The organism is Polynucleobacter sp. AP-Titi-500A-B4 (assembly GCF_018688095.1).
In the GTDB taxonomy this organism is placed as follows: Bacteria; Pseudomonadota; Gammaproteobacteria; order Burkholderiales; family Burkholderiaceae; genus Polynucleobacter.
This window is the reverse complement of the sequence record NZ_CP061311.1, coordinates 1,555,270-1,785,955: the sequence shown is the minus strand read 5'-3', so window position 1 is coordinate 1,785,955 and position 230,686 is coordinate 1,555,270. Positions and strand designations below refer to the sequence as shown.

The window sequence follows — 230,686 nt, the reverse complement described above, 5'->3', positions numbered from 1 at the left end:
CTCTGGGCTACGATCAATGCCTTGATGGCGAATATTCTTATCGCGCAATTGACTGCGGATATCGGTCGCTAAAGAGGTCACCTTTTTCTGGACGGCACCTTTCATATCTACTTGCAGAAGGAAGTAGACGCCGCCACGCAAGTCTAGGCCGAGCGGCATTGGCAAAGCATTGATTGCATTTAACCATCCAGGGGTATTGGATAAGAGGTTTAATGCAACGGTGTAATTGGGGTCATTCTGATCAACATTCAATTTCTGTTGCAAGAGATCGCGTGCACGTAATTGAATATCTGTATTGTTAAAGCGAATTTTGATAGAGCCTACATTGCCAGCGCTCTCAAAAAATATGCCAGTACTGTTGATATCTGCCTCAGTCAGAATCTTTTCAACACGAGACTGTGTCGCCAAATCAACCTTGATGGTTGGTTTGGCGGACGAGACTTGAACCGCTGGAGCCTCACCATAGAAATTAGGTAATGAGTAAAGTCCGCCAATTAATAATGCAACGGCGATAACTATATATTTCCAGAGAGGGTAGCGATTCATATCGAGATACTTTTAATCAAACGTATTAAGCAGACTTCAGCGTGCCTTTTGGCAATACTGTGGTGATAGCACCTTTTTGTAATTGCACTTGAGTATTTGCAGCAATCTCAACTGTGACTACATCATCTTTTAGTGCTGATACTTTGCCGAAGATGCCGCCAACAGTAACCACCTCATCACCAACAGCTAAAGCTGCAAGCATTGCTTTGGTTTCTTTTTGACGCTTCATTTGTGGGCGAATCATGATGAAATACAAAACCGCAAACATCAAAATCAAAGGTAGGAAGCTCATCAAGCCACCAGCATCTGCGCCCGCGGCTGGAGCCTGAGCAAAAGCGTTACTAATCCACATACAAAACCTCCGTTAATTACCAATTGGAAACTGCTTCATTTTTAGGCTTTAAATAGAAAGCCGTAAACCCGCAATTCTAAACGGTATGGGGCTTTAGAGTAGATTTGAGGGGGTTAATACCCCTCTAGGGTGGTTAATCCTGCCCAGGTTCCACGCCACGTTGCCGATTGGCGTGGAATTCCTCGCGATAAGCACTAAAACGATCCTTGCTAAGGGCTTCCCTGACCTCAGTCATGAGTTGAAGGTAATAAGACAAGTTGTGGATCGTATTGAGTTGTGAGCCCAGAATCTCATTAGCCTTTTGGAGGTGATTTAAGTAGGAGCGGGTGAAGTTTTGGCAGGTATAGCAAGCGCATGTGGGATCAAGAGGGCGATCATCGTCTTTGTAGCCAGAATTGCGCAATTTCAGGTCGCCAAAACGGGTAAATAGCCACCCGTTCCGAGCGTTACGGGTAGGCATCACGCAATCGAACATATCAATACCCAAGCTCACCCCTAACATGAGGTCTTCAGGTGTACCTACTCCCATGAGGTAGTGGGGCATCTGTTTGGGTAATTTCGGTGCGGTGAAATTCAGAATTCTTTCAAACTCAGGTTTTGGTTCTCCTACAGATAGACCACCAATAGCGATGCCATCAAAGCCTTGCTGACTCACAGCATCTAATGAGAACTCACGAAGGTTCTCAAACATACCACCTTGTACGATACCAAAAAGACCATTGCCAGTATTAAGTTCTCTAAAACGTTTGAGTGAACGATCGCCCCAGCGCAGGGACATTTCTAATGAGGCGCGTGCAGTTTTTTCTGAAGTAGGCTGACCCTTGATTTCATAAGGCGTGCACTCGTCAAACTGCATTGCGATATCGCTATTGAGTACTGCCTGGATTTCCATCGATACCTCTGGCGACATAAATAGCTTGTCGCCATTAATGGGGGATGCAAAGGTGACACCCTCTTCAGAGATCTTGCGTAATGCCCCCAAGCTAAATACTTGAAAACCCCCTGAGTCAGTCAGGATGGGTTTATCCCAGCCCATGAAGCGATGCAGACCACCATGTTTTTTGATGACATCTAAACCTGGCCGCAACCAAAGATGAAAAGTATTTCCAAGAATGATTTGTGCTTTAGCTTCATTGAGATCACGTGGCGTCATCGCCTTCACAGTGCCATAAGTTCCCACGGGCATGAAGATTGGGGTTTGCACACTGCCATGGGGAAGATCAAGCTGACCAAGGCGTGCAGGACTCTGGGAGTCGCGCGCCAAAATATTAAAGTGAACAGGTTTGGTCATGGCTTTGTATTCTCAAGTCGGCAAAGAAACATCGCATCCCCATAACTGAAGAAACGATATTTCTGATCAATTGCATGTTGGTATGCGGCGCGAATATTGTCCATACCCGCAAAGGCACTTACTAACATCAATAAGGTAGATTTTGGCAGATGAAAGTTGGTTAGCAAACAATCTACTGTTTTAAATAGAAACCCAGGGGTTATAAATAGATTGGTCTCGCCACTGCTTTGGCCATTTAGGGCATGACTCTCTAGTGCGCGTAAGCTCGTAGTGCCAACAGCAATGACTCTTCCACCATGAAGCTTGGTATCTGCAATGGCCTGTAGGGTCTCCTTTGGAATAGAGAACCATTCATAGTGCATTTTGTGTTTGGATAAGTCTTCTTCGCGAACTGGGGTAAAGGTACCTGCGCCAACATGTAAGGTTACGGTGGCCCGCTGAACTCCCTGATCATTGAGTTGCTTGAGAATCTGTGCGTCAAAATGCAGTCCAGCAGTTGGCGCAGCAACGGCTCCTGGATTTTTTGCAATAACAGTTTGGTAGCGCTGCGCATCTTCACCATCTGGTTGGTGCTCGATGTATGGAGGAAGGGGTAGCTCGCCGAAGCGCTCGAGTAAGGCAAATACATTTTCTGGAAAGCGCACTTCATAAAAGCGCCCATCATAGTCAATCATTTCGACTGGAAAGGTCTCGCCAGCTTGGTTGTAAACATGAACCATGGAGCCGGTCTTTGGAACTTTGGAAGCTCGGATCTGAACCCACGCTTGTTTATCGCCGCTAATGCGCTCGATTAGGAGCTCAACATTGCCCCCAGTCTCTTTTTTGCCGTGAAGTCGGGCTGGGATGACTTTGGTGTCGTTAAAGACTAATAAGTCCCCTGGCTTTATCAGGTTAAGAATGTCCTTAAACTGACGATCTAATAACTCGACGTGATTACCCCCATCAAGCTTGACCTCTAGGAGGCGGCTATCAGTTCTATTCGCCAAGGGATGCTGGGCGATTAGCTCGGTTGGGAGTTCGTAATTGAAGTCAGAGAGTTGCATAGCATTACCATCAGGTATGGGATTTTAACGATGACTAGCAAACAAGCGCCAAACACACTGCAAAAAATGGGTTTAGACAGCCCAATGGCCCTTGCTTTGCATCTGCCATCGCGATATGAGGATGAGACTGAGTTATGCACGATTGAGGAGGGCTTAATACAGGGGCGTTTTAGCTCAGTACAGACCCAGGGAATAGTCATTCGAAATCAAGTCCTCTTTCGGCCTAGAAGGCAGATGCTTGTCACGATCGAAGACGATACGGAAACTTTGCAACTTCGGTTTCTGAATTTCTATCCAAGCCAGCAAAAGCAAATGGCGGTTGGTACTCACGTTCGCGTACGAGGTGAGATCCGCGAGGGCTTCCAGGGTCCTGAGATGGTTCATCCAACGGTGCGTGCAGTGAATCCTGATGCACCACTGCCAACAAGCTTGACTCCAGTCTACCCAGCAAGCGCAGGAGTGTCACAAGCAGCAATTCGTAAGGCAGTTACTCAGGCATTGCGCGATCCGAGTTTGCAAGAGAGTTTGGCTGAGTTCTTACCAAAAAAATTGATGGCGGAATTACTGCCCAGTCATGATTGGCCAAACCTACAGGCTGCTATTACTTATCTCCATCAACCACCCGCCAATGCTGATACACAAGCTCTATTAGAGCGGACGCACCCAGCATGGCGACGAGTACAGTTTGAAGAGTTACTTGCTCAGCAAATTTCTTTAAAGCGCGCACATGCGATTCGCAGAGAGCGACATGCACCCAGTTTTAAGCTGACTAAAGAGAATAAGAGCCTCGAAGCGGGATTGCTAAAGGTCTTGCCATTTCAATTAACAGCTGCTCAGGCCCGAGTTTGGAATGAAATTGGCACTGATTTATCTAAAGCATTCCCAATGAATCGTCTTCTTCAGGGCGATGTAGGTAGTGGTAAGACCGTTGTAGCTGCGTTGGCGGCTGCACGCGTTATGGATCATGGTTATCAAGCGGCAGTAATGGCGCCTACTGAAATCTTGGCTGAGCAACATTACTTGAAGATGAAAGAGTGGTTTGAGCCTTTAGGGGTCCAAGTTGCTTGGTTATCCGGTAGCTTAAAGGCTAAAGAAAAAAGATTGGCTCAAGAGCTTATTGAGAGCGGTGCGGCCCAACTGATTATTGGTACCCATGCATTGATTCAGGAGAATGTGAGTTTTGCAAAACTGGGGTTAGCGGTCATTGATGAGCAACATCGTTTTGGCGTGCGCCAGCGTTTAGAGATTCAGCAACGTGTTGGCTCTGAATTGTTTTACTGCCATCAATTGATGATGTCTGCTACACCAATACCGCGTACTTTGGCGATGACCTATTACGCAGACCTTGATGTTTCGGTAATTGATGAGCTACCTCCTGGCCGTAAGCCGATTGCCACTAAAGTTGTAAAAGCTAGCCGTCGAGATGAAGTGATTGGCGGATTACAAAGCTGGCTCTCTAAAGGTTTGCAGGCTTATTGGGTTTGTCCTTTGATTGAAGAGTCAGAGGCCTTGCAGTTGCAAACTGCAGTAGAGAGTTTTGAGCAATTAACTCAGGCCTTGCCAGACTTCAAGGTTGGTCTAGTGCATGGGCGTTTAAAAGCGGATGAAAAAGCAGCCGTGATGGCGGCGTTCAAGGCCAATGAAATTCAACTGCTAGTCGCAACTACTGTGATTGAGGTGGGTGTTGATGTGCCTAATGCTGCATTGATGGTGATTGAGCATGCTGAGCGCTTTGGTTATGCCCAGATTCATCAATTACGTGGGCGTGTGGGTCGGGGCTCCGCCGATTCAGTATGTATTTTGATGTATGCAGAGCCTTTATCTTTAGCGGCCAAAGAGCGCCTACAAACACTGCGCGAGACTTCAGATGGCTTTGTGATTGCAGAGCGTGATTTATCACTTCGGGGCCCTGGCGAACTATTGGGTGCTAAACAATCTGGGGATGCCATGCTTCGCTTTGTAGATTTGCAGCGAGATGCGTGGCTCATTGAGCTGGCTCAGCAGGCGGCTGAACGTTTATTGGCAGACCATGCTGATATTGTTGAGCGTCATTTAGAGCGTTGGTTAGGTTCTCGAGCAGAGTTTCTGAAGGCATAATTCTGGCTATGTCATTTAACGATCGGCTCAAAGCTTACGCCTATTTAATTCGCTTAGATAAGCCGATTGGCACACTATTACTTTTGTGGCCAACGCTATGGGCTCTGTGGTTGGCAAGCTCCGGAATTCCTGATTTCAATATCTTATTTATTTTTGTGATTGGTACGTTTTTAATGCGTAGTGCTGGTTGCGCTATGAATGATTATGCAGATCGCGATTTTGATCGTCATGTCCAAAGAACCCAAGGACGCCCAGTTACCAGTGGAAAGATTTCTGGAAAAGGAGCCGTTGCTGTTGCCGTTGTATTGGCTCTTCTTGCATTTTTGTTGATTCAGCCTCTCAACACTTTCACGAAGCAACTTTCCGTCTTGGCCTTGTTAGTCGCTTTCATATACCCCTTTACAAAACGTTTCTTTGCTATGCCACAGGCAGTACTTGGTATTGCATTTGGTTTTGGTATTCCTATGGCTTATGCGGCAATTTTGGACTTTATTCCATTAGAAGCTTGGGTCTTATTTGTGGGGAATATTTTTTGGGCTATTGCCTATGACACGGCCTATGCCATGGTCGATCGAGAGGATGATTTACGTTTGGGATTGCGAACCTCAGCGATTACTTTTGGAAGCTATGACGTGCTAGCGATCGGCATCAGTTATGCAATCTTGTTTGTAAGTCAACTTTGGGTGGCACAACTGGCCGACCTGAGCAACTACTTTTTAGTCGGTTGGTTAATGGCTTTAGGCTGTGCGATCTACCACATGAAACTCGTCTCTACTAGAGGTCGAGAAGAATGCTTCTTAGCCTTCCGTCACAATAACTGGCTGGGAGGGTTTTTATTCTTAGGGATTGTTTTGGGGCTTAGTATGAATTAGGCTAGTTTTTGCCTAATTCATCACCCATCATTTTGCCGCGCTGACTTGCAGCATCAATTGCTTTTTCAAGAATCTCATGCCAACCATGTTGTTTCATGACTTCAAGTGCAGCAGCGGTTGTGCCACCTTTAGAGGTCACACGTTCACGCAAGATACCGGCATGTTCTTCCGAGTTGTGGGCTAGCTGAGTGGCGCCTTCTAGGGTTGCATAAGCTAATTTGCGAGCGGTCTGTGCATCTAAGCCTAGCTTTTCACCTGCAGACTGCATCGCCTCTAAAAATGCAAAGACATAAGCAGGGCCACTGCCAGAAACTGCTGTGACAGCATCCATCAATTTTTCTTCAGAAACCCAAACCGCCTGACCAACTGCATTGCAGATAGTTTCAGCCAGGGCGCGATCAGATGTATTGACTGCAGCATCTGCAAATAAACCGGTAATGCCTTTACCGATCAGCGCAGGGGTATTGGGCATGGCGCGCACACAACGTGCGTGATCTAACCAGCGACTCATATCTTTGAGTCGAATTCCTGCAGCAATACTCAAGATGAGCGGACCAGACGCACTCACATGTTTGAGTTTAGAAGCTAAGCCTTTAGCAACCACATTAAAGTCTTGTGGCTTGATGGCCATGACCACCACATTATTTTTTGAAAAATCAAATGTAATCTGCTCCAAGGCGCCAATACCTTGGACGCCAAAGTCTTCATGTAGTTTTAAGGCAGTTGTTGCATTTGCTTCAACCACAGTGATTTGATTGGGTTCAAACCCATTTGCTAGCAGACCACTAATTAAGGCGCGACCCATATTGCCGCCACCAATGAAAGTGATATGTGCATTGCTATTGTTTTGCATGTTCTTGTGTTGGCTCATTTAGTAATCTTATCGCGCTTCCCAAAAATGGCTGTTCCCACACGAACCATGGTACTGCCTTCAGCTATGGCGGCCTCTAAATCATCAGACATGCCCATAGAGAGGGTGTCGAAGAATTGATAGTCTGGGTCGACTAAGTGACGAGATTGAATGCCTTGAAAACAATCGCGGACAGCGGCAAACGCCTCCCGCTGCATCTTGGGGTCTGGGTTGGGTGCTGGAATAGCCATGAGGCCACGCAGTACGATGTTGGGTAATTTGCTAATTGCATCACATATGGCTTCTGCCTCTGAGAGTGGAACACCGCTTTTACTCTCTTCTTCGCTCACGTTGACCTGAACGCATACCTGTAATTCTGCCAAGCTGGGAAACTCGCCCCGTTGGGCGGACAGGCGCTCGGCAATCTTGAGTCGATCCACACTATGAACCCAATCAAAATGCTCAGCAACTTCTCTGGTTTTATTACTTTGTAGTGGCCCAATAAAGTGCCATACCAGCCAAGGGCGTAACTTTTCAAGTTGAATAATTTTTTCAATACCTTCTTGAACGTAGTTCTCGCCAAATGCCGATTGTCCGGCATGCATCGCCTCTTCAATGGCAGATGCGGGAAAGGTTTTACTTACTGCTAAGAGCTCAATGTCTTCTGGTTCGCGTTTTGCGGCTAGGGCTGCAAGTTCAATACGCTGCCGCACCTGCATGAGGTTAACCACAATTGAATTCATTGGGCCTTGGAGGATTTGCTGATCAATTGATCTACGATTTCAATCCAGTGAAGTACTGGCGTGTCATCTTGCTGGAGGTGGGTAATGCATCCAATATTTCCGGAAACAATTACATTAGCTCCTGACTCTTCGCAGGCTGCATTCAGGTGCGCTAACTTGTTCTTACGTAGCTGCTCTGAAAGCTCTGGCTGAGTAACTGAGTAAGTTCCAGCAGAGCCGCAGCAGAGGTGGCTGTCATTGCACAAGCGCACGCCAATTCCTAAACCAGAAAGCAAGCCCTCAACCTTGCCGCGTATCTGTTGACCATGCTGCAATGTGCAGGGTGGGTGATAAACCACACCAGGTTTTTGATCAGAGCCAATGAGTTGAACTAATTCATCTTGCAGTGAAGGCAAAATCTCCGCAATATCTTTAGTCAGACCTGAAATTTTCTTTGCTTTAGCGGCATATGCAGAATCATGCGCCAAGAGATGACCGTAGTCTTTGACCATTACACCGCATCCCGATGCGGTCATCACAATTGCTTCAACGCCTTGCTCAACCAGCGGCCACCACGCATCAATATTTTGCTTAGCATTCTCTAGGCCGCCTATTTGATCATTTAGGTGATAGCGAAGCGCGCCACAGCAAGTTGCGTTGGGTGCGCTAATCAGTTGAATCTTTAAAGCATCCAATACTCTTGCAGTTGCCGAATTGATATTCGGTAGCATGCCGGGCTGAACGCAACCTTCCAGAATCAGCATCTTACGACTGTGCTGTGTTCTTGGTCTGGCATAAGGATCAGTTGCTTGACCTAAAGCTTTATTTTTAGTGAGTGGAATCTTGCGCTTGATACCACTTGGCATCAAGGGGCGCACCAAACGACCCAAAGCCATTGCTGAATTAAATAATGCTGGTTTAGTTAAACCTTCTTTAAGGGCCCAACGAGTTATACGCTGACCTAGTGGGCGCTCTGGGGTATTTTCTTCTGCCCATTTACGTCCGATATCGATTAAGTTTCCATATTGCACGCCACTAGGGCAAGTGCTTTCGCAATTACGACATGTGAGGCAGCGATCCAAATGCAAGCGTGTCTTTTCTGTTGGCGCTTGACCTTCAGCAATTTGCTTAATGAGGTAGATACGGCCGCGAGGTCCATCAAGCTCGTCGCCAAGTAATTGATAGGTAGGACAGGTCGCGGTACAAAAACCGCAGTGAACGCATTTACCCAGAATACGGGCAGCTTCTATCCCTTCTGGGGTATTGGCAAATTGAGGGGCGAGTTGAGTTTGCATAGAAATACTTATGGAAGACGTTTAGTGGCAAATACACTGGCCGGATCAAAAGCCAATCTTAGGCGTGCTTGTACTGCTTCAAGAGCTTTAGAGTGCGCTTGCTCGCTCAGCAAAGTAAAGCGCTCAAAAGATGGATCTACATTGCTGCCTTGTTTAAATCGCGTTGCATGACCGCCATGATTAGTGGCCAATAGTTTGATGGCAGCAAATGTTGCTTCATCACCATTTGCTTTGATCCAGCGTTGTTGGCCATGCCATTCGAGAACAAGATTATCTTCAGAGTTTGGTACTGCCAGTGGTCCACATACTGCAGGTAGGGCTAGGCGATAGAGGGTTTGATCAGCGCCGAGATTGGTGAATGGTAAAAGTTTTTGCTCGCGCAAATCATTCCAAAAAACTTCAGCTATCGTTGGGTCGATTTCCTTGGCAAGTACTAAAGAACTCATCAAAGGAATGGCGGCCTTTACTGCAGCAGCAGCACCTGCCAAGCGAATCGTTAATTCACCATCAGTATCCTTGCCATTGCCAATCCAGCAGCTTGCTGATAGAGGGAGGGGCTGACCTGCCCATTCATTGAGAACCTTCAATGCTTTCTCTTGAGGGATTTGGCAACGTAAGGTTGCTGTAGCAGCAGGCTTTGGTAAAACTTTTACTGATGCCTCAAGTAATAAAGACAGCGTTCCCATCGATCCTGGGAGTAGACGAGAGACGTCGTAACCCGCAACGTTCTTCATGACTTTGCCGCCAAAGGAGAGGTCTTGACCCTTGCCGTCCAGAATACGAGCGCCTAGAACAAAGTCACGAAAATTGCCAACGCTGATGCGACCGGGCCCTGCGAGTCCTGCAGCAATTGCGCCGCCAAAAGTGGCATGCTCCCCAAAGTGGGGAGGCTCAAATGCGAGAACTTGGTTTTTTTCTTTGAGGGCCGCTTCAATTTCTTTGAGTGGCGTGCCAGCACAAGCAGTAATCACTAACTCTTCAGGTTGGTATTCCAAGATGCCGGAATAGGGGCGCGTATTTAATTTCGCATTGGAATTAGTATTTCCGTACCAAGCTTTCGTGCCTCCACCTTCAATGGAAAGTGAAGTTTTATTATTGGCTGCATTGAGAATCTGCTCACGAAAACTTTCTATCGTTGAATTAGGAGCGGTCATTAAAAGCGCTCCAATTCTGGGTGAGGCAGATTGCCGCCACTAATGCGCATACGGCCATACTCAGCACAACGGCTCAAAGTAGGAATAGCCTTATCTGGATTAAGAAGTTTTTCTGGGTCAAATGCCGCTTTGACGCCCCAGAAGGATTCACGCTCACCTTCTCCAAACTGCACACACATCGAATTGATCTTTTCGATACCCACACCGTGCTCACCAGTGATAGTGCCACCCAGCTCTACACATGCTTCCAATATTTCTGTGCCAAATTCTTCAGCGCGATGCCATTCTTCTTGATCGGCACCATTAAACAAAATGAGTGGATGCATATTGCCATCACCTGCATGGAAAACGTTCAAGCAACCAAGACCATATTTTTCTTCCATGCCTTGAATGCGCTTTAGTAATGTAGCAATGTGACGACGCGGAATCGTACCGTCCATACAGTAATAGTCAGGGGCTAAGCGGCCTGCAGCGGGGAAAGCGTTCTTGCGACCACTCCAAAACTTCAAACGCTCAGTTTCATCTTTGGAGATTTGAATGCCGCTTGCACCCGCTTGCTCAAGTACCTTGGTCATGCGTTCAATTTCTTCGGCAACTTCTTCTGGTGTGCCATCTGACTCACAAAGCAAAATAGCGGCTGCGTCTAAGTCATAGCCTGCATGAACAAACTCTTCTACTGCCCGAGTAGTAGCCTTATCCATCATTTCTAAGCCTGCAGGAATAATGCCAGCAGCAATAATAGCGGCAACGGCATTGCCACCTTTTTCAATATCGTCAAAGCTCGCCATAATGACGCGGGCTAGTTTTGGTTTGGCAACCAACTTCACGGTTACTTCGGTCACTACAGCAAGCATGCCCTCGCTACCCATCATGATTGCTAGTAAGTCTAAGCCTGGAGAATCCGGAGCCAAGCTGCCAAATTCGATGATCTCGCCATTCATGAGAACGCCACGAACTCGCAAGACGTTGTGTAAGGTCAGACCATATTTTAGGCAGTGCACACCACCAGAATTTTCATTGACGTTGCCACCAATTGAGCAGGCAATTTGTGATGAAGGATCTGGAGCGTAGTACAAGCCTAAGTGACCTACTGCTTCTGAGATCGCCAAATTACGTACTCCTGGCTGAACCACTGCAGTGCGAGTAAATGGGTCAATACTGAGAATCTTCTTTAATTTGGCGAGTGACAGTACGAGGCCCTGAGATAAGGGCATTGCACCGCCAGACAGACCAGTACCAGATCCACGAGGCACTACTGGGATTTGCATTTCAAAACAAATCTTCAGAATTTGAGCTACTTGCTCTTCGGTTTCTGGAAGGGCGACAGCTAATGGCATGCGCCGATAGGCTGCCAAACCATCACATTCGTAAGGAATCGTGTCTTCTGGCTCCCAAAGCAGGGCGTATTCCGGAAGAATCGGGCGCAGGGCTGAAACCAGTTTGGACTGAAGGGCGCTAATAGCGGCCAGATCGGGGGGCGGGGTCACCATATTCATAGCAATCATTTTAGCCATTTACCTATAATTAAGCTCATGGGAAATCGACTATCAAAAATTGCCACAAGAACGGGCGATGCTGGCATGACTGGTCTGGGAGACGGAAGTCGCGTTGAGAAGGATCATTTGCGTATTTGCGCCATGGGTGATGTTGATGAGCTCAACTCAGAAATCGGTGTTTTGATGACCGAAGACTTCCCCACAAGCATTGCCGAAGAGTTGAGTGCCCTCTTTTTACAGATTCAACATGATTTATTTGATTTAGGTGGTGAACTCTGTATTCCAAACTACAAGTTACTGAATCCTGATCATGTAGCCCAATTGGATATCTGGCTAGAGAAATACAACAAGGAATTGCCACCACTAACAGAATTTATTTTGCCTGGCGGAACGCGTGCTGCAGCACAAGCTCATGTATGCCGCACTGTTTGTAGAAGAGCAGAGCGCTCCATCGTGCGCTTAGGCTGGGAAGAGCCTTTATATGATTCCCCTCGTCAATACGTCAATCGTTTATCAGATCTTCTCTTTGTCGTTGCTCGTATTCTCAATCGTGCCGCAGGTGGAACAGATGTACTGTGGAAGCACGAAAAAAAAGAGACTAAATAAATTTGCCTCTTTCATTCTTTCTGCTGATTAGTTGTAGCGAGTTACAACATCACTTTTTCTTGCTTCTGCGTTTTTTAACTGCAGCGGCAAGACGCTCTAATACCTGAACTGAATCATCCCAATTAATGCAGGCATCGGTAATGCTCTTGCCGTATTCCAGCTTGCTAGGATCATCTTTGCCCGGTGTGAATTTCTGAGCACCGTCATTGAGATGACTTTCAATCATGACACCAAAAATCTGATGTGAACCAGATTCGATTTGCTTGGCAACATCATCTGCAACAACAATTTGACGCTCATGTTTCTTACTGGAGTTAGCATGCGACAAATCAACCATCAAACTGGCGCGAAGCTTACCAGCCTCAAGCTCAGAGCATGCTGACTGAACAAATTTTGCTTCATAGTTAGGTTCTTTGCCACCACGTAGAATCACGTGGCAATCTTTATTACCTTTCGTTTCCACAACCGATACCTGACCATTTTTGTGAACAGACAAGAAGTGATGTGGACGACCTGCCGCTTGAATTGCATCTGTTGCGATTTTGATGTTCCCATCAGTGCCATTCTTAAATCCGATCGGCGCAGATAAACCAGAAGCAAGTTCGCGATGTACTTGGCTCTCAGTTGTGCGCGCACCAATAGCACCCCAAGAAATGAGGTCAGCAATATATTGTGGAGAAATGACATCTAAGAATTCGCTGCCCGCTGGCATGCCGAGGCGATTAATTTCCATGAGCACTTGGCGAGCAAGGCGCAGACCTTCTTCAATGCGATATGACTCATCAAGGTAGGGGTCATTAATCAAACCCTTCCAGCCAACGGTCGTACGTGGCTTTTCAAAATACACGCGCATCACAACTTCTAATTCACCAGCAAAGCGCTCACGCTCAGCTAGGAGACGTTGGCAATACTCCAATGCTGCTCTTGGATCATGAATCGAGCAAGGCCCAATGATGACGAGTAGGCGATCATCTTTTCCGTGAATAATGTCGCGGATCTTTTTACGCGTCTTGCTGATTAATGTTTCAGTCGGTGTTCCAGAGATTGGAAAGAAGCGAATCAGATGCTCTGGCGGTGGCAGAACAGAAATGTTATCAATGCGTTGATCGTCGGTGTCCGACGTTTTATCAACGGCGGAGTACCAATTAGCGGGATTCGTATTTTGTTGGCTCATGCGGCTATTTTAAGCCGTAATTTGCCAATATCAGGCTGTGCCGCCAACAGTCAGGCTGTCGATCCTTAAAGTAGGCTGGCCAACCCCGACCGGAACGCTTTGACCTTCTTTGCCACAAACCCCAACTCCGCCGTCCAATTTGAGGTCATTACCGATCATGGAGACCTGTTTTAAGGACTCTGGACCACTCCCAATGATGGTGGCGCCCTTGACCGGGTATTGGATTTTTCCATTTTCTACCCAATAGGCTTCTGAGGCGGAAAACACAAATTTACCGCTGGTGATATCTACTTGACCGCTGCCAAAATTGACTGCGTAGAGACCTCGCTTAATGCTGGCAACAATCTCTTGAGGATCATCTTTGCCGGCCAACATATAGGTATTGGTCATCCGGGGCATCGGTAGTGATGCAAAACTTTCGCGGCGTCCGTTGCCTGTTAGTGGCATATTCATGAGTCGTGCGTTGAGACTGTCTTGAATATAGCCCTTTAGGATGCCATCCTCAATCAAGGTAGTGCATTGAGTGGGAGTGCCTTCATCATCGATATTAAGGGAGCCACGACGACCAGATAGAGTTCCATCATCTACTACAGTGACGCCTTTGGCCGCAACGCGTTGACCAATGCAGCCTGCAAACGCAGAGGAGCCCTTGCGATTGAAGTCGCCCTCAAGCCCATGACCGACTGCTTCATGTAAAAGAACGCCTGGCCAACCTGGCCCCATTACGACGGTCATAGGACCTGCTGGTGCAGGGCGTGATTCTAAATTGACGAGTGCGCCATCTACTGCTTCATCAACATAGCGATTGATTAAGTCTGCATCAAAGTAAAGATAGTCATGGCGAGCGCCACCACCTGAAGAGCCAGATTCGCGACGACCGTTTTGTTCTGCAATCACATGAACGGAGACGCGTACCAGTGGACGAATATCAGCCGCAAGCAAACCATCCGCTCTTGCCACTAAGACGACATCAAATTCACCCGCAAGACTCGCCATCACTTGAATAATGCGAGGATCACGGGCTTTCGCACGACGTTCAATACTTTCAAGTAAAGCAATTTTTTCTTTAGGCTGCAATGAATCTAATGGGTTTAGATCAGAGTACAACTTATTCGATACAGGGTTGAATAACTTGCTCGCTACTGCTTGCTTGCCGCCTTCAGGCCCAATTACGCGCGTTGCTTTTGCGGCCTTACTTAAAGCCTCTAAGTTAATTTCATCAGAATAGGCAAATGCAGTTTTATCACCGTAGATGGCGCGTACTCCAACACCCTGATCAATATTAAAACTACCAGATTTCACAATTCCCTCTTCAAGACTCCAACTCTCGCTGCGGGTATGTTGAAAATATAAATCGGCATCATCTAAACGATGAGCGAACATATTGCCAAAGGTGCGATGGAGATCTTGTTCTGATAAACCTGTTGGCTCAAGCAAAATAGATTTGGCTAACTTGATGAGATCCGCCTGCTTTTTGGCTTTTGTCCAATTTGCTGGAAATAGTGCTTCTGGTGCATTCATGTGATTCGGCAGAACTTTCTTTAAAGCTTGCGGTGCGCAAGGGCTGGTAATTGAGAGCGTACCTCGTTTAATTTTTCTTTGCTGAGAAGCCCTGAGATAAAGCCTTCCCCTTCAGGTAAATCAGCCAAGATAGCGCCCCATGGGTCAATCAGCATACTGTGACCCCAAGTGCGTCGTTGATTGAGATGGGTGCCGCCTTGTGCTGAGGCCAAAACATAGCATTGGTTTTCTATGGCGCGAGCACGCAACAGAATTTCCCAATGGCTCATGCCGGTGGTGTACGTGAACGCCGCTGGAATGATATGGCAATCTACAGCGCCCATTGCGCGATAGAGTTCAGGAAATCTCAAGTCATAACAAATGCTCAGACCAAAAGACCACTCTTGATTCTGGTGGAAGATTTTGAGTATCCCCGGCGTATTGCCTGCCTCAATAGTTTCCGATTCTTGGTAGCGCTCGGTTTTAGTTTGAAAACCAAACAGATGAATTTTGTCGTACCGACCGATTTGTTTGCCAGCTGGATCGAATGTCAGCATGGTGTTGAGTACTTTTCCTGGATCTTTTGATTCCAAAGGAATGGTTCCTGCTACCAAGTAAATCTGATTGTCTTTGGCAAAACTGGCCAGACGTTCTTGAATTGGGCCGCTACCAAAGCGCTCTCTGATATTGACTTTGTCAGTATCTTTTAAGCCCATCATACAAAAATATTCCGGGAGTACGACTAGTTGCGCGCCAGCCTGAACGGCAGCGCTAATTAATCTACCTGCCATATCCAGATTTTCCTGAAGATCTGGAGAAGAGATCATTTGAACAGATGCGATTTTCAGGGTAGCCGATGTGCTCATAGGAATTTAGTTGGAAGTTTTAGCGGGACTGCCTAAATTATTTTGGGGTGCTGAGTTTGGGGTGGTATTGGAGCTAGGCTTGCTCTGTTCTTTGAGCAATTCTTTGCTGCGAATAGAATTAAACGTTTTAGAATCTATTGGCTGACCTTTTTGATCCAAGGGCACGATCTCGGGGTCGTCCCAAGAGCCTTGTACTAAATAATCTGATTGCAGGCTACGGTTGATCTGACTTGTCAGAAGGTACTGGCCAACTAAAGCGCCTAAGCCGACGATCGGGTTGATTGCAAAGGCAGCAAGCGAACCTGCAGTAGCGTCAATCGTAGGGAAGATCGTGATCCGTAAATCCTGCGTCTGTTTTGGAATATTAATTTGACCACTCATCGCTACGCGTGCTTGATCAAGGTTCATATTAAATTGATTGGTTTGGGCAACACCATTACTAATATCAAAGTTGCTTGTAATGGAGTTAAAGGGCGTGCCCTTAGTCACAATATTGCCTAGACTGCCTTGTAGGTCTAATGTTGCAAATCTAAATAAGCTCTGGAGGCTAAGAACATCTAAAAGCTTTGCGCCACTAGTGTTCACTTCCAGTAGGCGTCCCTTTTCAAGATTAAGACTGGCCTTTCCTGAGAGGGTTTCGAACTTTGGATTAAAGGGTGAACCATCCCACTCCGCATTCGCACTCACTTTTCCTTGACCACCTTCAATGGATTTTTGGGCAGTCCAATGCGCAATAATTTGACCAGCGTCCTTAACGTCCATATTGATATTGAGAACGCTATGATCAACGGTGTTTTTTGTTGCTCCAATCCATTGGCCTGTGACAGTACTTGAGCCCTGTGGATTATTGGACTGAATAGAATCCACTTTCAAAGTGTTTTCATTCGTCCTAGTTTTCAGTTTGACCTGACCAAGTTGCGCTTTTGACCAGGAGAGATCATCGATCGTTAAATCTAGGCTGGGAATTAAAGCAGGACTTACTGGTTTCTTGGTGGCTGTATTTGCAGTAGGATCAGGGATTGACTCAGGGATTTTGAGTTTGGTAAGGCGTCCGCTGATAAGGCCACTAGTGTTGGTCTTATCAGCCTCATAGTATTGAATTTGGCCCGCAGCTTGTTGCGAGCCCAACCGCATTTCCCACGCACCCTTCTTTTTATTTGCGACGACATTCACATCTTGCCAATGACGCTCCAGTAATGTCAGCTTTTTGACCTGCGCAGTAATTTGAACATTGCTAGAACTTGCTTCTGTATCTTGCACTCGCGCAACTGTCTTGGATTCTAGGAAATCCTGCCATGCATCGAGGTTGAGTTCGTTGCTGATAAGGCTCAGGTGAAAGCCTTGTTGGGGAAGGCTAGGTACCGCGCCAATCCCAAGACCATAACGTAGCTCATCATCGTGATTCAGAACCCCCTGGATGGTGTAGAGATCACCAATTTTTCCAGTCCAGCTCAGTTGATTAGGGCTTGTTTTGTCATTGCTGAAAGTTTTTATGTTGACGTTTCCGGACAAGGGGGTCCCGGCTAATTTCTTAGCTGGAAGTGGCGCATTCATTGACCAGTTCCGAAGATCAAAATGGATATTAGAGTCGCTACCTAATTTATTGAAGCTAATAGTGCCATCATATTTAACCGAGCCATTCATGGCATTCAGTATTGGACTAAGTTGCGAGCGTGAAGTTTTTGCGAAATAGTCTTTTACAAAATTAGCTTGAATGTCGCCTGTAATGTTGAAATTTTGCTTATTACTATTTTGGTCAGTGCTACTAATTTTGATCGAGCCACCAAGAAAGTTTGCGGAAATATCTTCAAATTCAGGGTTGTTCTCGGTGATCCGGATATTGCCTTTGAGATTTTCAAACGGCGGAATGCTGCCCCATTCCGCTTTATTGCCAGGAAGCGTTAACTTCAGATCAACATTGGTTTCAGCAGAACCCGATAGGGGAACCTTTAAGCCAAGATTGAGATTGACTGGCCCACTGACGCGCAGATTTTGCTCAAGCTTTTCTTGTTTTTTTCCGCTAGGAGAGGCGTAGAAATATTCCAACATCTCAGATGCTTGACCTTGGGCGTTACCACTTACGGCAAGAGTTAATTGTTTAGCGCTAACATTAGGAATTTCGGCATGAAATGTATTTAAAGCGACCTGTTTGTAGTTGGCTTTTGTAATATCAACTGTAAAGTTTGAGTTGGTCATTGCAACATTACCATTCACGTTGGTAAAGGTAGACCAAGTCCCTTGATTCCTTGGGAGTTGTGGAACAGGCGTAAAGGCTGCCCCTGCAATCGGAAGATTTAGACTGAACTCACCCTGTTGCTTATCTGGGAATGGAACTTGATTGGGATCACCCTTAATATGAAGTTGCCCATTTTGAATAAGGCCTGCATCAAATGCTTTGCTGAGATATACCCTTGCATCCTTGCCCATGCCAACTGGTAAATAGCGATATGCAGTTTTTGTATTGGCCTTTACGAAGTTCATATCTAAGGCCATAAAGTCAGCCTCTTTGGGATTGCCAATGATGTAGTTAAGGCTGAGGTTGGTAGTGATGTCGGGATTACTTAAAGAAAGTTTTTTGGTGCTAACGACCCAATGCCCTTTTTGTTTAGCCCAACTGATTTGTCCATCTGCGCTGTCAAGGTGAATTTTCGGGTCTTCCAGGAAGTCATAGATCTCTAACCCAAGGTTGCTGGAGTTCAGGGTAAAGCTACCTTCTTTTTGATTGCTAGAAATAAAGCCAGATAAATTGGAGACGGAGGGGATCGATTTATTGATGCCAATAAAGCTAAGGTTGATCAGTTTGGCACTAATCGTGAAGTCCAGCTTATTGGATTTAAACCAGCCGCCAGGAATGTTTAGTGCAGATAAAGCAGATTTACTTTCGGACCAATGAATATCCAAATTCTCTAGATCGCCCTCAGCTTGGGAGGTCTTGATCCATTGATGAACTTTTTTGGAGAGCGGTAGATTGAGTGCAAATAAGGCAACATCTTCTACTGAAATCTTAGGGGAAGAAAATCCAAATTCTTTGATTTCTCCATCGGCACCGGGAGGTCGCCAACGAAAGGTCATTGGACTGAGATTTTCTAGTGGCGCAGATTTTGGACTCTCTACATCCCGCCATGCAAATGTTTTTGTAGAAATGGAGATTAAGCCATCATTTGTTTCTTGAAGAAGGTTGGCCTCGAGCCTTCCCAATGCAATCGCATCTTCACTTTTGGAAGATTGCACTACAAGGTCATCAACTGCGACAAAAAATTCACCACCATCTGGCTTGGCGTTATCAATCTTGATTTTTCCTTTTGAGCTCAGCACCCCTTCTAGAGTATTGAGGCTGAGCTTAAAGTCTTTGGCTATTTGCTTGAGATCTAGGTCTGTCAAATTCCACGAGACGGTGCCAATCCAGTCATGCCAGTTACCTGCTTGACCACCAAGATGATGTACGAAGTCCACCTTGACTTGCGTTGTGCCTTTGGTCCATGGGGTGGTTGTCGTGAGTGAGCCTTCGTGGCTGCGGATGCCGTTATAAAGAGACAAGTTCAAAATCTCAACGGTAGCTGGCGTTTTTTTATTGAGTTGATCATCCCAGATGAGTTTTACCTTGCTGACTTCAATTGCATCTTGTGCAAATAGCCAATTTTCTGCAGAGTAATCACTGGTACCGCCATCAATTGAAATTCCGGCAATCGTAATGGCACCCTTCGCATTTCGTAGCGCATAAATCTCTGCGCCCTCAAAATGAATTTCATGGAAATACGGCGCTAGGTGATAAAAAGATTTCCAGCTGAGCTCGCCATAAATCTTATCGATCATGAGTAATGGCTTCGATTGATCTGATCCGCTGAAGCGCAGACCATCCATTTCAAAGGCGGGCCTAATTCCCGTCCAAGAAACTCGCAGATCCTCTATTGAAACATTTACGCCGACGCGAGCGCCAATGAGTTTTTCAACAGAAGCCTTGGACTTTTCAATTTGAGGCCAAATGACATAACGAACGCCAATGTGGCCAAGAATAAAAAACGCTATAACAAAACCAGCCAGAATCAAGACACGCTTACGCCACCCAGCACCCAAACCTGGAGGACGTTTTGCAAGCATGCTCTTGAGGCGAGGCGGAATGATGTTTTGCAGCATGGGCTCTATTATCCGTCAGGCTCTGCATGACCGCCAAGCATCTGGAGCTTGAATTTAGGTCGGTATTAAGATGGGGGTATGGATGAATTTTCTAGGCAAATTGAGTTTTTAGAGCGGCATTCTAATTACGCTCGTCGTTGGCTCTATGCCAAACCTGAGTGGCGTGAGTGGCTCAAAGCCCATGGATCCCAAAAAATTGATTTATCGGGAATTCAGAGTTTGCTGGAGGCCTGCAAGATTGACGGCCTGGATGGCGACCATGATGAGGCGCAATTTATGGCCGATTTGCGCTTGGCTCGTCAACGTCTGATGCTGTGGCTAGCTTTTCGCGACCTCAATGGCATGGCCAATTTAGATGAGGTTACGCATAGCCTGAGCCATTTTGCTCAGTTGGCAATCGCAGATTCCATTGCATGCATTCGCCAAGATTTGCGAGCTCGCTTTGGCCTTCCCTGGAGTGATTCAACCAATAGTGAGATGCCGTTGATGGTAGTGGGCATGGGTAAGTTGGGTGGGTATGAGCTTAATCTCTCATCCGATATTGATTTGATATTTTTGTATGAGCATGAGGGTGAGACACGGGGCGGACCAAAAAGCTTATCGAATCATGAATGGTTCACCCGTTTAGGCAAGCGCCTCATGAAAGTATTGTCTGAACTGGATGCGAATGGTTTTGTGTTCCGGGTGGATATGCGCTTGCGACCTAATGGCGATTCTGGTCCCTTGGTATGTAGTCTCGATATGCTTGAGGAATATTTGCTGGTTCAAGGTCGCGAGTGGGAGCGTTATGCTTGGATTAAAGGTAGGCTCATCGCGCCATTACCTAGCTCGCATGATTTTCCTTATTGTGAAAAAGCCCTTGAACAACTCATTCGGCCATTTGTGTATCGCCGGCACCTCGACTACGGGGTTATAGCATCCATTCGAGACTTGCATGCGCAAATTCAACACGAAGCCGAGAAACGATCAAGTGGCCATGAGGGTCGCTCTCACGATATCAAGCTAGGACGGGGTGGCATTCGGGAAATTGAGTTTCTAGCACAAATGTTTCAGCTCATGCGCGGTGGCACTGATCCTCGTTTTAGAGTGCAACCCACTTTACAGGCTCTCAATCTCATTAAACAGCGCGGCATATTACCAGCACAAGAGGTAGATGAGCTGCAAGCTGCCTATATTTTTCTGAGGCGACTTGAGCACCGCATTCAGGTTTGGGATGATCAGCAAACCCATTACTTACCAGATGATGAGGCTGCACGTTCACGCTTAGCAGTTGCCATGGACTTTTCGGATGAGTCAAGTTTTTTAGCCGAGCTAGGGCATCATCAAAATAATGTCGCACGCTTATTTGAAAAAGCGTTTCTACTGGATGATGAAAAACGTCTTGATCTTGCTCCGCTAGTTGAAGATTGGGAGCCAGATGTAGCATGGTTCCCACTGTCTTTAATGCGTTGGCAGGCGTGGATTACGAGTTCAAAAGCGAAGCAGTTACCAGAAAAAAGTCGCCTGATTTTCGATAACTTAATACGGAGTGCTGCAGAGATTTTGATGGCAGATACCGCCAATAAGACCACTGCAGATCAAGCCTTATTGCGTTTCTTTGATTTACTTGAGGCTATTGCTAGGCGCAGCGCTTATCTATCGATCTTGGCTGAATATCCAAGAGCCTTATTTAATGTGTTGGCTTTATTGCGCTCTTCCCAGTGGGGTGCGCAGTACCTGACCTTGCACCCACACTTGTTGGACTATCTCCTGAACTCTCGAACTGAGAGATCACTGATAGAGCATCCTGATAACTATTGGCGTGAAGTAAAAGCAAATTTAAATGTTCGCTTAGATGACGTTATGTCTGATGGTGATGGCTCAGAGCAGGCAATGGATATCTTGCGCGTCACCCATCACACCGAAACCTTTATTACACTGCTGGCCGATTTAGGGGTAGGTGTAGAGCACGCGTTGCCGGTGGAAAGAGTCAGTGATCATTTATCTGCATTAGCGGATCTGATTTTGCAAGTTACTCTTGAGCGAGTTTGGCCTTCTGTCGCGAAAAAATTTGGCTTAACTGCTGATGCTGTTCCTGCTTTTGCTGTCATAGCATACGGCAAGCTGGGAGGCAAAGAATTGGGCTACGCCTCTGATCTGGATTTGGTATTTCTATATCAGGCGAGCGAGAATGATTACACAGCCCAAGAGATTTATGCGCTCTTAGCCAAACGCATGATTAATTGGCTTACGACATTTACGGCTACAGGTAGTTTGTTTGAAATTGATACTCGTCTGCGCCCTAATGGTTCGGCTGGGTTCTTAGTGACCAACGTAGAAGCGTTTAAGAAATACCAGATGCGCGAAGGTGACAATGCTGCTTGGGTTTGGGAGCATCAGGCTTTAACCCGTGCTCGCTTTGCTGCTGGCAATCTGACCGTAGGCTCTGAGTTTGATGGTGTGCGTTCTGAGGTCTTGAGTCAGAATCGCAATGTCGATCATTTGCGTACCGAGATTTTGGATATGCGCCGCAAGGTGCATGAAGGGCATCCTAATGGCACCGGTCATTTTGATTTAAAGCATGATGCTGGTGGCATGGTAGATATTGAATTTATTGTCCAGTTCTTAGTTCTGGCGTATTCACATCAGTATCCACAACTGATTAGTAATCTTGGCAATATTGCATTGCTGGGGATTGCTGGTGAAGTTGGTCTGATCGATAGCAGTATCGCTGCTCAAGCTGGGGATGCCTATCGTCTTTTAAGGGCGCGTCAACATCGCTTACGTTTAGATGGTGCAGAAAAAACGCGTATTGACCTTAACGGAGAATCCGATCTTCTAGACGCCAGGGCTTGTGTCTTAGATCTCTGGCTACAAATCTTTAAAGCACCTTCTAGCGTTTAAATCAATTTAATGCTGCTCAAGCAGTTCGCGTGCATGACGACGGGTAGTGTCGGTGATTGTTGCCCCACCTAGCATTCTGGCAACCTCTTCAACTCGCTCTGTTCTGCCCAAGGGCTGGACTTGTGAGACAGTCTTATCCCCGCTTTGAGATTTGCTGACCTTTAGGTGATGGTTGCCTTGGGCGGCTACCTGTGGCAAATGGGTGACACACAGAATTTGATGGGATTGACCCAATTGATGCAGCAACTTGCCAACCGTTTCGGCAACCGCACCTCCAATGCCAGCATCTACTTCATCAAATATGAGGGTTGGGGTAAAGGAAGCTTTGCTAGTAATCACACTAATCGCCAGGCTGATACGAGCAAGCTCGCCACCGGAGGCCACTTTAGCTAGTGAGCGCGGTGTACTGCCTGCGTGGCCCGCCACCAAAAACTCGATTTGTTCAAGACCATGGGATCCGCCCTCCTGTAGTGGTGAGAGTGCAATTTCTAGGCGTCCACCGGCCATAGATAAATTTTGCATGGCATCTGTCACTAGTTGTCCTAATTCTGTAGCCGCTTTCTTGCGTTTCAGGGAAAGTTGCTTTGCTACTTTGAGGTAGCCATCTTCTTCTTGTTTTACTTTTTCACGGAGCACCTCAATATTTTGCGATGCTGTTAGTGCGTCTAAGCGCTCAATAGTTTCCAACAACAGTTTTGGTAAGGCATCTGTTTCGGTGCGATATTTTTTTGAAGCGCCGTGTAGGGCTTGCATGCGTTCTTCAACTTGCTCAAGACGGGCTGGGTCTAGATCTATTTTTTGTAGATAGCGATTGAGGCTATGAATCGCTTCATCTAGTTGAATTTGTGCGCTCTCCAAAGATTCGCTAATGCTGTTCAAAGCTTGGTCATGTTCAGCTAGGGCGCTGATATTTCCGCAAACTTTAGAAAGAGAAGACTCAAGAGAGTTATCAGCATCACTCAAAATTTCTATAGCTTCTTGGCATCCACCAATCAACTTGGCACCATTGGCTAATCTGGCATGTTCACTCTGGATATTGGCCCATTCACCTTCTTGTGGAGAGAGTTCAGTGAGCTCTTCTAATTGCCACTGCAATCTTTCGCGTTCACGCTCAACATCTTGACCTGCATTTTCTGCCTGCTCTAAACGGCGACGTGAGTCATTCAGGGTTTTAAAGGCTTGTGCCACTTCTGTGACTAATGACAGCAAACCTGCGTGACGATCCAAGAGTTCACGTTGCGCACCACCCTTCAGCAGCAGTTGATGTGCGTGTTGTCCATGGATATCCACTAATTGATCGCCAGCCTCACGCAGTTGAGCTAGTGTGGCAACACTTCCATTGATGAAGGCGCGACTACGGCCATTACTCTCTACAGTTCTTTTTAGCAGCAGACTTTGACCATCCTCCTCCATTGGGAAGCCTTGTTCATCTAGCCATTGGCTAAAAGATTGGATCAATTCCGGATCAATTCGAAAGAGTGCAGAAATTTCTGCGCGGGTACTGCCTTCGCGAATTTGACTGCTATCAGCGCGCTCACCCAGCACAAGACTTAGGGCATCTAGCAGTATTGATTTGCCGGCACCCGTTTCACCAGTTAAGACTGTGAAGCCACTAGCAAAGTCGAGCTCAAGTTGATCAACAATGACAAAGTCACGAAGGGAGATGGTTTGAAGCATGTATTAGCGTAGCAAGAAACTCGACATCAGAATGTCGACGGATATTCATTCCAATGCAATTTCTCACGCAATGTCTTGTAGTCGCTGTGATTGCTGGGGTGCAGTAGGGCGATAGTTTTATCAGATTGACGTACTTCAATCTTGTCGCCGCTTTGTAAATTCGTTTGCGATTGCATATCAAAATTGACGATCACTTCTCGACCGTCTACTACCTCAATAACCGTCACACTGTCTTGTGGCAAAACGATTGGCCGATTCGAGAGTGAGTGGGGCGCGATAGGTGCCAGTAATATACCGGCGACGTGTGGATGCAGTATGGGGCCACCAGCAGATAGAGCATATGCAGTTGAGCCTGTTGGGGTGGACACAATCAAACCATCAGAGCGTTGGTTGTACATGAAGGACCCGTTGACATGAACAGCGAGTTCGACCATCCCAGAAATTCCAGAGCGATTGACGACAACATCGTTTAGCGCTAAACCATGATTAATTTTTTTGCCATCACGAAGTACGACAGCATCTAGTAGTGTTCTAGTATCGGCTTCATAGTTACCCGCAATAATTTTGGGCAAGGTAGTGTGAACAGATTGGATCGGAATATCGGTCATGTAGCCAAGGCGACCCATATTGATGCCGACAAGCGGAACATTGCTTCCTGCTAATTGACGGGCAATGCCCAGCATGGTGCCGTCACCCCCCAAAACAACTACGAGATCAATTGCCCCAGCAAAGTCTTTTGCAGTTTTTGTAGGGTAGCCAGTCAAACCAAGGTTAGTCGCTGTCTCAGCCTCAATAAAGACCTCACAGCCCAAGCCCGAGACCACTTTGGCCAGGTCTTTTAGGTGTTCCTCAATACCGTCAGCATGAAATTTGCCAACGAGCGCTACCCGGCTAAAGGCCTTCTTGGAGGAATTTGGGGATGGGCTTAACATATAACGATTAAACCATAGGCATAAAATCCCTTCCACCATGGATGAACGTTCCCGCGCCTTACTAAAAACCCTCATCGAGCGCTATATCGAGGAGGGTCAGCCTATTGGCTCGCGCACACTCTCGAGGTTCTCAGGTCTAGACCTCTCGGCCGCCACTATTCGCAATGTGATGGCGGATTTGGAGGATATGGGTTTGGTGACCAGCCCACATACCTCTGCGGGCCGAATACCTACGCCAAGGGGTTACCGCTTGTTTGTGGATACGATGGTGACGGTGCGTCCGCTTGAGGAATTGGCAGCCCGTGAGGTTGAAAAAGGCCTTTTGCCGGATTCTCCACAAAGGGTATTGAATTCAGCGGCCCAGATTTTGTCTAATCTCACTCATTTCGCTGGCGTGGTGATGACACCAAAGCGCGCCCAAGTTTTCAAACATATTGAATTCCTTCGCTTGGGTGAGGGCAAGATTTTGCTCATCATGGTGACCCCAGAGGGAGATGTGCAAAACCGTATTTTGCCAACCAATCAAGATTACACGCCGAGTCAATTGATTGAGGCGGGCAATTACATCAACGCGCAATTTGCTGGAAAAAGTTTTGAGCAAGTGCGCTTGCATCTCAAATCTGATCTGGATAGTTTGCGTGCAGATATATCTGGCTTGATGGCCCTAGCATTGCAAAGTGGCGTTGCTGATTACGATATGAGTCGTGGCGAGATGGTTCTATCTGGCGAGCGTCGCTTACTCAACGTCGGTGACTTAAGTTCTAACCTGGATAAGTTGCGCAAGATGTTCGATATGTTGGAGCAAAAATCTGTGTTAATGCAATTGCTGGATGTATCTAGCCATGCCGATGGAATTCAAATCTTTATCGGCGGGGAAAGCGATCTTTTGCCTTACGAGGATCTGGCTGTCATCAGCGCCCCATATAGCGTGGATGGGCAGATTGTTGGTACATTGGGGGTTATTGGCCCAACCCGGATGGCTTATGACAGAGTGATTCCGATTGTCGATATCACCTCTAAATTATTGTCTGGCGCATTGAGTTCTTAAAAATATATTTACTAGAGATCCATTACTTTGAATCAAAATCCACACTTACGCGCCTCTAAAACAGCCGTGCTCTTATTAAATTTGGGCACGCCATCTGCGCCAACCCCAAAAGCAGTTAGAGCTTATTTGAAGGAATTTCTTTCTGATCCGCGCGTTGTAGAAATTCCACGCTTTATTTGGTGGTTCATTTTGAATGGCATCATTCTGCCAATTCGCAGCAGTGCTTCTGCAAAAAAATATGCAACGATATGGCTGCCACAACTAGGTTCACCACTCATGCATTACTCCCGCTTACAAGCCAAAGAGTTGGGTGAAAAATTTTCCAATGAAGGCCACACCGTTTTAGTCGATTTGGCAATGCGTTATGGCAAGCCATCCACTCAAGAGGCCCTTGAGAGCCTGAAGGCTCAAGGTATGGAGCGCTTGCTGCTGTTACCTTTGTACCCTCAGTATTCAGCAACAACAACCGCCTCAAGCTTTGATGCGGTATTCCGAGTGTTGAGCACTTGGCGCGATCAACCAGAGTTGCGCTTAGTAAAGCACTATCACGATAATTCTGCCTACATTGCAGCATTGCGCGATCAGGTCTTAAGTTATTGGGATAAGGATGGGTACCCTGATTTTGCAAAAGGCGATCGTTTTGTAATGTCTTTTCATGGTTTGCCTAAGCGAAATTTAATGAAGGGTGATCCTTACCATTGTGAATGCTTAAAAACGGGTCGATTGCTTGGAGAGTCTCTTGGATTGGAGCCAGGTCAATACATTGTGACTTTTCAGTCTCGCTTTGGTAAAGCAGAATGGTTAAAACCCTATACAGCACCAACGATTGAAAAGTTAGGAAAAGAGGGATGTCAGCGTATTGACATTTTTTGCCCAGGATTTCCGGCAGATTGCCTAGAAACACTAGAAGAGATTGCGATGGAAGCCCGCGAAATCTTCCTGGAACATGGTGGCAAGGACTATCGCTATATCCCTTGCTTAAACAGCAATCCCAAGTGGATAGAGGCTCTGAGTGATATCGCTCACCATCATTTGCAAGGCTGGTCTTTGGGGGTTGAATCTGCGGCTGAATTAGCGAAGCGTAATGAAAGAGCTGAGCAGGCCGAGAGAATGAAGTCTTGAAATTGAATAAACTGACCCCATATAGTAAAGCAATAGCACCCATTACAGAAAAGTGAATTCGCGTCCATGACACAAGAAAATCAAAACCCATCACCAGAGCAAGAGAATCCCGCGGTAGAGCCTGCAGTAGATGCCGCTACAGAAACTCCAGCAGCGAAAACACCCGAGCAGGAAATTGCCGAGCTCAACCAAAAGGTCTCTGATTTGCAAGATAATTTTCTGCGCGCTAAGGCTGAGGGTGAGAATATTCGTCGCCGCGCTGTTGAAGATATTGCTAAGGCGCACAAGTTTGCGATCGAGAGTTTTGCGGAGCACTTAGTTCCAGTGACTGATAGTTTGTATGCCGCGTTGAGTACGGATGCCGGTGATGCGAAAGCGTTTAAAGAAGGTCTAGAAATTACCTTGAAGCAGCTTTTGTCTGCCTTTGAAAAAGGCCGTATGACAGAAATTAATCCTGCAGTGGGCGATAAATTTGACCCGCACCACCATCAGGCGATTGCCTCTGTGCCATCTGAGCAGGAAGCCAATACCGTGGTTTCAGTGCTTCAAAGGGGTTACACCGTGGCAGATCGGGTCCTCAGACCAGCTTTAGTGACGGTGAGCGCCCCGAAATAAATTAAAAATTTAGGGCTAAAACCCTAAAAAAGGCATAAAAAGGGCAGATTTCTGCCTTTTTTGCCATTTCACCCCTTGAATTCCCCTTTTTAGACCCCATTTATTCGGTATTGGAATATTCGTGGCAATTCATTTGAATCGCCTAAAACAACCTAGAAGTACAACAAAGTAACTTAATTTTTTGGAGCAATTATGGGAAAGATTATCGGTATTGACTTAGGAACCACCAACTCGTGCGTTTCAGTCGTTGAAAACAATGCACCTAAAGTTGTCGAGAACGCAGAAGGCGCTCGCACAACTCCTTCCATCATCGCCTACGTTGAAGATGGCGAAGTATTGGTTGGTGCGCCTGCAAAACGTCAGTCAGTGACGAATCCTAAGAACACTATCTACGCAGTGAAGCGTTTGATGGGTCGTAAATTTACTGATCCTGAAGTACAAAAAGATATTGGGCTCATGCCTTACGCAATTATTCAAGCAGACAATGGTGATGCTTGGGTATCAGCACGTGATAAGAAAATGGCGCCACAGCAAGTTTCTGCTGAAATCTTGCGTAAGATGAAAAAGACTGCTGAAGATTATCTCGGTGAAGAGGTGACTGAAGCAGTGATTACTGTTCCTGCCTACTTCAATGATAGCCAACGTCAAGCCACTAAAGACGCTGGTCGTATTGCTGGTTTGGATGTCAAGCGCATCATTAACGAGCCAACAGCAGCTGCCCTGGCTTTCGGCCTGGACAAACAAGACAAAGTGGATCGTAAGATCGCTGTGTATGACTTGGGTGGCGGTACATTCGATGTGTCCATCATTGAGATTGCTAACGTGGATGGTGAGAAGCAATTTGAAGTGCTCTCTACCAACGGCGATACCTTCTTGGGTGGCGAAGACTTTGACCAGCGCATCATTGACTGGATCATTGCTGAGTTCAAGAAAGAACAAGGTGTTGATTTGAGTAAAGATGTTTTGGCATTGCAACGTTTGAAAGACGCTGCTGAAAAAGCCAAGATCGAATTGTCATCTGCACAACAAACAGAAATCAATTTGCCATACGTGACAGCTGATGCTAGCGGTCCTAAGCATTTGAACTTGAAGTTGACTCGTGCTAAGTTGGAGTCTTTGGTTGAGGAATTGATCAACCGTACAGCTGGCCCTTGCTTAACTGCCATTAAAGATGCTGGTGTAAACGTAGCCGATATCGATGATGTGATTTTGGTCGGCGGTCAAACTCGTATGCCTGCGGTTCAAGACAAAGTAAAAGAAATCTTTGGCAAAGAGCCACGCAAAGACGTAAACCCAGATGAAGCGGTGGCTGTTGGTGCTGCGATTCAGGGCTCTGTATTGTCAGGCGATCGCAAGGACGTATTGCTCTTGGACGTTACCCCACTCTCATTGGGTATCGAAACTCTTGGTGGCGTCATGACCAAGATGATTCCAAAGAACACTACGATTCCTACTAAGCATTCACAGGTTTACTCTACTGCGGAAGATAATCAGCCTGCCGTAACCATTAAGTGCTTCCAGGGTGAGCGTGAGATGGCTGCTGCTAACAAGTTGCTCGGTGAATTCAACCTCGAAGGTATTGCACCTGCACAGCGGGGTATGCCACAAATTGAAGTGACCTTTGATATCGATGCCAATGGTATTTTGCATGTCACCGCAAAAGACAAAACCACTGGTAAAGAGAACAAGATCACCATCAAGGCAAACTCTGGTTTGACTGAAGAAGAAATTCAACGCATGGTGAAGGATGCTGAAGCCAATGCCGCTGAAGATAAGAAAGCATTAGAACTAGTCACTGCTCGCAATACAGCGGATGCCTTGGCTCACTCTACTAAGAAGGCCTTAGAAGAGCACGGTGCTAGCTTAGAGGCTGCGGAAAAAGAAGCAATTGAAGCGGCGCTCAAAGAGTTGGATGAGGCGATCAAGGGTAGTGATAAAGAAGCGATTGAAGCCAAGACCGAAGCTTTGGGTAAAGCCAGTCAGAAGCTGGGTGAAAAAGTCATGGCTGCTGAACAGGCTAAAGCTGGTGCAGCTGCGGGTGCTGCTCCTGGCGGCGAGCAAAAAGCGGCTCCAGACGCTGATGTAGTTGACGCTGATTTCAAAGAGGTTAATGACAAGAAGTAATTCTGAAATCAGATATTCATTAACGATATTTTGAAGTACTTAAATAACAAGTCGGCCTCGTGCCGACTTGTGTCATTGAGGTTGTTGAGAGGAATAGGCCGTGCCTAAAAGTAAACGCGATTTTTATGAAGTGCTTGGTGTAGCAAAAGGTGCCAGCGACGAAGAGCTTAAGAAAGCCTATCGCAAAATGGCAATGAAGTATCACCCTGATCGCAACCCCGATAGTAAAACGGCTGAAGCTCAGTTTAAAGAAGTCAAAGAAGCTTATGAAACACTAACTGACCCTAATAAGCGCGCTGCTTATGATCAGTATGGTCACGCTGGTGTTGATCCATCTATGGGCGGAGGCTTTGGTGGCGGAGGATTTGGTGGTGGTGGATTCGCCGATGCCTTTGGCGACATCTTTGGCGATATCTTCGGTCAAGGTGGCGGCCGTCACGGCGGCCCGCAAGTCTATAAAGGCGCTGATTTACGCTACAACATGGACATTACGCTTGAGCAGGCTGCCGAAGGCTACACCACTCAAATTCGTGTTCCTAGTTGGAGTAATTGCAAACCTTGCCATGGCACTGGCGCTGAACCGGGTTCAAAAGCAGAGAAATGCTCTACTTGTGATGGTCATGGTCAAGTCCGTGTCCAGCAAGGTTTCTTCTCGATGCAACAGACTTGCCCCAAGTGTCGCGGCACTGGCGAATATATTCCGAAGCCTTGCAAAACCTGTCATGGCACAGGCAAACACAAAGAACAAAAAACCCTTGAGATCAAAATCCCTGCAGGCATTGATGATGGTATGCGCGTGCGCTCAGTCGGTAACGGTGAGCCTGGTATTAACGGCGGCCCATCTGGCGATCTCTATGTAGAGGTTCGCGTTAAGCCTCATAAAGTGTTTGAGCGCGACGGCAGCGACTTGCACGTGCAGATGCCAATTTCGTTTGCGACGGCAACGATTGGTGGCGATATTGAAGTGCCAACCCTCTCAGGGCGCGTGGAATTTCCAATTCCGGAAGGAACACAAACTGGTAAAACTTTCCGTTTGCGTAATAAAGGCATTAAAGGTCTACGCTCCAGCTTAGTAGGCGACTTATTTGTTCATGTGCTGGTGGAAACGCCGGTGAAATTGACGGATGAGCAAAAGAAATTGCTGCAGCAGTTTGATGAAAGCCTCAAATCTGCGGGCGATAAACATAGCCCTCAACAAAAAGGCTGGTTTGACGGCGTCAAGAGTTTCTTTAGTTAATTAGCCAGCAAAGCCGTGCTCAAGTCCGGGGAACTTTCCGGACTTCACTTCGCGCACATAGGCTTTAATAGCAGCTTCTACGGAGTGGTGACCTTCCATAAAGTTCTTCACGAACTTGGGAGGTCTACCTGGGCTGATGCCCAACATATCTTGCAATACCAATACTTGACCTGAGCAATCAGGGCCAGCGCCAATGCCAATTGTTGGAATGTGTAACTCAGCGGTAATTTTTTCGCCTAGAGTTGATGGGATCGCTTCCAGCACTACCATTTGAGCACCAGCTTCTTGGCATGCAAGTGCTTGCTCCAACATATGGGTTGCGGCATCTTTTGATTTGCCCTGAACTTTGTAGCCCCCCAAAAGATGAACCGATTGAGGAAGCAATCCAAGGTGAGCGCAAACTGGGACGCTACGCTCTACCAGGTAGCGAATGATATCTACTTGCCAATCACCGCCCTCTAGCTTCACCATATCAGCACCAGCACGCATCAGTTCTGCAGCAGAATCTAAAGCTTGTACTGGATCGCCATAGCTGGCAAATGGTAAATCAGCAATCAGAAAAGCGTGAGTATTGGCACGAGCCACACATTCTGTGTGATAAGCCATTTGCTCTACAGTGACTGGGGTTGTACTGGAGTGCCCTTGAATCACGTTGCCCAAAGAGTCGCCAATTAATATGACCTCGACCCCACAGCGATTCAACAATGCAGACATCGTCGAATCGTATGCGGTAAGCATAGTAATTTTTTCTTGCTCGGCATGCATCGCCAAGAGCTTAGTAATCGAAATTGGCTTGTCGCCTTGTAAGTAACCCATGGCGAGAGTTTAATGAATTAATGGGCCGTTTGGCTATAAACGGCTTTTTCCCCGCAATTGCAGTTACGGCAAGGGAGTTTTTCGATTCTTTGATGGGCGACTTTGGGTAAGTAGGCCTTGAGTTCGCCAAAATTGGGTAGGAAAAAATCAGGAGCGATTTCTAAGAGGGGCAGCAGAACAAATGAGCGCTCAATGATTCTTGGATGGGGAAGCATCAGCTCAGTCTCATTTTGGGTAACGCCCTCAAAAGACAAAATATCTAAATCTAGAGTGCGAGGTGCATTCGCATAAGGACGCTCTCTACCAAACTCTTGTTCAATCGCTTGGCAAACATGAAGTAAGCCATAAGGACTTAACTGAGTTTCGATTTCAATGACAGCATTGATGTAATCCCCACCAACAGCTTCAACTGGCGCGCTCTGATAAAAACAGCTCTTGGCAAGAACATGTAATTCTGTGCGTTGTGCAAGACAGACGATGGCGTCAGTGATGAGCTGACGAGTGTCGCCGATATTGCCACCAAATCCGATAAATGCTCGTGCCATACGATTCCAAACTAGAGATAAAACTACTTTACTGAAATTTCTCTAAGTCTGCTTAGCTTGCCAACGGTTCAGGTGGGGTGGCTGATTTGGGTTTCCGCCGGCGGCGTCTTTTGGCGGGAGAGCTGGCACTGGAGCCGGATTCATTTTTGGCGCTCGCCATTAATTCCTCTTGCCCAGCAGGGTCGGCAGCAATGAAGTTCGTCCACCACTCTCCTAGGGCTGGGTTTTGCTCCCCAGTCGCACAACGCAGTAGCATGAAATCATAGCCTGCCCTAAAACGGGGCGATTCGATTAATCGGTAAGGATAGCGTCCAACCCGTTTTTCAAAGCGAGGCTGCATAGACCAGATTTCTCGCATATCGCTTTCAAAGCGACGTTGAATCGTCATCCCACTGCTTTGGGTGGCAATTGTGTCATCCATTGCATCGTGAAGTGCTGGGATATTCGACATTCCTGAAGCAATGTTGGCTTTCCAGTTCTTGAGAAGGTCTGGCCAGAGCAAAGTAGCAAATAAGAATCCTGCTGAAACACTCTTGCCAGATTGAATGCGTTGATCAGTATTGGCTAGTGCTAACTTTACAAAATCATTTGCACCCTTGGAAGATTCACTGTTATCAAGGATGTGGTCTAAGAGTGGTAGCAGGCCATGATGAAGGCCTGCATCTCGCAGTCCTTGAATCGCTGACCAAGAGTAGCCTGACATTAAGAGCTTGAGAATTTCATCAAAGAGTCTGGCAGATGGCACGTCTTGCAATAGCTTACCTAACTTAGCGATGGGTGCACGAGTATCGGCATCTAAACTAAATCCGGTCTTAGCAGCAAAACGTATTGCTCTGAGCATGCGTACTGGATCTTCGCGATAACGCTTTGCGGGATCACCGATCATACGTAAAGTCTTCTTTTGCATATCTACCATGCCGCCGTGATAGTCGAGGACGGTCTCGGTAGATGGGTCGTAATACATGGCATTAATTGTGAAGTCGCGACGTGCAGCGTCCTCCCCTTGGGAGCCCCAAACGTTGTCGCGCAAAATCCGACCACTTTCTGCTACATGGTCACCAGCGTTATCTAGCAGGGCTCTAAAGGTTGAAACCTCAATAATCTCTGGGTGACCTTTGCCAAAAAAAGTCACGTGCACAATTTGAAAGCGACGACCAATGAGGCGCGCCTTCCGAAATAATCTTTGTACTTGGTCTGGCGTTGCATTGGTAGCAACGTCAAAATCTTTCGGACTAATACCTAAGACCAGATCGCGCACCGCACCACCTACGATGAAAGCTTCATAACCTGCCTGTTGCAAGGTTTGAGTCACCTTCACAGCATTTTTGGAAAGCAGGTGAGGGTCAATACGATGTGTCTTTTTGGGAATGTGTTTGGGTGCACCCGTATTGTTTGCTTGCGCATGCTTGACCATAGGGTCACGACGCAAGATACGTTTAATGAATTTAGTGATCATGCAAACAGCTCAAGAATAGGCCAGCCACGCTTTTGCGCTTCGCTGCGTAAGCGATCATCGGGATTGGTAGCGACGGGATGACTAACTTTCTCAAGCAGCGGTAGGTCATTCATAGAATCTGAATAGAAATAGCTGCATGGTAATTGAGACAAGCTTAGCTTTTGCTTGCTTAGCCAGTCCTGAAGATTCTGAATCTTACCTTCACGAAAGTTGGGCGTACCTTTAATTTCACCAGTGAAGTTGGCTAGAGGGCTGCCATCCATAGTTGCGGGCTCTGTAGCAATCAAATGCTCAATACCAAAGCTCTCGACGATCGGACGGGTCACGAAGCTATTGGTCGCAGTGACGACGCAGCATAAATCTCCTGCATCTTGATGCTGCTTTACTAAATCGATTGCTTTCTGGCGAAGCTGTCCTGTAATGACCTCTTCCATAAATTGGTCATGCCATTCTTTTAATTGAGCGCGTGAATGCTCTGATAAAGGTTTTAAGGCAAAGCGCAAAAACTCATGAATATTAAGTTTGCCGTCTTTGTAGTCTTGATAGAAGCGCTCGTTTTTGCGAGCATAGTCTTCACCATCAACAACGCCTAGGCGTGCTAAGAATTGACCCCACTCATAATCGCTATCGCAGGGCAGTAAGGTGTGATCTAAATCGAAGAGGGCTAGCTGGGTCACAAATTTAGTATGGATAAATTATTTAGGCTGCAATAGCTCGCGCACTAGGGGCAAGGTTACAGCACGTTTTGTTTCTAAAGAGTAGGCATCTAAAGCATCAATGAGGGCCATTAAATTCGGCATATCGCGATAAAAGCGGTTTAACAACCACGGTAATACATCAGGCGATAAGACGAGCCCTCGAGCTTTGGCTGCTTGCTCCAAGGCTTGTATTTTCTCATCATCATCTAAAAGTTGGGTTTGGAAGATTAAACCCCATCCTAGACGTGTCCTAAGGTCTTCACGCAGAGTGAGATTGGCTGGGGCAGCGTTTCCGGCCATAAAGATGTGAATATTTTTACTTGCCTGTACCTCATTTAGGATGCGAAAGAGAGCGCCAACCAAGCGCTCATCCAAACGATCTACGTCATCCACAGTAATGACTGAGGCTACATTACTGTGGACTAGGGCTGGTAACTTTTCTTCAAGACGCACCCAAGTCGTTGGCTCATTGGGATTTAAGGCAAAGTATTCAAGATCGGCAATGTCAGCTGCACTCGTCATGGCCCTGAGTAAATGAGAGCGACCAGAGCCTTCGGGTCCCCACCAATACATCCAGCGATGATTTAGTGGATTATTGGAAAGTTGTTCGCTAGAGTTTTGCCAAGAGTTGCAAAGTGTTTTTAGCGTTGAAATCAGCGCATGATCTTTGCCAGGCAGATAATTTTCGAGACTTGCTTTGGGGGTATGGCTGATGTCTAAAGCGAATTGTCTTGGAAGCGAAGGTGTATTCATTAAAACAAAATTATTTTTGATACCAAGAGCTTTGTGTATACACAGACCAGAGGTATTGAACCAGTACTAAGCTCACGGCACTAATTGGCAATGCCAATAGGACGCCAAAGAAACCAAAGAGTTTTCCGAAGAGGAGCAAGGCGAATAACACGGCCACTGGATGCAGGCCAATACGCTCACCAACCAGGCGGGGCGTTAGGACAAAGCCTTCAAGGAACTGTCCCAGACCATACAACACTAGAACGCCAATCAATTCTTGCTGTGGACCAAATTGCAAAAGCGCAGACACAATAGCCAAGCTAAATCCCAATGTAATCCCAATGTAGGGAATCACAATCATGAGCGCAGTAAAGATACCTAGGGCAACTGCACCTTTGATACCGATGATGCTCAGACCAATACTATAAAAAGCAGACATGATCGAGATCACAATCACCATGCCATTGAGATATTGCGAAAGTAGACCATCAGTGTGCATTGCTAAGTGATGCACAGTTTCTTGGGCGCGCACAGGAACCAGTGTTTTGACTAGTCCAAAGAAGTGATCCCAATCGATGAGCAAATAAAACATGACAAACACGATCAAAATGGCATTGACGAATGCACCAATCACGGAGCTGCCTGACATGAGCACCGTTTCAAAAGTACCGGTCACCAATGCATCAGCGTTGTCGCTAATGTGCGCTGAAATTTTGTGAGATGCAGATGCTTTTAAAGCCCCCCAATCAACATTGAGATGGAGGTCGGTTAATTTGGGTCCAAGCCAAGCTTGAGTATTCGCAATCCATTCAGGCAATTGCGCCTTAATGAGAGGAATTTCGGTTTTGAGGAGTCCAACAAAAAGACTCAAAATCGCAATGACCACGGCCAAGCCAAGGATTACCGTCAGGCCGGCAGCAACAGCCGAAGGAATGCGGCGCCCTTCCAGCCATAGAAAAGCGGGCCTTAGGATGTAGGCCAGGATGAATGCAGCCAGAAAAGGGGTAAAAATTTCAGCCATTACGAGTAATCCTCTAGAATTCAATGATTCTACTGACCCAGTAGCATTTTTTACTAATATTCCAGCCAAGACATGACCTCACCTACCAATTCTTCCTCAAAAGGCCTTTCCTACCGTGACGCTGGCGTCGATATCGACGCTGGTGATGCCTTGGTTGACCGTATTAAGCCTTTGGCTAAAAAGACCATGCGAGAGGGTGTTTTAGCTGGTATTGGTGGTTTTGGCGCCCTTTTTGAGGTGCCTAAGCGCTACAAAGAGCCAGTTTTAGTTTCGGGAACTGATGGTGTTGGTACAAAACTACGCTTAGCTTTTGAGTGGAATCGTCACGACACGATCGGCCAAGATTTGGTTGCGATGAGTGTGAACGACATTTTGGTTCAGGGTGCTGAACCTCTCTTCTTCTTGGATTACTTTGCTTGCGGCAAGCTCACGGTAGATACAGCAGCAACAGTTGTTGGTGGGATTGCTAAAGGTTGTGAATTGTCTGGTTGCGCATTGATCGGTGGTGAAACTGCAGAAATGCCTGGCATGTATCCTCCAGGTGAATATGACTTAGCTGGCTTCGCGGTAGGCGCAGTTGAAAAATCTAAAATCATTACTGGTAACACTATTGTTCCGGGCGATGTGGTTTTAGCAATTGGTTCGAGTGGCGCACATTCGAACGGTTACTCATTAGTGCGCAAAATTATTGAACGTGCTGGCGCAAAACCCAGCGATGATTTAGGCGGTCGCCCATTGGGCGATGTTGTGATGGCACCTACAGAAATTTATGTGAAGCCATTACTCAAATTAATCTCTGAGATCGATGTTAAGGGCATGGCCCATATTACTGGCGGTGGTTTGGTCGATAACGTACCACGCGTCTTGCCAGAAAATACACAAGCAGTGCTTCATCGCAGTAGCTGGCAAATGCCAGATCTCTTCCGTTGGTTGCAGATGAAGGGTGGCGTTGCAGATGCAGAGATGGTGCGTGTATTTAACTGCGGTATTGGCATGGTGGTGATTGTTGCCCCAAGCCAAGCAGATACTGCGATCAAATCATTAACTACTCAAGGTTTAAAGGCGTGGACTGTTGGTGAAGTAGTGGAGCGCCCTCAGGGTGCGCCACAAACTATCGTGATCTAAGACGATAGTTGCTCGTTTATTACTTTAGGTTTTTCTTGCAGTAATCCAAGGCCGCCTTCAGCTCTTCAGGGTTGAAGGGGTCAAAAGTATTTCTACCCGCGATGGCTCTAAGCCAAGTCAGTTGCCGCTTCCCCAGTTGTCTTGTCGCAGCCAATGCTTTGTAGCGCATTTGCTCAGCATCAATATCACCATTGAGATATTCCCAGGCTTGTCGATAGCCTACAGAACGAATAGCTGGTAGATCTGCATGCAATTCAGAATTGTTTCGCAGTACCCTGACTTCATCTAAAAACCCTGAGACTAGCATTTCATCAAAACGCTTTTCTAAATTTTGATGTAGACGTTTGCGATCGCTAGGTTCTAGTGACACCAACTTAATCCAATCAGGAATAGCAGAGCCTTCTCTACCATCCTCGCTGGGTGAATCAGCTAGCAATGCAGACATCGGTTTGCCAGTAATTTCAAATACCTCAAGTGCGCGTTGTACACGTTGAGAATCATTTGGCTTTAGTCGAGCAGCACTTTCTGGATCTATCTTTGCAAGCTTGGCATGCATGGCAGGCCAGCCTAGAGTTTTACCTTCTTCGTCTAGGCGAGCACGTATCTCGGGATTAGCGGTTGGCAAGGAAGAGAGACCGTGCGCCCATGCTCTCCAATACAACATCGTTCCACCAACTACTACAGGGATATTTCCGCGATTCTGAATTTCTTCGCAGAGTCGTTTTGCATCGTTAGCAAATCTTGCCGCTGAATACACCTCAGTAGGTTCAAGAATATCAATCAGATGATGAATGACTGCAGCTCGTTCTGCTTGAGTTGGTTTCGCACTGCCAATATCAAGGCCGCGATAGACCAGGGCGGAGTCCATGCTGATGAGTTCAATCGTGAGGCCAATCGATTTGGCATACTCCGCCAAAGACATGGCGAGATGGGTTTTGCCTGCACCGGTAGGTCCCACAATACATAGTATTGGATTTGCTGCTGGTGACTGCATAGGCTGAATGTAGGGTTCAGTTTGCATGCCTCATTATAAGAGCCTGTTAATATCCGCATCAAACCTATCATTGGAGCGTAAGTTGATTGATACCCTTTTGCAGTTAAGCGATTTATTGCTACATATTGATCGCCATTTAGATATTGTGATTTCACAATACGGTCCTTGGGCATACGGGTTGCTATTTGCGATAGTGTTTGCAGAAACGGGTCTTGTTGTTGCACCATTTTTGCCAGGTGATTCGCTTCTATTCATTGCGGGCGCTTATTGCGCTACAGAGCACTTCAATCTTTGGACTTTGTGTATTGGTTTGTTGGTTGCGGCAGTGGCAGGCAATACAGTGAACTACTTTATTGGCCGCTGGATTGGCAAGAAGGTATTTAGCAGTAAATCACGCTGGATTGATCAAGGCGCCTTACTCAAGACACACGCTTTTTATGAGAAGCATGGCGGCAAAACCATTATTGTTGCGCGCTTCTTGCCGATTATCCGAACCTTTGCCCCGTTTATTGCTGGCGTATCTGAGATGAATTTCTCACGCTTTCAGTTTTTCAATATCACTGGAGCAGTGCTCTGGGTATTTGGTCTAGTGATCGCAGGATATTTCTTTGGCAACATTCCTGTGATTCGTCAAAACTTAAATGTGATTGTGCTAATCGGCATTGGTGCTGCAGCGATACCAGTCGTTCTTGCTGCGCTCTACAAAATTTTTCAGCGTAAGAAAAACTAATCAATCTTGCTTAATGCAGTTTGGTTTGGCTTTCCAAAGTCGCGATGTGTTCGCGAATGTCGCCTGCGTCTTCAGCTTCAGGAGCTTCGCTGAGATAGCGATGCATATCCGCCAGGGCGGGGCGTAAATACTCTAACTGTGCAAAGATCAGACCGCGATCTCTGATCTCCTCAATCGAGTCCGGCAGCAAAATCACCAAGCGTTCCTGAATGCCCAACAGACGCTCCCAGCGCTCATGTTCGGAGTAAATCATTTTGAGGTTGCGTAAGAAGCGCGACAAGATTTCTCTTGGGCTAGAGGCCCGCAGGAAGACATTCAGCGGGAGGCTGAGCTCGCCGCGATAGCCCTTCGCATCAAGGTAGGGGTCAAGCATTTCTTGTAATTGATTCTTTGAAAGTGAATCACCGGTCAATGGATCCATAATCACTTCACCCTGTTGCAATGAAATGCGCATCATGAAGTGATTCGGAAATGAAACGCCGCGAATCTTCAATCCAATTTGTTGGCCTAGCTCTATCATCAAAATCGCTAATGAGATCGGAATGCCTCTGCGATTCTCCAGCACATAGTGCAAATAAGAATTTTCAGGCGCATAAAAATCATTTGCGTTTGGTCCAAAGCCTAGCTCGGTGTAAAAGAAATGCTTCAGAATTTGCAAGCGCTGAATTGGTGAAGTATCAGGAGTAATGCGTGCCTTTAATTTATTACCCAACTCGTCGAGATGATCGAGCACGCCTTGCACATCCAGATCAGGATAGGCATGTTGTGCTACTGCGATTGCCGCCTCCGTTAACGGGAAGTGCTCGTCTTCAGTAACTAATGAAGTGAAATAGTCGAGTTGTTGTGTTGGCATACATCCTATTTTGCATGACGCAAGAATTTTTGCCAGCGAATTCCGACTAAAGCCAGAGCGCTAAAGTAAACCAGGGCCGCAACAGCTAGCCACATCGCCAATAGCCCAATACGGGTCCAGGGTTCGGCCTGGAGGGCGATCCAGTTATGTGCATTAGCCGCATAAAAAAGTACTGCCCCAAAGGGAATTAACGCCAGAACGAGCTGTCCTAAATACTTTGCCCAGGCTGCGCTTGGAAGGGCGCCCCGTTTATGCAGGCCAACCCACAAAAGGGCGGCATTAAGGCAGGCGCCGGTACCAACGGAGAGCGCAAGACCTGCATGCCCTAACCAAGGAACAAATACTAGGTTGGCCAACTGTGTTGCCACTAAAACAAACAAGCCGATTTTGACTGGAGTACGAATGTCTTGGCGCGAATAGAATCCAGGCGCCAAAATTTTGACGAGGATTAATCCAATGAGACCAACGCCATAGGCTGCTAAAGCGCGTTGCGTCATCAACACGTCGAGCGCATTGAATTTTCCGTAGTGATATAAGACTGCAGCCAATGGTTCGCCAAAAATAAATAGTGCGATGGCCGATGGTGCAGCAAGCAAGAAAGTCAGTTGTAATCCCCAAATCAATAATTCACCAGCATGAACTAAATCATTCTTAGCATTAGCTTTGCTCAAACTTGGCAGCAATACGGTGCCTAATGCAACACCAAGTAGTGCCGTTGGAAACTCCATTAAACGATCAGCATATGAGAGCCACGAGACGCTGCCGGCTTGTAGACGTGATGCAATATTGGTATTAATGATCAAAGAAATTTGTGCAACCGACACGGCAAAGACGGCTGGCCCCATCAATTTGAGTACGCGCCTTGCATCAGGATTGGCGATGGCGGCTTTGATTGCGCCTGGGAGTAAACCTATACGCGGCAAGAGACCAAGACGCGCTAGCGCAGGAATTTGGATGGCTAATTGCAACACGCCGCCCAATAGAACGCCAATGCTAAGTGCGTAAATTGGTTGCTCTAAATGCGGCGCCAAAAAGATAGCGCTACCGATTAGGGCGAGATTCAGTAAGACGGGCGTGAAAGCTGGAATGGCAAAGCGGTGATAAGTATTTAGTATCCCGGCTGAGAGGGAGACCATTGAAATCAGCCCGATATAGGGGAACATGATTTGGGTCATCACAACGCTGGCGTCATAGGCTGGTCCACCACTAAAGCCTGTAGCAATGATCAAAATGAGCAAGGGGGCGCCAATGACTCCAAGCAATACCGTGAGCAGTAAAGCCCAAAATAAGAGCGTGGCGACCGCATTAATGAGGGTTTTGGCCTTGTTTTGATCCTCATTTGTGGAAATTTCACCCAAAATCGGTACAAAAGCCTGAGAAAAGGCCCCTTCGGCAAAAAGACGGCGGAGCAAATTGGGTAGCCTAAAAGCCACATTAAAGGCATCCGTCCACTCGGAAGCCCCGAAACTACGGGCAATCAGGGTCTCCCGTAGCAGCCCCGTAATACGGGAGAGCATGGTCAGGGAGCTAACCTTGGCAGCGGCAGAAAGCAGGTTCATGAGCCGATTTTCACCTATTTATGGGTGGACTGGGCTTTTTTGCCCCTTTCAGGTAAAATCTTGGGTTTTGGCGAGCTTGCTTATGTATCTAGCAAGTCCGCGAGATTTTTAACTAATCGCATTTTGCAATTTATAGAGGCAAGGTTTAAAGATGGCCAATACAGCACAAGCGCGTAAGCGCGCACGCCAGGCAGTAAAACAGAACGAGCACAATTCTAGCTTGCGTTCAAAGCTTCGCACTTCCGTTAAGGCAGTTCGTAAAGCTATTGAAACTGGTGATAAAGCTGCTGCAGCGAAGGTATTCGCAGCAACTCAATCAACAATCGATAAGATTGCTGATAAAAAGATTGCTCATAAAAATACTGCAGCACGTCAAAAGTCACGTTTGTCTGCAGCTATCAAGGCGATGGCAGCGTAATTTAGTAATAGTTTTAGGCTGGTCGAATCAAGTTTCGACCTAAGCCCGCTCCTTATCAGAGCGGGTTTTTGTTTTTAGGGCTAGGTTTGGGGTTTGGGTTCAAACTCACAGGCTTCTTCAATCGGTAGGCTATTGTCTTTGGCAAAGTTCATGACAAAGTCGAGCGCTCTTGGATCGAGGTCACCTAGCCTAGTATCGATGACAACGCATTTCACTTTTGCAATAAGCACTGGTCTGACATAGGGCGAATAAGTGAAGCGAGGGTCTCCAGAATCTCCTGGAGGGCGAAAAGTAGCCATCACCCCGCAAAGACGCTCCGCCCAATCACTGGGCCGAAATGGTTTTCCAGAAGTGGTAATGCCTTGAATGAAAAGCTTTTTGTGGTTCAAGTTGGCGTAAAGAAGTTCGTAAGAATCAGTATTGCTAAGCCCTCTAGCTTAACAGCCTGAGGTGGTCGTAAGATGGCTTTATGTTCTATTTTCGTGCAGTTGAAAGTTCTAAGAAAAAAATGCAAGCCAAAACTTTAGTAGAAAGCTCAACTATGACATCTCTGGCAAAGCCTCAAGTGCCTGGTCAGGTAAGGCACTACCTGCAGTTTTCTGACCTCACTCGTGAAGAGTATGACTATCTACTCAAAAGATCGGCATGGCTAAAGTCAAAGTTCAAGAGTTATGAGACTTGGCATCCTTTGCATGACCGTACCTTAGCTATGATTTTTGAAAAGCATTCCACACGTACTCGCCTGTCATTCGAAGCGGGTATTCATCAGCTTGGTGGTCACGCTGTATACCTAAACACCCGCGATACTCAGTTAGGTCGTGGCGAGCCTGTAGAGGACGCCGCACAGGTGATTTCACGGATGACCGACATCATCATGATTCGTACCTTTGGTCAGGAGATCATTGAGCGTTTTGCCGCGAACTCTCGCGTGCCGGTGATTAATGGCCTAACCAATGAATATCATCCTTGCCAAGTGTTGGCGGACATCTTTACTTTCGTGGAAGCCCGCGGACCAATTCAAGGAAAAACCGTTGCTTGGGTTGGTGATGCCAACAACATGGCCTACACCTGGATACAGGCAGCTGAGTGTTTGGATTTCCAGTTGCGCTTTTCTGCGCCCGAGGGCTATCAGTTAGATCCTGCGCGTTTAACAAAGAATGCCGCGAAACATTTAACTGTTTGCGCTGATCCAAAAGATGCTTGTAAAGGTGCCGACCTAGTAAGCACTGATGTATGGACTAGCATGGGCTATGAGGCTGAAAATAACTCTCGTATGAATGCTTTCCAGGACTGGATGGTTGATGAAGAGTTAATGTCTTTAGCAAAGCCAGATGCTTTGTTTATGCATTGCTTGCCAGCGCACCGTGGTGAAGAAGTTTCTGCAGGTGTCATTGATGGTCCGCAAAGTATTGTGTGGGAAGAGGCGGAAAATCGTTTGCACGTGCAAAAAGCCCTGATGGAGTATTTGCTCTGCGGCCGTTTGGATTAAATTATTTGCAATTCGTTTTAATTAATTTTGATTGAATAAGAAATCATGTCCGATATTAAAAAAGCTGTACTAGCCTATTCCGGTGGACTCGACACTAGCGTGATCTTGAAGTGGCTTCAAGATACCTATGGTTGTGAGATCGTTACTTTTACGGCTGACCTAGGCCAGGGTGAAGAGCTGGAACCAGCGCGTGCCAAGGCTTTGCAGTTTGGCATCAAGCCAGAGAATATTTTTATTGATGACTTGCGTGAAGAGTTTGTACGCGACTTTGTATTCCCTATGTTCCGCGCCAATACGATTTACGAAGGCGAATATTTATTGGGTACTTCCATTGCGCGTCCATTGATCGCAAAACGTCAAATTGAAATCGCTCGCCTAACGGGGGCTGACTCTGTATCCCACGGCGCAACTGGCAAAGGTAACGACCAAGTTCGCTTTGAGTTGGGTTACTACGCGCTTGAGCCAGGCATCAAGGTCATTGCGCCATGGCGCGAATGGGATCTCCTCTCACGTGAGAAGTTGATGGCTTATGCTGAAAAGCACGGCATCCCTGTTGAGATGAAGCATAAGCAAGGCGGCTCACCCTATTCTATGGATGCAAACTTATTGCACATCAGCTATGAGGGCCGTCACCTCGAGAACCCAAATGCAGAGGCTGAAGAGTCTATGTGGCGTTGGACAGTTTCTCCAGAGAAAGCTCCAGACGCTCCAGAAATTATTGAAATTGAATTTAAAGCTGGTGATCCAGTAGCGATTAATGGTAAAGCGTACAAACCGCATGAGCTATTGGCTGAACTCAATCGGGTTGGTGGCATGCATGGCATTGGCCGCCTTGACTTGGTAGAGAACCGTTTTGTTGGTATGAAGAGCCGTGGTTGCTACGAGACTCCCGGCGGCACTATTCTTTTGAAGGCACATCGTGGCATTGAGAGTATTACTCTTGATCGCGAAGTAGCTCACTTGAAAGATGATTTGATGCCACGCTACGCCAGCTTGATTTATAACGGCTTATGGTGGTCCCCTGAGCGTCTAGCCTTACAAACCTTGATTGATCACACCCAACAGATGGTCAATGGCGTAGTTCGCCTCAAGCTCTACAAGGGTTCTGTATCCGTGATTTCACGTGATTCTGCCAATACTTTGTTTGATCAAAATATTGCCACCTTTGATGATGATGGTGGCGCCTACAACCAAGCGGATGCCGGCGGCTTTATTAAACTCAATGCCTTGCGTATGCGCATTGCTGAAATCGCAAAGCGTAAGCGCACACAGAAATAATCAGAAGCTATTAGAACTAAACGAAATAGAAAGAACTCAGATGCAATTTGATCAAGTGTCAGTAGGTAAAAAAGCCAATGTGTATTTTGACGGTAAGTGTGTATCACACACAGTGACCTTACCTAACGGTATACGCAAGTCCGTTGGCGTAGTATTGCCAAGCACCTTACGTTTTGATCTCAGTACTAAAGAGATCATGGAAGTAGTTGACGGCAATGCTTTTGTTAGTATCAACGGCGCCCCTGAGCAAGAGTTCAATGCCGGTCAAAGCTGGGAAGTGGAAAAGGGCGGTTATTTCATTATTCGCGCTGAGCAACCAGTGCACTATGTCTGCCACTTTGAATAACTGGGAAATGTTTCCACTAAAAGACCACCTTCGGGTGGTTTTTTATTTTTCTGCATGTAAGAATCCATGCATGAAGATCATTTATTTAATTGCTGCAATCGGAATGCTGATTTCCTCCGCCGTGCATTCCCAGGTTTTTGATGTGCCCTACAAGGACGATGCTCCGACAAGAACATTATTGACCCCAGTTAAGAATGCCAAGGCAGTTGTATTGCTGTTTCCTGGTGGCGGCGGCGTCTTAAATTTACAGAATGATGGCTCAACTACTAATGGCCATACTTTTGTAAGATCCAAGGATCTCTGGGCTCAGTATGGAATCGATTCTGTATTGGTGGATACCCCGTATGACTTGGGAGCTGGCTTACGAAATTCAAGGTCCATCAGAGATCATCAACAAAGAATTTTGAATGTCGTGAATTACTACAAAGAAAAGTTCAATTTGCCAGTATGGATATTTGGCCACAGTATGGGGACTGTGAGCGTTACGGAATTTGTTAATGGCGGTAAGGAAAAAGAAAAGCTGATCGCTGGGCTTATCGTTGCAGGTACTTATCGATCTGCAACGGTGGATTCAGATGTCAAAGTGCCGGTGCTGGCAATTCATCATGTGGAAGATGGATGTGCGAATACACCTTTTGTTACCTCTGAGAGAATCATCGATAGCCGTCCCAAGCAATCTATCTCGCAATTTGTTGCAATGGATGGTGGCGTTAGTGAGGGCGATGTTTGTGCATCAAGGTCTTATCACGGCTTCAATCAAAAAGAGCCAGAGTTTGTTAAAGCAGCTGCCCAGTTCATATTGAAGAACTAGGCTAAGGTGATTACCGCCTTGGCAATCCCGTAATCACTGAGCCCGGCCCGATCACCCTATCTGAGAACCATTGCCTATTCATCTCAAGGGCATAGCGTACTGCTGCTTTCGGGCAATGATTGTTGGTTGTCTCAGCTTGCATCTCTTCTATATTCACAATCTTGCCGTCATCTGCAATGAATGCAATGGACAGTGGAATCTTGGTGTTGTTCATCCAGAAACAATGCCCCGCCTTTTGTTCAAAGAGAAAGAGCATTCCAGAATTTGTAGGCATGCTGGTGCGATTCATTAGCCCCACCTCTCTTGCTTTCGGCGTGTCTGCCAATTCAGCTTGGATGCGGTAAATGCCTGTTTTGAGTTCAATGGTTGGCAGTCCAACATTGAGCTGTGCCCAAGCCATAATGGGACCAATCAATAAGGCGATCGCGAAAAGCTTCTGAGTCAGTTTTTTGTTTGTATGCATGTAAGAGATTTTAAGTGAGCTAAATTGCAGGCGAAAAAAAACCCAGGAACGAATCCTGGGTTTTCCATAATGATCTAAGGACTATTAAGCCGCTTGGATATTGGTAGCTTGCTTGCCTTTAGGGCCTTGGGTAATGTCAAACGTTACCTTTTGGTTTTCCTTGAGTGTTTTAAACCCAGGCATAGTAATTGCGCTGAAATGCGCGAACAACTCTTCTTCACCATCATCAGGTTTGATAAAGCCAAAACCTTTTGCATCATTGAACCACTTAACAATTCCGGTCGCCATGCGAACTCCATTACATAAACTTAAAACAACCGTGATGAGGGTAAATACTTTTTAATCAGTCTCAATCCACAACACGCCTAAATAGAACCTCTTTTGAAGCCTACCCCCCGATTGTTTGCCCTTTTTGTAGGGGTGTCAAGGAGTTATATGTGGATACCCCCTAGAAATTACCCCTTTTTTTCTCGAAAAATGCCCCAATATGGGTTAAACAAGGGTTTTATGAGGGTTTTTCGCAACAAGACCCTGGTTAAATCAAGTTTAGATATCTGTGTTTAGAATGTTTCTCATGAGCCGCACACCCAAAAACCCTACTACTGGCGTTCCCGCCAATCCATACATTGAGGACACCCTTCTTCTCGAAAAACAGGTCGAGCAAGTTAAGGCTCCATCCATGTATAAAGTTTTATTACTGAATGACGATTACACACCAATGGAATTTGTAGTGATGGTCATTCAGGAGTATTTTAATAAGGACCACGAAACAGCAACGCGCATCATGTTGCAGGTCCATTTGGTTGGCAAAGGTGTTTGCGGAATTTTTACCCGCGACGTTGCTGCTACCAAAGTGCATCAAGTTATTGAATTATCCCGTGAAGCGGGTCACCCACTACAGTGCACTATGGAGGAAGTATGATTGCCCAAGAACTAGAAGTAAGTTTGCACATGGCGTTTGTTGACGCACGGGCATCAAGACATGAGTTCATTACTGTAGAACATTTGTTAGCGGCCTTGCTTGACAATGCTACTGCGGTTGAGGTGCTCAAGGCCTGTGCGGTCAATATCGCAGAGTTGCGTGCGCAACTGAAAAACTTTATCAATGACAACACCCCAGTGGTCCCTGGCAATGATGAAGTGGATACACAGCCAACTTTAGGATTTCAGCGAGTAATTCAACGTGCGATCATGCACGTGCAATCGACGTCTAATGGTAAGAAAGAAGTGACTGGCGCCAATGTGTTGGTAGCGATCTTTGGTGAAAAAGATTCACACGCTGTTTACTTCTTACAGCAACAAGGTGTTACCCGTTTAGATGTGGTGAACTTCATCAGTCATGGTGTTCGTAAAGATCAAACTGAGCACGTTAAACCTGCTGACACTACTCAAGAAACTGAAGAAGCAGCTTCTTCCGGCAAAGAGAGTCCATTAGATCAATACACACAGAACCTTAATGCTTTGGCTCGCCAAGGCAAGATCGATCCCTTGATCGGTCGTGAAAGTGAAGTGGAGCGGGTGATTCAAGTGCTCTGCCGTCGTCGCAAGAACAATCCACTCTTGGTGGGCGAAGCTGGTGTTGGTAAGACCGCCATCGCCGAAGGTCTGGCTTGGAGAATCGTTAAAGGGGATGTTCCTGACATCCTAGCCAATGCAACGGTGTATTCCTTGGATATGGGCGCGCTACTGGCCGGCACTAAATACCGTGGTGATTTTGAGCAACGCCTTAAGAGCGTACTCAAGTCATTAAAAGATCATGCGCATGGCGTGTTGTTTATTGACGAGATTCATACCTTGATTGGTGCTGGCGCTGCATCTGGCGGAACATTGGACGCAAGCAATTTATTGAAGCCTGCTTTATCTAATGGCCAACTCAAATGTATCGGCGCTACTACCTTTACCGAGTACCGTGGCATCTTTGAAAAAGACGCTGCTTTATCGCGCCGCTTCCAGAAGGTTGATGTGGTTGAGCCAACGGTTGATCAAACTGTGCAAATTTTGCGCGGCCTTAAATCTCGCTTCGAAGAACACCATAGCGTTAAATATGCTGCTGGTGCATTAGTAGCCGCGGCCGAACTTTCTGCTCGGTATATCAATGATCGCCATTTGCCAGATAAAGCAATCGACGTAATTGATGAAGCGGGGGCCGCGCAACGCATCTTGCCAAAGTCTAAGCAGAAGAAAACGATTGGTCGCCCTGAGATCGAAGAGATCGTAGCCAAGATTGCGCGCATACCGCCACAATCAGTTACTGTGGATGATCGCAGCAAGTTGCAAACTTTGGATCGCGATATTAAGAGCGTGGTATTTGGTCAAGATCCTGCCATTGAGGCTTTGGCCAGCGCCATTAAGATGACGCGTGCTGGTCTTGGCAAGATCGATCGCCCAATTGGTTCATTCTTGTTCTCGGGCCCAACTGGCGTTGGTAAGACTGAAGTAGCGAAACAACTCGCCTATATCCTGGGCATTGAGCTTTTGCGCTTTGATATGTCTGAATACATGGAGCGTCATGCGGTAAGTCGTTTGATTGGCGCGCCTCCAGGCTATGTTGGTTTTGACCAGGGTGGATTATTAACGGAAGCTGTGAATAAGAAACCCCATTGCGTACTATTACTCGACGAGATTGAAAAAGCTCACCCAGATATTTTCAACATTCTCTTGCAGGTGATGGATCACGGTACTTTGACAGATAACAACGGTCGCAAGACTGACTTCCGTAATGTGATCATCATCATGACTACGAATGCTGGTGCTGAAGCAATGCAGAAGTCGACTATTGGCTTTACCAATGCGCGTGAGTCTGGTGATGAGATGGCTGATATTAAGAAGTTCTTCACGCCTGAGTTCCGCAATCGCTTGGATGCTATCGTTTCCTTCAAAGCCCTTGATGAAACTATCATCATGCGTGTCGTTGACAAGTTCTTAATGCAGCTAGAAGAGCAGTTGCATGAGAAGAAAGTGGATGCCACCTTCAGTACTGCATTGCGGGCACACTTAGCTAAGCATGGTTTTGATCCATTGATGGGTGCTCGTCCGATGCAGCGCATTATTCAGGACACTGTTCGGAAGGCGCTGGCCGACGAGTTGCTTTTTGGCAAGCTGGCGCAAGGCGGTCATGTGGATGTGGATATCGATGAAGACGGAAAAGTCCAGCTGAATTTTGAGGCTCCCAAATTACCTGGTAAAGCCGCTAAGGTAGATGTCGCACCCGCAGAAGAAATTTAAGTAAAAACAGTTAGCACCCATACATCACTAAAAAAGGAAGATATGTCCCACCATCACGATAAATTACTTGAAGCTTTTGAAACCTACAAAGCCGAGAATGAAAAGTTTCAAGGTAAAGGTATCAAGGCCTCAGCGGCACGTGCACGCAAGGCTTTGCAAGAGATTGCTGGATCTTGTAAAGAGCGTCGTAAAGAAATTACTGCTGAAAAAGAGTCTCGTGAAGGTGCTGGCGCTGGTATGTCACAAGATGCTGCGCGCAAAGCGCATATCCGTAAGTAAGTTGATTCGCTCTTAATAAAAAAGCCACCTATGGGTGGCTTTTTTATTAAGCATTACTGATCATCGCTTTCGATGAATAAATAAGGCATTACATTCTGATTCAAGAATGCCGCCTAGTAATTGAGTCTGACTAAAGCTATTTCCTTGGTTGATGTCTTTGGCGCTAAAGGTAAAGATATCAATACCAGTTTTTTTGATGGACTCTGCTGAGCTGCCATAGACAACGCCTCCAATGCCTGCCCAAACTAGAGCGCTCATGCACATCGGGCATGGTTCACCAGTAGTGTAGAGAACACAGTCTCCCCAATTTTTATTGCCTTGCTGACTTACATAGTTGTTGATGCAGACCATTTCGCCATGAAGGACGGGGTTCTGAAAGGTTTGATTCACCCCTTTGGCAAGTATTGATCCATTACTTGCATTGGTAATAACGGCTCCAAATGGATAGGATGCGTTTTGTGCGCCCATGCCAATTGCTGCACGCATTGCCGCTTCATGCTGCTTCATCGGAATGGATGAAAGAGTTGTTTTCGCTCTAACGCCGCAACTAAGCCCGGCTAAGCCAATGCCACAAAGGCAAATGAGAGCCCTACGGCGATTCATTGCTTAGGCTCTACCAGTGCTGCCAAAGCCGCCAGCACCACGACTGCTCTCAGTAAACTCTTCAACGACTTTAAGTTCAACTTGCTGGACTGGCATCACAACCAATTGAGCAAGACGCTCCATGGGTTCTAGTTTGAATGCAGTAGATCCGCGATTCCAGGTGCTCACCATCAATTGGCCTTGGTAATCAGAGTCAATCAGGCCAACTAAGTTACCTAAGACGATCCCATGCTTATGACCTAAGCCTGAGCGAGGAAGAATGAATGCGGCATAACGTGGATCTTCTACGTAGATAGCTAAGCCAGTTGGGACTAGGACTGTCTGGCCTGGAGCAATCTCAATCGTTTCATCAATGCAAGCACGTAGATCTAATCCAGCACTACCAGGGGTGCCATAAGTAGGCAGTTGATCGCGCATACGTTCATCGAGTATTTTGACTTGGAGAGATTGCATGGAATTTCCTAAAACAGGGGGGATAAAGAAAGGCTTAAATCTTTTTGGCGACAAGCTGAATGAGTTGGCGTGCCAAGTACAATTTTTCGGCTTTAGCTATTTTCTTGCTGCCAGTTGCATCAATAACAAGCAATTGATTTAAATCGCTGCCAAAAGTATCAGGGCCAATATTGCCAACAATCATTGGAATGCCTTTGCGCTTCCGCTTTTCATCGGCATGCTTTTCCAAATCTGTAGATTCGGCAGCAAAGCCCACGCAGTATGGGTAAGGTTTACCGCCTTTCGTTTTTACTGCCTTCGCAACATCCAAAAGAATGTCTGGATTTGCAATAAATTCAAGGCTTGGAGCGGCCTTGCCTTGGCGTTTAATTTTTTCTTTGGCTGGCTTGGCAATACCCCAGTCTGCTACTGCTGCTACCGCAAAGAACACATCACAATCTGTTGCGGCCAAAGTTGCGGCGTGCATTTCTTTGGCGCTTACGACGTTGGTGCGAGTAATTCTTCCAGTAGCCTCAAGCGGGGTAGCTAGCGCACAAGGCCCAGCAACGAGATGGACTTGAGCGCCAGCCTCTAAAGCTGCTTGTGCGATGGCAAAGCCCATCTTGCCAGAGCTATGATTGGTAATGCCACGTACTGGATCGATTGCTTCAAAAGTGGGACCGGCAGTGATTAATACCTTTTTGCCGGCTAAAGTTTTCTTTTGAAAGAAGGCGATCACTTGCTCGGCAATTTCTGCGGGTTCGAGCATTCTGCCCATACCCACTTCACCACAAGCCTGAAAGCCACTAGCAGGGCCCAGCAGGGTAACACCATCTTTTGCAAGACGTTCCACGCTTCGTTGAGTGGCTGCATGCTCCCACATTTGTTTATTCATCGCCGGAGCAAGCAAAAGTGGACAATCCTTCGCTAAGCAAAGCGTGCTGAGCAAATCATCTGCCAAGCCAAGGGAAAGTTTGGCCATTAGATCTGCGCTCGTTGGCGCAATCAGAATGACATCAGCAGAGCGTGATAGCTCGATGTGAGCCATATTGTTTGCAATACTGTTATCCCACTGACTTGTGTAAACCGGATTGCCTGTCAAGGCCTGCATTGTGACTGGCGTTACAAATTGTTGTGCGGCTTCAGTCATGACAACTTGAACAGAGGCGCCTTCTTGCATCAATAAGCGTGCAAGCTCAGGCGTCTTGTAGGCAGCAATGCCACCAGAGATGCCAAGAACGATTTTCTTATTTAAAAGTGATTGCATGGCGCCAGCTTAATGGGATTGGGCAGATTTGCCAAATGACTTACGCAATTCGCCCCAAATAATGAAGGCAGCACCAATACAAATAGCGCTATCGGCGATATTGAAGGCTGGCCAATGCCAGTTTGCATAATGCAGATCAATGAAATCGACTACAGCGCCATACATGATGCGATCCAAAACATTGCCAACTGCACCACCCAGAATAAGGCTGAGGGATACACATAGCAATTTGTCGTTCAGACTCTTGCGTAATAGGTAAATGATGTAAATGCTGGCTAAGATGCCAAGAATAGTAAAAAACCAACGTTGCCAACCAGAGCTCTGAGCTAGAAAAGAAAATGCGGCACCAGGATTAAAGAGCAGTAGCCAATTCAGAAACGGCAGTACAGGCTCAGGAACTCCCAATTGCAAATTACTCAATGCTGACCACTTACTCAACTGATCTAAGAGTAAGGTCGTAGTGGCGATAGCCAAATAGCGAAGCATTGAGAGATTCATCAAATATTAGGCAAATAAGCGGTGGTCACCATCACCGAAGAGATTGCTAATGCAGCGACCACAAAGCTCTGGATGATCAGCGTTCGCCCCTACATCTTGGGTGTGATGCCAGCAACGTCCACATTTTTTATATTGACTGCCGCGAACCAAGACTTCTAAGCCTTCATTGCTAAGTTCAATATTCGCGCTTGAGGTGATCGTCACGAAACGCAAGTCATCTTCAAGGGAATGCAGGATTGCGAAATCAACATCTCCTAATTTGATCGTGAGTTCTGCTTGTAGAGATGAGCCAACATGGCCTGCCTCACGCTCAACTTCAATCGCCTTAGTTACTTCAGAGCGGATCTCGCGAATGCGATTCCATTTAGCGAGTAATTCATTGGCATGGGCGATTTCTGGCAAAGTGCCAAACTCTTCCATGAAGATGGATTCAGAAGGCTTGGAGCCTGAGCCATGTGGAAATGCTTGCCAGGCTTCCTCGGCAGTAAACGAGAGAAATGGCGATAACCATTTCAAAAGATTTTTGGTGATGTAAAAGAGTGCATTCTGGGCTGCGCGGCGATCAGGCGAATCTGGTGCGCTTGTATAGAGACGATCTTTCAGAATATCCAAATAGAAGCCACCAAGATCTTCTGAGCAGAACGACAGCATGCGAGCTACTGCAGGATGGAATTCATAGGATTTATAGTGCGTCTCGATTTCGTTTTGGATTTGATTCGCCAGTGCGACTGCATAGCGATCGATCTCAAGCCAATGCTCGGGAGCCATGGTATGTTTGCTTGGATCAAAATCTGAGAGATTGGCCAGCAAGAAGCGCAAGGTATTGCGAATGCGGCGATAGCTCTCAGTAACGCGTTTGAGAATCTCATCAGAGATGGTCATCTCGCCGGAGTAATCGGTTGATGCTACCCAAAGGCGAATAATTTCTGCGCCGAGTTTGTCAGCTACTTGTTGTGGCGCAATAACATTGCCTACAGACTTACTCATCTTGCGACCTTGACCATCCACGGTAAAGCCGTGAGTCAGGAGCGCCTTGTAAGGTGGCTTGCCATCGAGCATTGCACCAGTCAGCAATGAAGAGTGGAACCAGCCGCGGTGTTGGTCTGAACCCTCGAGGTACAAATCAGCCAGGCGACCGTTTGGTGTTTCAGCATCGGCAGTGAGCAATTCATTACGATGTGAGCCGCGAATCACATGCCAGTGTGTCGTGCCTGAATCGAACCATACGTCTAAGGTATCTCGATTCTTCTCGTATTGAGAAGCCTCATCACCAAGCAACTCAGAAACTTCAAGTTGCTGCCACGCTTCAATGCCACCCTTTTCAACGCGCTTAGCAACTTCCTCAAGCAACTCAACAGTGCGTGGATGCGGATCACCAGTTTCTTTGTGAACAAAGAAAGCCATTGGCACACCCCATTGGCGCTGACGTGACAAGGTCCAGTCAGGGCGATTGGCAATCATGCTGTGTAGACGTTGCTTGCCCCAAGCGGGGAAGAATTCAGTGCTATCAATACCAGCTAGCGCAGTTTCACGCAGGCTAGCGTTACCATCGACTGGCTTTTTATCCATGCTCGCAAACCACTGTGAAGTGGCACGATAAATAATGGGCGACTTATGACGCCAGCAATGCATGTAGGAGTGGGTATAGGTTTTATCACGCAACAAGCTGCCTGCTTCGCGCATTGCTTCCACAATCTTAGGATTGGCTTTCCAGATATATTCATTTGCAAAGAGCGGCAACCAAGATGCATATACCCCATTGCCCATCACGGGATTGAGAATATCTTTGTCAGCTAATTTGTTTGCTTTGCAAGACTTAAAGTCTTCTTCGCCGTAAGCAGGCGCAGAGTGAACAATGCCCGTACCAGTATCAAGCGTGACATATTCAGCAACATAGATTGGTGATAGACGCTTATAGCCTTCATGCAATGGTGCTAGTGGATGCCAGAAAGAAATATTTGCCAACTGTGTGCCTAGGCAAGTAGCAATCACTTTGCCCTCGAGACCATAGTCTTGCAAGCAAGTTTCAACACGATCTTTTGCCAGGATTAATAGTTTGTCACCAACATCAACCAATGCATAAGTGAGTTCTGGGTGAACGTTCATTGCCTGGTTTGCAGGAATGGTCCAAGGGGTTGTTGTCCAGATCACAATTTGACCTGGCTTATTCGGTAGCTCAGAAAGTCCAAACGCTTTAGCAAGTTGTGGACGCTGTGTATCCTCAAACGCAAATCCAACATCAACGGTTGGATCCGTTTTATCTTGATATTCCACTTCAGCCTCTGCCAGTGCAGAGCCGCAATCAAAACACCAGTTCACTGGTTTGAGGCCACGGAAGACGTAACCCTTTTCCCAAATCTTGCCTAAGGCGCGAATTTCATCGGCCTCATTACGGTAACTCATGGTGAGGTAGGGGTTATTCCAGTCGCCCAATACACCTAGACGCTCGAAGTCTTTCTTTTGCTTATCGACCTGCACTTGAGCATAGGCACGAGCTTTGGCTTGTACTTCTGCGGTAGGCAGGTTCTTGCCAAATTGTTTTTCAATCTGAATTTCAATTGGCATGCCATGACAATCCCAACCTGGCACATAGGCGGAGTCATAGCCCATCAGCCAACGGGATTTGACAATCATGTCTTTCAAAATCTTGTTTACTGCGTGACCAATATGAATGTCGCCATTCGCATATGGAGGGCCATCATGCAAAATGAATTTAGGTTGATTGGCATGTGCTGCACGAATCTTTTCATAGAGCTTATTTTTTTGCCACTGAGCAACCCATAGCGGTTCTCGCTTCGCTAGGTCTCCCCGCATTGGGAATGCGGTATCTAGAAGATTAACGGGATAAGAATTTTCTTTTTCAGACATAAGCTTTTTTCTGGAAATAATTTCTGGCATGCTTTGCATCAGCTGCAATCGCATTTGTTAGGGTGTCGAGATCGTCATATTTTGCCTCGTCACGAATTTTTTCTAAGAGCTCTACGGTAATAATTTTTCCGTACACATCTTGTTGGTAATCGAAGATATGGGTCTCTAGTAATACACGTCCTTCATCTTCTACCGTAGGCCTTACTCCCAGGCTAGCTACGGCTGGCAGGGGCTTATCACTCAGGCCTAATACCTGTGCAGTAAAGATTCCGGTGGTGGCCGGTTTGCGATGATGCAAATGATTAGCAACTGCCAAGTTCAAAGTGGGAAATCCTAATTTGCGACCGAGTTGCTGGCCATGAATCACGTGTCCAGAAATTCCATAGGGGCGACCCAATAATTTTTCAGCTTGCCGCATGTCACCATTAGCCAGTGCGGTGCGTAATGCTGAGCTGGAGATACGCTCACCATCTTCTAAGATGGTTTGAATGCTGGATACTTCAAAGCCATATTTTTCACCTGCAGCTTTGAGACTTGCAAAATTACCGGCACGTTTTGCACCATAGCAAAAATCATCGCCAATCAAAATCCATTTTGCATTGAGGCGTTTGACAATAATTTCCGATACAAATTCTTCAGGTGAGAGGCGTGCAAAGGCAGCATTGAAATGTTCAACCACCACACGATCGATACCGAGCTCAGCTAGAGCTGCTAACTTGTCTCGTAAATTCAGAATGCGAGGGGGTGATTGCTCGGGGGAGAAGAATTCCTTTGGATGCGGCTCAAAGGTCATGACGCAACTCACGAGATTTCGCTCCAAGGCGCCATCGACCAGTTGCTTGAGCAAGGCGCGATGACCCCTGTGCACGCCATCGAAATTCCCGATGGTTAGGGCACAAGCAGGTCCTGCAGAAAACTGGGTCGGGCCACGGAATACGTTCACAAAATCGCTTTCAGGGTAGCCATCAATTATATTGTGGGCATGCTTTCTATCGTTACCTTAATCTCAGGCCGCGGATCGAATTTCGAGGCCATCGTCAAAACTGCTCAAAAAGAGCAATGGCCAGTCAAGTTTGCAGGGGTCATAGCCAATCACTCTGCGGCTAAAGGCCTTGATTTTGCTCGCTCACAGGGCATTCCAGCCTATGTCATTGAGCATAGGGAGCATGCTACTCGGGAGTCCTTTGATGCAGCTCTCACCCAGAAGATTGATGGGCTGGGGGCTGATTTGGTGGTTCTGGCGGGCTTTATGAGAATTCTGACTCCGGGCTTTATTCGTCATTTTGAGGGGCGTCTGATCAATATCCACCCAGCCCTTTTGCCGGCGTTTCCTGGTTTGCATACCCATGAGCGTGCTTTAGAGGCTGGTGTCAAAGAACACGGCGCCACAGTCCACTTCGTTAATGAAGGCGTAGATGAAGGGCCGATTATTTGTCAGGCCTCGGTTCCAGTGCTTGATGGCGACAATGCTGATACTTTAGCAGCGCGCGTTTTGACTGCCGAGCATCAGATTTACCCGCGGGCCGTAAAATGGTTCCTTGATGGACGATTGCGAATAGAAGGTAATCAAGTGAAGTTACAACCCCCAGAGTCGCAATTTTTTAAATTATGAGCGCAGAACGTCCTCCCCGAAAATCCGGCAATCGTTTAGGTGCACAAAAAAGTTACGCTGCGAAATCTAAAGATCCCTTGCGTCGTCCAGAGCGACGTAATGCGAGTGGCAATCTCATTGCGCCTGAAGGCCAGAAGAATTTTTCGAATGCGAAAGCATTGCCTCAACATGCAATTCATTTAGAGCGCTTGCTACCAGAATTGCTCAGTTTTGAGCAGCCAGCAGATCGAGTAGTGAGTCGCTATTTTCGCGCTGAACCGCAGCTCGGAAATCGCGATCGTGCCTTAATTGCAGAGAGTGCTTTTGCCATTCTGCGTCGTAAAAATGAGTTCTCTCAATTTGCTGTTAGTGGTGAAGGCTCTCAGGCTAGGCGCTTAGCCCTACTGGGTTTGCTGGCCGCTCTGTCTGAGGGTGGCCTGGGATCTGCGAACCGTGCAGAAAGTGCAATCGCAGATTTAGCACACGTTCTCAAGCCAGGTGAATATGAATGGTTACAGAGATTTCCAACGGTAGATCCTGCTGCGCTCAATCCTTTGGTGCGCAACAATTTACCTGAGTGGTTATGGGATGCATTTGGAAAATATCCTGGTGAAGAAGCGCGTGAAGAACTTGCTAAATCATTAATGCATCCTGCGCTATTGGACTTGCGTGCAAACACGATGAAAACCAATCGCGAAGAATTACTCGCGCAGATGAATGCCTTGGGTGGACGCTATCAAGCAATTCCAACTCCATATGCACCCGATGGTGTGCGCATCATGGGCAAGCCTGCCTTGCAAAATACTGCTGGCTTTAAAGCGGGTATGTTTGAAGTGCAAGATGAGGGTAGTCAGTTGTTGGCATATTTGCTCGCACCAAAGCGTGGTGAGATGGTTGTCGACTTCTGCGCTGGTGCCGGTGGCAAGACTTTGGCCATTGGAGCTTTAATGCGATCCACGGGACGACTTTATGCTTTCGATACGTCAGAGCGTCGTCTAGCTAATCTGAAGCCAAGACAAGCCCGTAGTGGCCTCTCTAACGTCCATCCCGTATGGATTGATAGTGAGAACGATGCCAAGATCAAACGCTTGGCTGGAAAGATTGATCGAGTCTTGGTTGATGCCCCTTGTAGTGGAATGGGTACCTTGCGCCGCAATCCTGACCTGAAATGGCGCCAAACCCCAGAAGGCGTCTTAGAACTGAATCAGAAACAAATGAGTATTTTGGGTTCAGCTGCTCGCTTACTAAAACCAGGCGGACGTCTGGTTTATGCGACTTGCAGTCTGTTGCCTCAAGAAAATCAGGCCATTGCAGAGGATTTCTTGGCAAAACACCCAGAGTTTGAGGTGGTTCCTGCTGCAGAGGCGCTTAAGCCATTGTTTCCTAAAGATAAATTGCCATTGGGATGCTCGCCAGACAACCCTTGGTGGCAGTTATGGCCCCATATTCATGGTACAGATGGCTTTTTTGGGGCGGTTTTCCAGAAAAAAGGCACCAAGCCCGAGAAGGTTGAAAAGCCAAAAACCCCAGAGATAGCGAAAGATAAGAACAAAAAGACCTAAAAAGCTCTAAAATAAGAGCTAATACTTAATTAGGATTCTCTTTTGAATACAGTTTCAAGCTCAGGTTTTGATTTATTCCTCAATTGGCTAGCCAATGGATATCTAGATTGGTCATGGTGGCAGATTACTCTGTTCACCTTGGCTGCTACCCATATTACGATCGCAGCGGTCACAATCTTTTTGCACCGCTGTCAGGCCCATCGCGCCTTAGATTTACACCCGATTGCTTCTCATTTCTTCCGTTTTTGGCTTTGGCTAACTACTGGCATGGTGACTAAGGAGTGGGCATCCATTCATCGTAAGCACCACGCAAAATGCGAAACCATAGACGATCCCCATAGCCCGCAAATTTTGGGAATTGGTACCGTTCTTTCTCGTGGCGCCGAACTTTATAAAAATGAAGCCAAGAATCAAGAGACGATGGAGAAGTTTGGTCATGGCACTCCAGATGATTGGCTCGAGCGCAATATCTACTCCAAGTTTTCTTGGCAGGGTGTTGCCATCATGCTCATCATCGACGTATTTTTGTTTGGCGGTATTGGCTTAACAGTGTGGGCAGTGCAAATGTTGTGGATCCCTATTACTGCAGCCGGCGTGATCAACGGTATTGGCCATTTCTGGGGCTATCGCAACTTTGATTGTGAAGATGCTTCTACCAATATTCTCCCGTGGGGCATATTGATTGGTGGTGAAGAGTTGCATAACAATCATCACACCTTTGCAACGAGCGCGAAGCTTTCTAACAAATGGTATGAGTTTGATATTGGTTGGCTCTACATTCAGATGATGAGTGCGGTGGGTTTGGCAACAGTGAAAAAAACTCCGCCTAAACCAGTGCTTAGTGATTTGCGTCCAGCAGATCAAAATACTTTAGAAGCCATCATTGCAAATCGTTATGAAATCATGGCGCGCTATAGCAAGACATTGCGTAACTTCTTTAGTAATGAAGTCCAGCATATGCAAGTACTTGCATCACATTTAAGCGATGCCCGCACTTGGTTAGTGAAGGATGAGTCTCGCCTGAGTGAGGAAGAAAAGGCTAAGCTAGAAGAGCTCATAGCGAGTAATGCACAGTTGCGCAAGATGATTGAGATGCGCCGTGAGCTACAAGCAATTTGGGGTCGCTCTAGCGCCACCAGAGAACAATTGGTTTCTCAGTTGCATGCTTGGTGTCAGCGCGCTGAAGATAGTGGTTTAACCAGCTTGCGTGAGTTCTCATTGAGATTACGTCGTTACGCTTAAAAAATATAAACAAGCAAAAAAACCAAAAGATTTAGGCAATAAAAAACCCGCTACTAAGCGGGTTTTTTATTTGCTGTAAGTGAATTACTTCAACTTTGTTTCTTTGTAAGCAACGTGCTTGCGAATTGTTGGATCAAATTTCATGATCTCCATTTTCTCAGGCTTTGTACGCTTATTTTTTGAAGTGGTATAGAAGTGACCAGTACCTGCTGATGACTCTAACTTGATTTTTTCTCTGCCGCCTTTAGCCATTTGTGCGCTCCTTAAATTTCGCCACGTGCACGCAGATCAGACAACACAGCATCGATGCCGTTCTTGTCGATAACGCGCAAACCAGCATTGGTTAAGCGCAAGCTAATCCAGCGGTTCTCAGATTCAACCCAGAAACGACGGTTTTGCAAATTCGGCAAAAAGCGACGCTTCGTTTTATTGTTTGCATGGGATACATTGTTGCCAACCATCGGCTTCTTCCCAGTGACTTGGCAAACTTTTGCCATGACATAACTCCATTAATTGCGAAAAAAGAAGATTGTATCAGTCAAAGCCTATTTTGGGCTAGCCCTTATTAGGATTGGTCTTTGGGCAAGGCGCTTAAATTCGTTAGAAATACGGGCAAAATCCCCAGATATTCCATATAAGTTAGTATTTACTATCAATTTTTATCAATATTCATAAGGCCTGACTCGGAAAAAGAGAAAAAACCACTATTGCTGACGATGCAATGGTCTAGGAGTGGAATATCCACCAATTGAAGGGCCTTCGTCAGGGTTTTGGTTAGCTCTTGGTCAGCCGTGCTCGGCAAGGGATTGCCACTTGGGTGATTGTGGGCCACGATCATGGCGCTGGCGTTTCTGGCTAGGGCCTCTTTGAGGATTTCTCGGGGATAGACGGCAGTTTGGGTAATCGAGCCCCTAAAAAGCTCTTGGCACTCGATGAGTTGTAGTTTTGAGTCTAGATAAAGACAGACAAAGACCTCATGAGGGAGCCCTCCAATTTTGGCTTGTAGAAACTCCTTAACGTGGCCTGGAGAGGAAAAAATGGAGCCCTGAGCCAGCGTGTCTTCGAGGCTGCGCTTCACTAGCTCATAAGCCGCCTGTATTTGAGACCATTTTGAAATCCCCATTCCATGTATACGGATGAATTCCTCGGGGGTGCTGGCTAAGAGGCGCGGAAGGTTGCCAAAGTGGCAAAGCACATCATTGGCCAAAGTAACTGCGCTTTTACCTTTAACGCCTACCCGCAAAAAGATGGCAAGTAATTCAGCATCTGTGAGGCAACGAGCCCCATATAAACGAAGCTTTTCTCGAGGCTGTTCATTTTTGGGCCAATTTGGGATCGGGGAATCCATTGCCGGCGCAGGGCTGGATACAATTACCTTATGACTAAGCTTTCCGTTTTGCCCAACTCCTACCTGACCCTCAACTATCGGCTCACTTTGCCTAACGGGGATGATTACATCAATACTTTTGTTGATCGTCCTGCGACGGTTTTGATGGGCTCTGGTCAATTTGCGCCTTGCTTTGAAAAAGTGTTGTTAGGACTGGGTGTTGGGGATAAAAAAAGTGCCTTGTTACCGCCCGAAGAAAGTTTTGGTGAGCGTAAAGAAGAGTTAGTTCAATGGGTTTCTTTGAAGGCTCTTAAAGAGGGCCGTGATGAAGACGTGGAATTTAATCCTGGTGATGTCATTGAATTTAATGCGCCAGGCGGTGCGCAATACGCTGGTGTTCTGCAGTCGATTAATGAAGAGGGCGCATGGTTTGATTTCAATCACCCCCTGGCTGGAAGAGAAGTTACTTTCGAGGCGCAGATTGTTGCCATTCTTTAATACATGAGCACACCAGATACCGCTGAAATTTTGATGGCACAACCCCGCGGTTTTTGTGCGGGTGTTGATCGTGCAATCAATATCGTGAATGAAGCACTGACACGCTTTGGTGCGCCCATCTATGTGCGCCATGAAATTGTTCACAATGCCTACGTTGTTAATGAGTTGCGCAATAAGGGCGCCGTCTTTGTGGAAGAGTTGCATGAAGTTCCGAAGGGCGGCATCGTCGTATTCAGTGCTCACGGCGTCTCTCAAGAGGTGCGTACAGAGGCCGAGCAACGTGGCTTGCAAGTGTATGACGCGACTTGCCCATTGGTAACCAAGGTGCATCTTGAGGTCATTAAGATGTGCAAAGAAGGTTTCACGGTCCTGATGATTGGCCATGCAGGTCACCCTGAAGTTGAGGGCACGATGGGGCAGGTGAAGGAGGGAGTCTTCCTAATTGAAAAAGTAGCTGACGTTGCTAATTTATTCTTTCCAGATGACCAGAAAATTGCTTTTGTAACGCAAACGACTTTGTCAGTAGACGAGACCAAAGAGATTGTTGAAGCGCTCACTCAAAAATTTCCCAACATTGTTAAGCCACGCAAGCAAGATATTTGTTACGCCACTCAGAATCGTCAAGATGCCGTGAAATTTATGGCGCCACAAGTGGAAGTGGTCATTGTGGTGGGGAGTGCAGCAAGTTCGAACTCTAATCGTTTGCGTGAATTGTCAGAAAAATTAGGCGTTCCATCCTATATGGTTGATGCACCCGAGCAACTCAAGCCAGAATGGTTTGTAGGCAAAAAGCGTGTGGGTTTAACTGCTGGTGCTTCAGCCCCTGAGAGTCTGGCGCAATCTATTGTTGCCCGAATTCAAGAATTTGGCCCCCGCAGTGTGCGTGCCCTATCAGGCGTGGTGGAGGATGTCACCTTCTCTTTGCCTAAAAATTTAGTTGACTGAAATATTGATTCATAACAAAGGAGCCGTAGATGATTAATTCAAAAGCGTCAAAAGTGAATTTAATGAAAAGTGCTATTGCCTTGTCGGCAGCGACATTAATGCTGGTCGGTTGTGGCAAGGGTGGGGATAAGACAGCAGCTACTCCCGCGGATGGAATTGAGGTCAAGATTGGTCACGTAGCCCCATTAACTGGCCCTATCGCTCACTTGGGTAAAGATAACGAGAATGGCGCACGTTTGGCGCTTGAGGAAATCAATAAAGCTGGTTTGACGATTGATGGCAAGAAAGTGGTTCTGACTTTAGTTCCTGAAGATGATGCTGAAGATCCAAAAACAGCGACGCAAGTTGCGCAAAAGTTAGTAGATGCAAAAGTGGTTGGCGTGGTCGGCCACTTAAACTCTGGCACTAGTATTCCTGCTTCAAAAATCTATAGCGATGCAGGTATTACCCAGATCTCTCCATCTGCCACTAATCCTGATTACACCAAGCAAGGCTTTAAAACAACCTATCGTCTTGTAGCAACGGACGCTCAACAGGGACCAGCCTTAGCTGATTATGTTGTGAAGACTTTGAAGGCAAAGACTGTAGCCATCATTGATGACTCTACCCAATACGGGAAAGGTTTGGCTGATGAGTTTGAGAAAACAGTAAAGGCTGCTGGCTTAAAGGTAGTGACGCGTGAAGCTAGCAACAATAAGGCAACCGACTTCAAGGCTATTCTGACCAAAATTAAAGGCAGCAAACCGGACGTCATTATGTATGGCGGCATGGATGCGACTGGCGGTCCTCTCACAAAGCAAGCTGCTGAATTGGGTATTAAAGCCAAGATTATTGGTGGCGATGGCATGTGTACTGAGAAGCTGGCTGAATTGGCTGGTGATGCAGTTGTGAATGTCACTTGTTCTGAGGCTGGTAAGGCGCTATCTAAGATGGCCCAAGGTGCCGACTTCCAGAAGCGTTACAAAGAGCGCTTTAATTCAGATGTTCAAATCTACGCACCATTTACTTATGATGCAGTCTATGTATTGGTTGATGCCATGAAGCGCGCCAACTCTACTGATCCAGCGAAGATTTTGGTTGTCATGCCAGACACCAAGATGAATGGCTTGGTAGGTAATATTGCCTTTGATAACAAAGGCGACATGAAGGAGGGCGTTATTACGCTTTACGACTTCAAAGATAAAAAGAAAACTGTTCTTGACGTCATCAATATGTAAGGAACATGAAAAGGGCGCCGCAAATGCGGTGCTCTTTTTTTTGTACCTCTTCTTAAATTCTTGAATGGATATATTTCTCCAGCAGATCATTAATGGCTTAGTGCTCGGTAGCATTTATGCTTTGATCGCCTTGGGCTACACCATGGTCTACGGTGTACTGGGGATTATTAACTTTGCGCATGGTGAGGTATTGATGATCGGGGCTATGGTCTCGCTCTCATTACTGCGCGTGATTTTGAATTTGACGAGCGATTTACCGGGTTGGCTCACTTTGTTAATTGTGTTGCCGGTGACTATGGCTGTCTGTGCAGGCTTAAGTTATTGGATCGAGCGTATTGCCTATAGGCCGTTGCGCAATGCGCCACGTTTGGCTCCTTTGATTTCTGCAATTGGTATGTCAATCTTGTTGCAAACCATTGCGATGTTGATTTGGTCTAGAAATCCAATGACCTATCCGCAATTATTACCATCAAGCCCCATTGAATTGGGTACTACTGGTGCCACGATTACCGGTAAAGAGATTGTGATCATTGTGGTGGCATTTGCAGTGATGTGTGGGTTATTGTTCTTGGTCGAGAAAACCAAACTTGGTAGAGCAATGCGCGCTACCGCTGAGCAAACTCAAATTGCTTCCCTCATGGGCGTTAATCCAAACCGTGTCATCTCGATTACCTTCATGTTGGGTGGTGCTTTGGCTGGATTAGCTGGCGTGATGATTGCTAGCAACTATGGCAACGTGCACTTTTATATGGGCTTTATTCCGGGCTTAAAAGCCTTTACTGCAGCAGTATTGGGCGGGATCGGCAATTTGCAAGGTGCAATGCTTGGAGGTTTACTCCTCGGTTTAATTGAATCTTTAGGGGCTGGCTATATTGGCGAGCTTACCGGAGGTGTCTTTGGCTCGAACTACCAAGATATTTTTGCTTTCTTGGTATTGATCATGGTGCTGGTCTTGCGTCCGACTGGCTTATTAGGTGAGAAGGTTTCGGATCGTGCTTAAGAACCTTGTCTCAAATCATTTGAGTCGATCTACATACCTCTGGCTCGGTATGCTTGCTTTAGTTCTTTTACCTTGGGTTGTGGGTGCTGGTGGTGGGAACTATTGGGTGCGCGTCCTGGATTTTGCTTTGCTCTACATCGTCTTAGCTTTAGGTCTGAATGTGGTCGTAGGTTTTGCGGGACTCTTGGACCTGGGTTACATCGCCTTTTATGCATTGGGGGCTTATAGCTATGCCTTACTAGCTTCGCCACACTTACCTCAGCATTTTGAAACCATCTCCTCTGCGTTTCCGCAGGGGATGCATTTTTCTCCTTGGATGGTGGCGGTATTCTCGATTGTTTTGGCGGCACTTTTCGGGATTATTTTGGGCTTGCCAACCTTGCAATTGCGCGGGGATTATTTAGCAATTGTCACTTTAGGCTTCGGTGAAATTATTCGCATCTTCATGAATAACCTCGATCGCCCCTTGAATCTGACGAATGGTCCCAAAGGCATTACAGCGATTGATCCGATTCAGATGTTTGGCATTTCATTTACGAAGCCGCTAGATTTGGGGTTTGTGCAGATCCCCGCTTTGTATTTGGTGTTCTATCTTTTTCTTGCCTTAGCTATTGCTGTCACGATAGTGTGCCTGCACTTACAGAACTCTCGTATTGGGCGTGCTTGGGTGGCTATTCGTGAAGATGAGATTGCCGCTAAAGCGATGGGCATTAATACCCGCAATATGAAGCTGCTGGCCTTTGCAATTGGCGCTTCATTTGCTGGTGTTGCAGGCGTTCTATTTTCTGCCTTCCAAGGATTTGTATCGCCTGAGTCATTCACTCTCTGGGAATCGATTGTTGTTCTGGCGATGGTGGTCCTAGGTGGTATAGGTCATATACCTGGTGTGATCTTGGGCGCTATTGTCTTAGCGGTCTTTCCAGAAATTTTGCGCGGAGTTGCTGAGCCAGTTCAGAAGGTACTCTTTGGTCATGTGATTGTGGATGTCGAAGTGATCAGGCAGTTAATTTATGGCTTAGCACTAATTCTGATCATGCTATATCGCCCTGGCGGCATTTGGAAAAAAGGGGGAGGCAAATAATGTCTGCTCACTTATTGCTTGATGTCACCGATGTTTCTAAACGCTTTGGCGGTGTCCAGGCTTTAGATTCTGTTGGCCTGCAAGTACCGCATGGAACTATCGTTGGTTTAATTGGCCCTAATGGTGCGGGTAAGACCACGTTCTTCAATGTCATTACTGGACTTTATCCAGCCGATTCAGGAATCTTTTTGTTTGATGGCAGCGCTTACTTTCCGGAATCTGTTTCAGAGGTTACTAAAGCTGGTTTAGCAAGAACCTTCCAGAATATTCGCCTCTTTGGGGAAATGTCTGTGCTAGAGAATGTGATGGTGGGATGTCATTGCCGCTCTCATGCAGGGCTCTTGGGGGCAATCTTTCGTTTTCCAGCCACTCAGCGTGAGGAGAGCATGATTCGCGAGAAATCACTCGCATTGCTCGCTTATGTGGGATTAAGTAACTATGCAGACATGCAGGCGCGCAATCTTTCATACGGACATCAACGTCGTCTCGAGATTGCGAGAGCCTTGGCGACTGAGCCCAAGCTTTTAGCCTTAGATGAGCCAGCTGCTGGAATGAACGCTACTGAAAAATTGGAGCTACGTGAATTGTTATTACGCATTCGCGCAGATGGCAAAACGATTCTCCTGATTGAGCATGACGTCAGTTTGGTGATGGGTATTTGTGACAACCTTACCGTGTTGGATTATGGCAAGGTGATTGCGGCAGGCAAGCCTGCCGACGTGCGTATGCATCCTGAAGTAATCAAGGCTTACCTTGGTCAGGGGGCAGCATAATGAGCGCCTTACTTCAAGTGCAAGACCTCAAGGTGGCCTATGGCGGTATTAATGCCGTCAAGGGAATTGATCTGCATGTAAATCAAGGAGAGTTGGTGGCTTTGATTGGTGCGAATGGAGCTGGCAAGAGTTCAAGCCTGAAAGCGATTGCGGGTTTGTTAACTCCAGCATCTGGCGTGATTGATTTCAATCACCAGAACACCTATCAATTGCCTGCCTATGCGTTAGTGAAGCTGGGTCTAGGTCTGGTGCCCGAGGGGCGTGGCGTATTTAAGCGCATGACCATTTTGGAAAATTTACAGATGGGCGCTTTCCTCAAAACCGATACGAAAGCCATCAACCTTAAGTTAGATGAAGTGTTCTCTTATTTTCCAAGGTTGAAAGAGCGACTTTCTCAATTGGCTGGAACGCTATCGGGCGGCGAGCAGCAAATGGTAGCAATGGGTAGGGCAATGATGGCTGAGCCCAAACTTTTGTTATTAGATGAGCCATCCATGGGCCTATCCCCCATCATGGTGGAAACGATTTTTGATGTGATTCGCAATCTCTCGGCAAGTGGGATGACAATTTTGTTAGTCGAGCAAAATGCCCGCTTGGCCTTGCAGATGGCTGATCGTGCTTATGTGATGGAGAGCGGTTTAATTACCTTGACTGGCCCAGGACAAGAGTTACTCCAAGATCCGAGGGTGCGGACCGCTTATTTAGGCGAATAGCTTAGGCAGTTTCTTTGAGTAATTCGCGCAGCATATTGCACATCTGACGAATTTCATCGTCACTGACATTTAATGCCGGCATAAAGCGTAATAGATTTGGTCTTGGGGAGTTAATCAAAAGACCTTCAGGGCTACGTTCACGAGCGAGCTCTACTAACTTGGCCCCAATATCTTTACCTAACATCAGCGCGCGCAACAAGCCCTCACCCCGTTCACCTTCAAGATTGAATTCATTGGAGAGTTTGAGCAATTCTGATTTGAGTAATTCGCCTTTGGCTTTTACGCTATCTAAAAATCCTGGTGCTAGTAATTGTTCAATGACGCTGATGCCTACTGCGGTCATGAGAGGGTTGCCGTTATAAGTGCCGCCTTGATCGCCTGGGACAAAGCAAGCGACTGCATCGGTTGCCATCAGGGCTGCCAAAGGAACGCCACCACCAATGCCTTTACCTAGGGTCATGATGTCAGGCTCGATACCGTATTGCTGATAAGCAAAGAGGGTGCCTGTACGGCCACAGCCAGCTTGGACTTCGTCGGCAATCAAAAGGATGTTGTTGTCTTTGGTGAACTTGCGCAACTCCCGCATAAATTCTTTAGTTGTAGGAATAACGCCGCCTTCGCCCTGAACAGGTTCGAGCATCACTGCAACGGTTTTATCCGTCACCAACTTCTTCACAGAATCTAAATCATTCAAATCTGCTTTAGGAAAGCCAGGCACTTGCGGGGCAAACATTGTGTCCCAGTTTGGCTTACCAGAGGCGCTCATAGTGGCTAATGTACGACCATGAAAACTGTGGTCAAACGTAATAATTTCAAAGGCGCCATTTTTATGCAGTTGGCCCCATTTGCGCGCTAACTTAATTGCCCCTTCATTAGCTTCAGCGCCGCTGTTAGCAAAAAAGACTTTGTTAAAGCAACTATTGGCAGTCAGTAAATTGGATAAGCCAATCATCGGCTCGTTGTAAAACGCTGGGCTTGGGTTGATCAACTTCTTAGCTTGCTCATTGAGTGCAGCGATCATTCCTGGATTGCTATGACCCAAGCAATTGACTGCCCAGCCTTGTAAGAAATCTAGATAGCGTTTGCCGTTGTTATCCGTTAACCATGAGCCAACTCCCTCAACCATCACCACCTCTGGGCGTTGAGTAATAAACATGACTGAGTGAGTATCAATAGGGGCTGGTTTGTTCATGCTAGGTTCGGTTAATTCAAGCTAATTAGGTTTCTATTATCTAACGTTATGGGAATTCATTTGCGACCAAATCTGCCGCGTTGGTGAATGAGTCCGCAAAGAACTCTTCCTCGGGCAGATGGCACTTGGCAGAGAAGTCATTTCGGGCCGCATTGACCATGACAGGGGCTCCACAGGCGTAGACCTGGAAGTCCTTAAGGCTAGGGTGGTCATCTATCACGGCTTGGTGCACAAAGCCTGTACGACCCCGCCAAGCATCCTCAGGTGTTCCATCTGAAATCACCGGAATGTATTTGAAGTTCGGGATGGTTTGCTCCCAGGTTCTGCACAGATCATTGAGATATAGATCATTGGGGCGACGACCACCCCAGTAGAGCTCCACCGGCCGATCAATCTTCTTCGCTTGCATCTGCTCAACGATAGATTTGATCGGAGCAAAGCCTGTGCCAGCAGCCACAAAAATAATGGGCTTCTGTGAGTCTTCTCTTAGGAAGAAGCTACCTAAAGGGCCTTCAAAGCGAAGGATATCTTTTTCTTTTAAGGCTGGTGTGACGGCAGCAAATACGAAGTCGGTAAATAGCCCGCCCGGTAAGTGACGAATATGCAGCTCCAATGGACCCTCTTGCTCAGGAGCATTGGCGATCGAGTAGGCGCGACGTTGCCCATCCTTTAAGAGAAATTCGAGGTACTGACCTGCCAAGAACTGAAAGCGTTCAGCAGCCGGGAGTTGTAGCCTCAAGATGGCTACATCCTCGCTGGGCTTGTGGATGGTGTTGACGCGACAGGGCACCTTACGAATTGCAATATCGCCGGCGCCTTGGACTTCACGGGCTTCAATGAGTAGATCGGTTTGAGGGTGCGAGCAGCAAAATAAGATGCCGCCTGCGGTTTCATCGGTCTTGCTTAGGGCGCTCTCGCTATGTTGACCATGGCGGATTTGGCCCTCTAAAACTTTGCCCTTACAGGAGCCACAAGCACCATTTTTACAGCCATAAGGAAGCTTGATGCCTTGGCGAAGAGCGGCCTCCAGGACGGTTTCATCCTGGGTAACAGTAAATTGTTTGCCGCTCGTTTTGAGCGTGACCTGATAAGACACTCTCATTCCTTTCAATAAATCGTTACGATGTCACTTATGCAATCTTTTGGTAAACCTTCAATCCTGATTATTGGCTGCGGTGACATTGGTCTTCGGGTAGCAAAACAGCTTTCCCGTAGTCATCGAGTTTTTGCGCTCACTTCTTCGCAAAATCGTTTTCAGGAGTTGAGGGAGGTTGGCGCGATTCCAATGTTGGGTAATCTGGATCATCCAGAAACTCTATGGCGTCTATCCGGTTTAGCTCAAACCGTCATTCATCTAGCGCCACCCCAAAACCAAGGAAATCGTGATTGCCGAACCCGCAACCTATTGAGAATTTTAGCCCAAGGATCTCAGGTCGTCAGGCGCCTGATCTACATCAGCACTACTGGTGTGTATGGGGATCACCGAGGTGCCAAAGTGAGCGAGGCAACCCCAGTCAGCCCTCAAAGTGAGCGGGCACAGAGAAGGGTAGATGCAGAGCGAGTCTTGCGTTTATGGGGCCCTGCTCATGGCGTAGCGGTGACTATTTTGCGTGTCCCTGGAATCTATGCTGCTGACCGTTTGCCCATTGAGCGTTTGCAATCTAAAACTCCAGCACTATTGCCTGAAGAAGATTCGTACTCGAACCATATTCATAGTGATGATCTGGCGCGCTTGGTTTGTGCCGCGGTCTATCACGGTAAACCGCAGAGAGTCATTAACACCTGTGATGGTGGTGAAACCAAGATGGGCGATTATTTTGATGAAGTGGCTGATGCGTTTGGTTTGGATAGGCCGCCTCGCATGCCCGCTAGTGAGTTGCAAAAAATAGTAAACCCCATGCTCTGGTCATTTATGCGGGAATCCAGACGAGTTACGAATACTCGATTGCATGAGCTAAAAACCCCGCTACGTTATCCTAGCGTGGCGGATTTTCTGAAGACTACTTCCAAGAATCCTTCAGGCCGACTGTACGATTAAATACAGGCTTGCCAGGCTTGGAGTCTGCTTTATCGGCAATAAAGTAGCCATGACGTTCGAACTGAAAACGATCTTCAGCTTTGGTATCTTTCATGCAGGGCTCTAAGTAAGCAGAAATCGTTTCTTTAGAATTTGGATTAATTGCATCTAAGAAATTCTTATCACCGCTATCGGGATGAGGATCAGTAAAGAGGTGATCGTAGAGGCGAACCTCAGTTGGAATCGCTTCGGCAGCGCTGATCCAGTGAATGTTGCCCTTCACCTTATAGTTATTGGAGCCAGGGGTGCCGCTCTTACTATCAGGGAAGTGGGTCACATTGACTTGGATGACATTACCGGCTGCATCGGTCTCAAAGCCTGTGCACTCCACCACAAAGCCATGACGTAAGCGCACGCGGCTACCAGGTTGATCACCAATTGGCGGATAGAGTCTAAAGAAACCCTTGATCGGCTCTTTCATAAAGTCATCGGCTTCAATCCACAGTTCACGCGTGAAGTTAAATTCACGATTGCCCCATTCGGGATGATTTGGATGGCGTGGTGCTGAGCATGGCTCTTTTGCAGCAACATCAAAATTGTCTACTACGAGCTTGAGCGGCTTTAATACTGCGGTCGCTCGTGGTGCCCTGGCTTCAAGGTCATCACGTAAGGCTTGATCGAGCGTGCTCATGTCAATCCAGCTATCCGCTTTAGAGACGCCAATACGTTCGCAGAATAAGCGAATACTTTCTGGGGTGTAACCACGACGCCGGATGCCGACAATTGTTGGCATCCGTGGATCATCCCAACCATCCACATGTTTTTCTTCAACGAGTTGCAATAGTTTGCGTTTACTGGTGATGGTGTAAGTCAGATTAAGACGTGCGAATTCGTATTGATGTGGCACAGGATCTTTAAAGACGCCCAGCTCTTTTAATGAGCTCACAATCCAGTCATAGAGCGGACGATTGTTCTCAAATTCTAGGGTGCAAATAGAGTGAGAGACGTTCTCGAGTGCATCGGAAATGCAATGAGTGAAGTCATAGAGCGGATAGATGCACCATTTGCTTCCAGTGCGGTGGTGGTCGGTATGGCGAATCCGGTAGACCACTGGGTCACGCATCACGATATTGGGATGCGCCATATCAATTTTCAGGCGCAGGACATGTTCACCATCTTTGAACTTACCATCACGCATTTCGCGAAAGAGGGCAAGATTTTCTTCTGGACTACGGTCACGATAAGGGCTATTTTTTCCAGTCTGTCCAAAATTACCGCGATTGGTATGAATGTCATCAGCACTTTGACTATCGACATAGGCCTTACCATTCTGAATCAGAATTTCAGCAAATTCATAAAGACGATCAAAGTAATCGCTAGCGTGATAAAGATGTGTGCCCCAATCAAAGCCGAGCCATTTCACGGCATCCAAAATGCTATCGGCGTACTCAATATCTTCTTTGACAGGGTTGGTGTCATCCAGACGCATATTACAACGTGCGCCACCATCCTGATGGTTGTAATCAGCTGCTAAACCAAAGTTGAGGCAAATACTTTTTGCGTGACCAATATGTAAATAACCGTTTGGTTCTGGCGGAAAGCGCGTAATGATGGCTGGGATGGGTTCGCCAGCTAAATTGGTGCGCTGAGAAAAAGCACCACTTGCTAAGTCATGATCAATGATCTGACGTAAAAAGTTGGAAGGCTCGGCGACTGCGCCAGCGGCTACTTTAGAGGACTTGCTATCTTGGGACATAGCCACATTGTAGAGAAAACCCCAAGACCCATAAAGAAAAAGCCCGCAAACTGCTGCGGGCTCGTTCCTGTTAGGCCTCAGAGAATCAGTCTTCGACGAATGCCTCTTCGCGAGTCTTCTTCACTGCTGGCAGGGCCACGATCACTACCAAGAGGGCTGCAGCAATCAGCAATCCCAAGGACAGTGGGCGGGTTACAAAGGTTGTGAAATCACCGCGAGACAGGAGCAATGCACGACGGAAATTCTCTTCCATCATCGGTCCGAGCACGAAGCCCAAGAGCAATGGGGGAGGTTCGCAACCTAGTTTGAAGAAGAGGTAGCCAATCAAGCCAAAGCCTGCAGTTACATAAACGTCAAACACAGTGTTGTTCACGGTGTACACGCCGATGCAGCAGAACACCAAAATTGCTGGGTAGAGAAAGCGATAAGGAATCTTCAAGAGCTTTACCCAAATACCAATGAGGGGCAAGTTCAAGAGAATCAACATCACGTTACCAATCCACATAGAAGCAATCAGACCCCAGAACAATGCTGGGTTGCTGGTCATCACTTGTGGACCTGGTTGAATGTTATGAATGGTCATCGCACCAACCATCAAGGCCATCACCGCATTTGGCGGAATACCGAGTGTGAGTAATGGAATGAATGAGGTTTGGGCTGCAGCATTATTTGCTGACTCAGGACCCGCAACGCCTTCAATCGCACCCTTACCAAACTCATGGCTAAATTTAGAGGACTTTTTCTCAACAGAGTAAGCGCCGAACGCAGCCAATGCCGCACCGCCACCTGGCAAGATTCCCAAGATGGAGCCGATGGTTGTGCCGCGCAAGATCGATGGAATCATGCGCTTAATGTCTTGCTTGGTTGGAATCATCGTGGTCATCTTGTTCAAGAAGCCTTCGTCATCGCCAGATTTCTCAAGGTTGCCCATGATTTCTGCGAAACCGAATACACCCATCGCAACTGCTACGAAGCCAATACCGTCACTCAATTCAGGAATGTCGAAGGCATAGCGTGATACACCGGAGTTCACGTCGGTGCCGATTAAGCCCATTAATAGGCCCAAGATGATCATGCCGATTGCCTTGATCAAGGATCCAGATGCCAATACCACTGCACCAATCAATCCCAAAACCATCAGCGAGAAATATTCTGCAGGACCAAACTTAAAGGCGAGTTGTGAGAGTGGTGCAGCAAAAGCCGCCAACACTAAGGTTGCTACGCAACCTGCAAAGAATGAACCCATACCGGCTGTAAACAGTGCCACACCTGCACGGCCATTTCGGGCCATTTGATAGCCGTCAATCGCCGTCACCACCGAGGACGTTTCCCCTGGGATATTGAGCAAAATCGCAGTAGTGGATCCGCCATATTGTGAGCCGTAGTAAATACCAGCCAACATAATCAATGCAGCGATTGGAGGTAGTGCGTAAGTTGCTGGCAAGAGCATCGCAATCGTAGCGATAGGACCAAGACCAGGCAAAACGCCAATCAGGGTTCCCAAGATACAGCCGATTAAGCAATACAAGAGATTTTGGAGTGTGAACGCGGTATCGAAACCGAGAGCTAAGTTAGCAAATAAATCCATTTTTCAGAGTCCCGTTTCGTTATTGTTGTAGGAATACAGGCAGGAGTGGGAACTGAAGTTTCAGACCCATTACAAAGACTGAATAAGTAAAGGCTACGAGGAAGCTCGCATTAATCAACGAACCTTTCCAAGTAAATTCTTTGCTGGCGCTGGCAGACACTAAAACCAGAACAACAACAGCAATTAAGAAACCCATTCTTGGTAATAACAAGCCGTACAGAACAACGGATCCAGTAATCTGGGCAATGATTCTCCAGTTGAACTTGGGGATAGCTTCGATAGCAGCTTTAGCGCTCAGAGACTGAAGCAGAACCAATAGGCCCAAAGCTGTCATTAAGATGCCGAGACAAAATGGGAAATAACCTGGGCCCATTTTGGCAGCCGTACCCATGGGGTAATTGGTCGCTACGATGGTGAAGAAGAGGCCGATGACCATATACATGACCCCCGCCCCAAAATCCCGTTGATTGCGAATTTTCAAGTTGCTCTCCTTGTTTGTCGACTTAAGTGCTTAAGTGCCGATTTTTATTAATGTTGTGGGATTGTAAGGCAGGTTTAGGTCCTCTTACCTAGCGTTTGCCCTAGGCTAGTGCCAATGCGATAATTATCGCTATGAAAGTATCCCAAATTCGCCAGGCTTACCTGGATTTCTTTGCCCAAAATGGCCACCAAATTGTCCCGTCCAGCCCCGTAGTTCCTGGGGATGACCCCACTTTGCTGTTTACCAATGCGGGCATGAACCAGTTTAAAGACGTGTTTTTGGGCTTTGATAAGCGCCCCTATAACCGAGCCACCACTGCTCAAAAATGCATACGGGCTGGCGGAAAACACAATGACTTAGATAACGTGGGCTATACCGCTCGTCACCACACCTTTTTTGAGATGTTGGGTAATTTCTCGTTCGGGGACTATTTCAAGAGAGATGCCATTCAGTTTGCCTGGGACTTATTGACCCAAGTCTTTAAGTTGCCGAAAGATAAGCTATTGGTCACTGTCTATGCAGAAGATGACGAAGCCTATGCCATTTGGAAAGACCAAATTGGTGTTCCTGCAGATCGCATCATTCGTATTGGGGACAACAAAGGCGCACGCTACGCATCTGATAATTTTTGGATGATGGGGGACACTGGTCCTTGCGGTCCTTGTACGGAAATTTTCTACGATCACGGCAATCACATTCCAGGTGGCCCACCTGGTAGCCCAGAAGAAGATGGTGACCGTTATATTGAAATTTGGAACAACGTGTTCATGCAGTTCAACCGTGACGAAGCGGGCGTCATGCATCCTCTACCTAAGCCTAGCGTTGACACTGGTATGGGTCTGGAGCGAATTGCAGCAGTCTTGCAACATGTTCACTCGAATTACGAGATTGACCTCTTCGTCAATCTGCTCAAGGCTGCTAAGGATGCGGTCGATGCTGCTGGTGGCGAGAACTGCGATGCTGCAAGTCCCTCATTGAAGGTTATTGCAGATCATATTCGTGCGTGTAGTTTTATTGTGGTCGATGGTGTCATCCCTGGCAATGCGGGGCGTGGTTATGTTCTCCGTCGTATTGCGCGTCGTGCGATTCGCCATGGCTACAAACTGGGCGCACGTAAACCATTCTTCTATCAATTGGTTCCGGCGCTTGTAAAAGAGATGGGCGATGCTTATCCAGAGTTACGTGCTGCACAAGACAAAGTCAGCGAAGTGCTCAAGCAAGAAGAAGAGCGCTTCTTCCAGACCATTGCCAATGGCATGGAAATTTTGGATGGTGCTTTAGCTGGTGGCGCCAAAGTGGTGGATGGCGAAACCGCTTTCCGCTTGCATGACACATTTGGTTTCCCATTGGATTTGACGGCGGATGTTTGTCGTGAACGCGGTGTGACAGTGGATGGCGAAGGTTTTGAACTTGCTATGCAAAAGCAACGCGATCAAGCTAGAGCAGCTGGTAAGTTTAAGGTTGCCCAAGGCCTTGATTACAAAGGTAAGCCTACTCAGTTCCATGGCTACGATACGCTGAAGCATGAAAATGCAAAAGTGACTGCTCTGTATGTTGATGGCTCTGAAGTAGCCTCAGTCAAAGCGGGCGATGCAGCTGTTATCGTGTTGGACAACACCCCTTTCTATGCCGAATCAGGCGGCCAAGTAGGTGATAAAGGCGAGCTTCGCAATGAGTCTGTTCGTTTTTCAGTAGATGACACCTTTAAGATTCAGGCCGATGTCTTTGGACATCAAGGTGAAGTGCTCGAGGGAGAGCTCAAAGTTGGTGATGCTCTGAACGCATTGGTTGATGTTCAGCAAAGAACCGAGACGATGCGCAATCACAGCGCAACCCATATCTTGCATAAAGCCTTGCGTGAAGTTTTGGGTGATCATGTGCAACAAAAGGGCTCTTTAGTAGACGCTACTAAAACCCGTTTTGACTTTACACACAATGCCCCCATCACAGCAGAGCAGATTCGTCGAATTGAAGACATTGTGAATGCAGAGATTTTGGCCAATACGGCTACCTCTGGAAAAGTGATGTCCTTAGATGACGCCCAAAAGACTGGCGCGATGATGCTTTTCGGTGAGAAGTATGGTGATGAAGTGCGAGTTCTAGAAATCGGCACCTCTAAAGAGCTGTGTGGTGGCACTCACGTGTCACGCACTGGCGATATCGGTAGCTTGAAGATTGTTTCTGAAGGTGGCGTCGCTGCTGGTATTCGCCGCGTTGAAGCGGTTACTGGTAATAATGCGTTGCAATTTTTACAAAGCTTGGAAGACAAAATCAATGAAGCTGCCGCAATTCTGAAAACCCATCCAGGCGATTTAGTCAATCGGGTTGCGCAACTGCAAGACAGCTTGCGCCAAGCTGAGCGCGAGCTAGAAAAAGTCAACTCCAAACTCGCTGCTAGCCAAGGTGATGAGTTGGCTGGCCAAGCGATTGATGTGAATGGCTTGAAGGTATTGGCGGCAAGATTAGATGGCGCTGATGCAGGTGTTCTCCGTGAAACCATGGATGCACTCAAAGCAAAACTGAAAACAGCGGCAATTGTCTTGGCTTCCGTTCAAGGCGATAAAGTCAGCTTAATCGCTGGCGTTACTGCTGATTCAATTGGCAAAGTGAAGGCTGGTGATCTGGTGAACTTTGTTGCTCAACAGGTAGGCGGCAAGGGTGGCGGCAAGCCAGAGATGGCCATGGCTGGGGGCAATGATCCAAGTAAATTGGGCGCGGCTTTAGATGGCGTAAAAGATTGGGTGGCTAGCAAATGAGTGAAGTGACGAATATTACTTTTAATGCTGAAGTAGACGCTATCGGGATGAACTGCCCATTACCAATCCTGCGTACCAAGAAGGCCTTGGCAACGATGCAAACGGGTGAGGTTCTCAAAATTAAGGCAACTGATTCAGGAGCTGCTAGAGACTTTCCAGCCTTTGCTAAGCAAACTGGTAACGAGTTAATTGCTAGCACCACTGAAGGTGATGTCTTGGTGTTCTTCTTAAAGAGAAGATAAACAAAGTACGACTAAAAAAGTTTTGATCCAAAGAAAAAGGCAGGAATATCCTGCCTTTTTTGTTTTCTGCCGGAGAGACTTACGTTAAAGAACGACTCTTTAAATAGGCTGCAAAGTCAGTAGACACCTCTGGGTGGCGCAATGCAAATTCCACAGAAGCTTTGAGATAGCCTAATTTGCTACCGCAGTCATAGCGCACGCCATCGTATTCATAAGCAAATACGGGCTCCTCCTTAAGGAGCGAGGCGATCGCGTCGGTTAATTGGATCTCACCGCCTGCACCGGGCTTGAGGTTGCGAATATGCGCAAAAATATCGGAAGAGAGAACGTAGCGACCAACCACAGCCAAGTTGGATGGCGCATCTTTGGGCTGTGGTTTTTCTACGATACCGTTCAAGCGATAAATACCTTTGGCTACTTCTGCGCCGGCGACGATACCGTAAGAACTGCTTTTAGCAGGGTCAATTTTTTCAACCGCAATGACAGAGCCATTTTGCTCATCAAATACCTTCAGCATTTGCTTGAGTACTGGGGGTTGCCCATCCAATAAGTCATCGGCCAGGATGATGGCAAACGGCTCATCACGCACGAGTTTTTCTGCGCACAATACTGCGTGACCTAAACCTAAGGCCTCAGGCTGACGAACGTAGACACAATCCACATGGCTTGGTTTTACGCTACGCACAATATCTAACAGTGCCTGTTTATTTTTGGCTTCGAGTTCAGCCTCCAGCTCATAGGCTTTATCGAAGTGATCTTCAATGGCGCGCTTGCTTCGGCCGGTAACGAAAATCATTTCAGTAATACCAGCCGCAATTGCCTCTTCTACGGCGTACTGAATGAGTGGCTTATCAACGACGTTGAGCATTTCTTTCGGGCTTGCCTTGGTGGCTGGCAAGAAGCGTGTGCCAAGACCAGCAACAGGGAAAACTGCTTTCGTAACGGCTTTGGTAGTCAGTGGCATTGCATATCCAATCTTTATTTAAGGCGCTCTAATTGTGCAACAAGCTTCTCATGATTTTGCTCAAACCCAGCAAGACGTTGTTTTTCTTGGGCTACAACCTCAACTGGGGCGCGGGCCACAAAACTCTCATTACCCAATTTGCTGCGGGCTTTGGTGATTTCATTGGCAAGACGTTCTATTTCTTTACTAAGACGAGCCCGTTCAGCAGCCACATCGACCTCAATCTTCAGTAAGAGTTTGATGTCGCCCACTAAGGCAATCGGAGCGCCCGGAGCATCTTTTTCGAGAGCGGATTCATCGCTATAGATTTTGACTTCTGTGAGTTTTGCCAGCGCAAGCAAATAGGGTGTTGCTTTTTGTAAGAAGGTATCAGGACCGTAAATCCACAGCGGGACTTTTTGGCCTGGGGGCACTTGCATCTCGCCGCGGAGATTTCTACAGGCATCCACAATTGCTTTCACTTGTGCAACCCATGCTTCACTTTTCTCATCAATCTTTTCGGGTTGAGAAATCGGGTAGGGCTGAAGTGCAATCGTTTGCTTGGTTTGTTTTGCTAACTCTTTACCAGACTTTGGTCCAACGGTTTGCCAGAGTGTTTCGGTAATGAATGGAATCAAGGGATGGGCCATGCGCAAAATTGTTTCCAGAACACGCAGCAAAGTACGACGTGTCGCACGCTGTTGGGCAGGTGTGCCAGTTTGCAGTTGCACTTTGGCAAGCTCCAAGTACCAATCGCAATACTCATCCCAGACAAACTGATAGATGCTGCTAGCAATATTGTCAAAGCGATAGTTTTCAAAACCTTTTGCAACGTCTGCTTCTGTTCTTTGTAATTGAGAAACAATCCATTTGTCTGCCGGAGAAAAATCGAGATAACCTTCAGGACCGCATTGGTTGTCGCAGGGCGCCAAGCCATTGTCTTCATCGCCACCAGGGCAGTTCATTAAAACAAAGCGAGTGGCATTCCAAAGTTTGTTGCAGAAATTGCGATAGCCTTCACAACGCTTCTGATCAAAGTTGATGTTGCGGCCGAGTGAAGCAAGAGATGCAAAGGTGAAGCGCAATGCATCCGTACCAAATGCCGGAATACCCTCCGGAAATTCTTTTTTAGTTTTCTTGCTAATGCTTTCAGCTTGTTTTGGGTTCATTAAGCCAGTAGTGCGCTTACCCACTAACTCCTCAATTTTGATGCCATCAATCAAATCGATCGGATCCAGAGTATTGCCTTTGGACTTACTCATTTTTTGGCCTTCGGCATCACGCACTAAGCCATGAACATACACGGTATGGAATGGTACTTTGCCGGTGAAGTGACAGGTCATCATGACCATGCGAGCTACCCAGAAGAAGATGATGTCAAAACCAGTCACTAATACTGATGAAGGTAGGAAGTGATTTAAAGCAGGCGTTTCATCGGGCCAGCCTAATGAACTAAATGGCACCAGAGCTGAACTAAACCACGTATCGAGAACATCTGGGTCGCGATTCAGATTGCCGGTGTAGCCAGCTACAGCAGCTTTAGCCTTAGCCTCGTCTTCAGAGCGGGCAACAAAAATCTGGCCATCATCGCCATACCAGGCGGGAATTTGATGGCCCCACCAGAGTTGACGAGAAATACACCAGTCTTGAATATTCTCTAACCACTGTGTGTAGGTATTAATCCAGTTTTCTGGCACCAGTTTGATGTCGCCTTTGGTCACAGCATCTAATGCCGCGCCAGCAATCGATGAGCCTGGTTGATATTGGTTATCTGGACTGGGTTTAGACATCGCTACAAACCACTGGTCCGTCAGCATTGGCTCAATGATGGTTTGGGTACGATCGCCACGTGGCACCATTAATTTATGCGGCTGAACTTTTTCTAATAAACCAGCCGCATCTAAGTCGGAAACAATTTGTTTGCGAGCAGCAAAGCGCTCCATGCCTTGATAAGTAGCAGGCGCATTCTCATTAATCTTGGCGTCCAAAGTGAGAATGTTGATTAATGGCAATTGATGGCGCTGTCCTACTGCATAGTCATTGAAGTCGTGTGCAGGGGTTACCTTCACGACACCAGTGCCGAAGTTCAAATCAACATAGTCATCCGCAATGATCGGAATTTCCCGGTCACATAAAGGTAAATTGACTGACTTACCAATGAGGTGCTTGTAGCGCTCATCTTCTGGGTTCACCATCACTGCAACGTCACCCAGCAGGGTTTCTGGGCGGGTGGTAGCAACAGTCAGGTGGCCTGAGCCATCAGTCAGTGGATAGCGGATGTGCCACATAGAGCCATCTTCTTCTTCGCTGACCACTTCTAGATCAGAAACTGCAGTTCCTAAAACAGGATCCCAGTTTACTAAGCGCTTGCCGCGATATATCAAACCTTGCTCGTGCAGGCGCACAAATACTTCAACCACCGCTTTGGACATCTTGCTGTCCATTGTGAAATATTCTTTACCCCAATCTATCGATGCGCCTAAGCGACGAATTTGACGAGTAATGGTATTGCCGGAAGTTTCTTTCCATTCCCAGACTTTTTCTAGGAACTTTTCACGTCCTAAGTCATGGCGTGAAACTTTTTGGGCATCGAGTTGACGCTCAACAACAATTTGCGTAGCAATACCCGCGTGGTCAGTCCCGGGAACCCACAAGGTATTTTTGCCAGACATACGAGCATGACGCACTAAGCCATCCATGATGGTTTGATTAAATGCGTGACCCATATGCAGTGTCCCGGTGACGTTGGGCGGTGGGAGCTGAATCGAAAAATCGCCTTTACCTTCATCCATGCTGGCGTCAGCAATACCTCTGCTTTCCCACTCCGGCCCCCAATAAGCTTCAATCGGGGCGGGTTCATAGGATTTGGCCAGTTCGTCAACCGAACCGGCTGCTGGTGAATTAGGGGTATTTGAGGCATTTGGCATAAGAGGCAAATTATAATTGGGCTGATGTACTCAGACTTGCTCGCGAACCTCAATCCAGAACAGCGCGAGGCAGTGACCCTCCCGCCTGTTAATCCAAATGGCCAAGCCCAATCAGCCTTGATTCTGGCTGGTGCTGGTAGCGGTAAGACGCGCGTCCTAACCACCCGTATAGCCTGGCTGATCCAAACAGGTCAGGTATCGCCTATTGGCGTGCTTGCAGTTACCTTTACCAATAAAGCTGCCAAAGAGATGATGGTGCGCCTAAGTGCCATGCTGCCCATTAACACACGAGGCATGTGGATTGGCACCTTTCATGGCCTATGTAATCGTTTATTGCGTGCCCACCATAAAGAAGCGGGCTTGCCATCTACCTTTCAAATTTTGGATACTCAGGATCAGCTTTCTGCCATTAAGCGTCTTTTGAAAGGTTTAAAGGTAGATGATGAGAAGTATCCGCCTAAGCAATTGCAATATTTCATTGCTCACGCCAAAGAGCGTGGTCAGCGCGCCAAAGATTTATCGGTAGGTGATGACTTTCAGGCGAAGATGGCGCAACTCTATGCTGCATACGATGAGCAGTGTCAACGTGAGGGCGTGGTCGATTTCGCAGAACTACTCTTACGTAGTTATGAATTGCTCAAACATAGCGAACCCATTCGTACGCATTATCAAGAACGCTTTCGTCACATCTTGATTGACGAGTTCCAAGATACTAATGCTTTGCAATACGCTTGGCTCAAGCTGCTTTCTGGACATGACGCCAGTAAAGTCAATGTCAGCGGCATGGGTAGCAGTTCTGTATTTGCAGTTGGCGATGACGATCAAAGTATTTATGCATTCCGTGGAGCGGATGTTGAGAACATGCGCCTCTATGAGAAGCAATTTCATCCGCTGCTAGTTAAGCTTGAGCAAAACTACCGCTCGCATGGCCATATTCTGGATACTGCGAATCACCTCATTGCCAATAACTCAGAGCGCCTTGGTAAAAACCTGCGGACCGATGCGGGGCATGGCGAGCCAGTCCGCATCTACGAGGCGCCAAGCGATCATGCAGAAGCAGCTTGGTTGGTCGATGAGATCAAGGCGCTAATCAATAGTGGAATCAGACGCACCGAAGTAGCTTTGCTCTATCGCAGCAATGCACAGTCACGCATCATTGAGCACGCGCTGTTCTCTGCTGCTATTCCGTACCGTGTATATGGCGGTTTGCGATTCTTCGAACGGGCTGAAATTAAACATGCACTCGCTTATTTGCGTTTACTAGAAAACCCAAATGATGACACTTCATTCTCACGCGTAGTCAACTTCCCCACTAGAGGTATCGGTGCAAGGTCGATTGAAGCTCTACAAGATGCTGCAAGAGCGCAGCAATGTTCTTTATATACTGCGGCTTCATCGCTTGAGGGTAAAGCTGGCGCTGCTTTAGGTGGCTTCATTCGCTTGGTTGATCACATGCGTGAGGCGACCCGTCATAACACCCTGCCAGAAACAGTCGAGTTTGTGATTCAGCATAGTGGCTTGATTCAACACTATCTATCTGAGCGCGAAGGACAAGACCGTGTAGAAAACTTACAAGAATTAATTAACGCTGCAACTGCTTTTATTGCGGAAGAGGGTTATGGCCAAGATGCCGCCGCCGCGATGTTGCCCGGTGAGAACGCTCCAGGTGTTGTGGAAGTTTCTCCATTGGCCGCTTTCTTATCCCATGCTTCATTAGAGGCTGGTGATAACCAGGCTCAAGCAGGCCAAGACGCTGTGCAATTGATGACAGTGCACTCAGCCAAAGGTTTGGAATTCACCTCAGTCTTTATTACTGGCCTTGAAGAGGGATTATTCCCTCATGAGAATAGTATCAACGAGCAAAACGGTCTTGAAGAAGAGCGTCGCTTGATGTATGTGGCGATTACTCGTGCTAAAGAGCGTCTCTATTTGTCGCACACACAATCACGCATGCTGCATGGCCAAGTGCGCTACAACATGCCTTCCCGATTCTTAGAAGAGTTACCTGCAGAATCATTGAAGTGGCTGACCCCGAAAGCAAAAGATGCGCGTTGGGGTGGTAGCACTAGATCAGGTTCGACTTGGCAGGATGGCTATACCCGTCAACGTGAGTATGAGTCTAATGATTTCTTTGATTCTGGCAGCGAGCGCCCACGACCCGCTAAACGAGTAGGCTCTGCATCAATGGAAGTGAAGCGCTTGGCATCACCGCCACGGGGTGATTACCCCTTTAGAGTTGGGCAGAATGTCTTTCACACTAAATTTGGTGAGGGTCGTGTTACGGGTCTAGAGGGTGTCGATGCAGATGCCCGCGCACAAGTGAACTTTAAGCGTCACGGCATTAAGTGGTTGCAACTCAGCATTGCCAAACTTGCTGCAATTGATTGAGCGGTAAACCTCAATTTGTAAAATTTATAGAATCACTTCGTCTTCGGTAAAGCACGCTTTCCAGGTGGCATAGAAAGAGCAGTGCATGACTGTTAATCCGGCCATGGAAATGGGCGCGATGATGAAGGATGCAGCTTGACCAAAATCGAGAGCATCAAACACCATGCCAATACTCAATGGAATCGCAATGAGTACGGCACTCCAAATAGCAAGATAGAAAAAGAAGGCTGCTTTATTTGTCCAGCAGGCTAGCCAGCTCGAAAATAGGGCTTGTCCAAGTGACATATCTGCCCAGGCCACCAGAATAGGTGAGAACCACATCACCATCGCTACCGGAATATATAGGATGGCACCAAAGAACAATACCAAATAGATTTGGCGAAAAGCTTCTGGTGTAATCGCTTTGTCGCTGGTCATGAGCGGTAGGAGCAATTCAAAATCAACCAAGAGACTTAAAACAAAACTCAGCAGAAGAATGAGGGCTGCATAGACCAGCCCTAGCTGCAGCATCCGTTTACGAATTAAGTCGCCAGACTGAAGTGCTATCAAATACACCGTAGGACGAATACGCTCTTTTTGAATTGCTTGGCGACAAGCCGTCATAAAACCAACCGATAAAGTGGGCGTTAAGAGCAGAACTGCAAACACTCCAATGACAGGAATCATGACGGCGAGCTGCGCGACAAAGACATACATAAACACCAGCATCAAAAAGCCCAAGGGGTTTTGCTTAAACAGCCAAATGCCTTGCCTGATCCAGGTGTAACCTTCTTTTGGGATAACTGAATTGAGTTTCATGAGGACCGACGACTGAGAAGAATGCGTTCAAAATGGGTTGGATCATGTGGTGTCAGCATCTGTGCATCACGGGGTAGATAAAAATCCCAGAGACGAGACACCCAAAAACGGAGGGCGGCAGCGCGAATCATCAGGAGCCAGCTGGCTTGTTCTTCCTTTGTCAGCGGGCGGACAGCCTGATAGGCTTGCATGAGGGCATCAAAGCGGACAGGATCAAGATCTTGCTTGTTCTCGGCTAGGCACCAATCATTTACGGTCACAGCAAGATCAAATAACCATTTGTCCGTACCTGCAAAATAAAAATCAAAGAAGCCGCCGAGTTGATCATTCCTGGTATCGCTTGAGCCTTTTGGGTCAAACAAGACATTGTCTCTAAAGAGATCGCAATGGCTTGCACCTTGCGGCAAAAGATCGTAATCACTGGAGGCAAAAAATGCTTCTTGCGAGGCAAGCTCATGTGTGAGTAAATCTTTTTGGGAAGAATTTAAGTGCGGTAATACCAGTGGAATGGTTTGTTGCCACCAACCAAGACTGCGAAGATTTTCTTGTGACTTTGGAAAGTCTTTTCCTGCTAAGTGCATCTTAGCCAACATCTCGCCAACTAGGGCGCAGTGCTTTGCTTCTGGTTGCATGCGTGATAAGCCTGGGAGCTTGCTCACAATCGCGGCTGGCTTGCCTTTGAGTGAGAAAAGAATCTCACCTTGCTTATTTTCAATTGGCTTAGGAACCGGGATGCCTTTATTGGCCAAGTGGCGCATCAACTCTAGGTAGTAGGGCAGTTGTTCTGCAGACAATCTTTCGAAGATGGTTAGAACGTATTCCTGTTTTTTGCCATCCTTAATAGCATCCAAAAAGAAATTGGAGTTTTCAATGCCACCATGAATACCGCGAAGATCACTCGCCTCACCAATATTGAAATACTGAGAGATCCATGGAGAAATCTCACTCAGTTCAACGTTTGTAAATACAGCCATAAAGCAGCGACTATGCTTTCAATTCTTTACTGAATTGGGATGCTGATGCTAGGTACGCTCAAGAGGCCTCCATCACCAGATTGGGGTCCTGGCATTACGGAGTCAGGAGGCGACATCTCATAAGTGGTGTATTTCGTTTTCACTTGTACTTGGGTTGGACTATTGGCGTCTTTGTACTCAGTGATTTCAGTACCAGTGGCTTCCCTGTGCTGGAAACTCGGCTGGCGACTTTGTGGGTTACTCAGGACGCCTGCAGGACTGACCGTAGGCGCAAGTGGCTGGTTATTGATACGGTTAAGCTCAGATTGGCTGAGAGCACTGTTATTCTGAGCCTGTGCCGATCCTGCTCCAAAGAGGCTAAAAACCACCAAAAAGCTCATGAGAGCGAGATTTTGGCTGAAGGTATGGCTAAATAAGTTTGTTAGAGCATGCATCATTTTTCACCTTTTTTGACCTACTCTCGGGCGGTTCTTTAACCAGACCTGTAGGCAATTCACAACTAGATTGTACGATTGCGGTATGACTAAACATAGACTCTTGTTGGTAGACGGTTCTAGCTACCTCTACCGCGCCTTTCACGCTATGCCAGACCTCAGAAATGGGGCTGGAGAGCCTACTGGCGCCATATATGGCATGGTCAATATGATGCGCCGGGCCAGATCTGAGCTCAAGGCTGACCATATTGCCTGCGTCTTTGATGCCAAAGGCAAGACATTCCGGGATGAAATGTACTCCGAGTACAAGGCCCACCGCTCTCCCATGCCTGAGGATTTGGTCAAACAAATCGAGCCTATTCATGCGATGGTCAAGGCTTTAGGTTGGCCAGTTTTAATGGTGTCAGGAGTGGAGGCTGATGACGTCATTGGTACTTTGGCTACTCAAGCAACCCAAGCGGGTTGGGAAACTATTATTTCCACTGGCGATAAAGATTTGGCGCAGTTAGTCAATCCTACTGTCACGCTGATCAATACGATGACAAATGAGAAATTAGATATTGCAGGTGTTAAAGAAAAATTTGGCGTGCCTCCGGAACTCATCGTCGACTACTTATCCATTATTGGTGATGCTGTTGATAACGTACCGGGCGTTCCTAAGGCCGGACCCAAAACTGCTAATAAATGGCTGGCAGAGTTTGGCAATCTTGATAATTTGATGACCAATGCTGATCAGGTCAAAGGGGTTGTCGGAGAAAATCTCCGCGCGAGTTTAGATTGGTTGCCACAAGCGCGCCAACTCATTACGGTCAAAACGGATTGCGATTTATCCCCCCATTTACCGGGCCTTGATGATTTGCATGCCAAGCCAGAAGATGCGGCATTATTGCGAGAGCTATTCGAGCGCTATGCTTTTAAGACCTGGCTGCGCGATGTTGAAAAGCAGCTAACAGGCCCAGAAAATAAGGGTTCTGAGGCGCCTGCATTTGATTTGGCTGGCACACCCATTAAGAGTGATGCAGAAGACAGCGATGCTAAAAAATCACGTGTCATTGCTAGCTCCCCAACCAAAGTTTTATCGCAAGACATGACTGATGTACAAGGTGCGATTGAGCGCAACTATGAGTGCGTCACTGATGAGCTTGCTTTAGAGAAGTGGTTGAAAAAAATTGAGAGTGCACAACTAACAGCGGTGGATACTGAGACAACCAGCCTAGACGCATTAGCTGCAGAACTTGTTGGAATCTCTTTGTCAGTCAAGCCGGGTGAAGCTTGTTATATTCCTGTCGCGCATCGCAATGGCGAAGTTCAACTCAATCGTGACGCTGTACTTGCAAAATTAAAACCGTGGCTAGAAAGTGCAAGCCATTTAAAAGTAGGTCAAAACTTAAAGTACGACGCGCATATTTTTGCAAACTATGGAATTACTCTGGGTGGTGTTGCATTTGATACGCTACTGGAGTCCTATGTGCTGGAGTCACACCTTCCGCATAATATGGATAGCCTGGCTGAACGCCATCTAGGTATGAAAACGATCCGCTACGAAGAGGTTTGTGGCAAGGGCGTTCATCAAATTGGCTTTGACCAAGTAGACCTCAAGATTGCTACCGACTATGCGGCAGAAGATGCAGACATTACCCTGCGCCTACATCTGGAGCTTTGGCCCCAGATTCAGGAAAGCCCAGGCTTACTGTATGTCTATGAAAACATCGAGATGCCTGCAATGCGTGTTTTGGGAATCATGGAGCGTAACGGCATTCGAATTGATTCAGCGCTATTGGGTAAGCAAGGGCAACAGGTTGGCAAGCGCCTCTTAGAGCTTGAGGGTGAGATTCACCAATTGGCGGGTCAACCATTCAATATTCAATCGCCTAAACAAATTGCTGAAATTTTGTTCGTGCAACTGGAATTGCCAGTGATTAAGAAAACACCATCGGGTGCACCCTCAACCGATGAAGAGGTCTTGCAAAAATTGGCCGAAGACTATCCGTTGCCAGAACGCATCTTGGACTATCGTAGTTTGGCTAAGTTGATGTCAACCTATATTGAGAAGCTTCCACGCATGGCCGACCCTCAAACAGGGCGCGTGCATACCAACTTCTCACAAGCCACTGCAGTCACTGGTCGCTTGGCGTCTAGTGATCCAAACTTACAAAATATTCCCGTGCGTACCGAAGAGGGTCGTCGGATTCGGGAGGCATTTATTCCTGCTGACGGTTGCAAGCTGTTATCGGCAGACTATTCTCAAATTGAGTTGCGCATCATGGCACATATTGCCGAAGATGAGAATCTCTTAGCTGCCTTTAGGGGCGGTAAGGATGTACACCAAGCAACCGCTGCAGAAATTTTTGGCATTCCCTTAGATGAGGTGAATTCAGAGCAACGTCGTTATGCCAAGGTCATTAACTTCGGTCTTATTTATGGCATGAGTGCATTTGGATTGGCAGGTAACTTGGGTATTGAACGTTCTGCTGCGCAAAACTATATTGCGAAATACTTTGATCGTTATCCCGGTGTTGCTCAATACATGGAGCGCACTCGTCTAGAGGCGAGAGAGAATGGCTATGTTGAAACTGTTTTTGGTCGACGTCTCTGGTTGCCCGAAATTAAAGGCTCAAATGGCCCTCGTCGTCAGGGTGCCGAACGTGCTGCGATTAATGCCCCGATGCAAGGAACTGCAGCCGATCTCATTAAGCTTGCCATGATTGCGGTAGAAGACTGGCTTGAAAAAGAGCAACTCAAGACTAAGTTATTGCTGCAGGTGCATGATGAATTGGTATTTGATGTACCTTTTGATGAAATCGATCTATTGCAAGCAAAGCTACCTGATTTAATGTGCAATGTGGCCCAGTTAAAGGTCCCATTGGTTGTTAGCATTGGGATTGGCGATAATTGGGAAGAAGCGCACTAAAAAGTTGCTAGGAGACTAAAACGATGAACGATAAGACACAGAACAGCAGAAGAAACTTTATGAAGACCTCAGTAGCTGGTGCTACTGCATTGCGCACCGCTGTCTCTGCAATGGGTGTTGGCTTTGTGGCCGCCTCTGAGCCTGTAATGGCAGCTGCTATTGAAACAGATTTTAAGGGGCTAAAAGTTGGCGAGCAGATGATTCCGATTGGCAGTTACCAGTTGCCCGCTTATATTTCTCGTCCAGAAAATGCTAAAGGCAATTTGCCGATCATCATCGTCGTGAGTGAAATTTTTGGCGTGCATGAATACATTGCTGATGTCACTCGCCGTTTTGCCAAGCTTGGATATCTTGCTATTGCCCCAGAGTTTTTTACTCGCGCAGGCGACCCTAATACTTACGGCACCATTGCAGAAATACAGTCAAACATCGTTGCTAAAACACCAGATGCACAAGTCTTAAATGATTTGCAGGGTGCCTTGGTGTGGGCTGGTAAGAATGGTGGCGACTTGAAGCGCGTTGGCGTGACTGGCTTCTGTTGGGGTGGTCGTATTACTTGGTTATCTGCAACCTTGCCACAAGTTAAGGCTGGCGTTGCTTGGTATGGAAGGGTGATTGGCGAGAAAACCGAAAATAGCCCACGTCATCCGGTAGATCTAGCGGCAGATTTAAAAGCCCCAGTACTCGGCTTGTATGGTGGTGCTGATACTGGCATTTCCTTGGAGAGCGTTGAGCAAATGCGTGCAGCGCTTGCGCAAGCGGCCCCAAAAAATCCTGCAGCTAAAGCCTCTCTCATTGAGGTCTACCCAGATGCACCCCATGCTTTTCATGCCGACTATCGTGCAACGTATCGTGAAGGCCCTGCTAAAGATGGTTGGGAGAAGTGCATCGCATGGTTTAAGAAAATGGGCGTAGCGTAACCCTTCATGACGGTTCTCCAAAGTATCCTCTTGGTTACGGCATTAGCAGGAACAGCTAGCGTATTAGTGGCTGCTAGTTGTTCCCTGGCAATGCTCTCTAAGATGGTGAACAACATGGTCAGTTTGTCAGTAGGTATTCTGCTGGCGACTGCTTTGTTGCACTCATTGCCTGAGGCCTTCAATATGGAAGGTACGAATCCCCAGTTGTTATTTGCGACTTTGTTGGCTGGACTATTAGGCTTTTTCCTATTGGAAAAAATTGCGCTATTGCGTCACGACCATCATCACGAAGGAGATGGTCATCACCATCATCATGGGCATGATGCGGAAAATGCAGGGCGTAGCGGATGGATGATTTTGGTAGGCGATGGTATTCATAATTTTGTCGATGGTATTTTGATTGCTGCGGCTTTTATGGCTGACTATCAAGTGGGCATCTTCACAGCAATTGCCATCATTGCCCACGAGATTCCGCAAGAGATTGGTGACTTCATTGTTTTGCTCAATGCTGGATTCTCCCGCGCTCGTGCCTTGTTTTATAACTTCATTTGCGGCTTATCTGCTGTGGTTGGTGGGGTATTAGCGTATTTCTTCTTGGAGCACGCGCATGCCGCTATGCCCTATTTGCTGGTGATTGCTTCCAGCAGTTTTATTTACATTGCGGTGAGTGATCTCATACCGCAAATGCATCGTCGCCCACACTGGGCAGAGTCATTGCGTCAAACAGTCTTGATCGCCTGCGGCGTAGGGTTTGTGATCCTGCTATCTTTGCTGCACTAATTTCAAGCAGTGATTAGAGTTCGATTGGCCTGCTGGAATCAGCACACCACTCACTCCAGCTACCCGCATACAGGCGTGAACCTTTCAGCCCTGCCAATTCCATTGCGAGTAGATTATGGCAAGCGGTAACGCCAGAGCCACATTGATGAATCACATCAGATGGTTTGATCGGACCTAGTAATTCAACAAAATCTTTAAAGAGTTGCTCTGCAGGTTTAAAGGCAGTCGCAGATAGATTTTCTTTAAAGAAATGATTGATTGCGCCAGGAATATGCCCTGCAATTGGATCTAGGGTTTCATTTTGACCATGAAAGCGATCATTGGCGCGTGCATCCATGACAGTGTGTTTTTTACTTTCTAGGTTGCCTACCACCTCTTCTACCGATACTAGGCCAACATACTCTCTCGGCTCAATCGCTTGTGATGCAGGTATTGGCTTGCGCGGTACGGTGCCCATAGGCCCATTCCAAGCATCTAGGCCGCCATCTAAAACTTGGACATTGGCATGACCGGTGGCCTTGAGCATCCACCATAAGCGGCTTGCATAGACTGAACCTTGCTTGTCATAAGCAACCACTAGGGTATTTGGAGTAATACCTAAACGGGTTTTGGTTTGTGCCCAAGCTTCTGGGGTTGGCAAAGGGTGTCTGCCATTTTTACCTGTTTTGCTGCCTGACATATCGTGGTCAAGGTCAACATAAATGGCCCCAGGAATATGGCTTTCTTCGTAAGCTTTTTTACCAGCTAGTGGATCCACTAAATCAAAGCGGCAATCGCAGAGCAATACATCCTCTCCACTATTAATGATTTCTTCTAACTGGTTTGCGGTAATTAGAGGAGTCATGATGCTTCCTATGGTTTAGTGACAAGAGATATTTAAAGCTAGCGTCTAGATTATGCGCCCTGAAAATTCATTGCGCGACGGTACCATTCATGAAAATGTTGCATGCCATCTTCCATTGGGCTCTGATAAGGGCCCACTTCATTGACGCCGCGGGCAAGCAGTGCTGCTCTTCCTTGATCCATGCGTTCAGCGATTTCATCATCCTCAATGCAGGTTTCCATATAAGCAGCACGCTCCGCTTCTACGAACTCGCGCTCGAATAGGGCGATTTCTTCAGGGTAGTAAAACTCCACGATGTTACGAGTCTTGTTTACGCCCATGGGATATAGAGTAGACACACAGAGAACGCCTGGATACCACTCCACCATCACATTGGGGTAATAGGTAAGCCAAATCGCCCCATGGCGAGGGGCTTTACCGTCAAATTGGCGCAATACTGCCTCATGCCAATGGCGATAAGTGGGCGATCCTGGATTCTTGAGATCTTTGTGAATGCCGACTGTTTGTACGCTATGCCAATCACCAAATTCCCAATGCAAGTCTTCACAAGAAACAAATTTGCCTAAGCCAGGATGAAACGGAGCAACGTGGTAATCCTCAAGATAGACCTCGATGAAGGTTTTCCAGTTGTAGTTGCATTCATGTACTTCCACATGATCAAGTAGATAACCATCAAATTTGAGGTCATCAGCAACACCCAATTTCGCAAGATCTGCGCGGACATCACGCGCACCTTCAAATAAGAGGCCTTGCCAATTTTGCAATGGTGATTTACCAAGATTTAAGCAGGGCTTATCTTCAAAGTGTGGCGCCCCTAACAAATTGCCACCCAAGTCATAGGTCCAGCGATGTAAGGGGCAAACAATATTTTCTGCTTTGCCTTTGCCATTGAGCATGAGTGCTTGGCGATGACGGCAGACGTTAGAAAGTAGTTCAACACCCTCGTGATTACGAACCAGGATGCGACCTTCATTTTCTGCGCTTAAAGTTTGATAGGAGCCAATTTCAGGCACCATGAGTTCGTGGCCAACATAGCCAGGACCCTGCTTAAAAAGCAGTTCAATTTCCCGCTGATACAAATCAGCGTCAAAATATGCCGAAACCGGCAGTTGTAGATTGGACGGCGCAAGCTTCTGCGCGGTAGCCAGATTAGTCATTCTCCCCACCCCCGAAAACGTCAGCCGAAGCTAAGCGGAATAACCAATCCAACCATCGACGGATCGATATTGGAAAGGAAGGGGTGGATTATACCCATCTGAGGGGCTTCTCGCTTTAATATGTAGGGCTATCCGTGTGGGAATTACGAAGGAAACCAGCTTATGCCAGCCAAGAAGTCAGAGAGTCAAAAACCAGGCCTTGAGGTCCAGATCGACCCAGATCTTCGCTATGAGCAAGCTGTCAAAGAGCTCGAAAAGCTGATTTCTGACATGGAGTCTGGCAAATTTTCTTTAGAAGAGACTTTGTTGGCTTATCAACGTGGCGCAGCCTTACTCAAACATTGCCAAGGCGTTCTTGCGCAAGTTGAGCAGCAAGTGCGCGTATTCGAGGCTTAATTTAATGCCTGTTTTTCAATTTCAAGACTGGATTACTGCGCACTCGGAACGTACCGAATCCGCGCTAGATCGTTTGCTTGATTCTGCGCAAACGATACCCAATCGTTTGCATGAAGCTATGCGTTATGCAGCACAAGGTGGCGGCAAACGGATTCGTCCACTATTGGTTTATGCCGCTGGTCAATTAGGAGATCACAAAGAAAATAGTGATGCCTTAGATGCAGCTGCAGTGGCTATTGAATGCATTCATGCGTATTCATTGGTGCATGATGACTTGCCATGTATGGATGATGATGATTTACGTCGTGGTAGACCAACTGTACATAAAGCGTTTGATGAGGCGACTGCATTATTGGTTGGTGATGCATTACAAACCCGCGCTTTTGAAGTTCTCGCGAATGCGCGCTGTGACGCCAACATTCGATTACGCATGATTGCAGTCTTAGCCTCAGCCTCAGGGTCTCGAGGTATGGCTGGTGGCCAGGCGATTGACTTGGAGAGCGTCGGTAAAAAATTGGATTTGGTAGGTCTGCAACAAATGCACGCCATGAAGACGGGTGCCTTACTTTCTTGCGCAGTAGAACTTGGCGGTATTGCTGCCAATCTCGATGCCGATCAATTAGCACAATTACAAAAATATTCAACGGCTCTGGGCTTGGCTTTTCAGATCGTGGATGACGTCCTAGATGCCACGGCAGATAGCCAAACTCTCGGAAAAACTGCCGGCAAAGATGCCGCCAATGACAAGCCAACCTATGTCACCTTGATGGGTTTAGACTATGCACAGCAACAAGCAAAAGAGTTGCAAGAAACCGCTATTACAAGCTTAGATGGTTTTGGGGAAAAAGCTCAAGCCTTAAAAGATTTAGCCCTCTTGGTTGTCAATAGAGGCAAATGACACAAATTAGATGCAATGACTTTATATTCTATTAACTCCCCTGATGATCTGAAAAAACTTTCTCGCGAAGAGCTACCTGCTCTTGCAGATGAGTTACGCCAGTTTGTTTTGGATTCTGTTTCGAAGACGGGTGGACATTTGTCTTCCAACTTGGGCACAGTAGAGTTATCGATTGCCTTGCATTACGTATTTGATACCCCGCGTGATCGCATCGTGTGGGATGTGGGCCATCAAAGCTACCCGCACAAAATTTTGACTGGTCGCCGGGAGCGCATGAGTACTCTACGTCAGTTCAAGGGCTTATCAGGGTTTCCACATCGCACTGAAAGCGAATTCGATGCGTTTGGTACGGGCCATTCATCGACCAGCATTTCTGCAGCGATGGGTATGGCACGCGCATTTCAAACCAAGGGCGAACGTCAGGTAGCGGTTGCAGTGATTGGTGACAGTGCAATGACCGGCGGCATGGCCTTTGAGGCGATGAATAACGCTGGCGTATATGACGACCTGCCCCTCGTGGTGATTCTCAATGACAACGATATGTCGATCTCTCCAGCGGTGGGCGCACTCAATCGCCATCTAGCGAGATTGCTCAGCGGCAATATTTACTCTGCAACTAAAAAAGGTATTGATAGTGTTCTGTCGATTGCGCCACCGTTGCGTGAGTTTGCTAAACGCCTAGAGGATCATGCCAAGGGTATGGTCTCACCATCAACCATCTTCCAAGAATTTGGGTTTAACTACTTTGGCCCTATAGATGGCCACGACTTAGATGCTTTGATTCCGATGTTGCAGAACGTAAAACGTTTGGCGCTTGAAGGGCGCGGCCCACAGTTCTTACATGTCGTGACTAAAAAAGGTCAAGGCTACGAGTTGGCTGAGGCTGATCCCGTTTTGTATCACGGACCTAGTAAATTTAATCCGCAAGAAGGTGTCAAAAAAGTAGCCGCTAGTAAGAAAACCTTTACCCAGGTGTTTGGTGAGTGGTTGTGCGATATGGCACATGCAGACCCTTTATTGATTGGCATCACGCCCGCCATGCGTGAAGGCTCTGGCTTGGTTGAGTTTGAAAAACAATTCCCTAAGCGCTACTACGATGTGGGTATTGCTGAACAGCACGCAGTCACTTTTGCTGCAGGCATGGCGTGCGAAGGAATGAAGCCAGTGGTGGCGATCTATTCCACCTTCTTGCAACGCGCTTACGATCAACTTATTCATGATGTTGCTCTACAAGACTTGCCAGTGTTATTTGCACTCGATCGTGCAGGCTTGGTGGGTGCCGATGGCGCCACCCATGCCGGTGCCTATGACATTCCGTTCTTACGTTGCATTCCAAATATGTTGGTGATGACGCCTGCAGATGAGGCAGAGTGCCGTGATTTATTGACAACTGCATTCCATCAGTCGCATCCAAGTGCAGTGCGCTATCCACGTGGATCTGGTGTTGGCGCTATTCCCTCTGCTGAATTACGTACCTTGCCTTTGGGTAAAGGCGAGATTCGTCGTAAATCAAATGCGCCTGCTGGCCAGCGTGTTGCGATCCTGGCGTTTGGTACTTTGCTGTATGCCGCATTAGAGGCGGAAAGTATTGATGCAACGGTCGCCAATATGCGTTTTGTTAAACCGCTCGACATCGATCTCATCAAATCATTGGCTGAGAGTCACGATTATTTGGTAACGATTGAGGATGGCTCAATTGCTGGTGGTGCTGGTGGTGCCTGCTTAGAGGCGCTCTCTTCACTTGGAATAAACAAGCCCCTATTGCAGCTAGGTCTTCCTGACGAATTTATCGAACATGGCGACTATCAACTGCTGATGACCAAGTGTGGCTTGGATGTAGAAGGCATTACAAACTCCATTAAGAAGCGTTTCCCTGCAGTATTAATGGCAAATTCGGTAATTTCAGGCAAATAAGCCCGTTTTGCTTGAAAATAGAGCTATGAATGACATGAACCCCGCTTTTCTGAAAGCTAGCGCAATGCCTGACGTGCAATCCACTTTGGATGAGCGCGCCTTGCCGATTGAGCAAGTGGGTATTCGTGGTGTGCGTCATCCATTAACCATTCGTAGTGCGACTGGTAACTTTCCCTCTGTAGGTACTTTTGAGATGGACGTGGCATTGCCTGCGCATGTCAAAGGTACGCACATGTCCCGTTTTATGGCTTTACTGCAAAAGCAAGATGAGGCAGTAGATAGCACTTCTGTTGTAGCGCTTGTAAAAGAGATGTTGCCTTTGTTGGATGCTAAAGATGGGCACGTGCAATTTACTTATACCCATTTCGTGAAAAAAGCAGCGCCTGTTTCTGGTGTGGAAAGCCTCATGGATTACGAAGTGACATGGATGGCTACCGCTAAACAGAACGCAACGGGCAGTACTGATGTTCAGTTGGGTTTGCGTGCTCAAGTGCCGGTGATGAGTTTATGCCCTTGCTCAAAAGAGATTTCTGAGTTTGGCGCACACAATCAGCGCTCACATGTCACGATGACAGTGACACTAGATTCCAAAACCCAGATGACTGTGGAAGATTTGGTTGTTGCTGCTGAGAGTGAAGCTTCTAGTGAGCTCTGGGGTTTGCTCAAGCGCCCTGATGAAAAGTGGGTCACTGAGCATTCGTATAGCAACCCTAAATTTGTAGAGGATTTGGTGCGCGATGTTGCCGGCAACCTCAAGGCAGATCAGCGTATCCAGTCTTTTGTGGTTGAGGCTGAGAACTTTGAATCTATTCACAACCATAGCGCCTTTGCCCGTATTAGCCATCAGAAATAGGCGGCGAAGTTAGCAAACTACAGCAGCAAACTACAGCAGATTATTGCTTTGTAGATCCCAACGGGGTTTGACATCAAAGGCTCCAGAAGTTGTGGAGCCATTATTTTTGGCTAACATTCGTAGTGCCCCAGCAAAAGCAATCATCACCCCGTTATCAGTACACAATTCAAGTGGTGGGTAATGGACTTCAAAGCTATTGCGTTTTGCTTTGTCATTTAAAGCATTGCGCAATTGCAAGTTTGCTCCGACGCCACCTGCGAGCACCAAATGTTTGCAGCCAGTTTGCTTGAGCGCTTTCTCAGACTTGCTGACTAAGACAGCGACGATCGCATCCACAAAACTTCTTGCAAGGTCTGCATGAAATTGTGCTACTTCACTAGGGTCAGTGATATTTTTCTCTTCAAACTTTTTCACTTGATTGAGAACAGCCGTTTTTAATCCTGAGAATGAAAAATCCAAGTCGCCTGAGTGCAGCATCGGTTTTGGTAAATCAAATATGCCTACGCGACCCTGATTTGCTAATTTAGAAATGGCAGCGCCACCAGGGTAATCGAGCCCCAATAATTTGGCGGTCTTATCAAAGGCTTCACCAGCTGCATCGTCCAAGGTCTCGCCTAAAAGTTCATATTGGCCAATACCCGAGACTTTCATGAGTTGGGTGTGGCCGCCAGAAACCAGCAGAGCAATAAATGGAAATTGGGGCGCGGTTTGCCCTAAAAGCGGAGAAAGCAGGTGTCCTTCAAGGTGATGCACTCCAATGGAGGGCAAATTGAGGCCCTGGGCCAGGGATTTAGCAAAAGCACTGCCAACTAAGAGTGCTCCAGCCAAACCTGGACCCTGGGTGAAGGCAATCGCATCAATATCGGTCAATTTGAGGCCAGATTGGGCCAAAGATTGGTCTAAAAGGGGTAAAACACGACGAATATGGTCTCTGGAGGCTAGTTCGGGAACGACCCCTCCATAATCTCGGTGCATGGCGATCTGAGAGTGCAAACCCTGGCCCAGAATACCCTGGAATGCAGGTTTTCCCTCTTCCCAGGGGGCTGTGTTGTATAAAGCCACCCCAGTTTCGTCACAAGAAGTTTCTATTCCTAAAACAATCATTTTTTGGCTTGGTCGTGCTAGAATCGCAATTCAGTTAATTTTTCGATATTTATCGAGCATATACGAGTTAAATAAGTATGACTACAGTCCGCCTCCGCGAAAACGAACCATTTGAAGTGGCATTGCGCCGTTTCAAGCGCACCATTGAAAAAAATGGTCTTTTGACAGACTTGCGTGCCCGCGAGTTTTACGAGAAGCCAACGGCTGAGCGTAAGCGTAAAAAGGCTGCTGCTGCTAAACGCCATTACAAGCGTATTCGCAGCCAAATGTTGCCTAAGAAGCTTTACTAATAGAATTTAAAAGCTCTCTTCACCGAGAAGCTTTGAAACCCGCTGACGGTGAAACGCAGCGGGTTTTTGCTTTTTAATCGCCAGTAATCAATCACTATCTAACACTGAGAACGACATCATGAGTATGAAAGATCAAATTACCGAAGATATGAAAAACGCGATGCGTGCAAAAGAGACTGCACGTCTTGGGACTATTCGTCTTTTGTTGGCTGCGATCAAGCAACGTGAAGTAGATGACCGCATCGTTTTAGATGACACAGCCATCATTTCGACAATTGAAAAAATGATCAAGCAGCGCAAAGACTCCATCTCTCAGTTTGAAAAAGCAGGGCGCGATGATTTGGTTGCCGTGGAATCTGCCGAGATGGTGATCTTGCAAGCATATCTACCGGCGCAAATGTCAGATGCCGAAGTGCAGGCTGCTGTTGCTGCAGCTGTTGCCTCTACTGGTGCTGCTGGTCCCCAGGATATGGGTAAGGTGATCGGTGTTCTTAAAGGCCAATTGGCTGGTAAGGCTGATATGGGCAAAGTCTCTGGCTTAGTAAAAGCCGCACTCGCAAAATAAGAGAACTCACCCCATACTCTTAGCCTTATGGCGCTCATTCCTCAATCCTTCATTGCCGATCTTCTAAATCGGGTCGACATCGTTGATGTGGTTGGGCAGCACGTGAAGTTAAAAAAGGCGGGTGCAAACTATCAAGGTTTGTGCCCCTTTCATTCAGAGAAGTCCCCATCATTTTCCGTTTCGCCTACGAAGCAGTTCTATCACTGCTTTGGTTGTGGGGCACATGGATCTGCCATCAGTTTCATGATGGAGTATTCCGGGCTTGGTTACGTCGATGCGATTGAGGAGCTTGCGCGCTCTGCTGGTTTAGATGTGCCACGCGAAGAACGCACTGCGAATGATGTGGCAAGACAACAGCAAGCCATGGCGCTGAGCGAAGTCATGAGTTCTGCGGCAGATTGGTATCGCCAGCAACTCAAGGGTAGTACACGTGCAGTCGAATATTTAAAAGGCCGCGGCCTTACCGGTGAAATCGCTAAACGCTATGCGCTCGGTTACGCCCCAGATGGTTGGCAGGGTCTTGAGGCGGTATTTGGTCCTTACACCAACGATGAAGTGGCAAAGACCTTAGTAGAAGGCGGCTTAGTCATTCAGGGTGAGCAGTCTGAAGGCGCTCCGGTAAAGCGTTACGATCGCTTCCGTGATCGTGTGATGTTCCCGATTCGCAATCCTAAAGGTCAGACGATTGGTTTCGGTGGTCGTATTCTCGATCAAGGTGAACCTAAGTATTTGAATTCTCCAGAGACGCCACTCTTTTCTAAGGGCAATACGCTCTACGGTTTATTTGAAGCAAGACAGGCGATTCGGGCGCAAGAATATGTTCTGGTGTGTGAAGGCTATATGGATGTGGTTGCTCTTGCGCAATTGGGTTTCCCAAATGCTGTTGCGACATTAGGCACCGCATGTACTGCAAACCATGTGCGCATGCTACTTCGCCAAACTGACAAAGTCGTTTTTTCATTTGATGGTGACTCTGCGGGTCAACGTGCTGCTCAACGTGCCCTTGAAGCCTGTTTGCCATTGATGTCTGACGATAAAGAAATTCGTTTCTTATTCTTGCCAACAGAGCATGACCCCGATAGTTATGTACGTGCATATGGTGCACCTGCGTTTGAAAAAGTAATCAAAGAAGCAATGTCGATTTCGAGTTTCTTCTTTAAGATTGCCAGTGAAGGCCATGACCTGACTACCCCAGAAGGTCGCGCCCATACCCATCATGCTGCTAAGCCTCTGTTGCTATCGATGCCGCCGATTGCATTACGGACTCAAATCCTGCGTGAGTTGGCGATTCGGACAAACTCTACACCAGCTGAGTTGGAATCTTTCTGCGGTTTAACGGTGGTGCCTGTGCAGCAGGCAACCTATCAACCTGCTCAAGCAAGACAGCAAAATTATCAAAACAATCAACCGAATCAATTTGGCTATTCCAATAATGGCAATCGACAAGGTTCACCATGGCAGGCTTCTAAAGGCTCTGCAAAACGAGTCGCTACGCAAAATATTGAGCCACCAAAAGCGCCAACCGATTTAGCCGAGCAAATGTTGCGAGTTCTCATTCAGTTTCCACATTTAGGTAAAGCACTTGATAGTAATAAGCGCGCACTTGCATTGAAGGCTGCCGAACAACGATCGGCTAATGCACTTGCCTTAATGAAAGACCTTCTTTCTCAATGCGATCAAGTGGAATTCATTCCTAGTGAAAATGGAACGCCCGGCACTGTAGGTGCTGGTGCATTTGCGATGTTTCAAGATCAGTTGTCTCGTAGCGAGCTCGCGCCCATGTATGAAGTCCTCAGAAAACGTGTGATGGGTTCGGACTTGGAGCTTGAGGGCGCGACTGCAGATTTAGATGGAAGCTTTAAAAAACTGGAATTAGTCCATCTCAAGCAAGAAATGACCGACATTGCCCAAAAAATCGCCGGAGGGACTGCCAGTGACCAAGATAAAGCCCGTTATCGGGAATTGGGTGAAAAGCTGAAATTCTCTTAAGAATTTACAGATCCACCCCTAGAAAAACCCGAAAAATACCCCATATTTTTAGGTAATCAGGGGCTAAAAAAGTCGCAATCGACTATAATCCTCTGTTCCCAAGAAAAAAACGAATTAATTCAGCCACTTGCGCTTTATTTTCATGAAATTTGGGGTAAGTGGATAAGTGAGTTACGGGGCTGTACTTAATCAGTCGAGATCAATAACAGTAATGTGAGTAAGTGCTAATAAATGCCTAATACCAAGACCAAAAAACCAGCCAAACCAGCTCCAAAATCAAAAGCGCCTGCTAAGCCAGTAAAGGCCGCTGCAAAACCTGCGCCAAAAGCTAAAGCGCCTGCTAAGCCAGCACCAAAAGCTAAAACGGTAGCTAAGGCTCCAGCAAAACCAGCACCAAAAGCAAAAGCTCCAGCCAAACCTGCGCCAAAAGCTAAAGCGCCTGCTAAGCCAGCACCAAAAGCTAAAACGGTAGCCAAGCCAGCATCAAAAGAAAAAGCAAAAGCTCCAGCCAAACCTGCTCCAAAAGTAAAAGCTGCTGCAAAGCCAGCACCCAAAGTAAAAGTTGTTGCTAAGGTCCCAGCTAAACCAGTGAAAGCTGCCGCAAAGCCAGCGCCTAAAGCTAAAGCGCCAGCTAAACCAGTAAAAGTTGTTGCACCTACTAAGGCATCCAAGACGGAAGTAAAAGTAGAGGCAGCTAAAAAAGGGAAGGCAGTTGCAACTAAAACTGAAGAAGTGAAAGATGCAAAAGAGCTTAAAGGTAAAAAAGGAAAAGCTACTGAAGTCGTTGCAGTAGTTGAAGAAGAGAAAAAGCGTGGCCGCAAGGCTAAGGCAGAGGCCCCTGCAGAAGGTGCTGAGCCAGTTTTGACTGATCGTCAAAAAGCCCGTGAGCGTAAAGCAAAAGAAAAAGCTCTCTTAAAAGAATTTGCAGCACAGCAGTTAGGTACTGAAGAGCAACAAGAGTTGCGTCGTGCTCGCTTGAAGACTTTGATCAAGATGGGTATGTCCAAGGGCTACTTAACCCATGGCGAAATGAACGATGTGATGTCTGATGAATTGTCTGATGCTGATGCATTAGAGACTTTGATCAGTTTGTTAAATGACATTGGTATTACAGTTTACGAACAAGCGCCTGATGCAGAGACATTGATTTTGTCTGATAACACTGCAGCCGCTGCGTCTGAAGAAGAGGCTGAAGAAGAAGCTGAAGCAGCATTATCTACAGTGGATTCTGAGTTCGGTCGTACCACTGACCCAGTCCGTATGTATATGCGTGAGATGGGTACAGTTGATTTGTTAACTCGCGAAGGCGAGATTGTCATTGCTAAGAAAATTGAGGCTGGCCTCAAAGACATGGTGATGGCATTAGCAGCTTGCCCAGTCACCATTGGTGAAATCTTGAGTAACGTGGACAAGATTGCCTCTGGCGAAATGGAGATTGATCAATTCGTTGATGGTCTCGTGGATCCAAATGCTGAAGATATTAAGCTTGGACCAGATGAGCCAGAGATTGATCCAGATGCTGAAGAAGGTGAAGAAGGCGAAGAAGATGAAGGCGGCGGCGGTGGTGGTGCTGCTACAGCAAACGCTAAGCAACTCGAAGAGTTGAAGCAAATCTCCTTAGAGAAATTTGCGATCGTTCGCACTCAAGCTGACAAGATGCGCCGTGCATTTGATAAAGATGGATATAACTGTCCAGCTTATATCAAGGCACAAGATGCAATCCGTGGTGAGTTACTCGGTTTCCGTTTAACTGCGAAGAGTGTTGAGAAGTTATGCGACACCATGCGTTCACAAGTTGACCAAGTATGGAAACTTGAGCGCGGTATCGTGAGCTTGCTCGTAGACAAAGTTGGCGTCAATCGCGGTGAAGTATTAAAAGACTTCCCTAAGATGTCAATGAACTTGACTTGGACAGATAAGTTGCTCAAAGAGAACAAGCCTTACAGCGCACTCTTGCAACGTAATGTTCCAGCGATTCAAGAACTGCAACAGAAATTGATTGATATTCAGAAGAATGTGGTTATTCCACTTCCTGAGTTAAAAGAAGTCAACAAACAGATGATCGCGGGCGAGAAGCGTGCTCGTGAAGCGAAACGTGAGATGACGGTAGCCAACTTACGTTTGGTAATCTCCATTGCTAAGAAATACACCAACCGTGGCTTGCAGTTCTTGGATTTGATTCAAGAGGGCAACATCGGTTTGATGAAGGCGGTAGATAAGTTTGAATACCGTCGTGGTTATAAGTTCTCTACCTATGCAACTTGGTGGATTCGTCAGGCGATTACACGTTCCATTGCTGACCAAGCACGTACGATTCGTATCCCAGTTCATATGATTGAAACTATCAATAAGATGAACCGTATCAGTCGTCAGATCTTGCAAGAAACTGGTCATGAGCCAGATGCTGCAACCTTAGCCCTGAAGATGGAGATTCCTGAAGACAAGATTCGTAAGATCATGAAGATTGCTAAAGAGCCGATCTCTATGGAAACACCAATTGGTGACGACGAAGATTCTCATTTGGGCGACTTCATTGAAGATGGCAATACTTTAGCTCCAGCTGAAGCAGCTTTGCACGACTCGATGCGCGATGTAGTGAAAGATGTTCTTGATTCATTAACGCCGCGTGAAGCAAAAGTATTGCGGATGCGCTTTGGTGTTGAGATGAGCACAGATCACACTCTCGAAGAAGTAGGTAAACAGTTTGACGTTACCCGTGAGCGTATTCGTCAGATTGAAGCCAAGGCTCTCAGAAAAATGCGCCATCCAAGCCGCAGTGACAAACTCAAGACTTTCCTAGAGGAAGATTGATCGAAGGATTAACGGGCCTATAGCTCAGTTGGTTAGAGCAGAGGACTCATAAGAAAGAAGCCCTAGGGGTCTTGTAACAAAGACCTCAATAGATTCAAGAGGTTAGTGGTCGATTTGGTGGTTTAAATTCACTACACATCGACTACACACCAGCAAGTTTTTCATGGTGTGTAGTAAATGCGGTTTTAGTGTGGTTTTGAAGTGGTAAGCACCAGTAGTAAGGTGTGTAGTAAATGTAACGATTAAGGGCCCATAGCTCAGTTGGTTAGAGCAGAGGACTCATAGCGAAAGTTGTGCCTTATGCGTGGAAACTGCATAAGGGATGGTGTCAAATTCGGAGAAAGCTAAATGCAGCCAAAAGCTGCACAAGCTAACGCCGAGCGAAGCTTAGTAAGAAATTACTTTGAACGTGTAGAGACTAGACGGCACCCATCTAAGTTGAGCGATCAATATGATGAAGGCATAGTCCAGGGAGTTGTGAAAGCAACACAAACCGGAATCCTTTGGTCCCAGGTTCAAGTCCTGGTGGGCCCACCAGAAAAGCAAACCCTCATCAGAAATGGTGAGGGTTTTGTCTTTTGAGCGTTACTTTAAGTAACGGTTGTGGGTCTGCTATCGGCCAGTAAGAGACGAGAGAATACTTTTTAAGTGAGGTCTTCCAGATGTAAAGATTAAGTTCTGATGGCTCAGGAGAAATTTGGGGGTCGAGACCAACGGATTAGAAGAGCTGTTTTAACGCCGACAGATAGAATTTAACGCGAATATTCACAGTATCCATATATATTTTTGGTGGGTGAAATCTAGCAAAAATGTCCAGTGAGCTTTAGATATTTGGCTTAAATTTGACCTAATCCAGAATAGGGTTGAAGTCGGTAACGGTTGTTCCCAAGGTCTGTAACCATCAAGCCTAGTGACTCAGCTTTTCCAACTACTTGCCTGGCGCTAAGTGGTTCCCCTCCAGGTTTAAATTCAAAATCAATGCAGTAGCCGTTGTATTCCATGCTATTAATTGATTCTTTACCTAGGGCAGTTTTCAGCTGTTGAAGTTTGCCAGTCATTGCAATGAAATCAGCATCTGTAGCTAGGCCTTTATTGCGCGCCTCTTGAGTCGCTTGTTTGACAAAAACCTCCGAAATAGAAGTATTCCCTTTGCTCTGTGTGAGTAAGGCAATGGTCTCTGGCGCTAAGAATTGAGCAACGCTCAGATCCATATTGCGCTTCCAACGCCAGTTATCTATAGCAAGCCAAGAGGTATAAATTCCCAAGCCCAATATGATGCTGCTCATTGCATAGATTGCCCAGCGAGCAGGAAGTGCCCATATGTTTCGATACATCCATGAAGTGTTAGTGCTCGAAGAGTCAATTAATGCAGGAACTGGATTTTTGAGCCATTCAAAAGAGAGTTTTTTAATTGATTTTTTTGGTGTTGGCATCGCTAGCAGTAGATTGATATCTGCTACACCTACATCGGTTCGGCGACTAAAGTTAAATGCGTTATTTACCATCCAGTCCCACGACCATTCTGCAGGCTTAATTTTTTGTAAAGCACTAGGCAATTGCTTTGTATCCGAGTGCTCAACCCAAGAAATACCCAATTGTGTAGATTTGTGCCATGTATAAATGATTGCCACGTCGTTTTGCTTGTACGCAAGGCAGGGGCTTATTACTCCATTGACATTGCTGCTCTCACTTTCCAGCGGCAGAATCATGCAATCAGGTATGAGGCGGATGCGGCTTGTCAGAATGCCCTTCAGTTGATTGGCTATCCAATAGAGCCACTGACGATTGGTGATGGCAATAGTTCTTTGGGATCCAAGTTGGCCAGGTAACGGCGGTAGAGCATAAACCAGAGAATTGTCGATACTATCTAAGACTTCATCTTCAACAAGGCTAGGTAAAACTTGCTGTAGTTTTTTGGACTTCACTAAAGGTACTTTAATCTCAATGAGACGTATATCCAGAGTGGGCATTAAAACTAATACCTCATCTGCGTAAGGCATTGCATCAATGCTGCCAATTCCACTAGATTGATATTGAGCATAAATAGAATTGGTTTCACATAGGCACCACTCAAAACTCTCCTTGAGAGAGGCTAGCTCACCATTAGTCAAGGCTGTCTCTGAAAACGGCTTGTGTGGGCAATGAATAATTAAAAAGTTCATTCTGATAGCATCCTATTGGTTTTATTCCAAATAACTTGCGTGTAGCTTCCCGAGGTTAAGGGTGTTAGAGAGCGTTGTATGAGGCTTGTATTCATAAAGACGCCATTGCCAATCTTGACTTCTGAATTTGTAAGCCAGAACTGAGAGCTGACATTGATTAGGCTTGTATCCACGATGACATTGATGCCTGCGCCTGAGCGAGCCAAAATAGTGCTGATTTCATTCAAATCTTTTGCCGGTGTATTTGTACGCTGTTGTGCCAGGTTATTTGCGGTAGATCGTGTTAGCGTAGGAAAAACCGCCATCAGAACTTCTGCTGGGGCAGTATTGAAATTGATTGTGCTGGTCGTCGGCAGGGCAATGACGAAGGGACGTAAGACCTCAACCATGGATTCGTTATAGCCCGGTATACCAATCAGATCATATACATCACTAAAGACGATCTGCCTTTCCTGTAGCGCTTGAGCCGTTTGTTGAGCAAGGTTGGGGTTTAGTCCTATGGTTGTTAATAGCCGCGAGAAAATCAACACACCATTGGTGGTAGATACATTATTGAGATTAAACAAGCTTTGAGCATCGGTGATTGCGCCATTGACTGAAACACTCTTGATTTCATCGGGAATATCTGCATTTTTTAAAAAGTCTGCAACCTTGCTATCGTTCAGCGGTAGCGCCCATGCCTCACCTAAATGGTCGGATTGACTGGTGCGCATATCTTGAGTTAATACGAGTCTGGCAAAGTCGATCATTCCATGTTGAAGCCAATGGGCCTGGGTGCGATCACGAATATTTTCAATATTTCGGATCTGCAGCTGTTGGCGCCAGACCAAGCCACTAATCACCACAGCAGCAACACCAACCACAATAAGAGCAGTGATGGTGGCTGACCCGTTTTCTCGGTGATAGCGCTGGTTGGATTTTGAATGGAGCATCTTATAAACTCGTTCCTGCTAAACAAGATCGACTAATTGGAAACGTAATATTTTTGATTCCCCAACGCATATTGAATCCTGCTAATTGAGCGCTAATTGACCCTTGACCAGGAGCATTACTGGTGGCGTTAGCCTCTTGATAAATGATTTCCGGAATCTCAAGCGAAGTTTTCATATTGCTCGAGACAAGATCGGGGTCACGAAGTACAGCTTGCCATAGCCCAAGGATCTCTGTTTTATTGGCAAGTGGCCGACTTATCAAGCGTCGTAGTCCGTTAGCAGAAATCCCATATCCCACAATCACCCAATGGATCTGATTCGCTTGCTCATAACGTCTGACCCACCAGATATTTTTCTCACCTACTGAATATGATGGAATATCAAGAGTGGAGCTAGGCATGATTTCTTGACAGTCCCGTTCAAATTGCCGAATAAGCTGGATGTAGACTGCATCTTGCTTCGCTCTACTTTCAATATTTTCTTGCCCACGCATCATGGCATCCATTCCACGCCAAGCCATCAACCCAACTATGGAGATGACTATCAAAGCAACTAGGACTTCAATGAGCGTAAAGCCAGCTTCTGATGGGGTTGTCACCTTATCGTTCATAGTGCCCCCGCATTGAGATTTGGGGTAACAGTTACCAGCCATGCAAGACGTGGCCCATTAATGTTGGTGCTATTGGCTTGGCTGCCTAAAAAAACAGTTACCTCAACACGTCTAAAGTTTGGATTGGGCATCGGACTAACTTTGCGCTGACATACTAGTAATAAAGTTGCCTGCGGACAGCTAAAAGTGTTGGTCCCAATCTCTGGCCAAACCTTTTTCATCCGAACGTCATTCAAAGCATTGTCGGCACTCCATAGAGCCATAGTGCGTTGTGATACGGCAAGTTGTGTATCTGCTGCCAGAGAGATAGCCCGTAGAGCAGCAATCAAGGCGATGCTTAGAATGGCTAAACCAACCAATACCTCGATGAGCATGAAGCCCTCGTCGCCTCGTAGTTTTCCTTTCATTGGCTTTCCCAATAAAAGCGACCATCATTTGAGCGAATGAGTATTGCCAATCTTTTTTCCTGCTCAAGAGGGATTCGCAATTCCTCATTCACATATTCAGTGCCTAAATTGAATTGAATAGGCTCTACGTTCACAGGCTTAAACCATAAGTGAGGTTTATATGCCTCGGGAATGAATGTATTTGTTAGGGCGGGGTCTTGAACTTGCCCAGTTCGAGTCGGCTTGCTAAAACGCCAACCCAACTGGTTGATAGCAACGCTCACTGGAATCCCGCTGCTTTGGCTCTCATCTTGTGCGGCATTTAGGGTGCTCACTAGCTGGTCTAAATTGTTGCGCCAATAGCGTTCATCGTGGTTTGGAATGGCTAGTACTGCAACACCTAACAAGATCGCCACGATCGTTAAAGCCAATAACATTTCAATTAAAGTAAATCCTCCGTCTGATGATTTAGGCGGGCAAAGGGAAGATCTCTCTTTGTCAGATTCCAATGTCAGCATCAGTACCAGTTCCACCTGGTTTCTTATCGGCCCCGTAGCTAAAGACATCAACTTCTGCCTTAGTGCCTGGATTGGTATATTGATATGGATTGCCCCAAGGGTCGTTCGGGAGTGCGTCTAAGTACCCGCCTGTCTTCCAGTTTTGTGGAATAGGTTCAGCGCTAGGTCGTGTAACCAAAGCATTAAGCCCTTGCTCCGCCGTTGGGTAGCGCCCAATATCTAGGCGATAGAGCTTGAGGGCCTGATTGATGGTGCCGATATCTTGCTTAGCCGCTGTTATGCGAGCTTCATCAGGACGCCCCATGATCCTTGGCACGATTAAGGCGGCCAAGATTCCAATGATGGCAAGTACCACCATCATTTCAATTAAGGTAAATCCAGCTTCACCATTACTGACTTTGTTTTTGGTCCGCTTTTTTACTGTATTAAGAAGATTGAGCATGGTATTGATTTAGTTTTTTCTAACTTGTGATGGCCTATCGTTAGAGCTGCTTGAATTTTTGCTTTTTTGTAAAGCAAAGCTCAACTCCTTGCCTTGATAGAGTAGGGTGGCTGAATCAGGATTGATGGATTGCAGCATCATTCCTCTGTCCATTTGCTCGCCAACCGCAATCGCTCCAGTAGATTTGCCGTCGATATCAAAAAGAGCGAATCCTTGGTTAAGTCCGGCCTCATTCTTGCCGGTTACCACTAGCACACGTAAGGCAATATTGTCTGCGGCAAAGGGTTTGCTGCCGAACAGCTTGTAACTCGTTCCAATATCTTGATTGGTGTGCAGAGTGATGCCTTTGAAGTTCTTTGGAAGAATTTCTGCGGGACTTTGAATTTGTAGGATATGAATGAGCCAGTAAGTTGAGGAGGCTAGCGTTAGCAAAATAAAGACATAGGAAATCAATTGGCCCACCCGAATTGGAGTCAGGTAAGCGGAGGCTAAGGAATTCTTTCCCAGTAATTTTTTTGATTGACGAATATGCCAATCCAGATTTGCTCTGGTGTCGCTTAACTTGCTGAGAATAAGCGTTTGTATTCGTTTCAAAAATTCACCTTCTAGTGGTTTATAGCGGCATATTCCCAAAAATGCCATTTTTGACACTAAAACCTTGTTAGGCCTAGTTCTAGCCTTGCTCTATATTCAGATATAGTACTATACATGGTGTCATTATGAGGTGACCCTCAAGACCCTATTTACAGATCTGGATGAGGCATTTCGTGAAATTTCCACCCTTGACTATGGCAAAGGTATTCTCCCGGTGGGGCTCATTACCCACAATTGGCTTCCTTTCCCAAATTCTGGAAAAGCTAAATTCAATTCAGGCTCGCCATTTTCAGAGAAAGCCATCTCCATTTATCTGGGCAGTCTTGGCTATCGCCTTCATTTTCTTATGTCTTAACTATTGGATCTTGCCAGCCGTCAATGATATGGAATCTAGAGTTGCATTGCGACCAGCACAATGGGCGCAATTAGAAAATCTCATTAGATTATCTAAGGCAAATACATCACAAGTAAGCAGCATCGAGCCCATGGATGAGGCAGAGCTTCAAGGAATTCGAATGATCTTGGTGGCAAAAGGTATTAAGCCAGCGGTATTAAGGCTGAATACAGAAAACCCACCTCGGGTTGAACTTCAAATGAGCGATGTCTCATTTTCTAGTGCAGTCGATGCCCTGGAGGAGTTAAGAAAAACGTGGAGCCTATACCCAGATCATATTGAGGTGAGTTCAACCCCTAAATTATCTGTAGTAAATCTGAGTGCCAAATTGAAACAAATGGGTGTGCTGAGTGGCGCTATAAATTTGCCCAATATTGCAGCTGAGCAATCAAGATGAATCTTTTCTTAAATTCATCTGCCAAAAGTATTCCTAAAGTATTTTGGATTATTGTGTTATCAGTGATATTAGCGATCCTCATATCGCAAACTCCTGCCTCGATTTTAGCTAGCACAGTCGATCGCCAATCGGATTGCCGCGTAGTTTTGCACCAACCCGTTGGAACTATTTGGAATGGAAGTGCTGCACTCGGGTTCTCTGAGCCAGACTTAGTGAGTGGTTCTTGCCGAGTGCCAGTTGCCTTAACTGAAAGATTTACTTGGAATACTCAATGCAGCGTGGTGAATGGCCAGTGTCTGGTTGAAATCAATTTTGTATCACTTGATAAGCCATTACTGATTACCGTTGGCTTTAATCAAATCAAAGTTAACGCTGGTCAGATAACATTGCCTGCTTCTATCCTTGAAGCCTTTGGTAATCCCTGGAGCACGCTGCGTCCTCGTGGTCAGCTCGCAGCTCAATGGGGTGATCTTCAAAAGGGCACCGCCACAACCGGAGTTATTCGACTGCATATGAATAATGTAAGCAGCCCTATTAGTGCAGTAAAGCCATTGGGTAGCTATGAAATCAAAGCTACTCTGGGTCAAGCAGGAACTTCTTTTGCTATTGATACCACTGCAGGCCCTCTCTTACTCAACGGCAATGGAGAGCTTGGCGGTAAAGACAGCTCAGGTGTGCATTTTTTGGGCAGCGCTCATGCCGCACCTGAGGCAGAAGACTCTCTAATTGGTTTGCTATCTTTGTTGGGAAAAAAAGATGGCGATATTTATCGAATGCAGTATTAAGAACAAGACAGTAATTCATACCAAATGAATATTAATAAGAGACATTTCCTTCTAAAGCTTCTACTATGCCTTCTGTGTAATCAGATGGCATTTATGCCAATTGTGTCTGCACAAAATAATTCCCCTGCAGAATCTGCAACTGTCACCCTTTCGTTTAATAACGCTGATATTGAATCAGTAGCCAGCGTAGTCGCAAAAATGACTGGGCAAACTATATTGGTTGACCCGCAAGTAAAGGGCACCATTACGCTGATTAGTAATAAACCAGTTACCAAAGCAAAAGCACTAGATTCTTTTTCCACTGCATTGCGTACTTCTGGATTTGCTTTGGTTGAGACTAATGGTATTTATCGGGTCGTTACCCAAGCTGACGCAAAGTTGGTCAGTACCTCGGTTACGACGGGGAAGGGCAAGCAGGAGGGCGATCAAATTATTACTAGGGTCTTTAAGCTCAATTACGAGTCAGCCAACAGCTTATTGCCAGTATTACGCCCATTAGTTTCGCCAAACAATACGATTAATGCGTACCCTGGCAATAACACCATCGTGGTAACGGACTACGCTAGTAATATTCAGAGAATTGCTACTTTGATTGATTCTATAGATGCTCCTACATCTACTGATGTACAGACCATAAAATTGCAATACGCTTTTGCTAGTGATGCGGCATCAATCTTAACGAAAGTACTTGATAACGGCTCTGCTGCAACTACTGACCCAGCATTAAAGACGATGATTTTGGCTGAGCCTCGAAGTAATTCAATTTTGGTTCGCAGCTCTAGTCCTGAGCGAGTTAGGCAAGTGCGTATCTTGGTAGCCAAGCTTGATACTCCTGGAAATAAGAATGGCAATATTTGGGTAGTACCGCTAAAAAATGCCGAGGCTAGCAAATTGGCTATTACCTTACGTGCTTTGGTGGCAGCGGATGCAGCCTTATCTGCACAAGTCGCTAGTTCAAGCAATGCCCCTTCCACACTTGCTAGCGCTCCTCAACAAAATACCCTAGGGGCAACGCAATCTGCAGCATCCTCTGCCGCAGGAATAAACTTAGCTACCTCAGCATTAACAAGCTCAAGTAATCCCAATATTGGCGGCTTCATCCAAGCTGAGCCTGCAACTAATTCAATTCTGATTACTGGTAGTGAACCCTTATATCGAAGCCTTAGACAAGTCATTGAGCAGTTAGATTTGCGCCGCAATCAGGTCTATATCGAATCCCTGATTGTAGAAGTGAGTAATGAAACTGCTGCAGAATTAGGAATTCAGTGGAACTTCCTCATTGGATCTGGCAACCAAAACGTTGGATTTGGTAGTACAAACTACGGACCCCCTGGTCAAAATCAAGGGGCGGGAGGGAATATTTTTGGGCTCAATCAAAATGTAAATAACCTTGTCAATGGCGGAACAGCTAGCGGGGCAGTGCCAATAGCACCTGCTCCAGGGTTGAATTTAGGTTTAATTAGTCGATTCAACGGTACCTATGCCATGTCAGCCTTAGTGAGGGCACTTCAAACGGCAAGTGGCACCAATATTTTATCGACACCAAATTTAATTACTTTAGACAATGAAGAGGCGCGCATCATTGTTGGGCAGAACGTTCCGATTCTTACTGGCTCTTACTCGACAACTGGCTCTACATCGACTGTGACACCTTTCCAGACTTACGTTCGGCAGGATGTGGGAATTTTATTGAGAGTTAGGCCGCAAATTTCTGATAACGGCATCGTCAAAATGCAGATCTACCAAGAGGTATCTTCAGTAGCTGCACAAACAACTTCTGGAATTGTTTTGAATAAGCGCAACATTGAATCCAATGTTTTAGTCGATGATGGGCAAATGGTGGTTCTTGGTGGGTTAATTTCTGATGAGTATGCAGATGGATCTAGCGGCGTTCCCTTTTTAAGCAGCATCCCTTTAATTGGTCAATTATTTCGTTATGACAACAAGAATCGGGTAAAGCGCAATCTTTTGGTATTTATGCGCCCCTACGTACTGCGAGACAAGAACCAGGCAGATGAGATTACCGGCAATCGCCTAAGCCTGATGCAAGGTAAAGAAGATCAATTTAAGCAATTACCAATGCTATTACCTAAGGAAACCAATCTACCTAGCGTAGAAAATTCTGCGGAGCCCATCATGACTCCTGGGTTGCCAGCCAGTAGCATAAATACTAAGCCAGCAGTAACTAGATCGCTTCCCCCTGGGGCTTCTGGTAATGCTCCCATAGTACCTAGTAACAATTCTTCAGCAAATTAGTTATGCAACGCATTCCCTTTGCCTACTCTAGGGATCATCAGGTCTTACTAAAGAGGGTAGTCACCAATGAGCTAGTTGGTGGGGATGCTGAGACCTTCACCTTAATACACAGTCCCACAACCGATTTATCAGTTGTTCATGAAATTTGCCGCTCAGTTGGCGCTGTGACGCGTATAGAGAAACCAAGCGCTGAAGTCATAGAAATGATTCATGCTTTTTATGCACAAGGAGATTCTGATGCATCTCGGGTGCTTGATGAGGTTGAGGATGCAGTAGATCTATCTCGCCTTCTACAGGAAATGCCAGTCTCAACAGACTTGTTGGAAGCAAATGATGATGCACCAGTAATCCGGATGATTAATAGTGTTTTGAAGCAGGCCATTCATGGTGAAGCATCTGATATTCATTTGGAGGCTTTTGAACGTAAATCCGTCGTTAGATTTAGGGTGGATGGTAATTTGCGTGACATTGTTGATATGCGTAAAGACTTGCATGCAGCCCTAGTATCTCGAATAAAAATCATGGCTTCCTTAGATATTGCTGAAAAGCGGATGCCACAGGACGGCCGAATTTCATTGCGAATTGGTGGAAAAGCGATTGATGTGCGCGTATCTACTTTGCCAACTGCTCATGGTGAACGCGTTGTGATGCGCTTGCTAGAAAAGAACTATGAGCGTTTGGACTTGAAGACTTTGGGTATGGCCGATGATACTTTTGCAAGTTTTGATCGGTTAATCCATAAGCCTCATGGAATTGTCTTAGTAACAGGACCTACTGGCAGCGGTAAAACGACTACGCTCTACGGTGCTTTGCTGCGTCTAAGGAATAAAACAAACAACATCATGACTGTGGAAGATCCTATCGAATACAACCTCGATGGCATTGGTCAAACTCAGGTCAACCCACGGATCGATATGAATTTCGCAAGGGCGTTGCGAGCGATTCTGCGCCAAGATCCTGATATTGTGATGATTGGAGAGATTCGAGATTTAGAGACTGCTCAGATTGCTGTGCAGGCTTCCTTGACAGGTCATTTGGTGTTAGCGACTCTACATACTAATGATGCTCCATCAGCAGTGACTCGACTCATTGATATGGGTATTGAGCCCTTTTTACTTTCATCAACACTATTGGGTGTCTTAGGTCAAAGACTCATTCGTCTGCAATGTCGCTCATGTCTTGGTAAGGGCTGCAAGGAATGTAGTGAATCTGGTTATAGCGGTAGAGCGGGGATCTATGAACTCATGATGGCAACAGAATCCATTAAAGAGCTAATTCATAATCGTGCCGCTGAAAGTGAGATTCGTAAGCAGGCAGTAAATAATGGTATGCGAAGTCTGGCAGATGACTGTCAAAGATGGATTGATTCAGGGCAATCTACTGTCGAAGAAATGATGCGTGTTACTGGCGCGGTTGTGATTGACTGATAGGTATTCAATATGACGCGCTATCGCTTTGAAGCACTCACCTATGGCGGCAGAAGTGAACGCGGAATCGCTGAAGGGGAGAGCGCTCGCGCCATTCGCCAGCAGTTACTTTCAAAACAGCTCGTTCCAGTCAGCGTCGAACCTGAGACAAAGTGGACAAAAACAGCATTCTGGGAGCGCTACTTCTCTGAAAATAAGCCCCTCTCTCGAAGTGACCTGGCTATCTTAACTAAGCAATTTGCATTACTAGTGCGATCAGGGGTTCAGATCGACGAAGCCCTGATCATTTTGTCTGAGGAAAGCTCTAAAAAAAATATCAAAGCTACCCTGCAGTCAATCGTCAATGAATTACGAGCCGGCCTGTCTTTATCTGGCGCAATAGCAACTCAAGCAAGCAGTTTTGATTCTTTATATCAAGGAGTAGTTGCAGCTGCCGAGCAATCTGGAAAAATGGGGCAAGTCCTATCCCAGTTAGCGGAGTTCTTAGAAAAGCGGCAAGCCTTAAAGCAAAAAGCCTTAGCTGCTTTAGTTTACCCAGCCATGTTGACAGGCGTTTCATTCATGGTCATTTTATTTTTAATGACCTATGTTGTGCCTCAGATTGCTAGAGTATTTGAAACCACCAAACAAGTACTCCCCTTATCCACACGCTTTGTATTGCGACTCTCTCATTTTTTAGTGGATTGGAGTTGGCTGCTCGTCATAGTTACTGTAGTAGTGATTTATCTTGCCAAAAGAATGCTTAAGAGGCCTGATCTTCGTCTGCGCTTTGATACTTACTATTTAGATTTACCTGTTATTGGGCCATTGCTTTTGGGTTTTGAGACTGCTCGGTTTGCCAATACGATGGCAATGCTCGTGAGTGCGAATGTGCCAATATTGGTAGCCTTACAAAGCTCTAAAAATACTTTAAGTAACCATCTCTTGAAAAAAGCAATTGATTCAACTGAGATTGGCCTTCGAGAGGGTGCTAGCCTATCTTGTGCATTGGGCAGTCAAGGGGTATTTTCTCCAATTCTGATTCACCTCATTCGTTCGGGAGAGGCATCTGGCCAGTTAGCTGAAATGCTCAAATACGGCGCAGAGAATGCTGAACTTGAAGCAGAACAAAAAACAAAAATATTCACGAGTTTATTGGAGCCAGTCCTCATCTTATTGATGGGCCTTCTAGTACTAGGAATTGTCATGGCAGTAATGCAGCCAATATTGCAAATGAATTCAGGAATAAGGTAGGGCATATGCAAATCATCATCATGCTAGGGCCCCATAGTCGCACAAGAGAAATTCATCTCACCATGAGGCATTTATTGCTTGGTGGACTTCTTGGTCTCCTAACAATATTGATCTTGATTTGGGCACTCAACTCATTTAGTAATAGTGCGAGTGACATTTTTCTCTCAATGAATACAAGGCAGCTCTCAGAAAAGCGACTTGTAATCGACTCTAAAAATGATTATGAGATTAAGTTAATTGAATTACAAACCCGTTTAGATGAGGCTCAACGTAAATTAGATCAGCTCGATGCTCTGCGGTTCCAACTCTTGCGTTCAAATGGAAGACTCAATCTTAGCCATAGTCAGTTAAGTGATTCTGAATTACCTAGTGCTCAGGGTGGCCCTCTGAGGCCTGCAAGCACAGCTCATTATCTCGGTAATACAGATGAGCAATATGGCGTTCGTTTAGATCAAACTTTGCAGGATACTTTTGCCATGCAAGCCAGATTGAATGAAATTCAGAGCTCATTGACCCGCACTTGGGATGTCGCCAATTCAGTACCTTCAGGATTGCCCTTGGTTGCCTCAACCCAACCCACTAGTGGCTTAGGTTATCGCCTTGACCCTTTTACTCGTCAAATTGCTTGGCATGACGGCACTGATTACCCCGCAGCTTTTGGCACTCCAATTCTGGCGACCGCCGAAGGAAAGGTGATCCGCGCAGGGTGGGATAGTGAGTATGGAAACCTCATTGAGCTTGCCCATAAGAATGGGGTAATCACTCGATACGCTCACGCACAAGAATTATTAGTAAAGCTTGGTGATGATGTGAAGAAATCTCAAGTGATTGCTAAAGTGGGATCGACCGGCAGATCAACCGGCCCCCATGTGCATTACGAGATACTTCGTAATGGGATAGTACTTGGTCAAAATCGTTGATGCTCTCTAGTTGCTAATGCTTACTTTTTAGCTAAAGCACCCATTTCAACCAACTTTCCAAAGATGCCGGTTTCAGGGAGCTGATATTTAGCAGGCAATGGCATTTGAGAAATTTTGCTGGCCACTTTTGCATCTATACCCAAGCCTATTAGTACTTGATTGGTAACTTGATCTTCAAAGCCTTTGGCGGGGCGCTTAAGGAGCATGGTGTGGATACCTCCAATCAGGCTACCAATGGCAATATTGGCACCGATAGAGGCTGGCATATCGGTAAAACTTCCTTCTTTAATACCCAGATGAATATCGCGAATCATATTTTGAAAGATCTCTGCGTCAGGATTTTGATTCGGCCATTGAATTTGAGTTAAAAATCTGCCGAGCATCGGAAAGTCGACTACCAAGCGCATCAATATTCTCATTGTTGAGGCTAAGCGTGTCGTTGTATCAAAGTTCTGGGGCATCGATACATTAATTAGGCCATCAAATTCTTCCATGAGCTGTTTTGCTAGACCATCGTATAAAGCGGGAAGTGATGGAAAGTAGTTATAAAAACTACCTCTTGAGACTTCGGCTTGCTTAATGACATCTTCAACCTCTAGTTTATAGATAGAGTTCGTAGAGGCTAGGGTGAGTCCGGAAAACAGGAGGTGCAACTGCATCTCCTCGCGGCGGAGTGCTGCAACCCTTACTCGGTGATCTAAAGCTTTTGCCATTGGAAGATTCTACCTTTTTTGCTTGACTCAGAGTTGATTTATGTCAAAATGACGCCATGTATATTTAGACATTAAAGGGCTCTGAAATGCTTAGCAGGTGGAATAAATTAAAAGGGCTCCAGAAGTCCGGATTAGCCTTTTGCACACTTCTAATGTCAGCAGTGATTCTGTTGGCTTGCGGAGGTGGTAGTGGAAGCGATAACGGTTCCTCGTCATCGACTGAGATTACAACATTAGTAACAGCTGCCAGTGGATCAAGTAACGTGGCTTGCGCTACAAATGGTCAATGTATTGGTGCCGCATTTAGGACTATAGGTTCTATACCAGATACGCTGAGTATTCTCAGTACATCATGGACAAATACAAATACAAACATCATTACGCTTTCACAAATTCCTTATGTTGATGGTTCAAATAGTGCAACTTACTATGATGCGGCTGGGAGTGTTTTTGCAATGACCGTAGATCAGACTGCCCAACTGACTGGATATAGCACCACTGGTAGTAGAACTTTTTCGGGAAATGGCTTACCAAGTACGAAGATGGGAACTTTTCCAGTCCAGTCTGGAACGGCTGCTTATTCATACTATGCGGCCTTACCCGGCGGGACTAATCCGGCTACAGGTCAGCACTATAATAATGCTGCTGAGATTGGAATTTCGCCTTACCCCTTAAGTAGTGTTGTTCCTTTAAATCCTGTTGTAAGCGGCGCCTACCCAATTGATTCTTTAATAGTGGGCATTACTCTTACTGGTGCGGTATGGCATGTTGAAAAAGCCAATGATTCAAGTGGTAATTATTACAACCCGGTTAATGCATTGCCTTTGGATGCATGTTTTGGCCATCCATATAACCAACAATATCATCTTCATGGTTATTCTTGGAAATGCTTTCCTAATCAAGGAACAACCGGCCAATCACCAGTATTTGGTTTCGCCTTAGATGGTTTTCCGATTACGGGTCCTCGAGCAGCAGATGGACATAACATAACTAATGCAGAGCTTGATATATGCCATGGGACGACATCTCTAATCACAATGCCTGATGGCACAAGTAAGAATACTTATCACTATGTACTCAACAGAGAATATCCTTATTCAGTTGGTTGCTTTAGGGGGTTGGTGAATTATGACCAAGCACTTGGACCTACAGGACAAAATAATTACATGAAAGAAGGCATTCCTTATCCGCCAACTTTTTATCCTACCCCATAAATCTATTAATATTTAGCGGGCACTTTTGTGGCTAGAATTCACGGTGAATTATTTGAAGTTACTGCTATCGCTGGAGGTAAAGACCAAACTTTAGTTTTATTGAAGTCTGGTGAGGTGCTGGGTTGGGGTGGTGCTGGAAGTGGCCGTATTACCTCGCCTTATATTGATATTTGTAGCTCCCAAAAAAATACGGATAGTAAGCCGGTATTTATTAGTTACCCTACTAAATTTTCTAATGCATCTGCAGGATACGGCGCTAGCTTAGGGATCTCGGAGCGCCTAAAAGTTTATATCTGGGGCTTTTGTCAACTTGGTGTTGGTGGAAAGGCTTCATTTTCGGAGGAGCCTGCTCTTATTGATGATATTGCTGATGCAATCAAGGTTTCGGCTGGACAATTTCTATACGCTGCAATTGATCAAGCGGGGAAAGTGTATACATGGGGATTGAATGCGGATGGTGCCTTAGGGCGCACACAATCCCAAATCAATGCATCACCAGGGTTGATTGCCGGACTTCCTGAGACTCAAGATATTGCAATTGGTGACAACTTTATCCTTGCGCTCACCAAAGACCAAAGAGTATATGGGTGGGGAAGTAATTCTGCAGGTCAGCTGGGGCTTGGGCATCTTAATGCCGTATATATGCCTGAGCTGATTCCGTTCCCAGGGAAAATTAGTAACATCGCTATAGGCTCGACTCACGTTCTAGCTGTTTCTACTGAGGGCAAGGTATACAGTTGGGGTAGCAACCACTTCGGGCAGGCTGGGGGTGGCCCCCACTCTTATATTGATCGTCCTCAGCTGATTCCTTTTCCAGAAAAGATAACCTCAGTTTCTGCTGGCATGCACTATTCGCTAGCCTTATCAGCAAGTGGAAAAGTCTACTCTTGGGGTTGGAACGGGTTTGGTCAGTTGGGACATGGCGATCTTCTGTCTCGAAGTGCTCCTACACTTATTCCTAAGTTATCTGGGGTGAGAATGATTGCCGCAGGAGAAGCGCACACATTAGCGATAGGTAAAGACCAACTTCTAGGCTGGGGCAGTAATGAATCAGGTCAATTAGGCAAGGCAGCAATAAAGCAATTGACCCCAAACGCTTTCTTGGCGATTGCCTAGGATGGTTATGGGAATCGATCGCCGTCATTTCTTGCGCTTGAGTGCGACACTCGCTTCGGGCGTAGTAGTTCCAGCAAGTTTTACTGCTTGCAGCCGTGAAGAAGGGGTATCACTAGCCACTCCTAAACAAACTTTTGTACAGCCCACCATGCTTGAGGCTAAAAATGGTTTGCTAGATGTGACTCTAACAGCGTCTTACTTTGATAGAAAGTTGGCTGGGGATGATCCAAGCAAAAAATATCCCGTGTCCTTACGTGCTTATGGCTATGACAATCAAGGCCCTAGTTATTCTGGACCAACATTGGTAGTGAGGGGCGGGGATCAATTGCGAGTTAAGTTGGTCAACAACTTACCTGTAAATCCTCCGTTTGCGGCTTTCCGAGATCTCACCAATTACATGAAGCCCAACACCACTAATTTGCATACTCACGGCTTACATGTATACCCAGGGATATATTCAGATCGGAAGCCGCTGGAGTATGGTGATTATGTAGTTGATCCCAACAGTGGTGGAGTTTTGCCAAATGGAGATTCAAGACAGTACGTTTATCAGATTCCTAAAGATCACCCTGAGGGACCGTTTTATTACCATCCTCAATACCATGGCAGTAGTGCAATTCAGGTAGCTAGTCTTATGTCTGGAGCAATCATGGTACGCGGCCCTGCCGATGATTTGCCAGAGATGGCTCAAGCAGAAGAATTGATTTTCCTATTTCAGGCGCCTTATTTTGCGAGTAGCCAAACTAGTAATAACTACGGCGTAAAGGATGGCTTGCTAGAGAAGTTCGCCCAAATAGCCAATCACCCCACAGGTCATGGAATTCATAGCTCTAAACAAGATGACGTAGACAGTCAGCCTGTTTTGATTAATGGTGTGCGTCAGCCAACAATCGTTATGCAAAGTGGGGAAGTGCAGAGATGGCGCTTCATTAATACCCAAGTATTTAACTACCTTAATCTGAGTTTAGATGAGCATACTCTAAATCAATACACAATAGATGGATGGGGCAGTAGTACCTATCAAGAATATCCTGATGGACGAAAAAAGAATGGCCAAGGTATTTTATTAGCAGCAGGTAATCGTTCTTCAGTTGTGGTTCAGGCTGGAGAGCCAGGCATTTATCTGCTGAGATCGCTGCCTGTCAAAATTGCAAAAGGCCAGCAAACTGCTAATTTGCCGGGAGATGTTTTAGCAAAGATTGTGGTATTGGATTCTAAAAAAGTAATGACATTGCCAGCTACGCCATTGCCGGTTAGCAATTTCTTAAAGCCCATTACTGATCAAGAGTTTGCTTGCGCTGGCGGTAAAAAGCGCAGCATCATTCTCAATATGATTGGCAATGAAAATCTAGATCCCTCTCGTAATTCTCCATCGCTGATTAATCAGACAATGGCCAGCGCAGAGACTGCAGCATCAGAAATTACAGAGTTTGTGAAGAAAAATATTGCCCTTGCAAAAAGGGCAATTTCTGAGGTCACTGGGAAGCCGATCGAAGGATCTAAATACTTTCCACCATTTGTTTTCCCGACCTATGATTACCAGTTACAGCCTGCAAACACTATCATTCAAAATGTCATTTTTGAATCAGTTGAAGAGTGGACTATTTTTAATTGCAACAGCATTGCGCACTCATTTCACATTCACGTCAATCCCATGTACATCATCAAGATTAACGGCGAACCCATCAACCCATATTGGTGTGATACGGCAGCCCTACCAGCTGGCGGAACTCCAGAAATGCCGACTTCAGTTACATTTCGGATGCGTTTTAAAGACTTCGTAGGACCTTACATTCTGCACAGCCAAATGCTGCAGTACTCTGATTTGGGAATGGTGCAGCGTGTCACCGTTGTGCCTGCGTAAGAGCGAGATTCGCCAGGTATTTCAATTAGTTCTAGTAGGATCCTGCAGCGAAACTACATTTGAAATAATGCCCTTTGGAGGCATTGGGAGTGGCGAGGTAGAGGTCTTGGATAACTCAGCAGCAATTTTTTGGTCCATCCCCAAACTGATGAGAATTTGATAGATAACCTTATCTATATAATCGTCAGGCTGTTTAGTTTCAAGAATATCTTTAGCGGCACCTCTTAAGCAACCAAGGATCAGATTTGTGCCAATCGATGCAGGCATATCAGAAAAGTAGCCTTGGGCTTTCCCGTCCATAAAGTCTTTCTCTATATCTTTGTACATCATGTGATTTGGATCAGAGCTAGGCCATTCCTCTTTTAATAGCAAGGAAGCCAGAAATGGGGCCTTAGTAATAAACAGTAGCGCTCGTTTAGTTTTTATTGCCACGCGAGCAGCTGCGTCTGGAATTGCAGGGGAGTGAGATAAAGTATATTCCGTGATTTCATTTGATAATTTTTTGCCCAGCTCTTTAAAAATGCTATCAACGGAATGAAATACTTTATAAAAGGTACTGCGAGAGACTTCAGCCTTATTAACCAAGTCATCTATTTTAATATTTTCAACGCTAGTATTTTTAGCCAAATCAGAGGCGCCTAATAAGAGGCTTTCTTTTATCTGCTCAAGATGTTTTTCATCGGAGTTAAAAAGATGGTGAACTATTTTTGGCATAAATTATTAAACAGCAAGCAAGCAATTTGGTATTGAGAGTGTAGCCCTGGAGATGTCACCTTTGGTAGCTAAAGGATATGCGGAATTGTGCAATTAAACTTCTTGTTAGAGTACTGCAGAATGCTATCAGAGGCAAATTAAACTGATCCCGGTGGTATGAACGGGTTGAAATCAAGGTCGTTAGCAGCCCCTCGCTATATAAGCGTTACTTTAAGTAACGCTTATCAACCACATGCAAAAAACAGTTTGGAGCAACGAAGTGTTAGATGGTTGTTCCAAATATCCTTTGGTTTTGAAAACCAAAGACCGATAGACCACTTCTTTTAAATCCACGAATTTGCTTACACATTTGCTTACACACCGACGCCGACCACCCGCAGAGCCCCTGTTTATAAGGGTCTATCTTGGGCTTCTGCTCTCATAACCAGAGAACCTAAACAGGACCTAAACATCACAAAATGAAGGTTTTTGATACTAAAGGTGAGGTTTGGTCATTTGAGCGTTACTTTAAGTAACGCTGGGTATGCTCGAAAGTGTGTAGGCAAATACTACACACTTTCTATACTAATGACGATAGATTATGGTCTGAGAGGCTGCTTTCGGCCAGATGTGGTCATTAAAGTCAGGCTTTGTTGGGTGTCAGTACTTAATAGCCTTTTCTAATATTGAAGGTTGAATTGATATGGGTCCATGATATGGTGAAATATTTAAGAAAATAAAAACCATCGAAGATCCAATGCATAAAGTCCCCATAGTCAGTGCAATTTTCATGGCTTGTGGCTTTCTCAATTGCAATAGACCAATCGTCAGTAGCATAAGTAGTGAGAGTGTGAATATTGATGGCGATTTTGCAAAGCTTCCAACTTCATTTGCTAGAAACAATCTTTCGAGCCGTTCGCGATGCAAACTTTGAATTGCAGACTCAATACGGGGCCCAGTTGCATGATTCCCATAGTTTTTTGATGAAATGCTCTCCGAAACTGTGCTCAGATTATCTAAAGGCATTGAATTATTGAAATCATTTATCTTTCCTTCAGTCATTAATGGCCACTCAATTTTAATGATGGAATTTACATAATCATCAATAGCAGTAGTGAGTTTTGCTTGGTCTTCTGCGGGGAGTGTTTTAGAAATTCTTAATAGCGTTCGCACTGAACTAACTTCATTTAATAAACTTGTTTTTGCTATGTTGTGATTTTCAATAATATTTGCAGTGAATGTTGAAACTGTAAGTCCAAATAGGAAAGCGGGGACACTTATAAAGGATGCAACTATATCTTCTGAGGCTACAAACCAGCGTGATAGAGGGGATCTATTAAGTAGCCAGTGGATAAAAAATACAGCTATTGCTCCAATAAAAATGCAAGTTCCGATAAAGAGAATATCTTGAGTTATGATTTTTTCCATATTATTAATGTGAAAATATTTGAAGTTAATAGTTATATTGGGTTTTAAAAAAGAATGATGCTATCTTTTAAATTCTATAATTTGCTTCTCTTCATACTCTTTTAGATTGTGAATTAGATTGAGTATTTTGTTTTTATCTGCATCCTTTAGTGGTGTAGATGGATCATCAATTTGAGAGGCAAGCTGAAACTCATCCAGTTCGCGGAGGTATGCCCCAATTTCTGCATTTCTTGTACCACTTAACTGATATATCTTAAAATACAATGCTGCAATATTGACATTTTCGTATTCAGGAATAACGGGCCCTAGACTTTTATGAGTGCCCGATAATGCATGTTTTACATCGCCCATAGTTTTGGCGCGCTTCATTAGATAGCTCATGCTATTAAGACGATTAATGATTTCGAATTGGGAGTTATTAATTTCTTTTTGCTTGTTAGACTCAGCCTCAAAATGGTGTTGTGAGTTGTTATAAAGCGTTGCTCCACCAGAGATAATGATAGAAGATAAAAACCAGATAAAAAAATTACTATTTAAAAGCTTACTTAAATTTTCGGTGGCGTTGGGTTTGGGAATTTCATTAGTTTTTTGTTCAGTCATATGGATATCCCCCGTTAAATATTGATTATTTGAAGATGTGAAAGAAACGTTGACGTATTCATAGTTGAGACCCTCTGAGAATTACAAATTTATTTGCAATAATGAAAAAGTCTCTTATTGATGCGAGCCATAAGTCAATATTATTTTTCAGCAATTCTTTTAATTGAGTGCTCGTAATTTTGGCAATATTTAATTAACTCACCAAGTGTGTTCAAGCTCAATTTATCTCTTAAGAAGGTCCGATACATCTTTACTGTTCTAGGGGCTATCCCAAGTAATTTGGCTACTTCAGGTTGGCGGTGACCATTTCCCAGAAGAAGCAATACTTCAGCTTCTCGTTTTGTGATGGGTATATCAATAAGCTTTCTAGGTATTTCATTACTAGCAAAATTTTTGTGCCTGCTAATTTTTTTAAAGTTCTTATCTAGGGCATCTGTAATTTGAGATGCAGTAAAGGGCTTGAGAATGAAGTCAGCTGCACCGCCTTGCCATGCGTTAATTATGTCAATCTGCTGAGCGTTACCGCTCATAAAAATGATTGGAAATTCTGCGTTCATGAGCTTGAGGGTTTTTTGTAACTCAAGACCATTCATCTCGGGCATTTGGAGGTCAAGCAGGATACAGGTTGGTAAATGATCTTCGAATTCAAATTGCTCAAAAGCATCTAAAAAAGATTTTGCTGAGTCAAAGCTTTTCACTTCGTAGTCCTGGGAGAGCCAATTTTCTAGGCCTGCCCGAACAATAGATTCATCATCAACAATAATTACCTTGGCATTTCTCATGGTCATATTCGTTTTACGTAATTAGTTGGCTAACGGGAGGCGTATTTCAATTATCGCCCCACCTGATGGCTGATTTGAGGCAGTAATGCTGCCATGATGTTTATCGATAATTGCCTTACAAAGCCATAAGCCAATACCAAGACCATCTGATTTTGTGCTCTGATAAAGCTCAAACATTGCTGACATAATTTTGGGTGATATGCCACCCCCAGTATCTTCAATGGCAATGACTGCAAAAGATTGATCTTGCGAAATGATTAAATCAATTTTACGATCATGGGCCTTAGTTTTTTCAACGATATCAATCGCGTCAATGGCGTTATTAAATATATTAATGAGGACTTGTTGAATTTGAATAGGGTTGCCAAAGACGATTGGGCTGTTAGTGAAGGTTCTAGTTAGAGAGATATTTTTTGAATCCAACGTAGGCTTTATGATTTCCAATGCTTCTTCACAGGCCCCCTGAAGATTAAAAGGCTTAAATTCAGATTCTTTACCACCAAAGAGTCTTCTCAAGTTGGTGACTAATGCAGATACTTTGCTCAGTTGCTCCGTCACGGTGTCCAGTATTTGAACTGATTTTTCTTGATTTCCTTGGTTAAGAAGTTCCCGCTTGACCGACTCGGTTTGTAAAGTGATGCCAGTAATGGGCTGGCTTAATTGATGGGCTAATGAATTTGCCAGTGCGCTAATACCCAAGGCTCTATTGGATGACATTAAACCTTGCAAAAATTGCTCTTTTTCATTTGTTAGTTTTACTAAGTTTTGATTTAGAGCATTGTCACTGCTGGCCCTTGGATCGACCCAACTGACTCTTAACACTAAATAAGAAAAGTATCGAACTAGATTAATCGATAGCCAAATCGAGAAAAAAATTGTAGGTAAAGGTTGAGGGTTAATTGCCACCATGGGGGTGTCGGTGAAATAACTTGCGAGTCGTAATATATGAATTACCGTTAGGGCTATTTCTGTATAAGTAATCCATTGAATAAATAGATTATTCCCAAGCCCATTGCTATTTATTCTCTTGCAGGTGATATAAGTAAATGATGTAACGCAGATTGAAAAAATCGAGAAAAAAAACAGTGGTATTAGAGGGCTGATGGTATAGCGGCAATACTCAATAAATCCGCAGTAAATTATTACAAAAATGATCCAGTAAATAAATTTACGATTTTGGATTTTTTTGGTTAATGCCTCAATACTTAATAGTATCGCTACCTCGGAGAAGAGGGTGGCTACTGAAATAGCAAAGAAAGACGAGGTTGATACTAGACTTGGTTGAAGATTCATCACAATAACGACGAGCAATGTCATCAGCCAAAGAAATTCTGCCAATAAGAAATAGCGGCCTGATTCATCTACTTTTGCTTTAAACGAAAAATAGAGCGAGCCAGACGATACGATGGTGAGTAGCGCCGGGATGATCAAGACTAAAACAAAGATATTCATAGACTATCGCTATTACGGGCAGTGAATAGTTTTCATTTTATGTGGATTAGCGCTACAGATTGGGTTTTTATTTCACGTAAATCCTAAGAAGGTCTGACTACGTACTTTAGGGCGTATTTTTTAATTAGATCCCTGCTTAGGATGTCGGTTCACAAGCTAATATTTGATGATTCAAAATGAGAAAATTTATACGCTGCAGTCTACCGATTGGATTTGGTTTCTTGTTGGGCTTCTCAACATTCCAAGTTATGGCAAATGAAGTGTTAACGCGTCCACAGTTAGCTGATAACGCAAAGTCAGGGGAGGTGATACCGCTATCAAGTGTTGAGATTGCAAAAAAATTGGCCAACCCTATCGCAGACATGATATCGGTACCTTTTCAATACAATTACAGTCGTGGTGTTGGTAAGAATCAAACGGGATCTGAGCAAACTCTTGTATTTCAACCCGTGATTCCATTTAATCTCGGTGGTGGCGATGCTTTTATTTTTCGCCCCATTGTTACATCTGCCCATTTGATCAGTGGCACTGGATTTAATGGTTACGGTGTTGCTAACGTCACCATTGAGTCTTTTTATGCGCCCAACACAGGGTCCTCCTGGATTTGGGGCGTTGGACCCTACTTAAGTTCTCCATCTGGTAATAGTGGTTATTTTGGTTCACAGCAGACTGGCGCAGGCGTTACTGCAGTTGTATTAAATCGCCATGGCCCTTGGACCTATGGAATATTGGGTTTCCAGTCTTGGAGCGTTGGCGGTAACCCTACGTTTGGTACGCAAAATAATCTCTATGGTCAGCCATTTGTCTCATATACCAATAGTAGTGCTTGGTCGTTTATGCTGCAATCGCAGGCGCAATATAACTATGATTCACACCGCACTAACAACCCCCTTTATTTTGGGATTTCTAAGTTAGAGGTGTTTGGAAATCAGCCGGTGCAGTTTGGTATCGGTCCAACCTATTACCTGAGCAATACTCCTGGCGGCCCATCTGGGTGGGGTGGTAGGGCAGTAATTAGTTTTGTATTTCCAAAATAAGCATGCAAATCATCCAGACTGTTGAAGTTGCAACTCTCTAGTTGATCGGATAAGGAGATGGGCTCCAAATTATTTGCAATTTTTATTCTTGGTTTCTTTGAAGCTATAGCGATTGTGCCAGCTCACGCTCAACAAAATCCGATGCCAGAAGTCTCTCAGTCTTGGCGTTTTAGCGTTACTCCTTATATTTGGGCGGTCGGTGTGAATGGTACGGTCAACACTAACGATGGAATTAGTAAAACAACCAGTTTGAGTCCCAGTAATGTGATTAGTGACATTAAGGGCGGGTTGATGATTGCTAGTGAGGCGCACCACGGTAATTGGGGTATTGGGCTTGATTTTCTCAATGCCAATTTAGGGAGTCAACCTGGTAAAACGGCTACCGGAACCATGCCAAATGGTGTCACCGTAAATGCAGATCTCTCTACTAAGGCGAATTTGAAGGATACGGCAATTACTGCGGTGGGGATGTATACCTTACTCAATACGCCATCTATTTACATGGATGGGGTTTTCGGGGCTAGATATATCAGCTCAACCGTGACGATCAATGCCAACTTAAACCTCACAGGGACTTTAAATGGTCAATATGTTGGCAGTAAGAATATTATTCGCAATCCTTCTATGACAACAAATACAACTGATCCCATTATTGGCTTGAAGGGTAGATACCGAATTGCGGATAGTGCTTGGTATCTTCCTTACTATGCTGACATTGGATCTGGTGGAGGCTCTAACAATATGACCTGGCAAGCGATGTTTGGGGTTGGTAGAGCTTATGGATGGGGTGATTTAACGTTGGGATATCGAGCTCTGTATTACGAGATGAAAAGTTCAGGTTCCTTGCAAAGGGTGACATTTCAAGGGTTGAATCTTGGCGCAACATTTCATTTTTGAATTTAATTTTCAGGACTAAATTTATGAAAATATTACCTAAGATTTTTTTTCCATTATTTTTGATGTGCATCAGCATAGGATTTGCTAATGCTCAATTGAGTTCTGTTTTTGGATCCAATCAAACTAAAGAGCAGCAAAGAGAGGCAATTCTTAAAGAGAATGCAGCAATTTTGAAAAAGCTATATATAAATGAGCCTAGAGCAAGACTTTTGATTGAAAAGTCGCCAGGATATGCAGTATTTAGTGATTTTGGAATGAAGATATTTGTTGCTGGTGGTGGTACTGGAAAGGGTGCTGTTTATCAGGCTAATTCTAGAAAAATTACCTATATGGATATGCTTGAGTTGCAGGCTGGTTTAGGTCTTGGAATCACATCATTCCAAATGGTTTATGTGTTTTTAAATCGAGAGACTATGGATGATTTTATCAATTCAGGCTGGACCTTTGGGGGTCAGGCAGCTGCTGCTGCAAAGTATGAAAATCAAGGAGATTCTTATCAAGGCGCGCAGCTTGTTGCACCAAATATTTTGGCTTATCAATTAATTGATTCAGGCTTGGCAGTTGACATTACAGCCAAGGGTACAAAGTACTACAAAAACAATGACCTAAATTAAGGCTGCAACTCTATCTCTATTTTTTCTGAAGGGTATCTACATGAAATTCAAATTACTTTCTTTATGTTTAGCTCTAGTGTTAGCCGCTTGCACCACCCCGGTAACTCAGTCAGAAATTGCTCAAGCTAACTTTCCTCCTCAACCAAATCAGACAGCAATTGATAAGGAGGTGAATACTTATCTAAAGTCTGCTATAAGCAGCCCAGATATGCCGACAAAAGAATGCTCACCTCCACGCAAAGCTTGGGCTAGGACGTTGGCATTTGAGACACCAAAGTTTGGTTGGATGGTGGTTTGTGATATCAATGCAAAACAACGATCAGGTGGTGATGGCTCCATGAAAACCTATATGTTCTTGTTCACCACAAATGGTAATTTCACTTATGACGTATCAACCTTTGGGAATATCAATAACAATGTGCAGTTTTTAGACCTGATCAAGCAATAGACTCATAGTGCGGCATCATGCTTGGACATTTTTAATATTAGTTTGTAAACATGTTGACGCGATATTGGTGCCCTTTAATTAAATAATTTTGAATGGAGTAGTTATGAAAAATATCTATCGCAATGCATTGCTAGTCGCTGTCTTGGGCCCTCTTGCTCTTATATCTGCTCACTCAGCTCCAGCGATTCCGCCATTTTATGTAGGAGCTTCAAAAATAAAGCCTGAAGGAAAGCTCGGTCAGATAGTTAAGAAAGAGAAGGTGGCAACGGAAGTGCCTGGCGCGCAAGCTTGGAGAATTGCCTATATTTCTTCTGATGTAAATGACATTAAAACTATTTCCACAGGACTATTAGTTGCTCCAACCGGTCCAGCACCAAAAGAAGGGCGCCCCATCGTTTCGTGGTCACACGGCACTACTGGAAGCGCCCAAAACTGCGGCCCTTCACAGCAACTTAATCCAGCAGTCGACTTAAACGAGTATTTCCTGCCCAACGGAAACTCTTGGTTGGATTACGGAATTCTCTCTCTAACGGAATTGATTAAAGAGGGTTATGTGGTCGTCGCTACCGATTATCAGGGTCTTGGTGGTGGTGGTAAGCATCAGTATGTAGTTGGCCAAACCAATGGACGAGATGCCATTAATGCGATTCGTGCGGCTGGCTCTGTAAAAGAATTAGGCACAGGCAAGAAAGCATTGCTTTATGGATGGTCTCAGGGAGGCTATTCAGTGCTATCCGCTGGCGGTTCTAAAGAGTATTTAGCAAAAAGCGGCACTGCATATGATGGGATTGATCTTGTGGGCGTAGTGGCTCTGTCTCCCGTGAATTTTTCAGGAGTAGTGCAGGCTGCGATGAATAGTAATAGCAATGATTCTGATAAGGCAATGAATGAATTAGTTGCCCCCTTATCAAGCAATATATTCATGTGGGGCCATGTGGCTGCCTTGATGCAAGGTACTCAGGCAGCTTATCCAGAAAAGATAAAGTTAGCTGAGTGGTTTACCCCAGAGGGTGCAAAAGTATTTGATGAGCTTTCTACTAACAAATGTTTTCATGTCCTCAGCGACTCTTTATCGTATAGCTATGGTGACAATTACAAATCATTATCTAGATCTACGCCCCTTAACACTAAGGCATGGGTTGATGCATTGATTGCTGGCGGCATTCCCAACGTCAAGCCTACAGCACCAGTACTCATGTATCGCGGAACAAAGGATGCTGTTCCAAAGTCTCAGGTTGATCTCTACGAAGCACAAACCTGCAAGTTAGGTGGAAATGTTCAACATGTCGAGTTAGATGGAGCCACGCACTTTACCAGCCCAGTAGAGGCGCAAAAAACATTCTTACCTTGGATTAAAGATCGTTTTGCAGGAAAAGCGCTTACAAATGCTTGCCTGAAAAAATAAATTAATAGTCTGACCAATTAAAGCTTGTGCTCAAAAATCTCCCTTACCGGAGATTGCTCCTAAGCTCTGTAACCTCAATCTCAATTCTTTTATAAATGCCGTCTATTCGAGCCCTATTTGCCGCCAACATTTTGGCTCTAGCCTCGTTAGTGAATGCCCAGTCATCCGATTCAATTTCTGTGCCACTAAGCCCAGGGAAAGAGAGGCTTATCTCAAGCGAACGTAAATTAGAGGCTCAGGAAGATGTTGCATCCGTACCGATTTATTACAATTTCGACCAGAAGATTGGTACTGCTCATAAGGGCTCAACTCAATATACCGAAATAGTGCCATACATTCCCTATCGCATTAATTCTGATTACAGCTGGGTGCTTCACCCTCAAGTTACCTATCAGACCTTTCAGAATTTTGATGGCTACTCTAGCTCTGGTTTTAAGCCAACCATCATTCAAAGTTTTTTTACCAGAACAGGTCAGTCCCGACTGCAGAATTCATTCGGTTTTGGGCCAATGGTACAAATTCGCACCAACATGCCTTGGATGTATGGAAGCCCGCAAAATGGAGTTGGCTATAGCCTAATTGGCATTCATCGAACGGAAGATTGGGTCATTGGTGCTTCTGCCTATCAATCTTTCGGAGTTGGAGCAACCCCGACCGTTGGGGCTACTGCTAATAATATTTTTATCTAACCCTTTGTCACCTACATCACCAAAAGGTATGGAAATATCACTCTCGATAGTGAGTCGATAATTAATATAAGCACTGGTTCTCGTTCTTATCCTATCAACTTGATGGGCAGTAAGATAATCGAAATTGGTGATTTACCTTTGCTCTTTACCCTTGGGGTTCGCTATTACGCAGTTAATACCAACTTAGGTGGAGCTCAAGGTTGGTAATGTCGGCTCGGATGAGAAGCTTAGTTATACCGTGATGGGGGATGGTGTCAATATTGCATCTCGCTTAGAGGGGGTAAATAAGGACTATGGAACCACTATATGCGTTAGCCATTCTTTATTCAAAGAGGCTGGCGAACGATTGTGGGTACGCCCAATTGATTTGATTCAGGTTAAAGGTAGAAAAGGTGAGTTCTTAATTTACGAATTGATGGGCATTCGTGATGGAACACAGGAAACAACCTTATCTGAGTATGGGCAAGCCTTGTGTAAAAAAACAGAAAAAGCTTTCTTTTTTTATAGTCACGCCAATTATGTTGAGGCTGCTAAAGCTTATGACTCCATCGCATTGGAATATGACGATGAACTTTCTAGGGTAATGAGGGATAAAGCTTTATTAAAGTTGAAAATGGGGGAGTAGGGAAGATCATATTGATTGGGTCCTCTTCATTCTCACGGAATCGTTATAACCAACCTCGGGTGGTTTTCTTTAGGGTCTGCTTTGGGTCGTTAGCTGCCGTCCAGAAAAGTAAGCGTTACTTTAAGTAACGCTTATCAATCTTCAAAAAAGAACTTTGGAGCAACGAAGTGTTAGATGGTTGCTCCAAAATTCCTTTGGTTTCGAAAACCAAAGAGTGAGCTAGCATTTCTAGTAAATGCGTGAATTTGCTTACACATTTGCTTACACACCGACACTGACCACCCGCAGAGCCCCTGTTTATAATGGTCTACCCTGGATATCTGCTCTCATAATCCTTTGGTCCCAGGTTCAAGTCCTGGTGGGCCCACCAGAAAAGCAAACCCTCATCAGCAATGGTGGGGGTTTTGTCTTATAGGAATTAGATTATTTATTCAATAAAGTATTGTTATAGTTAATTCCTTTAATGGCTCAAATGACAAGTATTTCAGCCCTTTACCCAAAAAACAAAAATGTTGGAGACTGAGATGTTTTTAAAACGAATGCTGATTGGAATGTTAGCTATTTCAATTTCTGCGCCTGTAGTATTTGCGCAGCAAACCTCTTCAGCAAACCAAAAGAAACCAAACGTTGTTTTCATTCTTGCGGATAACGTAGGCTATGGCGACATGGGGCCTTATGGTGGTGGCGAGTTACGAGGCGCTCCTACACCACGCACTGAAGAATTAGCCAAGAGTGGGGTGAAGCTGACCCAGTATTTGGTAGAGCCAGCATGTACACCATCTCGTGCTGCATTGATGACGGGTCAATACTCCATTCGTAATGGTTTGTCACTGGTTGCTGAGACAGGTACTCCTAGTACCTTGCCAGGCAAGGCCTACACAATGGGTAAATTGTTCAAAGATGCAGGTTATGCAACCGCAATTTTTGGAAAATGGCATTTAGGCGCATCACCGCAGAGCTTACCTGGCGCTCATGGGTTTGATCAGTATTACGGTTTACCACCGGATGTCTCTTGGGACTCTGCCACCTACGTTGCACAAGCTATACAAACACACTCTTATCCAAATGTATCCGAAAAAGTTTTATATGAAAAGGGTCCTTGGATTAGCCAGCAAAAAGGAAATGGACCGCTACAGCGTGTGAAGCCATTTACGATGGAAGTCAGAGCAGAGATTGATAATGAATTGACTGAAAAATCAATTGCATTCATGAAGCAGGAAAATGCAGCTGGTAAGCCATTCTTCTTGTATCTTCCATTCTCGATGGGTCACTCACCGAATCTTTCTTCAAAGCAGTTCGCTGGAAAGTCTCGCATTGGTCAGTATGGAGACAAATTGATGGAAGGCGATTATCACGTTGGCCAAATCATGGATGCACTCAAAGAAATGAATATTGAGGACAACACAATTTTGGTTTTTGCCTCTGATAATGGTAGTACTGGACAATACATGATGACCTATGACCGATTGGGTCTTGGTGCTCCCGACATGGGATCAAATGGCCCATTTCGAGGGGATCTAGGCGAGGCTACTGAAGGCGCTGTTCGGACTTTTTGCTTTATTCGCTGGCCTGGTCATATCGCCCCAAATACCACTTCATATTCCATGTTTTCGACCATGGACTTTATGCCAACCTTTGCCGCTATCTTAGGCGCTAAGCTACCAACAGATCGAGCCATTGATGGCGTTAATCAATTAGACATGCTTACTGGTAAGAGTAAAACAGGTAATCGCGAATCTTTAATTTCATTTATTGGCGCAGATTTAGTGGCAGTTCGCTGGAAGCAGTGGAGAATGTATTTTAGAGATATGAATCGTACAGGCACTGGACAGCAAATGCTTGGCGGTATAGCTGCTAACTCAGTTCCAATGTACTACCCAAAGATTTATAACATCGAAATGGATCCGCATGAAGATTTACAATTAGTAAATTACGAATCAATTTCAGTGAATGCTTTCAAATTAATTCAAGAGTATCTTGCCTCGGTTAAGAAGTTCCCCAATCCTCCGCCTGCTAATTTAACCAACTTTAGTCAGCGTTAAGAGGTAATATTCTGTGCGTAGTCAGCTTTGCAAAAGAAGTTTAGGAATTTTTTCTAAACTGCTTTTGATTTCAATGAGCTTATTTTCATCACAATTAGTATTGGCAGATGAAGGTGGCGTTCCCTTTTGGATGTCTGGTCAATATGCCAGTATGGCCGCAGTTCCTATGGCAACGGGATGGTCTCTAGTAGCAATGCCGTATGTGTATAGCGGTAACGCAGATAAGTCAAAAACATTTCAACATGGCACCAGTCTGAATGCTGGCTTAAGCGCTCGTGAGTCATTGGTTTTGATGCAGTTGGGGTATGTGGCCGAAGAAAAAATTCTCGGTGGGCAGCCCTATATCGGAGTAGGTTGGGGTCCAGGCACCAATACCACTTCTGCTTCAGTAAGCGTTGTTAATCCAAGTACACAATTGAATCGCTCAAATACTAGCAATGGAAGTACTGATATCTATCCATTGGCTAGCTTGACCTGGAACCAAGGAAATAATAATTTCAAGACTTATATTACGGGTGATATTCCAGTGGGCGCCTATAGCTCAACTAGCTTATCCAGTATTGGTATTGGGCATGCAGCGATGGATGCAGGTGGCGGCTATACCTATCTCAATAACACTACAGGCCTAGAATTTTCTGGAGTACTAGGCGCAACTTATAACTGGATGAATACTCAAACCAATTACAAGAATGGCATTGATTCACACCTAGACTGGTCTGTCTCCCAATTTGTGTCGCAAAACTGGCAAGTGGGTATTGCAGGATATGGCTATTACCAGCTAACGGCAGACTCAGGAAGTGGAGATAGAGTCGGCGCCTTTAAATCCCGCATAGCAGCGGTCGGGCCGCAAATTGGATACCTGTTTAACATTGGCAAAAATCAGGCGTACATCAACTTACGAGCCTATAAAGAGTTTTGGGCGCAAAATCGGGTTGAAGGGTATGCAACGATTGCGACCATCAGCATCCCATTAGGAAAATAGCAATATGAAATTAATGCAGCGCAAGACATTATTTGTAGTGGCGCTATTAGTAATGGTGTTGTGCTCTTATTTCATTTGGAGCGGGTTCTTTTCAAAACCCCAGCAAGCGATTCTAGAAATCCGCCTTGGCGATGGTGTTAACGGCCCCAAAGGAATGGCATGGATTCCTGGCGGTGAATTTTTAATGGGCAGTGATCACAAGAAATCTCAAGCGAATGAAAGGCCTACTCATAAGGTGAAGGTATCTGGTTTTTGGATGGACACTACTCACGTCACCAATGATCAATTTGGACAATTTGTTAAAGAGACGAATTACAAAACGACTGCAGAACAAGTTCCTGATTGGGAAACAATTCGTGTTCAACTTCCGCTGGGAACTCCTAAGCCACCTGCTTCAGTCATGGTTCCTGGCGCTATGGTTTTTGTTGGCACGAAAGCTAAAGTGAATCTCAATGATTACTCACAATGGTGGGCATATGTTCCCGGCGCAAATTGGAAGCATCCAAGCGGACCCAATAGCAATATTGATGGCAAAGGAAATCATCCCGTTGTTCAAGTGAGTTATGAAGATGCTTTAGCCTATGCTAAATGGGCAGGCAAACGATTGCCTACAGAGGCAGAGTGGGAATTTGCTGCTCGTGGCGGTTTAAATCAGGCTACTTATGTCTGGGGTGATCAGCTAGAGCAAGAAGGAAAATTACCAGCCAATATTTGGGATGTGAAGAAGCAGGCTTTCCCGGTAATTAGTCCTAAGGCTGGTGGTGCAATGGGTACAAGTTCAGCCGGAACCTTTCCTCAAAATGGTTATGGTCTATTTGATATGACTGGTAATGCTTGGCAGTGGGTTGCTGATTGGTACCGTGCAGATTACTTTGCGATGCAGGCAAAACAATATGGCGATAGTATGATCATTAATCCCCAAGGGCCCAGTGATTCTTATGATCCTGATGATTATGGCGTTCCACCTAATGCTCCAAAAAGAGCTATTCGTGGCGGATCATTTTTATGCAACGAAGATTATTGCCAATCCTATCGTCCAAGCGCACGCCGAGGGGCAGATCCATTTAGCCCAATGTCGCATTTAGGTTTTCGGTTGGCAAAAGATGCTGCGAAGTAAATTTCAGTAAATCTCACTACACATTTACTTGCACACCGATACTCACTAAGCGCAGAGCGCTTTTTTAATAATCGTTCTGAGGTATCTCAGTAATAGCTCATGGGAACCGTTTTCCCCCAAAACACTCTATAAGAGTAGAGCGTATAAATCAGAATTGCAGGTAATACAAATACTGTCCCCCAAAAAATCAGCCAAAGCGATTCAGTAGAAGCCGCAGCTTGCCAAATCGTCATTTGATTCACGATGATGTAGGGAAAAAGACTGTAGGCAATTCCAAAAAACGCCAGCCAGTAGATTGCAACGCTAGCCACAAAAGGCAGCCATATTTTTTGGTGCGGATTTAAGGTCAGCTTATGAAGCGTGCGCTCTATCACGATAAAAAGTAATAGGGTGGCAATTGGGATTGGAGATAAGTAGATCAGATTTGGCATCGAAAACCACTTGCCCATAATTTCAGGGCTAAAAAAGGGTGTAGTGATCGAGATGAGCCCAATGCCAAGAGCCGTAAAACCTAAACTCATTCTTGCCCAGCGGATTGCTTTGGTTTGTAGGTCGCCTTCTGACTTCATGATGAGCCAGGTTGAGCCAAGCAGCGCATAACCTGCAGGAACGCAAGCGCCAACGATGAAGGCAAAAAGCCATCCCAGCAGACCAGCGTCAAATCCAACAATATGGCGACCAATCATCACGCCCTGAGCAATGGATGCAATCAGGCTGCCTAAGTAAAACAGAAAGTTCCAAAGTGGCTTTTGATGTGACTGAACCTTCACGCGGAAATCAAAAGATACTCCCCGCAAAATCAATCCCGCGAGCATGATGGCAACCGGAATATATAACTCGGTCAAAATAATTCCATGCGCTAAGGGAAAGGCAACGAGTAATAATCCAACCCCCAACACTAACCATGTTTCATTAGCATCCCAAAAGGGGCCAATAGAAGAGATCATCATGTCTTTCTCATCATCCGTCGCTTGATGGAGCAGAATGCCGACGCCTAGGTCATAACCATCAAGGACCACATAAGACAGTACGGCGATACCCATGGCTACCAAGAAAAATAGTGGTAACCAGCCTGAGGCTTGGCTGATATCCGGAATGATTGGTGCAATCATCTCAATTTTTTACCGCTGAGCCGTAAGTATTGGCAGAGTAGGCGTCCTGTGCAATAGCAGGCTTATCACCTTCACGGGCCAGATAGAACACTACTCCAATATAAGCAATAATTAAGGAGATATATAAGAAAAGGTACATTAGCAAGCTGCTGAGGACAATGCCTCCAGAAATTGTAGTCGCAGCCTCTGCAGTGGTGAGTACGCCCGTGACAATGTAAGGCTGCCTACCAATCTCAGTGACATACCAGCCCGCAACTACAGCAATCCACCCTGAGAAAGTCATACCCACTAATATCTTAGCCATCCATGGTTTGATATCTTGCGTTTTATAGATTTGCCAACGCGCCAACCAGGAAACTAAGAGCATTAATACGCCAACACCAACCATGATGCGAAATGCAAAAAATACTGGCGCTACGGGAGGTATCTTGTTTGGGAAATCTTTTAATCCCTTCACTTCACCATCCCAGTGATGGGTTAAGTAAAAAGAGGCTAATTTAGGAATACTGATTTCATAAAGATTGCTTTGGGTTTTTTGGTCTGGGATCGCAAATATCACCGCAGGCACGCCTGATCCTGACTCCCAAATACCCTCCATCGCAGCAAGTTTGGCCGGTTGGTGCTGCATTGTATTCAGACCATGTAAATCGCCCAACACGATTTGAATCGGCATCAATATAGCCGCAGTTGTGATGGCCATTTTTAAGACTGAGCGATTAGCTAAAGATTTGCTACCCCTCAAGTGTCTGTATGCAGAAATGCCCGCAAGTAAAAACGCGACGGTAATAAATGCCGCAGTCATCATGTGCGCCAAGCGATAAGGCATTGAAGGATTAAAGACGATGGCAAACCAATCAAGAGCATGAGCCTGACCATCAATCATCTCGAAACCTTGTGGAGTTTGCATCCAGGAATTGAGTACGATGATCCAAAAAGCGGACAGCGTAGTGCCAAAGGCTACAAGAAAGGTTGCAATGGTATGTACGCGAGGTGAAACACGTTTGCTGCCAAAGAGCATCACGCCTAAGAAAGTTGCCTCTAAGAAAAATGCAGTGAGTACCTCATAGGCCAAGAGGGGGCCAGCGATATTACCAATGGTTTTCATATAACCTGGCCAATTGGTACCAAACTGAAAACTCATCGTGATGCCACTGACAACGCCCAATGCGAAAGTGAGTGCAAAAATCTTTACCCAAAACTGGTACGCCTGATTCCAGGTGGAATCCCCTGTGCGATTAAATTGGATCTTGAAGTAAAAAAGAAACCAGCCCAATGCAATCGAGATAGTGGGAAAAAGAATGTGAAAAGTGATATTGGCGCCGAATTGAATTCGGCTTAAGAGCATTGGGTCGAACATGGTAATTCCCGGTCGGGGGGTTAGGGTTAACCTTAATGGTAGCCCTAAAAGCCATTTGTTGCAGAGGCTTGCTCAATTCCACGCCAAGCTAAGTGATAACCGAATCCTGAGCTCAAAAAACGACGCTTTTTAGGATCAAGCCGTTTTAGACTGCAGGTGAGCCCAACCAATCCCGCGGCTTGAGGTAATAGTCATAAAGCTTGGCTTCTGGTGTCCCAGGCTGGGGCTGATAGTTGTACCACCACTGCACTACAGGAGGCATCGACATGAGGATTGATTCAGTACGACCCCCCGAGTGCAGACCAAAGATGGTGCCTCGATCAAATAAGAGGTTGTACTCGACATAGCGCCCCCGGCGATATTCCTGAAAGGCTTTTTGTTCGGGGGTAAAAGGGTCTTGATAGCGCCGCTGCATAATCGGCAGGTAAGCCTTGATAAAAGCATCACCGACAGCTCTCGTCATGGCAAAGCTTTGCTCAAAGCCTAGCTCATTAAAGTCGTCAAAAAAGACTCCGCCAATCCCTCTAGGCTCCTCACGATGCTTTAAGTAAAAGTACTCGTCACACCACTGTTTAAAGCGTGGATAGAGTGGTTCTCCAAATGGATCTAAAGCCTCTTTAGCACTTTGATGAAAATGCTGACAGTCTTGATCTACGCCATAGTAGGGAGTTAGATCAAAGCCACCGCCAAACCACCAAACCGGCTCTTTGCCCTCTGCTTGGGCAATAAAGCAGCGCACATTCATATGGGTGGTGGGAACGTTGGGATTATGAGGATGAAAGACTAAAGAGACCCCCAGCGCTTCAAAACGGCGACCGGCCACTTCAGGGCGGTGATGGGAGGCTGATGGGGGCATTTGATCACCCCGTACATGCGAAAAGCCTACTCCCCCTTTTTCCAGGATATTGCCACCATCCAAAGTGCACGTACGACCATAGCCTTTGAGTTTGCTCTCTTCTGGCTTATGCCACTCATCCGCCACAAAGGCTTTGCCATCTAAAGCACTCATGGCACTAGTAATACGATCTTGCAGTCCTAAGAAATAGTCCTTAAGGGCAGTGATGTCGATTGGGGTATGGGAGTGTTGAAGATCAGGCATCAGTAAATTGTAATTTAGCTAAGTGTGAGTACAGTCCTTTGTTATTGACAAGACTAGCATGGTCACCGATCTCAACAATGCGACCATCTTCAATCACTACAATCCTGTCAGCTTTCTTCACAGTCGCCAGTCGATGTGCAATCACAATAGTGGTTCGTCCTTTCATTGCTACTTCAAGCGCTTGCTGCACTAGTCTTTCTGACTCAGCATCTAATGCGCTCGTGGCTTCATCCAATAAAAGAATTGGAGGATCTTTTAGTAAAGCTCTAGCAATCGCAATACGTTGTTTTTGTCCGCCAGACAGTCGAACACCGCGATCACCCAGATAGGTAAAGTAACCATCGGGTAGTTTGGCTATAAATTCATCTGCGGATGCGATTTTTGAAGCTTGAATGACTTCTTCATCACTCGCATACTCTTTTCCATATCGAATATTTTCGAGTGCATTTTCAGAGAAGATGCTGATATCTTGGGGTACTACCCCGATGAGTTTTCTTAAGTCATCCAATTGATAGCGTTTGATATCCACCCCATCAAACGAGATACTTCCTGATTGTGGATCATAAAAACGTTGGATTAATTTAAACAAGCTTGTCTTGCCTGAACCCGATGGGCCCACAATGGCAATTTTTTCACCAGCATGAATGTGTAAGCAGATATCAGTCAGAACATTGGTTGCGATAGATGGGTAATGAAAATTGACGTTTTGGATATCAATGCTAATTGCTTGCTTGCTCACTTGAGTGGGAATGAATGGCTCTCTGGGATTTTGTACCTGAGATTTGAAGCTGAGCAGTTCTAAGAGCCGCTCGCTTGCACCAATGGCTCTTTGGACATCCCCTAGCACTTCAGAGAGAGCGGCAATGGCGCCTGCGACGATGACTGCATATAAAAAGAATTGCGTTAGCTGGCCGCCTGACATTTCTTTATTGCTAACTGCATAAGCCCCAAGCCACAGCACAGCAATGATGCTGGTAAAACCCAACAGAATCGCAACAAAAGTGAGCTTACCTCTGGCTGCACTGCGGGTGATAGAGGCGATGAAGGATGTTTCAATGGATTGATCAAATGCTTTGATTTCTTTCTGTTCGTTTGCGAAAGATTGCACAGTCAGAATGGCATTGATTTTTTCTCCTGCAATCGCTGACGATAGCGCAATCTTATCTTGAGAATTTCTTGATAGCAGACGCACTTTTTTGCCCATCAGCATGATAGGGAGTACGGTTAATAAGAGTGTGGCAAGAATGATTAAGGTTAATTTGATGCTGGTAATAAACATCATCGTGATACCGCCAAGCAGCAAGAACAGATTTCTTACTGCCATTGACACACTAGTGCCCACTAAAATTTGCACTATCGAGGTGTCGTTATTGATGCGTGAGAGTAGCTCACCGCTTTGCTTGGTTTCAAAGAATTCTGGACTTTGCACAATGATGTGCGAATAGACTGCCTTCCTAATGTCGCTCGTTACCCGCTCGCCAAGCCAAGAAACAATGTAGTAACGCAAAGCACTCGCAAAAGCCAAAACAAAGGCAGCCAGAAATAGGTTGATGAAGGTGAGATTAATCTGCGCATGACTAATGTCGCTAAAGCCCAGATCAATAATTTTTCGAAAACACAGGGGCACTACTAGAGTTGCAGAGGCTGCCAGAACCAAGCTGATCGCCGCCACCAGTAGTTGCTTTTTATAGGGCTTTAAAAAAGGAAGGAAGGCCTTTACTGACTTTAACTTTTTGGAGCTTTGAATTTCTTTTTCAGTCATAAGGAATGGTCTGATGAGCCTCTCAATATTTTCTTCATTATCGATGCGATTAAAAAATATGAACCCAAAGTGCTGGCGGGTGTCGAATTGTTTGTAACTTGTACAAACTCATCTTTTCCAGAAGCGAGCGCCACGCTACTCACTGCGTTTGCGGGCTTAGTCGACGTATTGACATTAATCGGATGATTTGAGTGCTAGTTTTCCCTTGGATTGATATCTAAATTTCCCCTCAATGAATATCAGGGTAAGTACTAATTTTGTAGTTATTTAAGCAACAAAACCAATTTCCTTAAAAAATTAAAATAATCTATAAGTTATTGAATTAAAACAGTTAAATAGTATTATTCTGTAATAAATGTATATTGTCCTTGACAATCATAAGTGTATTTATTAGATTACATATGTAGTTTTAGGAAGCAGTGATTTTGGTCACTACCCTGCGTGCGGGGTTGCACGTTTAGTGAGTCTTTTCTATAGGGAGACACAACTATGTCAGATGGAAAAATAAGCCTTACGGGCTTGAACGAAGAACAATCAGAGGAGTTGCATCGTAATCTGATTCAAGGGACCCAGTTTTTTGGGATGATTGCAGCATTGGCGCATTTGCTCGCTTATATTTATTCACCTTGGCTTAAATAAAGGGAAGGGAGATCGATATGATTTACGGAAAAATGTGGACAGTAGTGAAACCTACCGTTGGGATCCCGCTCATTATTGGAGCAGTAGCAGTTGGATCTTTTAGTGTGCATTACGCAATCTTGTCTCATACAACTTGGGTTAGCGCTTTCTTAGAAGGTGGCGCTAAGACAGCAGCAGCATCAATGCCGGCGGCACCCGCGGCACCGATGAAGAAGTAAAGTGTTTGATGTTTCTAAAAAGGCTGGGTAAATACCAGCCTTTTTAGTTTTAACATTCTCAAAATCTGATCTGCAATCTCTCATCTAGATTTCTATTTTGATCAGCTAGAATTAAATGATGAACCGAGTAACTAAAAAGCTCATGCAATCGTGGACAAATCTCGGTCCTCGGTATCTTCCTTTTGCGGATGCGGCCTCAGATAAGTTGCCCTTATCGAGACTACTTCGACTCTCTTTGTTCCAAGCCTCTGCAGGCATGGCATTGGTCTTGCTGGTGGGCACTTTAAATCGCGTCATGATTGTGGAGCTGCATGTACCAGCTTCAATCGTTTCGGTCATGATCTCTTTGCCGATTATCTTTGCACCTTTTCGAGCGCTGATTGGCTTTCGATCCGATAACCATAAATCTGCTTTGGGTTGGCGCAGAGTGCCCTATATTTGGATGGGCACCTTAGTTCAATTTGGCGGTTTATCCATCATGCCTTTTGCATTGCTAGTTTTGTCCGGGGCAGGTCAATCATCGCAGGCGCCAGTATGGATTGGATGGGCCGCCTCTGGTCTCGCATTTTTACTCGTTGGTGCTGGTATTCATATTACGCAGACGGTAGGTCTGGCTTTAGCTACCGATTTAGCTCCTGAAGCCGATCAACCTAAAGTGGTTGGATTAATGTATGTCATGCAACTGCTGGGCATGATTGTTAGTGCTTTGGTATTTGGCTATGCTTTGAACGAATTTAGTCCTGGAAAATTAATTCAAGTGATTCAGGCATCCGCAGTTACCACCATAGTATTGAATGTGATTTCGCTCTGGCAACAGGAGCCGAGAACCCAGACTGAGAAAAAACCTTCTAGAGATCCTTCATTCTTGGACTCTTGGCGCACTTTTGCGCAAGGGGGTAACGCCATGAGAAGATTGCTTGCGGTTGGATTTGGAACCATGGCTTTCAGCATGAATGAAGTATTGCTTGAGCCTTATGGTGGACAGATTCTGGGTATGAGTGTCAGTGACACCACCATGCTGACTGCAATCCTAGCGATTGGTGGATTGATCGGCTTTAGCTGGGCCTCTCGGGTATTGAGTAAAGGTACTGACCCTTTTTACATGGCCAGCATTGGAGCCCTGGTAGGGATTCCTGCTTTTATCTTGATTGTGCTGTCTGCCCCTTTATTGCTAAAACCACTCTTTTTATTGGGTACTTTTTTGATTGGTTTTGGGGGCGGTCTTTTTAGTCATGGAACTTTAACGGCAACAATGCAGTTGGCTCCCAGTGATCAAAGGGGTCTCGCATTGGGTGCTTGGGGTGCCGTCCAGGCAACCGCAGCTGGGGTTGCCATTGGTTTAGGCGGGATTATTCGAGATATTGTGGTGGCCATTGGGGCCGCAAACTGGTTCCCTGAGGGGGTAATAGGGCCTGCTACAGGCTATTCCTTTGTGTATTTGTTGGAAATTGGGCTATTGATCACGACTATTTTTTCAATGAGAACACTTTTGCCCAAGAAGCAATAAAATCTTGTTATGTAGTGGTATTAATTTGACCTTGTTTAAATTGTGCTTAGGGAGACCGACATGAATGTAACCGGAATTTTATTGACAGCTTGGATTGTTGTTTGCGTGATTACGCTCTCATCGATGGCCAAAAGACTGACCAGCAAATATAAGTAAAAAGATTTACTGACAACACCTCATATTTCAATATGAGGTGTTTATCGTGGGCCAAATATTTTGAGCACCACATATTCCATCATGAAATTACAAATGAGTGCGGTCACTACGCCAGTCAATATGGCAAGACCCGCTCCGCTGATTTCGTAACCAAACTTAAAGCCAAATCCAAAACCAATGATGCTGGCGAGAAGGTAAGGAATGAATCGCCAAAAATGAAATTTATTTTTGGTATTGCTCATACCGTCTAAGTTTAGTTAGAGGAGATTAATTTTCTGTAACACTTGCAAAGGCTTGGTGAGATTGAAACTAAGAAGTAACCGCCAATACCAATAGCAAATAGGACGTACTGCTGATCCCGAATCGCCAGCATGAGGCCAAAGAGCATGATGAACAGAAAAGCTAGGCTAATAATGGTTTTAGAGAACATGTCTACCTCTTAATGTTGGGATGGTTCAAAGAGAATATATACGATTTGATCTCATCACTTCACAATCTTCGGAATCAATTGCGCCGCACCTTGGGCTAGCAGATCTTGCGCTACCGCTAAGCCGAGGGCTTCTGCATCCTCAATGGATTGCACTGCTGCGCTACCTTGCGCTAGGCAAATGGCTTTGCCATCAGTACTAGCAACAAAGGAGCGAATCTGCAGGTGGTGTTGATCCCAAGTGGCGTGAGCAGCTAAGGGCACTTCACAAGAGCCGCCTAATTGACGTGAGACCATGCGCTCAGCCGATACGGCCAATAAAGTCGGTAAATCATTTAAGGGGGCGAGCCAGTCTTTGATGTGCGGGTGCGCACTTAAGGTCTCAATCCCTAGGGCTCCTTGACCAGCAGCTGGGGTGTAAGGGTCATAGGGTAAATAGGCCCGAATCCGGGACTCTAGGCCAAGGCGCTTTAAGCCAGCGGCGGCCAAAATAATGGCTTGGTACTCCCCACGATCGAGTTTGCCCATGCGGGTATCGAGGTTGCCCCGTAAGGGCTCAATCCTTAGATGGGGAAACTTGGCTCGCAAGACTGACTCTCGGCGCAGGCTTGATGTGCCCACAATTGCGCCAGAAGGAAGGTCTTCTAAGCTACTGTAATCATTAGAGACAAAAGCATCTCTGGCATCTTCTCTAGCCATCACACAAGACAGGTCAAACCCGCTTGGCATGACCATCGGGACATCTTTTAAAGAATGGACTGCTAAATCGGCTCTGCCATCTTCTAGGGCAGTCTCAAGCTCTTTGACAAAAAGGCCTTTGCCACCCACTTTGGAGAGGGCTTTATCCAAAATCTGGTCTCCCCGGGTGGTCATGCCCAAAATCTGGACATCACAGCCTGGATAGAGCTTTTGTAGGCAGGCTTGCACATGCTGCGCCTGCCACATGGCTAAGCGACTTTCGCGGGAAGCAATGACAAGGCGTTGGGGGGCTTGGGTCATAAGAGTTGAATAAATGACGTGAATTATTTTCTAAATCTAGAGGATATTCCTAATAATCAAGTACAACATTACCATTTAGTTAGACTAAACTAAATTTCATTTTCAATATTAATTTGTCTTGGGATAGCAATGGCCCTGAACTTTCCTTTTACCGCAATTGTTTCACAAGCGGAAATGAAGCTGGCGATTACGCTCTGCACAATTGACCCTTTAATCGGCGGTGTGCTTATTTTTGGCGATCGCGGAACCGGAAAATCCACCACGATTCGCTCTTTAGCTGCCTTATTGCCATCGATGAAATCGATTGCTGGATGCCAGTATCACTGTAATCCAGAGTCTAAAAATCTTTGTAGTGAGTGCGAAGCTAAAAAAGCGCAGGGCATGAAATTAAAGGTCGAAAATATTGCGGTACCAGTAGTCGACTTACCCCTTGGCGCTACAGAAGATAGAGTAGTTGGAGCATTGGATATTGAAAAGGCTCTGACACAAGGCATTAAATCGTTTGAGCCAGGCCTGCTTGCAAAAGCCAATCGTGGCTATCTCTATATTGATGAAGTCAATCTTCTCGAAGACCACTTAGTGGATTTGCTAATCGACGTTGCAGCTTCTGGAGAAAATATTATCGAGCGAGAGGGATTGAGTATTCGTCATCCTGCACGCTTTGTTTTGATCGGCAGTGGCAACCCTGAGGAGGGTGAGTTGCGCCCTCAGATGTTAGATCGCTTTGGTTTATCAACTGAGGTGAGGACGCCGAGTGATTTTAAAGAGCGTGTCGAGATTATCAAAAGGCGTGATGAGTTTGAAAGAAACCCCGAGCGCTTTATTGCTAAGTGGAGTAAGGCCGAAGAAGAATTCAAGAAAAAAATTACGAAGTCTCAAAAACTTTTGGATCAAGTAGCAGTAGATGATGAATTGTTAGAGGTAGCCACTAAGCTCTGCGCTCATTTAGGCACTGATGGTTTACGAGGCGAGTTAACCTTACTTAGAGGCGTAAGAGCTTTAGCTGCATTTGAAGGTAAGAAAAAAGCCAATCTCAATCATTTGAAAAAAATCGCACCACTTGCACTAGGTCATCGATTGCGACGTAATCCGCTAGACGATAGTAGTTCGGGCGCACGCATTGATCGTGCGATGCAAGAGTTTTTTGCTGATACGGCAAAGTGAAATCAGATCAAACAGCATGGTTTGATGCCAATGTCATTGCCATTCTTTTGGCAATTAATCCCAGAGGTCTCAAAGGCGTTACGGTGAAGAGTCAATTTGGCCCCGTGAGGGATGCGTGGCTTACTTATGTAAGGCAGTTGGCTTCATCATGTAGTACACAAATTCTGAAGGCTCCTGCCAATATCTCAGCGGAGCAACTTCTAGGCTCGCTAGACATCGAAGCGAGTTTGCAAGCAGGCTCATTGATCATGAGTAAAGGTCTTCTAGAGCGAGTCCAGGGCAATCTGCTCTTGCTGCCAATGGTAGAACGCATGGATTTGCAGGCTATTGCACTCATCTCTCAAGCCTTAGATGAAACAAACCCCGCTGATACTGCTAGTCCATTTGGGGTGATTGCCTTAGATGAATCTGACAGTGCGGATGAGGCTATTAGCCCACGATTATTGGATAGATTAGCCTTTGAAATTTACTTAGATCAGTTTTCTATTGCTGATATCAAGGAATCTCTTGAAGTGGATGCAGAGGATGTTGCTGAGGCAAAGAAGCTCTTGCCCTTAGTCAAGTGTAGTGATGAGTATTTGGAGGTCATGACAAAAGCAGGCTTTAGTCTTGGCGTGATCTCCTTAAGGGCAAATCAATTTGCTTTGGAGACAGCAAAAACCTTGGCTGCATTAAGGGGCTTATCTGAGGTTGGTCAAGATGAAGTGATTGACGCTGCACGCTTGGTGTACACACCATCTAAAAGGATACAAATACCTTCGGAGCCAGATCAAGCCGATCAAGGAGATCAAGATGATCAAAACTCCGATAGTCAAATGGATGATGCACAAGATGAACCAGACACATCCCCTGAGCAGAATCAAGAGCAGCCATCCAATGAAGAGCTAGAAGATATTATTGTTGAGGCTGTGAAGGCCTCGATTCCGCCTCAGCTATTGCGTCAGCCTAAGCAAAGTAATCGGCCTGGTAAATCTGCTGCACATATCTCAGGAAAGTCCGGGGCTGTACAGAAAAACTTTCTTAGTGGCAGGCCGCTCAGTTCTCGCAAGGGAAGGCCTAGTGATGGTAAGCGTTTAGATATTCTGAAAAGTATTAGAGCGGCTATACCTTGGCAGCGACTCAGAGGAGCAAGCATCCTTAGTCAGCAACAGCATCCATCAAAATCCAGAATCGACTTCAGAGCAGAAGATCTTCATATTAAGCAGTACCTCAGAAGACGAGGAACGGTCACTATTTTTTTAGTGGATGCCTCGGGCTCATCTGCAACTCAGCGTTTATCCGAAGCAAAAGGGGCTTTAGAGGAATTATTGGCTCAGTGCTATATCCGGCGCGATGAGGTCGCTATGGTGTCGATGCGTGGGGCGAAGGCAGAGATTGTGTTGCCACCCACAAGATCGCTTGCCAGAGCGAAAAGAAATTTAGCAGCTCTGCCAGGCGGCGGCGGCACACCTTTAGCAGCAGGTTTTCGGGCTGCGAATGAGATGGCTATTTCTCTTGAGCGTAAGGGCTTAACACCGGTCATTGTGATCATGAGTGATGGCAAAGCAAATGTGAATCTGAACGGCGTTGGGGGGAGAGCAGGTGCTCATAGCGATGCCTTAATGGCAGCAAAAGAGTTGCGAGTGAAAAACCATCGACTCTTGTTTGTAGATACTTCACCTCAACCTGAGCTACTGGCTCAAGAATTATCTAGCGCAATGGCAGCACAATACTTCCCATTGCCCTTTACTAGTTCCGGTAAAAAAATATCGCAAGCTGCTATGCATTTAGCAAATGACTAATATGTTTTCTTTTGCGATAATTTTTTGAGAACTTTTTGACCTCGGAAATAAGCATTAGCAAATAGTCCTAGACCAAGCAGAGCAGCTAGACACAATGCGATATTAACTAGTGTGGACATGGCTTCCTCCTGTTACCTGTAAGGCTTCTTCAATAAATTCAAGAGCGAGTGCTTCATGTGCTTCATGAAACAAATGCCCTCCTTTGATTTCAATGATTTTTGCTTGTTGGAAATATTTCTCAATCACCTGGCGTAAAGCTTGCGCCGGAATCCAGCCATCATCCTCAGTCAATACAAAGGTCAGATCGGATTGAATACTCTGACATTGATCAAGTAGGCTAGGTATATCAGTTCCTGCCATAAAGCTCATAGACCCATTGAGATGATCAGCACTTTTAAATAAGGTTTTGTATCGATCTCGTTTTTGGCTATCGAGTTTGGTATTGGTGGAATCGATCAGGCTATCGATCATTTTGGTATGAGGCAAAAGATCACTCAGAACTGCCGTAAAAAAAGAAGATGTCACGATCGGGTTAATGAATGGCGCAACAAACTTATGATAGAAACTGGGTAAGCTAATGAGCGACGGGTTAAGGCCCACAATCGTTTTTGGTTGCCTGTTTTTGAGTGCGTAACTTAAGGCTAGTGTAGCCCCTGCCGAGTGACCAATAATGTGATCGAAATAGTCGATCTTGAGTGCCTCTCTCAATTCAGTGAGTTTTTCAGCGAGGGCGTCTAAGTTAAGATTTTTTTGACCAAGGTTTTTGGTAAATCCATGACCCGGTAGATCAACCGCAATGACGGTGTATTTTTTTGCTAATTCGCTAAACAGGCTGCCCCAGGTATGAGCAGAGGAACCAGTCCCATGAAGCAGTAGTACATGTATCGGCGAGTTGCCTGAGACTTGCACATGCCAAGTCATATCCCCAGTCCGAATATTTCGGCTGAATGATCTATTTGGCCAATCTTCTGGAATTCCAGCAATCATCTTCTTCCAAAACCATTCTTAATAAGGGTAAACCCTTGTATTTCTGTTTGACAGTGACAGAAATAGTGTCTATATTTTTTTACATAGTAAATTGTATTTTAAATTAGACAAAGAAATTGATTTCTTTTTGAAGGGGCAAAAGTCATGTCACCAATCAAGCATTTGGATAGAGCTCTTGAGCACGCCTTGAAATCTCATGAATCCACCAAGGGTCCAGCGCTACTCAGCAAAGCAATTCGGCATGCGGTGTTTCCGGGTGGTGCCCGTATTAGACCCCAGCTTACTCTAGCGGTAGCTCAGGCTTGTGGCAATGATGACCCTCAATTATCGATGGCGAGTGCGATTGCGGTTGAGATGATTCATTGTGCCTCCTTAGTGCATGATGATTTGCCTTGCTTTGATAACGCAGACATGCGTCGTGGTCAAACTTCAGTTCATAAAGAATTTGGTGAGCGCTTGGCAGTATTAACTGGCGATGCTCTGATCGTCATGGCATATCAAACGGTTGCGGCAGCCTCAAGAAGATCTGCTCAACGATTAGCTCCGATCATCAAAACGATTTCACAAGGTGTTGGCGCTCCATTTGGAATCATTGCCGGACAAGCTTGGGAGTGCGAACCTCAAGCAGTATTAAGTGATTATCAAAGAGCCAAGACTGGTGCGCTATTTTCAGCGGCTACTGCAGCTGGTGCTCAAGCAGCTGGTTCAGATGCAGAAACCTGGCAAGGTCTAGGTGAGTGGCTTGGGGAAGCCTATCAAGTTGCTGATGACATTCGAGATGTACTCGGCGATGCACAGTTTCTTGGCAAGCCCTCTGGTCAGGATCAAGAACATCATCGCCCCAGCTCTGCTAAAGAATTGGGATTAAACGGTGCTGTTGAGCATTTTGATCATTTGGTTGGCAAGGCCATTACTTCTATTCCAAGTTGTCCAGGTGACGGCTACTTGAAAAAACTCGTTGCCTTTGAAGCGGAGAGATTGTTGCCATCTTCTTGGTTTGAGCGCGGCGAACGACATCTAGCGATTGCAATTCAAAAGCAAGCAGCCTAGGGTATTCAGTCGCTTCCATGGCTCAAACACAATCCTTATCGATAGAAGGTGGTCAACATGACTACAGCTTCTGGGAGCGACTTTGCATCTTTCGTGATCGCTTAATTGCTGACACTCGTTTCCAAAATCGCGTAGCAAAAATTCCTTTTCTCAAAAATATTGCCAAGAGAAGAGCCAATCAATTATTTGATGTGATGGCTGGATTTGTCTACACACAAATACTTCTCTCATGTGTACGTTTAAATTTATTTAATCTGTTAAAAGATGGTCCATTAGATTTATCGGAGATTAAAAAGAGTTGCAGTCTTGATGCGATCCCTTTAAAAAAATTATTGGATGCTGCTGTATCCATTAATTTATTAGAGATGCGCTCTAAACAAAAATATGGTTTAGGTACGTTAGGCGCTCCGATGGTTGGAAACACTGCGCTCTCAGCCATGATCGAGCACCATGCTGTTTTATATGAAGACCTTCGTGATCCACTATTGCTTTTATCTGGCGATGTTGAAATTAAAAAGATGGAGAAATTTTGGCCTTACGTTTCTCCTGATCAACAAGATCAAGAGGCGTTGAAGGATAAGGAGCGCGTTAAAAATTATTCCGACTTGATGTCGGCATCTTTACCTCTAGTAGCAGATCAAGTAGTGGATGCTTATGATTTTTCTCAGCATGCATGTTTATTAGATGTTGGCGGAGGACAAGGTACCTTTTTAAAACGCGTTTTTCTAAATACCCCACAACTCAAAAGAAAACTATTTGATTTGCCAGGTGTTGCTAACCTTGCCAAAGATAGTTTTGCGCTAACTACAGACCATCAAGATATTGAAGTGTATGGAGGAGATTTCTTCCAGGACTCACTACCAACGGGCGCAGATCTCATCACCTTAATTCGGGTGATTTTTGACCACGACGATGAGCGCGTCAAAATTTTATTAAGGTCAATCTTTGAAGCATTGCCAGTTGGCGGCAAGCTATTGGTGGCAGAGCCTATGGCCGATACCCCCGACCATCCTGCGATGGGGCATGCGTATTTTGGGTTTTATTTGCTTGCTATGGGTCGGGGTAGGCCCAGAACCATTCAAGAAATTAGCAACTTAGCCGTCCATGCCGGATTTAAGGGGGTAGAAGTGCTGCCCTGCAGCATGCCAATTAATGCCCAAGTTTTGTTAATTAGTAAATAAATTAGGGTAATTACTAATGACTACAACTCTATATGTGTATAAATTAGTTTACATATAGAAGGTAAACATAAATAGACATATGCAAAGTCAACTTCATTCAACAGCCGTACTGCTTGAGTCGCCACGCGAACTCAGGCTAAAGCGTCTTTTGTTGGATGAGCCAACAGATACCGATGTGGTTGTGCAGATTGAATGGAGCGGTATCAGCACAGGAACAGAGAAGTTGCTATGGAATGGAACCATGCCTGACTTTCCGGGAATGGGCTACCCCTTAGTACCTGGTTATGAATCCGTGGGAAGAGTGACTCGGGTTGGAAAAAAATCTAAGCTCGATCTTCATCAAAGAGTATTTGTGCCTGGTGCCAAATGTTTTGGTGATGTGAAAGGTTTATTTGGTGGCGCCGCCTCTCATGTAGTAGTGCCAAGTGACAGAGTGGTTGCTCTTCCGGAAGAAATGGGTGAAGAGGGAGTTCTTTTGGCTCTCGCAGCAACTGCCTATCACGTGACCCAAGGTAAAAAAACATTACAGCCAGATTTAATTGTTGGTCATGGCGTACTCGGTAGGTTAATTGCCAGAATTGCAGTGATGTTAGGTCATCAACCTGTGGTTTGGGAGATTGATGCCGAGCGGATGAATGGTGCAGAAGGATACACAGTGCTTCATCCTTGTGATGATGAAGAAAGTAAATATCACCATATCTGCGACGCCAGTGGGCAAGTCAGCATTCTGAATAAGTTGATTGGCCGCCTCCAAGTGGGCGGTGAGATTGCCTTAGCTGGATTCTACGATAAAGATATTCAATTCAATTTCCCAGCAGCCTTCATGAAAGAAGCAAGATTAAGAATCGCTGCTCAGTGGACACCTCAAGATTTAAAAGAAGTAAAGCAAGCCATAGCTAGTGGAGATTTAAATCTGCAAGGCTTAATTACGCATCACCGTAGACCATCTTCTATCGATGAGGTTTATCGCACCGCATTTGAAGATCCTAGTTGTTTAAAAATGGTTGTTGATTGGAGAGAGGCATTATGAACGCGCCCAATGTTCCAAAAGAAGTAACAGTTCAATTTGCACAATTGAGAAAAGAAGCCGCAATTGAGCCTGACAAGGTTCATACCGGCGAAATTAAAAAAGAGACACAAATCATTGCTATTTATGGCAAGGGTGGAATTGGTAAGAGTTTTACGCTTGCCAATTTGTCCTACATGATGGCTCAACAGGGTAAGAAAGTCCTGCTCATTGGTTGCGATCCAAAAAGCGATACTACTTCATTGTTATTTGGTGGCAAAGCTTGCCCAACCATTATTGAGACCTCCTCTAAAAAGAAATTGGCTGGAGAAGAAGTCAAGATTGGGGATGTTTGCTTTAAGCGAGATGGTGTATATGCCATGGAGCTTGGTGGCCCAGAGGTTGGCAGGGGCTGCGGTGGTCGCGGAATCATTCATGGATTTGAAACTTTAGAAAAACTGGGTTTCCATGATTGGGGTTTTGATTATGTCCTGCTCGACTTCTTGGGCGACGTGGTCTGCGGCGGCTTTGGATTACCTATTGCCAGAGATATGTGTCAAAAAGTGATCGTGGTTGCTAGTAACGATCTGCAATCTTTGTATGTTGCGAATAACGTTTGTTCTGCAGTCGAATATTTCCGTAAGTTAGGCGGCAATGTGGGCGTGGCAGGCATGGTGATCAATCGTGACGATGGCACTGGTGAGGCAACCGCCTTTGCGGAACAAGTTGGCATTCCAGTGCTTTCTGTCATTCCTGCAAATGACGATATACGCAGAAAGAGTGCTAGCTACGAAATCATTGGCAAGCCCGATTCTCAGTGGGGCCCTCTCTTTGCTGGCCTAGCAAGTAATGTTGCGGAAGCGCCTCCAGTGCGACCTAAGCCAATGACTCCAGATGATTTGCTTGGGCTATTTGCGGCCAATCAAGTCGGCAGAGATGTAGTTCTTGAGCCTGCAACCATTTTTGACATGGTTGGCAAGAATGAAGTGATCAAGCCAACCCTCGAAGTGATTTACGACAAAGCGTAGAGAGCACAATCATCGTGAAATCCACCAAAGTCATTCCGATACAAGCCCAGACTAATGACACGTCTGGGATTTCTTGTCATTCAGGGGCAGAGGATTTATTGGCTGCTGCCAAGTCAGCGAACAAGAGCGAGATATTAGGTCAGTACGCTAAAGATTATCCCAAGGGGCCGCATGATCAGCCTCAAAGCATGTGTCCTGCATTTGGATCGCTGCGGGTTGGCCTGAGAATGCGTCGCACGGCGACGATTCTTTCTGGCTCTGCATGTTGCGTCTATGGCTTAACGTTTACCTCACATTTTTATGGTGCTCGCCGAAGTGTTGGCTATGTACCATTTAATTCAGAATCATTGGTAACTGGAAAGCTCTTCGAAGATATTCGAGATGCAGTCTACAAAGAGGCGAATCCAGAATTGTATGACGCGATTGTGATCATCAATTTATGCGTCCCGACTGCGAGTGGTGTGCCATTGCAGCTCCTGCCAAAAGAAATTAATGGTGTCCGTATTATTGGTATTGATGTGCCTGGCTTTGGTGTGCCAACACATGCAGAAGCAAAAGATGTTTTAGCGAGCGCGATGTTGCGTTACGCTCGTACAGAAATTGAGAGTGGTCCAGTTTCTGCGCCACGTAATGGGGTCTCCGATAAGCCGACTATTACTTTGTTAGGTGAGATGTTCCCAGTGGATCCTATTAGTATCGGCATGATGCTCGAGCCAATGGGTTTGGCAGTGGGTCCAGTAGTGCCGACCAGAGAATGGCGTGAGTTATATCAAGCGATGGATTCCAAAGTAGTTGCCGCAATCCATCCTTTCTACACCGCAAGTATTCGTGAATTCGAAAGCGCTGGAAGATCAATCGTTGGGTCAGCTCCGATTGGTTATGAAGGCACAGCACAGTGGCTAGAAAATATTGGGGCTGCTTCTGGTGTAAGCGCCGAGAAAATCGGCAATGCTAAAGCGAAGTTTTTACCGATGATCCAGGCGGCACTGAAAGCAAAGCCGATCAAAGGCAGAATCACTCTCAGTGGCTACGAGGGCTCGGAGTTATTGGTAGCACGTTTATTGGTTGAGAGTGGCGCAGATGTACGTTATGTAGGTAGCGCATGTCCAAAAACTGTTTGGAGTAGTAGCGACTTAGACTGGTTAGAGCAGCATGGCGTACATGTAGAGTATCGCGCCTCTCTAGAACAAGATCTTGCTGCGATGAAAGAGTTTGAGCCAGATCTTGTCATTGGTACAACACCAGTAGTGCAAAAGGCCAAAGAATTGGCAATCCCATCGTTGTATTTTACGAACTTGATTTCAGCGAGACCATTAATGGGCGCTGCTGGTGCTGGTTCTCTAGCTCAAGTCATTAATGCTGCCCTGGCAAATCAAAATCGTTTTGATGCGATGAATTCTTTCTTTGAGGGTGTTGGCAAAGATCATGCAACTGGTGTGTGGGAGTCGGTGCCTGTTGATCGTCCTGAATTTAAAGCAGATGTAAGGCGTCGTATGGAAAAAGCGAAAGCCAAGCAAAAAGCTGAGGAGATGGGCTAATGCTAGTCTTAGATCACGATCGCGCTGGCGGCTATTGGGGCGCCGTATACGTTTTCACAGCTGTGAAGGGTTTGCAGGTGGTGATAGATGGCCCAGTAGGTTGCGAGAATCTGCCAGTGACTTCAGTCTTGCACTATACCGATGCACTACCACCGCATGAATTACCGATCGTCGTCACAGGTTTGGCTGAGGAGCAGTTGGGTAGAGAGGGCACAGAAGAGTCCATGAAGCGTGCCCACAAAGTATTGGATCCCGATTTGCCAGCTGTGGTCGTCACAGGATCGATCGCCGAAATGATTGGTGGTGGTGTCACTCCAGAAGGTACTGGTATTAAGCGTTTCTTGCCCAGAACCATTGATGAAGATCAGTGGCAATGTGCTAACCGCGCCATGAATTGGTTGTGGACAGAGTATGGTCTTAAAAAGATTCCAGAGCGCAAGAAAGTTGAAGGGGCAAAGCCTCGAGTCAACATTATTGGCCCTTGCTATGGCAGCTTTAATTTATATAGTGACTTAGCTGAAATCCGTCGTTTGATTGAAGGCATAGGGGCAGAAGTCAATATGGTGTTCCCGCTGGGATCTCACCTGGCTGACATTCCGAAATTGGCTGATGCTGATGTCAATATCTGTATGTACCGTGAGTACGGCCGCTTACTCTGCGAGACCTTAGAGCGTCCTTATTTGCAAGCCCCAATTGGTATGCAGTCCACAACAGCCTTTCTGAGAAAACTGGGCGAGCTTTGTGAACTTGATGTCGAAGGTTTTATTGAGAAAGAAAAGCACACTACTCTGAAACCAGTCTGGGATTTGTGGCGCTCAGTTACTCAAGACTTTTTTGGAACTGCTAGTTTTGCGATTGTTGCCAATGAAACCTATACCCGGGGCGTGCGCAATTTCTTGGAAGAAGAGCTGGGCTTGCCTTGTAATTTTGCCGTACCAAGAATGCCAGGAAATAAGACGAATAACGTTGAGATTCGTGAATTAGTGCAGAAGAAAACACCGCTAGTGATGTTTGGTAGTTACAACGAGCGGATGTATGGCAGTGAAATCGGCGCCCGCTTCTCCTATATTCCAGCTTCATTCCCTGGCGCCATTATTCGTAGACATACCGGTACTCCATTCATGGGCTACGCTGGTTCAGTCTACTTGATACAAGAAGTATGTAACTGCTTGTTTGACGCTTTATTCAACATCCTGCCGCTTGGCACAGAGATGGATAAGGTTGATCGAACACCAGCCAAGGTACAAAGCTCGATCAAGACAATGCCTTGGGAGCAAGAGGCGCAAGAGCTAGTCAATAAATTAATCAGTAATCAGCCTGTACTTACTCAAATCTCTGCCGCCAAGAGAATGCGAGATGAAGCAGAGCTTGAGGCACGTAAACAGAATATTGAAAGAGTCACAGTAGATTGTGTGCAGAAGTCATCCTTCTCTCATGCTGCAGGAGAAGTTGTATGAAGCCGGCACAAAAAAATTACCCTAAGCAAGGGTTAAACCAATATGGCTTTATCAAGCCATATCCTCAAATCTACAGGGGTGATGTAGAAAAGACCGCAAGGTCAGTTTCAAGGAGTTGTCATCATGAGTGAAAACAGATCTATATCTGGGCTTACCGATGCAGAGGCTCAAGAATTCCATGCATTTTATGTGCAAGGTCTTTTGGGGTTTGTTGCTATCGCAGTCGTCGCGCACATACTTGTATGGGCTTGGCGTCCATGGTTCTTTTGATGCAGTAGTAAGTACATAGTAAATAGCTCAGCTAAAAGGAGTAATTCTTATGAAGACCAATACAGATTTAATGAACAAACATGACCTTCAGGACACCATGTCCTTCAAGTTCATTTTTTTAATTAGTTATGTGGTGATCTTTGTAGTTGCCCTCATTTTGGTTGTGTTACCTGCCTCCCAAAAAAGCTGGTTATTTTCGGAATCTGACGGCGGATCATTTTTTAAGTCAGTTGAGTCAGGCGTTTACAGTTTTATGTCTTACTTAAATTAGGAGAAATATTATGTGGAGAGTATGGAAGTTATACGACCCGTTACGTGCGATGGTTGCACAGGGCGTTTTTCTCTTTGCTTTGGCGGCCATGATTCATCTCATTTTATTGAGCACTGCTCAGTACAAATGGTTGGATGGAATGAGTCAGGAGCAGTACAAAGCAGCAATTGCAGCAGCGAAGAAGTAATTAGAGGTACAAACCGTAGACGAATTGCTAGAGATAGTTATTCGTCTACGTACGATTAATTAATTTTGAGAAATATTCTCATTATGTTAGGAGCACAAAATGGCCATGCTCAACTTTGAAAAGAAATACCGCGTTCGCGGTGGAACCCTCATTGGTGGAGATCTTTTTGATTTCTGGGTAGGTCCTTTTTATGTCGGATTTTTTGGTGTCACAACCATCTTTTTTGCATTCTTAGGTACCGCGATGATTCTATGGGGCACATCTCAAGTTGGGGTGTGGAATATCTGGCAAATTAATATCGCTCCGCCGGATCTGAAATATGGCCTAGGGGTCGCGCCGATGATGGAGGGCGGATTATGGCAGCTCATCACTATCTGTGCGCTAGGTGCTTTTGGGTCATGGGCTATGCGAGAAGTAGAAATCTCCCGCAAGTTAGGAATGGGCCTTCATGTACCAGCTGCTTTTAGTATGGCGATCTTTGCCTACTTCACATTAGTCGTTATCAGACCAATCCTCATGGGTGCTTGGCATTATGGTTTCCCTTATGGCATTTTAAGTCACTTAGATTGGGTCTCGAATACGGGTTATCAGTATTTGCACTTCCATTACAACCCTGCACACATGATTGCAGTGACTCTATTCTTTACAACAACATTAGCGCTCGCACTGCATGGCGCCTTGATTTTGTCTTCAACCAATCCTCAGCCTGGTCAGACAGTCAGAACACCAGAACATGAAGATACTTTCTTTAGGGATATTGTTGGCTACTCCGTGGGCACATTAGGTATCCACCGTTTAGGCCTATTTTTAGCTTTAGCAGCAGTCTTTTGGAGTGCTGTATGTATTGTGATTAGTGGACCATTTTGGACTAAAGGATGGCCAGAGTGGTGGACATGGTGGTTGAACCTGCCAATCTGGGGATAGTTTTAGCTCAATTGAAAATGCGGAGAGCATGATGGAATATCAAAATCTATTTACACAAACGCAAGTAACTGGTCCCGCTAGTCATGGCGTTCCAATCAACGCATACGATATGCGCGAGAGAACGAAAACGATTGGTTTTAGTCACTTGATGGGCCGCATCGGTAATGCACAACTCGGCCCTGTGTACCTTGGGCGTCTTGGTGTTGCGTCACTGATGTTTGGCATGACCGCCTTTTTCATTATTGGTATGAACATGCTGGCGCAGGTGAACTGGAATCCACTGCAATTTGTGAAAAAACTGTTTTGGTTGTCGCTGGATGCACCTTCACCAAAGTATGGGCTTACCTTTCCACCAATGAATGAAGGTGGTTGGTGGCTAATCGTTGGATTATTCACAACGATCTCCATTATGTTGTGGTGGCTACGTACTTTCCGTAGGGCACAAGCCTTAGGTATGGGTACTCATGTACCTTGGGCATTCGCCTCTGCAATTTGGTTATTTTTAGTGCTTGGCTTAATTCGTCCAGTATTAATGGGTAGTTGGAGTGAAGGCGTTCCTTTTGGAATCTTTTCTCACTTGGATTGGGTGTCAGCGTTTTCCATTCGCTATGGAAACTTGTTTTACAACCCATTTCATATGCTCTCTATTGTTTTTCTGTATGGCTCGGTTCTCCTATTTGCAATGCACGGCGCAACCATTCTTGCAGTAAGTCGTTTTGGTGGCGAAAGGGAGATCGAGCAGATTGTGGATCGAGGTACTGCATCAGAACGTGCTGCCTTGTTCTGGAGATGGACCATGGGCTTTAATGCCACGATGGAATCGATTCACCGTTGGGCCTGGTGGTTTGCGGTGTTAACTCCACTCACAGGTGGCATTGGAATTTTGTTAACAGGTACGGTAGTGGATAACTGGTATTTATGGGGTGTCAAACACAATATTGCCCCTGCTTATCCAGCAATTTATGGGACTGTAGCTGATCCAGCTTTAAAAGCACCGGCAGCCCCAGTAGCTAAAGGGGACAAATAATGAAACATTGGACTCAAAAAATTGCACTCGTATTGAGTATCTTTGCAATGCTGTTATTGACGGCATGTGAAAGACCGCCAATCGAATCTAAGCAAACAGGTTTTCGTGGCACTGGTATGGATCAGGTGAATAATCCACGTACCGTTGAGCAGCTAGCTAAGCTGAATGAATTGCCGCCGCCAATGCCTTCTTCACCGGACGGCCCTAAAGCAAGCGCAGTTTATAAAAACGTCAAAGTCTTAGGTAATCTCAGTACCGCACAGTTTGGCGCATTCATGGTGTCAATGACTTCCTGGGTTGCGCCTAATCAGGGATGTGCTTATTGCCACAACGTCGCAAATTTTGCCGATGATTCTCTGTATACCAAAACGGTTGCCAGAAGAATGATTCAAATGAATCAAAGTATTAATGGTAACTGGGGCGATCACGTTAAAACCACTGGAGTTACGTGCTACACCTGTCACCGTGGCAATAATATTCCGCAAAATGTTTGGTTCAATCCTGTTGAAAAGCGGGGTGGCAATATGTTAGGTAACACTAACGGTCAAAACGATGCCTTAAAGACGAATGGCTACTCATCATTGCCTAATCAGCCCTTCGCAAGTTACTTTATCTCTAATGCAACTGCTGCACGCGTTATTGGTGATACTGCTTTGCCAACTGGACATAAAGCCACTTTGCAAACTACGGAAAATGTTTATGGTGTGATGTCTCACATGTCTCATTCGCTCGGAGTGAATTGCACTTTCTGTCACAACAGTCGAGCCTTTAATAGTTGGGAGCAGAGCACTCCACAGCGTATTCAAGCTTGGCATGGTATTCAGATGCTCAAAGATGTCAATACAACATTTATATCCCCATTGGCTGCTGTATCACCTGATAACCGCAAGGGCCCAGATGGTGATGTTGGTAAAGCCAATTGCGCTACTTGCCATCAAGGTGTCAATAAGCCGCTATTAGGTAAGAGCATGTTGCAGGATTACCCCTTCCTTGCCCCTAATAGTGGCAAGCCAAAAGATGGTAATCAAATTGCTAAAAACTAATGATCAACCCTCTGCCAATCCATTGGATTGGCAGAGATCTCATTCAAAGGGCCTCTGATGGATCAGCAGGTTGATCAATTTAAGATCCCAGAAAATGTGGTGGCCTACAGCCACATTAATAATCCTGAGCGCGCATTAGTAATCGGGGCAGGTTTTGGTGGTCTTGCTGTTGCGATTCGATTGGCCCTAAAGGGATACGACGTTCAAATTCTGGAGAGACTTGGTAGTGCTGGTGGGCGTGCTTACGTTCATCGTCGCCACGGCTTCACATTCGATGCAGGTCCAACCATTATTACAGCACCATTTCTTTTAGAAGAATTGTGGGAGATGTGCGGTAAAAAAATGTCGGATGATGTTGATCTTCGGGCGATGGATCCTTTCTATCAAATTCGCTTTGCTGATGGACGTGTTTTTAACTACACCGGCGATTTAGAGCGTATGAAAGCAGAGGTCGCCAAATTTAGTCCAAAAGACTTGCCGGGTTATTTACGATTTTTAGATGAGGCTGAAAGTTGTTACAAGCTGGCCTTTGAAGACCTAGGCGATGTCGCATTTGATAGCGTCAAAGATCTAGTAAAAGCAATGCCCAACTTGATCAAGATGCGTGCTTGGAATAATTTATACAGCTTGGTGGCTAAGTATATTAAGGATCCCCAACTGCGTGAAGTGATGAGCTTTCATCCATTGCTGATTGGCGGCAATCCATTTTCAGTAAGTTCTGCTTATGCACTGATTAACTCACTTGAGCGTAAGTGGGGTGTGCACTCAGCCATGGGTGGGACTGGCTCCATCATTAAAGGTCTAGTTGGATTATTAAAAGGCTTAGGTGTCACCATACGTTATGCGAGTACCGTCAAGAAAATCAATATTGTTGACAATAAGGTGACTGGGGTGACCTTGGAAAATGGCGATGTGCTGTTCGCCAATAAGGTGGTATCGAATGCAGATACTGCTTGGACCTATAAAAATCTGATCGATCCAGAGTATCGACAGGTCTGGACAGATAAGAAAATTGAAAACGGCAAGTACTCCATGAGTCTATTTGTCTGGTATTTCGGGACAAAAAAACAGTACCCAGAAGTCCCGCACCACATGATGCTATTGGGTGAGCGTTATAAAGAATTATTAGATGATATTTTCAAGCGTCACCATTTGGCAAAAGACTTCAGTCTTTATCTGCACCGCCCTACAGCGACAGATCCGAGTTTGGCTCCAGAAGGTTGCGACACTTTTTATGTCTTATCACCAGTGCCTCATCTTGATAGCGGAACGGATTGGAGTGAGGAGGCGGAGTCTTATAGAAAATCAATCTCGAAGATGTTAGGCGAGACTGTTCTTCCTGGTCTGGAGGAGAACGTAGTTGAATCCTTTGTCATGACACCTCAAGATTTCCAGGATCGCTTGCTTTCTTATAAAGGCGCAGCCTTTGGTCTTGAGCCACTGCTCACTCAGAGTGCGTGGTTCCGACCACACAATCGTAGTGAAGATATTGAAGGTCTTTACATGGTTGGTGCGAGTACGCATCCTGGCGCTGGAATACCAGGGGTATTGTCTTCTGCCAAAGCCTTAGATTCGCTGATGACACCGGCAAAAATACTCTCAAATCATGATTGATAGAGCCATTACCTCTGAATATGGGTTTCAGGTTGATCTAGAGACTTGCGAAGCCCTCATGCGGGATGGTTCTAAATCCTTTTTCTCCGCCGCCAGAATTCTGCCGAGCAAAATACGTGATTCAGCCATTGCCTTATACGCCTTTTGTCGCCTGCTAGATGACATGGTTGATGACCAGCATGCTCCTGACGATGTCATTAAGCAAATTGAATATCGCCTAGATCGTATTTATGAAAATAATCCAGTAGATATTCCGGCGGATAGAGCGCTTGCGATTGTGGTGGAGCGCTTTTTAATTCCGCGGGACATCCTGGAGGCCTTGGTTGAAGGTTTCAGATGGGATCGGGCTGGTCGTCAATACCAAACCATTGATGAGTTGTGTGACTATGCGGCAAGAGTTGCCTCGACAGTAGGCGCCATGATGACGCTCATCATGGGGGTTCGTGACCGAGAGATATTGGAGCGGGCTTGCGAGTTAGGCCTAGCGATGCAACTGACCAATATCGCAAGAGATGTCGGTGAAGATGCTAGAAATCAACGCTTATATTTACCAAGAGAATGGCTTGAGGCTGAGAACATTGATCCAGACGCTTGGTTACAAAATCCAGTATTTAACGATGCCATCTCAAGAGTGATTCAAAGACTCATATCTCATGCAGATGAGATGTATGAGCGTGCCTCATATGGTGTGGTTGGCTTACCGCGTAATTGCCGCTCGGCTATTTCTGCTGCGAGTTTAATTTATTCTGAAATTAGTCGGCAGATTGAGCGCCAAGGACTTGATAGCATTAGTCAGCGGGCAGTCGTTTCTAAGCGAAAAAAGATATTGCTGTTATTAAAGTCACTGCAATCGACCGTTTATAGCGCGAAACTAAATCATAGCCTCAGCAAAATTCCATCCATTCAATTTTTAGTTGACTCGGTCGAGCCGGAAGCCCCTTATGCTCACTATAGTGGTTCAGTAGAGGATAGGTTGATATGGGTTGTTGGTCTGATGGAAAAGATTGAGCGTCGTAAAGTGCAGTCCTTCAACTCACTGGCTCAGCATTAAGCAAATCTCAACGCAGTCAATTCAGAACAGTCTAGTTGGGTTTCTGGGCATTCTCCAGGGCAGCATCAATTGCACAATATTGGACTCTAAACGTTTCACATTGAGGGTCTCATGCATTGAAATGACCTCTTCGCCGAGTAAGTGTGACTTGATCATGGAGCGCGCATAAAACGGGGTATCTTCAAAGGTGCCTAGTAGGGCAACATTGGGTTTATCCCCCTGATCTTCAGAGCGCATATTGCGCTGTATACCCCAGCCGGTTTTGCGAAGTAAAACTCTTTCTGGCGCTATAAATGACTCAACGGTGCCATCTGTATTAAATTTGCTAGCAATGATGCGTTCATTGCCGTTCTTTTGTCTAACGTCATAGATGACTGCAGTACTACCATCTTTAAGGTGTGCTCTTGACCAATCCCAATCACTAAAAGGCTTGCTAATGGCCTCATCACCTTCATTAGAATCAAAATAAGCATTTCCTTGCCACTGAAGCGCAGGGTTCGTGAAGCTCACTTCCACTCTTGCTGAGGGTGCGATAGGCCCCCAGCGATGTTTTCCATGATCATCGAGTGCTACCACTTGATTAAAGACTTGCTCAGGAAATACTTTGATCTTTCCTTGAACCTTTTTGCCTAATAGTGGAGCACGCTCATTAATCTCAATCGTTAACACATTATTTTCCCAGCGGAGATGACTGGGACCAACCGTAAATTGATGGGCTGATCTCTCGACAGCATTTTGACCACGCTCTGTCATCGTCCAGTATTTTTTTGAGGGGGTATAAAGCGCGACATTGATGGCGCAGTAGTCATCGGCAGGCGCCAGTTTTCTTTTATTAGCCCACGCGTAATAGGGCGAGAAGACACTGCCTACGAATGCAATGATGCTAAAGCCATATTGCCCATCATCACTGAGGCCATCGATATACCACCAGAGATAATTACCGGGATCTACCGCTTGGTCAAACCGAGGTGTGCCATCAGCGTTGCGGCCGCCAATCGTCCTGACATTGCTGCCATGGGCACTCCCGGCCCCGGATGAGTGCTGCCTCCCGCTAGGAGAAGATTCGGAATTTGAGACTGAGAGCCGAGCCGTTGAAAGGAGCTCATCCAGCCGTGGGTTGCTTGACCATAAAGAGCTCCACCGCGTCCCGGAAATAGTTTGGTAAATTCGTGAGGGGATGTCCTCATAATCTGCGCATCCTGTAGTTGAAGGCCATACTGGCGCATGAGTGAAAAAGCTTTTTGTTCGCATCGTTCTATTTCCTCATCATCAAATTGATTATCACCATTAGCCGGTGCATTGACTAAGCAAAAAAGTCTCTCATAGTCATTAGTTTGGTTTGCAAAATCGGTTCTATCTTGAGCGCAAATATAGACCGTTGGACTTTCTGGAAGTTTCTGTTTCTCAAAGATATCTGTAAATTCACTTTGGTAGGGCTGATTGAAAAATACGTTATGCCTTACCAGAGGAAAGCCTGAGGCCCTGACGCGCATAGACCAAGTAACTGCAGAAAGTGAATCGGTTTGTTTTAAGCTTTGAGGAATTGCAGTGTTTGCCTTCTCGCCTAGTAAGCCACGTTGTAGAGCCTTGATATCACCATTAAAGATGAGGAAATCACACCCAATCACCTCCCCTGAGGTGAGTTGAACGCCACTTACTTTTGCGCCTGAAAATTGTAGAGACTGAACCTCAGCCCCATATTGAAAGTGGCAACCTTTTTTCTGGGCTAAGCGCGCAATCACTTCTGGAATCTTGGTCATGCCGCCTTTAATTGACCATACTCCCTTCATTTCTACTTCAGCAATTAACATGAGCGTGGCTGGCGCCAGGTATGGAGATGATCCACAGTAGGTTGCATAGCGACCAAACAATTGATGCAATCGTGGGTCTGGGAAATAGCTTGCTAATGAGGACCAAAGATTGCTAAACGGCCCAATATCCCAAAGTACTTTGCCCTTTGTTACTCCTAGAGATGACATCATGCCTAGCAAATTTGGGCGAGGCGATTCGATAAATGGCCCATTCAGTGTTTCATATACCTTTTTGGCCGTTTTGCAGAATTCTAAAAATAATTGAGCCTGCCTAGCACCGGCAAATTGGCCAATCGCGTCAGCACTCTTCTGGGTATTGGCATAGAGATCGAGCGGGGCTTCTCCCCAGCTATGACGGGCAAGGATATCGAGTGCTTCTAATTCAAACTCTGCAGAAAAACTTTCACCACAGTCAGCAAAGAGTTGTTCGAAAATCCAGCGCATCGTAAAGACGGTTGGTCCAGAATCAATTGCCGCCTCATTTACTTTAATGGTGCGAATCTTTCCACCAGGAGCATCGCTCTTTTCTAATACAGTGACATCTAGACCGCGATGCGCAAGCTCAAGGGCGGCAGTGAGCCCTCCTATGCCGGCGCCAACAATCAGGATCTTAGGTGATGTTGACATGCTTGCCCTGCCAAACTCCTCGCGCTTGTATCACCTTGAAGCGAGTAAACATCGATTCAGAAAAATAGGATTGTCCGTATGCAGCTTTAATCGCTGCTAGGTGCGCCCCTTGCTGAGCATATTGCTCTAGGGATTGCGCGTTGTCCCAAATGGTGAAGGTAGCTTGACGAAAGTAGGGCGCTTCACCAACTCCAGCTGTCAGAATTTTTCCGGACGCATGCGCAATGGCCGCTTCAGCAGGCTTTGCCTTTTTCCAAAATGCGATTGCTTTACTCGGTCTAATAGAGGCTCTGGTTAACGATGCAATCGGACCCTGTGAAGGAGGATTTGGATCGGAGCACGACATGGAAAATCCAGACCAAGAGCCACGACTAGAGTAGGCCTTGACAGTGGCAGTGAAAAATTCATGAGCATGATTCTCATAGGCTTTGACGATCAATGAGGATTCTCGAAAGCGAGCAGCATGATGTTCAGAATCAAAGACGCAAAAGAAGCCTTGTTTTGTAAGGCTAGGTGTAGTGCTAAACCCACCATTCATGCCCGAGCCTAAAACTTTGCAAAACAGTAGACCGGGAATGTGATGAAAAGGACGTTTACCTAAAATGTACCGAGAAAATCCCCATCCCCTGGCATCAGAAGCAATATCAATTAAGCCTAATACTGCTGTCTGATCATTCATTCGATCTTAGGCGTCAATATCATCATTGGCATTGCTATCGACAATGCCAAAGCGTCTCATTTTGATATACAGGCCTTGGCGCGATAAGCCAAGTAGCTCAGCTGCAGATGCCCTATTGGACATAGTGAGATCAAGTGCTGCCAAGATGCAGAGTTTTTCGATGATGTCAGTAGTCTCAGTAACGATTTGCTTGAGCGGTACCTTGCCAACCAATTGCGTTAACTCTTTTGCGTTCTTACCTAGATTATCTGGCTTATCAGCCGGTTGATTTGAAGCCTTTGAAGCTTGATGAATGCCAATCGCAACCAGTGAGAGCTTGCCACTATTAAATCCAACGGCAGAAATGCGGACATCTAGAGGGGAGCTGCCATCATCTGCCGTAATCGTGCTCGCATAATCTTTGATAGAGCCGTATTCGCGTACTGTGCCCAAAAGAATCTTGAGGTCAATACTTGCCCTTCCTAGCCATATCTCCAATGATTTCCCAAGGATGCTTTCTTTTTGGGTGGATTGAGACATCGAGACAAAGGTATTGTTGCTCGTAAGGATGACTCCATTGGTGCTGCAGACAATGAAACCGTCTTGAAAATCTTCTAAGGCTTGAGAAAGTAATAATGCTTGCTCGTTCGCAGTACCAGGATGGGTGGCCTGGGATTTCGGCTTAATCGATACCAAGCAAACATTCTGATTGCCTTCACGCAATAGGGCACTTGAAACTTCTACATTCTCTTTTAGGTGTTCTAGTGTTGTCTGTATAGAAGATTGCAATATTCCAGATTTAGATTCCAGGAGATAACTTTGAATTGCCTCATGATCTTTGGCGGGAAAGAGGTTAACAAAGAGCTTGCCCTGGATCTTTTTCAAATCGCCCACTAAAAAACCAGCCGATTTGTTGACTTCAATGATTTTTAAAGTCTGACTATCAACAATGAGGTAGGCTTGATCAATGCTATTGAAGAGTTGCAAGTAACGATGTTGAATAGCATGCAGATTCGCATATTCACGCTCAATCTCTTGTTGTGATTCTACTAATTTTTGCTGCAGAGTAGATATCCCACTGAGATCTTTACCAATAGCAATCAGTTTATTGTTGGATGGGAAAAAGATGGTGCTGTATTGAATCGGAAGAGAGGCAGTGCCATCTATCTCTTGATTCACTTGACGCCATTTTTGTTCTTCGTGATCTTCACGAGTTTTCAGTAAGGCGTTGACTTTTGGCTGACTATCAATTGCTACTGTGTCAAGCCACTTTTTTCCAGCCAACCAATTTGTATTATTGGAAATAGGCTTGGAGCCATTGATCACTTTTTCGATGACGCCAGAACTACTGACGATGAGGACCAAATCTACTGATAGGGCTAGTAACTCTGCTGCTAAATCAATATCTACAGTATTGAGTTTTGTAGAATCAGGATTATAAATTTTGGTCACAGTTTTTCTTTTACTTGTATATCTAAATGGCTGAGATATTGCTCAAGTTTTTGAACGGATTCCTCAGGGCTACAAGCTTTAATGTCTGCCTGAATATCGTCAAATGCATCGGGCGTCTTATTATAAAGCGGGCCACCAATCAGAACAATGATTTTAGGGTTCTTCGATTTTTGTCTGAGTAAACTTATCAAGTTTGGAAGTTGTTCAAGTTGCTCATTTGTCGCAACGGATATCGCAAGTGCTTGATGATTTTTTGATTCAACTCCTTCAACCATGCAGTCGATGTTGACTTTATTTGGTCGATGCACCTGCCAGCCAGAAAATGTCAGGAAGTTGGCAAAGATGAGCGTACCAAGTGAATGCTGCGAACCAGGGCAACCGGAGACAAAGATCGATTTGTTTTGCTGCCGCTCAAGCTGATTTGCCTGAAAGAGGTAATCGAGCTTGTAAATGACTCTTTCAAGCTTATTCACACCAATAGATACATCCGCAAAGCTCAGACTATCTTCTTCCCAGTGCTTACCTAGTTTTCGAGCAATTTCTGGGATAAGGTCCAAGACGATGTAGTCAATGGGGACTCCATGGGCTTTATGTGTTTTGATTGCATATTCAAATGCATCTTCTTCAGCATTGAGCAGTAGATCAGCAATTCTGTTGATTTCCTCTTCATCCAAGGTATTGGGGGCATGATCACGCCTTGCTTGGGGGGTGGTTTGAACCCAGCTTTGATTTGAGGAAATTCTAGAAGCCGAGTCATCGACTTTGCGTTCGATCTCCTCAATTAAGTTTGGTAATTGAGTACTGACAACTTCCAGGATGAGTTCTTTTTTAGCTAATGTGTTCACTAAATAGCCCTTAGGTTAGTAAGTACGTAATGAGCGATAGTAAAAATGTAAAATAAATATTACACTTTTAGTTAAGATACAGCAATTAATTTGCCTAAAATAGGGTTTGTACTTACCTATATTAGGGTAAGTACTAGTTTTTGTGAGGCATTTTTGGCGTAAAGTTTTGTTTACACATAGCCAACAAGGCAGCCTCAAAACATGAAGACTAGTAAGCCTCTTTACAACCCAGAACAACGCGCAAGACGCGATGCCACAGTGTGGACCCTAGTTCAGGGAATTCTGGCTCCAATTCAGTTTTTGGTTTGCCTAATTAGTCTCTGTTTGGTCCTGAGATATCTCATTAGCGGCAATGGCTATGAATTAGCAACGATTTCCGTGGTGATTAAGACTGTATTTCTCTACTTAATCATGCTGACAGGAAGTATTTGGGAAAAAGTGGTTTTTGGAAAGTTTCTCTTTGCAGAAAGCTTCTTCTGGGAAGACGTTTTTAGTATGTTGGTTATTTTCCTGCACACACTCTATCTTTACTTCCTCATCATCGGAGATATCAGTCAGCGCAGTTTGATGTACTTAGCTTTGGCGGCCTACGCCTCCTACTTTATTAATGCTGGCCAATTTATTTACAAACTGCGCATCGCTCGTCTGCAGATGAATGAGGGAGTTGTCGCATGAATGCAATCGTAGACTTGCCAAAAGATCAAATCAGTAGCGTAGGAAAAAATATTCCTATCTATAAAGAGCGCGGCCAAAGAGAAGTTTTTTGCGGCCTCACTGGCATTATTTGGCTTCATCGCAAGATTCAAGATGCATTCTTCTTGGTAGTGGGTTCGCGTACCTGTGCTCACTTAGTGCAATCCGCTGCAGGGGTCATGATCTTTGCTGAGCCTCGCTTTGCTACTGCCATTATTGATGATCGCGATCTCGCTGGTATTGCCGATGCACATGAGGAGCTAGACCGTGTAGTGAAGGCTCTGCTAGCTCGGCGTCCTGATATCAAAATGCTATTTTTGGTGGGTTCATGCCCATCTGAGGTCATCAAGCTGGATCTTTCAAGGGCAGCGCAGCGATTAAATAAAGAGTTTTTAAATCACTGCCGCATCTTGAGTTACTCCGGTAGTGGCATTGAAACTACCTTTACTCAGGGTGAGGATGCATGCCTCGCCTCTTTGGTGAATGAGATTCCAAAACCAGTAGCAGTCGGTGAGAAAAAGCTATTGGTTGTCGGTTGCTTACCTGATGTTGTCGAAGATCAATTTCAACGTCTGTTTACTGAGCTTGGTATTGGTCAAGTTTCCTTTTTCCCACCTAAAAATTCTCAGCAAAAAATTGAAATTGATGGCAACACTCAATATTTGCTTGCGCAACCATTTTTGGCTGAGACAGCCAGGTTGATTGAAGAGCGTGGTGCTCAAAGAATTTCTGCACCATTTCCATTTGGCGTAGAAGGCACTACTGCTTGGTTAAAAGCGGCTGCAAATCAATGGGGGATTTCAGCGACACGTTTTGATGAAGTCACTCAACCCAGAATTGAGCGTGCTAAGAAGAGTTTAGCGCGCTATGTGCCAATGTTGGAGAACAAAAGCATCTCTTTCTTTCCAGATTCTCAATTAGAAATCCCGTTAGCCCGCTTCCTCTCACAAGAATGTGGCATGAAGGTGCTTGAAATTGGTACACCCTATTTGCATAAGCAGCATCTTGAATCCGAGTTGGAATTGTTACCCGAGAACTCCAGAATTGTGGAAGGTCAGGATGTAGAGAAGCAGCTCGATAGATGTCGCAGTGATAAGCCCGATATTGTGGTTTGTGGTTTAGGGCTGGCCAATCCTCTAGAGGCAGAGGGCATTACGACTAAGTGGTCGATTGAGTTGGTGTTTAGTCCCGTGCACGGATATGAGCAGGCTGCAGATTTAGCAGAGCTCTTTGCACGTCCCTTAAATCGCAGTATGAGATTGGCTGCTTAAGGAAATCTATGCAATTAACTCTGTGGACATATGAAGGGCCTCCTCACATTGGGGCAATGCGAATTGCAACTTCAATGACAGATATGCATTATGTTCTGCACTCTCCTCAAGGAGATACCTACGCAGATCTACTCTTTACGATGATTGGACGCTCACGTAAGCGTCCGCCAGTGACATACACCACTTTTCAGGCAAGAGATTTAGGTGGTGACACAGCGCAATTATTCCAAGATTCAGTGAATGATGCTTATCAGCGTTTTCAACCTAAGGCAATGATTGTTGGTGCCTCATGTACTGCCGAATTGATTCAAGATGATCCAGGTGGTTTAGCAAGGGCATTAAGTTTGCCAATTCCAGTCATCCCGCTGGAATTGCCTTCCTATCAGAAAAAAGAAAATTGGGGCGCTTCAGAAACTTTCTATCACATTGTTCGTGGCTTAGTCAGCGTAGATAAATCGATTTCAGCACAACAGTATCAAGAGAAACTTGCAGCCAACAAGCAAGAGGGTCAAAAACCCAGCTGCAATATTTTAGGGGCAACCGCTTTAGGTTTTCGTAATCGTGATGACGTTCAAGAGATTCGTGGCTTGCTCGAATCGATGGGCATAGAAGTGAGAGTGGTGGCACCCTTAAATGCTTCTGTAGCTGACCTCAGTAAGCTTCCAGAAGCTGACTTCAATGTTTCACTCTACCCAGAAATTTCTCAACTGACTTGCACTTGGCTCAGTAAAACTTTTGGCCAACCCTTTACCAAGATCATTCCGATTGGCACAAAAGCGACTAAAGCATTTATTCAAGAAGTAGCGCAACTTGCCAAGCTAAATCCAGAAACAACTTTGGCAGCCCAAGAAGAGCGGGCGCGCTGGTATGCAAAATCGGTTGACTCCACATACTTAACTGATAAGCGGGTCTTTATTTTTGGTGATGCTAGTCATGTGATCGCTGCAGCTAAAGTGGCCGCAGAAGAAATTGGCTTCAAAGTGGTTGGCTTAGGAACTTATAGTCGTGAATTTGCTCGTGAAGTTCGTGAGGCTGCCAAATCCTACGATGTAGAAGCACTCATTACAGATGACTATTTGGAAGTTGAGCAAAAAGTTTCTGAATTAGCTCCAGATCTGGTTCTAGGCACTCAAATGGAGCGCCATATTGCCAAGAGATTAGGTATTCCTTGTGCAGTGATTTCTGCTCCAGTGCACGTTCAAGATTTCCCAGCGCGCTACTCTCCCCAAATGGGTTTTGAAGGTGCTAATGTTTTATTTGACACTTGGATTCATCCGCTGATGATGGGTCTAGAAGAGCATCTCATCATGATGTTCCGCGATGACTTTGAATTTAGCGCTAAAGCAGCTCCTTCCCACTTGGGTCATGCTAGCCCAGCTGAAAAAGAACATGCTCCTGTTACAAAGAGCGCTGGTGATGGCGATCTTCCTCAAGCAGCTCAGGTCAATGCGGAAGTATTTAATGGCGCTAATCCAACAAATCTTTGGGATGCAGCTGCTGAAAAGGAATTGGGAAAAATTCCTTTCTTTGTCAGAGGTAAGGCGCGACGCAATACTGAGAAATTTGCAGTAGAGCATGGCATCAGCCAAATTACGATCGAAACTCTCTATGACGCAAAGGCCCACTATGGCAGATAAGCGTACATCGATGAGAGTCACGATTGTGACGATGGATACGCACTTGGCTAGCGCGACCGAGCGGGCTCGCTACGCTCTCAAAAAGAAGATGCCTGGTCTGGAATTGACCATTCATGCGGCATCAAGCTGGACGGTTGATAACAATGCTTTGGAAAGCTGCCTCCAGGATATTGCAACTGCAGATATTTTGATTGTGACCATGCTCTTTATGGAAGATCACTTTAAGCCAGTGATCGAAGCTCTCAAAGCAAGACGAGACCACTGTGATGCGATTGTGTGTGCAATGTCAGCAGGCGAAGTGGTCAGCCTCACCCGCATGGGCGGCTTTGATATGGGTAAACCTGCGAGTGGCTTGATTGGTTTGCTCAAGCGGCTCAGAGGAAATAAAGAAAAATCCCAGACAGGCGGTGCTGCGCAAATGCGGATGTTGCGTCGCTTACCAAAAATTTTGCGATTTATTCCTGGCGGTGCTCAGGATGTTCGGGCCTATTTTTTAACATTGCAATATTGGTTGGGAGGCTCCGAAGAGAATCTTTACCATATGGTTAAAAATTTGGTGAATCGCTATGCTACCGGTGAGCGTGAAGTATTAAAAACCAAAGAGAAATTGGTCGAACCAGTCATTTATCCAGATAACGGTATCTATCATCCACGACTGCAGGGTCGGATGAGTGAATCTTTAGATGATCTGCCAAAGCTGGTGAGTGACAAGAAATCTAAAGGTAGAGTTGGCCTCTTATTGCTCAGGTCTTATATCTTGGCAGGTAATACCTTGCATTACGATTCAGCCATTGCTGCTCTAGAGGCACAAGGATTGCAAGTGTTACCAATCTTTGCAGTAGGTTTAGATGCTAGACCAGCGATTGAGCAATTCTTTTTCCAAAATGGAAAAAATACAGTAGATGCTGTGGTCTCCTTAACCGGGTTTTCTTTGGTGGGTGGTCCTGCATATAACGATGCCAAAGCTGCAGAAGAAGTGTTGGCCTCACTTGATGTCCCTTATCTTGCTGCGCAACCGCTCGAGTTCCAGACTTTAAATGATTGGGGCGGCTCAGATCGTGGCCTATTGCCAGTTGAGAACACACTCATGATTGCTATTCCAGAGTTGGATGGCGCGATTGTTCCAATGGTGTTTGGCGGTCGTGCTGGTGAGGCAGATGTGCAGTGCACAGGATGTCATAAAGCCTGCGTATTTGAAGCCAGTATTAATCGTCACGATATGCATACTTGTGTGGAGCGCACTGCGATGTTGGCGGCGCGCGTGAGCAAACTCATTGCACTGCGTAAATCTGAGCGTGCTAATCGTAAGGTAGCTTTGGTGATGTTTAATTTCCCACCAAATGCCGGAAGAGTAGGAACAGCTGCACACTTGAGCGTATTTGAGTCTGTGTTTAATACTCTGAAGACTTTAAAAGCAGAGGGCTATACCGTTGATGTGCCAAATTCCTTGGATGAATTTAGGGATCAGATTCTGATTGGTAATGCAAAGCAATATGGCACTGATGCGAATGTGCAAGCGCATATCAGTGTGGATGATCATATTAAACGCGAACCTTGGTTAAAAGAGATTGAGGCCCAATGGGGCCCAGCGCCTGGTAAGTTTCTAACGAATGGATCATCACTCTTTGTGTTGGGTAAGCAATTTGGTAATGTCTTTGTCGCACTTCAGCCTGGATTTGGGTATGAGGGTGATCCAATGCGTTTGCTATATGAAAAGGGATTTGCACCTACGCATGCCTTCTCAGCGTTTTATCGTTACCTACGCGAAGATTTTTCTGCTTCAGCTGTCTTGCATTTTGGTACACACGGTGCACTCGAGTTTATGCCCGGAAAACAATCAGGTATGTCTGGATCATGCTGGCCAGACCGTCTGATTCATGATTTACCCAATTTATATATTTACGCCTCAAATAATCCATCTGAAGGAGCGATTGCCAAGAGACGTGCTGGTGCAACACTCATTAGTTATCTCACTCCACCAGTTTCTCAGGCAGGTTTGTATCAAGGTCTCTTAGAGCTCAAAGAGGCCGTAGAGCATTGGCGCAAGGCTGTGCCTACAGAGGGCAGTCAATCAGAGAATCAAGTTTGGGATGCCAATACACAGGAACTTTTAGATTCTCTGCAAGCACAGGCGGTGGCATTGGAGTTTGTTGCGGCAGAGCCTGCATGGAAAACTTTGGATGCAAATGCTGTTAATAAAGCCGTAATGCATTTGAGTGAGCAAATTCTGGAATTAGAGTACACCTTGATTCCTTATGGCTTGCATATCTTAGGCAGTCAAATGAGTGCTGAGCAAAGCTTGGATATGTTGATGAGCTATGCGTCTGTCCAAGAGGGTCAGATTCAAGATTTCTCTAGAGAGGTCATGAGCGCATTAATGCATTGCCAAAGTATTGAGCAGTTCTCTAAGGAGCAAGGGCTTGCCTTGACACCAAGCTTAAGGGACGAGCTTGATCAAGTATTGAATATGTATCGTGACTTACAGTCCGACAGTGAAATGCAAGGTATTTTGAAGGCATTAGAAGGCCGGTATATTCGTCCAGCTCCAGGTGGCGATGTATTGCGCAACCCTCAAGTTCTACCTACTGGTAGAAATGTTCATGGTTTTGATCCATTCCGCATCCCAAGTAAGTTCGCGATGAAGGATGGTACATACCAAGCAAATAAGATTTTAGAAAGATATCAAGCTGACGGAAATCCATTGCCAGAATCTATCGCCATGGTTCTTTGGGGCACTGATAATTTAAAAACAGAAGGTGGCCCTATTGCGCAAATCTTTGCCTTGATGGGTGCTTTACCACGCTTTGATAGCTTTGGCCGATTGGCTGGTGCGCAGCTTGTACCACTAGAAGAGTTGGGACGCCCACGGATCGATGTCATGGTTTCTATTTCTGGAATCTTCAGAGATCTCATGCCTTTGCAAATCAAGATTTTGGCTGAAGCTGCTTATTTAGCGGCAGCAGCAGATGAGCCCGTTGAGCAGAACTTCATTCGCAAGCATGCTCTTGCTTATCAAGCTAGTAATAACTGTGATCTAGAGACAGCCGCATTGCGTGTCTTTGGAAATGCCGAAAGCGCGTATGGTGCGAACGTCAATATGATGATTGATAACGGCCTGTGGCAAGATGAAAATGAATTAGCAGAAACCTATACACGCCGCAAAAGCTTTGCCTACGGAAGATCCGGTAGACCAGTAGTGCAAAGTGAATTATTAAATTCCATTCTTGCAGATGTCGAGTTGACCTACCAAAATCTCGATTCCATTGAATTGGGCGTAACAACCATTGATACTTATTTCGATACCCTGGGTGGTGTCAGTCGTGCTGTGCGTCGCGCAAAGGGTGGTAAAGCAGCGCCAGTATATATTGGCGACCAAACCAAGGGCGATGCTGTAGTCAGGACCTTAAATGAACAAGTCTCATTAGAAACCCGCTCACGCATGCTCAATCCTAAGTGGTATGAAGGTATGCTCAAGCATGGTTATGAGGGCGTACGTCAATTAGAGAGTCATCTCACCAATACCGTAGGTTGGTCTGCAACCACCGGCCAAGTTGAGCCTTGGGTATATCAACACCTCACCCAAACATTCATATTAGATCCAGAAATGCGCGAGCGTTTGATGAGTCTGAACCCTGCATCATCGGCGAAAGTAGCAAGTCGCTTATTAGAAGCATCAGAAAGAAATTATTGGAAGCCAGAGCCATCGGTATTAGAGACATTACGTCGCGTTGCCAATGACTTTGAAGATCGACTTGAAGGTGTATATGAGGGAGTGCCTATTTAATGGAAACGGTTAACATACCAATTTCTTCTATCAATTCTCGAAGTAAGCCATTGGACGGTGAGGGCAGTTTGCAAGTTCACCTTGATCCAAACGAGAAAATTGGTAATGCCAAAGTGTTTGCCATTTATGGCAAAGGCGGGATCGGAAAGAGTACAACCTCCTCCAATCTTTCTGCAGCATTCTCCTTATTAGGTAAGAGGGTCATTCAGATTGGCTGCGACCCTAAACATGACTCTACTTTTACCCTCACTAAAAAGTTGGTGCCTACCGTCATTGATATTTTGGAGTCAGTCGACTTTCACTCTGAAGAGCTGCGTGTAGAAGATTTTGTCTATGAGGGCTTCAATGGTGTGATGTGTGTAGAGGCCGGTGGCCCACCAGCAGGTACTGGTTGCGGTGGCTATGTAGTTGGTCAAACCGTGAAGCTCTTAAAAGAGCACCATTTGTTAGAAGATACTGACATCGTTATTTTTGACGTACTAGGTGACGTTGTGTGCGGTGGATTTGCTGCACCCTTGCAGCACGCAGATAGAGCATTGATCGTCGCTGCTAATGATTTCGATTCCATCTTTGCCATGAACCGTATTGTTCAGGCGATTAGTGCAAAAGCCAAAAATTACAACGTACGCTTAGGTGGTGTGATCGCTAATCGTAGCCAAGATACTGACCAGATCGATAAGTTCAATGATCGCGTTGGTCTCAAGAAGATGGCGCATTTCCCTGACTTGGATGCCATTCGTAAGAGTCGTTTAAAGAAATGCACCATCTTTGAAATGGAATCAACCCCTGAAATTGAGGCGGTGAAAGAGGAGTATCTCCGCTTAGCTGCGAGCTTACTTTTAGATGATGATCCTTTGTTGATGGAGTCACTAAAAGATCGTGAAATCTTTGACTTACTCGGATTTGATTAATCATGGATGCTATTTCATATTTAGATAGACGCAGTAAGCTACAGGACTATTTTGATCGTACTGCCAACGATGCTTGGGCAAAGCTAACATCAGATGCGCCAGTGAGCGGTATTCGTGCAACCGTGAGAGCAGGGCGCGATCAAATGCGCAACAGTATTGTTAGTCGATTGCCAGAAAATCTGACTGGCAAAAGAGTTCTAGATGCGGGTTGTGGAACAGGGGCTTTAGCGCTTGAATTAGCCAATAAGGGTGCTTTAGTTACTGCAGTCGATTTATCTCCTAATTTAATTGAGCTAGCCAAAAGCAGAATTCCTGAAAGCGATCGTCAAAACATTCAGTTCCATGCAGGCGATATGCTGGATGAGGCCTATGGCGACTTTGATTATGTGATCGGCATGGACTCCATGATTCATTATTGCGCTAAAGATATGTTGGTAGTGTTAGAGAAGTTATCTTCGCGAGTGAGTGAAAAAATTCTCTTTACCTTTGCGCCAAGCACATTACCGCTTGAGCTCATGATTCGAGTCGGTCGTTTGTTTCCCAGAAGAGACCGGGCGCCATTCATTGAGCCCATTAGCCAAACCAGGCTACATCAATCGATTCAAGAATCGCCATGGTTTATTGACTGGGAAGTGCCTTATACCAACTTGGTATCAAGTGGTTTTTATAAATCTCAGCTCATGGAGTTGAAGAAGCAATCATGATGAACATGTCTAAAATCGCGAAAGCTTGGACGAGGATTCACCCTCGCTTTTTGCCTTTTGCAGACGTGGCAACTCCTGATTTGCCTTTAAGTCGTTTATTAAGGCTGTCGTTGTTCCAGGTATCCGTTGGTATGGCTACCTCATTGTTGGTAGGTACTCTCAATCGCGTCATGATTGTGGAGATGAATATAGATGCTTGGATAGTGGCCTTAATGGTAGCTTTACCTTTGGTCTTTGCTCCTTTTAGAGCTCTCATTGGTCATAAGTCAGATACTCACCGTTCAATATTGGGATGGAGAAGAGTTCCTTATATCTGGATTGGTACTTGGTTGCAGTTTGGCGGGCTTGCCATCATGCCATTTGCCCTCATTTTGTTATCTGGCGATACACACTGGCCCATTTGGTTCAGTTACCTCGGTAGTGCTTTAGCGTTTTTGCTAGTGGGCGCCGGCATGCAAACCACTCAAACTGCTGGCCTAGCTTTAGCAACCGATTTAGCAGATGAAAAGAATAGGCCACGCGTTGTTGCCATGATGTATGTCATGTTGCTAGTTGGCATGGTGTTTAGTGGAATTCTCTTTAGCGTATTTTTGGATCCTTTCAGTCCAATGCAATTAATCAGGGTGATACAGGGTGTGGCCATCCTCACTTTATTGCTTAATCTCTTTGCCCTGTGGAAGCAAGAGGCTCGGCAGCCCAAAAATACCTCTCCAGAAATTCCTCAGCCAAAATTTACTCAGAGCTGGCAAGAATTCATTAGAAAGCCAAACGTACGTCGGTTTTTGGTCATGCTAGGTCTTGGAACAACTGCCTTTAGCATGCAAGACATTATTTTGGAGCCCTATGGTGGCGAGATATTACAGTTGGATGTTTCGGCAACCAGTTTTTTGACAGCGCTCATTGCTTTTGGATCTCTATTGGCATTTTCACTTTCAGCCAGATGGTTAAGCCGTGGCCACAATGCCCACAGAATTGCGGCACTAGGTTTGTTACTCGGTTTAATCGCATTCACCATGGTGATCTTTTCAGAGCCACTGGGTTCTCCTAATTTATTCAGATTGGGCGCACTCTTGATCGGCTTTAGTGGGGGCTTATTTGCTGTGAGTACTCTCACGATTGCCATGAGTATGGAGCAAGACAATATGAGCGGCATGGTGATAGGCGCTTGGGGCGCCGTGACTGCTACTTGTTCAGGAATTGGCATGTCCTTAGGCGGCGCTATTCGGGATCTTATTGGCCAATTGGCAACGAGTGGAGCCATCGGTTCTGCATTAATGAGTCCGGCAACGGGCTATAGCTTCGTTTATCACATTGAAATTTATTTGCTGTTTATCACTTTGATTGCATTGGGTCCTTTGGTTGCTAGAAGGACAAATTTAGGCGTTTCAAAAATCAGTAAGTTTGGCCTAGCCGATTTTCCAGGCTAGTTTTTAAGGAAGGGGAGAAATATGGGTACGGGTGCAATTACACAATATATCGACGTGGCTCAGGTCGTGTTTTATATATTTTTACTGTTCTTTGTTGGATTAATTATCTATCTGACATTAGAAAGTAAGCGCGAGGGATTTCCATTGGAAACTGAGCGTTATGGTCAGGTGCGTCGTGAGGATGGCATTCTTGGTATGCCAAGAGTAAAGAAATTTGTTACCGAGTTTGGCAAAACCTATTACGCTCCACTTCAAACTCCCCCAGAAACTGAAAAAGTCTCTGCAGTGCCTATTCATCCGTGGAATGGTGCACCCTTATCTCCAGTAGGAAATCCTCTATTGGCAGGTGTTGGTCCCGGCTCTTATGCTAATCGTGCTGATCATGTGGATTATGACCTAGAGGGTCATGCGCGGATTCGACCACTACGTAACCTTCCCCATATTGCTATTTCAACAATCGATATCAACCCAATTGGCTTGGATGTCATTGGTGCGGATGGTCACAAGGGCGGCAAGGTTACTGATGTATGGGTAGACCATATGGAGATGATGATTCGTTATCTTGAGCTTGATGCTAATGGGAATAAGGTATTGCTACCAATCAACTTCTCACGCATTGGTCAACACGAAATTCAAGTGCAATCTATCTTATCTAACCAGTTTTCTCAGGTGCCAAAGACAAAACATCCAGAAGAAGTCACTTTGCTGGAAGAAGAAAAAATTATGGCTTACTTTGGTGCAGGAACTTTGTACGCTACTCCTGAGCGTCAGGAGCCATTGGCATGAGTCTTGATATCTATAGCAGTCCAGAGCATGAGTTTGAGCCTGAGTTAGGCCTCCCAGAAAAATTGCCAGAGGGAGAGCGCATTTTATGGCAAGGCTCGCCCGATACGAAGGCAACCTTACTCAGGGTCTTTCATTTAAAAATGTTAGGCATTTATTTTGGTCTGCTATTGGCTTATCGTTTGGTGACTGGCTTTACTGAAGGTGAAGCCCTCACTGAAATTCTGTTTGCCGGTATTAGGATTGTTGCTATATCAGGCTTAGGCTTAGGCCTTATTGGATTGCTTGGATATTTGATCGCCTCAACCGCGGTTTACACCATCACTAATAAGCGCGTCGTGATGCGAATTGGCATTGTGCTGAATATGACCTTTAATTTCCCGCTCAAGATGATTGAATCGGCGGATTGTGGCGTAACCAAACATGGCTCAGGCGATATTTATTTGAAATTAAGCAAGGGAACCAAAATTGCGATATTTCATTTATGGCCACATGCTAGGCCTGGTAAGTGGGCTGTGCCTCAGCCAGCTCTTCGGGGAATTAAAAATTGCCCAGAGGTAGCGCAAATTTTGGTAGATGCATGGGCAGCACAAAATAATGTGATAGCTCGAACCGTTCAGGTTAATGAGTCCAAGACAGTTGAAACAAAGAGTCCTTATTCAGGGGTAGAAGCAGCATGATTCTCCGTATGAACACCATACAAATGCAAAACTACATTGCATTGTTTATTGCCTCATTATTGGCAGTAGTAGTTCTGATGGTTGCAAACTATGTTCATTCTGGCAAGTTGGCGCCACAAGCTGACGCTGATGTGGTTGCTAAAAAGACCCTTCACTTTAGAGATATGCCAAATGGTGCAGTTGGTGTGATTGCTGCAGATAACGGGCAAATGATTGCTCAGGTTGAAGGGCAGGCTGGCTTTGTACGGGGAATTTTGAGGGCTCTAGCACGTGATCGTCGGATTCGCCAGATCTCCAGTGATGATGCCTTTGAATTGGTGAGCCGTTCCGATGGAAGATTAACCCTAATTGATTTAGCTACCAATAACAGGATAGATTTAGAGTCATTCGGGAAAGATAACGCGGCTGAGTTTGCTGCCTTTTTAACTAGTGCGAGATAACTATGTCAAAGCAACAAGTCCAATGTCACGTTGATATGTCAAATACCTCTGAGTTTCTGTACGCTCACGTAGATTTGAATGGGGTTCAGGTTGGGCCTGGAGATCAAGTACTTGTTCATGATCCGATTACAGATATCTCTTTTGGCGAAGTACTAAGCTACGATCGCACCGCTACAGTATCTAAGGCAGGTATCTTCTCAAGGTTATGGGTTTATCTCACCGCTAGACTTGAGGTCACTATGCTGTATGAGGTCAGCTTCTCTACTACGCGTTTTAGTAAAGCCAAGAAATATCCTAGGCCAGCACCTAGCAAAGAGAGTGTGCCAATGAAAGAGATTGCACCAATTATTTTGAATGAAGGAGTAAAGGTATGAGTGCTAATGCCTCAACAATGCCTATGGGACGTCCCATTAACGAGTCTACTGACCGGGCTCTTGAAAATACGATTCTGAGCCCACGTTTTTATACAACGGACTTTGATGAGATGGATCGTTTTGATATCTCCTCTGTAAAGCCAGAGTGGGACCGCTTAATGCAAGAGTTTGATCAAGATATCAATCAAGCCCATTTTCAGCGTCCTGATGATATGTCTAAGGACTACTCACATCTTCCTGAAGGGCTGTATCAAGAATTTTTGGACTTTTTGATTAGCTCAATTACTTCTGAATTTTCTGGTTGCGTGTTGTATTCAGAAATTAAGAAATCGATCAATAACCCAGAGCTTAAGGATTTGTTTTCCTATATGGCTCGTGATGAAAGTCGACATGCTGGCTTCATCAATCAGTGGCTGAAAGATTTTGGTATTGGCGTTGATTTAGGATTTTTAGCAAGAACTAAAAAATATACATTCTTTAAACCAAAGTTTATTTTTTATGCGACCTATCTTTCTGAAAAGATCGGTTACGCACGCTACATCATGATTTATCGCATCATTCAGAAAAAACCTGAGTTACGCTTTCATCCGATTTTTCTCTGGTTTGAAAAATGGTGTAACGATGAGTTTCGTCATGGCGAAGCATTTGCATTGCTCATGCGCGCCAATCCAAAATTACTCAGCGGTGTAAATCGTTTGTGGATTCGTTTTTTCCTCATAGCGGTCTATGCAACGATGTATGTGCGCGATCATTCAAGGCCAGAGTTTCATAAGGCGCTGGGCGTTTCTCCTACCGATTATGATCGCCAGGTTCTGAAAATCACCTCCGACATCTCCAAGCAAGTATTTCCATTCACCATCAATCTTGAAGATCATAGGGTTTGGGAGGGATTTGAAAAACTCAGAAAGATATCGGATGAAGTTGAAGAGCTCAAGCAAAAGGGTGGATTCTTCTCTGCAATCAAGCGTGGTGGGTTAGCAGTTGCTGCAGCGACGACTTTCTTACGAATCTATCTATTGCCGGTCGTGCCTAATGAGCTGCCGATGGATATTCGCTTAGCACCGGTTTGGTAAGGCAAGATGTATTTTTGGATTAGCCCCCTTATTTTCACCATCTTTGTATGGTGGTTTAGCACGGGCCTCATTTTGAAAATTAATAGCTTACCAAGACGGTTCTTCAAAGCCATCTTTGCGCTTTCCTTACTTGTCTTAGCGATGGCGTTTTGGGGCTTGGAAATCTCGGGTCAGCAGGCAACAGTGGCTGGCGCTTATTGCTCATTTACTTGTGCAATTATTATTTGGGGCTGGCAAGAGCTGGCGTTTTTGCTTGGCTACATTACTGGGTCAAGACGCTCAGATTGTCCTCAGGGCCTGAGTGGCGTGAGGCGTGCTTGGTATGCGTTTCAAACAATTAATTATCATGAGCTGACTTTATTGAGTCTAGGCATTGTCATCTTCCTCATGAATCTCGAGGCCGTTAATCAGACTGGATTTTGGACCTACATCATCCTCTGGGGAATGCGACAAAGTACCAAGATTAATATTTTCTTAGGAGTACTCAATTTTAATGAGTCTTTCTTACCGCAGCATTTGAAATATCTCATTACGTACTTTAGACGTAGAGCGATGAATCTCCTGATGCCATTTTCTATATTGGTATCAGTGCTTTTCTTAGTGCCGATTTGGTTCCATGCAGCCTCACAGTCATCCGCCTATGAGATGACTTCGTCAGCACTATTGGGCACACTTTTGGCGCTTGGATTGTTAGAGCATTTGTTTTTGATCATGCCATTTCCTAGTGAGTTGTTATGGAAGTGGGGTTACAAAAACCATCTTAAGTGACAAGAATGATGCGTTCACATAAAACAATCTATCTGGCTCAACCACGAGGCTTTTGTGCGGGAGTTGAAAGAGCAATCCTCATAGTGGAGGAAGCGCTTAAAAAATATGGCGCCCCTATTTATGTACGGCATGAAATTATTCATAACGCCTATGTAGTGAAAGATTTTGAGTCTCGCGGCGTTGTCTTTATTAATCAGTTAGACAAGGTGCCTCAAGGTTCAATTCTGATTTTTAGTGCGCATGGTGTTTCTAAAGCGGTTCGAGTCGAAGCAGATGAGCGGCACTTTCAAATATTTGATGCCACTTGCCCATTGGTTGCGAAAGTACATGCAGAAGTGGTGCGCTTAAAAGAGCGTGGTTATCAAATCATCATGATTGGGCATGAGGGCCACCCAGAGGTTGAGGGCACCATGGGGCAAGTTGACTCTTCCATTCACTTGATTGAGCATGTCTCTGATATCGATCAACTTTCTTTTGATCAAAATGAATTGCTCGCCTATGTCACACAAACCACATTATCGGTAGATGAGACCCAAGAGATAACAGCCGCACTGATTAAAAAATATCCACAGATTCATGCGCCAAAGCGTCAGGATATTTGCTACGCCACTCAAAATCGCCAGGACGCAGTAAAGGCGATGATTCCTCATGTGGATGTAGTGGTAGTGGTTGGTAGTCAAAATAGTTCTAATTCCAAGCGCTTGCAAGAATTAGCCAGCAGCTTGCAAGTTCCCGCCTTTTTGGTGGATGACCCTAAGCAGATTCAGGCGGATTGGTTTAAGTCCGCCAAGAGTATTGGCGTTACTGCAGGAGCCTCTGCTCCGGAGTCCTTAACGGCCACCATTATTGAGGCAATTAATGCACTTCATCGGGGCTCAGTCGTCCCAATGCAAGGGATCGAAGAAACGGTGAATTTCTCTCTACCTAGGGGTTTACTGGAAGCGGCTTAAACCCATAAAAAGCGCTTTTCCCTTGATATATAAGGGTTTTCACTGGTAAAAATCAGCTTCAAAAGTGTCAAATTTAATTGACACTTTAATATGTCAATGACAAAATCATTTACATGAATCTGCCAGAACCACGAGCAATTTTGACGCTTTTAAAGCCGATCACTTGGTTTCCGCCAATGTGGGCGTTTGCCTGCGGATCTATCACTGGCACTGACAAGATTGCTGAAAATCTTCCAATCTTTTTTCTAGGTTTGTTGTTGACTGGGCCTCTCGTATGCGCATCCAGTCAAGCAGTAAATGATTGGTACGACAGACATGTTGATGCCATTAATGAACCTAATCGACCTATTCCATCTGGCCGCATTCCTGGTCAATGGGGTCTGTATATCGCAATACTCTGGTCACTGATTTCATTGTGGGTAGGAAGTTATTTAGGTGCTATTGGATTTCTAGCTACCTTGTTGGCTTTGGTATTGGCATGGTTTTACAGCATGCCACCAATTCGTTTTAAAAATAATGGCTGGCTCGGTAATCTTGCATGTGGTGTGAGTTATGAAGGGTTAGCTTGGGTTACTGGCGCTACTTTACTTTCTGGTGGAGTGTTGCCGAGTAAACCATCACTCTTACTCGCAGGTCTCTATAGTGCTAGTGCTCACGGAATCATGACCTTGAATGATTTCAAAGCGATTGAAGGTGATCGACAAATGGGTGTGCGTTCACTTCCTGTGCAACTTGGCGCAATAAAAGCAGCTCAAGTTGCTGCAGCTTTCATGTTACTGCCGCAAGTGATCGTAGTTGTTTTGCTCTTGATATGGGGAAAACCGAACTACGCATTAGTGATCGGTGGGCTGATAGCTGGGCAAATCTTTTTATTGCGAGATTTCTTGAAAAGGCCTATTGAAAAGGCACTCTTTTATAGCGGCTTTGGCGTTCCCATATTGGTCTCCGGAATGATGGTGGCTGCATTTGCGGTAAATGGTATTGGGGCAGATTCATGAGTATTGCGATGACTCAGCCTATATATCAGTCATCGACATTTGGCTGGCTCAGTATTGTGCGCCTTGGTTTGGTGCAAGCGGCCATTGGCGCCATTGTGGTGATGACAACTTCAACCTTAAATCGCATCATGGTGGTGGAGTTGGCTTTGCCAGCAAGCCTTCCTGGCCTACTGGTGGCAATTCATTATTTTGTGCAAGTTATCAGACCGCGTATGGGATTTGAGTCAGATAGCGGAGCCAAAAGAACTCCATGGATTATTGGTGGCGTCGGTTTATTGGCCTTAGGTGGATTTGGAGCAGCAATTGCCACAACACTCATGGGCGTTAACTTAATTGTTGGGATATCAGCAGCAATCGTCGCCTTCTTCTTTATTGGTATCGGCGTCAGCATGAGTGGCACTTCATTGCTGGCGCTATTGGCAAAGGGCGTTAGCGACGAGAGAAGGGCAGCAGCAGCAACCACCGTATGGCTCATGATGATTTTTGGCTTTGCTTTAACAAGTGGTATTGCCGGCAAATTTCTTGATCCATACTCACCAGAAAAAGTCATTCTCATTTCAGGAACGATTTCATCGATTGCTTGCCTCATTACAGTTGTAGCGCTCTATAAATTAGAGGGGCGTGAGTTGCAAAATACCCCAGCAAGCAGTGCTCAAAAGACGCCTTTTAGAAAAGCCTTAGCCGACATTTTGGCTGATCCTGATACTAGAAAATTCACCATCTTTATTTTCTTATCAATGTTCGCATTTAGCGCGCAAGATTTGATCTTGGAGCCATTTGCGGGAATGATTTTTAAATACTCCTTAGGTGAGACCACTAGTCTCTCGGGTATTCAACACTCGGGCGTACTAACTGGCATGTTATTGGTAGCGATTTGTGGTTCTAGCAGATTAAGGCCTTACTTTGGATCACTCAGGTCATGGATGATTTATGGTTGCTTGGCTTCTGCTCTAGCAATGTTTGGCTTAGTGGTTGCTGGAATCTTAGAAGGCAGCTGGCCATTAAAACTGAATGTCTTTATTTTGGGATTGGCGAATGGTGCATTTTCTATTGCCGCCATTGCTTCCATGATGCGTTTAGCAGTAACTGGTGGGAGTGGTAAAGAGGGCGTCAGAATCGGTCTTTGGGGTGGCGCTCAAGCAATTGCATTTGGGTTGGGTGGTCTATTAGGAGCTGGTGCTAGCGATCTTGCGAGATCCATTTTTGCAAATTCAGCATTCGCATATGCATCGGTCTTTTTTGTTGAGGCAATTCTGTTTGTTGCCTCCGCTTATATGGCATCTCAGGTCGAGAATAAAACGGGTAGTTCTAGTGGAGCGAGGTGAAGCATGACAACTGAATTTATTTATGACGCAGTCGTTGTTGGTGGTGGTCCCGCTGGATCTACCGCCGCTCAAACGCTTGCTCAAAAGGGTAAGCAGGTCTTGTTATTAGATAAGCGTGGACGCATTAAACCTTGTGGTGGCGCTATTCCTCCGCGCTTGATTAAGGATTTTCAGATCCCAGATGAGTTGCTCGTAGCGAAAGCAAAATCTGCCCGCATGGTGTCGCCGCTTGGTAAAGCAGTAGATATTCCAATTGAGAATGGCTTTGTAGGAATGGTTGATCGCTCTCACTTTGATGAGTGGTTAAGACAGCGCGCCGTTAAAGAGGGAGCTACTCGCGAAGACGGCTTATTTGAATCGCTGACAAGAGAGGGTCCATATGCTCGGATTTACTATCGCACACGTGGTGCCCGTGATGGTGACCAAGGGGTCTTGAAGAGCGTTCTTGCCAAAGCAGTTATTGGTGCTGATGGTGCCAAATCACAAGTGGGTAGAAGCGCAGGAGTGAAGGGGTGTGCTGAGGCAAATTATGTATTTGCGTATCACGAGATTATTAAGACTCCACCCAATGCACCAAATTCTTTTGATGGAACTCGGTGTGATGTCTTATATCAAAAGCCAGTATCCCCTGATTTTTATGGCTGGGTATTTCCGCATGGCGATACCATCAGCGTAGGCACTGGAAGTGCAGACAAAGGTTTTTCACTCAGAAATGCGGTTGCCAAATTACGAGCTGACATTGGTTTAGAGGGTGCTGAATTGATTCGTCACGAAGGAGCGCCTTTGCCGATGAAGCCCTTGAAGAAATGGGACGATGGTCAGCAAGTTGTTTTGGCGGGCGATGCTGCTGGAGTGGTTGCGCCAGCATCTGGTGAAGGTATTTACTATGCAATGCTTGGTGGTCAATTAGCAGGCGAAGCAGTTGCTGAATTCGTGGAAAGTAATAATCCAGCAAAACTCAAGTTAGCTCGCAAGCGTTTCATGAAAGAGCATCGCATGACCTTTATTGTTTTAGGCATCATGCAATATTTCTGGTACTCGACCGATAAAAGACGTGAGAGCTTTGTCAAGATGTGTGAAGACAAGGATGTTCAAAAACTCACCTTTGAGTCTTATATGAACAAAAAGCTCGTACGCAAGAAGCCTATGGCTCATCTGAAAATCTTTATTAAGGATATGGGACACCTTTTGGGATTGGCTAAAGTATGAAGATGTTTTTTCAGCACAAGTATCTCTGGTTAATTGCAGCCTGGATGGTTGTCACTTCAGTCCTGGGTGGCATGGCTACAAAGCTGGGGCCTTGGTATTTCTCATTGATCCAGCCGCCTTGGAAACCACCAGATTGGTCCTTTGGCGTGATTTGGACGATCATTTTTATCCTGTCTGCGCTGGCATGGATGATTGCATTTAATAGTGGCGCTAGTGCGTCACAGAAAGCCAAAATCTCCGCACTATTTTGGTTGAACAGCTTTCTCAACGTGCTCTGGAGTGTTTTTTATTTCCGGATGCAACACCCCGATTGGTCATTGATAGAGGCGTTTTTCCTATGGGGATCGGTGTTGGCGATTATTTTGGTGATGTGGCCAATCCGCAGGATAGCTGCTTACTTGATGTTCCCATACTTAATTTGGGTGACGATTGCAATGCGCCTGAATTGGGAAACGTTAGTGTTAAATCCAGGAGCTTACTGAAGCTATGCCAAGCATGAAGCTGCTCAACCTCGGCGTGAATCATCACACGGCCCCGATTGATATTCGGGAGAGTGTGGCAGTTGCGCCTGAGGTTTTGCATGATTCATTAATTGATTTGCGTAAATTTTTACAAAGAGACAATGCCGAAAATCAGCCAGAGGTAGCCATTCTGTCTACTTGCAACCGCATGGAGATCTATTGTGCCGCCAATGATGTTGAGTATGAGGATCATCACCTAGAGAGTCGGGCTTTTGAATGGCTGGCCGCTCAAAACAATGTCCAAAAAAATGAGTTGCGTCCTTATATATATTCTGCCAAGGAGAGTGATGCAGTCAAGCATGCTTTTAGGGTTGGGAGCGGTCTAGATTCGATGGTTCTGGGGGAAACCCAAATCCTCGGGCAAATGAAAAAAGCGATTGAGAATGCCAATCAAGTAGGGACTCTAGGGACTTACCTAAAGCCCTTATTCGATAAAACATTTTCTGTAGCAAAGGTTGTTCGCGGTAATACCCAAATCGGGGCTCATTCCGTCTCAATGGCAGGCGCATCAATCAAATTAGTTGAGCGTATCTTTGGGCAAATCAGTGACTGCAATGTCTTATTTATCGGTGCTGGCGAAATGATTGGTTTGTGTGCAAATCACTTTGCTGGCAAAAATCCGAAAAAGATTGCGATCTCTAATCGCACGATTGATCGTGGTAGTGAGTTAATTCAAGCATTTGCGAGTCAGAATTTAGAAACTGAAGTATTTCCTTTAGCTGAACTTCCTAAACAGTTACATCAATATGATGTAGTCGTCTCCTGCACAGCGAGCTCATTGCCAATCGTGGGGATGGGAATGGTCAAAACGGCGCTGAAGGCTCGTCAGTCTCGACCTATCGTCCTGATTGATCTAGCAGTGCCTAGAGATTTTGAGCCCGAGATCAAGAGCTTAAAAAATGCTTATCTCTATTCTATTGATGATCTTGGTGAGATTGTAAATACCGGAAAAGCAAATCGTCTTGAATCGATTGGTGAAGCAGAGAAGATTATTGAAAAAGGGGTGATTGAGTTTTATGAAACCCTTGAGAAGCGAGCAGTTGTGCCCATCATTCGATCAATCCAAGATGTGGGTGAGCAATTTCAAAAGATTGAGCTAGAAAAAGCCAGTAGAAGAATTGCGAATGGGGATGACCCTATGCTGGTTCTCTCACATATGGCCATTGCGCTTGCCAATAAGTTTATGCATGCTCCGATTCATGCTTTGAAACAATCTTCTGACGAAAATTTAGAAGAGTATAAAAAAATTATCTCCAAAATCTATTCATCAAAGTGAGATCGCTATGCTGAAAATGACAAACCTTCTTGAGACCATATCAGCCCCAGATGAACTTCGGGCATATGAAGCTACTAAGCTACCGCAAATCGCTAGAGAGCTGCGCAATTTCATCCTGAGTTCTGTCTCTGATACTGGCGGCCATTTGTCATCGAATTTGGGCACAGTTGAATTGGCCTTGGCTCTGCATTATGTTTTTGATACTCCACATGACCGCATTGTTTGGGATGTGGGTCACCAAAGTTATGCTCATAAAGTGCTAACGGGTCGCAGAGAGCTAATGCCAGGTTTAAGACAGTACGGTGGAATCTCTGGTTTTCCGAAGCGCAGTGAAAGTGAATACGATGCATTTGGTACAGCGCATTCATCTACCAGTATTTCTGCAGCCCTAGGTATGGCAGTTGCTGCAAAAGCTAAAAACGAAAAGCGGAATGTGATTGCCGTGATTGGTGATGGCGCTATGAGTGCTGGTATGGCCTTTGAGGCAATGAATAATGCAGGTGTTAATAAAAAGGTCCCCTTGATTGTCATTCTCAATGACAATGAAATGTCGATTTCTCCTGCAGTAGGGGCGCTCAATCGCTACTTAGTGAAATTGATTTCTGGCTCTATGTATGCCGCTACTAAGCGGGGTTTAGATAAAGTGCTTTCTGTAGCTCCGCCTATTCGAGAGTTTGCGAAGCGCTTAGAGGGCCATGCTAAAGGGATGGTTGGGCCAGCAACGATTTTTGAAGAGTTTGGCTTTGACTATTACGGTCCTATCGATGGTCATAATCTCGATGTCTTGCTACCTACCTTAGAAAACCTGAAGGTCTTAGCGCAAACCGAAGGCCCTCAGTTTTTACACATCATTACCAAAAAGGGAAAGGGCTATTCATTTGCTGAGAGTGACCCCATTCTCTACCATGGCCCTGGAAAATTTAATCCGGTAGAAGGTATTCAAGTAAAGCCTGGTGGCAAAAAAACCTATACGCAAGTCTTTGGTGAATGGTTATGTGATATGGGCGAGCAAGACGAGCGCCTCATTGCGATCACTCCAGCAATGCGTGAAGGCTCTGGATTGGTAGAGTTTGAAAAGCAATTTCCAGAGCGATATTTTGACGTGGGTATTGCGGAGCAACACGCCGTCACATTTGCCGCTGGTATTGCTTGCGAAGGGTTAAAGCCTGTAGTCGCGATTTATTCGACCTTTTTGCAGCGAGGCTATGACCAACTCATACACGATGTCACCTTACAAAACTTACCAGTGACCTTTGCAATTGATCGTGCTGGTCTAGTAGGTGCAGATGGTGCAACCCATGCAGGCGCATTTGATATCGCCTTTTTACGCTGCTTGCCAAATCTGGTCTTAATGAGCCCTTCTAATGAGCAGGAGTGTAGAGCTATGCTCACCACGGCCTTTAAGCATGATGGTCCAGCCGCAGTGCGTTATCCGCGTGGTGCAGGCATTGGTCTAGAGGCTACAGGTCAAGCATTAGAGTCCTTACCAATCGGTAAAGGTCTCATAGTACGCACAATAGATAGCGCTTTGCCTCAACAGAAAAAGATTGCCTTCATCTGTTTTGGACCTTTGCTATACAACGCATTACCCGTAGCACAAGAGATCAACGCTACCGTCGTAGATATGCGCTTTGTGAAGCCTTTGGATGAGACATTGTTGTGCGATATTGCGCGCACTCATGACGCATTGGTTTTTGTTGAGGATAGTGCTGTCCAGGGCGGCGCCGGTAGCGCCTGCCTTGAGGTTCTCGCGGATCACAATATTCAAATTGAGTCTATGCAAATAGGCTTGCCTGATGAGTATGTTGATCACGGGGATGTGAATTTATTATTAGACCTCTACGGACTTTCGGCTGAGAAGATTAAACAAAGAGTCATCACGCGCTTTAGTTAGGGGTTAGTTGGCAATGGAGTCGGTTGATATTGCCCCATTTCGGGAACTGTGTACGGATTGCGGAGTATCTAGAACATCGCAACCTAAGCGTTGTGCTACTGCATGTCAATTCATTCAACCCAATTACCCACAGTTTGAAATCTCTACACATGGTAGGGTTCGTAAGGTAGGCGAATCTGACGAAGTCTTTTTTGGCACCTATCTACAAATGTATAGAGCCAGATTAAAGAACCCCTTGGCGGGAGCACAATGGACGGGCATCATTACGCGATTGTGTGAATTGCTACTAGAAAAAAATATGGTTGATGCTGTCATCACCATGGCCTCTGATCCAGAGGATCAATGGCGCCCTATGCCTGTCATTGTTAGTCAAGCCAAGGACATGCAGCATTGCAGAGGAATGAAAATGGGCTATGCACCTATTGTTCAATACCTTGAGCAAGCTAAAGAGCTTGGATTTCGAAGGGTCGCCATGGTCGGTATACCTTGTCAGGTATATGCAGCGAGAGCGCTGGAGAAAGAGCTGGGTTTTGAGAAGTTATTCATCATTGGTTCACCTTGCTCAGATAACACGACAACAGAAAATTTCCACCATTTTTTAGGATTACTATCTCAAAAGCCGGAAGAAATTACCTATTTAGAATTTAGAGCCGATTACCATGTTGAGTTACGTTTTTCAGATGGGCGCACCCAAGAAATTCCTTTCTTAAAGCTACCCCTCTCAGATTTACCCGGCGACTTTTTCCCAACCACTTGTAAAACCTGCGTTGACTATGTCAACTCTCTTTCAGATATTACGGTTGGATATATGGCCGGTACAGGGGAGCAGTGGTTAATTATTCGTAATGCAAGAGGTCAAGAGTTGGCTCAAGTATTAGATCCTGAAATTCATATAGAGCCTTTGCAATCCGCTGGCAACCGATTGGGGCCAGTAAAAGGTTTTATGAAGAATGTGGAGCTAGCTGCTGGAGGCTTGCCACTACAAAGAATGCCCAATTTTTTGCGAAGTATTTTTGCGTGGGTCATGCCTCGGTTTGGACCACGTGGTCTTGAGTTTGCAAAAGCAAGAGTGGAGATGAAAGCAATTGAGTCAGTGATTCATTTACGCAATACTGCGCCGCACAAAATCAAAAATATGGTGCCTCAACATGTTTGGCAACTTGTACGGACATATGGTTTAGAGCCCAGGAAAGAGGAAATCAAGGACTCTAGGGAAAGCACCTACAGTTAAGTGTTTGTGTATTTCTCAGAAAGAATTTATAAAGTATTGATTCCAATAAAGAGGCTCTTAGGCAGCCACGGTTATCTTCAAAAGTCTTTTTGAGACCGTGTCTTGATCTGGTGATGTTCATGAATTTATCTAGGCTAGTGAGCATTGCAGGCTTTAAAAAGAAATCCAAGCAGGATGACTTTAAGGTAGACCAACAACGCTCATCCGAGGCATCAAACAGCATGTGGGATGATTGCTTGGTATCGAATGCGCCATCAAAGGCGAATTTTAAAAAAGAACAAGATACCCATCCGCTCGAAAAAGCCTGTACTGAAGCTGAGTATCTCGAGTCACTGGTTAAAACCATTGAAGGCAATATTCTGCCGCTCATTATTGAGCAACATCTTGATTCATCTATTCCTCAAGAGTTACCGGTAAAAGCTAGTATTGATGAAAAAATCATCGCCCAATTAACGGAACTTGTTCTCCAAGAAGATGCCCGTGCCTCAGTCAATTATGTGAAGGCAATGCATGAATCAGGAACTGCCCTAGAAGATATTTATTTGCTCTTGCTAACCCCCGTTGCTAGAAAGCTGGGGCAAATGTGGGAGGATGATGAATCGAATTTCACTGAAGTGACCATTGCACTTTGGCGTATTAAGCAATTGATGTATGACTTAAGCCCAATATTTCAGCAGTATGCGGAGCAAAAGCAAACAGGTTCGAGCATTATGTTGGTGCCATTACCAGGTTCACAGCACAACCTAGGCCTGTTCATGGTTTCGGAGTTTTTTGCTAGAGCGGGATGGCGCATTTGGGGTGAGTTAGCCGCCACAGAAGAAGACATTATTGCCATGGCTGCGAATGAATGGTTTGACGTTGTGGGTCTGTCAGCTAGTGTTCGTGAGCAATTTCCGCAGCTTAAGGAATTAATTAAGAGCATTAAAGCTAAATCAAAGAATCCTCAAGTCGGCGTCATTATCGGCAGTCCAGTATTTAATCAGTTTCCTGAGCTGATAGATGATCTCGGTGCAGACATGGTAGGAATGGATGCTGAAGATGCACTGGAAAAAGCCACTTTTTATGTTGAGCGCTTACGCTAAAACATCCGCAAAAGGTTATGGTAGTTCCATTGGTAATGATTTATTCATCCAGCCTAAGAGTGGCTAAGGTTTAAGGCTAATATGTCTCACGCACATCGAATAGTCATCGTAGGCGGGGGTGCTGGCGGTCTTGGGTTGGCTACTAAGCTGGGTCGCAACTTTGATGGAAAAAAGATAAAAGTCACTTTGGTTGACAAGAATAGAACCCATATCTGGAAGCCAAAATTACACGAAGTAGCAGCAGGATCGATGGACCTTGCGGATCAAGAATTAGATTACATTGCGCAAGCCCATTGGCATCATTTTAAATTTCGATTAGGTGAGTTGGTTGGCATTGATCGAGATAAGAAAGAAATTCAAGTTGCCCCTTATATAGATGAGTCTGGTGAATTGGTGACACCAACCCAAACTATCCCTTACGACACATTAGTCATCTCTATTGGTAGCCTAACAAATGACTTTGGCACTAAAGGTGTTGCGCAATACGCCCAAAGACTAGAATCTTTGGGCGATGCAAAACGCTTTCATCTTCGCTTAGTTAATGCCTGTTTAAGAGCGCAGGCTCAAAGTAATGCCTTAGCTCGACATCAGCTGAAGGTTGCCATTATTGGTGCTGGTGCCACTGGAGTTGAGTTGGCTGCAGAGTTACATAGAACCACTCGTGCCATTATTTCTTTTGGAATGGATAGAGTTGATCCTGAGAAGGATTTGAAGGTCATCTTAATTGAAGCGGCTCCAAAGATATTGCCTGCGCTTTCTGATCGCATTTCGACTGCGGCAGAAAAATTATTGACTGACCTCGGTGTTGAGGTGATTACCAATGCAAAGGTGCAACAAGTTTTAGAGCATCAAGTGCTACTGTCTGATGGGAGAGAGATTCCTGCAGAGCTGATTGTTTGGGCTGCAGGTGTGAAGGCTCCCGATTTCCTCAAGGGTATTGGAGGGCTTGAGACTAACCATGTCAATCAATTAATGGTTTTACCTTCTCTACAGACAACCTTAGATGCTAATATTTTTGCGATTGGTGATTGTGCGGCATGCCCTTGGCCCGAAGCAAATAATGGTAAGGGCGGGTTTGTACCCCCTCGAGCTCAAGCAGCTCATCAGCAAGCGTCGCATTTATATAAACAGATCAATCGCATCATCGATCATCAACCCCTAAAACCTTATGTCTATCGCGACTTTGGATCCTTAGTTTCGTTGGGAGAATATAGCAGCGTGGGAAGCATGATGGGTGGACTAATTGGTGGAAGTCTGATGGTCGAGGGGATGTTTGCAAAGATGATGTACATCAGTCTATATAAACTTCATCAATTAGCCCTACATGGATGGACAAAGGTTGCATTGGATACGCTGAGTCGTTTAATTCACCGTAGAACGCACTCGATTGTAAAATTACATTAGACTAACTTAATGAAATGCATTGCTGTAGTGCCCATTTTTAAATACATTTAGCTCTAAAAATAAGAAGGAGAGAAACCCATGAGTGAGAAAAAAGCAGTTGAAACTAAAGACAAAGTAGCAAAAATATATCTTCGAATGGCGATTGTATTTATTGTCATATTTTCGACAATCTATATTCTGTGGAAATTTGTTTCTGCATTGAATTTTTAAGGACTAGCGTCATTTAAGACTGCCTTAATAAATCAGTAAGTCTTTTTCAGAACAGCCGCCTTTAGGTGGCTTTTTATTTGATCCTAAATATTAATAGCCTGGGCTGGTATAAAGCTCATGAGATCGATATTTGCCATTCTTATCCACCTTTACTAGAACCATATCACCCACATTGACTACCTTGCCTGTGAATGCTTGAATATTCACATGATGCGTAACCATGATGATCGGTACTTTTTGATTTTCATTGAGCTGAGCTTGAATTAAGTTTTCTAAATTTTTGGTCTGTTGTTTCTCAAGACTCATATCATCAAAAAAAGAGCCAAGCGCGGGCGCCAAAGTCACTTGACCTTTGTCTAATAATTTTGCTGTATCAATACAGCGACACCATGGACTGCTAAACACTTTTGCAGAAGCAACACCTTGATTGCTTAACCACTGCCCAATGAGTATTGCCTGTTTCTTACCTCTGTCGCCCAGATTTCTTTGTGTGGAGCACTTATCGAGCTGATAGCCCGCAGGATCACCATACCCTGGTGCATCTGCATGGCGCATGAGTAATACATGTTGCCCATCACTTAACTTGCTTGCAAGGTTTGCACTTGCCGGTATGGAAAAAAGGGTGAGCAAAAAGCTTAGAAATATAGGAATTAGTGTTTTCATCTTTGATTAATATGAATATTTGGTTGAGACCAGTGTATTTAAGATCTGTAAATTATTCAGGGCATGCTACTAATGCGGCAACTCACCAGAAATTCTGAGCTTACTTAGGGCGATCTCATCTAATGAGAGTCGAATGCCCAATGATCCGGATCCAGCATGAACTGGTAGCTTTCTGAGGCCAATTTCAAGCGATTTAATCTCAGGATACTTTATACAAGCCTGGGTGATTCTGCTGATCAATCTCTCCTGGGTTTCATAATGGCCATCACCGGCTAGTTTATTGATTTCAATGATAAGTGGGTCATAGTCAAACACGTTTTCCATGACATCTTTCGAGATAAGCACTAGTTTTTGGTCAATCCAAAGCGTTAAGTCTAATAGGTGCTGTTTTGGAATAATTGCTCCCGGCGCATAAGTACCGATTTGTGTTTGTAGTTTAAGATCTCTTAATTCAATGCAAGCATAGGTTGTCATGGTGTTCTCAAAAAATTCTTTAATTATTTGGTCGGTAGATGAAAGTAGGTATTCATTATGAAGGCTCCCGATAAGCGTTGCTGTGGATCAGGCGTTTGTATCATTAATGATGCAGGCGAGTGTTGGTGCGGGCAGGTTTGGGACGGTGAAAAAATGACTGCACCTAGTTTGAACTTGCAGTCCTCCGCTGAAAAGCGCCAAGACAATAATCTAGATAAACTTAATCCTAGCTCTGATTCTGAGTAATTACCCATAAATTCTTCGCAAAGAGTGCGCTGCTACTCCGTCTTTGAGGGCTTCGCGAACAGGAATTGCCATGAATTCAATTGTCTTTTTAACTGCTAATCGTTCTAAGTAGCTAGGTACTGGCTTTTCAATAAGGGGATAGGCCCAGTCGGGAAGATTCATAAAGCCAGCTCGACTAATCAGTTTAATAAAGGGTTTTGCTGTCAGATTGCTGGGAAAGTGTTCCAGCAAATCAATAATGCTCTTCGCACGTTCACCAAAGTACAGTTCGGGAATATAAGCCCTGATAGTACTTTCAGTACTGATATAGGTGCTAGGAAGGTCTAGCGCACCCATTCTTTCCCCTAAAGATTTCATTTCCAGAAAATACTGATCTTTTTCTTTGTTGCTAATCTTCTCTTTGCGGTGGTCTTCAAAAGATTTCATAAAGCTACGTGTTTCCGTGAGATGGACCCAAGCTAGCAAATGAGGATCAGATGCTGCATAAGGCTTTCCAAATTCATCTAAACCAGTAATTTTGGTGTGAATTTGATTGACCTTTGAAATGATATTGTTTGCCATTTCGGTGGGTCCATAGGTTGTTGCTGCGATAAAGAATGCCGTTCTACCAAGTCGACCTTTTAAATCCCGCCTAAAAGAGGAGTGATCCCAAACCCCAGCTAATGCCTGTGGATGAAGTGCCTGCAAAATTAATGAACTGATTCCGCCAATCATCATGGAGATAAAGTCACCATGAATTTTCCAGGCGATGGATTCTGGTCCGAATAAGCCCCGATCTCCTTTTGGCGTCAGAAACGCTACTGGTGGACCGCTTCCCCCAACCATTTCTCGAATCGTTTGGCGGATCAAATCATTCAGCATGGAATTAATGGATTTTGAGATTTTTTAAACCATCATCCTCAATAATTTCAGTGATGAGATCTAAGCGAATGCGGGGGTTTGTCTGACCAAGTAGGTGGTTCTTTTGAGCAAGAGAGATCGGCAGTAGTTCAGCCAGGCGATTAGAGACCCAGCCACAATCATCCATTTTGAAGGGCTTCTTAAAGGGCGCCTCACCCATTAGATCCTCGCTTTGAATGACTGAAATAATCTCATCCAATAGTTTTGCCACCCCGTGATGTTCGTGTGGAATGGGCATCTCTGGGTCCTGATCAAGGAGTTCAATTTCACCGATCCATAGACCATTAGGCTCTTGAGCACTATTTAGCAACCTAAAACGTCGAGTTCCAAATGACTTGGTGATATACAAAGCAGGCTGAACTGGATCAAAGTCTTCAATGAGAGCAAGCGTTCCAATATTCGAAAAATTGGGAGCTAAACCTTCATGAATAGGATCTGAATTTTTCATAATGCTGATGACGCCAAATTCCGTCTTTTCACGCAAGCATTGTTTGATCATGTCAAGATAGCGTGCTTCAAAAATCTTCAATGCAATTACTCCATCCGGGAATAAAACGGTTCCAAGTGGAAATAAGGGAATTTTTTTAGGGATTTGGTTGATTTCATTCATCCAATCAATGTAATGGATTTGCTGGCCTTTTGCCAAACACGGCCTTACCAACTAATCCCCTTATATTTTCCCAGGGCCTGCAGTAAAAGGTATTTCCGTTTACATTGGAAGCTCAACACATGGAGAATCAACATGGTGCAAAAACTACGCATTAAGCTCGCCCGCTGGATTCTAGGTAAGCATTGCCCTTGTTATCAAATGGGGTATCACACCATGGTTGATTTTCAACAAAGAAGTGCTGATCGGCTAGCAAAGTCTCAAGAGCATAAAAATTAATTGATTTTGAGGTGAATGTTTTGAGTACGAAAACTTGGCAAATGCGAAGAAACTGCGCGCTATCACCCAAGCAGTTACTCAAGTTTTATATTATTTTGGTGTGCCTTTCGGTAACTGTGGCAGCAGGTTTTCTTCTGGCAGGAGTTTGGGTTATTTTGATTTTTACGCTTTTAGAGCTCTGTGCCGTGACAATTGGTTTTTTAATCTACTGCAGGCATGCACTTGATTGCGAAACCATTGAAGTCAACGGTAAGCAGCTTATTGTCAAAAAATTCATTGGCTATAAAGAGACTATTTATGAATTTAATACCCAGTGGGCGAAGATAGAGCCGCCTCTTGAGGGCTCTAAAACTTTCTTCATCAGTCAATCTTCGCTTCGAGTCGAGATTGGCCAGTTTATAAGGCAAGAGCAGCAATTGCCTTTGATAGCGGCTATTAGGCCCTACCTAGGTTAATTGAGTCTTGCTAAGGCGCCAGGCAATTAAACTGCTGTAAAAAATCTGTGTGGCAAGTAAGAGCAGTATCAGATTATTTAATATCAAAAAATAGCTCGCAAATGGCGATAGCATCACCGGCATACCATCGAGCAGCGCTGTCTCCCGCAAGTAATCCATACGAGGAATGATGAGAAAACTCGTGGCAGCGATGACTAGCATGAAAGCGAGTGAGGGTATGCGGATTACCTTGATATCTGACAAACCCCTTTTGATGAGAATGTTGGAAACACTCAAAATAATGAACGAAGCACCTAAAAAGTAATTCGCGAGATATTGAATTAGAAGGTGGGCTAGCATACCCGCTGCCTGAGAGTCATAGATCGAAATGTAAATCACAGCGTAAGCAAAGGCTTGGGCTAGAGCCCCGCCAGCCAAAAGATAGGCAATCAACCTAAGCAGTCGACAGGCAAAAGGGTGGGTGGTATCGGTAGTTACAACCATGTCTTTAAGAGGGTTAAAAAGTGCGCCGCAACATAAATTTCAAATCAGTTTGATACTAGTTCGAATCTAACATTTTTGCTAAGTACCCATGGATATCACTAAAGCAGTCAAAGTCGCACTAAACACCTTGGTGGATATCGCCAGTCATTCAGGTGATGGGCAGCTAGTTCCAGTCCCTGAAATAGCTAAAAGACAGAATTTATCCATTAGTCGTATTGAACTCTTACTGCGCCCATTAAGAGAGTCTGGTCTAGTTGTTGGTGTCAAAGGTCGAACCGGAGGCTATCAGCTAAAAAAGGATCCAGGCGTCATCACCATTAAAGATATTGTGCTTGCCATGAATCTTATTAAAAAGCGTAAGGTTGAGTTGTCGGATATTGCAAAGGAGTTATATCAATCTCTCGAAACTTACATGCTAAGTTGTATGGCAAATGTCACTCTGGCCTCTACCATAAAGGATTACGTACCGAGTTTTAGCGAGATTAAAAAGGCGCCTGAGCGCAAGATATATATCCCCCAGGATCCAGGAAAAGAAACAAAGCAAAAGGGTGATATTCAAAAGATTGTAAAAACTGAATTCAAGAAAATTGAACAAGTTCCACGCGGTCCCAACTCTGTATTTGACTTCGCAAATTTTTTGAATCGCACCCCTAGTTAATGCCAAACATGCAAGAAGATTAAGAGTTTAGATATAAGCTTGATATCTATTCATTAGCAATTCCTATGAACAAGAAAGCAGTTCACTATCCTGCGCTCGCTTTTGTGGATATCGAAACTACGGGATCTCATTTTGAGCGAGACCGGATTACAGAAATTGGCATCAAAACACTTGCAGGCGATGAGGTGAGTGTATGGGAAAGATTAATTAATCCCCAAGTATATATCCCGCAAAATATCCAAAGACTAACGGGTATATTGCCGCAAATGGTTTCTGGCCAACCTTGCTTTGAGGACTTGGCCAATGAACTTAAGAAAGAGCTAGAGGGCAAAATCTTCGTTGCTCATAATGCACGTTTTGATTACGGTTTTATTAAAGCTTCTTTCAAAAGAGTGGGGGTTGATTTCAGGCCCAAGGTCTTATGCACCGTCAAGCTCTCTAGATTGCTCTTTCCAAACCAAGTTCGTCATAACTTAGATACCATTATTCAGTCACACGGTCTTGTAGTGAGCGCTAGACATAGAGCACTTGGAGATGCTGATTTACTTTTACAGTTTTGGCGAGTGTGTGAAACGGTGGTGGGAAAAGAAAGGTTGCTAGCTGCTATCAACCAACTCATCGGCAACGCAAGTCTTCCGCCGAATATTGATCAGGCGTTAATTGATTCAATTCCAGATGCCCCCGGTTGCTATATCTTTTATGGTGAAAATAGGGCCCCTCTATACATTGGCAAAAGCATTTCCTTGAGAAGTAGAGTGATGGGTCATTTTCAAGGCGCATTAACACAGCGTAAAGAGATGAAATTATCCCTACAGGTAAGAGACATTGACTGGATAGAAACTAGCGGAGAGTTAAGTGCTTTAATTCTAGAGTCAAGGCTAATTAAAGAGCGCATGCCCAGTATGAATATTAAGCTTCGTCGGTCTAAAGACCTTTGTGCCTGGAGTTTGGAAATGGGTATTGATGGAGTGCTCAAGCCCTTATTAGTTAGTCATAAAGAATTGTTACCTGGTCTTCAGGAGAATCTCTATGGTTTGTTTTATAACAAAAGAGAGGCGATTTCATACCTAAAGGCGGTAGCTAAAAAATATCGCTTATGTGAACTTTTGCTTGGCCTAGAAAAAAATATTGACGGGAAATCATGTTTTGGATACCAAGTAAAACAATGTGGTGGCGCTTGTATTGGACTAGTGCCTAAGGAAATTCATAACTTACAACTAAAAACTGCCATGGGCTTGTATAAGGTTCAAGTATGGCCTTATAAAGGACCAATTGCTATTCGTGATGGCGGAGAAATGATTGTCTTAGACAACTGGTGTTACCTAGGAACCGCCATCAACGAGGATGAGTTATCTGAGCTAAAAAGTTCCGGTGATGCTGAGTTTGATTTAGATATCTACAAGATAGTCAAAAAGGCTCTAACAGGGGCATATAAAAACCAAGTAATGCTTTTAAATTAGCATGGCTTTCTGGGTAATATTTTCTCATTCGTTTACCATTAATTTGCCCCGTCAATAATCCATTGCATTAATTGAGTGGTATTGGTTGGCGAGAGTTTTTGATGGGCTTTGATATTTTTGAATAGCTTTCCTTTTCGCAACTTCTCTCCTTGTATGCGAGCGGCATCTGGTTGGCCTTGGTATTTTTCATATTTCATGGCCAGTTCTGGCCATGGCGGCGCATCAAATTCCGTATCCGCATGACAGCCCATACAGCCATTGCGTGAGGCCAGTTGTCGATTGGCTTGCGATGAACCGCTGATAAATAAAAGTACTACAAGGGCAATAGCGTATCGATTTTTCATATTTAGCCTGATCTATCCAATCTTGTATGGCAGCAAAAGAAAGCCCATTCCTCACTGTATGCCGTAAAGTTGGAGGCATATTGATATAGGTCGTATAAAAGGCCTTTAATTGCTACCCAGGCTTATGATCTGAGACAAATAAAAAATGCCAACCCTGGGGCTGGCATTTTGTTTGCTGAGCTAGATTATTTATTGAATCCAACTGATAAAGCTCTCCTTGGGGCGCCTTACCTTTTTAAGTTTGACTAACCAGTCCTCATCCTCTTTTCTGTAGCCTAAAGTCAGCATTACCGCGCTACGTAGACCTTTTTCTTTAAGGTTGAGGATTTCATCGAGTGCCTTAGGATCAAAGCCCTCCATTGGAGTGGAATCTACACCTAGTTCTGCTGCAGCAATCAAGGCCGTCCCCAGGCCAATATAAGCCTGCTTAGCTGCGTGCGTGAAGTTGACTTCTGGACCTCTGGTTGGGTAATTCTTCAAGAGCATTTGGCGATACGCCACACCCGCATCATTCTTAAAGTTACGGACGGCCTCAGTCATATCAAAGGCATCATTAATGCGCTGAGCAGTGTAATCATCCCAGGCTGCAAAAATAACGAGATGTGAGCAGTCAGTCACTTGCGTTTGATTATTTGCAATTGCTTTGATCTTTTCACGAACATCCTTATTAGTGATAACAATCAATTCATATGGCTGCAGTCCACTTGAGCTAGCCGTTAGTCTCACGGCCTCCAAAATTTCTTCCACTTTTTCTGTGGGGACTGTCTTAGTAGAATCCATTTTCTTGGTGGCATAGCGCCAACGAAGTTTATCTAAGAGACTCATTTGTTTCCTTTTGATGATTTGGTTATGCGATGGATATTGATATTAGCTTAAGTTGCCCAGCTTAGCTTTAGAGCTTGCCTACAGTCTGTTCGAGGAGATTCCAGCCTGTTTTTCCAAAATGTTCTCGCCACCGACCGTAGAAGCCATCGCCCAACTTGTCCTTGAAGCTCTGAATGTTAGCTTGGTTAAATTTTTGGCCGCGTTCAGCAAGAGTAATCTCAAGTTGTTTGTTGAGATTATTGGTATAGGTCCTTTGTAGAGATACATATTTTTTGATATTTCTAAGAACGACTTCTTGAACATCACCTGGGAGACTCTGCCAAAATTTTTGATTGGCTAGTAAGTTAAAGCCTGACCACATATGGTTAGTAATGGATTGATTGTTGCTCACCTCGTAGAGTTTATTGACCTCTGTAATCACTAGTGGATTTTCTTGCCCATCAACCTTGCGGGTTTTCATTGACTCATAGAGCTCTTTGATGTTGACTGTGACTGGCGTTGCCCCCAGAGAGCTGAAGAGGTCTCTGAACATTTCGCCATCAGGAACTCTGAGCCGCATACCGGCAAGATCTGCTGGTGTATATATAGCCTTATCAATCATACCAATTTGCCTAAAGCCATTTTCAAGTAGACCGTACTGAAAGCGATAAATACCTTTCGCCGCACATTCTTTTGCAATGTACTCTCCTAGCGCGCCATCATTAGCTGCATAAACTTGAGCATTATTTTTAAAGGCAAAAGGTACACCCTGAATTTCTGCTATTGGAACCACTTTTCCTAAAATTCCACCCATGAGCGTGAAGAATTCGAGATCTCCTTTTTGCAACATATCTAAAGCTTGCGGATCAGAGCCTGGGATCTGATTATTCTGCGCATAGACGGTGATCTGCAGTTGTCCATTGGTTTCTTTAGCAACTGCTGCCCACATATCGACGAGAAATGAATGCTGGTGACTTAATGCAGGTTGATTATGGTATTGGGAGCCAGTCCATTTTGGTGTTTGAGAATAAACAGGCCTACTCATACTGCCAATAGTTGAAGCTCCCACAAGGCTTGTACCGTACTGCATAAATAAACGTTTTGTATTGTGTAGTTTGCTCATCATCCCACCTTAGGTCATATGAAAATGCCACCCGAAGGCGGCATGCTTTCTGCAAGATTTAAATCATTACTTGGTTTTAACAAAGGTCACCCAGTTAGCGCCTTTGCCGCCAGGAACTCTTTCAATTAAATTAAGTTCGCCAGAAGTTTGGTTAATTGAATAGAGGGAAACCTTGTCGGATTTTTGGCCTGTAGCAACTAAGAATTGCCCGCTAGGATCTACGTTAAATCCTCTAGGCATTTCTTCTGTTGGGGTGGTAAATAAATATTTTACTTTGCCTGTTTGGGGATCCACTTCAAAGCCACTTAAAGTGCTTTTTGTTCTCTCTGATGTGTATAGAAATTTTCCATTTGGCGTTAGTTTGATCTCGGCACAGAAAATCATATTGGAATCATCAAAAGCTGTTGCCTCTGGAGAGCCTGTTGGAGGTCTTGGTCTTCCAGGAACAAGCTTACTGTCACTTGGAAGGCTTGAAACAGCTTGAATTTGAGTTAATGCCCCAGATTTAAGGTCTCTTGAAAAGACAATGACCTCACCCGTCATCTCAGTAATGACATAGGCAAATTTATTGTCCGCTGAAATCACAATATGTCTTGGGCCTTGTTGTTTTTGAAGCGCTACTGAGCTTGAGGTTTCAGAAAGAGGCTTTGCTTGGGACGCATTAAAAGTATGGATTTTGATTTCATCTGTACCGAGTTGGGGTACATAGACAAATTTATTGGATTGATCAAATACGATAGCGTGTGGGTTTTTTCCGCCGCTTGGAAAGGCTTCTGCAGGAACTGGATTAACGTAACCATTCGCTTGAATTTGATTAACGCTATTGTTGTGCCCTCCAAAAGAGGTCGCCAACAACCATTTTCCAGTTTTATCTGTAGAAACGCTCACCATACTGTCTGGTAGGGGGATTGCACCAGTCCATTTCAATTGCCCATTACCTTGATCAATTTGGTACATGTATAAAGAGAATGGCTTAGAGCGCACAGAGGCATATAAATTTTTATTATCTGGTGTCACTGCCATTGGCATCGCAAATTTTCCAGCCGGAAAGCGACCAATGGATGTCAGATGTGGATTCGAGCCGGCCGATAGTTCGTACGCTGTGATATCAGCATCTTCAATATTTGAAATATATACATAAGTACCGCAATAAGCACTCGTTGATATTGCAAAACCTAATGCGGCTAAAGTGAGCTTTCTAGAGATAGCAGTCTTGATCATTTTGTCTCCCGTTTAAGTGTAATTTGATACTTTTTATCAAAGTATCTGCTCTTTCAGGTCAGACTCTATTGGTATCTTCCATTAGCCGGACTTTAGAGATCTTGATGTAATGTTTAATAGAGTTGCTGTGCCTTTTATCAACCTATACGGATGGGCTGCATTCCTTGGGTCAAATTGACCAATTTTGACTGGTTAATAGTAATATTGTCTTTAAATAAATAAAAAGCATTTGGAGACGTCATGAAACTAAAAGTCTTGATTAAATTATTAGGGATTGCATTTTTAATAGGCAGTTCCGCATCCATTTTTGCAGCTTATCCTGATAGGCCAGTAACGATCATTATTGGCTTCCCTCCGGGAACGGGGACGGATACGGTGACTCGTATCGTTGCCGATCGCCTGTCTCAACGCATGGGCCAGCAATTTCTGGTGGATAACAAAGTAGGGGTTGCAGGCAGCATTGGCGCAGGCATTGCAGCAAAGGCTAAGCCAGATGGGTATACCTTATTGGTGAGTGCATCCGCACCAATGTCTATTAATCCCCATATCTATAAAAATCTGACCTATAACCCGCTGACAGATTTCACTCCGATCGGGATGCTCGTTTGGCTGCCTTATCTAATGGTGGTTAACCCAAATGATCCTGCAAATACCTTGCAGCAATTTTTAGCAAATGCACAAAAGAGTCCTACTCCAATCAGTTATGGCTCAACAGGTAATGGCGCTACCAGCAACTTAGTGATGTCAGTTTTGGCTAAACGTGCTGGTATTGAAATGACGCAGATTCCCTACAAAGGCAGCAGTCAAGCACAAGCAGATGTGATTGGCGGGCAGTTGCCAGTCACCTTTGACACACTTTCTTCTAGCATTGCGATGGTCAGGGCTGGTAAGTTAAAGCCATTGGCCGTAGCTACTCTAAAGAGAACCGAGCTTGCCCCAGAAATTCCAACGGTAGTTGAGCAAGGTTTTCCTGGTTTTGAGATTGGCGCGTGGCTCGGTCTTTTTGGCCCACTAGGATTACCTCCCGCAATTCAAAAAACCTTGCTAACCGAAATCAACGCAGTCTTACAAGAGCCAGAAACGCGTGCAAAGCTAGCGAAGAGTGGGGCAGAGGTACGGATGTCTGCTAACTCTGGTGAGTTTGCACTCTTCATTAAAACTGATAATGAAAATACCGGCAAACTAATCCGTGATTTCAATATCAAACCCATGGAGCAATGAGGCAATGGCTAAGAGTAATTATGTTGTAACGGCTGCAGAGCGCCAAGCCCGTATTGATTTGGCTGCCTGTTACAGGTTAGTTGCCCATTTTGGGATGAGCGATCTCATATATAACCACATCACCGCCAGAATTCCAGATAGTCAAGATGATTACATTTTGATTAATCCTTATGGAATGATGTACAACGAAGTGACTGCCTCTAATTTGGTTACGATTAATTTAGATGGTGAGATTATTTACAACCCTAATCCGGATTTTGGTATTAATCAGGCGGGATACGTCATTCATAGTGCGGTCCACCGTGCAAGAGAAGATGTTAGCTGTGTTATTCATACACATACCCGTGCTGGTATGGCGGTCTCAGCCATGGAGTGCGGCCTATTGCCGATTACCCAGACTTCCATGCGATTTCATGGCATTAGCTATCACGACTATGAAAGTGTTGCAATTGATCTCGATGAGCAATCCCGTTTAGTCGCAGACTTAGGTGACCAAACAGCAATGATCTTGCGTAACCATGGTTTGCTGACTGTGGGGCCGAGCATAGCGCAAGCATTTAATACCTTGTATTGGTTGGAAATGGCATGCAAAGCTCAGGTAGATGCACTTTCATCTGGGGTAAAGCTCACCATGCCGCCAAAAGAAGTGATAGAGAAGACGCATCATCTCTATCAACCAAATGTTAGAAGACCCTTTGGTGAAATGGAGTGGCCTGCGATGTTGCGTATTGTTGAAAAACTTGATCCCGGCTACAAAGAGTAACTTCTTAGTCAAGCAACTCTAAAACCGCTAGTACACAACTTCTACTAGCGGTTTTTTATTGATGAAGTTTTGGATATTCTTGCTTACAGAATTTATACGTCTTGTATCCAGATCATCTGTCCAGCTAGCGGTGTGCGGCGTCATTATGATGTTATCAAGCTCATGAAATGGAAAGGCTGAGGGTTGCATCTCTAAATTTTCAGTACTGGCATATTGATACCAAACATCGAGCAGGGCGCCGCCGATCTGACGATTCTTGAGGGCTTGATAAATAGCTGCCTCATTAATGATCGGGCCTCTGGCTACATTAATAATCACGCCGGTCGGCTTCATCTTTTTCAGGGTGCGTTCATTAATCATATCTCTAGTGCTATCACTCAGAGGTGAGGTAATGAGGATGTAGTCACTTTCAGCGAGTAGCTCATCCAGATGTGAACTGTCTTTCCACCAAACCAACCTAGAATCCTGTTTAGGATTGCGACTGATTGCCAGAAATTTCATTCCAAAAGGAGCGGCTAGCTCAGTAACACGTTTTGCGATATGGCCGTAGCCAATAAAACCGATCGTTTTATTCTGGATTTCAGTGTGCTTTTTGCCGCGCACTATTGATCCACCGTAAGTCCAGCGCCCTTGACGTAATTCGCGATCCATTAAGCGCATATTGACAGCAAACTCTAGGATGCCCAGCATGACATATTCAGCGATAGGTTCTGAATGTTGATTGGTATTGCATACTCTGCAACCCTCAGCAAGCCAATCTTGATTCAGCCATTCCATTCCAGAAAACGGTACTTGAATTAACTGAAGTTGTTTTCCGGCTTTAATGAGATCTTGAATGAGTTGCGGATCCTTGGAGTAAGTCAGCTCTGCAGTGACCACTAGAATGCTAGCTTTGGAAACTAGGTCTAATAGTTCTGCTTTAGTTTGTTCGATAGTGCAGTGATGTATTGACCACTGATCCCCAAGCGCTTCTCTCAAGGGGGTGATGAAGATCTTTCCATACTCTCCAACAATGAGGATATTTTTATTCATGGCTGGAGTCGGATAAATGCTTGTGGCATGTTTAACCTCGACCAACAAATGGCATATTGGTAGCCATAATGGTCATATTAAGAATATTGCTCTCTAGAGGTAGTTGGGCCATATGCAGTACTGCCTGCCCAACATGATCAACATCCATGCGAGGCTCTACTTTGATAGAGTGATCTGCTTGAATAATGCCAGCTGCCATACGCTCAGTCATTTCCGTAGCAGCATTGCCAATATCAATCTGTCCACAGGCAATTTGAAAAGGACGTCCATCCAGTGCGATGGTTTTAGTCAAACCAGTGATAGCATGTTTAGTGCTGGTATAGGCTACTGACATAGGTCTTGGAGCATGCGCCGAGATTGAACCATTATTAATAATGCGACCACCCTGAGGTGATTGTGCCTTCATCATGCGAATCGCTTCTTGAGAGCATAAAAATGCACCACACAGATTTGTATTCACCACATTCATCCACTGCTCATATGTGAGCTCTTCCATTGGGATTGCTGGAGCGCCAATACCTGCATTATTAAAGAGCACATCAATGCGACCAAATTTATCCTTAAGGGCTTGAAATAGTTGTTTGACTTGATCGGGTTTGCCTACATCGCATACTACTGCTAAGCAGTTGTCTGGAGTGCCACCAATGTCAACAATTGCCTTTTGTAGCTTATCTAGATTGCGCCCAGTAAGGACGACTTTGTAGTCACCATGAAGCAGCGCTTTCGCGGCTGCTCTACCAATTCCTGCGCCCGCTCCGGTAACCAAGGCTACTTTATTCATTTGTTGACTCATTGCTTTCTTTCTGAAGTGCGTCTCGAGTAAATTTTATATGGTTCTAGTTCAAAGCAGCGAAAGCCAGCCAGTTCTGTCTTTTAGGCTTTAATACGCGCACTCTTGCGGGTTTTTTCATAAAAGTGATCAGGCTTGGATTTAACCCAACGAATAAATCGCTGCATTTCAGGATGTTCTTGCAAAGTGGCTGCAGTATTGAACTGCACCGCCAGCTCAGTTTCGGTAAATAAAGCATGAATCTGACGATGACAAATTCGGTGGAGATATTCCGTGGTTTTGCCGCCCTTGGATTTAGGTACAAGATGGTGGGCATCTTTCTGTGATTCTGGGATCGGTCGATCACAAATAGGGCAAACAACCTCCGTCACCTTTGTGGTCTGAATAGGCTCTTGAGCAATGAGCTTCTGGCGAATTTTTCCAAGCATGAGGGGGTAGGCTTTGTGTGGCGTAACTATAGGGGCGTCACACCAGTTTATTCAATAAGTCTTAAACTTGCAGGGTGGCAAGATTCTCTCTAAAAACACTCTCCGCTCCCGATATATCCCGCTTGATTGAAATGGCCTGGGAGGATAGAACGCCATTTGATGCGATTGAAAAGTCATTTGGATTATCAGAGTCTCAAGTGATTCAATTGATGCGACACGAGCTGAAAAGGCGTTCCTTTGAGCTTTGGCGAAAACGCGTTACAGGTCGATCAACAAAGCATGTCGCTTTGCGCAGTAAGTTGGTTGATCGCGCATATTGCCCAACCCAATATAAAAATAAATGAAATCCTCTAAAAAGCTAGTCTTGATTTTGGGGGATCAGCTCGATTTACAGGGCGCCGCACTTCAAGGCTTTAATCCTAAGTCAGATGAAGTATTCATGGTCGAGTCCATGCATGAGGCTCAATATGTCTGGTCTCATAAAGCGAAGATTGCTTTATTTCTATCAGCCATGCGGCACTTTGCTCAGACCTTAAAGAAGCTCAATTACCCGATCAGCTACCTTCAAAATAGTCCTTTATCCATTGTTGATGCACTTAAGGAAAAAATACAACAAGAAAAAATAAGCCATCTTATTTGTGTTGAGCCGGGGGAGTGGCGTTTAAAGCAAGAAATCGAAACGCTAGCCACTGAGCTTGGTATAGAGCTCGAGATGCGTGAGGATGAGCACTTCTTTTGCTCTCATCGTGAGTTTTTGGAATGGGCTGCCGGTAAAAAAGAGCTACGTCTGGAGTATTTTTACCGCTTGATGCGCAAGACACACCACATTCTGGTAGATGCTGATGGCAATCCAGAGGGTGGTCAATGGAACTTTGATCAAGATAATCGCAAATCTTATCCAAAAAAAGGGCTCGGCATCATTGAGGAGCCCGTATTGTTTGAGCCAGATGCTATCACGCAAGATGTGATTACCTTTGTCGAGAAAGTCTATGACAAGCATCCTGGATCATTAGGGGCATTTCGTTGGCCAGTGACTCGTGATGAGGCTTTAGAAGCGCTGAATTATTTTGTCGAATATCGCTTACGAAACTTTGGTGTGTATCAAGATGCCATGTGGACTGATACGCCTTATGGCTGGCATTCTATTCTTTCGAGTTCTCTTAATCTCAAACTACTCAATCCTCGCGAGGTCATTGCTGCTGTTATCAGTGCCTATAAAAAATACTCCTTAGATTTATCTACGGTGGAGGGGTTTATTCGTCAGATATTGGGTTGGCGAGAGTTTGTACGAGGCATGTACTACTTAGATATGCCGAAGATGGCACAAGATAATTATTATGATCATCAGAGATCACTGCCTCAGTGGTATTGGTCTGGAAAAACTCAGATGGCCTGTATGCAAGATGCTATTGGTCAGACTCTGAAGTATGGATATGCGCACCATATTCAGCGCTTGATGGTGACTGGAAACTTTGCTCTATTAGCCGAGATCCTTCCGTCAGAAGTCTGTGACTGGTATTTGGCGATTTATGTTGATGCGATTGAGTGGGTTGAGCTACCCAATACAGCGGGCATGGCGTTATTCGCCAATGGTGGCCGCTTTACGAGTAAGCCCTATATTGCCAGTGGCGCTTATATCAAGCGTATGAGTAATTACTGCGACTCTTGCCAGTACAAGCCTGATGTTCGCTTTGGTGAAACTGCCTGTCCTATTACTACTTTGTATTGGAATTTCTTAATCAAGCATCGCGCCCAGTTTGAGGCTAGTCCAAGGACGCGCTTGATGACAGCAAACCTTAAAAGAATTAGTGATGAGGATCAGCAATCGATTGCTAGGCATGCGCAACACGTATTAAGTCACTTAAATGATCTTTAAAAGCGAATATGACTACAACTTTTAAGGGGAATAAGGGTTATCTGCCGAGCAAGACTTGCATTGTTTGTAAAAAAGAAATGACTTGGAGAAAGTCATGGGCAAAAAATTGGGAAGCCGTGAAATATTGCTCTGACGCTTGCCGTAAAAAAGCGCCCCAAACTCAGGGATAGTCAGTAAGCTTGATTTACCAGGGTAATTTCTCACCTGAGTAAGAAAGAAAACTTCCCGAATCTTCGATCTGAAGATTTTCTATTACCCGAAACATATCTGCTACGGCATCTTGAGCCGGTCTGCCAATCTGTTCGCCCCGAAACGGTTTAGAAAGCCTGGAATTTACAGTGCCTGGATGCATTGCAATGAGTGCCGCTTTCGGTTTCGTACGGGTCAATTCAATCGAGGCCGTTTTGATGAGCATATTGAGGGCTGCTTTAGAGGCTCGGTAGCTATACCAACCACCAAGACGATTGTCCTCAATGCTTCCAACCTTGGCCGACAAGGTCACCATGATGGAATGTTGTGGATCGAGTAATTTCGAAAAATATCGAATGCTTAAAGCCGGTCCAATCGTATTAATCTTCAAAAGTTCCATCAATTGCTCGGCATTGAGATCATCTAATTTTTTCTCTGGCATCCAGTCCTGATTGTGCAAGACACCAATGGCATTAATAATCAGTTGAAATGGTCCCGTACTAGCCAGAGCACTTGCGCATCTTTCTATAGATGTGGGGTCTTGATAATCCAGCGGGAATTCTGAACCACGGTGAATGCCCACAACCCCTGAGCAGGAGGGGTTATTTTTGAGAAGCTCAACAAAGGCTGATCCAATGGTTCCAGAGGAGCCAATGACTAGTGCACGAAAGGGGTTGGGGAGTATTTTCAAGGGATCTTTATCAATGTTCTGCTGCCAGCCAGTTTATTGAATAAGTCTTACACTTGCTTGATGGCAAATGATTTACAAAAACTCACTCTGTTTTACGATGGCGCATGCCCCTTGTGCCAAGCGGAGATATTGTTTCTCAATGGCCGCAATCAAGCGGGTTTATTAGACTTTATCGATATCAATTCCGATCGTTACGATCCCACAAGAGTCGGGGTGTCATGTGAGCAGGCTTTGGCTGCCATGTACGGTCAATATGCAGATGGCTCATTAATTCAAGGTGCTGCAGTATTTCCTGAGGCCTATCGCCGAGCCAATCTCCCTTTTCTGGCGTGGCTATTTTCCAGAAAGATCGTGCAACCACCGTTGCGTCTGGGTTATCAATTTTTTGCCAAGAATCGACATGCGATTTCTCGGGTGTTGGGTCCAGGCGCATTACGTTTAGTCAAGGCAAGAGGCAAGTAGGGCGCATCATGAAATTTAATGTGATCTTATTCAAACTATTTTTAGCGATTTGTTTATTCGTTGCCAATGCGCATGCAAGAGAGCAGGTCTATATTAATGAGGCATTAAATCCAGCAAAGCTCCAGGGTAGCGGTAAGCTTACTTGGTGGGGGTTTCACGTTTATGATGCATCGTTTTATCGTGGCCCTAGTGCAAACTCCTCTGAGTTTGCACTTGACCTACGTTACCAAAAATCATTTACCGGTAATGCGATTACAACTCGCTCGGTAGAGGAGATGAAAAAACTGGGCGTACCCGATACGCAGGCACAGATTTGGGGTAAGCAGTTAGCAACATTCATGCCAAATATAGAGTCAGGTCAAAACTTGACTGCTATCTATATTCCAAAACAGGGCACTACTTTTTATTTCGAAGGAAAACCCCTTGCGCAAATACCGGGCGCAGATTTTTCTAAAGCCTTTTTTGGTATTTGGTTGGATCCTAAAACAAGCGCGCCGAAATTACGTGAGCAGCTACTTGGGCAAAATTGCCCACCACCCCTTTTTCAAGAGGCTTGTAATTAATGAAACCATTTTTGACTAAATTATGTGGTGCATTTTTCTGCGCCTTTCTCTTGCTAGGGTGTGCCGGCCAAAAAGTATCTCAATATGCCAATGAAAAACCCTCATTAGATTTAAGTGAGTATTTTTCAGGGACGATTGATGCTTATGGAATCTTTACTGATCGCAGTGGAGTGGTAGTCAAACGTTTTACAGTCTTGATTCAGGCAAACTGGCAAGTAATTGATGGGAAAAAAGTGGGTACCCTAGATGAAAGCTTTGAATACTCTGATGGAACTAAACAAAAGCGGATTTGGAAGTTAACAGAGGTCTCGCCCGGAAAATATATCGGCAAAGCCGATGATGTTGTTGGTGAAGCCAATGGCTCGTCGGCCGGAAATGCGCTCAACTGGGCCTATACCCTCGCACTACCGGTTGATGGCACCATCTATCATGTTCAATTTGATGACTGGATGTATCTAGTAACACCTAAAGTCATGATCAATAAAGCGCAGATGAGTAAGTTTGGCATCAATCTTGGTGAAGTTACACTCAGTTTTTATAAACGCTAATCTTCCTGCCGAAAAATAAAACCCCAGAAACCAATCTGGGGTTTTATTTTTTAAGCCACCGTCGTTAAGCAGCGATCTTGCTTGGCTCTTCTTCAGTCACAGAATGACGAATCAGGTAGTCAAAGGCCCCTAGTGATGCTTTGGCTCCTTCGCCCATGGCAATAATGATTTGCTTGTAAGGGACTGTTGTGCAATCACCTGCTGCAAATACACCGGGCATCGACGTTTCACCTTTTGGATCTACCAAGATCTCGCCACGAGGGGATAGATTCACCGTGCCCTTAAGCCATTCTGTATTTGGCAATAAACCAATTTGCACAAAGATGCCTTCAAGTTGAATAGTCTGATCTACTTTAGTGCTGCGATCTTCATAGCGCAGACCATTTACCTTGGTGCCATCACCCAATACTTCTTTTGTTAGGGCGCTCTTAATAACAGTGACATTAGGCAGACTGAACAATTTCTTTTGCAAAACCGCATCTGCACGCAGTTGGCTATCAAATTCAATCAAGGTAACGTGACTCACAATACCGGCCAAGTCAATTGCCGCTTCAACGCCGGAGTTTCCACCACCAATCACAGCAACACGCTTACCTTTAAATAAAGGGCCATCGCAGTGTGGGCAGTAGGCAACTCCCTTATTACGATACTCTTGCTCGCCAGGAACATTCATTTCTCTCCAGCGGGCGCCAGTACTAATGATCACAGACTTACTTTTTAATACCGCACCGTTGGCCATCTCTACTTCGATGCCATCACCCGATTTGCGCAAGGCGCTAGCACGCTGCAAGTTCATAATATCCACTTCATAGTCCTTCACATGCTGTTCTAGGGCTTGAACTAGTTTTGGTCCTTCAGTATGAGAGACGGAGATAAAGTTCTCAATACCAAGTGTATCCATCACCTGGCCACCGAATCTCTCGGCAACAATACCGGTGCGAATGCCTTTACGAGCAGCGTAGATTGCAGCAGCAGAGCCTGCTGGGCCACCACCAACCACCAACATATCAAAGTCACCTTTGGCATTAAGTTTGGCAGCTTCTTCTTCAGTGCTACCGGTATCTAGCTTGGCAATAATCTCTTCAACACCCATGCGGCCTTGACCAAATACTTCGCCATTAAGGATGACGGTTGGCACGGCCATGATTTGGTATTGATCAACCAAGTTTTGGAATAGAGCGCCATCAATCATTTCATGCTCAATATTTGGGTTGAGTGCTGCCATTAAGTTCAGCGCTTGGACAACATCAGGGCAGTTGTGGCATGACAAAGAAATAAAGGTCTGAAAACGAAACTTTCCATCTAGCTTGCGAATGCGCGCAATGATGTCTTCTTCCACTTTCGGTGGGTAACCACTCGCTTGCAAAATAGCCAGGATGAAAGAGGTCATCTCATGACCCATTGGCAAGCCTGAAAAAGTGATACGGGCTTCTTCACCAGTTTTGCCGACAGTGAAGCTTGGCGTATTTGTGGCTTTACCATCCGTCTTGACGGTGATCTTGTCTGATTGTTCTGCAACTTCATTTAAAAGTTCTTGCATTTGCGCAGAAGGAGCACTGCTATCCAAGCTTGCTGTAAGCGTAATGGGAGCAACGATCTTTTCGAAGTACGCTTTTAACTGGGTCTTGATATTGGTATCTAGCATGATGAATCCTTTATTTCTATTGCAGTGAGTCTATTGGGCAGGATCTGGTCCTCTCCAATAGACTCTCCGAAGAGAGTCTGATTGGTTATAGAGTCCGATCTATTAGATCTTGCCTACGAGGTCCAAAGATGGAGTCAAAGTTGCTGCACCTTCTTTCCATTTCGCTGGGCAAACTTCGCCTGGGTGTGCTGCTGTGTATTGAGCAGCCTTGAGCTTGCGCAATGTTTCAGAAACGTCACGTGCGATTTCATTGGAATGAATCTCGGCTGTCTTGATCACGCCTTCTGGATTGATCACGAATGTGCCACGCAATGCCAAACCTGCTTCAGGAATGTGTACGCCAAATGCATTGGTCAATGTATGTGTTGGATCGCCAACCAATGGGAACTTTGCTTTACCAACTGCTGGTGAAGTCTCATGCCAAACTTTGTGTGAGAAATGAGTATCGGTTGTAACGATATACACTTCAGCACCCAATTTTTGGAACTCAGCATAGTTCTCAGCCGCATCTTCAATTTCTGTTGGGCAGTTGAATGTGAATGCTGCTGGCATGAAAATCAGAACTGACCATTTTCCCTTGAGAGTTTCGTCAGTAATGGTTACGAACTTGCCATTGTGGAAAGCTTCGGTTTTAAACGGTGCTACGGTTGTGTTGATGATAGACATAGTGCTCCTCTTGTTAAATAAATTGGGTTAATCAAACATAGAATGCTTTGATAACGGAGTCCATTCTAGGGACTATTTCTATATTTGTATAATGAATAATTTAGATATAAATAATCGATTATTTCGATAACAAAAGTCGCCCCCTGATAGCTTGATATAAGCAATTTTTAGGGCTTAAGCCAGCCTTTTTATCTATTTAGAGCTCACTACTGGTATTTCTCTATAGAAACACTCTTAAACCAGAGTAGATTGGTATTAATAAACAAGCATAGATCGTCCGCGAATCTCTCACTTAAAGGGGTTGTTATGAGCAAAAGTCCGCAAAAGGCAATGAATGCAAGCAGAAATGTAGGCCGAGTGGCTATGGAGAGTGCGCAAGCCATTGCACAAATTAATCAAAAAGTTGCGCAAGAATTTGCAGAGCTTATGCATCAGCGCCTCTACGACCTCATGAAAACCCAAGATCCTAAGGCGGTATTTGATTATGTGCATGCCGAGGTTTTGCAGGATGCCGCGAAAGAGGTAACCCACTATCACCAGCAGTTGTTAGATGTGTTGAAAAGCGGCAATAAGGAGTTGGCTGAAATTGCTGAAGTGATGATTCAAGATTCCAAGGCGGATTTGATTCATTTCGTCAATGACGCAACCAATAATGCACCTCTTGGAAGCGAGGCTTATGTTTCAGTATTTAAGAACTCGTTTAACCATGCTCTAGAAAATTTTGAATTGGTTCGCGCTGCTATGGCAGATTCATTTACCAATTTTGAAAAAAGCGTAGAGAGCGTGAGTAACCTATCTTCCGTTCAAAGCACTTCAAAGAAAAAGTCCTAAGACAGTCTCAGCATTAGTAGCGCTGCTGAAATTGCAGGGCGGTTTGAATAGTCTGAAAATGAATATCCACAGTAGATTCGATTTCTTTGCCATAACCGCCCGCCATTGAGAATGCAACGGGGATTTGTTTATCTAGGGCATATTGAAAAACGGTTTCGTCTCTTGCGCGCATACCCTTTTTGCTAAGCTTGAGCCTCCCCAAGCGATCTTCTTCGTGAGGATCGGCGCCAGCGAGATAGATGACAAAGTCTGGATCAAAACGATCATCCAATTGATCTAAACACTGGTTCAGTGAGTGCAAATAGGTTTGGTCATCACAGCCATCCGCTAACCCTAGATCAAGGTCACTCTTTTCTTTCTGAAAAGGAAAATTATTCTCACCATGAATCGATAGAGTGAAGATAGAAGCATCATGCTGAAGGATGGCTGCCGTGCCATTGCCCTGGTGCACATCTAAATCAATGATGGCGATCTTGAGATTAGGGCTAATTTCCTTTTGAAGTGCGCGCGCAGCAACGGCAGAGTCATTAAATACACAAAACCCGCTTCCGACATTTCGGTAGGCATGATGCGTTCCACCTGCTAAGTTCCCCGAGACGCCCTCATTAATTGCGGTCTTGGCGGCCGTAATAGTCGCGCCTGCAGAGCGCCGAGAGCGCTCTACCATCTTCTCGCTCCAAGGAAAACCAATTTCTTTTTGCTCTTCAGGATTGAGCTTGCCCTCGATGACTTTCAGAAGATAACTTGGGTCATGTGCATAGAGCAGTTGAGTATCACTTGCTGCAGGTGCTTCAATGAGTTCTAAAGTTGAGAGTTCACCAACTAAATCCCGTAAGCGAGAATACTTCTCCATGGGGAAGCGATGCCCTGCTGGCAAGGGAAGAACAAAGTGATCTGAGTAAAAGGCTTTCAAAGAATCTTTCAGATCTCGCTGGAGTATTGCTTAAGAAAATCTAGAGACACTTTTTCTAAAGCTTTGATGTTGGTACTTTCTAATTTAATTGGGGGAGCGCATTTTGCTTCCACGGCTTCAAGCCAGCGATTGATACAAAGACACCACTGATCACCTGCAACTAGCCCAGGAAATTGGTAAGCCGGCATGGGGGTTGTTAAATCATTGCCCCTGCTAAGACTAAATTGTAAGAACTCGTCATTCACAATTGCGCAGACTAGATGACTGCCCACGTCCTCTTCATTTGTTTTGCAGCAACCGTCTCGAAAGAAACCCGTGAGAGGATCAAAAGAGCAAGGAACCAGGGGTTGTCCCAAAACATTTAGGGCGACATCATTACTCATCTAATCTATCCTTAATAGTGCTTGTAGCTGGTGTGCTGAATAGGTCTTTTGGCCCGTGGGCAAAAATTCCCTTTTTGTGTCACACTTTCTTCGTCAATACAACTGACTAAAACCAATTTTGCAGTAAAACGAGATTTCACGGGCAAGCAATGAGAATTGAAGACACTGACCCAGCAAGACATGCCGGTATCGAATACCCAATGGAGGTTGGCGCCCCGGTTTTTGCCCCCATCAAAGTTATTGAGGAAAAAGATAAGGCGGTAAACGTTGCTCGCCAAAATGCTAAGCTTGAGTATGAGCGCATCATGGAGCAAGCGGAAGTACTGATGAAGCAGGCGAGAGCCTTGCAAGCAAGGCTCGATGCAACCGAGATGGTCCACAGCGCAAAATTTAGTTTTAATCCTATCCATGGAAAAATTTACCACCTGTATTACGACAGTAGAAATTCAACCAATGTCCTAATACAGAATGGACCCAAGGAATGGAGTTGTGGCATTCCAGATGGTTGGACTTATGCTATGGCAGTCAAGAAGTTGGGTGATAGCACCTGGGCGGTGATAGAAGAAAACGCCCTTGTTGTATGATATTTTTTCTCATAACAAATATAAATAGGTGACATGTGACAAAAGCTCGAGTAGTTAGCCTGGACAAATTAGGCAGCGCAGATGTAATCAAGATAATTGATAAAGAATTGCCACCGCCAGCCAAAGGCGAAGTTCAAATGCGTCAAACGGCAATTGGATTTAATTTCATTGATGTATACCAGCGCTCTGGTGTTTACCCACTAGAGTTGCCTACAGGCCTTGGCCATGAAGCAGTTGGTGTAGTGGAGGCTTTGGGTGAGGGTGTCACTGGTTTAAAAGTCGGTGACCGAGTGATGTATATGAATGCAGGTATTGGCGCATACGCTAGTGCTCGCAATGTAGCAGCAGATAAATTAGTCTCTGTACCAAGCAATGTTTCAGATGAAGTTGCCGCTGCTGTTTTCTTTAAAGCAATGACTGCGCAATATCTTGTGCAAAAGACTTACAAAGTCAAAGCGGGTGATATCGTATTGGTGCACGCTGCTGCTGGTGGCGTTGGTCAAATTTTGGCTGGCTGGGCAAAAGCATTGGGCGCCTTCGTAGTCGGCACTGTTGGATCACAAGCAAAAGTTGCGGCAGCTAAAGCAGCGGGATGTGATGCTGTTGTCGATTATTCCAATGCTAATTGGGTAGAAGAAGTGCTGAAAGCGACTGGTGGTAAAAAGGCCAATGTGGTTTATGACTCTGTAGCGAAAGATACCTTCTTGGGATCCTTGGATTGCACTGCACCTTTTGGTACGGTTGCTCTTTTTGGTGCTGCTTCTGGTCCTGCCCCTGAAATTCAGCCAGAGATTCTGAATAAAAAAGGTTGCCTATTTTTAACAAGACCTTCTGTATTTCCACACAATGCAACACATGCACTCTTGCAAGAAAACGCTAAAGCTGTATTTGATGCGATTGCTAAGGGCCACGTCAAAGTGCAAATTGGTGCGAAGTTCCCCTTGGAGGAAGCTGCTGATGCTCATCGCGCTGCCGAAGGCAGAAAGGTGTCTGGCGCTATTGTGATGATTCCTTGAGTAGTAGGCTTAGCAGATCTCAAGCCCCGCATGAGCGGGGCTTTTTCATTGGGGCGGGGCACAGTAAAATGTACGCATGAGAACATTTCCTCGATGGCTTCTAGCAATTACTCTATTTACCTCAAGCAGTTTTAGTCTGGCTCAGTTATCTAGTTCAACAACTATTGATAGTGAGGTGTGGACCGGCACTTATGAGCAAATGCTTCAGCGAAGACTGGTACGGGTTGCCGTTCCTTATGACCGCACTATTTATGTGAATGACAAAGGCGCACCTAAGGGTATAGCTGTCGATATGTCAAAGGCTATGCAGGCTTGGTTTACCAAGCAATATGCTGCAGAGCTCAAGGGCAAAACGCTTGCGGTCAAATTAATACCAACCCAGTATGCAGATTTACTAACTAGCCTCACAGCTGGTAAAGCGGATATGGTGATTGGAGATTTAGGTCTCTATAAGCCTTCGGCTAACGCCCATGAATATCTTTTAAATCATGCCTATAAATTAGACCGGGAAGTTTTGGTATCAGGGCCAAGTGCTATTGCAGTCACTTCCTTTGAGGATCTTGCGGGACAAACCGTTTATGGCGGACGCAATACAAATTTCCCAGGCACCCTTCAAGAGATAAATAAGAGTTTACGAAGCAAAGGTAAGGCTCCAGTCAATATTGTTTCTCCAGTAGGCACCTTAGATGGAGAGGATCTTTTGGAAATGGTTGATGCTGGTCTTATTCCGTATGTAATTATTGGTGACTGGAAGGCCAAACTTTGGCAACCAATCTATAAACGTATGGTCATTCATGATGATATTTTTACGGCAGATGCGGGATGGATTGGGTATGGCGTAAGGTCTTCAAACCAGGACTTGAATCAAGTCATCAACAAATTTATTGGATCTGATGAATACGATCAAGCTCTTAAGGCTTACAGGGGAGAGGACTATAAAGCCCATATGCAGGGCTTAAAGGACCCTATTGAAAAGTCTGCATGGGCGCGCTTCGAATCAATGTGGCCTTTATTTCAAAAGTATGGCGCGCAATACAATCTCGACCCTCTGTTTATTGCGGCGTTAGGATTTCAGGAGACTTTGCTCAATCAAAGTGCAGTTAGTAAAGTTGGTGCCATTGGTGTGATGCAGCTAATGCCTGCAACTGGTAACTCCCTAGGCGTTGGCGATATTCATTTATTGGAGCCCAATATTCATGCTGGCGCTGATTATATGAATCAGCTCATCACCAAGTACTTCCCTGATGCTCAATTTAAGGGCGACAACAGAGCGTTGTTTGCTGTTGCTTCCTACAACATTGGCCCGAATAATGTTGCCAAAGCGAGAGATCAAGCAAAGGCAATGGGATTTGATCCTAATGAATGGTTCGGAAATGTTGAGTTTGTTGCGACCCAGAGAATGGGCTATGAACCGATGATTTATGTTCGTAACGTATATAAGTATTTCATTTCATACGAACTGAAACTTAAGAAAATTCAAAGTATCCAGCCCTAATAATTGGTGCAGTGCCATATACCCAATTTGGGATATAGTTTTCAGATCAATATAAAAATGATCACGGGAGACAAAATCATGGGAGCAATTACTTTAACGAAAATGCTGGCAAAGGTATTGATCGTTCCAATGTTATTGGCAATGAGCACTTTTGCTTTAGCGCAGACAGTGACTAGCACTTGGGCGCCAGGTAAGACCGATATTCAATGGTTGGGCCAAGCAGGTTTTCGCATTAAGTCGCCAGATGGCAAGATTATTGTGATTGATCCTTGGATCACTGGTGGACCAAAGACCCCAGCAGTTTATAAAAATGATTTGGCTGCGCTCGGACCGATTGATCTTCTCTTAGTAACCCATGGTCACGTTGATCATATTGGCGATGCACCAGCGTTGGCTAAGATGAACAACACCAAGTTATATGGCCCTGCAGATATGGTGACACCCCTGATCTTCATTGGTCAAATTCCACCGGAGCTAGGACATCGTTTTAATAAGAGTGGTAGCGTGACTCCATTGCCTGGCATTAAGGTAACTGCAGTGAAGGCAGAGCATTCCTCGCTACTGGTTTGGAAAAACCCTGCTACAGATAAGATGGAGGCACACCATGCTGGCGAGCCTTTGGGTTACATCATTCAACTGGAGAATGGTTTTAAGATTTGGCACATGGGTGATACCGGTTTATTCGGAGATATGAAATTTATTGGCGAGTATTACAAGCCAGATCTCGTCATGGCCCCGATTGGCGGTAACTTCACCATGGCACCGGATGATGCAGCGTACGCCATGAGAACTTGGATCAAACCAAAGATGGTGATTCCAATGCATTACAACTCTAATCCGATGACAAAGGGCACTCTTGCTGAATTCCAGGCGGCGATGAAGGGTAGCACTATCAAAGTGATACCGATGACTGAGGGTGAGATAGTTCAGTTTTAAGTCATATCGATAGTTAATAGGATCCTTTTGAATTTCATTTCGCCTGAGGTGAGGAGTCAGCTGGCTCCTCATGGTGTTCTCTCTGCTGCAGTCTATCTAGGAAACTTTTTGCTAGTGACTGGCCGCTCACCTTCAGGTGAGCCAACTGGGATCGCCCCGGATATTTGTCGTGAGATTGCTAGACAATTAGAAGTTGAACTCAATTTAATTGGCTTTGAAACTCAGGATGAGGTAGTTGACTCCGCTGCCACTGGAAGATGCGGGATTGTATTAGTGGGCTCTGATCCTGCGCGGGCAAAAAAGGTCACATTTACACCGGCCTATGTTGAGTTGGAGGCCACCTATCTAGTCATGGGTGATTCGCCCATTCAAAAGATCTCTCAAGTGGATCAGCCTGGGGTACGTATCGCCTCTTTTGTGAAGAGCGCCTACGATCTTTGGTTGCAGCGTCATTTACAGCATGCCACTCTTGTCCATGCAGATAGCGTTCAGGCGAGTAATGCTTTATTTGTGAATGAAAAATTAGATGCATTAGCGGGGCTCAAAACAGGCTTACTGACTGCTGCCCAAAGCATCCCTGGATCACGGGTACTAGACGGTCAATTTACTGGTATTCAACAAGCCATTGCAACTAAGACCTCCAATCTTGAAGCGATTCAGTTTTTAACTGGATGTGTAGAGAGGTTTATTAGTACAGGTTTGGTTGCCGATTTAATTCAGAAATATCAAGTGCAGGGTTTAGCGCCCGCACCTCTTTATAAACATTCTTGAGAAATAACACGTGAAAAAAATTACGCTTGCTTGTGTATTGGGTTTAACGATTTTTGGTGCTCAGCTTGCTCATGCTCAAGCTACAAATTACCCCAATCGTCAAATTAAAATTATTTCCCCATTTGCTACAGGCGGGATTGCGGATGGCTTCTCACGAATCATTGCGCAAGGCTTAAGTGAGTCTTATGGACAACCGGTGATCGTCGAAAATAAAACAGGCGGCGGCGGAAATATTGGCGCTGATTTTGTTGCTAAGTCGCCAGCAGACGGCTATACCTTGATTATGGGTAGTATCGGCACTCACGCTGTAAACCCTTATCTCGTCAAGAATATGCCGTATGACCCGCTAAAAGATTTCGTTCCAGTCGTCTTTGTGCTTGATGCTGAAGGTTTATTAGCTGTCAATCCAAACCTTCCAGTAAAAAATGTAAGCGAACTCATCTCCTATTTAAAAGCGAATCCTGGAAAAGTTTCCTATGGATCAGGAGGCATTGGAACTGCAAGTCATTTGGCTGGAGAACTTTTTGTCATGACCGCTAAAGTAGACATGACGCATATTCCTTACAAAGGAAATGCTTTGGCTATTACGGATTTAATTGGCGGACAGACTCAAGTCATGTTTGCAACCATGCCTACGATTCTTCCCTATGTAAAAAGTGATAAGTTGCGTGGCTTGGCAGTGACAGGTGCCACCAGGGATCCATCGATGCCAGATCTACCGAGCATTAGCGAAACACTTCCAGGTTTTGATGTCAAAAATTGGATTGGCTTATTTGCTCCAGTGGGTACTCCACCAGCGATCGTTAAGAAACTTCACGATGATGTGAGCAAAATCATGCAACAGCCTGCTGTTCAAAAAAAGCTAGAGTCTGAGGGCGCCAAGTATTACGCCATGACGCCTGAGGCATTTGGGGTATTTCAGAAGAAAGAGTCCGTACGCTGGGGCAAAATTATTAAAAGCGCTGGAATCAAGCCAGAGTAGTGCCCTGGGCTTTTAGGTAAGGGTAGCCTAACTCCGCTTATAATTACGTAAGCAATTGAATTCAAAGAGATTATTCTCAAAAATCCCTTTCTGTATGTTTGACAGCCTCTAGGGGCTCTTGGACAATGCGTTTGGCGGTTTGATTCATGCCAAAACACTCATGACAGCCCATTCCTCCCCAACTTCCAGTCAATCTAGTCACGCGCTTGAAGCCCGTGCTTTGACCTGTGTGAGAGGGGATCGGCAGCTCTTTACAAATTTGAGTCTGCGGCTTGATGCCGGTGATTGTTTGCATGTTCGTGGTGAGAATGGCGTTGGTAAAACCAGTCTATTGCGTCTCTTAACGGGTTTATCCAAACCAGAGTCTGGTGAAGTTTTGTGGAATGAGCAGTCAATCTTTTCAGAAGCTGCTTCATATCATCGCGAATTATTATTTTTGGGGCATCGTGATGCACTTAAAGAAGAGTTGAGCGCTCTCGAAAATTTACAGATGTATGCGGCGCTTGATGATGTGCCACTTTCTCTAGAGAAAGCTTTAGCTGCTTTATCTCGCTTTGGTTTGCGTGGCCGTGAAAATTTACCAGTCCATTGCTTATCGGCAGGACAAAAGCGTCGAGTTTTAATGGCTCGCATGCTAACCCGTCAAGCCCGCTTATGGATTTTGGATGAACCATTTAATGCGTTAGATGTTCATGCAGTCGCTGAACTTGAGAGGCTGATTGCTGAGCATCTCGCTGCTGGGGGCTTACTGGTATTGACAAGCCATCAAGCAGTAAACCTTCCTAAGGTAAAGGTGCTGGACTTATGAGCGCCTTGTTTGCCATGATCCGTCGTGATTTGCTCTTGGTCATGCGTCGCAAGAGTGAAGTTCTGACAGCATTATTTTTCTTCATTGTTGTTACGAGTTTATTTCCTTTGGGTATTGGTGCAGATGCAGCGCTGCTTCGCAAAATTGCTCCAGGGGTGATCTGGGTTGCTGCTCTGTTGTCGACCTTACTAGGCTTGCACCGAATGTTTGCGGCTGATTATGCTGATGGTTATCTAGAGCAAATGGTTTTATCACCACAACCGATGGTCTTGTTGGTTACCGGGAAAATCATTGCGCATTGGATGGTGTGCGGTTTGCCATTAGTGATTTTGGCTCCAGTCATTGGCATTCAGTTTGATCTTGATCCAAATTCCCTTTATATATTGATGGGAACCTTGTTACTGGGCACTCCAGTACTCTCTCTTTTGGGTTCGATTGGCGCTGCCTTAACTTTGGGTGTTCGGGGTGGCAGTGTATTGATGAGCTTATTAATACTGCCTTTGTATATTCCGGTACTGATTTTTGGGGCTGGGGCGGTATATGCCAGCAGTGTGGGTCTAGATGCTTCTGAGCATTTTTCGCTGCTGGGCGCTTTATTGATTTTGGCTTTAGCATTTGTACCTTGGGTTAGTGCTACTGCTGTAAAGATTGCGATTGAATGACGAATACCAATACTTTTTCTAATAACCGCCTGATTAACTGGTTTAAGTTATCAAGCCCCAGCACCTTTTATCCGGTGGCTGGAAAACTCATTCCGTTTTTCTGGGTACTGACAGCCATTTTTGGTATTGCTGGTCTTTGGGTTAGTTTCTTTGTTGCGCCTGTAGATGCAGTGCAAGGTCAAGGCTATCGCATCATCTTTATTCATGTACCTGCGTCTTGGATGTCGATGTTTATCTATTTGGTCATGGCGGCTTGGGCCGGTTTAGGATTAATTTTTAATACCCGTTTATCGGCGATGATGGCGCAAGCGCTAGCCCCGATTGGCGCATGGATGGCGTTTTTGTCTTTATGGACTGGGGCATTTTGGGGTAAGCCAATGTGGGGGGCTTGGTGGGTCTGGGATGCGCGCCTGACCTCAGAACTGATCTTGCTATTTCTATATCTAGGCTTTATTGCCCTTCAGGCCTCCATTGATAATCCCCGCAGAGCAGATAAAGCCAGTGCGATTTTGGCCTTAGTTGGTGTGGTCAATGTGCCCATTATTTATTTTTCAGTGAAGTGGTGGAACACCCTTCATCAAGGTGCTTCAGTGTCTTTGACCAAAGCGCCTGCCATGGCACAGACCATGTTGCTAGGAATGTTATTAATGGCTCTGTGCTTCTGGATGTACTCCATTGCAGTGGGCTTGATGCGGGTACGCGCCATTATTTTGGAGCGTGAAGCCCATACCGATTGGGTGAGACAATTAGATGAGGTAAAAAACTAATGTGGAATAGTCCAGCAGAGTTTTTTGCAATGGGTGGTTACGCACTTTATGTGTGGAGCAGTTTTGGTGTTTGTGCAGCCGTTTTATTGTTAGAGCCTCTTACTATTCGGGCTCGCAAGAATGCGATTATCCGCAGACTGAAGCAAGAGCGTTTAGCCGAACAGTTTGATCAAGAGAGCAGTTAGTGAAACCTAGACATAAACGTGCATTAATTATTGTTGCTGCCCTAGTTGTGATTGGCATCGCTGCAATGTTGATTTTGAATGCACTCAATAGCAATATTGCCCTCTATGTCACCCCAAGTGAAGTGGCTGCTGGAAAAGCGCCGCAAGGTCAGGCATTTCGAATTGGCGGCATGGTGAAAGACGGCTCATTAAAGCGAGATGGTTTGACGGTTCACTTTGTGATGACCGATCTCGTCAAAGATATTCCAGTGTCTTATACAGGAATCCTTCCAGATTTATTTAAAGAAGGTAAGGGCGCCGTCATCCAAGGTCGCATGAATCCCAATGGTGAATTTGTAGCTAGTGAAGTATTGGCTAAGCATGATGAAAACTATATGCCCCCCGAGGCAAAGCATGCTCTGGATCAAGCTCAGAAAAATGGAAGTAATAAATGATTCCTGAGTTTGGGCATTACGCACTCATTTTGGCCTTATGTATTGCTGTGATTCAAGGGGTCTTGCCGCTAGTAGGCGCACATTATGGGCGTCGCGAATTCTTGGTGCTCGCCAGACCAGCCGCTCAAACTGTCTTCATGCTCTTGGCCATTGCATTTGTCATTCTGGCGTGGAGCTTTTACGTCAATGATTTTTCAGTGCTCTATGTTGCAGAGCATTCCAACTCGCAATTGCCGATCATCTATCGCTTAGGCGCGGTATGGGGCGGGCACGAAGGTTCTTTATTGCTATGGATCTTCTTGTTAAGCACTTGGACAATCTTAGTAGCTCAACTGTCTAAAGCTTTGGATGAGTTCATGGTGGCTAGAGTCATTGGTGTATTGGGTTTGGTGACGAGTGGATTATTGTTATTTGTTTTAACTACATCGAGCCCTTTTGAGCGTTTATTACCTGCGGCCCCAGATGGGCGCTCTCTAAATCCGCTGCTGCAAGATCCGGGCTTGGTGTTTCATCCGCCGATGTTGTACATGGGTTATGTTGGTTTCTCCGTGGCATTTGCGTTTGCCATTGCCTCCTTGTTATCTGGTCGATTAGATGCTGCATGGGCGCGTTGGTCGCGTCCATGGACAACTGCTGCGTGGGTATTTCTGACGCTCGGTATTGCGCTAGGCTCTTGGTGGGCTTATTACGAATTGGGTTGGGGCGGTTGGTGGTTCTGGGACCCTGTTGAAAATGCTTCTTTTATTCCATGGTTAGTTGGCACTGCCTTGCTGCACTCTTTAGCAGTAACTGAAAAGCGCGGTGGCTTTAAGAGTTGGACTGTACTCTTAGCTATTACCGCTTTCTCATTGTCTTTATTGGGAACCTTCTTAGTACGCTCAGGCGTATTGACCTCGGTTCATGCATTTGCTACAGATCCAAGACGTGGAATCTTTATTTTGATTTTCTTATCGCTAGTCGTTGGTTCGTCCTTAGCTTTATATGCTTGGCGTGCTCCAAAAAACACATTGGGCGGAAAATTTAGCTTGAGCTCTAGAGAGACATTTATTTTGTTGGGTAATGTGTTCTTAGTGGTTTCGGCTGGGTCGGTATTGCTGGGTACTCTTTACCCTCTAGTAATAGATGCACTGCATTTAGGTAAGATTTCAGTAGGCCCTCCTTACTTTAATAGTGTCTTTGTGCCCATCATGATTCCTTTGTTGGTTCTTATGGGTATTGGTCCGTGGACGAACTGGAAAAATACCGATCTCCTCTCCGTGATTAAGCGCTTATGGCTAGCTGGTCTGGTTGCCGTCATTGCTGGAGTTGTTATCCCGCTGATCATGGGTCAATTTACTTGGTTGGCTGGACTAGGTTTCTTGCTTGCGTTTTGGGTGATTGCTTCTGGATGCATGCAAATTGCTCGACAGGCAAAATTGGGTAAACCGACTCGTTCGTTTATTGGAATGCAGATTGCGCATTTGGGCATTGCTATCTTTGTCATTGGCGTGACAATGGTTGGTGCCTATCAGGAAGAAAAAGATGTACGCATGCTTGCTGGTGATACCGTGAATGTCGGTGGCTATCAGATTCAGCTGGTAGGTGTTGCTCAGGTTCCTGGTCCAAATTACCAAGCGATGCGCGGTACATTTTTGTTAACGAAAAATGGTAAGACTGAAGCCACCCTTTACCCAGAAAAGCGTAATTATTTTTCTTCTACAATGCCAATGACTGAGGCAGCTATTGATGTGGGCTTAACCCGAGATGTTTATGTTTCCCTCGGCGAAGAGCTAAACGATAAGGCTTGGGCTGTTCGAGTTTATTACAAGCCATTTGTTGATTGGATTTGGGGTGGTTGCTTATTCATGGCTTTAGGTGGCATCCTCGCAATCTCTGACAAACGCTATCGAATGAAGTTAAAGAAAGCTGCATCATGAAGGCTAAATTTCTCATTCCGCTGCTATTGTTTGTAGTCCTCGTTATCTTTTTAGCAGTAGGACTCAATCGTGATCCACACGAAGTGCCTTCCCCTCTGATTAATAAACCTGCACCCGCTTTTGAAGTTGCGCAGTTGGCTCAAACCAATAAAACTTTCTCCCCAGAGGCTATGAAGGGTCAAGTTTGGATCTTGAATGTATGGGCTTCATGGTGTGTTGCCTGTCGCGAAGAACATCCCGTCTTGGTTGAGCTAGCCAAGTCAGGTCAAGCACCATTAATTGGCTTAGATTACAAAGATAAGCGTGAAGATGCTCTCGCAATGTTAGAAAGGCAGGGCAATCCGTATGTATTGTCTGCATTCGATGCTAATGGCAGGGTGGGGATTGATTATGGTGTGTATGGCGTTCCGGAAACTTATGTGATTGATCAAGCCGGCATTATTCGCTTTAAGCATATTGGTCCGATTACCCAAAAGATTCTGAATCAAAAAATCTTCCCTTTAATAGCTGAGCTAAAAAAATCATGAAACGTATTTTTTTAGTCTGTACGTCGATATTGTGTTTGCATGCTGCCTTTGCAAATGATGCGGCACCACTTGCTGACGACCCAGTGACTGAGCAGCGTTTAATTAGCATCTCCGAAGAAATGCGTTGCTTGGTTTGTCAGAATGAATCCTTAGCGGGTTCCCGTTCTGACTTAGCCAATGATCTTCGCAGAGAGATTCGTACCCTTATTAAAGAGGGTAAGAGCGATGATCAGATTAGAACGTTTATGGTAGAACGCTACGGCGATTTTGTACTCTATCGTCCACCAGTCAAGCCCATTACCTGGCTGCTATGGATTGGACCATTTGTGATTTTGGTGATCGGGATTGCGTTCTTACTTTCGTATTTGCGCCGTCGCAATCAGATTGCCTCTAGCAAAGCGCTATCCGAAGAAGATAACCAAAAAATCGATGCACTATTAAAAACGCTGGGTAAAAACGATCGGGATGGCATCCATGGCTAGTTTTTTCATTCCCGCCTTTTTATTACTAGTACTTGTTTTGGTCTTAGTGCTGCGACCATTTATCTTTTCTGGAAAAACTGAGGGCACCTCTCGTCGTCAGATGAATGCTGCCATTTATCGTGATGAGCTTGATAAATTAGCAGCCGAACATGCTGCTGGAACGATTAATGCGCAAGAGTATGAAATGAGCCATGCAGAAATGCGCCAACGTCTTTTTCAGGATACTAATGAAGAAGATGACAAAGCCGTAATGGGTTCTGCTAAAAAAGTAGTGATCGGTCTTTGCATTTTCATCGTATTACTATCTTCCGGCCTATATTTCACTTTAGGTGATGTGCTTCGTGTCGCCCAAGAAAATGATCAAAAGCCAATGACACAGGCAAATATTGAGCAAATGGTTGCTGATTTTGCCCTGAAGATGGAAAAAGATCCCGGTAACCTCAAGGGTTGGGCGATGCTGGGTCGCTCCTATCGAATCTTAGGTCGAAATGAAGACGCTGCCAAGGCCTATGGTCGTGCAGGCAGTTTTATTAATGATGATCCAGAACTATTGTCGGAATACGCTGACACATTAGCGGCTACTGCTAATGGTAGTTTCTCTGGAAAGCCATTGCAGCTCATCAATCAAGCACTCAAGTTAGACCCCAAAAATCTATTGGCACTTTGGCTGTCTGGCTCTGCATATTTTGGTGATGGCAATTACAAGGCGGCCGTTCA

Annotated in this window: 227 protein-coding genes (2 of these 227 running past the window's edge); 134 read left to right on the top strand and 93 right to left on the bottom strand. The window is 45.3% G+C overall.

Going from position 1 to position 230,686, the window contains the following annotated elements:
- From secD to queA, 4 genes are all read right to left on the bottom strand, one after another.
- Positions 1–546: the 5' end (the start) of a protein translocase subunit SecD gene (gene secD, locus FD968_RS08930; RefSeq protein ID WP_215365688.1), read on the bottom strand. Its footprint begins 1,314 nt before the window's first position; only the first 546 of its 1,860 coding nucleotides appear in the window; its start codon is at positions 544–546; its stop codon lies beyond the left edge, outside the window.
- A 25-nt stretch (positions 547–571) separates the two neighbouring features.
- Entirely contained in the window at positions 572–898 is a 327-nt protein-coding gene (gene yajC, locus FD968_RS08925) for a preprotein translocase subunit YajC (RefSeq protein WP_215365686.1), read from the bottom strand.
- 133 nt (positions 899–1,031) lie between these two features.
- Entirely contained in the window at positions 1,032–2,189 is a 1,158-nt protein-coding gene (gene tgt, locus FD968_RS08920) for a tRNA guanosine(34) transglycosylase Tgt (protein WP_215365683.1), read from the bottom strand.
- Positions 2,186–3,232 carry a tRNA preQ1(34) S-adenosylmethionine ribosyltransferase-isomerase QueA gene (gene queA, locus FD968_RS08915; RefSeq protein ID WP_215365681.1) on the bottom strand — a complete coding sequence of 349 codons (1,047 nt, stop codon included), beginning with the start codon at positions 3,230–3,232 and terminating at the stop codon, positions 2,186–2,188. Before queA ends, tgt begins: the two co-directional genes overlap by 4 nt.
- A 30-nt stretch (positions 3,233–3,262) precedes the next feature.
- Between queA and recG the strand changes: the two genes are divergently transcribed.
- A complete protein-coding gene (gene recG, locus FD968_RS08910) occupies positions 3,263–5,329 on the top strand; it encodes an ATP-dependent DNA helicase RecG (RefSeq protein ID WP_215365679.1) in 2,067 nt (688 codons plus the stop codon).
- A gap of 8 nt (positions 5,330–5,337) precedes the next feature.
- Entirely contained in the window at positions 5,338–6,201 is an 864-nt protein-coding gene (gene ubiA / locus FD968_RS08905) for a 4-hydroxybenzoate octaprenyltransferase (protein WP_215365677.1), read from the top strand.
- 1 nt (position 6,202) lies between these two features.
- Here the strand turns inward: ubiA and proC are convergent, their stop codons facing one another.
- Genes proC through FD968_RS08880 form a run of 5 tightly spaced genes read right to left on the bottom strand, consistent with a single transcriptional unit; the run spans position 6,203 to position 11,712 of the window.
- Positions 6,203–7,072: a pyrroline-5-carboxylate reductase gene (gene proC / locus FD968_RS08900; protein ID WP_215365675.1), complete on the bottom strand. Its 870-nt coding sequence runs from the start codon at positions 7,070–7,072 to the stop codon at positions 6,203–6,205.
- The gene (locus FD968_RS08895) at positions 7,069–7,794 is read right to left on the bottom strand and encodes a YggS family pyridoxal phosphate-dependent enzyme (protein ID WP_215365673.1); all 726 of its coding nucleotides are present in this window, start codon (positions 7,792–7,794) and stop codon (positions 7,069–7,071) included. The genes proC and FD968_RS08895 overlap by 4 nt, the downstream gene beginning before the upstream one ends.
- Positions 7,791–9,068 (bottom strand): glycolate oxidase subunit GlcF, encoded by a 1,278-nt coding sequence (gene glcF / locus FD968_RS08890; RefSeq protein WP_215365670.1) that lies wholly within the window; start codon positions 9,066–9,068, stop codon positions 7,791–7,793. Before glcF ends, FD968_RS08895 begins: the two co-directional genes overlap by 4 nt.
- Positions 9,069–9,076: 8 nt before the next feature.
- Positions 9,077–10,222 (bottom strand): glycolate oxidase subunit GlcE, encoded by a 1,146-nt coding sequence (gene glcE, locus FD968_RS08885; RefSeq protein WP_215365668.1) that lies wholly within the window; start codon positions 10,220–10,222, stop codon positions 9,077–9,079.
- On the bottom strand, positions 10,222–11,712 hold the full coding sequence (locus tag FD968_RS08880) for an FAD-linked oxidase C-terminal domain-containing protein (protein ID WP_215368130.1): 1,491 nt from the start codon (positions 11,710–11,712) through the stop codon (positions 10,222–10,224). Before FD968_RS08880 ends, glcE begins: the two co-directional genes overlap by 1 nt.
- Before the next feature lie 42 nt (positions 11,713–11,754).
- Between FD968_RS08880 and FD968_RS08875 the strand changes: the two genes are divergently transcribed.
- Entirely contained in the window at positions 11,755–12,324 is a 570-nt protein-coding gene (locus FD968_RS08875) for a cob(I)yrinic acid a,c-diamide adenosyltransferase (protein ID WP_215365666.1), read from the top strand.
- 49 nt (positions 12,325–12,373) lie between these two features.
- On the opposite strand, the gene FD968_RS08870 is transcribed toward FD968_RS08875, so the two are convergent.
- The 4 genes from FD968_RS08870 to FD968_RS08855 are packed head-to-tail and all read right to left on the bottom strand — an operon-like array spanning position 12,374 to position 19,998.
- Positions 12,374–13,498, bottom strand: coding sequence for a 3-deoxy-7-phosphoheptulonate synthase (locus FD968_RS08870; protein WP_215365664.1), 1,125 nt, complete (start codon positions 13,496–13,498; stop codon positions 12,374–12,376).
- Positions 13,499–13,528: 30 nt separating this feature from the next.
- The gene (gene tldD / locus FD968_RS08865; protein WP_251367559.1) at positions 13,529–15,019 is read right to left on the bottom strand and encodes a metalloprotease TldD; all 1,491 of its coding nucleotides are present in this window, start codon (positions 15,017–15,019) and stop codon (positions 13,529–13,531) included.
- A 20-nt stretch (positions 15,020–15,039) separates the two neighbouring features.
- On the bottom strand, positions 15,040–15,864 hold the full coding sequence (locus FD968_RS08860) for a carbon-nitrogen hydrolase family protein (RefSeq protein ID WP_215365662.1): 825 nt from the start codon (positions 15,862–15,864) through the stop codon (positions 15,040–15,042).
- A gap of 6 nt (positions 15,865–15,870) precedes the next feature.
- A complete protein-coding gene (locus tag FD968_RS08855) occupies positions 15,871–19,998 on the bottom strand; it encodes a YhdP family protein (RefSeq protein WP_215365660.1) in 4,128 nt (1,375 codons plus the stop codon).
- Positions 19,999–20,076: 78 nt separating this feature from the next.
- On the opposite strand from FD968_RS08855, the gene glnE reads away from it, so the two are divergent.
- Complete coding sequence (gene glnE, locus FD968_RS08850; protein ID WP_215365658.1) at positions 20,077–22,881, top strand: bifunctional [glutamate--ammonia ligase]-adenylyl-L-tyrosine phosphorylase/[glutamate--ammonia-ligase] adenylyltransferase; 2,805 nt, start codon at positions 20,077–20,079, stop codon at positions 22,879–22,881.
- Positions 22,882–22,887: 6 nt separating this feature from the next.
- Here the strand turns inward: glnE and recN are convergent, their stop codons facing one another.
- Together recN and FD968_RS08840 are read right to left on the bottom strand one after the other, a co-directional pair.
- Positions 22,888–24,558 carry a DNA repair protein RecN gene (gene recN, locus FD968_RS08845; RefSeq protein ID WP_215365656.1) on the bottom strand — a complete coding sequence of 557 codons (1,671 nt, stop codon included), beginning with the start codon at positions 24,556–24,558 and terminating at the stop codon, positions 22,888–22,890.
- 26 nt (positions 24,559–24,584) lie between these two features.
- Positions 24,585–25,490, bottom strand: coding sequence for an NAD kinase (locus tag FD968_RS08840; protein ID WP_215365654.1), 906 nt, complete (start codon positions 25,488–25,490; stop codon positions 24,585–24,587).
- 37 nt (positions 25,491–25,527) lie between these two features.
- On the opposite strand from FD968_RS08840, the gene hrcA reads away from it, so the two are divergent.
- The 5 genes from hrcA (at position 25,528) to dnaJ (ending at position 31,636) form a co-directional block, all read left to right on the top strand.
- On the top strand, positions 25,528–26,538 hold the full coding sequence (hrcA, locus tag FD968_RS08835) for a heat-inducible transcriptional repressor HrcA (protein WP_215365652.1): 1,011 nt from the start codon (positions 25,528–25,530) through the stop codon (positions 26,536–26,538).
- 21 nt (positions 26,539–26,559) lie between these two features.
- The gene (gene hemH / locus FD968_RS08830) at positions 26,560–27,660 is read left to right on the top strand and encodes a ferrochelatase (RefSeq protein ID WP_371817762.1); all 1,101 of its coding nucleotides are present in this window, start codon (positions 26,560–26,562) and stop codon (positions 27,658–27,660) included.
- A 66-nt stretch (positions 27,661–27,726) separates the two neighbouring features.
- Positions 27,727–28,275 (top strand): nucleotide exchange factor GrpE, encoded by a 549-nt coding sequence (grpE, locus tag FD968_RS08825; RefSeq protein WP_215365647.1) that lies wholly within the window; start codon positions 27,727–27,729, stop codon positions 28,273–28,275.
- A gap of 192 nt (positions 28,276–28,467) precedes the next feature.
- Positions 28,468–30,399: a molecular chaperone DnaK gene (dnaK, locus tag FD968_RS08820; protein WP_215365645.1), complete on the top strand. Its 1,932-nt coding sequence runs from the start codon at positions 28,468–28,470 to the stop codon at positions 30,397–30,399.
- A 100-nt stretch (positions 30,400–30,499) separates the two neighbouring features.
- On the top strand, positions 30,500–31,636 hold the full coding sequence (gene dnaJ / locus FD968_RS08815) for a molecular chaperone DnaJ (RefSeq protein WP_215365643.1): 1,137 nt from the start codon (positions 30,500–30,502) through the stop codon (positions 31,634–31,636).
- Here the strand turns inward: dnaJ and panB are convergent, their stop codons facing one another.
- The 6 genes from panB to FD968_RS08785 are packed head-to-tail and all read right to left on the bottom strand — an operon-like array spanning position 31,637 to position 36,904.
- The gene (gene panB / locus FD968_RS08810; RefSeq protein ID WP_215365641.1) at positions 31,637–32,452 is read right to left on the bottom strand and encodes a 3-methyl-2-oxobutanoate hydroxymethyltransferase; all 816 of its coding nucleotides are present in this window, start codon (positions 32,450–32,452) and stop codon (positions 31,637–31,639) included.
- 17 nt (positions 32,453–32,469) lie between these two features.
- On the bottom strand, positions 32,470–32,997 hold the full coding sequence (gene folK, locus FD968_RS08805; RefSeq protein WP_215365639.1) for a 2-amino-4-hydroxy-6-hydroxymethyldihydropteridine diphosphokinase: 528 nt from the start codon (positions 32,995–32,997) through the stop codon (positions 32,470–32,472).
- Positions 32,998–33,049: 52 nt separating this feature from the next.
- Positions 33,050–34,453, bottom strand: a complete 1,404-nt coding sequence (pcnB, locus tag FD968_RS08800) for a polynucleotide adenylyltransferase PcnB (RefSeq protein ID WP_215365637.1) — start codon at positions 34,451–34,453, stop codon at positions 33,050–33,052.
- Positions 34,450–35,130: an HAD family phosphatase gene (locus FD968_RS08795; protein ID WP_215365635.1), complete on the bottom strand. Its 681-nt coding sequence runs from the start codon at positions 35,128–35,130 to the stop codon at positions 34,450–34,452. Before FD968_RS08795 ends, pcnB begins: the two co-directional genes overlap by 4 nt.
- An 18-nt stretch (positions 35,131–35,148) precedes the next feature.
- Positions 35,149–35,904, bottom strand: coding sequence for a DnaA regulatory inactivator Hda (gene hda, locus FD968_RS08790; RefSeq protein WP_215365633.1), 756 nt, complete (start codon positions 35,902–35,904; stop codon positions 35,149–35,151).
- A 10-nt stretch (positions 35,905–35,914) separates the two neighbouring features.
- Positions 35,915–36,904, bottom strand: coding sequence for an AI-2E family transporter (locus FD968_RS08785; RefSeq protein ID WP_215365631.1), 990 nt, complete (start codon positions 36,902–36,904; stop codon positions 35,915–35,917).
- 72 nt (positions 36,905–36,976) lie between these two features.
- On the opposite strand from FD968_RS08785, the gene purM reads away from it, so the two are divergent.
- Positions 36,977–38,029 (top strand): phosphoribosylformylglycinamidine cyclo-ligase, encoded by a 1,053-nt coding sequence (gene purM / locus FD968_RS08780; protein WP_215365629.1) that lies wholly within the window; start codon positions 36,977–36,979, stop codon positions 38,027–38,029.
- 19 nt (positions 38,030–38,048) lie between these two features.
- Here purM and miaA read toward each other — a convergent pair whose 3' ends face one another.
- Positions 38,049–39,050: a tRNA (adenosine(37)-N6)-dimethylallyltransferase MiaA gene (gene miaA, locus FD968_RS08775; protein WP_215365627.1), complete on the bottom strand. Its 1,002-nt coding sequence runs from the start codon at positions 39,048–39,050 to the stop codon at positions 38,049–38,051.
- Positions 39,051–39,108: 58 nt separating this feature from the next.
- Between miaA and FD968_RS08770 the strand changes: the two genes are divergently transcribed.
- Positions 39,109–39,753, top strand: coding sequence for a VTT domain-containing protein (locus FD968_RS08770; RefSeq protein ID WP_215368128.1), 645 nt, complete (start codon positions 39,109–39,111; stop codon positions 39,751–39,753).
- A 10-nt stretch (positions 39,754–39,763) separates the two neighbouring features.
- On the opposite strand, the gene FD968_RS08765 is transcribed toward FD968_RS08770, so the two are convergent.
- Positions 39,764–40,606: a SirB1 family protein gene (locus tag FD968_RS08765; RefSeq protein ID WP_215365625.1), complete on the bottom strand. Its 843-nt coding sequence runs from the start codon at positions 40,604–40,606 to the stop codon at positions 39,764–39,766.
- 5 nt (positions 40,607–40,611) lie between these two features.
- The gene (gene murJ, locus FD968_RS08760) at positions 40,612–42,165 is read right to left on the bottom strand and encodes a murein biosynthesis integral membrane protein MurJ (RefSeq protein ID WP_215365623.1); all 1,554 of its coding nucleotides are present in this window, start codon (positions 42,163–42,165) and stop codon (positions 40,612–40,614) included.
- 151 nt (positions 42,166–42,316) lie between these two features.
- On the opposite strand from murJ, the gene rpsT reads away from it, so the two are divergent.
- Positions 42,317–42,583 carry a 30S ribosomal protein S20 gene (gene rpsT / locus FD968_RS08755; RefSeq protein ID WP_215365621.1) on the top strand — a complete coding sequence of 89 codons (267 nt, stop codon included), beginning with the start codon at positions 42,317–42,319 and terminating at the stop codon, positions 42,581–42,583.
- A gap of 80 nt (positions 42,584–42,663) precedes the next feature.
- On the opposite strand, the gene FD968_RS08750 is transcribed toward rpsT, so the two are convergent.
- Positions 42,664–42,972 carry a DUF3579 domain-containing protein gene (locus FD968_RS08750; RefSeq protein WP_215365619.1) on the bottom strand — a complete coding sequence of 103 codons (309 nt, stop codon included), beginning with the start codon at positions 42,970–42,972 and terminating at the stop codon, positions 42,664–42,666.
- A gap of 152 nt (positions 42,973–43,124) precedes the next feature.
- Between FD968_RS08750 and argF the strand changes: the two genes are divergently transcribed.
- The 4 genes from argF to FD968_RS08730 all read left to right on the top strand — a co-directional run bounded on the left by argF (position 43,125) and on the right by FD968_RS08730 (position 46,507).
- Positions 43,125–44,072 carry an ornithine carbamoyltransferase gene (gene argF, locus FD968_RS08745; protein ID WP_215368127.1) on the top strand — a complete coding sequence of 316 codons (948 nt, stop codon included), beginning with the start codon at positions 43,125–43,127 and terminating at the stop codon, positions 44,070–44,072.
- Positions 44,073–44,117: 45 nt separating this feature from the next.
- Positions 44,118–45,350, top strand: coding sequence for an argininosuccinate synthase (locus FD968_RS08740; protein WP_215365617.1), 1,233 nt, complete (start codon positions 44,118–44,120; stop codon positions 45,348–45,350).
- 40 nt (positions 45,351–45,390) lie between these two features.
- Entirely contained in the window at positions 45,391–45,696 is a 306-nt protein-coding gene (locus tag FD968_RS08735; protein WP_215365615.1) for a pyrimidine/purine nucleoside phosphorylase, read from the top strand.
- A 70-nt stretch (positions 45,697–45,766) separates the two neighbouring features.
- Positions 45,767–46,507, top strand: a complete 741-nt coding sequence (locus tag FD968_RS08730) for an alpha/beta hydrolase (protein WP_215365613.1) — start codon at positions 45,767–45,769, stop codon at positions 46,505–46,507.
- A gap of 10 nt (positions 46,508–46,517) precedes the next feature.
- Here FD968_RS08730 and FD968_RS08725 read toward each other — a convergent pair whose 3' ends face one another.
- Together FD968_RS08725 and FD968_RS08720 are read right to left on the bottom strand one after the other, a co-directional pair.
- Positions 46,518–46,970 (bottom strand): DUF192 domain-containing protein, encoded by a 453-nt coding sequence (locus tag FD968_RS08725; protein WP_215365611.1) that lies wholly within the window; start codon positions 46,968–46,970, stop codon positions 46,518–46,520.
- 84 nt (positions 46,971–47,054) lie between these two features.
- On the bottom strand, positions 47,055–47,258 hold the full coding sequence (locus FD968_RS08720) for a cold-shock protein (protein WP_011903586.1): 204 nt from the start codon (positions 47,256–47,258) through the stop codon (positions 47,055–47,057).
- A gap of 277 nt (positions 47,259–47,535) precedes the next feature.
- Here FD968_RS08720 and clpS point away from each other — a divergent pair, with 277 nt between their 5' ends.
- The 3 genes from clpS to FD968_RS08705 are packed head-to-tail and all read left to right on the top strand — an operon-like array spanning position 47,536 to position 50,474.
- Complete coding sequence (gene clpS, locus FD968_RS08715) at positions 47,536–47,892, top strand: ATP-dependent Clp protease adapter ClpS (protein WP_251367558.1); 357 nt, start codon at positions 47,536–47,538, stop codon at positions 47,890–47,892.
- A complete protein-coding gene (gene clpA / locus FD968_RS08710; RefSeq protein WP_215365609.1) occupies positions 47,889–50,195 on the top strand; it encodes an ATP-dependent Clp protease ATP-binding subunit ClpA in 2,307 nt (768 codons plus the stop codon). The genes clpS and clpA overlap by 4 nt, the downstream gene beginning before the upstream one ends.
- Positions 50,196–50,237: 42 nt before the next feature.
- Positions 50,238–50,474, top strand: coding sequence for a hypothetical protein (locus FD968_RS08705; protein ID WP_215365608.1), 237 nt, complete (start codon positions 50,238–50,240; stop codon positions 50,472–50,474).
- Positions 50,475–50,534: 60 nt separating this feature from the next.
- On the opposite strand, the gene FD968_RS08700 is transcribed toward FD968_RS08705, so the two are convergent.
- The 6 genes from FD968_RS08700 to FD968_RS08675 are packed head-to-tail and all read right to left on the bottom strand — an operon-like array spanning position 50,535 to position 57,085.
- Complete coding sequence (locus FD968_RS08700; RefSeq protein ID WP_215365605.1) at positions 50,535–51,077, bottom strand: nucleoside deaminase; 543 nt, start codon at positions 51,075–51,077, stop codon at positions 50,535–50,537.
- Between the two features lie 3 nt (positions 51,078–51,080).
- Positions 51,081–51,530 carry a dUTP diphosphatase gene (gene dut, locus FD968_RS08695; RefSeq protein ID WP_215365603.1) on the bottom strand — a complete coding sequence of 150 codons (450 nt, stop codon included), beginning with the start codon at positions 51,528–51,530 and terminating at the stop codon, positions 51,081–51,083.
- 34 nt (positions 51,531–51,564) lie between these two features.
- Positions 51,565–52,776 carry a bifunctional phosphopantothenoylcysteine decarboxylase/phosphopantothenate--cysteine ligase CoaBC gene (coaBC, locus tag FD968_RS08690; protein WP_215365601.1) on the bottom strand — a complete coding sequence of 404 codons (1,212 nt, stop codon included), beginning with the start codon at positions 52,774–52,776 and terminating at the stop codon, positions 51,565–51,567.
- Positions 52,777–52,785: 9 nt separating this feature from the next.
- Positions 52,786–53,274, bottom strand: coding sequence for a signal peptidase II (lspA, locus tag FD968_RS08685; RefSeq protein ID WP_215365599.1), 489 nt, complete (start codon positions 53,272–53,274; stop codon positions 52,786–52,788).
- Between the two features lie 6 nt (positions 53,275–53,280).
- Positions 53,281–56,160, bottom strand: coding sequence for an isoleucine--tRNA ligase (gene ileS, locus FD968_RS08680; protein WP_371817761.1), 2,880 nt, complete (start codon positions 56,158–56,160; stop codon positions 53,281–53,283).
- Entirely contained in the window at positions 56,135–57,085 is a 951-nt protein-coding gene (locus tag FD968_RS08675) for a bifunctional riboflavin kinase/FAD synthetase (RefSeq protein WP_215365595.1), read from the bottom strand. Before FD968_RS08675 ends, ileS begins: the two co-directional genes overlap by 26 nt.
- A 39-nt stretch (positions 57,086–57,124) precedes the next feature.
- On the opposite strand from FD968_RS08675, the gene purN reads away from it, so the two are divergent.
- Genes purN through FD968_RS08660 form a run of 3 tightly spaced genes read left to right on the top strand, consistent with a single transcriptional unit; the run spans position 57,125 to position 60,537 of the window.
- Positions 57,125–57,754 (top strand): phosphoribosylglycinamide formyltransferase, encoded by a 630-nt coding sequence (gene purN, locus FD968_RS08670; RefSeq protein ID WP_215365593.1) that lies wholly within the window; start codon positions 57,125–57,127, stop codon positions 57,752–57,754.
- Positions 57,751–59,295 carry an RsmB/NOP family class I SAM-dependent RNA methyltransferase gene (locus FD968_RS08665; protein WP_251367557.1) on the top strand — a complete coding sequence of 515 codons (1,545 nt, stop codon included), beginning with the start codon at positions 57,751–57,753 and terminating at the stop codon, positions 59,293–59,295. The genes purN and FD968_RS08665 overlap by 4 nt, the downstream gene beginning before the upstream one ends.
- 42 nt (positions 59,296–59,337) lie before the next feature.
- The gene (locus FD968_RS08660; RefSeq protein ID WP_215365591.1) at positions 59,338–60,537 is read left to right on the top strand and encodes an acyl-CoA desaturase; all 1,200 of its coding nucleotides are present in this window, start codon (positions 59,338–59,340) and stop codon (positions 60,535–60,537) included.
- An 84-nt stretch (positions 60,538–60,621) separates the two neighbouring features.
- Here FD968_RS08660 and rpmG read toward each other — a convergent pair whose 3' ends face one another.
- From rpmG to radC, 3 genes are all read right to left on the bottom strand, one after another.
- Positions 60,622–60,789, bottom strand: a complete 168-nt coding sequence (gene rpmG, locus FD968_RS08655) for a 50S ribosomal protein L33 (RefSeq protein WP_015421876.1) — start codon at positions 60,787–60,789, stop codon at positions 60,622–60,624.
- Positions 60,790–60,800: 11 nt separating this feature from the next.
- Positions 60,801–61,034, bottom strand: coding sequence for a 50S ribosomal protein L28 (gene rpmB, locus FD968_RS08650; RefSeq protein ID WP_011903570.1), 234 nt, complete (start codon positions 61,032–61,034; stop codon positions 60,801–60,803).
- Between the two features lie 155 nt (positions 61,035–61,189).
- Positions 61,190–61,885 carry a DNA repair protein RadC gene (gene radC / locus FD968_RS08645; protein ID WP_215365589.1) on the bottom strand — a complete coding sequence of 232 codons (696 nt, stop codon included), beginning with the start codon at positions 61,883–61,885 and terminating at the stop codon, positions 61,190–61,192.
- A gap of 30 nt (positions 61,886–61,915) precedes the next feature.
- Between radC and FD968_RS08640 the strand changes: the two genes are divergently transcribed.
- From FD968_RS08640 to FD968_RS08610, 7 genes are all read left to right on the top strand, one after another.
- Complete coding sequence (locus FD968_RS08640) at positions 61,916–62,362, top strand: peptidylprolyl isomerase (RefSeq protein WP_215365588.1); 447 nt, start codon at positions 61,916–61,918, stop codon at positions 62,360–62,362.
- Positions 62,363–62,365: 3 nt separating this feature from the next.
- Positions 62,366–63,307, top strand: coding sequence for a 4-hydroxy-3-methylbut-2-enyl diphosphate reductase (gene ispH / locus FD968_RS08635; protein WP_215365585.1), 942 nt, complete (start codon positions 62,366–62,368; stop codon positions 63,305–63,307).
- 29 nt (positions 63,308–63,336) lie between these two features.
- Positions 63,337–64,524 (top strand): branched-chain amino acid ABC transporter substrate-binding protein, encoded by a 1,188-nt coding sequence (locus FD968_RS08630; protein WP_215365583.1) that lies wholly within the window; start codon positions 63,337–63,339, stop codon positions 64,522–64,524.
- A gap of 64 nt (positions 64,525–64,588) precedes the next feature.
- Positions 64,589–65,524: a branched-chain amino acid ABC transporter permease gene (locus tag FD968_RS08625; RefSeq protein WP_215365581.1), complete on the top strand. Its 936-nt coding sequence runs from the start codon at positions 64,589–64,591 to the stop codon at positions 65,522–65,524.
- Between the two features lie 49 nt (positions 65,525–65,573).
- Positions 65,574–66,605 (top strand): ABC transporter ATP-binding protein, encoded by a 1,032-nt coding sequence (locus tag FD968_RS08620; RefSeq protein ID WP_215368125.1) that lies wholly within the window; start codon positions 65,574–65,576, stop codon positions 66,603–66,605.
- Positions 66,605–67,378: an ABC transporter ATP-binding protein gene (locus tag FD968_RS08615; protein ID WP_215365579.1), complete on the top strand. Its 774-nt coding sequence runs from the start codon at positions 66,605–66,607 to the stop codon at positions 67,376–67,378. Before FD968_RS08620 ends, FD968_RS08615 begins: the two co-directional genes overlap by 1 nt.
- Positions 67,378–68,091 (top strand): ABC transporter ATP-binding protein, encoded by a 714-nt coding sequence (locus FD968_RS08610; RefSeq protein ID WP_215365577.1) that lies wholly within the window; start codon positions 67,378–67,380, stop codon positions 68,089–68,091. The genes FD968_RS08615 and FD968_RS08610 overlap by 1 nt, the downstream gene beginning before the upstream one ends.
- 1 nt (position 68,092) lies before the next feature.
- Here the strand turns inward: FD968_RS08610 and FD968_RS08605 are convergent, their stop codons facing one another.
- Together FD968_RS08605 and FD968_RS08600 are read right to left on the bottom strand one after the other, a co-directional pair.
- Positions 68,093–69,283: an acetylornithine transaminase gene (locus FD968_RS08605; protein WP_215365576.1), complete on the bottom strand. Its 1,191-nt coding sequence runs from the start codon at positions 69,281–69,283 to the stop codon at positions 68,093–68,095.
- 46 nt (positions 69,284–69,329) lie between these two features.
- Entirely contained in the window at positions 69,330–70,379 is a 1,050-nt protein-coding gene (locus FD968_RS08600) for a CDP-6-deoxy-delta-3,4-glucoseen reductase (protein WP_215365574.1), read from the bottom strand.
- Positions 70,380–70,406: 27 nt separating this feature from the next.
- Here FD968_RS08600 and FD968_RS08595 point away from each other — a divergent pair, with 27 nt between their 5' ends.
- The gene (locus tag FD968_RS08595) at positions 70,407–71,321 is read left to right on the top strand and encodes an SDR family oxidoreductase (RefSeq protein WP_251367556.1); all 915 of its coding nucleotides are present in this window, start codon (positions 70,407–70,409) and stop codon (positions 71,319–71,321) included.
- Here FD968_RS08595 and FD968_RS08590 read toward each other — a convergent pair.
- The 3 genes from FD968_RS08590 to FD968_RS08580 all read right to left on the bottom strand — a co-directional run bounded on the left by FD968_RS08590 (position 71,284) and on the right by FD968_RS08580 (position 75,125).
- Positions 71,284–73,056 (bottom strand): glutamine--tRNA ligase/YqeY domain fusion protein, encoded by a 1,773-nt coding sequence (locus tag FD968_RS08590; RefSeq protein WP_215365572.1) that lies wholly within the window; start codon positions 73,054–73,056, stop codon positions 71,284–71,286. The genes FD968_RS08595 and FD968_RS08590 overlap by 38 nt on opposite strands.
- 85 nt (positions 73,057–73,141) lie before the next feature.
- Entirely contained in the window at positions 73,142–74,644 is a 1,503-nt protein-coding gene (locus tag FD968_RS08585; protein ID WP_215365570.1) for a tripartite tricarboxylate transporter permease, read from the bottom strand.
- Positions 74,645–74,663: 19 nt separating this feature from the next.
- The gene (locus tag FD968_RS08580; RefSeq protein WP_215365568.1) at positions 74,664–75,125 is read right to left on the bottom strand and encodes a tripartite tricarboxylate transporter TctB family protein; all 462 of its coding nucleotides are present in this window, start codon (positions 75,123–75,125) and stop codon (positions 74,664–74,666) included.
- Between the two features lie 131 nt (positions 75,126–75,256).
- Here FD968_RS08580 and alaS point away from each other — a divergent pair, with 131 nt between their 5' ends.
- The gene (gene alaS / locus FD968_RS08575) at positions 75,257–77,881 is read left to right on the top strand and encodes an alanine--tRNA ligase (protein WP_215365566.1); all 2,625 of its coding nucleotides are present in this window, start codon (positions 75,257–75,259) and stop codon (positions 77,879–77,881) included.
- A 14-nt stretch (positions 77,882–77,895) separates the two neighbouring features.
- Positions 77,896–78,123: a sulfurtransferase TusA family protein gene (locus FD968_RS08570; RefSeq protein WP_215368123.1), complete on the top strand. Its 228-nt coding sequence runs from the start codon at positions 77,896–77,898 to the stop codon at positions 78,121–78,123.
- Positions 78,124–78,202: 79 nt separating this feature from the next.
- On the opposite strand, the gene galU is transcribed toward FD968_RS08570, so the two are convergent.
- Entirely contained in the window at positions 78,203–79,087 is an 885-nt protein-coding gene (galU, locus tag FD968_RS08565) for a UTP--glucose-1-phosphate uridylyltransferase GalU (RefSeq protein ID WP_215365565.1), read from the bottom strand.
- 14 nt (positions 79,088–79,101) lie between these two features.
- Positions 79,102–81,993: a valine--tRNA ligase gene (locus FD968_RS08560; RefSeq protein ID WP_215365562.1), complete on the bottom strand. Its 2,892-nt coding sequence runs from the start codon at positions 81,991–81,993 to the stop codon at positions 79,102–79,104.
- Positions 81,994–82,017: 24 nt separating this feature from the next.
- On the opposite strand from FD968_RS08560, the gene FD968_RS08555 reads away from it, so the two are divergent.
- Positions 82,018–84,381 carry a UvrD-helicase domain-containing protein gene (locus FD968_RS08555; protein ID WP_215365560.1) on the top strand — a complete coding sequence of 788 codons (2,364 nt, stop codon included), beginning with the start codon at positions 82,018–82,020 and terminating at the stop codon, positions 84,379–84,381.
- Positions 84,382–84,405: 24 nt separating this feature from the next.
- On the opposite strand, the gene FD968_RS08550 is transcribed toward FD968_RS08555, so the two are convergent.
- The 3 genes from FD968_RS08550 to FD968_RS08540 are packed head-to-tail and all read right to left on the bottom strand — an operon-like array spanning position 84,406 to position 86,533.
- The gene (locus FD968_RS08550; RefSeq protein WP_215365558.1) at positions 84,406–85,179 is read right to left on the bottom strand and encodes a BPSS1780 family membrane protein; all 774 of its coding nucleotides are present in this window, start codon (positions 85,177–85,179) and stop codon (positions 84,406–84,408) included.
- Positions 85,176–86,153 carry a homoserine kinase gene (locus FD968_RS08545; RefSeq protein ID WP_215365556.1) on the bottom strand — a complete coding sequence of 326 codons (978 nt, stop codon included), beginning with the start codon at positions 86,151–86,153 and terminating at the stop codon, positions 85,176–85,178. Before FD968_RS08545 ends, FD968_RS08550 begins: the two co-directional genes overlap by 4 nt.
- Before the next feature lie 26 nt (positions 86,154–86,179).
- Positions 86,180–86,533, bottom strand: a complete 354-nt coding sequence (locus FD968_RS08540; protein ID WP_251367555.1) for a hypothetical protein — start codon at positions 86,531–86,533, stop codon at positions 86,180–86,182.
- 139 nt (positions 86,534–86,672) lie between these two features.
- Here FD968_RS08540 and polA point away from each other — a divergent pair, with 139 nt between their 5' ends.
- Genes polA through FD968_RS08525 form a run of 3 tightly spaced genes read left to right on the top strand, consistent with a single transcriptional unit; the run spans position 86,673 to position 91,198 of the window.
- Positions 86,673–89,498 carry a DNA polymerase I gene (gene polA / locus FD968_RS08535; RefSeq protein WP_215365552.1) on the top strand — a complete coding sequence of 942 codons (2,826 nt, stop codon included), beginning with the start codon at positions 86,673–86,675 and terminating at the stop codon, positions 89,496–89,498.
- A 23-nt stretch (positions 89,499–89,521) separates the two neighbouring features.
- Positions 89,522–90,418, top strand: a complete 897-nt coding sequence (locus tag FD968_RS08530) for a dienelactone hydrolase family protein (RefSeq protein ID WP_215365550.1) — start codon at positions 89,522–89,524, stop codon at positions 90,416–90,418.
- Between the two features lie 6 nt (positions 90,419–90,424).
- Entirely contained in the window at positions 90,425–91,198 is a 774-nt protein-coding gene (locus tag FD968_RS08525; RefSeq protein ID WP_215365548.1) for a ZIP family metal transporter, read from the top strand.
- 13 nt (positions 91,199–91,211) lie between these two features.
- Here the strand turns inward: FD968_RS08525 and FD968_RS08520 are convergent, their stop codons facing one another.
- Complete coding sequence (locus tag FD968_RS08520) at positions 91,212–92,042, bottom strand: sulfurtransferase (RefSeq protein ID WP_215365546.1); 831 nt, start codon at positions 92,040–92,042, stop codon at positions 91,212–91,214.
- 50 nt (positions 92,043–92,092) lie between these two features.
- Entirely contained in the window at positions 92,093–93,199 is a 1,107-nt protein-coding gene (locus FD968_RS08515; RefSeq protein ID WP_215365544.1) for an SRPBCC family protein, read from the bottom strand.
- Between the two features lie 162 nt (positions 93,200–93,361).
- Between FD968_RS08515 and xseB the strand changes: the two genes are divergently transcribed.
- Genes xseB through folE2 form a run of 4 tightly spaced genes read left to right on the top strand, consistent with a single transcriptional unit; the run spans position 93,362 to position 97,260 of the window.
- Positions 93,362–93,595 carry an exodeoxyribonuclease VII small subunit gene (xseB, locus tag FD968_RS08510; protein WP_215365543.1) on the top strand — a complete coding sequence of 78 codons (234 nt, stop codon included), beginning with the start codon at positions 93,362–93,364 and terminating at the stop codon, positions 93,593–93,595.
- A 4-nt stretch (positions 93,596–93,599) separates the two neighbouring features.
- Positions 93,600–94,493 carry a polyprenyl synthetase family protein gene (locus tag FD968_RS08505; RefSeq protein ID WP_215365541.1) on the top strand — a complete coding sequence of 298 codons (894 nt, stop codon included), beginning with the start codon at positions 93,600–93,602 and terminating at the stop codon, positions 94,491–94,493.
- Positions 94,494–94,508: 15 nt separating this feature from the next.
- Positions 94,509–96,407, top strand: a complete 1,899-nt coding sequence (gene dxs / locus FD968_RS08500) for a 1-deoxy-D-xylulose-5-phosphate synthase (RefSeq protein WP_215365538.1) — start codon at positions 94,509–94,511, stop codon at positions 96,405–96,407.
- A gap of 25 nt (positions 96,408–96,432) precedes the next feature.
- The gene (gene folE2 / locus FD968_RS08495; RefSeq protein WP_215365536.1) at positions 96,433–97,260 is read left to right on the top strand and encodes a GTP cyclohydrolase FolE2; all 828 of its coding nucleotides are present in this window, start codon (positions 96,433–96,435) and stop codon (positions 97,258–97,260) included.
- A 30-nt stretch (positions 97,261–97,290) separates the two neighbouring features.
- On the opposite strand, the gene tsaD is transcribed toward folE2, so the two are convergent.
- Entirely contained in the window at positions 97,291–98,364 is a 1,074-nt protein-coding gene (tsaD, locus tag FD968_RS08490) for a tRNA (adenosine(37)-N6)-threonylcarbamoyltransferase complex transferase subunit TsaD (RefSeq protein WP_215365534.1), read from the bottom strand.
- Positions 98,365–98,441: 77 nt separating this feature from the next.
- Between tsaD and rpsU the strand changes: the two genes are divergently transcribed.
- From rpsU to FD968_RS08465, 5 genes are all read left to right on the top strand, one after another.
- On the top strand, positions 98,442–98,654 hold the full coding sequence (gene rpsU, locus FD968_RS08485) for a 30S ribosomal protein S21 (RefSeq protein ID WP_011903537.1): 213 nt from the start codon (positions 98,442–98,444) through the stop codon (positions 98,652–98,654).
- A gap of 118 nt (positions 98,655–98,772) precedes the next feature.
- The gene (locus FD968_RS08480) at positions 98,773–99,219 is read left to right on the top strand and encodes a GatB/YqeY domain-containing protein (protein WP_215365532.1); all 447 of its coding nucleotides are present in this window, start codon (positions 98,773–98,775) and stop codon (positions 99,217–99,219) included.
- Positions 99,220–99,246: 27 nt separating this feature from the next.
- Positions 99,247–101,208 carry a DNA primase gene (gene dnaG, locus FD968_RS08475; RefSeq protein WP_215365530.1) on the top strand — a complete coding sequence of 654 codons (1,962 nt, stop codon included), beginning with the start codon at positions 99,247–99,249 and terminating at the stop codon, positions 101,206–101,208.
- Between the two features lie 231 nt (positions 101,209–101,439).
- The gene (gene rpoD / locus FD968_RS08470; protein WP_215365528.1) at positions 101,440–104,019 is read left to right on the top strand and encodes an RNA polymerase sigma factor RpoD; all 2,580 of its coding nucleotides are present in this window, start codon (positions 101,440–101,442) and stop codon (positions 104,017–104,019) included.
- A 348-nt stretch (positions 104,020–104,367) separates the two neighbouring features.
- Positions 104,368–104,601 (top strand): hypothetical protein, encoded by a 234-nt coding sequence (locus FD968_RS08465; protein WP_112238666.1) that lies wholly within the window; start codon positions 104,368–104,370, stop codon positions 104,599–104,601.
- Positions 104,602–104,855: 254 nt separating this feature from the next.
- Here FD968_RS08465 and FD968_RS08460 read toward each other — a convergent pair whose 3' ends face one another.
- The 7 genes from FD968_RS08460 to FD968_RS08430 are packed head-to-tail and all read right to left on the bottom strand — an operon-like array spanning position 104,856 to position 109,663.
- Positions 104,856–106,181: a type II secretion system protein GspL gene (locus FD968_RS08460; RefSeq protein WP_215312055.1), complete on the bottom strand. Its 1,326-nt coding sequence runs from the start codon at positions 106,179–106,181 to the stop codon at positions 104,856–104,858.
- Positions 106,178–107,113, bottom strand: a complete 936-nt coding sequence (gene gspK, locus FD968_RS08455; RefSeq protein ID WP_215365526.1) for a type II secretion system minor pseudopilin GspK — start codon at positions 107,111–107,113, stop codon at positions 106,178–106,180. The genes FD968_RS08460 and gspK overlap by 4 nt, the downstream gene beginning before the upstream one ends.
- Before the next feature lies 1 nt (position 107,114).
- A complete protein-coding gene (locus FD968_RS08450; RefSeq protein ID WP_215281415.1) occupies positions 107,115–107,723 on the bottom strand; it encodes a type II secretion system protein J in 609 nt (202 codons plus the stop codon).
- Positions 107,720–108,130 (bottom strand): type II secretion system minor pseudopilin GspI, encoded by a 411-nt coding sequence (gspI, locus tag FD968_RS08445; RefSeq protein ID WP_112238659.1) that lies wholly within the window; start codon positions 108,128–108,130, stop codon positions 107,720–107,722. Before gspI ends, FD968_RS08450 begins: the two co-directional genes overlap by 4 nt.
- The gene (locus FD968_RS08440) at positions 108,127–108,627 is read right to left on the bottom strand and encodes a Tfp pilus assembly protein FimT/FimU (RefSeq protein WP_161951854.1); all 501 of its coding nucleotides are present in this window, start codon (positions 108,625–108,627) and stop codon (positions 108,127–108,129) included. Before FD968_RS08440 ends, gspI begins: the two co-directional genes overlap by 4 nt.
- Positions 108,608–109,069 (bottom strand): type II secretion system major pseudopilin GspG, encoded by a 462-nt coding sequence (gene gspG / locus FD968_RS08435; RefSeq protein ID WP_112238655.1) that lies wholly within the window; start codon positions 109,067–109,069, stop codon positions 108,608–108,610. Before gspG ends, FD968_RS08440 begins: the two co-directional genes overlap by 20 nt.
- Before the next feature lie 9 nt (positions 109,070–109,078).
- Positions 109,079–109,663: a hypothetical protein gene (locus FD968_RS08430; RefSeq protein ID WP_215365524.1), complete on the bottom strand. Its 585-nt coding sequence runs from the start codon at positions 109,661–109,663 to the stop codon at positions 109,079–109,081.
- 194 nt (positions 109,664–109,857) lie between these two features.
- Between FD968_RS08430 and FD968_RS08425 the strand changes: the two genes are divergently transcribed.
- The 6 genes from FD968_RS08425 to FD968_RS08400 all read left to right on the top strand — a co-directional run bounded on the left by FD968_RS08425 (position 109,858) and on the right by FD968_RS08400 (position 117,075).
- Positions 109,858–110,454: a hypothetical protein gene (locus tag FD968_RS08425; RefSeq protein ID WP_215365522.1), complete on the top strand. Its 597-nt coding sequence runs from the start codon at positions 109,858–109,860 to the stop codon at positions 110,452–110,454.
- Positions 110,451–111,239, top strand: a complete 789-nt coding sequence (gspN, locus tag FD968_RS08420; RefSeq protein WP_215304790.1) for a type II secretion system protein N — start codon at positions 110,451–110,453, stop codon at positions 111,237–111,239. The genes FD968_RS08425 and gspN overlap by 4 nt, the downstream gene beginning before the upstream one ends.
- 84 nt (positions 111,240–111,323) lie before the next feature.
- Positions 111,324–113,495, top strand: a complete 2,172-nt coding sequence (gene gspD / locus FD968_RS08415) for a type II secretion system secretin GspD (RefSeq protein ID WP_215365520.1) — start codon at positions 111,324–111,326, stop codon at positions 113,493–113,495.
- A gap of 2 nt (positions 113,496–113,497) precedes the next feature.
- Positions 113,498–114,922: a GspE/PulE family protein gene (locus FD968_RS08410; protein ID WP_215365517.1), complete on the top strand. Its 1,425-nt coding sequence runs from the start codon at positions 113,498–113,500 to the stop codon at positions 114,920–114,922.
- Positions 114,923–114,934: 12 nt separating this feature from the next.
- Positions 114,935–116,155 (top strand): type II secretion system F family protein, encoded by a 1,221-nt coding sequence (locus tag FD968_RS08405; protein WP_215365514.1) that lies wholly within the window; start codon positions 114,935–114,937, stop codon positions 116,153–116,155.
- 5 nt (positions 116,156–116,160) lie between these two features.
- Positions 116,161–117,075: a M23 family metallopeptidase gene (locus FD968_RS08400; RefSeq protein ID WP_215365512.1), complete on the top strand. Its 915-nt coding sequence runs from the start codon at positions 116,161–116,163 to the stop codon at positions 117,073–117,075.
- A 20-nt stretch (positions 117,076–117,095) separates the two neighbouring features.
- Here FD968_RS08400 and FD968_RS08395 read toward each other — a convergent pair whose 3' ends face one another.
- The gene (locus FD968_RS08395; protein ID WP_215295638.1) at positions 117,096–117,788 is read right to left on the bottom strand and encodes a TetR/AcrR family transcriptional regulator; all 693 of its coding nucleotides are present in this window, start codon (positions 117,786–117,788) and stop codon (positions 117,096–117,098) included.
- Between the two features lie 152 nt (positions 117,789–117,940).
- On the opposite strand from FD968_RS08395, the gene FD968_RS08390 reads away from it, so the two are divergent.
- Genes FD968_RS08390 through FD968_RS08380 form a run of 3 tightly spaced genes read left to right on the top strand, consistent with a single transcriptional unit; the run spans position 117,941 to position 121,982 of the window.
- The gene (locus FD968_RS08390; protein WP_215295636.1) at positions 117,941–119,002 is read left to right on the top strand and encodes a YHYH protein; all 1,062 of its coding nucleotides are present in this window, start codon (positions 117,941–117,943) and stop codon (positions 119,000–119,002) included.
- 27 nt (positions 119,003–119,029) lie between these two features.
- A complete protein-coding gene (locus FD968_RS08385) occupies positions 119,030–120,118 on the top strand; it encodes a hypothetical protein (protein WP_215365510.1) in 1,089 nt (362 codons plus the stop codon).
- Between the two features lie 7 nt (positions 120,119–120,125).
- Positions 120,126–121,982, top strand: a complete 1,857-nt coding sequence (locus FD968_RS08380) for a multicopper oxidase family protein (RefSeq protein WP_215365508.1) — start codon at positions 120,126–120,128, stop codon at positions 121,980–121,982.
- A 21-nt stretch (positions 121,983–122,003) separates the two neighbouring features.
- On the opposite strand, the gene FD968_RS08375 is transcribed toward FD968_RS08380, so the two are convergent.
- The 5 genes from FD968_RS08375 to FD968_RS08355 all read right to left on the bottom strand — a co-directional run bounded on the left by FD968_RS08375 (position 122,004) and on the right by FD968_RS08355 (position 126,937).
- On the bottom strand, positions 122,004–122,696 hold the full coding sequence (locus FD968_RS08375; RefSeq protein WP_215365506.1) for a TetR/AcrR family transcriptional regulator: 693 nt from the start codon (positions 122,694–122,696) through the stop codon (positions 122,004–122,006).
- Between the two features lie 639 nt (positions 122,697–123,335).
- The gene (locus tag FD968_RS08370; protein WP_215365504.1) at positions 123,336–124,103 is read right to left on the bottom strand and encodes a DUF4239 domain-containing protein; all 768 of its coding nucleotides are present in this window, start codon (positions 124,101–124,103) and stop codon (positions 123,336–123,338) included.
- Between the two features lie 60 nt (positions 124,104–124,163).
- Entirely contained in the window at positions 124,164–124,703 is a 540-nt protein-coding gene (locus tag FD968_RS08365) for a hypothetical protein (RefSeq protein ID WP_215365502.1), read from the bottom strand.
- A gap of 140 nt (positions 124,704–124,843) precedes the next feature.
- Positions 124,844–125,485: a response regulator transcription factor gene (locus tag FD968_RS08360; protein ID WP_215365500.1), complete on the bottom strand. Its 642-nt coding sequence runs from the start codon at positions 125,483–125,485 to the stop codon at positions 124,844–124,846.
- A gap of 21 nt (positions 125,486–125,506) precedes the next feature.
- Entirely contained in the window at positions 125,507–126,937 is a 1,431-nt protein-coding gene (locus tag FD968_RS08355; protein ID WP_215365498.1) for a sensor histidine kinase, read from the bottom strand.
- Between the two features lie 176 nt (positions 126,938–127,113).
- Here FD968_RS08355 and FD968_RS08350 point away from each other — a divergent pair, with 176 nt between their 5' ends.
- The 10 genes from FD968_RS08350 to FD968_RS08305 all read left to right on the top strand — a co-directional run bounded on the left by FD968_RS08350 (position 127,114) and on the right by FD968_RS08305 (position 136,793).
- A complete protein-coding gene (locus FD968_RS08350; protein ID WP_215365496.1) occupies positions 127,114–127,974 on the top strand; it encodes a hypothetical protein in 861 nt (286 codons plus the stop codon).
- A gap of 57 nt (positions 127,975–128,031) precedes the next feature.
- Entirely contained in the window at positions 128,032–128,871 is an 840-nt protein-coding gene (locus FD968_RS08345) for a hypothetical protein (RefSeq protein WP_215365494.1), read from the top strand.
- Between the two features lie 23 nt (positions 128,872–128,894).
- A complete protein-coding gene (locus tag FD968_RS08340) occupies positions 128,895–129,485 on the top strand; it encodes a YSC84-related protein (RefSeq protein ID WP_215365492.1) in 591 nt (196 codons plus the stop codon).
- 40 nt (positions 129,486–129,525) lie between these two features.
- Entirely contained in the window at positions 129,526–129,933 is a 408-nt protein-coding gene (locus FD968_RS08335) for a hypothetical protein (RefSeq protein WP_215365489.1), read from the top strand.
- Positions 129,934–130,036: 103 nt separating this feature from the next.
- Positions 130,037–131,338 (top strand): alpha/beta fold hydrolase, encoded by a 1,302-nt coding sequence (locus FD968_RS08330; protein ID WP_215365487.1) that lies wholly within the window; start codon positions 130,037–130,039, stop codon positions 131,336–131,338.
- Between the two features lie 95 nt (positions 131,339–131,433).
- Positions 131,434–132,027, top strand: coding sequence for a hypothetical protein (locus FD968_RS08325; protein ID WP_215365485.1), 594 nt, complete (start codon positions 131,434–131,436; stop codon positions 132,025–132,027).
- 187 nt (positions 132,028–132,214) lie between these two features.
- Positions 132,215–132,652: an adenylate/guanylate cyclase domain-containing protein gene (locus tag FD968_RS08320; RefSeq protein WP_215365483.1), complete on the top strand. Its 438-nt coding sequence runs from the start codon at positions 132,215–132,217 to the stop codon at positions 132,650–132,652.
- A gap of 524 nt (positions 132,653–133,176) precedes the next feature.
- The gene (locus FD968_RS08315) at positions 133,177–134,694 is read left to right on the top strand and encodes an arylsulfatase (RefSeq protein WP_215365481.1); all 1,518 of its coding nucleotides are present in this window, start codon (positions 133,177–133,179) and stop codon (positions 134,692–134,694) included.
- Between the two features lie 73 nt (positions 134,695–134,767).
- Positions 134,768–135,676: a transporter gene (locus FD968_RS08310; protein WP_215365479.1), complete on the top strand. Its 909-nt coding sequence runs from the start codon at positions 134,768–134,770 to the stop codon at positions 135,674–135,676.
- A gap of 13 nt (positions 135,677–135,689) precedes the next feature.
- Positions 135,690–136,793: a formylglycine-generating enzyme family protein gene (locus FD968_RS08305; protein WP_215368122.1), complete on the top strand. Its 1,104-nt coding sequence runs from the start codon at positions 135,690–135,692 to the stop codon at positions 136,791–136,793.
- 86 nt (positions 136,794–136,879) lie between these two features.
- Here the strand turns inward: FD968_RS08305 and FD968_RS08300 are convergent, their stop codons facing one another.
- The 4 genes from FD968_RS08300 to FD968_RS08285 form a co-directional block, all read right to left on the bottom strand.
- Positions 136,880–137,905, bottom strand: coding sequence for a cytochrome d ubiquinol oxidase subunit II (locus FD968_RS08300; protein WP_215365477.1), 1,026 nt, complete (start codon positions 137,903–137,905; stop codon positions 136,880–136,882).
- Between the two features lies 1 nt (position 137,906).
- The gene (locus tag FD968_RS08295) at positions 137,907–139,262 is read right to left on the bottom strand and encodes a cytochrome ubiquinol oxidase subunit I (protein WP_215365474.1); all 1,356 of its coding nucleotides are present in this window, start codon (positions 139,260–139,262) and stop codon (positions 137,907–137,909) included.
- Positions 139,263–139,407: 145 nt separating this feature from the next.
- Positions 139,408–140,361: an oxygen-dependent coproporphyrinogen oxidase gene (gene hemF, locus FD968_RS08290; RefSeq protein WP_251367554.1), complete on the bottom strand. Its 954-nt coding sequence runs from the start codon at positions 140,359–140,361 to the stop codon at positions 139,408–139,410.
- Positions 140,354–142,123, bottom strand: a complete 1,770-nt coding sequence (locus FD968_RS08285; RefSeq protein WP_215365472.1) for an ABC transporter transmembrane domain-containing protein — start codon at positions 142,121–142,123, stop codon at positions 140,354–140,356. The genes hemF and FD968_RS08285 overlap by 8 nt, the downstream gene beginning before the upstream one ends.
- Between FD968_RS08285 and FD968_RS08280 the strand changes: the two genes are divergently transcribed.
- From FD968_RS08280 to FD968_RS08265, 4 genes are all read left to right on the top strand, one after another.
- Positions 142,103–142,309 (top strand): hypothetical protein, encoded by a 207-nt coding sequence (locus FD968_RS08280; protein WP_215365470.1) that lies wholly within the window; start codon positions 142,103–142,105, stop codon positions 142,307–142,309. The two genes, FD968_RS08285 and FD968_RS08280, sit on opposite strands and share 21 nt — an antisense overlap.
- Before the next feature lie 303 nt (positions 142,310–142,612).
- Positions 142,613–142,762: a light-harvesting antenna LH1, beta subunit gene (gene pufB, locus FD968_RS08275; protein WP_215365468.1), complete on the top strand. Its 150-nt coding sequence runs from the start codon at positions 142,613–142,615 to the stop codon at positions 142,760–142,762.
- A 17-nt stretch (positions 142,763–142,779) separates the two neighbouring features.
- Positions 142,780–142,980: a light-harvesting protein gene (locus FD968_RS08270; RefSeq protein ID WP_215365466.1), complete on the top strand. Its 201-nt coding sequence runs from the start codon at positions 142,780–142,782 to the stop codon at positions 142,978–142,980.
- Between the two features lie 115 nt (positions 142,981–143,095).
- Positions 143,096–144,487, top strand: a complete 1,392-nt coding sequence (locus tag FD968_RS08265; RefSeq protein WP_305848942.1) for a PucC family protein — start codon at positions 143,096–143,098, stop codon at positions 144,485–144,487.
- 197 nt (positions 144,488–144,684) lie between these two features.
- Here the strand turns inward: FD968_RS08265 and FD968_RS08260 are convergent, their stop codons facing one another.
- The 3 genes from FD968_RS08260 to hemC are packed head-to-tail and all read right to left on the bottom strand — an operon-like array spanning position 144,685 to position 146,069.
- Positions 144,685–144,885, bottom strand: coding sequence for a hypothetical protein (locus FD968_RS08260; RefSeq protein WP_215365464.1), 201 nt, complete (start codon positions 144,883–144,885; stop codon positions 144,685–144,687).
- An 11-nt stretch (positions 144,886–144,896) separates the two neighbouring features.
- Complete coding sequence (locus FD968_RS08255; RefSeq protein ID WP_215365462.1) at positions 144,897–145,073, bottom strand: hypothetical protein; 177 nt, start codon at positions 145,071–145,073, stop codon at positions 144,897–144,899.
- A gap of 54 nt (positions 145,074–145,127) precedes the next feature.
- A complete protein-coding gene (hemC, locus tag FD968_RS08250) occupies positions 145,128–146,069 on the bottom strand; it encodes a hydroxymethylbilane synthase (RefSeq protein ID WP_215365460.1) in 942 nt (313 codons plus the stop codon).
- A gap of 129 nt (positions 146,070–146,198) precedes the next feature.
- On the opposite strand from hemC, the gene bchI reads away from it, so the two are divergent.
- Entirely contained in the window at positions 146,199–147,233 is a 1,035-nt protein-coding gene (gene bchI, locus FD968_RS08245; RefSeq protein ID WP_215365457.1) for a magnesium chelatase ATPase subunit I, read from the top strand.
- Positions 147,230–149,014, top strand: coding sequence for a magnesium chelatase subunit D (locus FD968_RS08240; RefSeq protein WP_215365455.1), 1,785 nt, complete (start codon positions 147,230–147,232; stop codon positions 149,012–149,014). The genes bchI and FD968_RS08240 overlap by 4 nt, the downstream gene beginning before the upstream one ends.
- Here the strand turns inward: FD968_RS08240 and FD968_RS10590 are convergent.
- The gene (locus FD968_RS10590) at positions 149,011–149,133 is read right to left on the bottom strand and encodes a hypothetical protein (protein WP_256441469.1); all 123 of its coding nucleotides are present in this window, start codon (positions 149,131–149,133) and stop codon (positions 149,011–149,013) included. The genes FD968_RS08240 and FD968_RS10590 overlap by 4 nt on opposite strands.
- Positions 149,117–150,001, bottom strand: coding sequence for an alpha/beta fold hydrolase (locus tag FD968_RS08235; protein ID WP_215365453.1), 885 nt, complete (start codon positions 149,999–150,001; stop codon positions 149,117–149,119). Before FD968_RS08235 ends, FD968_RS10590 begins: the two co-directional genes overlap by 17 nt.
- A 144-nt stretch (positions 150,002–150,145) precedes the next feature.
- On the opposite strand from FD968_RS08235, the gene FD968_RS08230 reads away from it, so the two are divergent.
- The 14 genes from FD968_RS08230 to FD968_RS08165 all read left to right on the top strand — a co-directional run bounded on the left by FD968_RS08230 (position 150,146) and on the right by FD968_RS08165 (position 163,648).
- A complete protein-coding gene (locus tag FD968_RS08230) occupies positions 150,146–151,051 on the top strand; it encodes a polyprenyl synthetase family protein (RefSeq protein WP_215365451.1) in 906 nt (301 codons plus the stop codon).
- 17 nt (positions 151,052–151,068) lie between these two features.
- Positions 151,069–152,232: a methyltransferase gene (locus tag FD968_RS08225; RefSeq protein ID WP_215365449.1), complete on the top strand. Its 1,164-nt coding sequence runs from the start codon at positions 151,069–151,071 to the stop codon at positions 152,230–152,232.
- Positions 152,233–152,311: 79 nt separating this feature from the next.
- Positions 152,312–153,262, top strand: a complete 951-nt coding sequence (bchC, locus tag FD968_RS08220) for a chlorophyll synthesis pathway protein BchC (RefSeq protein ID WP_215365447.1) — start codon at positions 152,312–152,314, stop codon at positions 153,260–153,262.
- On the top strand, positions 153,259–154,266 hold the full coding sequence (locus tag FD968_RS08215) for a chlorophyllide a reductase iron protein subunit X (RefSeq protein WP_215365445.1): 1,008 nt from the start codon (positions 153,259–153,261) through the stop codon (positions 154,264–154,266). The genes bchC and FD968_RS08215 overlap by 4 nt, the downstream gene beginning before the upstream one ends.
- A gap of 14 nt (positions 154,267–154,280) precedes the next feature.
- Positions 154,281–155,804 carry a chlorophyllide a reductase subunit Y gene (gene bchY / locus FD968_RS08210; RefSeq protein ID WP_251367553.1) on the top strand — a complete coding sequence of 508 codons (1,524 nt, stop codon included), beginning with the start codon at positions 154,281–154,283 and terminating at the stop codon, positions 155,802–155,804.
- Positions 155,804–157,261: a chlorophyllide a reductase subunit Z gene (bchZ, locus tag FD968_RS08205; protein WP_215365443.1), complete on the top strand. Its 1,458-nt coding sequence runs from the start codon at positions 155,804–155,806 to the stop codon at positions 157,259–157,261. The genes bchY and bchZ overlap by 1 nt, the downstream gene beginning before the upstream one ends.
- Positions 157,262–157,384: 123 nt before the next feature.
- Complete coding sequence (gene pufB, locus FD968_RS08200) at positions 157,385–157,531, top strand: light-harvesting antenna LH1, beta subunit (protein WP_087909627.1); 147 nt, start codon at positions 157,385–157,387, stop codon at positions 157,529–157,531.
- Between the two features lie 49 nt (positions 157,532–157,580).
- Complete coding sequence (locus FD968_RS08195; protein ID WP_215365441.1) at positions 157,581–157,802, top strand: hypothetical protein; 222 nt, start codon at positions 157,581–157,583, stop codon at positions 157,800–157,802.
- 10 nt (positions 157,803–157,812) lie between these two features.
- Positions 157,813–157,989, top strand: a complete 177-nt coding sequence (gene pufA, locus FD968_RS08190) for a light-harvesting antenna LH1, alpha subunit (RefSeq protein ID WP_215272648.1) — start codon at positions 157,813–157,815, stop codon at positions 157,987–157,989.
- A 99-nt stretch (positions 157,990–158,088) separates the two neighbouring features.
- Positions 158,089–158,913: a photosynthetic reaction center subunit L gene (gene pufL / locus FD968_RS08185; RefSeq protein ID WP_215365439.1), complete on the top strand. Its 825-nt coding sequence runs from the start codon at positions 158,089–158,091 to the stop codon at positions 158,911–158,913.
- A gap of 28 nt (positions 158,914–158,941) precedes the next feature.
- Positions 158,942–159,940 (top strand): photosynthetic reaction center subunit M, encoded by a 999-nt coding sequence (gene pufM, locus FD968_RS08180; protein WP_215365437.1) that lies wholly within the window; start codon positions 158,942–158,944, stop codon positions 159,938–159,940.
- Entirely contained in the window at positions 159,940–160,983 is a 1,044-nt protein-coding gene (pufC, locus tag FD968_RS08175; protein ID WP_215365436.1) for a photosynthetic reaction center cytochrome PufC, read from the top strand. Before pufM ends, pufC begins: the two co-directional genes overlap by 1 nt.
- 57 nt (positions 160,984–161,040) lie before the next feature.
- On the top strand, positions 161,041–162,597 hold the full coding sequence (locus FD968_RS08170; protein WP_215365434.1) for a phytoene desaturase: 1,557 nt from the start codon (positions 161,041–161,043) through the stop codon (positions 162,595–162,597).
- The gene (locus tag FD968_RS08165) at positions 162,590–163,648 is read left to right on the top strand and encodes a phytoene/squalene synthase family protein (protein WP_215365433.1); all 1,059 of its coding nucleotides are present in this window, start codon (positions 162,590–162,592) and stop codon (positions 163,646–163,648) included. Before FD968_RS08170 ends, FD968_RS08165 begins: the two co-directional genes overlap by 8 nt.
- Positions 163,649–163,669: 21 nt before the next feature.
- Here FD968_RS08165 and FD968_RS08160 read toward each other — a convergent pair whose 3' ends face one another.
- The 5 genes from FD968_RS08160 to FD968_RS08140 form a co-directional block, all read right to left on the bottom strand.
- Complete coding sequence (locus tag FD968_RS08160) at positions 163,670–164,401, bottom strand: carotenoid 1,2-hydratase (protein WP_251367552.1); 732 nt, start codon at positions 164,399–164,401, stop codon at positions 163,670–163,672.
- A 194-nt stretch (positions 164,402–164,595) separates the two neighbouring features.
- Positions 164,596–166,086, bottom strand: coding sequence for a 1-hydroxycarotenoid 3,4-desaturase CrtD (gene crtD, locus FD968_RS08155; RefSeq protein ID WP_215365431.1), 1,491 nt, complete (start codon positions 166,084–166,086; stop codon positions 164,596–164,598).
- A complete protein-coding gene (locus FD968_RS08150; protein ID WP_215365429.1) occupies positions 166,070–166,765 on the bottom strand; it encodes a spheroidene monooxygenase in 696 nt (231 codons plus the stop codon). Before FD968_RS08150 ends, crtD begins: the two co-directional genes overlap by 17 nt.
- A gap of 6 nt (positions 166,766–166,771) precedes the next feature.
- The gene (gene ppsR, locus FD968_RS08145; RefSeq protein WP_215365426.1) at positions 166,772–168,196 is read right to left on the bottom strand and encodes a transcriptional regulator PpsR; all 1,425 of its coding nucleotides are present in this window, start codon (positions 168,194–168,196) and stop codon (positions 166,772–166,774) included.
- Positions 168,193–169,041: a B12-binding domain-containing protein gene (locus FD968_RS08140; protein WP_215365424.1), complete on the bottom strand. Its 849-nt coding sequence runs from the start codon at positions 169,039–169,041 to the stop codon at positions 168,193–168,195. The genes ppsR and FD968_RS08140 overlap by 4 nt, the downstream gene beginning before the upstream one ends.
- Positions 169,042–169,242: 201 nt before the next feature.
- On the opposite strand from FD968_RS08140, the gene bchF reads away from it, so the two are divergent.
- The 23 genes from bchF (at position 169,243) to FD968_RS08025 (ending at position 195,476) form a co-directional block, all read left to right on the top strand.
- Positions 169,243–169,716: a 2-vinyl bacteriochlorophyllide hydratase gene (gene bchF, locus FD968_RS08135; protein WP_215365421.1), complete on the top strand. Its 474-nt coding sequence runs from the start codon at positions 169,243–169,245 to the stop codon at positions 169,714–169,716.
- On the top strand, positions 169,713–171,005 hold the full coding sequence (locus FD968_RS08130; protein ID WP_215365419.1) for a ferredoxin:protochlorophyllide reductase (ATP-dependent) subunit N: 1,293 nt from the start codon (positions 169,713–169,715) through the stop codon (positions 171,003–171,005). The genes bchF and FD968_RS08130 overlap by 4 nt, the downstream gene beginning before the upstream one ends.
- Positions 171,006–171,013: 8 nt before the next feature.
- Positions 171,014–172,642: a ferredoxin:protochlorophyllide reductase (ATP-dependent) subunit B gene (gene bchB, locus FD968_RS08125; RefSeq protein WP_215365417.1), complete on the top strand. Its 1,629-nt coding sequence runs from the start codon at positions 171,014–171,016 to the stop codon at positions 172,640–172,642.
- A complete protein-coding gene (locus FD968_RS08120; protein WP_251367551.1) occupies positions 172,614–176,426 on the top strand; it encodes a magnesium chelatase subunit H in 3,813 nt (1,270 codons plus the stop codon). Before bchB ends, FD968_RS08120 begins: the two co-directional genes overlap by 29 nt.
- Positions 176,426–177,337: a ferredoxin:protochlorophyllide reductase (ATP-dependent) iron-sulfur ATP-binding protein gene (gene bchL, locus FD968_RS08115; protein ID WP_215365415.1), complete on the top strand. Its 912-nt coding sequence runs from the start codon at positions 176,426–176,428 to the stop codon at positions 177,335–177,337. The genes FD968_RS08120 and bchL overlap by 1 nt, the downstream gene beginning before the upstream one ends.
- A gap of 2 nt (positions 177,338–177,339) precedes the next feature.
- Positions 177,340–178,041 carry a magnesium protoporphyrin IX methyltransferase gene (gene bchM, locus FD968_RS08110; RefSeq protein WP_215365413.1) on the top strand — a complete coding sequence of 234 codons (702 nt, stop codon included), beginning with the start codon at positions 177,340–177,342 and terminating at the stop codon, positions 178,039–178,041.
- A complete protein-coding gene (locus FD968_RS08105; protein WP_371817734.1) occupies positions 178,038–179,468 on the top strand; it encodes a PucC family protein in 1,431 nt (476 codons plus the stop codon). The genes bchM and FD968_RS08105 overlap by 4 nt, the downstream gene beginning before the upstream one ends.
- A 21-nt stretch (positions 179,469–179,489) precedes the next feature.
- The gene (gene puhA / locus FD968_RS08100; protein WP_215365411.1) at positions 179,490–180,254 is read left to right on the top strand and encodes a photosynthetic reaction center subunit H; all 765 of its coding nucleotides are present in this window, start codon (positions 179,490–179,492) and stop codon (positions 180,252–180,254) included.
- Positions 180,251–180,931, top strand: a complete 681-nt coding sequence (gene puhB, locus FD968_RS08095; RefSeq protein WP_215365409.1) for a photosynthetic complex putative assembly protein PuhB — start codon at positions 180,251–180,253, stop codon at positions 180,929–180,931. Before puhA ends, puhB begins: the two co-directional genes overlap by 4 nt.
- Positions 180,928–181,371 (top strand): photosynthetic complex assembly protein PuhC, encoded by a 444-nt coding sequence (puhC, locus tag FD968_RS08090; protein WP_215365407.1) that lies wholly within the window; start codon positions 180,928–180,930, stop codon positions 181,369–181,371. The genes puhB and puhC overlap by 4 nt, the downstream gene beginning before the upstream one ends.
- Before the next feature lie 2 nt (positions 181,372–181,373).
- Entirely contained in the window at positions 181,374–181,745 is a 372-nt protein-coding gene (locus FD968_RS08085; RefSeq protein ID WP_215365405.1) for a hypothetical protein, read from the top strand.
- Complete coding sequence (gene acsF / locus FD968_RS08080) at positions 181,742–182,818, top strand: magnesium-protoporphyrin IX monomethyl ester (oxidative) cyclase (RefSeq protein ID WP_215365403.1); 1,077 nt, start codon at positions 181,742–181,744, stop codon at positions 182,816–182,818. Before FD968_RS08085 ends, acsF begins: the two co-directional genes overlap by 4 nt.
- Before the next feature lie 72 nt (positions 182,819–182,890).
- Positions 182,891–183,586 (top strand): putative photosynthetic complex assembly protein PuhE, encoded by a 696-nt coding sequence (puhE, locus tag FD968_RS08075; protein ID WP_251367550.1) that lies wholly within the window; start codon positions 182,891–182,893, stop codon positions 183,584–183,586.
- 8 nt (positions 183,587–183,594) lie between these two features.
- Positions 183,595–184,536 (top strand): 4-hydroxy-3-methylbut-2-enyl diphosphate reductase, encoded by a 942-nt coding sequence (gene ispH / locus FD968_RS08070; protein WP_215368115.1) that lies wholly within the window; start codon positions 183,595–183,597, stop codon positions 184,534–184,536.
- Between the two features lie 113 nt (positions 184,537–184,649).
- On the top strand, positions 184,650–185,534 hold the full coding sequence (chlG, locus tag FD968_RS08065; RefSeq protein ID WP_215365399.1) for a chlorophyll synthase ChlG: 885 nt from the start codon (positions 184,650–184,652) through the stop codon (positions 185,532–185,534).
- Positions 185,531–186,859: a BCD family MFS transporter gene (locus FD968_RS08060; protein WP_251367549.1), complete on the top strand. Its 1,329-nt coding sequence runs from the start codon at positions 185,531–185,533 to the stop codon at positions 186,857–186,859. Before chlG ends, FD968_RS08060 begins: the two co-directional genes overlap by 4 nt.
- 3 nt (positions 186,860–186,862) lie before the next feature.
- The gene (locus tag FD968_RS08055; RefSeq protein WP_215365397.1) at positions 186,863–188,068 is read left to right on the top strand and encodes a geranylgeranyl diphosphate reductase; all 1,206 of its coding nucleotides are present in this window, start codon (positions 186,863–186,865) and stop codon (positions 188,066–188,068) included.
- 2 nt (positions 188,069–188,070) lie between these two features.
- On the top strand, positions 188,071–188,550 hold the full coding sequence (locus FD968_RS08050; protein WP_215365395.1) for a TspO/MBR family protein: 480 nt from the start codon (positions 188,071–188,073) through the stop codon (positions 188,548–188,550).
- A 13-nt stretch (positions 188,551–188,563) separates the two neighbouring features.
- The gene (gene hemA / locus FD968_RS08045; RefSeq protein WP_215368113.1) at positions 188,564–189,865 is read left to right on the top strand and encodes a glutamyl-tRNA reductase; all 1,302 of its coding nucleotides are present in this window, start codon (positions 188,564–188,566) and stop codon (positions 189,863–189,865) included.
- A gap of 16 nt (positions 189,866–189,881) precedes the next feature.
- Positions 189,882–191,759, top strand: a complete 1,878-nt coding sequence (dxs, locus tag FD968_RS08040) for a 1-deoxy-D-xylulose-5-phosphate synthase (RefSeq protein ID WP_215368112.1) — start codon at positions 189,882–189,884, stop codon at positions 191,757–191,759.
- A gap of 13 nt (positions 191,760–191,772) precedes the next feature.
- On the top strand, positions 191,773–192,990 hold the full coding sequence (locus FD968_RS08035; protein WP_215365393.1) for a Coenzyme F420 hydrogenase/dehydrogenase, beta subunit C-terminal domain: 1,218 nt from the start codon (positions 191,773–191,775) through the stop codon (positions 192,988–192,990).
- 119 nt (positions 192,991–193,109) lie between these two features.
- On the top strand, positions 193,110–194,072 hold the full coding sequence (locus FD968_RS08030; protein ID WP_215365391.1) for a B12-binding domain-containing protein: 963 nt from the start codon (positions 193,110–193,112) through the stop codon (positions 194,070–194,072).
- A gap of 81 nt (positions 194,073–194,153) precedes the next feature.
- Positions 194,154–195,476 (top strand): NAD(P)/FAD-dependent oxidoreductase, encoded by a 1,323-nt coding sequence (locus FD968_RS08025; RefSeq protein WP_215365389.1) that lies wholly within the window; start codon positions 194,154–194,156, stop codon positions 195,474–195,476.
- Between the two features lie 300 nt (positions 195,477–195,776).
- Here the strand turns inward: FD968_RS08025 and FD968_RS08020 are convergent, their stop codons facing one another.
- The 4 genes from FD968_RS08020 to FD968_RS08005 form a co-directional block, all read right to left on the bottom strand.
- A complete protein-coding gene (locus FD968_RS08020) occupies positions 195,777–196,349 on the bottom strand; it encodes a histidine phosphatase family protein (RefSeq protein WP_215365388.1) in 573 nt (190 codons plus the stop codon).
- A 69-nt stretch (positions 196,350–196,418) separates the two neighbouring features.
- Positions 196,419–196,823, bottom strand: coding sequence for a dihydroneopterin aldolase (locus tag FD968_RS08015; RefSeq protein WP_215365386.1), 405 nt, complete (start codon positions 196,821–196,823; stop codon positions 196,419–196,421).
- A 246-nt stretch (positions 196,824–197,069) separates the two neighbouring features.
- Positions 197,070–197,930, bottom strand: coding sequence for an oxygenase MpaB family protein (locus FD968_RS08010; protein WP_215365385.1), 861 nt, complete (start codon positions 197,928–197,930; stop codon positions 197,070–197,072).
- Between the two features lie 4 nt (positions 197,931–197,934).
- Positions 197,935–198,579 (bottom strand): LON peptidase substrate-binding domain-containing protein, encoded by a 645-nt coding sequence (locus tag FD968_RS08005; protein WP_215365383.1) that lies wholly within the window; start codon positions 198,577–198,579, stop codon positions 197,935–197,937.
- 296 nt (positions 198,580–198,875) lie between these two features.
- On the opposite strand from FD968_RS08005, the gene FD968_RS08000 reads away from it, so the two are divergent.
- Positions 198,876–199,310: a DUF2244 domain-containing protein gene (locus FD968_RS08000; RefSeq protein ID WP_251367548.1), complete on the top strand. Its 435-nt coding sequence runs from the start codon at positions 198,876–198,878 to the stop codon at positions 199,308–199,310.
- Here the strand turns inward: FD968_RS08000 and FD968_RS07995 are convergent.
- Positions 199,302–199,793 carry a hypothetical protein gene (locus FD968_RS07995; protein ID WP_215365382.1) on the bottom strand — a complete coding sequence of 164 codons (492 nt, stop codon included), beginning with the start codon at positions 199,791–199,793 and terminating at the stop codon, positions 199,302–199,304. The two genes, FD968_RS08000 and FD968_RS07995, sit on opposite strands and share 9 nt — an antisense overlap.
- 88 nt (positions 199,794–199,881) lie before the next feature.
- Between FD968_RS07995 and FD968_RS07990 the strand changes: the two genes are divergently transcribed.
- Positions 199,882–200,451, top strand: coding sequence for an Rrf2 family transcriptional regulator (locus FD968_RS07990; RefSeq protein ID WP_215365380.1), 570 nt, complete (start codon positions 199,882–199,884; stop codon positions 200,449–200,451).
- A gap of 104 nt (positions 200,452–200,555) precedes the next feature.
- Positions 200,556–201,911: an exonuclease domain-containing protein gene (locus FD968_RS07985; protein ID WP_251367547.1), complete on the top strand. Its 1,356-nt coding sequence runs from the start codon at positions 200,556–200,558 to the stop codon at positions 201,909–201,911.
- A gap of 38 nt (positions 201,912–201,949) precedes the next feature.
- Here the strand turns inward: FD968_RS07985 and FD968_RS07980 are convergent, their stop codons facing one another.
- The 4 genes from FD968_RS07980 to FD968_RS07965 form a co-directional block, all read right to left on the bottom strand.
- The gene (locus FD968_RS07980) at positions 201,950–202,255 is read right to left on the bottom strand and encodes a hypothetical protein (RefSeq protein ID WP_215365376.1); all 306 of its coding nucleotides are present in this window, start codon (positions 202,253–202,255) and stop codon (positions 201,950–201,952) included.
- A gap of 189 nt (positions 202,256–202,444) precedes the next feature.
- Positions 202,445–203,080 carry an NAD(P)H-dependent oxidoreductase gene (locus FD968_RS07975; RefSeq protein WP_215365374.1) on the bottom strand — a complete coding sequence of 212 codons (636 nt, stop codon included), beginning with the start codon at positions 203,078–203,080 and terminating at the stop codon, positions 202,445–202,447.
- A gap of 67 nt (positions 203,081–203,147) precedes the next feature.
- Positions 203,148–204,185 carry a TRAP transporter substrate-binding protein gene (locus FD968_RS07970; protein WP_215365372.1) on the bottom strand — a complete coding sequence of 346 codons (1,038 nt, stop codon included), beginning with the start codon at positions 204,183–204,185 and terminating at the stop codon, positions 203,148–203,150.
- Between the two features lie 63 nt (positions 204,186–204,248).
- The gene (locus tag FD968_RS07965) at positions 204,249–205,403 is read right to left on the bottom strand and encodes a beta-propeller fold lactonase family protein (RefSeq protein ID WP_215365370.1); all 1,155 of its coding nucleotides are present in this window, start codon (positions 205,401–205,403) and stop codon (positions 204,249–204,251) included.
- A 240-nt stretch (positions 205,404–205,643) separates the two neighbouring features.
- On the opposite strand from FD968_RS07965, the gene FD968_RS07960 reads away from it, so the two are divergent.
- Positions 205,644–206,624 (top strand): tripartite tricarboxylate transporter substrate binding protein, encoded by a 981-nt coding sequence (locus FD968_RS07960; RefSeq protein WP_215365368.1) that lies wholly within the window; start codon positions 205,644–205,646, stop codon positions 206,622–206,624.
- Positions 206,625–206,628: 4 nt separating this feature from the next.
- On the top strand, positions 206,629–207,387 hold the full coding sequence (locus FD968_RS07955; RefSeq protein ID WP_215365366.1) for a class II aldolase/adducin family protein: 759 nt from the start codon (positions 206,629–206,631) through the stop codon (positions 207,385–207,387).
- A gap of 27 nt (positions 207,388–207,414) precedes the next feature.
- Here the strand turns inward: FD968_RS07955 and FD968_RS07950 are convergent, their stop codons facing one another.
- From FD968_RS07950 to FD968_RS07940, 3 genes are all read right to left on the bottom strand, one after another.
- On the bottom strand, positions 207,415–208,419 hold the full coding sequence (locus FD968_RS07950; RefSeq protein ID WP_215365364.1) for a 2-hydroxyacid dehydrogenase: 1,005 nt from the start codon (positions 208,417–208,419) through the stop codon (positions 207,415–207,417).
- A 31-nt stretch (positions 208,420–208,450) separates the two neighbouring features.
- Positions 208,451–209,212: an SDR family oxidoreductase gene (locus FD968_RS07945; RefSeq protein ID WP_215365362.1), complete on the bottom strand. Its 762-nt coding sequence runs from the start codon at positions 209,210–209,212 to the stop codon at positions 208,451–208,453.
- Between the two features lie 80 nt (positions 209,213–209,292).
- A complete protein-coding gene (locus FD968_RS07940; protein WP_215365360.1) occupies positions 209,293–209,637 on the bottom strand; it encodes an HNH endonuclease in 345 nt (114 codons plus the stop codon).
- A gap of 74 nt (positions 209,638–209,711) precedes the next feature.
- On the opposite strand from FD968_RS07940, the gene FD968_RS07935 reads away from it, so the two are divergent.
- The 3 genes from FD968_RS07935 to FD968_RS07925 are packed head-to-tail and all read left to right on the top strand — an operon-like array spanning position 209,712 to position 211,683.
- Positions 209,712–209,981 (top strand): TIGR03643 family protein, encoded by a 270-nt coding sequence (locus tag FD968_RS07935; RefSeq protein ID WP_215365358.1) that lies wholly within the window; start codon positions 209,712–209,714, stop codon positions 209,979–209,981.
- On the top strand, positions 209,978–211,513 hold the full coding sequence (locus FD968_RS07930; protein WP_215365356.1) for a cryptochrome/photolyase family protein: 1,536 nt from the start codon (positions 209,978–209,980) through the stop codon (positions 211,511–211,513). Before FD968_RS07935 ends, FD968_RS07930 begins: the two co-directional genes overlap by 4 nt.
- 8 nt (positions 211,514–211,521) lie before the next feature.
- On the top strand, positions 211,522–211,683 hold the full coding sequence (locus FD968_RS07925) for a DUF2256 domain-containing protein (protein ID WP_215365354.1): 162 nt from the start codon (positions 211,522–211,524) through the stop codon (positions 211,681–211,683).
- A gap of 14 nt (positions 211,684–211,697) precedes the next feature.
- On the opposite strand, the gene FD968_RS07920 is transcribed toward FD968_RS07925, so the two are convergent.
- On the bottom strand, positions 211,698–212,393 hold the full coding sequence (locus FD968_RS07920) for an SDR family NAD(P)-dependent oxidoreductase (protein WP_215365352.1): 696 nt from the start codon (positions 212,391–212,393) through the stop codon (positions 211,698–211,700).
- Positions 212,394–212,453: 60 nt separating this feature from the next.
- Here FD968_RS07920 and FD968_RS07915 point away from each other — a divergent pair, with 60 nt between their 5' ends.
- From FD968_RS07915 to FD968_RS07905, 3 genes are read left to right on the top strand one after another with little or no spacing between them, the layout of a single operon-like run.
- Positions 212,454–212,855 carry a thiol-disulfide oxidoreductase DCC family protein gene (locus FD968_RS07915; protein ID WP_215365350.1) on the top strand — a complete coding sequence of 134 codons (402 nt, stop codon included), beginning with the start codon at positions 212,454–212,456 and terminating at the stop codon, positions 212,853–212,855.
- Between the two features lie 8 nt (positions 212,856–212,863).
- A complete protein-coding gene (locus FD968_RS07910; RefSeq protein WP_215365348.1) occupies positions 212,864–213,418 on the top strand; it encodes a chalcone isomerase family protein in 555 nt (184 codons plus the stop codon).
- A complete protein-coding gene (locus tag FD968_RS07905; protein ID WP_215365346.1) occupies positions 213,418–213,966 on the top strand; it encodes a DUF3833 domain-containing protein in 549 nt (182 codons plus the stop codon). Before FD968_RS07910 ends, FD968_RS07905 begins: the two co-directional genes overlap by 1 nt.
- Positions 213,967–214,030: 64 nt before the next feature.
- Here the strand turns inward: FD968_RS07905 and ahpF are convergent, their stop codons facing one another.
- Complete coding sequence (ahpF, locus tag FD968_RS07900; protein WP_215365344.1) at positions 214,031–215,611, bottom strand: alkyl hydroperoxide reductase subunit F; 1,581 nt, start codon at positions 215,609–215,611, stop codon at positions 214,031–214,033.
- A gap of 102 nt (positions 215,612–215,713) precedes the next feature.
- Entirely contained in the window at positions 215,714–216,277 is a 564-nt protein-coding gene (gene ahpC / locus FD968_RS07895; protein WP_215365342.1) for an alkyl hydroperoxide reductase subunit C, read from the bottom strand.
- A 306-nt stretch (positions 216,278–216,583) separates the two neighbouring features.
- Between ahpC and FD968_RS07890 the strand changes: the two genes are divergently transcribed.
- Positions 216,584–217,108: a phasin family protein gene (locus tag FD968_RS07890; protein WP_215365340.1), complete on the top strand. Its 525-nt coding sequence runs from the start codon at positions 216,584–216,586 to the stop codon at positions 217,106–217,108.
- A gap of 13 nt (positions 217,109–217,121) precedes the next feature.
- On the opposite strand, the gene FD968_RS07885 is transcribed toward FD968_RS07890, so the two are convergent.
- Both FD968_RS07885 and FD968_RS07880 read right to left on the bottom strand, forming a co-directional pair.
- Complete coding sequence (locus tag FD968_RS07885; RefSeq protein WP_215365338.1) at positions 217,122–218,021, bottom strand: histone deacetylase; 900 nt, start codon at positions 218,019–218,021, stop codon at positions 217,122–217,124.
- 8 nt (positions 218,022–218,029) lie between these two features.
- A complete protein-coding gene (locus tag FD968_RS07880; RefSeq protein WP_215365336.1) occupies positions 218,030–218,404 on the bottom strand; it encodes a DUF2237 family protein in 375 nt (124 codons plus the stop codon).
- Positions 218,405–218,553: 149 nt separating this feature from the next.
- Here FD968_RS07880 and FD968_RS07875 point away from each other — a divergent pair, with 149 nt between their 5' ends.
- The 15 genes from FD968_RS07875 to ccmI form a co-directional block, all read left to right on the top strand.
- Positions 218,554–218,988 carry a DUF2452 domain-containing protein gene (locus FD968_RS07875; protein WP_215365334.1) on the top strand — a complete coding sequence of 145 codons (435 nt, stop codon included), beginning with the start codon at positions 218,554–218,556 and terminating at the stop codon, positions 218,986–218,988.
- Positions 218,989–219,023: 35 nt separating this feature from the next.
- Positions 219,024–220,004, top strand: a complete 981-nt coding sequence (locus FD968_RS07870; RefSeq protein WP_215365332.1) for a quinone oxidoreductase — start codon at positions 219,024–219,026, stop codon at positions 220,002–220,004.
- A gap of 76 nt (positions 220,005–220,080) precedes the next feature.
- Positions 220,081–221,499: a transglycosylase SLT domain-containing protein gene (locus tag FD968_RS07865; RefSeq protein ID WP_215365330.1), complete on the top strand. Its 1,419-nt coding sequence runs from the start codon at positions 220,081–220,083 to the stop codon at positions 221,497–221,499.
- A 78-nt stretch (positions 221,500–221,577) separates the two neighbouring features.
- On the top strand, positions 221,578–222,435 hold the full coding sequence (locus FD968_RS07860; RefSeq protein ID WP_215365328.1) for a metal-dependent hydrolase: 858 nt from the start codon (positions 221,578–221,580) through the stop codon (positions 222,433–222,435).
- 27 nt (positions 222,436–222,462) lie between these two features.
- The gene (locus tag FD968_RS07855) at positions 222,463–223,206 is read left to right on the top strand and encodes a transporter substrate-binding domain-containing protein (protein WP_215365326.1); all 744 of its coding nucleotides are present in this window, start codon (positions 222,463–222,465) and stop codon (positions 223,204–223,206) included.
- Between the two features lie 10 nt (positions 223,207–223,216).
- Entirely contained in the window at positions 223,217–224,188 is a 972-nt protein-coding gene (locus tag FD968_RS07850; protein WP_215365323.1) for a tripartite tricarboxylate transporter substrate binding protein, read from the top strand.
- Between the two features lie 118 nt (positions 224,189–224,306).
- Positions 224,307–224,996 carry a cytochrome c biogenesis heme-transporting ATPase CcmA gene (ccmA, locus tag FD968_RS07845; RefSeq protein WP_251367546.1) on the top strand — a complete coding sequence of 230 codons (690 nt, stop codon included), beginning with the start codon at positions 224,307–224,309 and terminating at the stop codon, positions 224,994–224,996.
- Complete coding sequence (ccmB, locus tag FD968_RS07840) at positions 224,993–225,658, top strand: heme exporter protein CcmB (RefSeq protein WP_215365321.1); 666 nt, start codon at positions 224,993–224,995, stop codon at positions 225,656–225,658. Before ccmA ends, ccmB begins: the two co-directional genes overlap by 4 nt.
- Positions 225,655–226,425: a heme ABC transporter permease CcmC gene (gene ccmC / locus FD968_RS07835; protein ID WP_215365319.1), complete on the top strand. Its 771-nt coding sequence runs from the start codon at positions 225,655–225,657 to the stop codon at positions 226,423–226,425. The genes ccmB and ccmC overlap by 4 nt, the downstream gene beginning before the upstream one ends.
- Complete coding sequence (ccmD, locus tag FD968_RS07830) at positions 226,425–226,610, top strand: heme exporter protein CcmD (RefSeq protein ID WP_215365317.1); 186 nt, start codon at positions 226,425–226,427, stop codon at positions 226,608–226,610. Before ccmC ends, ccmD begins: the two co-directional genes overlap by 1 nt.
- On the top strand, positions 226,610–227,044 hold the full coding sequence (gene ccmE / locus FD968_RS07825; protein WP_215365315.1) for a cytochrome c maturation protein CcmE: 435 nt from the start codon (positions 226,610–226,612) through the stop codon (positions 227,042–227,044). The genes ccmD and ccmE overlap by 1 nt, the downstream gene beginning before the upstream one ends.
- Entirely contained in the window at positions 227,041–228,960 is a 1,920-nt protein-coding gene (locus tag FD968_RS07820; protein WP_215365313.1) for a heme lyase CcmF/NrfE family subunit, read from the top strand. The genes ccmE and FD968_RS07820 overlap by 4 nt, the downstream gene beginning before the upstream one ends.
- Positions 228,957–229,487, top strand: a complete 531-nt coding sequence (locus FD968_RS07815; protein WP_215365311.1) for a DsbE family thiol:disulfide interchange protein — start codon at positions 228,957–228,959, stop codon at positions 229,485–229,487. The genes FD968_RS07820 and FD968_RS07815 overlap by 4 nt, the downstream gene beginning before the upstream one ends.
- Positions 229,484–229,969, top strand: coding sequence for a cytochrome c-type biogenesis protein (locus FD968_RS07810; protein ID WP_215365309.1), 486 nt, complete (start codon positions 229,484–229,486; stop codon positions 229,967–229,969). Before FD968_RS07815 ends, FD968_RS07810 begins: the two co-directional genes overlap by 4 nt.
- Positions 229,962–230,686 carry the 5' portion of a c-type cytochrome biogenesis protein CcmI gene (gene ccmI / locus FD968_RS07805; RefSeq protein WP_215365306.1) on the top strand. It continues 466 nt past the right edge of the window, so only the first 725 of its 1,191 coding nucleotides appear in the window; the start codon lies at positions 229,962–229,964; the stop codon falls past the right edge of the window. The genes FD968_RS07810 and ccmI overlap by 8 nt, the downstream gene beginning before the upstream one ends.

Bases quoted from the DNA above. Each gene is read 5' to 3' on its own strand.
- yajC (WP_215365686.1), bottom strand. From the start codon at position 898: ATGTGGATTAGTAACGCTTTTGCTCAGGCTCCAGCCGCGGGCGCAGAT.
- tgt (WP_215365683.1), bottom strand. From the start codon at position 2,189: ATGACCAAACCTGTTCACTTTAATATTTTGGCGCGCGACTCCCAGAGT.
- queA (WP_215365681.1), bottom strand. From the start codon at position 3,232: ATGCAACTCTCTGACTTCAATTACGAACTCCCAACCGAGCTAATCGCC.
- recG (WP_215365679.1), top strand. From the start codon at position 3,263: ATGACTAGCAAACAAGCGCCAAACACACTGCAAAAAATGGGTTTAGAC.
- ubiA (WP_215365677.1), top strand. From the start codon at position 5,338: ATGTCATTTAACGATCGGCTCAAAGCTTACGCCTATTTAATTCGCTTA.
- proC (WP_215365675.1), bottom strand. From the start codon at position 7,072: ATGAGCCAACACAAGAACATGCAAAACAATAGCAATGCACATATCACT.
- FD968_RS08895 (WP_215365673.1), bottom strand. From the start codon at position 7,794: ATGAATTCAATTGTGGTTAACCTCATGCAGGTGCGGCAGCGTATTGAA.
- glcF (WP_215365670.1), bottom strand. From the start codon at position 9,068: ATGCAAACTCAACTCGCCCCTCAATTTGCCAATACCCCAGAAGGGATA.
- glcE (WP_215365668.1), bottom strand. From the start codon at position 10,222: ATGACCGCTCCTAATTCAACGATAGAAAGTTTTCGTGAGCAGATTCTC.
- FD968_RS08880 (WP_215368130.1), bottom strand. From the start codon at position 11,712: ATGGTGACCCCGCCCCCCGATCTGGCCGCTATTAGCGCCCTTCAGTCC.
- FD968_RS08875 (WP_215365666.1), top strand. From the start codon at position 11,755: ATGGGAAATCGACTATCAAAAATTGCCACAAGAACGGGCGATGCTGGC.
- FD968_RS08870 (WP_215365664.1), bottom strand. From the start codon at position 13,498: ATGAGCCAACAAAATACGAATCCCGCTAATTGGTACTCCGCCGTTGAT.
- tldD (WP_251367559.1), bottom strand. From the start codon at position 15,019: ATGAATGCACCAGAAGCACTATTTCCAGCAAATTGGACAAAAGCCAAA.
- FD968_RS08860 (WP_215365662.1), bottom strand. From the start codon at position 15,864: ATGAGCACATCGGCTACCCTGAAAATCGCATCTGTTCAAATGATCTCT.
- FD968_RS08855 (WP_215365660.1), bottom strand. From the start codon at position 19,998: ATGCTGCAAAACATCATTCCGCCTCGCCTCAAGAGCATGCTTGCAAAA.
- glnE (WP_215365658.1), top strand. From the start codon at position 20,077: ATGGATGAATTTTCTAGGCAAATTGAGTTTTTAGAGCGGCATTCTAAT.
- recN (WP_215365656.1), bottom strand. From the start codon at position 24,558: ATGCTTCAAACCATCTCCCTTCGTGACTTTGTCATTGTTGATCAACTT.
- FD968_RS08840 (WP_215365654.1), bottom strand. From the start codon at position 25,490: ATGTTAAGCCCATCCCCAAATTCCTCCAAGAAGGCCTTTAGCCGGGTA.
- hrcA (WP_215365652.1), top strand. From the start codon at position 25,528: ATGGATGAACGTTCCCGCGCCTTACTAAAAACCCTCATCGAGCGCTAT.
- grpE (WP_215365647.1), top strand. From the start codon at position 27,727: ATGACACAAGAAAATCAAAACCCATCACCAGAGCAAGAGAATCCCGCG.
- dnaK (WP_215365645.1), top strand. From the start codon at position 28,468: ATGGGAAAGATTATCGGTATTGACTTAGGAACCACCAACTCGTGCGTT.
- panB (WP_215365641.1), bottom strand. From the start codon at position 32,452: ATGGGTTACTTACAAGGCGACAAGCCAATTTCGATTACTAAGCTCTTG.
- folK (WP_215365639.1), bottom strand. From the start codon at position 32,997: ATGGCACGAGCATTTATCGGATTTGGTGGCAATATCGGCGACACTCGT.
- pcnB (WP_215365637.1), bottom strand. From the start codon at position 34,453: ATGATCACTAAATTCATTAAACGTATCTTGCGTCGTGACCCTATGGTC.
- hda (WP_215365633.1), bottom strand. From the start codon at position 35,904: ATGAATACACCTTCGCTTCCAAGACAATTCGCTTTAGACATCAGCCAT.
- FD968_RS08785 (WP_215365631.1), bottom strand. From the start codon at position 36,904: ATGGCTGAAATTTTTACCCCTTTTCTGGCTGCATTCATCCTGGCCTAC.
- purM (WP_215365629.1), top strand. From the start codon at position 36,977: ATGACCTCACCTACCAATTCTTCCTCAAAAGGCCTTTCCTACCGTGAC.
- miaA (WP_215365627.1), bottom strand. From the start codon at position 39,050: ATGCAAACTGAACCCTACATTCAGCCTATGCAGTCACCAGCAGCAAAT.
- FD968_RS08765 (WP_215365625.1), bottom strand. From the start codon at position 40,606: ATGCCAACACAACAACTCGACTATTTCACTTCATTAGTTACTGAAGAC.
- murJ (WP_215365623.1), bottom strand. From the start codon at position 42,165: ATGAACCTGCTTTCTGCCGCTGCCAAGGTTAGCTCCCTGACCATGCTC.
- rpsT (WP_215365621.1), top strand. From the start codon at position 42,317: ATGGCCAATACAGCACAAGCGCGTAAGCGCGCACGCCAGGCAGTAAAA.
- argF (WP_215368127.1), top strand. From the start codon at position 43,125: ATGACATCTCTGGCAAAGCCTCAAGTGCCTGGTCAGGTAAGGCACTAC.
- FD968_RS08740 (WP_215365617.1), top strand. From the start codon at position 44,118: ATGTCCGATATTAAAAAAGCTGTACTAGCCTATTCCGGTGGACTCGAC.
- FD968_RS08735 (WP_215365615.1), top strand. From the start codon at position 45,391: ATGCAATTTGATCAAGTGTCAGTAGGTAAAAAAGCCAATGTGTATTTT.
- FD968_RS08730 (WP_215365613.1), top strand. From the start codon at position 45,767: ATGAAGATCATTTATTTAATTGCTGCAATCGGAATGCTGATTTCCTCC.
- FD968_RS08725 (WP_215365611.1), bottom strand. From the start codon at position 46,970: ATGCATACAAACAAAAAACTGACTCAGAAGCTTTTCGCGATCGCCTTA.
- FD968_RS08720 (WP_011903586.1), bottom strand. From the start codon at position 47,258: ATGGCGACCGGAATTGTTAAGTGGTTCAATGATGCAAAAGGTTTTGGC.
- clpS (WP_251367558.1), top strand. From the start codon at position 47,536: ATGTTTCTCATGAGCCGCACACCCAAAAACCCTACTACTGGCGTTCCC.
- clpA (WP_215365609.1), top strand. From the start codon at position 47,889: ATGATTGCCCAAGAACTAGAAGTAAGTTTGCACATGGCGTTTGTTGAC.
- FD968_RS08705 (WP_215365608.1), top strand. From the start codon at position 50,238: ATGTCCCACCATCACGATAAATTACTTGAAGCTTTTGAAACCTACAAA.
- FD968_RS08700 (WP_215365605.1), bottom strand. From the start codon at position 51,077: ATGAATCGCCGTAGGGCTCTCATTTGCCTTTGTGGCATTGGCTTAGCC.
- dut (WP_215365603.1), bottom strand. From the start codon at position 51,530: ATGCAATCTCTCCAAGTCAAAATACTCGATGAACGTATGCGCGATCAA.
- coaBC (WP_215365601.1), bottom strand. From the start codon at position 52,776: ATGCAATCACTTTTAAATAAGAAAATCGTTCTTGGCATCTCTGGTGGC.
- lspA (WP_215365599.1), bottom strand. From the start codon at position 53,274: ATGAATCTCTCAATGCTTCGCTATTTGGCTATCGCCACTACGACCTTA.
- purN (WP_215365593.1), top strand. From the start codon at position 57,125: ATGCTTTCTATCGTTACCTTAATCTCAGGCCGCGGATCGAATTTCGAG.
- FD968_RS08665 (WP_251367557.1), top strand. From the start codon at position 57,751: ATGAGCGCAGAACGTCCTCCCCGAAAATCCGGCAATCGTTTAGGTGCA.
- rpmG (WP_015421876.1), bottom strand. From the start codon at position 60,789: ATGGCTAAAGGCGGCAGAGAAAAAATCAAGTTAGAGTCATCAGCAGGT.
- rpmB (WP_011903570.1), bottom strand. From the start codon at position 61,034: ATGGCAAAAGTTTGCCAAGTCACTGGGAAGAAGCCGATGGTTGGCAAC.
- radC (WP_215365589.1), bottom strand. From the start codon at position 61,885: ATGGATTCCCCGATCCCAAATTGGCCCAAAAATGAACAGCCTCGAGAA.
- FD968_RS08640 (WP_215365588.1), top strand. From the start codon at position 61,916: ATGACTAAGCTTTCCGTTTTGCCCAACTCCTACCTGACCCTCAACTAT.
- ispH (WP_215365585.1), top strand. From the start codon at position 62,366: ATGAGCACACCAGATACCGCTGAAATTTTGATGGCACAACCCCGCGGT.
- FD968_RS08630 (WP_215365583.1), top strand. From the start codon at position 63,337: ATGATTAATTCAAAAGCGTCAAAAGTGAATTTAATGAAAAGTGCTATT.
- FD968_RS08625 (WP_215365581.1), top strand. From the start codon at position 64,589: ATGGATATATTTCTCCAGCAGATCATTAATGGCTTAGTGCTCGGTAGC.
- FD968_RS08620 (WP_215368125.1), top strand. From the start codon at position 65,574: ATGCTTGCTTTAGTTCTTTTACCTTGGGTTGTGGGTGCTGGTGGTGGG.
- FD968_RS08615 (WP_215365579.1), top strand. From the start codon at position 66,605: ATGTCTGCTCACTTATTGCTTGATGTCACCGATGTTTCTAAACGCTTT.
- FD968_RS08610 (WP_215365577.1), top strand. From the start codon at position 67,378: ATGAGCGCCTTACTTCAAGTGCAAGACCTCAAGGTGGCCTATGGCGGT.
- FD968_RS08605 (WP_215365576.1), bottom strand. From the start codon at position 69,283: ATGAACAAACCAGCCCCTATTGATACTCACTCAGTCATGTTTATTACT.
- FD968_RS08595 (WP_251367556.1), top strand. From the start codon at position 70,407: ATGTCACTTATGCAATCTTTTGGTAAACCTTCAATCCTGATTATTGGC.
- FD968_RS08590 (WP_215365572.1), bottom strand. From the start codon at position 73,056: ATGTCCCAAGATAGCAAGTCCTCTAAAGTAGCCGCTGGCGCAGTCGCC.
- FD968_RS08585 (WP_215365570.1), bottom strand. From the start codon at position 74,644: ATGGATTTATTTGCTAACTTAGCTCTCGGTTTCGATACCGCGTTCACA.
- alaS (WP_215365566.1), top strand. From the start codon at position 75,257: ATGAAAGTATCCCAAATTCGCCAGGCTTACCTGGATTTCTTTGCCCAA.
- galU (WP_215365565.1), bottom strand. From the start codon at position 79,087: ATGCCACTGACTACCAAAGCCGTTACGAAAGCAGTTTTCCCTGTTGCT.
- FD968_RS08560 (WP_215365562.1), bottom strand. From the start codon at position 81,993: ATGCCAAATGCCTCAAATACCCCTAATTCACCAGCAGCCGGTTCGGTT.
- FD968_RS08555 (WP_215365560.1), top strand. From the start codon at position 82,018: ATGTACTCAGACTTGCTCGCGAACCTCAATCCAGAACAGCGCGAGGCA.
- FD968_RS08550 (WP_215365558.1), bottom strand. From the start codon at position 85,179: ATGAAACTCAATTCAGTTATCCCAAAAGAAGGTTACACCTGGATCAGG.
- FD968_RS08545 (WP_215365556.1), bottom strand. From the start codon at position 86,153: ATGGCTGTATTTACAAACGTTGAACTGAGTGAGATTTCTCCATGGATC.
- FD968_RS08540 (WP_251367555.1), bottom strand. From the start codon at position 86,533: ATGAGCTTTTTGGTGGTTTTTAGCCTCTTTGGAGCAGGATCGGCACAG.
- polA (WP_215365552.1), top strand. From the start codon at position 86,673: ATGACTAAACATAGACTCTTGTTGGTAGACGGTTCTAGCTACCTCTAC.
- FD968_RS08530 (WP_215365550.1), top strand. From the start codon at position 89,522: ATGAACGATAAGACACAGAACAGCAGAAGAAACTTTATGAAGACCTCA.
- FD968_RS08525 (WP_215365548.1), top strand. From the start codon at position 90,425: ATGACGGTTCTCCAAAGTATCCTCTTGGTTACGGCATTAGCAGGAACA.
- FD968_RS08520 (WP_215365546.1), bottom strand. From the start codon at position 92,042: ATGACTCCTCTAATTACCGCAAACCAGTTAGAAGAAATCATTAATAGT.
- FD968_RS08515 (WP_215365544.1), bottom strand. From the start codon at position 93,199: ATGACTAATCTGGCTACCGCGCAGAAGCTTGCGCCGTCCAATCTACAA.
- xseB (WP_215365543.1), top strand. From the start codon at position 93,362: ATGCCAGCCAAGAAGTCAGAGAGTCAAAAACCAGGCCTTGAGGTCCAG.
- FD968_RS08505 (WP_215365541.1), top strand. From the start codon at position 93,600: ATGCCTGTTTTTCAATTTCAAGACTGGATTACTGCGCACTCGGAACGT.
- dxs (WP_215365538.1), top strand. From the start codon at position 94,509: ATGACTTTATATTCTATTAACTCCCCTGATGATCTGAAAAAACTTTCT.
- folE2 (WP_215365536.1), top strand. From the start codon at position 96,433: ATGAATGACATGAACCCCGCTTTTCTGAAAGCTAGCGCAATGCCTGAC.
- tsaD (WP_215365534.1), bottom strand. From the start codon at position 98,364: ATGATTGTTTTAGGAATAGAAACTTCTTGTGACGAAACTGGGGTGGCT.
- rpsU (WP_011903537.1), top strand. From the start codon at position 98,442: ATGACTACAGTCCGCCTCCGCGAAAACGAACCATTTGAAGTGGCATTG.
- FD968_RS08480 (WP_215365532.1), top strand. From the start codon at position 98,773: ATGAGTATGAAAGATCAAATTACCGAAGATATGAAAAACGCGATGCGT.
- dnaG (WP_215365530.1), top strand. From the start codon at position 99,247: ATGGCGCTCATTCCTCAATCCTTCATTGCCGATCTTCTAAATCGGGTC.
- rpoD (WP_215365528.1), top strand. From the start codon at position 101,440: ATGCCTAATACCAAGACCAAAAAACCAGCCAAACCAGCTCCAAAATCA.
- FD968_RS08465 (WP_112238666.1), top strand. From the start codon at position 104,368: ATGCAGCCAAAAGCTGCACAAGCTAACGCCGAGCGAAGCTTAGTAAGA.
- FD968_RS08460 (WP_215312055.1), bottom strand. From the start codon at position 106,181: ATGAACTTTTTAATTATTCATTGCCCACACAAGCCGTTTTCAGAGACA.
- gspK (WP_215365526.1), bottom strand. From the start codon at position 107,113: ATGCTCCATTCAAAATCCAACCAGCGCTATCACCGAGAAAACGGGTCA.
- FD968_RS08450 (WP_215281415.1), bottom strand. From the start codon at position 107,723: ATGAACGATAAGGTGACAACCCCATCAGAAGCTGGCTTTACGCTCATT.
- gspI (WP_112238659.1), bottom strand. From the start codon at position 108,130: ATGAAAGGAAAACTACGAGGCGACGAGGGCTTCATGCTCATCGAGGTA.
- FD968_RS08440 (WP_161951854.1), bottom strand. From the start codon at position 108,627: ATGCTGACATTGGAATCTGACAAAGAGAGATCTTCCCTTTGCCCGCCT.
- gspG (WP_112238655.1), bottom strand. From the start codon at position 109,069: ATGCTCAATCTTCTTAATACAGTAAAAAAGCGGACCAAAAACAAAGTC.
- FD968_RS08425 (WP_215365522.1), top strand. From the start codon at position 109,858: ATGGCAAAGGTATTCTCCCGGTGGGGCTCATTACCCACAATTGGCTTC.
- gspN (WP_215304790.1), top strand. From the start codon at position 110,451: ATGAATCTTTTCTTAAATTCATCTGCCAAAAGTATTCCTAAAGTATTT.
- gspD (WP_215365520.1), top strand. From the start codon at position 111,324: ATGGCATTTATGCCAATTGTGTCTGCACAAAATAATTCCCCTGCAGAA.
- FD968_RS08410 (WP_215365517.1), top strand. From the start codon at position 113,498: ATGCAACGCATTCCCTTTGCCTACTCTAGGGATCATCAGGTCTTACTA.
- FD968_RS08405 (WP_215365514.1), top strand. From the start codon at position 114,935: ATGACGCGCTATCGCTTTGAAGCACTCACCTATGGCGGCAGAAGTGAA.
- FD968_RS08400 (WP_215365512.1), top strand. From the start codon at position 116,161: ATGCAAATCATCATCATGCTAGGGCCCCATAGTCGCACAAGAGAAATT.
- FD968_RS08395 (WP_215295638.1), bottom strand. From the start codon at position 117,788: ATGGCAAAAGCTTTAGATCACCGAGTAAGGGTTGCAGCACTCCGCCGC.
- FD968_RS08390 (WP_215295636.1), top strand. From the start codon at position 117,941: ATGTCAGCAGTGATTCTGTTGGCTTGCGGAGGTGGTAGTGGAAGCGAT.
- FD968_RS08380 (WP_215365508.1), top strand. From the start codon at position 120,126: ATGGGAATCGATCGCCGTCATTTCTTGCGCTTGAGTGCGACACTCGCT.
- FD968_RS08375 (WP_215365506.1), bottom strand. From the start codon at position 122,696: ATGCCAAAAATAGTTCACCATCTTTTTAACTCCGATGAAAAACATCTT.
- FD968_RS08370 (WP_215365504.1), bottom strand. From the start codon at position 124,103: ATGGAAAAAATCATAACTCAAGATATTCTCTTTATCGGAACTTGCATT.
- FD968_RS08365 (WP_215365502.1), bottom strand. From the start codon at position 124,703: ATGACTGAACAAAAAACTAATGAAATTCCCAAACCCAACGCCACCGAA.
- FD968_RS08360 (WP_215365500.1), bottom strand. From the start codon at position 125,485: ATGAGAAATGCCAAGGTAATTATTGTTGATGATGAATCTATTGTTCGG.
- FD968_RS08355 (WP_215365498.1), bottom strand. From the start codon at position 126,937: ATGAATATCTTTGTTTTAGTCTTGATCATCCCGGCGCTACTCACCATC.
- FD968_RS08350 (WP_215365496.1), top strand. From the start codon at position 127,114: ATGAGAAAATTTATACGCTGCAGTCTACCGATTGGATTTGGTTTCTTG.
- FD968_RS08345 (WP_215365494.1), top strand. From the start codon at position 128,032: ATGGGCTCCAAATTATTTGCAATTTTTATTCTTGGTTTCTTTGAAGCT.
- FD968_RS08340 (WP_215365492.1), top strand. From the start codon at position 128,895: ATGAAAATATTACCTAAGATTTTTTTTCCATTATTTTTGATGTGCATC.
- FD968_RS08335 (WP_215365489.1), top strand. From the start codon at position 129,526: ATGAAATTCAAATTACTTTCTTTATGTTTAGCTCTAGTGTTAGCCGCT.
- FD968_RS08330 (WP_215365487.1), top strand. From the start codon at position 130,037: ATGAAAAATATCTATCGCAATGCATTGCTAGTCGCTGTCTTGGGCCCT.
- FD968_RS08325 (WP_215365485.1), top strand. From the start codon at position 131,434: ATGCCGTCTATTCGAGCCCTATTTGCCGCCAACATTTTGGCTCTAGCC.
- FD968_RS08315 (WP_215365481.1), top strand. From the start codon at position 133,177: ATGTTTTTAAAACGAATGCTGATTGGAATGTTAGCTATTTCAATTTCT.
- FD968_RS08310 (WP_215365479.1), top strand. From the start codon at position 134,768: ATGAGCTTATTTTCATCACAATTAGTATTGGCAGATGAAGGTGGCGTT.
- FD968_RS08305 (WP_215368122.1), top strand. From the start codon at position 135,690: ATGCAGCGCAAGACATTATTTGTAGTGGCGCTATTAGTAATGGTGTTG.
- FD968_RS08300 (WP_215365477.1), bottom strand. From the start codon at position 137,905: ATGATTGCACCAATCATTCCGGATATCAGCCAAGCCTCAGGCTGGTTA.
- FD968_RS08295 (WP_215365474.1), bottom strand. From the start codon at position 139,262: ATGTTCGACCCAATGCTCTTAAGCCGAATTCAATTCGGCGCCAATATC.
- hemF (WP_251367554.1), bottom strand. From the start codon at position 140,361: ATGCCTGATCTTCAACACTCCCATACCCCAATCGACATCACTGCCCTT.
- FD968_RS08285 (WP_215365472.1), bottom strand. From the start codon at position 142,123: ATGACTGAAAAAGAAATTCAAAGCTCCAAAAAGTTAAAGTCAGTAAAG.
- pufB (WP_215365468.1), top strand. From the start codon at position 142,613: ATGTCAGATGGAAAAATAAGCCTTACGGGCTTGAACGAAGAACAATCA.
- FD968_RS08270 (WP_215365466.1), top strand. From the start codon at position 142,780: ATGATTTACGGAAAAATGTGGACAGTAGTGAAACCTACCGTTGGGATC.
- FD968_RS08265 (WP_305848942.1), top strand. From the start codon at position 143,096: ATGATGAACCGAGTAACTAAAAAGCTCATGCAATCGTGGACAAATCTC.
- FD968_RS08260 (WP_215365464.1), bottom strand. From the start codon at position 144,885: ATGAGCAATACCAAAAATAAATTTCATTTTTGGCGATTCATTCCTTAC.
- FD968_RS08255 (WP_215365462.1), bottom strand. From the start codon at position 145,073: ATGTTCTCTAAAACCATTATTAGCCTAGCTTTTCTGTTCATCATGCTC.
- hemC (WP_215365460.1), bottom strand. From the start codon at position 146,069: ATGACCCAAGCCCCCCAACGCCTTGTCATTGCTTCCCGCGAAAGTCGC.
- bchI (WP_215365457.1), top strand. From the start codon at position 146,199: ATGGCCCTGAACTTTCCTTTTACCGCAATTGTTTCACAAGCGGAAATG.
- FD968_RS10590 (WP_256441469.1), bottom strand. From the start codon at position 149,133: ATGTCCACACTAGTTAATATCGCATTGTGTCTAGCTGCTCTGCTTGGT.
- FD968_RS08235 (WP_215365453.1), bottom strand. From the start codon at position 150,001: ATGATTGCTGGAATTCCAGAAGATTGGCCAAATAGATCATTCAGCCGA.
- FD968_RS08230 (WP_215365451.1), top strand. From the start codon at position 150,146: ATGTCACCAATCAAGCATTTGGATAGAGCTCTTGAGCACGCCTTGAAA.
- FD968_RS08225 (WP_215365449.1), top strand. From the start codon at position 151,069: ATGGCTCAAACACAATCCTTATCGATAGAAGGTGGTCAACATGACTAC.
- bchC (WP_215365447.1), top strand. From the start codon at position 152,312: ATGCAAAGTCAACTTCATTCAACAGCCGTACTGCTTGAGTCGCCACGC.
- FD968_RS08215 (WP_215365445.1), top strand. From the start codon at position 153,259: ATGAACGCGCCCAATGTTCCAAAAGAAGTAACAGTTCAATTTGCACAA.
- bchZ (WP_215365443.1), top strand. From the start codon at position 155,804: ATGCTAGTCTTAGATCACGATCGCGCTGGCGGCTATTGGGGCGCCGTA.
- pufB (WP_087909627.1), top strand. From the start codon at position 157,385: ATGAGTGAAAACAGATCTATATCTGGGCTTACCGATGCAGAGGCTCAA.
- FD968_RS08195 (WP_215365441.1), top strand. From the start codon at position 157,581: ATGAAGACCAATACAGATTTAATGAACAAACATGACCTTCAGGACACC.
- pufA (WP_215272648.1), top strand. From the start codon at position 157,813: ATGTGGAGAGTATGGAAGTTATACGACCCGTTACGTGCGATGGTTGCA.
- pufL (WP_215365439.1), top strand. From the start codon at position 158,089: ATGGCCATGCTCAACTTTGAAAAGAAATACCGCGTTCGCGGTGGAACC.
- pufM (WP_215365437.1), top strand. From the start codon at position 158,942: ATGATGGAATATCAAAATCTATTTACACAAACGCAAGTAACTGGTCCC.
- pufC (WP_215365436.1), top strand. From the start codon at position 159,940: ATGAAACATTGGACTCAAAAAATTGCACTCGTATTGAGTATCTTTGCA.
- FD968_RS08170 (WP_215365434.1), top strand. From the start codon at position 161,041: ATGGATCAGCAGGTTGATCAATTTAAGATCCCAGAAAATGTGGTGGCC.
- FD968_RS08165 (WP_215365433.1), top strand. From the start codon at position 162,590: ATGATTGATAGAGCCATTACCTCTGAATATGGGTTTCAGGTTGATCTA.
- FD968_RS08160 (WP_251367552.1), bottom strand. From the start codon at position 164,401: ATGACAGAGCGTGGTCAAAATGCTGTCGAGAGATCAGCCCATCAATTT.
- crtD (WP_215365431.1), bottom strand. From the start codon at position 166,086: ATGTCAACATCACCTAAGATCCTGATTGTTGGCGCCGGCATAGGAGGG.
- FD968_RS08150 (WP_215365429.1), bottom strand. From the start codon at position 166,765: ATGAATGATCAGACAGCAGTATTAGGCTTAATTGATATTGCTTCTGAT.
- bchF (WP_215365421.1), top strand. From the start codon at position 169,243: ATGAAGACTAGTAAGCCTCTTTACAACCCAGAACAACGCGCAAGACGC.
- FD968_RS08130 (WP_215365419.1), top strand. From the start codon at position 169,713: ATGAATGCAATCGTAGACTTGCCAAAAGATCAAATCAGTAGCGTAGGA.
- bchB (WP_215365417.1), top strand. From the start codon at position 171,014: ATGCAATTAACTCTGTGGACATATGAAGGGCCTCCTCACATTGGGGCA.
- FD968_RS08120 (WP_251367551.1), top strand. From the start codon at position 172,614: ATGACGCAAAGGCCCACTATGGCAGATAAGCGTACATCGATGAGAGTC.
- bchL (WP_215365415.1), top strand. From the start codon at position 176,426: ATGGAAACGGTTAACATACCAATTTCTTCTATCAATTCTCGAAGTAAG.
- bchM (WP_215365413.1), top strand. From the start codon at position 177,340: ATGGATGCTATTTCATATTTAGATAGACGCAGTAAGCTACAGGACTAT.
- FD968_RS08105 (WP_371817734.1), top strand. From the start codon at position 178,038: ATGATGAACATGTCTAAAATCGCGAAAGCTTGGACGAGGATTCACCCT.
- puhA (WP_215365411.1), top strand. From the start codon at position 179,490: ATGGGTACGGGTGCAATTACACAATATATCGACGTGGCTCAGGTCGTG.
- puhB (WP_215365409.1), top strand. From the start codon at position 180,251: ATGAGTCTTGATATCTATAGCAGTCCAGAGCATGAGTTTGAGCCTGAG.
- puhC (WP_215365407.1), top strand. From the start codon at position 180,928: ATGATTCTCCGTATGAACACCATACAAATGCAAAACTACATTGCATTG.
- FD968_RS08085 (WP_215365405.1), top strand. From the start codon at position 181,374: ATGTCAAAGCAACAAGTCCAATGTCACGTTGATATGTCAAATACCTCT.
- acsF (WP_215365403.1), top strand. From the start codon at position 181,742: ATGAGTGCTAATGCCTCAACAATGCCTATGGGACGTCCCATTAACGAG.
- ispH (WP_215368115.1), top strand. From the start codon at position 183,595: ATGCGTTCACATAAAACAATCTATCTGGCTCAACCACGAGGCTTTTGT.
- chlG (WP_215365399.1), top strand. From the start codon at position 184,650: ATGAATCTGCCAGAACCACGAGCAATTTTGACGCTTTTAAAGCCGATC.
- FD968_RS08060 (WP_251367549.1), top strand. From the start codon at position 185,531: ATGAGTATTGCGATGACTCAGCCTATATATCAGTCATCGACATTTGGC.
- FD968_RS08055 (WP_215365397.1), top strand. From the start codon at position 186,863: ATGACAACTGAATTTATTTATGACGCAGTCGTTGTTGGTGGTGGTCCC.
- FD968_RS08050 (WP_215365395.1), top strand. From the start codon at position 188,071: ATGTTTTTTCAGCACAAGTATCTCTGGTTAATTGCAGCCTGGATGGTT.
- hemA (WP_215368113.1), top strand. From the start codon at position 188,564: ATGAAGCTGCTCAACCTCGGCGTGAATCATCACACGGCCCCGATTGAT.
- dxs (WP_215368112.1), top strand. From the start codon at position 189,882: ATGACAAACCTTCTTGAGACCATATCAGCCCCAGATGAACTTCGGGCA.
- FD968_RS08035 (WP_215365393.1), top strand. From the start codon at position 191,773: ATGGAGTCGGTTGATATTGCCCCATTTCGGGAACTGTGTACGGATTGC.
- FD968_RS08030 (WP_215365391.1), top strand. From the start codon at position 193,110: ATGAATTTATCTAGGCTAGTGAGCATTGCAGGCTTTAAAAAGAAATCC.
- FD968_RS08025 (WP_215365389.1), top strand. From the start codon at position 194,154: ATGTCTCACGCACATCGAATAGTCATCGTAGGCGGGGGTGCTGGCGGT.
- FD968_RS08020 (WP_215365388.1), bottom strand. From the start codon at position 196,349: ATGAAAACACTAATTCCTATATTTCTAAGCTTTTTGCTCACCCTTTTT.
- FD968_RS08015 (WP_215365386.1), bottom strand. From the start codon at position 196,823: ATGACAACCTATGCTTGCATTGAATTAAGAGATCTTAAACTACAAACA.
- FD968_RS08010 (WP_215365385.1), bottom strand. From the start codon at position 197,930: ATGCTGAATGATTTGATCCGCCAAACGATTCGAGAAATGGTTGGGGGA.
- FD968_RS08005 (WP_215365383.1), bottom strand. From the start codon at position 198,579: ATGAATGAAATCAACCAAATCCCTAAAAAAATTCCCTTATTTCCACTT.
- FD968_RS07995 (WP_215365382.1), bottom strand. From the start codon at position 199,793: ATGGTTGTAACTACCGATACCACCCACCCTTTTGCCTGTCGACTGCTT.
- FD968_RS07990 (WP_215365380.1), top strand. From the start codon at position 199,882: ATGGATATCACTAAAGCAGTCAAAGTCGCACTAAACACCTTGGTGGAT.
- FD968_RS07980 (WP_215365376.1), bottom strand. From the start codon at position 202,255: ATGAAAAATCGATACGCTATTGCCCTTGTAGTACTTTTATTTATCAGC.
- FD968_RS07975 (WP_215365374.1), bottom strand. From the start codon at position 203,080: ATGAGTCTCTTAGATAAACTTCGTTGGCGCTATGCCACCAAGAAAATG.
- FD968_RS07970 (WP_215365372.1), bottom strand. From the start codon at position 204,185: ATGATGAGCAAACTACACAATACAAAACGTTTATTTATGCAGTACGGT.
- FD968_RS07965 (WP_215365370.1), bottom strand. From the start codon at position 205,403: ATGATCAAGACTGCTATCTCTAGAAAGCTCACTTTAGCCGCATTAGGT.
- FD968_RS07960 (WP_215365368.1), top strand. From the start codon at position 205,644: ATGAAACTAAAAGTCTTGATTAAATTATTAGGGATTGCATTTTTAATA.
- FD968_RS07955 (WP_215365366.1), top strand. From the start codon at position 206,629: ATGGCTAAGAGTAATTATGTTGTAACGGCTGCAGAGCGCCAAGCCCGT.
- FD968_RS07950 (WP_215365364.1), bottom strand. From the start codon at position 208,419: ATGAATAAAAATATCCTCATTGTTGGAGAGTATGGAAAGATCTTCATC.
- FD968_RS07945 (WP_215365362.1), bottom strand. From the start codon at position 209,212: ATGAGTCAACAAATGAATAAAGTAGCCTTGGTTACCGGAGCGGGCGCA.
- FD968_RS07940 (WP_215365360.1), bottom strand. From the start codon at position 209,637: ATGCTTGGAAAAATTCGCCAGAAGCTCATTGCTCAAGAGCCTATTCAG.
- FD968_RS07930 (WP_215365356.1), top strand. From the start codon at position 209,978: ATGAAATCCTCTAAAAAGCTAGTCTTGATTTTGGGGGATCAGCTCGAT.
- FD968_RS07925 (WP_215365354.1), top strand. From the start codon at position 211,522: ATGACTACAACTTTTAAGGGGAATAAGGGTTATCTGCCGAGCAAGACT.
- FD968_RS07915 (WP_215365350.1), top strand. From the start codon at position 212,454: ATGGCAAATGATTTACAAAAACTCACTCTGTTTTACGATGGCGCATGC.
- FD968_RS07910 (WP_215365348.1), top strand. From the start codon at position 212,864: ATGAAATTTAATGTGATCTTATTCAAACTATTTTTAGCGATTTGTTTA.
- FD968_RS07905 (WP_215365346.1), top strand. From the start codon at position 213,418: ATGAAACCATTTTTGACTAAATTATGTGGTGCATTTTTCTGCGCCTTT.
- ahpF (WP_215365344.1), bottom strand. From the start codon at position 215,611: ATGCTAGATACCAATATCAAGACCCAGTTAAAAGCGTACTTCGAAAAG.
- ahpC (WP_215365342.1), bottom strand. From the start codon at position 216,277: ATGTCTATCATCAACACAACCGTAGCACCGTTTAAAACCGAAGCTTTC.
- FD968_RS07890 (WP_215365340.1), top strand. From the start codon at position 216,584: ATGAGCAAAAGTCCGCAAAAGGCAATGAATGCAAGCAGAAATGTAGGC.
- FD968_RS07880 (WP_215365336.1), bottom strand. From the start codon at position 218,404: ATGAGTAATGATGTCGCCCTAAATGTTTTGGGACAACCCCTGGTTCCT.
- FD968_RS07875 (WP_215365334.1), top strand. From the start codon at position 218,554: ATGAGAATTGAAGACACTGACCCAGCAAGACATGCCGGTATCGAATAC.
- FD968_RS07865 (WP_215365330.1), top strand. From the start codon at position 220,081: ATGAGAACATTTCCTCGATGGCTTCTAGCAATTACTCTATTTACCTCA.
- FD968_RS07860 (WP_215365328.1), top strand. From the start codon at position 221,578: ATGGGAGCAATTACTTTAACGAAAATGCTGGCAAAGGTATTGATCGTT.
- ccmB (WP_215365321.1), top strand. From the start codon at position 224,993: ATGAGCGCCTTGTTTGCCATGATCCGTCGTGATTTGCTCTTGGTCATG.
- ccmC (WP_215365319.1), top strand. From the start codon at position 225,655: ATGACGAATACCAATACTTTTTCTAATAACCGCCTGATTAACTGGTTT.
- ccmD (WP_215365317.1), top strand. From the start codon at position 226,425: ATGTGGAATAGTCCAGCAGAGTTTTTTGCAATGGGTGGTTACGCACTT.
- FD968_RS07820 (WP_215365313.1), top strand. From the start codon at position 227,041: ATGATTCCTGAGTTTGGGCATTACGCACTCATTTTGGCCTTATGTATT.
- FD968_RS07815 (WP_215365311.1), top strand. From the start codon at position 228,957: ATGAAGGCTAAATTTCTCATTCCGCTGCTATTGTTTGTAGTCCTCGTT.
- FD968_RS07810 (WP_215365309.1), top strand. From the start codon at position 229,484: ATGAAACGTATTTTTTTAGTCTGTACGTCGATATTGTGTTTGCATGCT.